This window comes from Bacillus infantis (genome assembly GCF_020171945.1).
GTDB lineage: Bacteria > Bacillota > Bacilli > Bacillales > Cytobacillaceae > Bacillus_AB > Bacillus_AB infantis_A.
On sequence record NZ_JAIVAP010000003.1, the window covers coordinates 1 to 230686 of the forward strand.

Sequence of the window (230686 nt, forward strand, 5' to 3'; positions counted from 1 at the left end):
GCTCATCGCATCCTGGGGCTGTAGTCGGTCCCAAGGGTTGGGCTGTTCGCCCATTAAAGCGGTACGCGAGCTGGGTTCAGAACGTCGTGAGACAGTTCGGTCCCTATCCGTCGTGGGCGCAGGAAATTTGAGAGGAGCTGTCCTTAGTACGAGAGGACCGGGATGGACGCACCGCTGGTGTACCAGTTGTCTTGCCAAAGGCATCGCTGGGTAGCTATGTGCGGAAGGGATAAGTGCTGAAAGCATCTAAGCATGAAGCCCCCCTCGAGATGAGATTTCCCATAGCGTCAAGCTAGTAAGATCCCTGAAAGATGATCAGGTTGATAGGTCTGAGGTGGAAGCGTGGTGACACGTGGAGCTGACAGATACTAATAGATCGAGGACTTAACCACATTTGATTGCTTTGTAATTCTTCTTCTGCATTATCTAGTTTTGAGGGAATAAAAATTTTAAAATTCCTCTTGCAAAATAATAAAAAGACGGTATAATAATACTTGTCTTGAAAAAATAGTCTGGTGGCGATAGCGAGAAGGTCACACCCGTTCCCATACCGAACACGGAAGTTAAGCTTCTCAGCGCCGATGGTAGTTGGAGGTTCTCCTCCTGTGAGAGTAGGACGCTGCCGGGCGAAAGTATTCTAATATACTATCATTCCGCAGTAGCTCAGTGGTAGAGCATTCGGCTGTTAACCGAACGGTCGTAGGTTCGAATCCTACCTGCGGAGCCAATTATGGAGAGCTGTCCGAGTGGCCGAAGGAGCACGATTGGAAATCGTGTAGGCGGTTTATAGCTGTCTCAAGGGTTCAAATCCCTTGCTCTCCGCCATTTAAATTATAATATGGCCCCTTGGTCAAGCGGTTAAGACACCGCCCTTTCACGGCGGTAACACGGGTTCGAATCCCGTAGGGGTCACCATTTCGGAGGATTAGCTCAGCTGGGAGAGCATCTGCCTTACAAGCAGAGGGTCGGCGGTTCGATCCCGTCATCCTCCACCATTATAACTTTTTATTGTCGCGGGGTGGAGCAGTCCGGTAGCTCGTCGGGCTCATAACCCGAAGGTCGCAGGTTCAAATCCTGCCCCCGCAATCTGGTCACGTGGTGTAGCGACGAGCGACACTTCATTGAATATGCTGCGAGTTGTCTCGACGGATTTGCTTCCTTGAACCATCTGGAAGAGGAAGAGTCAGTCCTGCAGGCTTCTCGGGCATAATCAAGACCGTAATTTATTAAGTGGTCCCGTGGTGTAGCGGTTAACATGCCTGCCTGTCACGCAGGAGATCGCGGGTTCGATTCCCGTCGGGACCGCCATTTTAGTTTTAGTTAGGCTCAGTAGCTCAGTCGGTAGAGCAGATTGCTACCTTCATTGAACAGCTTCTGCGGCAATCTGTGAGGAAGTTCGTAAGAACTGACGAACAAAGGACTTAAAACATACAAGGTTTAGAATGTAAATTTTATTATGGCTCAGTAGCTCAGTCGGTAGAGCAAAGGACTGAAAATCCTTGTGTCGGCGGTTCGATTCCGTCCTGAGCCACCATTGTTTGTAAGCCGGTTTAGCTCAATTGGTAGAGCAACTGACTTGTAATCAGTAGGTTGGGGGTTCAAGTCCTCTAGCCGGCACCACCTTAACGTGGAGGGGTAGCGAAGTGGCTAAACGCGGCGGACTGTAAATCCGCTCCCTCAGGGTTCGGCGGTTCGAATCCGTCCCCCTCCACCATTATACAGGGGTATAGTTTAAAGGTAGAACAGAGGTCTCCAAAACCTCCAGTGTGGGTTCGATTCCTACTACCCCTGCCAATTTTATTATGGCGATTGTGGCGAAGTGGTTAACGCATCGGATTGTGGTTCCGACATTCGTGGGTTCGATTCCCATCAGTCGCCCCATTTTTAAATCACAATAATGCATTTCATGCATATAATATTATTGGGCTATAGCCAAGCGGTAAGGCAACGGACTTTGACTCCGTCATGCGTTGGTTCGAATCCAGCTAGCCCAGCCATTTGCGGAAGTAGTTCAGTGGTAGAACATCACCTTGCCAAGGTGGGGGTCGCGGGTTCGAATCCCGTCTTCCGCTCCAAACGTTCTGGCGGCATAGCCAAGAGGTAAGGCAGAGGTCTGCAAAACCTTTATCACCGGTTCGATTCCGGTTGCCGCCTCCATTCCTATTCAAGGAAATGGAGAATGAACGCTAAATTAAATGATATGCCGGTGTGGCGGAATTGGCAGACGCGCACGACTCAAAATCGTGTTCCTTCTGGAGTGCCGGTTCGACCCCGGCCACCGGTATCATTTTCTTTTCTTTTCCTACAGGGTCTCCTGTTTTTATTTTTGTAAAGTCATCGACAAATTTCTACAATTTTCGATGCGGGTGTAGTTTAATGGTAAAACCTCAGCCTTCCAAGCTGATGTCGTGGGTTCGATTCCCATCACCCGCTCCATACATAATTTCATCAACGCAGTGTTTCGTTTCCAGAAAACGAAGCATTGCGTTTTTTCTTTGTCTTGATCACGATAAGGCATTCCCCAAACAGCCTGGTAATTGGCAGCCCAATCTTCACCCTTTATAAAGAAGTCAAAATTTTCCCCCTCTTTTGGTCAATTATGTTGCCCCTTTTTATTTGATAGCCTCCTATAATAAAAGAAAGCGATTACAAAGGGCGGTGAGATTAAAATTGGATGCAAAAACAGAGTTGGCCTCAATAAAGGGCGAAGCTGCAAGAAATACAGCAAGCAAACGTAAAGCACGTCTAAGGAGCATACTGATTTATGCGGCTTTTACCGGTCCGGCCATCATATTTTTTGTCCTTATACAGGTGATTCCGTTCCTAATGGGATTATATTATTCTTTTACCTCTTGGAATGGTGTAAGCTCAGCTGTCGAATGGGTCGGGCTCCAAAACTATATTAAAATTTTCAAGGATGATCCAAATTTTTTCCAATCATTCGTGTTTACAACCAAGTTCATGCTGGCCTCTGTGATTATCAGCAATTTAATTGGCTTTGGACTTGCCCTGCTTCTTAACGCCGCATTGAAGACCCGGAATATTCTCAGAACAGTCTTCTTCATACCGAATGTAATTGGCGGCCTGCTGCTTGGATTCATCTGGCAGTTCATCTTTGTCAAAGCATTTGCTTCCATCGGAAATATGACTGGACTGGCCTTTTTCAAGCTTGCCTGGCTGGGAGATGAGACTACAGCTTTTTGGGGAATTGTCATTGTATTTGCATGGCAGGTAAGCGGCTATATGATGGTGATTTATATCGCAGCCCTGCAGGGAGTGGATCATTCCCTTATTGAGGCAGCAAGGATTGACGGAGCCTCGAACTGGACACTTCTTACCCGCATCATCATGCCGCTTATCATTCCGGCATTCACTATTTGTTTCTTTCTGACCATATCAATGGCCTTTAAGATATTTGATTTGAATCTTTCTCTTACAAATGGGGGACCGTTCAATTCAACACAGTCTGTAGCCATCAACATTTATCAGGAGGCTTTCCAAAATAACCGCTATGGTCTCGGGACGGCCAAATCGATTCTTTTCTTCCTGATTGTCGCCGTTTTTACAACGGTTCAGGTAGTTATGACGAAAAGGAAGGAGGTTGAAGCCTGATGAATCGCAAGTATACCGGAAGGACATTTCTGCTGGAGATAGTCGGCATTATTCTAGGACTGATTTTTCTGATCCCTTTCTATTTTGTGGCTGTTAATTCCGTCAAGAGCTTTGCTGAAATCTTATTGGATGCAGCTGCTTTCCCAAAGGAAGTGTTGTTTGCAAACTATTCGAAGGTCTGGGAAATCATTAATTTTCCGAGGGCATTCTGGAATTCACTGATCATCACTGTACTCAGCAATATTGGCCTTGTGGTCATCAGTTCGATGGCTGCCTGGAAAATGGTGAGGACTCCCGGGCGCTTCAGCAGGGTCTTGTTCATCCTGTTTGTCTCTGCAATGGTCATTCCCTTTCAGACAGTAATGATCCCGCTTATGAAGCTCGGAGGTGCCCTGAATATTACAAACAGCATTCCCGGGCTGATTATGATGTATTTTGGGTTTGGCGTTCCGCTTTCCCTGTTCCTGTACCATGGATTTGTCAAAACTGTTCCAAGGGAGATAGAAGAATCGGCACTGATTGATGGGTGCAGCCAGTTCGGCGTTTTTTGGAGAATTGTTTTCCCGCTTTTAAAGCCGATTACTGTTACGGTTGTCATCCTTAATACCTTATGGATCTGGAATGATTTCCTGCTTCCTCTCCTGGTGCTGCAGGATGCTGAGCTGAGGACGATCCCGCTCGCCACCAGTTCCTTCTTTGCCCAATATACAAAGCAGTGGGATATGGGCCTGGCAGCGCTTGTGCTTGGCATAACACCGGTCATTATTTTCTTCCTGTTCCTGCAGAAGCATATTATTAAAGGAATAGCATCAGGCTCCATCAAATAGATATCAAATTTTCGCGGTGGCAAGCATGTACCGCAAAAATGATATATAAATAGAATTTAAGGAGGTCAATGACAATGAAACGCTTATTGCTTATTTGCCTGTCCCTGCTATTCACGTTCGGGATCATGGCTGGCTGTTCGTCAGAAAGCACTTCTGGAACTGATGATAAAGAGGGGACAAAGGATTCCGGGGAAGAAACTGTTACGCTCAATCTGTTCCAATTTAAAGTGGAAATTGCCGACCAGCTTCAGGAGATGATTAAGGAATTTGAAGCCGAGCATCCAAACATTAAAGTGAAGCTTGAAACTGTTGGCGGCGGTGCCGACTACGGTGCTGCGCTGAAAGCGAAATTTGCTTCTGGCGAACAGCCGGATATTTTCAACAATGGCGGCTTTAAAGAACTGGAACTGTGGAAGGAGCATCTGGCCGACCTGTCCGATGAGCCATGGGTTGAGCATCTTCTCCCGATCGGCAAAGTGCCGATGACAGATACCGACGGCAAGCTTTACGGCATGCCGGTCAACCTTGAAGGATACGGATTTGTCTATAATAAAGACTTGTTTGAGAAAGCGGGCATTAAAGAGCCTCCTGCCAATATTTCAGAGCTCAAGGATGCCGCAAAGAAACTGAAGGACAGCGGCATTACGCCTTTCTCAGCCGGATATGGGGAATGGTGGGTCATCGGGCAGCATTTGCTGAATATTCCTTTTGCCCAGCAGGAAGATCCTATTGCCTTTATTGAAGGCCTTTATGATGGTACAGAGAAATTTACGGATAATGAGCAATTCAAGCAGTTTAAAGAAGTGCTGGATACAGAAATCAATTTTGGAAATGACAATCCATTGACTACTGACTATAACACGCAGGTCACCCAATTTGCCGCTGGCCAGACTGCCATGCTGCAGCAGGGCAACTGGACTGAAAATATGATCTATGAGGTTAATCCTGACATGAATATGGGCTTCCTGCCAATTCCGATTTCAGACGATGAAAAGGCAGACCGGCTTCCTGTCGGTGTACCGAATAACTGGGTCCTGAATAAGAATTCCGAGCACTTGGATGAAGCGAAAATGTTCCTGGAATGGATGGTCTCTTCTGACACAGGAAAACGCTACTTAACAGAAGAGTTTGCTTTCATCCCTGCTTTTGACAATATTGAGGCTTCAGGCCTTGGCGACCTTGGCCAGTCAATCCTGGAGTACTCCAAGGAAGAGAAAACAATTCCGTGGACCTGGTTCAGATGGCCGGACGGGGCGAACAAGGAATTCGCTGCTGCCATCCAGGAATATGCAGCAGGAAAAATTGATTATGATACCCTGCTGGAGAGATTCCAAAAAACTTGGGATAACTTAAAGTAAAGCAGGAATCCCTGCCAGGTTAAAAAGCATGTCTGCAACAGGGCATGCTTTTTATTTTCCAAAACTGAAAAAATCTTCAGCCTGTCTCCGCCTGTCCCGTATATACTTACATTATCAGGGCTTGGGGGGGCTATTTATGATTAAGAACAGTATCCGCAACAAACTGATCGTCCTGCTGCTGCTGATCACGATCATTCCTTTCGGCACATCTATCGTCATCACCTACTTTCATACAAAGGAGTTTTTGAAGAACCAGGCTGTAGAGGAAAACAGCAAGCTTCTCTATCAGGGCAAGATCAACATGGAGAGCTATATGAATGAGCTTAATGGGCTGACATTGTCTCTGTACAATAATCCCGGCTTTTTAAATTTCCTGAGGACTTCTAAAGATGAAGACAATTACTTAACAATCGGGATCATGAAAAATGTGGTTCAGACCATCCTCTATGCCGGGGATACTATTAACAGGGTCCAGATAGCCTTTGCAGACGAAGACAGGGTTATATCCGCCTCCAGGAGGTCGACAGTGGTCTTCCTGAAAGGAAGGAGCGCCAAAAGCGCAGAGGCCTTCAATAGAGCCAGGGACAGCTCATCACATATGTATATTGAACCGCTGATGGAAGAGACAAATTCCCGAAATATCATGGCAGTGCATCGGGCGTTCACCAATATTCCCTCAGACAATGTGCTTGCGTATATCACTCTTGAGATCGCTCCGGATGACATCGTGGACCTCAGCAGGAATCTGTATACCCCGGGAAGCGAGGAATTTTATATCGTATCTCAGGATGGCCGGCTCATTTATAGTTCTGACGAGGATGCTGCAAGCAGGCAGGTGCACGAAAAATGGGTGGATGCCATTTTGAGTTCAGAAAAAAAGGCGGGGACGCTTGAGTGGGAGAAAGATGATTTCAGCGGCATGATGATATACGAGCAGATGGAAGAAAGTGCGGGCGGCTGGTTCCTTGTGAAGCGGGTTCCGGATTCAACTTTGTATGAAAGCGCTTTTAGCGTGGCTAAAATCAATATCCTTTTTGGCATCATCGGCCTCACGCTGGTCATCCTGGCCACCTTATTCGTTTCTTTTAGGATCACCTCGCCGATCCGGGTGCTGCTGAGGAGCATCAGCCAGGTAGAGCGGGGAGATATGAATGTTGAATATGATTCATTCGGGAAGGATGAAATCGGCATTCTGGGAATGAGGTTCAATGAGATGATCGAAAAAATCAACCATCTCATCAATAGGGAATATAAGCTGGAGATTGAGAATAAAACAAATCAGCTGAAGGTGCTCCAGTCGCAGATCAACCCGCATTTCCTTTACAATGCACTCCAGTCGATCGGAACGGTCGCCCTGAAGAACAAAGTCCCGCAGATTTATACCCTGATTACCCATCTTTCAAAAATCATGAGGTACGGGATGGACATGGAGGAGGACCGGGTGCCGCTGATAAAAGAGATTAATTATACAAAGGCTTTCCTTCTTCTGCAGAAAGAGCGGTTTGGCGAGAAGTTTATCTACAAAATAGATGCAGGGGAAGAGGTCTCATCTGTCAAAGTTCCTAAAATGCTTCTGCAGCCGGTGATTGAGAATTATTTTAAGCATGGATTTACTCCAGGTGAAGGGACAGGCGAGCTGAATATCGAATGTTATAAAGACAGCGGATTTCTATGCATAGATATTAGTGATAATGGCGGCGGCGCTGATGAAGCCAGGCTGCGGGATATATGGCGCTGTATTAAAGGCGGGCCGCTGGAGGCCAAAGGGGACAGCACGAGCATCGGGCTCAGGAATGTGTATGGGCGGCTGATGCTTTATTACGGAGAAGAAGCAATCCTGCAGCTTGGAAATCGTGGGGGCAAAGGCTTTATCGTTTCCATGAAGCTTCCGCTGCACCCAGGGGGCGAAGAGGATGAAGGCAATCATCATTGATGATGAAAAGCATGTCAGGGAAGGGCTTCTAATGCTTGCAGAATGGGAAAAGCATGGAATCAGCTCCATCTTTGAGGCAGAGGACGGGGAAGAGGCTATCAGGCTGATCGGCGAAGTGCAGCCTGATATTATTTTTACCGATATGAATATGCCCAGGTGTGACGGCATCAGCCTTCTCAAATGGATCCATGGTTCTAAATGCCGGGGAAAGACGATCGTTGTCAGCGGGTACGATGACTATGAATATATGAGAAACGCCATCTATTATAAAAGTTTCGATTATATATTGAAGCCTATTGATCCGGAATTGCTGAATGAAACGCTTGGCAGGGCAGTCAATGACCTTGCTTCTTCGAGCGTGGCATGGGATGGATTAAGAGAGCAGAAAGAAATGAAAGCTCCCCAGAAAGAGAATAACATTAAACAGATTGAAGAGTTTCTGGTCCAGAATTATCATCTTGATATCACACTCCAGGATATCGCGGACCGTTTTTATTTGAGCAGAGAGTATATATCGAGGAGATTCAAGCAGGACTTTCAGGCAACCATTACAGATTATTTGACCAATATCCGGATGGAAAAGGCGAAAGAGCTGCTTGGGAGCCCTTCTTTGAAAATCTACGAAATTGCCTATCAGGTTGGGTATCAGAATGAAAAGTATTTCAGCAAGGTTTTTAAAAAGCTGACCGGCTATACACCGAATGAATATCGGAATCTGCCGCCGGGCAGCAGATAGGAGGAAGAAAAATGGCAAAAGTGACGGTATGGAATGAAAATCAGCATGAGCAGAAAAACGCGGAAGTGAGGGCAGTATATCCGGATGGAATCCACGGAGCGATCGCCTCCTTTTTGGAAGGTGAGTCCTTTGAGGTAAGGACAGCAACGCTCGATGAGCCGGAATGCGGATTGACCCGGGAGGTTCTGAAAGATACAGATGTACTGATCTGGTGGGGGCATATCGCCCATGATGCGGTTCCGGATGAAATTGTTGACAGGGTGAAGCAGCGGGTGCTGGACGGCATGGGGCTGATCGTCCTTCATTCAGGCCATTTTTCAAAAATCTTCAAAGCATTAATGGGAACTTCCTGTGATCTGAAATGGCGGGAAGCTGACGAGAAGGAACGGATCTGGATCGTGGATCCGAGCCATCCGATTGCTGAAGGACTGGGGGAATATATCGAATTGGAGCAGGAGGAAATGTACGGTGAGCATTTTGATATCCCGGCGCCGGACCAGCTCGTGATGGTCAGCTGGTTCGAGGGCGGAGAAGTGTTCAGGAGCGGCTGCACCTATCAGCGCGGGAAAGGAAAAGTATTTTATTTCCGGCCTGGGCATGAAACCTATCCGACTTATTACCATCAAGATGTCCAAAGGGTCATTATCAACGCAGTCAGGTGGGCGAAGGGATCGCAGCAGCCTGAAGTGAAATATGGGAATGCACAGCCCTTGGAGCATATAAAAGGGAAGAATGGGGAGGCGTAAGGATGGAAATGATCAAGGTTGGGGTCATCGGGTGCGGCAGCATTGCCAGGCACAGGCATCTGCCGGAATATCACCTGAACGGCAGGGCTGAAATTATGGCTGTCTGTGATATTGTGGAGGAAAGGGCGATGGATATGGCTGCCCTGTATCATGCTGAAGCATATTCAAACTATGAGGATCTGCTGGAAAATCCGCAAATCGATGCAGTAAGCGTATGCACACCGAATTATCTGCACGCTCCCATCTCCATTGCTGCCCTTAAGGCAGGTAAGCATGTTCTTTGCGAAAAGCCGATGGCTGTGTCGGTGGAGGAAGCGGAGAGCATGATAGAAGCGGCAAGGAAATATGGGAAAAAGCTGATGATTGGCCATAATCAGCGGTTTGTGCCTTCCCATCAGAAAGCCCGTGCGTTTATAGCGAGCGGGGAAGCGGGCAAGGTATACAGCTTTAGAACCGCTTTTGGGCATGGCGGACCAGAGGGATGGAGTGCGGATGGGAAGGACAGCTGGTTTTTCCGGAAAAGCGAGGCGTTTATTGGGGCGATGGGAGACCTTGGAGTACATAAAACCGATCTGATCCGCTATTTGCTTGGAGAGGAGATTACACAGGCCGGCGCTTTTGTGGAAGCAAGCTCCAAGGAAAACAGCGATGTGGATGATACAGCCGTATGCATTTTAAAAACGGAAAGCGGTGTGATCGGAACCCTGGCAGCAAGCTGGTCCTATGTATCAAAAGAAGATAATTCAACCATCATCTATGCTGAGAATGCGATCATCAGGCTTGAGGACGACCCGGTCAATTCCCTTGTCATCCAATACAGAAACGGAGAAATACTGAAATATGAGCTTGGCGGCATTCAGACGAATGAAGAAGGAAAGCAGACGCAGTCCCATGTTATCAGTACATTCATTGACAGTATAGCGGAAGACAAGGAGCCTCCTGTGAGCGGGGAAGAGGGACTGAAATCCTTAAGGGTTGTCCTTGCTGCGCTGGAGTCGAGCCAGTCCGGGAAAATAGTGAGATTGCCTTAAGGGGGGATTGCATGGAAAAGCTGCGTGTTGGAATTATCGGAGCCGGCGGGATTGCGCAGAGCCGCCATATCCCCGCACTGCTGACATTATCAGAGCTGGCATCTGTTGAAGCGATCTGTGATATTCATGAGGAGACTGCCAGGCTTACTGCAGAGAAATTCGGGGTGCCTCACGCCTTTGGGGATTATCAGGATATGCTGGAGATTGTGGACGCTGTTGTGATTTGCACACCCAACCGATATCATGCCGAAATCTCTGTGGCAGCATTGAAAGCCGGAAAGCATGTTCTCTGTGAAAAGCCGATGGCGATGACTGCAGAGGAATGCGAAAAAATGATTAAAGCCTCTAAGGAATCAGGCAAACAGCTTGCGATCGCCTATCATTACCGTTTTATGAAAGAAGCAAGGGCTGCTAAAAAGGTCATAGAGGAAAACGAAATCGGCCAGCCAATCGTTGCCCGGGCAAAGGCACTGAGAAGAAGGAAGGTTCCGGGCTGGGGCGTTTTTACCAATAAAGAGCTGCAGGGAGGAGGCGCCATGATTGACTATGGCTGCCATTTCCTTGATCTTGCTTTATGGCTTCTCGGCAGCCCGGATCCTGTTGAGGTAACGGGAACAGCCTACAATCATCTCAGCAGGATGGAAAACCAGGTGAACCTTTGGGGAGATTATGATCATAAAACCATCGAAGTTGAGGACCATGTGACAGCCTATATCCGCTTTGGAAATGGCGCTTCCCTCCTGTTCGAAACCTCCTGGATGGCAAATATTAAAAATGATGAAGAAAGCCTTGGCATTTCCGGGCTCACCGGAGGAATTGATGTATTTCCATTCCAGCTGAATCAGCTGAAGAATGGGATGCTCCTTAATAGTGAGGCAGAGTGGCTGCCCGGAGAGGAGGATCCGGGAATACCTCAGGCAAGGAATTTCCTTAATAGCTGTCTGGGAAAAGAAGAGCTTATTGTTAAGCCGGAAGAGGCTCTTCAGGTTTCAAGGATCATTGATGCAATTTATAAGAGCAGTGAATTTGGGAAAAGCATTGTCCTGAAATGAGAAGATAAGAGGATGCTCTACCGGGGCACAGCAGGCAGCCCGTGAGAAATAAAAAACGCAGAGGCAACAGAGTGCCTCTGCGTCTTTATTATTCAATAATGGAAAATCTGCCTTCCCCGCCATGAACCTGCAAAAACATCCCCATAAGGGATTCCGCTAATCTTGCACAGTTGTCTGGGTCAAGAGACGGCCTGAAATAGATGACCTGTACTGCTTCAGTTGTTTCCCTTGTAACAGGCGCACGATTGGAGTCGACAAACGGGCTCCCGAATGGACCGTTCTGATCTTCGGTGATAATCAGGTTCTCAAGTGAATTCGGCCTGCCATTCAAGCCCAGATATTCTTCTCCTTCATGCCCCAGCCGAAAACGGATCGGCCCTTCCAAATGGCTTTTATCATAGATGCCGATAGGGGACTGGTACTCCAGTGAGAAAAAATTATTCAGATCTGCGGCACTATTCACGGTGGAGAGGTAATTCTGCTTTTTGATCCTCCGGAAAAGGGCTTCTGCTGAATGGCGGTAGCGGTTCGGATCTTTTCCCGCCTGCTTGAACACCTGCCTCCATTCCTTGATTCCATCGAATTCTGTCACATTCTTGTTCTCAAGCTCAAAGAAAATCGACTCCTGGAACAGCTGCAGCCGCCCTTTCAGCATCTGCGGGGAATCTCCTACCACAATTTTTTCATATTCAATGATGCCTGCCTTGAAGCCGGGCACCTTCTGCATTAAATCAGGCGTTATGCTGATTTCCAAACCTTTCACCTCCAAAAATCCTTTAAAATAGTTTATCATAGAAAGGATGCGAATAAATATCTTGGCGATTTTGCCTTTTTATATACAACACACAAGGATGAAAGGAGCGGGAGGATATGAACTATTCAGAGCTTAAGCAGGATATCATCGACTATAGCAGGACTATCGGCATTGATAAGATCGGATTCGCCTCTGCCAGCACTTTCGGGGAGATGAAGGGCAGGCTCATCAGGCAGCAGGAGCTTAATTACCAATCAGGCTTTGAGGAGCCTGATATTGAAAAAAGGACCGATCCGGCCCTGTTGATGGATGAGCCGATGTCCATCATCTCCATTGCCCTTGCCTATCCCTCAAAAATGAAGACACGCGTTGTCAGCAAAAGGGGCGAGCGGCGCGGAATTTTCTGCCGTGCCTCCTGGGGGACGGATTATCATACAGTACTGAGGGACCGCCTTGGCAAGCTTGAAGCATATATCCGGGAAAGGCTGCCTGAAGCAAAGCTCAAATCAATGGTCGACACAGGAGAGCTCGTGGACCGGGCGGTTGCTGAAAGAGCCGGGATTGGCTGGAGCGGAAAGAACTGCTCCATTATCACGCCTGAGTTCGGCTCTTATGTGTATTTGGGCGAAATAATTACAAATCTTCCGCTCGAGCCGGATGAACCGATTGAAGACGGGTGCGGTTCGTGCAATCTGTGCGTCGATGTCTGCCCGACAGGCGCGCTTGTCGGCGGGGGCCAGCTTGATTCCAAGCGCTGCATAGCGTTCCTGACACAGACAAAAGGCTTTCTTGAGGAAGAATTCAGGGTGAAAATCGGCAACAGGCTTTATGGCTGTGACACATGCCAGACAGTCTGTCCGAAAAACAAGGGCAAGGATTTTCATTTTCATGAAGAAATGGAGCCGGATCCTGAAATTGCCAAACCGCTGTTAAAGCCGCTGCTTCATATGAGCAACAGGGAGTTTAAAGAAAAATTCGGCCATGTATCCGGTTCATGGAGAGGCAAGAAGCCGATCCAGCGGAATGCCATTATTGCGCTTGCCCATTATAAGGACGAGACAGCTGTCGATGATCTGATCCATGTAATGAAGTCAGATCCAAGGCCGGTTATCAGAGGAACAGCAGCCTGGGCACTCGGGAAGATCGGCGGGCTGGAGGCAAGAGGAGCTGTCGAGTCTGCCCTTGAAAAGGAGACAGACGAAGATGTGCGCAGGGAAATGGAAAACAGCTTATATATGTTCAGTTAAAGAGAGGGAAGCCTCTCTTTTTTTATTGTTTAGGAAATGCTTACCAATTATTGATCCATGTCCAGCAGCTGCGCCTAGGTCATAAGCAAACCTCCCAAAAAGGCTAAGAACGCCTTTCAGGGAGGTTCGTCTTGAGGCCCCCAGGAAGCTGGTCATGCAGACGTTGCCACAGGACGTGGCGTTCTTAGTCTGCGTTCCTTAAGGTGGTCAAGGCACTTGCGCTTTTGTTCTGGACATTTATCAGAGTCCTTAGAGGCCATTTTAAGAAATGATTCGCCATTTGCTCTCATATGAATGAATGATGGGAGGAATGCATATATGAAAAAACAGCTTCAGGAGCTGCTGGAGCAGAGGGTACAGCAGTGTGTGTCCCATTCCCGCAATGACTTTCGCAAATGCCCGAAAATTGAAAGGAAGAAGGATATTCTCTCAAGAAGAGCCGGGGAAATTGTTAAAGCGAAAGCTTCAGGGAAGATTATTGAAAAAGCAGGACAGGACGCCGATGAGCTCAGCACAGTCCGTTATCATGTCCATTTTCAATATTTGATAAAAAATAAGGACGGATTGTATCTGGAGGAGGAAGTCGAGCAGCGTGAGGCTGAATTTTATAAAGGGGTGCTGGTCGGCGACAGTGAAATAAATCCATTCCTTCATATGGGAGAGCCGGCTGCGCTTCCGGCGGAGCCGGCTGATGATGGAGAAAGAGCGGGATTCAGATATGACCGCCTGAAGGCTGTCCAGTATGCGGAAAGATGGTGGAATGACTATAATCCTGCCTATAAGAAGTTCGAGGTCGACTGCACGAATTATATTTCACAGTGCCTCCATGCGGGTGAAGCGCCCATGAGAGGCTACCCGAACCGTTCAAAGGGCTGGTGGATGAGGAGCGATAATTGGAGCTACAGCTGGACGGTCGCCAACTCGCTGCGCTGGTATCTGCCAGGCTCCCGGACAGGGCTGAAGGGAAGGGAGGTAGGCAGTGCCGGGCTGCTGGAGCTGGGCGATGTAATCTGCTATGATTTCCAGGGCGATGGCCGCTTTGACCATACGACGATTGTGACAGCCAAGCAGAGCGACGGGACACCGCTTGTCAACGCCCATACCTTTAACAGCAGGATGCGCAACTGGGCATATGAAGATTCAACCGCCTATACACCGAATATTAAATACAAGTTCATCAGCATTGATGATGAATCCTGACCTGGTTGTATGAGGGGTAAAGAGTGGTATAATAGCTGGTAGAGTTTTTTTGAGTACAGCGGCCCCTTTAAGGGGTTAAGTACTCCGCAGACAAAGTTTCACTTGATGAGGTGATGGACGTGGCAATACATGTAGTACTATACCAGCCGGAAATCCCGGCCAATACGGGCAATATCGCCCGTACCTGTGCAGCAACAGATACAACCCTGCACCTGATCAGGCCCCTTGGATTTTCTACTGATGACAAAATGCTCAAACGGGCAGGCCTTGATTATTGGCAGCATGTAACAATTCTTTACTATGATTCACTGGATGATTTTTATGAAAAAAATGCCGGCGGCGAATTCTTCTACTTGACCAAGTTTGGCCAGAAGCCGTATACAAGCTTTGAATACAGCGACAAGGAAAAAGACTATTATTTCATTTTCGGCAAAGAAACGACAGGTCTTCCGGCGGAGGTCAAGGAAAATAATAAGGACCGCGCCCTCCGCATTCCGATGACCGGCAATGTGCGGTCATTGAACCTGTCCAACACGGCTGCCATTCTTATCTATGAAGCATTGAGGCAGCAGGATTACCGGCATTTAACATAAAGGATCGAGGCCATTTCCGTGGGGATATGGCCTTTATTTTTTTCACCTTTATTTGCCCGGCCGATTATGACTCAGGCCTCCCCTTTGTTCATCCAGCTTCCGTTCCGGGATGTGGATGACCAGTACTCCCGCCAAAGTGACAGCCCCGCCTGCCAGTGACAGGATTCCCGGGACTTCCCCCAGCCAGGCCCAGGCAATCAGGATGGCTGCTGCCGGGGTAAGATAGAGCGAGCTGACTGCTTCAGCCGCCCCGGATTTTGCGGTAATATAGGCAATAGCAAAGTACGGGATTATGGTAGGGAACACGCCAAGATAAAGAGCGGTTATAATGCCGCCTGCAGAAGCATCGGCTACAGCTGCTTCCAGTCCGCCTGAAAATAGCATCAGAACCAAAGTACCGCCCCAGATGGAATACGCTGTAAAAGAGATAAATCCATATTTTCTAAGCAGGTTCTTCTGAAACACAAAAAAGATGCTCTCAGACAATGCAGCGGCAAGAATAAGGAAAATTCCTGCCCCAATTGCAGATTTCCCAGGCTGGCCGGCAGATACGATGCAAACTCCGCCAAAGGCAATGATTGCTCCTATCCAACCTCGCCTCGAGATCCTTTCATTTCCAAAGATGGCAGCTAGAATTGCGGTGAATACGGGAGTAGTGGTAACAAGCAGGCTGGCTGCCCCGGCACTGACTGTCTTCTCTCCAATGCTCAGGCATGCATGATATACTGAAAAGCCCAGTGCCCCGAGACAAATCAGGGCAGGAAGATCTCTCAATGCCGGAAGCCTGATATTGAGAGGTCCTGCAAATAATAATAATACAGCAGAGCCGATCATCAGGCGAAGCAGTGAAAGGTGTTCGGGAGAAAAAGAATGGACGGCATATCTGATTGCCGGGAAAGCTGATGCCCATAATAGGATGGCAGCAGCATGGGCAGCCAATATTTTCAAGCGGAGATGTCCGGTTTTAATAAGACCACTTCCTTGCACGACAGAGTTCTTGGATGAATGTTTCATAATTTGTATGATAAAAGGAGTCTGCTAAAATGTCTTCAGCCACTGAAGTTGAAAAAAACCAGCCAATTTTATTGCAAGAGGTGAGACTGCAGTGAGGAAACAGCCTAAATATCTGCAGATTGCTGAATATATCAAAGAAAGAATTTCAACAGGGGAATGGCCAGTCGGCAGCATTATCCCGAGCCAAAGAGAGCTTGCGAAACAGTTTGGAGTAAACCGCAGTACGTCGACAGCTGCGATAGAGGAGCTGATGGCAGAGGGGCTCCTGGAGGGAGCTGTGGGCAGGGGGACGGCAGTCGTCAATAACACCTGGACACTGATGAACAGCAGGCCGCATCCGAACTGGAATGAGAATGTGGAATGGGGGATCCATCAGGCCAGCCTGGAAACAGTAAGGAAAATAAATGAGTCCGAATCAGATTCCGGCCTGATCCAGCTGAGCAAGGGGGAGCTATCCCCGGATATGTTCCCGCTTGGGAGAATGATGCAGATCATGAATCTCGTTTCCGCTGAAATGAAACCGTTCGGTTATGAGGAGCCAAGGGGAAATAAACGTTTGCGGCAAGCTGTCAGCTCCTATCTGGAGAAAAGGGGCCTTAAGGTTTCTCCTTCTTCCATCCTGATTGTTTCCGGATCATTGCAGGCTTTGCATCTCATATCAATCGGCCTGCTCCAGAAAGGGACTAAGGTATACCTGGAGGATCCGTCTTACTTAAATTCATTATCTGTTTTCCAATCTGCCGGGATGAAGCTGACAGGCCTTCCGATGGATGAGGAGGGCATCATCCCAGCTTCTATTCCTTCAGGTCCAGAGGGAAAGTCAGTATTATACTGCAATCCGACATTCCATAATCCAACAGGTGCACTCTCGGGTGTTAATCGGAGAAGAAATATCGTTAAGGAGTGTTCGTACAGGAGGATTCCCATTATTGAGGATGATGTCTACAGGGACCTTTGGCTGGAGGAGAGTCCGCCAGCTCCTATGAAGGCTGAGGATTCAGCAGGGAATATCCTTTATACGGGCAGCCTCTCCAAAACATTGACACCCGGGCTGCGCATCGGCTGGCTGGCTGGACCTGAGCCTGTCATCGAAAGGCTTGCTGATCTCAAGATGCAGTCAGACTATGGTTCCAGCTCGCTTTCGCAGCAGATTGCGGCCAGATGGCTGGAGGATGGCTCCTATGACCAGCATCTGCATTATGTGAGAGAAGAACTGAGGATTCGGAGGGAAGCAGCCGCAGCTGAACTTGAGAAGCAGATGAAGGAATATGCTGTATGGACATTGCCGAAAGGAGGTTTTTTCATTTGGATTCAGCTCCGTCCGGGGTATCAAATAAGGAATCTTTTTGAAAAAGCATTTTCAAAGGGTATTCTCTTAAACCCGGGCAGCATCTATTCACCAAAGCCAGACTGGCATATCCGCCTTTCCTATGCTTTTGCTTCGATTGAAGAAATCAAGGAGGGCATTGCCGTACTCGCCTCAATTTTAAAGGAAGGCAAGTGATCGCATATCCGCCGGGCTGTACTTTATGTGATTAATTAGGGATTAGGTTAAAATAAAGGTATTCATAGAGGAGGTACATAACATGAACGAAACGGTAGAAACGATACTGGCCCACAGATCAATCAGGAAATTTGAGGACCGTGAACTGACGAGGGAACAGGTTGAAACGATTGTCTCCTGTGCACAGGCCGCTTCAAGCTCAAGCTTCATCCAGGCATATACCATCATCGGCATAACAGATCAGGAAAAGAAACAGAAGCTGTCCGAGGTGGCGGGAAACCAGTCCTATGTAGCGCATAACGGTCACTTCTTCGTCTTCTGTGCAGATTTGAACCGCCATCATGTCCTCTCGGAAATGGAAGGGAAGGATCTAAGCGAGTCCCTTGAAAGTACGGAAAAATTCATGGTTGCGCTGATTGACGCTGCGCTTGCGGCCCAGAATGCAACAGTTGCCGCAGAGTCAATGGGCCTTGGCGTCTGCTATATCGGCGGCATCCGCAATCAGCTTGGGGAAGCTGCCAAGGTGCTGGGTACACCAGAAAGGGTAATACCGCTCTTTGGCCTCAGTGTTGGATACCCAGCCCAGGATCCCGACAAAAAGCCAAGACTTCCTTTAGAGCATGTCTATCACGAAAATGGCTACCAGCAGGATCAGGAAAAATATAAACAACAGCTCGAGGAGTACAATCAAACGGTGTCAGCTTATTATGCCGAACGCACGCAGAACATGAGAAATGACACCTGGACCGGCCAGATGGCAGCCATGCTTGAAAGACCGGTGAGGATGTATATGAAGGATTTTGTGAATAAAAATAAATTGGATTTGAAGTGATTGCAGGCTTCCTTTGCTTGAAGGGGCAGGGAGTGGCTGTGGGATTGGTTTCTGGGATACATGAGCGGTGCTAAGAAAGGGCAGTCATGTATTTGGGGAGCGGTTTGGGGTGCATGAGTTGTGTGCGGGAGGGGCAGTCGGGCATGGAAAGAGTCCTAATCGATGCATGACACCTCCCAGAAAACGCAAGTCATGTATAGAAAGAGTCCTAATCGATGCATGACACCTCCCAGAAAACGCAAGTCATGTATAGAAAGAGGCCTAATCGATGCATGACACCTCCCAGAAAATGCAAGTCATGTATAGAAAGAGGCCTTATCGATGCATGACACCTCCCAGAAAATGCAAGTCATGTATAGAAAGAGGCCTTATCGATGCATGACACCTCCCAGAAAATGCAAGTCATGTATAGAAAGAGGCCTAATCGATGCATGACATCTCACAGAAAACGCAAGTCCTGTATAAAAGAGTCTTAATCGAAGCATGACACGGCACAGAAAATGCAAGTCATGCAAAGAAAGAAGCCTAATCAATGCATGACACAGCCCCAAAAATGCAAGTCATGCATAGAAAGAGTTCCGATCGATGCATGACACACAACCAAAAAAGAAAACCCTCACCAAATTATGACCGCACTCCACCAGGCCCAACAAATTCTCCTGACAAACAAAAAAGGACCGGAATCCCAAGATTCCGGTCCTTTTTTGTATACCGTTCTTCTTACTTATTCATCCCTGGTTTGTCGTTGTAGCCGGCAGTGAAGATGGCTGACAGGAACGCGATAGTTACGCCGATGATTAAAATCAAGCCCATGATGTTGGCCTCCTTTTTATGTAGGAATTCCCTTTTGCATACCTATGTAATCTTATTATAGCCCAATTCCACCATGGTGTGAATGAAAAACTGTGGATATTTTATGGAGAATCGCCGGAGGAATGCGGCAGTGCTGGCAGGTTCAGGCACTCTGAAGGTGAAGGGAATTCTGCTTTTCTTCCGGGTTATAGAATGTTTAATTGCCCAAGCGCATAGATTATATTAATCGTCTCTGATAATGCGACAGGGGGAGGTCCTTATGGATATTATAAAAAAAATCGAGATGTACAGACACGAAGAGGAAAAGCTTAAATGGGAAGGGACATTCAGGGAGTATTTAGACATTGTCAAAGAGAAGCCATGGGTAGCCCAGTCAGCACATTCCAGGGTATACAGTATGATCAAGGATGCCGGTGTCGAAGACGATAAAGGAAAAAAACGGTATAAATTTTTCAGCAACCAGCTGTTTGGTCTGGAGGAATCGCTCGAAAGGCTTGTGGAGGAGTATTTTCATCCTTCTGCAAAAAGGCTTGATGTCAGGAAAAGGATCCTGCTCCTCATGGGTCCTGTCAGCGGAGGGAAATCTACGCTCGTCACAATGCTTAAGCGAGGGCTTGAAGCATATTCCCTTACCGATAAAGGTGCTGTATTTGCGATTAAAGGCTGTCCAATGCATGAAGACCCGCTCCATCTGATTCCGCATCATCTGCGGAAGGACTTCTTTGATGAGTATGGAATCAGGATTGAAGGGAATCTATCCCCGCTGAATATGATGCGGCTTGAGCAGGAGTACGGGGGACGGATAGAAGATGTAGTGGTCGAAAGGATCTTTTTCTCAGAGGATAAACGGACCGGGATTGGTACATTCAGCCCGTCTGATCCGAAATCCCAGGATATTGCCGATCTTACCGGCAGCATAGATTTCTCCACGATCGCCGAATACGGTTCAGAATCTGACCCGCGGGCCTACAGGTTTGACGGGGAGCTGAATAAGGCGAACAGGGGGATGATGGAGTTTCAGGAGATGCTGAAATGCGATGAAAAGTTCCTATGGCATCTGCTCTCCCTCACACAGGAAGGCAATTTCAAGGCAGGGCGGTTTGCGCTGATTTCTGCAGATGAGCTGATTGTGGCGCATACAAATGAAACAGAGTACCGTTCCTTCATTTCCAATAAGAAAAATGAGGCACTTCATTCCCGGATCATTGTCATGCCTGTCCCTTATAACCTAAAGGTTACAGAAGAAGAAAAAATTTATGAAAAAATGATCAGTGAGAGCGATGTTTCAGATGTCCATATTGCACCGCACACGCTTAAGGTGGCAGCGATGTTTACGACCCTTACGAGGCTGAAGGAACCTAAAAAAGGTGATATTGACCTCGTGAAGAAAATGAGGCTCTATGACGGAGAAAGCGTGGAAGGCTACAACCGCGCAGACGTTGAGGAGCTTCAGAAGGAATATCCTGATGAAGGAATGAGCGGAATTGATCCGCGTTATGTCATCAACCGGATATCATCCACAATCATCCGGAAAGAGATTACCAGCATCAATGCGCTGGATGTTCTGAGATCCCTGAAAGAAGGGCTTGATCAGCATCCGTCGATCACCGCTGAGCTGAAAGAGCGCTATTTGAACTTCATATCACTTGCACGCAAGGAATACGATGATATTGCCAAGAAGGAAGTCCAGAAGGCATTTGTTTATTCATATGAAGAATCGGCGAAGACTCTTATGGACAATTATCTGGATAACGTAGAGGCTTATTGCAATAAGGCGAAGCTCCGCGATCCTCTGACCGGTGAGGAAATCAATCCGGATGAAAAGCTGATGAGGTCGATTGAAGAGCAGATCGGCATTTCGGAAAATGCGAAAAAGGCATTCAGGGAAGAAATCCTTATCCGCATCTCTGCCTATGCAAGGAAAGGCAAGCGCTTTGACTACAATTCGCATGACCGGCTCCGCGAAGCGATTCAGAAGAAGCTGTTTGCAGACCTGAAGGATGTTGTTAAGATTACAACATCTTCTAAGACTCCTGATGAGCAGCAGCTGAAGAAGGTGAATGAAGTAGTAGCAAGACTCATTGATGAACACGGCTATAATTCTACCTCTGCGAATGAACTGCTGCGGTATGTGGGAAGTTTGCTGAACAGATAAATGTGAAAAGGCTGGCAGGGTTTGCCGGCCTTTTTGGCTGCCTTCTCCCAGGCAAGTGTTAGTTTCAATTCGGGCGTCCAGGGGAAAAGGGAATGTAGAGGTGATTAAGATGAAGAAAAAGGAACTGGACAAGGACTTTGTGCCAAGAAACAGCTCCATGGCCGAAAATGTAGAAGAGATGCATAATCTGGGAAAGCAGATGGAGCATCTCAGGACTGGGGAAGAGCTTGAAGAGGACGGAAAGCAGCCAGACCCCATCCAGTATAAAGACAACGAAAAGTGACTCCTGCGCTGAAGCTGCAGGAGTTTTTTTTAGCCGTATTACTCCGGGTTCTATTTGAACCGAAGACTTAATAGATATACCAATAAATAGCTCAGTCAGGGGAGAGACAGGATGAGGAAATTACGGGCTGCTATTTTAATAGTGATTATGCGTGCTCCAGGATGGACAGGCGTCTGCGGCACTATAAAAAAGGCTTGTCCGACAGCATAGGCTTTTGTCTTATTGTCAAAATTATTTGTAAATTATTTTGATATCTCGCATAGTATAGAGTAATTAATATTTCACGTTCCTTTTGACACTCGGGATATTGTATGTTGCTTAAGGAAAATGTGTGCAAAAATTCCATGAATTTTTTTCAAGGAGGGGTTATAATGACCGACATCAACAACCGCCAGTTTGTGATTTCCGAAGAAGATTGGTCCCTCCATCGCAAAGGCCACGATGACCAGCAGCGCCACCAGGAAAAGGTACAGGATGCGATCCGGAACAATCTCCCAGATCTGATAACAGAAGAAAGCATCATTATGTCCAATGGCCGTGAAGTCGTGAAAATCCCGATTCGCTCTCTTGACGAATATAAAATTCGTTATAACTATGATAAAAACAAACATGTAGGCCAGGGAGACGGAGACAGCCAGGTAGGCGATGTGGTCGCCAGAGACGGCTCCAGCGGCCAGAAAGGCCCAGGGAAAGGCCAGGGTGCAGGCGACCAGCCGGGTGAGGATTATTTTGAGGCTGAAGTGTCCATGATGGAGCTTGAGGAAGCGCTGTTCAAGCAGCTGGAGCTGCCGAACCTGAAAAGGAAGGAACAGGAAGAGCATCTGGTTGAGAACATTGAATTCAATGATATCCGCAAGACAGGATTAATGGGCAATATTGATAAAAAACGCACAATGATGACCGCATTTAAACGAAATGCCATGACAGGGAAGCCGGCCTTCTATCCGATCTATCAGGAGGATCTGAAGTTCAAGACATGGAATGAAATTGTAAAGCCTGATTCTAAGGCAGTAGTGCTCGCCATGATGGATACGAGCGGATCGATGGGATTATGGGAGAAATACATGGCGAGGAGCTTTTTCTTTTGGATGACCCGGTTTTTGCGGACAAAGTATGAAACGGTGGAAATAGAGTTCATTGCCCACCATACAGAAGCGAAGGTCGTATCAGAGGAAGATTTCTTTTCAAAAGGGGAAAGCGGGGGAACCATTTGTTCATCAGCCTACCGCAAAGCGCTCGAGCTGATCAATGAAAAATACAACCCAAGAAGATTCAATATCTATCCTTTCCATTTTTCCGATGGCGATAACCTTACCTCTGACAATGCGCGCTGCGTGAAGCTTGTTGAAGAGCTGATTGCGGTATCGAGCATGTTCGGGTATGGGGAAGTCAATCAGTACAACCGCCACTCGACCCTCATGTCCGCTTATAAGAATATCAAAAATGAACACTTCAGATATTATATCCTCAAGCAAAAAGCAGATGTTTTCCATGCGATGAAGAGCTTCTTCCAAAACGAAGAAAATAAAATCTATGCATAAACAAACCGGCGGGCAGAGTGCCTGCCGGTTTTCCTTTCCCAATGCACAAAAAAAGCCGTTTAATGAAAAGCGGCTTTCGTTGGCTTCATGTTTTTGGCATGAAGGTGTCCTTTTATTTCTCCAGCGGGATTGCGATAATTTTCCCGCCGATCTGGACGTGGACTGTGTCATTGAATACAGCTTTCACAATTCCTTTTAAGGAGATCGATGAATTTAATGCTAATTTGGATTGTGCTGAATTATCCGCCATGAAGATTCCCCTTTGCTTTGTATTTGAAGGAGTGCTGCCTAATTAAAGTAAATGAGTTAGTTACTTTCTTTTTGCCACTTTTTTGGAATTCCTAAACCTGATTTGGCGCATTATGCAGGAAATAAAGCTGGGTATGGGAGCAAAAGAAAAAGCAGCTGCTCATGAATAGCAGACTGCTTTTTCTTCCTTCAGCACGGAGCTTTTGCAGACAGGGCAATCGATATCATTGCTCTGCTTAAATTGGATTTTTTTGAAATCTTTTTTGATGAATGTGGTAAAGCCTTTGTACTTAAAGCCGCATTCACAAAAATTAGAGTCTTTGACAAGATGCCTCTGATTGGTTTCTTTACATAAAAACGTCGGGTAAAACATAATTCTCCCTCTCTTTTAGAAAATGGATTAGGCAAATTAGAAAGGGTGTATGATTTATAAAAGTTTACAAGAATAATATTCTTTGCGGCCCGGCTGCCATGACAAATAATTTGTTTTAGGCCCGTGGCTTTGCGTCTTTTACTTTCGTAAAATTTGCCCTTAGTAAGATTAGCACTAAATCGGGAAAAAATGAAAGAGTTTGTTTATTCATTTTATTCTGACTCTTAAATAGAGCGCTTTCTCCTGCGATAAATAGGTGAGTGAATTGATTTTGTGAATTAAAGGAAAAAAATGCAGCCTGACCGGTAAGATCAGGCTGCATTTATTAAGATAGGAATTCTGCAGGGTTAAGTCCGAGCTCACGGCAGATATCACTGACTGCCTGCTGCTCATTCGGGTCAAAATGTCCGTCTGCAAAGCCGATCGCAATGCAATAGCGGGCCACAAGCCTGGCGATTTCCGGTTTCGTCCGTATCCTGCCAAGCGCCCTGAATGCCTCTGCCCTGCCGATTGAAGGATCGCGTTCAATCTTCTGGACGTACAGGTTGAACTGCTGGATGACTTTCTGCGTATCAAATACCCGAAGCTCATCACTCTGATTGACGAATTCAAGCATTTTCTGGCGTTCTGCCGGATCCAGCCTTCCATCAGCCATAGCTACAAGTGCACATGCTGCTACGACTGCTTCAAGAACGTCCTGGCTCTTGAATCGGTTAAAGAGTTCCTGTGCTTTTCTTTTTTGCTGATTGGCCCATTCCGCGTAATCGGTCTGGGATGGAGACCATGCATTGCCGCAGCTGTTACAGGTAAACTTCAGCTGTTTTTTTCCAATGAAGCCGCCCAATAATCCGACAGGCCCGAGGATCAGGCCGCCAATTGCCGCTTTGCCGAGGCCGAAGCCCTTTTCGCCGGTGCGTACATTTGTGGAACGGCAGCGCGGGCAGGCAATTTCTTCTCCCCCATATGCCTGTGAGGAAGGGTAGGAAGGCTGACCGTAGGAAGGAGCCGAATACGAAGCTTGCGGCTGTGCCTGCTGATAGCTTCCTGAGCTATAGGTCTGCTGAGGGCTTACTGTGTTATAGCCCTGCTGATAATTTTGGCCTGCAGGTGCCTGCTGTGAATAATTCTGCTGGTAAGTCTGGGTTTGCCCGAAAGGCTGATTGCCATGTGAAGGCTGCGGAGCAGGCTCGTCATCCACCGTCACGCCGAAGTTGCGGCAGAGTGCAGCCAGGCCGCCCTGAAAGCCGCTGGCGATGGCATTAAATTTCCATTCTCCATTATGCCTGTAAAGCTCTGCTGCGACGATGGCCGTTTCAACGGTGAAATCCCTGCCAAGGTTAAAGCGGATAAGCTCTTCGTTATTTTGTTCATTGAAAATCCGTACATAAGCATTTTCAATATGGCCGAAGTTCTGCTGTTTTGACTGGGCGTCGTGAATGGTAATCGTAAATGCAACCCGGTGGATTGAATCCGGGACCCTCCGCAGGTCGATCCGGATTTGTTCATCATCGTGATTCCCCGCACCTGTACGGTTATCGCCGCTGTACAGGATAGAGCCATTCCCGCCGTTAGGGTTATTATAAAATACAAAATCGAGGTCACTATGTACTTTTCCTGATGCGCCTAATAAGAAAGCAGATGCGTCCAAATCATAGTTGGATCCCTGCCGGCTGATATCCCAGCCTAATCCAACAACAACATTTTGAAGCCCGGGATGGTTCTTGGTCAGATCGACCTTCTGCCCTTTGCTGAGCGTCACTCCCATAATTTCACTCCTTCTTTTCCAGGACCGGCGTAAAGCCGTCACTTGATAGAATTATATATTCCCAATATAACACAGTTCTTAAAGCGGTTTACAGCTTTGGCTGTGCGGACAGGGGTCTTTTTATAATACGGGTCAAGGAAGGAAAAGTTTCAGGGGGAGGGGGCTCCTTCCATGAAAAAAGCAGCTTCCCTCATTGGGAGCTGCCTCTTGATTTGGTCATTTATTATCTATCGACGTAAGCCGGGCCTGAATGGTCCTGGCGGGTATTTCCTTGGTCAGAATTCAAAAAAGGGAGCTTTGATTTGATTTTGCTGATATTGTCTTCACCGACTGTAGACTTCACCTTATTCATAACCTTATCCCTAGATTCCTTGTTCCTGAACACATACGCAAGTGCACCCAGTGCCACTACCCCGGTCAGGGAATTTCTTTTGCTCATGGATTTAGTCCTCCTTAGGTTTGATATTATTCAATTCCCTTTGCAGGAGGAGATAAACAGTTATATTTTGCTAACTGGGTGAGCAGGGGGGGAATGTTATTATGGGGGCTGCTGATTTCCGTTCCAGGCACTTCGCTTTCCGCGGGGCGGAGTTGAGCCTCCTCTTCGCTGTGCTCCTGTGGGGTCTCAACTCTTCCGCTATTTCCCGCAGGACTTTGAATACGCTTCTCAGACCTAACATCGCACGAAGAAAATGCGCATGCACTTTATGAGGAGTCTGCGTGCCTTGCACTCCAATCAACAGGGTTTTTAAAATTAGTTGGGCAATATTTCACCAGCAATAATGTGGGCTGTTGATTTCCGTTCCAGGCATTGCAATCAACAGGGGTATTGAAATCAATACTGCTGTGAATAACCGCAGCATCTGTAGGATGGTAAAATAAAAAGGGGTACAGAATAAAATCATTCCATACCCCTTTTGCATATTATTAGAAATTGAAGTTATCAGGATCGGCACCGACGCGCTCGTTTTTGTTGAGGGCATCGATTTTTTCCATGTCTTCTGAGGAAAGCTCAAAATCGAAGATATCTGCATTTTCAATGATGCGGTGTTCTTTGACTGATTTCGGGATGGTGATGACCTCATTTTGCAGGTCCCAGCGCAGGATGATCTGGGCAGGGGACTTTTTGTGCTTTTCGGCAATCTCTGTAATGACAGGCTCATCCAGGAGCTGTCCCTGCTTAAGAGGGGACCAGGCTTCAAGCTGGATTCCTTTTTGTTTGCAGAATTCGCGGAGCTCAAGCTGTGCCAGATGCGGGTGGTATTCAACCTGGTTGACCATCGGCACGATTTCCGCTGTTTCAAGCAGATCCTCCAGATGGTGTACATGGAAGTTGCTGACCCCGATTGCACGGACTCTGCCATCTTTATAAAGCTTTTCAAGGGCTCTCCAAGTGTCTTTATACTTGCCTTTGACAGGCCAGTGGATCAGGTACAGATCGACATACTCCAAGCCAAGCTTTGAAAGGCTTTCGTCGAATGCCGCCAAGGTAGAGTCATAGCCCTGCTCAGAGTTCCAGACCTTTGTCGTAATGAATAGCTCTTCGCGCTGGGCACCAGATTCTTTGATAGCCTGTCCCACACCTTCTTCGTTGCCATAGATGGCTGCGGTGTCAATGCTCTTGTAGCCGTTCTTGATGGCTGCTTTAACTGAATCGATTACTTCAGTTCCTTCCTGGACCTTGAAAACTCCAAGTCCGAACCAGGGCATTTCCACTCCATTATGTAGCTTTGTTGTGTCCTGCAAGCTTTTTGGCATATTGTTACCTCCCAGAAAATTAATTGCCTCTATATTTTCTCACAAATGTGGATATCTACTATATTGATATGCTCAGAAATTTAATGATTGATGCCAGCCACCCTATCGACATCAAGGATAAAGGAAATCCCGTTGCCAGGTACATTCAGCTCGACTGCATCGCAGATTGCCTGGAATACTTCCTGTGTCCGGCCCCGATGGATGATGGTCAGCACAATCTCTTTTTCAGGCTCGATCAGCATATTGAATAAAGTGGCTTTTTCATTGATGCCGATCCCTCTGCCGGAAATGATGGTTGCCCCGTCAGCGCCGGCATCTTTTGAGGAGTTTACAATTTTTTCCGCTTCCGAGCTTTTCACAATGGTCACAATCAAATCGTATTCTTTATCGGCTGGCTTCATATTGGCCGCTCCTTCCTCTGCTTCTGCATCAGCGGGACTTTCCGGGGATTGGACGCCGATGAATCCGCTAATATTGATAAGTAATCCAAGCCCTGTACCGGGCCTTTCAAAATGGAGATGGCTGCTGACTTCTGCAATGACGTCTTCAGCAGATTCTTCCTTGATCAGCATGAGGATGACTTCTTTCTCATGGTTGATCTCCATTCCGAGAAATGAGGTTTTCTCATTTTTTCCGATACCTCTTGCATATACAGTTGCCGCAGCAGCAAGCCCGCATCCCCTGGCAAGCCGGACGGCTTTTTTTGCAGTGCCTTTTTTTACAATGGCGATGAAAAGCTTGTAGATCATTTAAGAAGCACCTTCCTTCCTCTTGAACAGGAGGCCGAGGATCAGGACAGCCAGGATCGGTATGAGGGCGACCAGGGCGATCAGGCCAAAGCCATCTGTCAGGGGATCACGCCCCTCAGTTACTGCGGCAGCGCCCACTGCCAATGACAGGATGAAAGTGACGGTCATCGGCCCTGTAGCGACACCGCCCGAATCGAAGGCGATGCTTACAAAGCTGCTGTTGGAAAAATAAATCAGGATCAGCACGAGGGCATATCCCGGGGCAAGATAGTACCAGAGAGAGAAACCGTGATGGATGCGGAGCATGGCAAGGGCAATGGACAGACCGACACCCGCCGAAAGGGTGATAAGCATGATTTTTTCTGAGATGTAGCCTGATGTTACTTTTTCAACTTGTTTGTTTAATATTTTTACAGCTGGTTCTGCCAATGTAGTGACAAATCCGAGTACAAATCCGATTGGAATTATGATCCAGGAGTATGGAAGATTGCCCAGCTTCTTTCCCATTTCCTCCCCGATCGGCATAAAGCCTAGATGAACTCCGTGAAGGAAGAATGCCAGTCCTGCAAAGGCAGACAGAAAACCGGCAAGGATCTGAATGACCTTCTGTTTCTTTAATTTCAAAAAAAACACCTGAAATATGATGAAGCAAAGAAGAAGGGGAGCAAGGGCCAAGGCAACCTCTGACATGGTGCCGCCAAAACCGTGAAATAGCTTGTCCATCATTCAAAGATCCCTCCCAGCAGCAGCACGGCCAGGATCGGCCCGATGGAAGCAAGGCCGACAAGACCAAATGAATCGCCTGAAGATTGTTTGTTCCGGAAAACCTGTGCCACGCCTACTCCGAGCGCCAAAATGAAGGGAACGGCAAGCGGCCCTGTCGTTACACCTCCTGCATCAAATGAAATTGGCACAAAGGAGGGAGGGGAGAAGAAGCTGACAATAAACACGATGGCATAGCCGGCAATCAAAATGGCGGTGACAGGAATCTTATAAATTGTCCTGATCATGGCAAGGGCCACAAAAAGGCCGACTCCTGCAGCTACGGACAATATGAGGGAGACGGATGATATCTTCCCTCCTGATACCTGGTCAACCTGTGTGGACAGTACTCTGACGTCAGGCTCGGCAAGTGTGACGGCAATTCCAAGGATGAAGCCTGTTAGGATGATGACCCACGCTTTATTTGACTTTGGAAGGATCTTCCCAATCATTTCACCTATAGGAAGGAGGCCGATATTGACGCCGATGAGGAAGAACATCAAACCCAGGATGACAAAGAGCAGACCAAAGAGGAATGGAAGAAAGTCCTTGAAAGGCAGTTGGATCAGGACAAGCTGCAGCAGGATGACTGCAGCAGAGACGGGAAGGATGGCAAGCAATGTTTCTTTGATGGATTCTTTAATTTCTTTCACACGGAGCGCCGCCTTTTTTAAAATTTTTTTTGGGTTTTGATTTCTGCTTTTTTACCCAGTTTTTTAAATTAAGTAACAGCCGGCTTCAAAAAAATATTTTTCGATAGCTGAAGGGAAAAAAAGAAATGCAGGCACCCCATTGGGGCGCCTGCAGTGGTTATTGCAGGGTATTCTGCTGGTTCATCATCTGCTGTCCGCCTGCCTGGGTATAGCTTCCAAGCAGCTGTTCTGTATCCTGCGGCGCCAGCTGGGGAACCTGGTAATAATGCTTCTGGTTCTGGTAGAGGAACAGCTCGTAAGCCATTTCTGCATAATTTGGAACACTATCAGCAAGCACACGCCTTACGACTGGATTTGTACACTCCAATGCGGCCATTGACAGCTGGGAGGCTGCACCTTTCATTAAAGCAAGCAGGTAGCCTGAATAGCATTGGTCGCCAATCTCGGAAGCTGACTGCTTTGGTGCAGCAGGCTGTGTTGGCTGGAGACCGTAGATGACGTCATGCGTTTCGCCCATCATATAGGTTGTAGTCGGGACAGCCGGCTTTTGGCCGGTGGTGAAGCAGTCAACCATGGTGTTGTATTGGGTGATCATGTACTGCCTCTGGCGGTTTGCGATTTCCTTAAGCTGCGGATCCTGGATTTGGCCGCTGAACATAAGGTATTGATCGATAGCCGCTACTGTGCTGGAAAGGACCTCTTTCATATCCAGCATCTCGTGTCCGCCATGATTCATATGTGCCGGGATTTGTTCATTTGTGTTCATTCCTGACTGTCCTTGCTGGTTAAACTGCTGCATCTGACTACCCCCAGTTTGTAATTTTTCCCCTCATGAAAGGCTGTGATGGTGAAGACCGTACATAACTATTGTGGTTATCCCGGAGGACAATCATGCGGGGCAGATGCAGCTAAAAAAGGAATAAACATCCATCATGAGGATTCTATCTGATGGCGGGAAACATATGGGCTGCCTTTTACCCAAAAGCGCCACGGATAGTCCTTTGCTTCGCCGGAATTATCAATTCCAATCCTTTTTCCTTTAGCTATCTCAGCAGGGGCATAGCCTTCAGCAAGAATGAGGGGAGGCTCCGTAAAGAGGCGTCCATAATCCTCCATAGTGACGCCAAGGGCTTTCGTAAGCTTCCCGGGTCCGTTGGTCAGATTCTTTAAATTATCCATCTTTCTCCGCTCTTTCATCAGGGAAATTCCTTCAGCAGGTTCAATGGCCCTGATGAGAACAGCCTCCGGTTTATCCTTTTCAGCGCTGACGACATTTAACAGGCAGTGGGTGTGCATAAGGTATGTGTAGGCGAGTCCCGGGCCGGCGTACATGACTTCAGTCCGCTTGGTCCGGCGGTTATTAAAGCTATGTGCGGCCTTGTCTTCGGGGCCTTTATAGGCTTCTGTTTCTACAATATATCCAGCGGCTGTACCATCAGGTGTTTCCTTTATCAATAGACAGCCAAGAAGAGCCCGGGCAAGTTCAATGGTCGGCTGTGTGTAAAATTCGGCCGGCAGTGGTGTCCTATCCATAATGATTCAACGCTCCTTCAATTAATGCTGGAGATAGAATTTGCTGCACAGTTAAGCGCGGAGCATTCCCATTTTACCCTCTAACACCCTGATATAACCTGAAGTTGGAATTGAAGCAGGCAAGGAAGTATAATATAGGGAGCAAATTATGTAGGGAAGTGGAAAAGTGAATAAGAAGATTGGTTTTATAGGGTGCGGAAAAATGGCCCAGGCAATCATCGGGGGAATGCTGAAATCAGGGATTGCCCGGCCGGATGATATAGTGGCAAGTGCAAGGACGGAGAGTACTCTTGCCAATGTTAAAAATACATATGATATTCAAGTGACCCTTGATAATAAGAGAGCAGCTGAACAGGCTGATTTTTTATTTCTGGCAGTAAAGCCTGATGTTCATAAGGAAGTGATTGAGGAAATCAAGGGGAGCGTTTCTGATGATACTATCATCATCACAATAGCAGCAGGAATCAGCCTTGCCTTTCTTGAGTCTGCTTTCGGCAGGGAAATAAAAGCAATTCGTTCTATGCCCAATACCCCGTCGCTTGCCGGAGAGGGGATGAGCGCCCTGGCTGCCTGCAGGCAGGTGAGTGAAAGTGAACGGAGGAAAGCTGCTGAACTTTTTGAAAGCTTCGGGAAGGCAGAGTTTATTGAGGAAAATCTGATGGACAGTATCCCTGCCATCAGCGGCTCTTCGCCTGCTTATGTGTATATGTTCATTGAAGCCCTTGCTGACGGCGGTGTCCTTCAGGGGCTGCCAAGGGAAACTTCGTACCGGCTGGCAGCCCAGGCAGTGCTTGGTGCAGCCAAGATGGTGCTTGAGACAGGCAAGCATCCGGGAGAATTGAAAGATCAAGTGTGCACGCCAGGGGGAGCCACCATTGAAGCAGTAGCTGAGCTGGAAAAACGCAGCTTCAGATCGTCGGTCATTTCGGCCATGCAAAGCTGCACCAGCAAATCAAAACAGCTGGCAAAAAGCCAGGCGGAACAGTCATGATTATCAGGGCAGAGCAGGAAGCTGATTATAGCAGAGCAGAACAGGTCCACAGGCTTGCTTTCAACCGTGAAAATGAAGCCGCCCTTGTCAGAGCCATCCGAAGATCGAGGGAGTATATTCCTGAATTATCGCTAACAGCGGAAGATGGAGAAGATATCGTGGGCCATATCATGTTCAGCAAAGCGGTTATTGATACAGGGAAAGGGGAGGTGCCTGCCTTGGCGCTTGCCCCGGTTGCTGTCATCCCCCAGCGGCAAAATGAAGGGATAGGATCCCTTCTTATAAGAAAAGGTTTGAAACAGGCGGAACTTCAGGGCTATGCCCATGCCGTTGTTTTGGGGCATCCCGATTATTATCCGAGGTTTGGATTCCGGCCTTCTGCAGTTTTTGGGATTTTTCCGCCTTTTCCTGTACCGGAAGAGGTATTTATGGCTATAGAACTTAAGGAAAGCTCCTTAGCAGGAATCAGCGGGACGGTAAAGTACCCGCCATCATTTGATCATGTGTAAGAACAGCTGTTAATCAGGACATTTTTCAGCAGGGAGCAGGATGGTAAAGGAAGTGCCTTTATTCAGCATGCTTTCTGCTTTTATTTTTCCGCCCATGCCCTCAATGATCCGAAAGACCACCATCATTCCAAGCCCCGTTCCTTTCCCTTCTTTTGTTGAAAAGTACGGTTCCCCCAGCCTGCTGAGCTGCCCTGATGTCATCCCCTTGCCTGTATCAGAAATCCGGAGCGCGGCTTTGTCGTCCTGCAGCTTTGCCGATATAGAGAGGACTCCTCCGCCAGGCATTGCTTCAATGGCATTTTTGAACAGGTTGAGCAGGCATTGCTGAACCTTTGCATCTTCACCTTTAATATATAATTCTTCCTCTGTATCGCAATAGATCTCCACGGAATGAGCATTCCCGTAAGGTGTGATCAGTTCAACCGCTTTTCTGATTTCCCCTTCTAAAGAAAAACATGAATTTGCTTCAGAGTGCGGCTTGGCAAATGTAAGGTAGTCACTGATGATCACTTCCGCCCTGTTCAGCTCTTCAAGGGCTGTGTCTAAATAATAGGAACGTTTTCCCCCGCCTGGTTCTTCTTCCTCTTCTTCTTTTAATAACTGGAGAAATCCTTTCGTTACGGTCAAGGGATTTCTTACTTCATGGCTGATGCTGGCAGCCAGGTGGGAAACGACCTCCATTTTTTCTGTCTTCATTATCGCCCTGTTCAGCTGCTGGTTCTGTACGATCAGCTCGATGGTGTAGGCTGCCAAAAATGCCCCGACCGTCTGAGTGACCGTATAGATAACAACGAATTCCAGGCATTCCGCCATGCCAGCTCTAAATAGCAAGAGCAGGAAAGCTGCGATAGATAATAGAAAAGACAGGAATGAAACGGTAAGCAGCTTTCCCCGTGTGTCCATGGCGATGAAGGCAGGGTGAAGCTTATATACAATAAAGGCGGCAATCAGCCCTGTGAAAATATTATAGGCAGCTCCGATCCCTCCGAGGGGAATGCGGATAAAGATGACAAAAATGAGCAGGGCGAGGGTGACTCTGGGACCTCCGTATAATCCCCCCAGCAAGAATGGGATCCATCGCAGGTCAAAAATGAAGCTGCTGTTCATCTTGACTGAACTGACCAGGCACAGGGAAGCAGTAATGATGCTGATGCCGGCAATAATATACTCGCGGTGGCGCAGAAAAAGCGATTGAAGGCGGCTGGCAAAAAGGAGCTGGAAAGAAAGCATGACGATAAGTATGATCAGCAGGTTGAAAAGAAGGTCTTTAATATGCTCCATTGCTTCGTCCTCCATTTTTTTATCTTTGATTACTGTCTAGCAGCTGCTCCTACCCCTCGAGGTCACAAGCCAATCCTCCCAAAAAAGCAAAGAACGCCTTTCCGGGAGGATCGTCTTGTCTTGAGGCCCCCAGGGCGGGGGTCATGCAGATGTTGCCACAGGACGTGGCGTTCTTAGTCTGCGTTCCTTTAGGGAGCAAGGCGCTTGCGCTTTTCTTAGTTATATATTCCTAATTTTACAAATACCTGTCCAAATCGACAATATCATCTTTTTGACAAATAACCGCTTTTAGCGACAGATTCGGACATGGTAATAATGGTAATAATCTACCATTTTTCCAGGTCAGCATATTGACGTCTGCATCTTATTTGATTTTTCGGTATACTCAAAGCAAATGAATAAAATATATATTGACTTAATATGACAGGAATCATATATTTTAATTGGCTTGCTATTCTGTGTTTCGACAGAAAATGCAAGGGGGTATTTTAAGAATATAGAACACTGTGATCAGCGGTTGTTATTTGGGTACTGTAAACCGCTTGGAAAAAGTAGTGCAGCCGGCCAATTTATCAATGATGGCTGGTTTTTATTTTGGCCGGGGCCTCTGCTTCCTGGCTGATGCTTAGGATGAAAGAGGTGCTTATAATGAAGCTTGATAAATATAAAACTTTATTGTTTCAAAAGATTAAGAATCAAATGACTCTGTGGTTTGAACAGGAAGCGGAAACTCCTGTGAATAACGAAGATGTCTACCGGTTCCTTCACTCCATCAAAGGGACAGCAGGAACCCTTCAGCTTGTCGGACTCCACCAGGTGGCAGGCAAACTGATGGACCAGGTGGAAAAGAGCAGTGAAAAAATATGGGAGAACCGGGAACTGCGTGACTTTTTATATGAACTCATGGGCCTGAGCTATGAGTATGAACATTTCCAAAGGGAAGAGGAGAAACAAAGTCTTCCAAGGGATGAAAATATGCCATTGATCCAGGTGATCGATGATGATGTCTCCATGCTGATCCTCCTTAAAGATGCACTGGAAAGCAAGGGCTGGATGGTGATGGCCAATACCGAGCCTGAAAAAGCTGTCGACCAATTCTTTGATATGAATCCCGACTGCCTCATCATTGATGTTAATCTTCCTGGCAAAAGCGGGTTCCATGTGCTTGAGGACATCCAGAAGCATTCAAATAAAAAGTTTATTCCAAAGCTGATGATCAGCATAATGAATGACAGAGAAACGAGGATCAAGGCTTACAGGCTGGGGGCGGATGATTTTATTTCCAAACCCATTGACCTGGAGGAATTCCTTATAAGGGTAGAGCGGCACTTGGAGAGGAAACAGATATTTGATCAGTCTGTCCTTATTGATGAACTGACGCAGGTATACAACCGCAGGTTCCTGAAGGATTCTCTTAAGCGGTATTTGAAGGAGCTTGAACGGAACAATCAGTATTTTTCTATCGCCGTTCTTGATCTGGACCATTTCAAGCAAGTGAATGATAAGTACGGCCATCCGGCAGGAGACCGCATCCTGTCTGAGTTTGCCCAGTATTTGAAGGATCATGTCAGGATAGGCGATATTGTGTTCCGTTATGGAGGGGAGGAGTTCATCCTGCTGCTTCCCCGCACAAATGACCGTGACAGCAAGGAGGTCGTCTTAAGGCTTCTTTCCGGCTTCTCAAGCCGAACCTTCATAGAAGGAGGGGAGGAATTGAAAATGACCTTCTCGGCCGGTGTATATATGGTCCATGATCCTTCTTCTACTGTGGCAGAAGCAATCAAGACGGCTGACCAGGCTTTATATGAAGCAAAACGGAACGGCCGGGCCAGGGTGGAAAGTGCAAATAAATTGATCGGCGGCCGTACAAGGAAGGTTCTGAATGTATCTGTCATTGATGATGATGCAATCATCAGGACCATGCTGATGAAAATCCTGCAATCCATGGAATTCGAACACACCAGCCTGGATATCCAGGTATATGAGGATGGACAAAAGTTCCTTCAATCCGGCCGTATGGAGCAGAAAGGGGAGCACTTCCTTATTTTGGACGGAATCATGCCTGTTATGGACGGAACTGAAGTTCTCCAGAAGGTGAAGGAAAACCGGAATGCAAGCCGGGTCCATGTTTTGATGCTGACAGGCAGAAAAACGGAATACGATATTGCCAGGGCACTGAAGCTGGGGGCAGATGATTATGTGACAAAGCCGTTCAGCATCACTGAGCTGCAGGCAAGAATCCAGCGGCTGATCCAGAGGATGTCGTAATGAGACTCGATCAGGAACTGTTTTTTCTCGCTGCAGCGGCCCTTTCCATTACAGGAATATTGACAGTCATACTGGTGTATCTCGTGATTAGAAAAGGATTCGAAATTTCAGCAAGGCGGAAGGTTGAAAATTGGAAGCAAAAGCTGAACCTTCCGCTGTTTTCTTTTTTATATGAAGGGAAGCAGCTGGAGGAAGCTGCCCTGGCCGACCGGGCAAGCCTGCTGGCTGCTGAGGAGCTCCTTGGTCATTATGCGGATATCCTTGAAGGGGAGCAGGAAAGGAAAAATCTTTCCTTTTTTGCAGAGTCCTATCTCCGCGGCCATTATGCCAAAGGACTCCAAAGCCGAAGGTGGAGTACGCGGATAAATTCGCTTTATCATATAGAGGATTTCCATTTGAAAAGTCTGGAGGGGGACGTTCTTCGGATTGCCAAAAGCGAGGACAGCACCTCCTCCGAAAAGGTTCAGGCCTTCAAAATCCTGGCTGATTTCCAGAGTGAGAAGCTGTCCGTGCTGCTGGAGTCCCACAGCTTGCCGTTCTCTGAATTCGATCTCAGGAATATTTTAATGCGGCTCGATGGCAAAAGTTTTGACCGGTTTGTTGAAGGCTTCAGAACTTCTCCTGAAAGGCTGCAGCTTGCTGTATTGGATGTGATTGCTGTCAACAAGCAGCTTGGTTATCTTCATTTTGTGGAAGAGGTATTCATGTCGGAGACGGGGGAAATGAGGCTCCGGGCATTGAAGGCATTGGCTTCAATAGGATATACAGAGAATATAGCCCCTTATGAAGAACTCGCTGAATCTTCCAGCTGGCAGGAGCGGATGCTTGCCGCCAAGCTTTTCGGCAGCATAAAAGACGAAGGGCTGCTCCCAAGGCTGGCAGAAATGCTGCACGATCCTTCCTGGTATGTAAGGTCACAGGCGGGCCAGTCTATTTTGGCTTTCTCAAAGGGAAAAGAGATATTGAAGAAAGTGATTGTTGATTCGCATGATCCTTATGCCAGGGATATGGCTTGGGAATGGATGCAAAAAGGAGAGCTGCGCTGATGCTGGCAGATTTATGGGGAAATGCAGCTTTGTTTTTTGGCTGGTTCATTGCTGTTTATATGGTGATTGTCATCGTTTTTTACACAGTTGTTCTTGTTATTTCGATGGTTCAGCTGCGCAGGGAATACCGTCTTAAGCGCGACCGGATCTATGAGGAATATATGAGTGAGATTTATACAAAGCCTGTTTCCATCATAGTCCCTGCCTATAATGAAGAAGCAGGGATCATCCAGAGTGTCAGGTCACTTCTGAGCATCAGCTATCCTGAATATGAAATCCTCGTTGTGAATGACGGATCCAAGGACGGAACACTGGAGAAAATGATCGGCCACTATGAAATGAAGAAAGTGGACAAGGCTGTCAGAAAGCAGATTGAAACAAAGGAAATCAAAGGGATTTACCAGTCGCGCCTGCTGCCCAACCTATATATGATCGATAAGGAGAATGGAGGAAAAGCCGATGCGCTCAACGCCGGCTTGAATATTTCCCATTATCCTTATATCTGTTCCCTTGACGGGGATTCTGTCCTGGAGCATGATGCGTTCCTTAAAGTGATGAAGCCGATCATTGATTCCAATGAAGAGGTGATTGCATCCGGCGGAAGCATCCGGATTGCCAATGGCTGTGAAATCAAGGATGGAAACCTGCTGAAGGTAGGGCTTGCCAGGGAACCGTTCGTCATCATGCAGATCATTGAATATTTAAGGGCTTTTCTAATGGGCCGTATCGGACTGAGCCGTCATAACCTGCTGCTGATCATTTCGGGTGCATTCGGCGTTTTTTCAAAACGCTGGGTCCTTGAGGCAGGCGGATACAGAACGGATACTGTCGGCGAGGATATGGAGCTTGTCGTCAGGATGCATCGGCTTATAAAAGAAAAAGGGCTGAAGAAGCGGATCGTCTATGTCCCGGACCCGGTCTGCTGGACGGAAGTGCCGGAAAGCGCGACTTTCCTGAGGAAGCAGAGGGGGCGGTGGCACAGGGGACTGTTCGAAAGCCTATGGACTCACCGGAAGCTGACCTTTAATCCTAAATATGGGGCGATCGGGTTCATTTCCTTCCCGTATTTCTGGATAGTCGAATTTTTTGGTCCCATTGTGGAGCTGCTTGGCTATGCCTATGTAGTGCTGTCACTGTTCTTTGGGGGAATTTATCTGGAGTTTGCCATTCTGATCTTCCTGCTTTCCTGCCTCTACGGTTCAATCTTTTCGATGGCAGCGGTCTTGCTTGAGGAATGGAGCCTGCGCAAATACCCGAAGGTGTCTGATTTGCTGAAGCTGTTCTTCTACTCCCTGACAGAAACCTTATGGTATCGCCCTTTAACGGTATTCTGGAGATGCGAGGGCATCTGGAAGCTGATCAGGGGAGATAAGAGCTGGGGAGAAATGAAACGAAAAGGTGTGTCTGAATGAAAAAACTGTTTACGAAATCACAGGCTGCCGTGTTCGGTGTGGTCATCATCATCCTTTTGCTCCTTACAAGTCCTTTCTGGCTTTGGCAGCTCACACCGGAAAAAAAGCTCGAGGCACTGATCATTGATAAAACGGTGCCTGATGAAACCTACCGGGAGCATAAAGGCCTTGTCTGGATTTTGAATAATGGAAAATGGCAGAGAAGAAATGGCGAACCATATGAAGTGAAGAGCGACTACAGCGGATTCAAGCCGCTTGGTGAAGATGAATATAAGGTAAAGCCTATTCCGCAAAACCTGGAAAAATATGATCTCTTTTATCTTGCTGACCAATACGGTGTTTACGAAGAGGAGTTTTTCGGCAGCAACAGTCTTGGCGAAAGATCGGACAGCATCTATGGAGGACTTCAGTCTGAAGAGGCTGACAGGCTCCGGGAGGCCCTGATAAATTCAGAAGGGAAGACGCTTATAGCCGAATTCAATACCTTTGCCGATCCGACCGATGATGATGCCCGTGAGAAAATCACTGCGCTTTTAAATATCAGCTGGAGCGGCTGGATTGGCAGATATTTTCCTGATTTATCATCTAATGAAGTCCCTGTCTGGGTAAAGGAACAGGAAAAAAGCTGGGATTATGAAGGCCCTGGCCTTGTACTGGTCAACAAAGACAATCATATTGCTGTATTCGGCGAAGAGGACCTCGAGGGAGAAGGCGCACTTTTCAGCTACACGGATGCAGGGGAAAAGGAGCTGGATATAAAAGGGGAGGCCCGCTATTCATACTGGTTTGATATCGTGGAAGCCAATGATCAAGAGGAAGTGCTGGCAACCTATAAGCTTCCCCTTAAAAAGGAAGCAGAAAAAGAACTGGAGGGCTATGGGATCCCATCTGTCATTCCGGCAGTCATCCAGCATGTGAATGCAAAGTATTCTTCCTATTATTTTGCAGGAGATTTTGCGGATGAAGCGGAGGTTCCAGGTATTTACCAAACCAAGGGGCTGGATATCTGGAAGGGTAAATTCAGCTCCCGTCATTCTTTCTACTGGAATACGTATGTCCCTATGATGAAACGAATCCTGGAAAGGGGCACTGGCCTGCACAGAAAGCAGGAAAAGACGGAAATTGCCGAGCAGGATGGAATCAAAACGAACAGCAGGACCGGAAGCGAGTATATTCAAGTCCTTAAAGACGGCAAGTGGGAAGACCTCCTGATTAAAGGCGTTAACATGGGCATAGCGAAGCCAGGCTCATTCCCAGGGGAAACAGCGATTACGAAAGACGAATATCTTCGCTGGTTCAAGGCAATAGGTGCCATGAACAGCAATGCCGTCCGTGTTTATACCCTCCATCCGCCCGGTTTCTATGAAGCTTTTTACGAATATAATCAAACTGCTGAACACCCGCTGTATTTATTCCATGGGGCATGGGTGAACGAAGAGAACCTTGTCAGCGAACAAAATGCATATAGCAGACTTGTAACAGATGATTTTAAAACTGAATTGAAGCATATGGTGGATATTGTCCACGGAAACGCAAGCCTGCCGGAACGGCCTGGCCATGCGTCTGGGGAATATAAGTATGATATATCGGAGTATGTGCTGGGATTCATGATCGGGATCGAGTGGGATCCTGAAGCAGTATTACAGACAAATGCCAGCAATGTAGGGAAGGGGTCTTTTTCCGGGAAATATTTTGAAACCGAAAGTGCTTCCCCGTTCGAAGGCTGGATCGCCCGGATGATGGATTACACGGCAGAATATGAATCAGGGCAATATGGCTGGCAGCATACGATGAGCTTTACAAACTGGGTGACCACCGATCTCCTGGACCATCCGGCCGAGCCTTCTGAGGATGAAGATAAAGCGGTCGTGGATCCGAACCATATCCTGCCTGCTGATGGCTTTAAAGCCGGGATGTTTGCATCCTACCATATTTACCCTTACTATCCTGATTTCCTGAACTATGAAAAGAAGTATGTGGATTATATAGATTCGCAGGGCGAAAAAAATAACTATGCCGGATATCTGAATGATTTGAAGAAGGTCCACTCTATGCCTGTCCTTGTGGCTGAGTTCGGCGTTCCTGCCTCAAGGGGAATGACTCATGAAAATGTAGACGGGATGGACCAGGGACATCATTCTGAAGAAGAGCAGGGGAAGATAAACAAACGCCTCTTCGAATCGATTATTGATGAAGGCTATGCCGGCGGCCTGGTATTTACATGGCAGGATGAGTGGTTCAAGCGGACGTGGAATACGATGGATTATGACAATCCGGACAGGCGGCCGTTCTGGTCCAATATGCAGACAAATGAACAGCACTTTGGGCTGCTGGCATTTGAACCCGGGAAATATGAAGCTGGCATCTATCCGGATGGTCTGACAGGGGATTGGGATAAGCTTGGTGCAGAGCCCCTCTTTAAAAGCAGCCAAAAAGAAGATGCAATAAAGGCTTTATATGCGGCATCCAATGAAGAATATCTTTATCTCCGCCTCGACTACAGCAGGCCGCTGGACTGGGGAAGGGACAGCACATATCTGCTGCTTGATACTATCAAGGATCAGGGGCAAAGAACCGTCCCGCTTGGAAAGGAAGCTGAAGCTGCTGCCGATTTCGGGGTCGATTATTCTATTAATCTCACAGGGGAAGACACGTCGAATATGATGGTAGACAGCTATTATGACACTTTCTACTATCAGTATGGAGAGCTGCTGAATTTGATTCCGGAAAGGCCTTATGCAGCTCAAAAGGATAACGGGATCTTCCATCCGATCAGATTGGCTTTGAATAAAGAGCTGACGATTCCATCAACCGGGGAAATCCTTCCCTTTTCTTCTTATGAAACGGGAAAGCTTATGTTTGGCAATGCCAATCCGGAAAGTGAAGATTTCAACTCCCTGACCGATATTAGTATAAGTGATGATAAGAAAATGCTGGAGCTGAGGATTCCATGGCTGCTTCTGAATGTAAAGGACCCAAGCAGCCGGGAAATACAGGGGGACCTTTGGGAGTCCGGCCTATCAGGCAGCAGCATCATCGACTCTATTACTATAAGTGCAGCCGTCACAGAAAATGGAGAATTGGCGGGCACCGCCCCGGCAATGACTGATGGAGTCATAAAGGAAGAAGACTCTTTCACGTACTCCTGGAAAGGCTGGGAGGAGCCGCAATACCATGAAAGGCTGAAGCAGTCCTACTGGATCATGAAGGATGCATTCAGTGAAGCAGCTGCTGGAGGAGGAACAGAATGAACAGAATTTTACTGGCAGAAGATGAAGATATACTGAGAATGCTGATTGTGGATACGCTGGAAGACGGCGATTTCGAAGTGGATGAAGCAGCAGATGGGCAGGAGGCGCTGGATTTATTCCAGTCCGGGAAATACAGCCTCCTGATCATTGACTATATGATGCCGGTATACACGGGGCTTGAGGTCATTGAAAAGATAAGGGCCAATAGTGAAAAGAATCATGTCAAGATTCTCATGCTGTCCGCGAAAAGCCAGCAGTTTGAGCAGGACAGAGTGCTGGAGGCCGGGGCGGATTATTTTATGGCCAAGCCGTTCAGCCCGCTTGAGCTCCTTGAAAAGGTAGAGGAAATATTGAATGAAAATTAATGAATATTTTAAAAAGAGCCTGTCAAGGCAGTTTGCCGGATTGATGGGTGTTTTCATCCTTTTTTTCATAGCCGGCACGATTGCTCTTGTTGTCCTGCAGCAGAGTCTCAGCGACTCTTATAATGAAAAGCGGGCCGAACTTGTACAGAAGGAAGGGCTGGTTCAGGAAATTGACAGCACCTTCAACCGTGTATTCTTTGACGTAAGAGGCTATTTGGCTTTTGACAACGATGATATGAGGATCAGCGCGCAGTCCAAGCAGCCGGAGCTGAGGAAGATGGGCAAGCAGCTTGATGAGCTTGCCGTCTCCCTGGAAGATAAGGCATATGCGAGGGAAGTAAGAGAGTTCATAGACTACTATTTTATTGAAAAGCTTCCCGTAACTGTAAACTATTTTGAGACTGGAAGAATAGAAGAAGTCAAGAAAGTGGCAAGCACGGGAGCGACTGCAAGGGTGAACACATTTCAGGATGATTCGCGGAACTACCTTAATGGTATAAACGACCAGCTTAATGAAGAAGCAGCAGGCCTGATGAAAAAGCAATCGTATATCCAGATGGGCTTTGTCTTCTTCAGCTTTGTCATCCTTGTCCTTTTGGCCCGGATCACCCGGGTAATGTTCCGGAGAGTCGGGCAGCCGCTTGCTGACTTTGCAGCTGCTGCCAATGAGATTGCAGCGGGGCGGGAAGCAGAGATAACCGTCGAATCCAGCCGGGAAGATGAACTGGGTGCATTATCGGTCGCTTTCCAGAAGATGGTCTGGAGTGTGCAGGACAAAGAACAGGACCTGACTGCCCAGAATGAAGAGCTGCTGGCACAACAGGATGAGCTCCAGGCTCAGCAGACTGAGCTTGAGGAAATGCTTGAAGCTTTGCGCGAGAACGAGCTGAAGCTGAAGCGGAGGAATGACTTGACGAACGGAATTTCCGGTTCCCTGGATCTTCAGAGCATCCTCGACAGCATTGTGGTCAATATGTGCGGAGTCATCAGTGCGGATAGAGGGATGATCGGGCTTCTGAACACCAGGGCTTCAGCGTCTTACGCCATTTCAGCAGCCGGTGTGGAGCAGTTTATGAACCATATTGAAAACGGTCTTCATGAAAGGCTGATCTTGACTAAGAAGTCCTTTGCCATAAAGCGGGAGCTGCTGGCTGAAGAAAAAGGTTATCATGAGGCAGCGTCCTACAGCTATGATTTATATCTCCCTGTCATTTCCTCAAAGGATGAGGTCATTGCAGTGATGCTGTTCAGCCGCTTCGGATCACCTTTTTCGGAAAAACAGATGGACGAATATGAAGCATTGTCCAGACAGGTAGGAATCAGCCTGGATAACATCAGCTTATATAACCAATCGGAAGAAGAGAGGAAGCTGAACAGAGATATCCTGAATACAGTCCAGGAGGGCATCCAGATGGTGAGCCGTTCCGGATCCATCCTGCAGGCGAACCGCCAGCTGGAAGAGATGTTCGCCTGCCCGGGTGCAGCGGGAAGACTGGAAAATCTCCCATGGGAAATCTGGTCGGCAGAAATGGCAAATAAGGTCGAGGAGCCTGATGAATTCTTGGCTTTCCTTCAAAATGCGGTTCATAGTGACAGCTGTGAGATGGAGAGCATCATCTATAAAATGAAGCAAACGGGGCAGGTCATCAAGATGTACTGTGAAGGCCTCGGGCAGGATAATGAAAGGATCGGCACTGTGCTGGTGCATCGCGATATAACAAAAGAATTTGAAGTCGATCAAATGAAATCCGAGTTTGTGAGCACTGTCAGCCATGAGCTGCGCACACCGCTCGCGAGCATCCTCGGCTTCACCGAACTGATGCTGAACAGGGAACTTAAGCCGGATAAGCAGAAAAAGTATTTGACGACAATCTATAATGAAGCCAGGAGACTGACTTCCCTCATCAATGATTTCCTTGATGTCCAGCGGATGGAAGCCGGAAAACAGACATATGAGAAGAAATATCTCAGACTACTGCCGATCATTGAGCAGGTTATAGAAAAACAGCAGATCAATACAGATGTCCACAAGATAAAAATTGATGACCGCTCTGCAGGAAATGATGTTATCCTGGGAGATAAGAGCAAGGTGGAGCAGGTATTCACCAATCTGATCTCCAATGCTGTCAAATATTCTCCAGGCGGCGGGGATATTATCATCAGGCTCTATCAGGAAGATAAGTCTGTTTTGGCAGAAGTGGAAGATGAGGGGCTCGGTATACCGGAGGATGCGCTTGATAAACTGTTCACCAAATTCTACCGTGTGGATAATTCCGACAGGAGAAGGATCGGCGGAACAGGACTTGGGCTCTCGATTGTCCAGGAAATCATGAAGGCGCACAGCGGCAGCATTGCTGTTGCTTCAAGTTATGGAAAAGGAAGCATCTTCACACTCTCATTCCCTCTGATTGAAACTGCTGAGGAACCAGGGGCTATATCAGTCCCGAAAGCTTCTGCAGAAGGCTACCGCGTTATGGTAGTGGAAGATGACCAAAGCCTGGCGGAACTGATCATCCAGGAGCTGTCTGACAGCGGGTTCCAGGTGGTTCATTATAAAAAGGGACAGGAAGCTTTGGATTTCCTTGCCCGCCATACACCTGATGCGATCGTGCTTGATATCATGCTGGAGGAAGAACAGGTGGATGGCTGGAGGGTCATGGAGCAGATGAAGGAAAATGACAGGCTTAAAAACATACCCATCATTGTTTCCACGGCTCTTGATGAAAAAGAAAAAGGCTTCTCGCTTGGCGCGAACGATTACTTGGTCAAGCCTTATAAGCCGAGCCAGCTGTCCAGGGCAATCATGCAGACTCTCCTCAAAATCGGCAAGGTTGGGCAGATTCTCATCCCTGAAAAATAAGAACAGACGAACAAGCACCCCAGCTGCAGGATCTGCCTGCAGATTGAGGGTGCTTTTTTGCTGCCGCAGACTTCACTATCCTTTAGAAAATCCCTGAATATAGCAATCTTAACAAACATTCAGTACGAATATATCTGTTCAAAAGCTCATATATAAGAAGTGCTTTTAATATATTTTCAAGGAAGGAGGATCTCCACACAATTCCGATTTGACAGATGGGAATATATGAAATAAGGTGTACTTATAGAAAATATTAGGAGGGATAACATGTCTGCGGTATATATTATAGTGAATATTGCCATTATGCTTTTATTGATTTATGGACTGTATGTAATGCAGAAAAAACATATATCGTTCTCCAAGCGTGTTTTCACTGCACTTGGAGCGGGGATTGTATTCGGCTTTGCCCTGCAATTCATTTATGGATCCGGTTCGGAAGTAATTGCCGAGTCGGCTGACTGGTTCAACCTAGCCGGGGGAGGGTATGTCAGATTCCTCCAGATGATTGTCATGCCGCTCGTTTTTATTTCGATCCTGGCTGCTTTTACGAAGCTGAAGCTGACCAATAATATTGGGAAAATCAGCACGCTGATCCTTGGGATCCTGGTTGGGACCACGGCGATTGCAGCTGCGGTCGGCATCACTGCCGCCCTTGGCTTTGATCTGGAGGCAGTCCAGATTACACAGGGAGAAGCGGAATCTGCAAGGGCTGAACAGCTTGAGCAGCGATACGGGGAAATCCAGGACCGCACTTTCCCGCAGCAAATACTTGATCTTCTGCCTGCCAATCCATTTCTGGATTTCACAGGTGCGCGGCCTACATCCACCATATCTGTTGTCATATTTGCCGCCTTCCTGGGGATTGCCTATCTTGGCGTAAAACGGAAAACACCTGAGCACGCGGAGCTTTTTGCGAGAATAGTAGATTCTTTTTACAGTATTATCATGAGGGTCGTTACATTGATTCTCCGCCTTACGCCATACGGGGTTCTGGCCATCATGGCAAAAACCGCGGCTACCAGCGATCTTGATGCCATCCTGAATCTTGGCAAATTTGTCGTTGCTTCCTATGCAGCGCTCATCGTCATGTTCCTGATTCACCTGCTGCTGCTGGTGTTGGCAGGCCTGAATCCTGTCACTTATATGAAAAAAGCCTTCCCGGTCCTGGCCTTTGCCTTCACATCCAGGACGAGTGCAGGAGCACTGCCGCTGAATATTAAAACACAGCGGTCACTCGGGGTATCTGAAGGGATTGCCAACTTCTCAGGTTCATTCGGCCTTACTATCGGCCAAAACGGATGTGCCGGGATCTATCCGGCTATGCTGGCAGTCATGATTGCACCTACAGTAGGAATCGATCCGCTTTCACCGTCATTCCTGCTGTCTGTCATCGCCATCGTCGCTATCAGTTCTTTTGGCGTGGCAGGTGTAGGCGGCGGTGCTACCTTTGCAGCACTGCTTGTCCTTTCAGCACTCAACCTGCCGGTAGGGCTTGCCGGCCTGCTCATCTCCATTGAGCCTCTTATTGACATGGGGCGGACAGCGGTCAATGTATCCGGAAGCATGACATCCGGCATCCTCACAAGCCGTGTGACTGGAGACATTGATACTGCTGCTTACAATGATGCCACTAATAAAATTGAAGCAGAAGCTTAATTGGAAAGGCCGGGGACTCCCTCCGGCTTTTTCTTTGTATAGGAATTTTTAAATTGTAAATCTTGTGGATAAATATCAATTCTTGATCAACGTCCGGCAGCTGCGCCGTGGTCACAAGCCAAACGCTTTTGTTCGTATGGATGAAATGAGTAGCAGAAGGCCGCATGTTCAGCTACAATCAAGGAAAAAAGGGAGTTAGGACTGTGGAAATGGATAACTTTGAAGAATATGAAGATCCTGTTTTATATGATATTGAGAACAGCTGGACAGGGGAGCTGGATCTGCTGCTGGAACTTCTGGAAGGAAGAAGGGGGCCGGTCATCGACCTGGCATGCGGTACTGGGAGGCTCGCCATTCCGCTGGCTGAAAAGGGTTTTGAAGTGACAGGTGTCGATATACATAAAGGCATGCTGGGCAGGGCGGCTGAAAAAGCCAAAGGGCTTCCCATCAAATGGATTTGCGGGGATATCAGAACGATGGACCTGAAACTGAGGTCTGAGCTGATTTATATGTCCGGCAATTCCTTTCAGCATTTTTTGGCCAATCAAGACCAGAGTAGGCTGATGGAAGCCGTTGTAAAACATCTGGACGAGAGCGGGCTGTTTATCTTCGATACCCGGTTTCCTTCTGCAGAAGAATTGCTCCAGCCCGAACAAGAGGAATATTGGAAAACCTTCACTGGAAAAAGCGGGGAGGAAATAAAGGTCTCTACGATTAGCAAATACGATGGAATTTCACAGATCCAGCATTACCAGACTATCCGAAGGAGCAATCTGGAAGAGACAGTGAAGAATATTTTTTTAAGATACACATATCCGCAGGAAATGGAACGGCTGCTTGAACGCTGCCGCCTTGAGATAGTCCATGTCTATGGAGGCTGGGACAAAAGGGCGCTGACTGCCCGGTCTGAATCTTTGGTATATGTATGCAGAATTGATGGAGGAGCCTGATACAGGCTCCTTCAGCATGTTTGCAGTGGTTATGCCCCTGCTGCTGAATGCCGGCCCCGGTTCATCAGGATCGTCAGGGTTGCCACACTGATGATGGTCAGGAACGAATAGAAAAAGTGCGTCCACCCGACTGCTTTGATTCCGGATGAAATAATCAGTGCATCCATCATAAAGATGACCAGTCCCACATTGACAGAAAGTGCCCTGGAGAGAAGCTGTGCAAGCAGATCAGAGCCGCAAGTGCTCGTGTCATACCGGAGCATGAGGCCGATTCCGCAGCCGACCAGTATTCCTCCGATAACAGCGCTTGGCAGTATCCCCAGAGGCAAGGTTCCTTTCATAGGTTCAAAGAGGTCGATAAAAATGGAGGAAACGAGCAGGCCGGTCAAACTGTAAAAAAAATACTTGCGGTCATAAAACCAGGCTGCTGTATAAACAGGGATGCTGAGGCATACCAAAGACAGGCCCGGGGGCAAATCATAATAATAGTGGAGAATCAGGCCGAGCCCGATAAAACCGCCATCCAGCAGATGATGCGGAATGATGAAGCCATTGATGCCAATCCCCATAAGAAAGCTTCCCATTAAAATAGCCGTCATTTTCTGTATCATTTCTCACATCACCTTATCTTGTCCTATAAAGAAAAGTATGTGCGAAACGAACATTTAGAACGGCTGACTTAAGGGATAAAGTTTGAAAGCTGAAACTGGAAGGCTTCTGTTCAATTCTGCTCCTGCGGCTGCAGACAAGGCAGGGAATATCAGTTGAAGAGGGAGGAAAATAACGGGAAAATACAGCCGGTACTGCTATATCTGCCAGGCGCTGCCGCCTGTGTTCCAAAAGTTGGTAACTGGTGATTGGTATCTTTTCGCGGAAATATCAGCTATAATGCCCACTATATAAGAAAATTATAGAAATAGCCCTTCATCAGGAGGGCGAAAGGGGACGGATCATGAAGAAGATTGTATGGACGATGCTGGCAGTCTTGACCGCTGCCGTTTTAACTGCCTGCGGCGGGAACGAGGAAAATGCTAAACCAGAAGATAAAAATACAGGAAAACAGGAAGAAAAGAGCCAGGAGGCCAGCATGAAGGAAATGCAGGAAAAACTGGACAAGCAGAAAGTCGATGAAAAAGAGACAGTCGCTGTTGTCAACGATGATAAAATACTGGGAAAAGATTTTAACGGCATGCTCCAGAATGCTCAAATGAGCTACCAGATGAGCGGACAGGATCCAACTACCAAGGAAGCCTCAGAACAAATCAAGCAGCAGACAATAGACAGCCTGGTCGGACAAAGCTTAATCATGCAGGAAGCTGCTGAAAAAGGCTACAAGGCTTCAGAAGAAGAGGTGCAGGGCCAGCTGGATGAAATAAAGAAACAATACGAAGGCGATGACAAGAAATTTGCCGCTGCCTTAAAGGACGCGGGCCTGACTGAAGAAGAGCTGAAAGGGCAGATCAGTGATTCTATCGTATCAAATAAGTATATCGATAAAGAAATTAAAGCCGATGCCGCTACAGAAGAAGAAGTAAAAGCATATTATGAACAAGTGAAAGCATCAACACCTGAAGGACAGTCAATCCCGGAATACGAAGAAGTAAAAACAAAAATCCAGGAACAGCTCAACGACCAAAAGAAACAGGAAGTACTAGTCAAACAGGTTGAAAATCTGAAAAAAGATGCCAAGGTTGAAGTATTGATTTAAAGGAAAGAGCAGCTGCATATGGCAGCTGCTCTTTTTGTTTGTTACTTTCTTTAAATGGGTAAGCGCCCTCCGCATTTCGATTGTCCAGCTGCGGCTCCTAGGTGCTCGAGTCATAAGCCAATCAGGCCAGAAGGTTAAAGGACAACCTTCCGTCCTGCTCGTCTTATGCTTGTCGCACCTGAACAGTCGCCTCCGCATTTCTTTTAATGCGGTAAAAACGCCAGCTGATAAAAGAACAATACGGCAAACAGGTAAACAAGCGGATGGACGTCGCGCCATTTTCCTTTAACGATCTTCATCAGCGGGTAGGAGATGAAGCCAAGAGCGATGCCTGTTGCGATGCTTGATGTCAGCGGCATGCTCAGGATGATCAGGAATGCAGGGAATGCTTCGTCCAGCTCATTCCATTTAATAGCTGAAATGCTTCCCATCATCAGGCTGCCGACAATGATCAGTGCCGGTGCAGTGATGGCCGAAAGTCCGGATACTGCGCTTACGAGCGGGCCGAAAAAGGCTGCAAGGATAAACAGGCCTGCTACGGTCAGGGAGGTCAGCCCGGTCCGGCCGCCTGCGGCTACTCCTGAAGAAGATTCGATATATGCTGAGGTCGGGCTTGTCCCGAACATCGCACCGATTGTGGTAGCGATGCTGTCAGAAAGAAGCGCCTCCCTAGCCCGCGGCATAGTATTGCCTTTCATGAGCCCGGCCTGCTGGGCCACGCCGATCATTGTTCCTGTCGTGTCAAAAATCGTAACAAGCAGGAAAGAGAAGACGACTGCATACAGACTGTGCTGGAAAACCTCAGCAAATGCTGACAGCGGATTGGCAATGATCAGGCCATCAGGAAGTGACGGCAGTGAAACAAATCCTTGCTCAAAGCTGAGCTGGCCGGTGAAAAAGGCGATGAGTCCGGTGGCAATCATTCCGAAAAACATTGCGCCGTTAACATTCAATACCATAAGGACGAGTGTGACGGCCAGGCCGATAAGCGCAAGCACGGCAGATGGCTGATGAAGGTCTCCAAGTGCAACCAGATTGGTCGGATGGCTCGTAATGATGCCTGTCAGGCGCAGGCCGATGAAGGCAATGAACAGGCCGATCCCTGCCGTGATGCCATGCTTCAGGTTTTCAGGAATTGCTTCAATCAGCTTCTTGCGAAAAGGTGTCAGTGACAGGATGATAAAGATGATCCCGGCAACGAAAACGGCTGCAAAAGCCGTCATATAATCAATATTTCCATGAGTGCCCACTACTGAATAGGCGAAATACGCATTCAAGCCCATTCCAGGGGCAATGGCTATCGGATAATTGGCGAACAGGGCCATCCACAATGTCCCGGCAACAGCAGCTATGATGGTCGCTGTGAATACTTGATCAAAAGGGACGCCTGCATCTGAAAGGATGACAGGATTGACGACTACAATATAAACCATCGTCAAAAAAGTTGTGATGCCTGCTAAAACCTCTGTTTTTACATTGGTTTGATAATCTTTAAGTTTAAACATAAAAAACCTCCGGAAATACGAACATTTAAAAAGCACAAATAATATATTATTCGTTTTTATGATGAAATTCAAGTGCTAATCATTATTATTCTGTAAAAAGCCTGAATGCATTCGGTTTCACAAAAATCTTCGGCTGAAAGCTGTGCCGGAAAAAATTTTAAATAATATGAAAATGGGTTGATTATTGCATTCTCCAGACTTTACACTTATTTCAATTACTGAATGGGGGAATTTTGCATGTATGCAGAATTGCAGGGACTGACGGTCTTTGAACAGGCGGAAAAGCTGACAGCAGAGCTGATCAAGCGCGATAGCTATACCAATACAGACGGCGAAAGAAAGAAGGCGGAGTTTATAAAGGGGGTCATCGGCACTTTTCCGTATTTTAAAGCCCGTCCGGATTTTTGCTGGGAGCAGGAGATTGAAGGAGACCCATTTTCCAGAAAAAATGTATTTGCCTTTATTAAAGGAAAAGGGAAGCAGACAATTCTTTATCATGCCCATTTTGATACGGTAGGTATTGAAGACTATGGCACTTTAAAGCCATATGCACATGATCCGGACGGGCTGCAGGCTTTCTTTGCGCAATATGAGGCAGATGGGGAGCTTTGGAATGATGCGAGATCTGGTGATTGGCTATTTGGCCGCGGAGCGCTTGATATGCAAAGCGGGATTGCTGTCCACCTGGCAAATCTCCTTTATTTTTCAGAGCATCCCGGCGAGCTTGACGGAAACCTGCTTGTCCTTTTCAATGCGGATGAAGAAGGCCAGCACACCGGCATTCGGTCTGCATTAGCGGAATTGCTCCGGCTAAAAGCAGAGCACGGGCTTCAGTATCGGGCCAGCATCAATAATGACTTCATTTCCCCTTTGTTCGACGGGGACAGCAGAAAATACATCTATGCAGGAACCGCCGGCAAGCTGCTGCCGTGTTTTTATATTGCAGGCAGGGAAGCGCATGCAGGCGAAAGCCTTGCAGGACTAGATCCGACAATTGTAGCATCAGAGCTCAATCTAAGGATCAGCCAGAATTTCAATCTTGCGGAAAAAGTGGAAGATGAATTGATTCTGCCGCCGAGCTGCTTATATATGAAAGATGACAAAAAAAGCTATGATGTGCAGACAGCCGTAAGCTGCAAGCTGTATTTTAATTATTTTATCTATAATAAATCGCCTGTTGAGCTGATGAAGGAATTGAAGATGATTGCCATGGAAGCATGCGCAGAGGCTGAGAGGAGGCTGTCGGAAAGCTATGAGCTTTATCGGCGCACCAATAGCCTGCCAGGGGGCGGCCTTGACTGGGGAATGGAGGTCATCACCTTTTCGGAGATGATTCATTATCTTGATGGACTTGGACTCGATCCTGTGAAAGCTGTCAGGGACAGCATCAAAGAAGCGGGAGAGTATGAAGCTGATGAGCGGATGCTGGCATTCGCAGCTGTCGAGGCACTTCACCGGCTAGATCCCGAGAAAAAGCCGAGAACCATCCTGTTCTATGCACCTCCATTCCTTCCTGCCAATCACATTAAGGGAGGAAGCATCTTGAGCTGCCTTGAAGAAGTGCTGAAAGAAGAAGCAGCGCTGACGGGTGAGGAATTTAAGCTGAGAAAATATTTCCCGTACTTGTCTGATGCCAGCTTTTTGTCATACAGCGGGACAGATAATGAAATTGGCTTGCTAAAACAGAATTTCCCGGCGATGGACGAGCTTTTTCCCGTCCCGCTAAAGGAAATGAAAACATTGGATATTCCTTCCCTGAATATCGGAGTCTATGGGAAGGGCGGCCATAAATGGACAGAAAGGGTCTACAAGCCATATACCTTTGGAATTCTTCCAAACCTGATCAGAAAGCTGACTGTCAGGCTGCTTCAAAGCAGCTGATCATAAGTCCCGTTCTTTTAAAAGGCTGCCTCAGTCAGCAGCCTGATCCAAGAAAAATCTGCGTGTGAGCACAAGCCCTGCTATATAAAGCCCAAAAGCAAAATAGGCAGGGAAAAGATGATAAAAGGTGGTATAGCCGATATAAAAGTGGGTGAGAATGCCTGCCGCAAAGGCAGGAATCCCGCCGATGAGGAGCATCCTCCACACCCACTTCTCACCTTGCCGGAAGCCCCATAAGGCGGTCATCAGCACCAGCAGGCCAACACTGAACAAAGCACTGCCAAAGCCGGCCCGGTCATGGGCGATCAGCGGGATGAGCCTTTCATTGAGATTGTTCATCTGTTCAGGGGTCATGCAGATATAGCCGATATCCGTCTGGACAAAAACACCGGTTGCACCAATGGCTGAAATGGAAATCCCGCCAACAACAAAAGAAAAACCAAGAATGACAAAACACAGCTGCCCCCAGAGGCTTTTCCGCCAGGCGGCTGTGTTTTTTCTATTGATGGAACAAGGCCTTTGATTGGCTCCCTTCAAGTTCCGGAGCCCCAATAAAAAGAACGGTAGCAGAATGAGCCAAAAAAGTCCGTGAAGCCAATCGAAATAGCCATACCCGATAAACAGCAAGATTCCGAGGAAACCAGTCACAGCGCCTGTATTGATGGCCTTCCGTGCCCAGTGGAGCCCGTGCCTGGCACCATGGCGGGCAAGCTCCATATAGAGAATCCCGCCCGAAATCATGGTTCCAGCGAGTGTCATCCGGTCGTGCAGCATAAATTTTAAGAGCAGCGGGTTCATCAGCAGAAGCTCTTCCCGGCTGATGCCAAGGAAATGTTCATCATATGGAAGAATGACTGATGTCATGCTGAAAAAAAGGGCGATCAGCCCGCCGATCAGGATGAAAAGGCCAAACAGCCAATACAGCCTCCAGCCTTCAAATTCTCCCCTTCCTGCATCGGCTTCGAGGTCTGCGGCTGCTTCATTGATCCTCTTCGGAAGCCCGGGCCCTGAGGAAACATATCCTCCCGACAGCATAATCAAGTCTGCCCCTGCTGTAAATAATGAGATGGCATCCTCAGGCTCAAGGACTCCCCCGGAAACAATCGCAGGAAAGCCAGCCGGGCAGTCTTCCTTTATAGCCGATAAACAATCCTTGAAGGCTTCTGGAGCGCTTAAGGGAAACGTCTGCCGGCCTCTTGAAAAAGAAGCCTCTTCATCTAATACAATCCCCTGAATCAGCCCTTCTTCTGCCAAAGCGGCAATCAGGCTCTGCTGCTTCCGGAAGGCAGTGGGGGAAGTGCCCAGGAGGACGGGTTTGCCTTTAAGAATACCGGAAATCTTTCTGTAGTATTCCTGCTTAAACCTGGATCCATCTTCAATAATCACAGCTGAAGCATATGGTCTAAGGTATGCAGCCAGCTCTGTGATTTCCGCTGCTGCCAAATTTCCGCAGGCAGCATATGAATCTATTCTGATAAACAGCGGCAGATGGGAGTCCTGCATCTTTTCAAGCTTGGCGATCGTCCTGTCCACTCCGATTGACTCCAGCGGGACAGGGTAGGAAACCGATCCATCTTGATGCTTGAGAGCGGACCCGTTAGAAAGCTGCACTTCCATAGAAACAGGGCCGACCTCCAGGAATCCAAAGCCGAGTCTTGAAAAAGCCTTAGTTCCAGAGAGAAGGGGATCGATTTTCCCGCTTAACCCGACAGGCGACTGCAAGCGGAAACCAAGGAATGTCTTTTGGAGAGCTGCCGCCGGGGACATATGGCCAAGGAATTCAATGATGTGTCTGCCGCCGGGAAACGATGCAATTCCGTTCATCCCTTTATGGATAAATTCCCGGCCCGCTCTGCCCGGCAGCCTTCCCAGAATCGGTTTGAATATTGGATGATACGACCAGTCAGGCATCATCAGCACCTCCCCTGATTATTTTCTAACCCAAGTGTACTGGAAAACTGCCAATCTAACCATAAGGCGTCAAGAAGGAATCTGGCATTTTTTTCTGAAAAGCTAAATGAAAATATTTTCCAAAAGGGAAACCCGTTGTAAAATAAAATCATGAATCCAATTTGAATGTGCGAGGTCGCTAGAATGATAGAAGGAAAAATCTTGGTTGTCGAGGATGAATTGCCGATCCGGAAGCTTATTTCATTTAATCTTGAAAGATCCAACTTCGAGGTGCTTGAAGCAGGGGATGGGAAAACGGCTTTGCAGCTTGCGGAGGATAAAGGCCCTTCGCTCGTGGTGCTGGATGTGATGCTGCCTGATATGGATGGTTTTGAAATATGTGCTAGTCTCAGGGAGCGGCATCCGGATCTTCCCATCATTATCTTGTCTGCAAGAGGACAGGATATGGACAAAATCATGGGTCTTGAAATCGGGGCGGATGACTATATTGTCAAGCCCTTCAACCCGCTTGAACTTGCCGCGAGGATCCGCTCTGTTCTGAGGCGGACATCAAGGAGTTCTTCCCCGGGCCGGCCTGCAGCCTTAGAGCTCGGCCCTTACCTGCTTGAAGTCAAAACCCGGCGCCTGTATAAATCGGGGAGGCTTGTGAAATTGACGGCAAGGGAATTCCAGCTGATGAAGTTTTTCCTGCAAAAGCGGAACGAGCCGGTCACAAGGGATGAGCTGCTAGATGAAGTGTGGGGATTGAATTATTTCGGTGATCCGAAAACAGTGGATGTCCATATCAGGAGGCTGCGGGAAAAAATTGAAGATGAGCCATCGAGCCCTTTGTTCCTGAAAACAGTTTGGGGGTATGGATACTGCTTTCAGGAAAGCGGGCAAAAGTCATGAAGAATGGAATCAAAAAACGGCTTGCAGGAAGCTATCTTGTGATGATCATCATTACAGTGGCCCTTTTCGAGGCAGTCATCCTGTCCGCCCTGCGGCTTTATTATATGGGCGGAGTCAAGCAGGCGCTCAGGGATCAGGGAAGCATGTTCTCCGTCTATTATGAGCAATACTTCCAAACAAGGCCGCTTAAGGACAGTGCAGATCAGCTTCTGCAGCAATATAACTTCCTCCTTGATGCAAAGGTGCAGATCGTTGGCAGGGATGGAGCTCTGCTTTCAGGGAACAGCCTGTCGGAAGGCGTGAGTCTGAAGGGTTTTCAGGATATAGAATCGGCCCTTTCCGGTACGACAGGCTATTGGACGGGGACAGTAGCTGGTGAAAAGCTTCTCTCTGTCGCCAGGCCGATCCTCGTTTCTGGAGAGCCGGTCGGTGCCATCAGGCTGACAACCTCACTCGAACAGCTCAATGATGTCTTCCTGCAAAATGCATCTGCGCTGATCCTGATTGGAGCCGCCGTCATTCTGATTGCCGGGATTATAAGCTATTTCCTGGCGAATACAATCGTCAAGCCTGTAAGCCGTATCACAGAGGCTGCAGAAATAATGGCATCCGGAAAGTTTTCAGCCAGGATCAGGAAAGAGCGCGATGATGAAATTGGCCTGCTTGCCGATACATTGAATTATATGGCGGAGGAGGTCGAAAAGCATGAGAAGCTGAAGAATGAGTTTATCGCTTCTGTTTCCCATGAGCTGAGGACTCCGTTGACCTCTGTCAAAGGATGGGCCCTTACACTCCGAAGCATGACGGATGAAAAAGTGTTCACCGAAGGGCTTGACATCATTACAGACGAAAGTGAAAGGCTCAGCCATCTCCTCGGCGAACTGCTAGATCTTTCAAGCCTTTCATCAGGGAAGGCTGGCTTTGCCTTTGAGCGTATCCTGCTGCAGAAATTGGTCCATCAGACGGTCAATCAGCTTAGACCGCGGGCGAACCGGCAGAATATCCGTTTATCCAGTGAAATAACGGAAGAACCACTTTTTTTAAACGCAGACAGAGATCGGCTGAAGCAGATGCTGCTGAATGTCCTGGACAACAGCCTGAAGTTCACACCTGCCGAAGGCGCCATATCAGTCGCCCTGAAGCGGAAGGAAAAGGAAGCCGTCATCATCATCAGTGATACAGGGGCAGGGATTGATGCCGATGAGCTGGAAGCAGTGAAGAAAAAGTTTTATAAAGGAAAAATGCATGGAGCAGGAACCGGCCTCGGACTTGCAATCTGCCAGGAAATCATTGCAGCCCATCAAGGGCATTTTGAGCTGGCCAGTGAAAAAGGAAAGGGAACCGCCGCGTATATCAGGCTGCCTTTATAACGATGGAAGAATGTTGTTTCTTCCCGAGTGGAGGGGAAAATGAAAGAACTCAAACATATAGCAATACTGCTGGGCTGTTTGCTGCTTGGAGGCTGCACATTCCTTCCTGAGCCGGTCAGCCTTATACAGGCGCCAAGGCCCCCGGCAGGAAAGATTGAGGAAAAAGAGAACTTGGAGCCTGTCGCGAAGCGGTTCCTGCCTGCAGATGCGATCCTGGCGGTTCCTGACAGGCCGGTTGGAGGAGACAGCATACTGGAAGCGGATTTTGATGGAGATGGGTCACTGGAAGCGGCAGCTTTCTACAAGCTTAAAGGAGAGCCCGGAAAACCAGGGGCTCTTGTCCTTAAAAAATCCGGAAAGGAATGGACTTTGCTGGAGGATATAAAAGGGATTGGATTTGATGTTGGCTGGGGTGCGGCCGCAGACATGACAGGGGATGGAGCGGATGAACTTTTGCTGGGCTGGAGCATCGGCGCTTCAGCAGGAAGCACCCTCAATATTTTTTCGTTTGCTGAAGGCTCCCTGAAAAAGATTGGCCAGGAAAACTATCACGAACTGGTACTGGTCCGCCCTGAAGAAGGATCTTTCTATTCATTGGCCATCTGGGCACGCGATTTCGCTGACGTGTACCGGGTTGATATGCTGTCATGGGACGGCAGCCGCTTTGTATCCGATGAAAAGCTGTATCCAGCATATTTCCCTAAAGTCTCTCAGTATTATAAAGCAAGGACAGCAGAAGTCCCGGATGCAGCGATGTACTGGTATTTCCTGGCTGAAGCACAGGTAAAGGAAGGGAAGCCCGAGGAAGCGATCACCTCAATTGAAAAGGGCATGAGCCTTAATATGATCATGCCGGATTATGGGAAGTTTTCAGAGCTGAAAGATGAAATATCAGCCATGCTCGAAGACAGGAAAGGCCTGGATGCAGCTTTATATATTCCCGAACCTGACCTGACCTTGGCTATCCCGATTGAATTGTATCCTTATTTGGCTGTGGAGGGATCTCCCGGAACAAGCAATGAATACAGATTCTCTGCAAGCATCAAGCCGGAGGGGGAGGAAAGAGGGGAGCTGTTTGATATTGTGATTTATCCTAAAGATGCGGGAGAACCCCTTAATGATAAAGATTTGCTGAAGCTTTTTGAGGATGACCGTTTTAACTATATGGTCAAAAAAGGGTGGAAGAACCCCTATCCCCCAGACAGTCCTGCATTTGATCTTTACAGCTTGGCAGTAACTAAAAAGGATGAAATAATCTCCAGCCTGAAGAGGGGTTCTCCTGTACAGAAGCTCGAAAACCTGGAGGAAGAAATGCTGGGTGCCAAAATCAATGAAGCGGCACAAAAGCGCTGGTATGTTCAGAGCGGCGGGAATATAGAAGAAATGGAAACTCTTACGATCAATGAATCGGACTATCGCTTTATGGGAACGGATCTTGATACAGAATCAAAGCTGATTCAGTATTTTTCATCTTCTTTTACAAACGAAGCCATTTCAGCTTATGTCACTCATTCAGGCATCAGGGCCCATAATGGAAGGCTTGTGCAGCCTAATGCAGATGGAGGGTCCATCATGGGCTATAAGCATGTGCAAATTCTTCAGATGAAGGATGCCGGTGAAGTGAAGGAGTTTGATTTAAAGGCGCCGCTTGGTGATACACTTTTATACGAAACTTTTCATATTGAATTTGAAAAAACAAAGGCCGGCTGGAAAATTTCCTCCATGCCGGGAAGCTTTTAATACCTGAACCATCCCCTGCGGCCTGATTCTGCAGGGGATGGTCATTTTTGTTATGATGCTCATTATTTTTCATGATCCTTGCTGCTGCCTTTTCTCAGGCTTAAGCTATAGGCAGCAGCTGATACTATTGCAGTGCATAGAAACAGCAGGCATAAAATCCCTGTCATCGGTGCCCTCCTTCCTAAGTTTCTTAAACCCTATGAGGAGCATAAAGTATGAAATGCGTTCCAGGGCAAGTAAAAATGCCGCAGATGATATAATGCTTATAAGCAAGGAGGTCAGGGGATGGCGAATATCAGAGAAATTGCCAAACTGGCAAACGTGTCTGTTTCAACAGTTTCCAGGGTGCTGAATAAGCATCCTTATGTGGCAGAAGAAAAGCGGATGGCCGTCATGAAGGCCGTTGAAAAACTCGATTATATCCAGAATATCAATGCAGTCCATCTGTCAAAAGGGAAGACCAGGACGGTAGGGGTTATGCTGCCATATGTGAATCACCCTTATTTTTCTTCCCTGCTGGAAGGAATCGGAGAGGAAGCTTTGAAGCATGATTACGGGCTTCATCTTTTTCAGACTGCCTATGATCCGGATAAAGAGATAGAGGCACTGGCGAAGATGAAAATGAGGATGGTTGATGGGATGATCATCCTTTCCCGGAAAAGCAGCTGGAGCAAAATGGAGGAGTACTGTCTCAGTATGCCTGCAGTCATTTGTGAAAAGCTGGACCATCCTTCTGTCAGTGCTGTCTATATCGACCATTATAAAGCGTTTCGCCAGGGGCTCGATCATCTGCTGTCTAAAGGGTATAGGAGAATCGGCTATTGCATTGCCAGGAGGACCGGTACAAACAGCATGCTCCGTTATCAGGCATTCTGTGAAGGATTGGCAGAACAGAATATCGCCGTTACAGAAGATTGGATTTTTGACAGATGCCTGGGCATTGAGGACGGCGAAAGGGTGGCCAGGCAGCTTTATGGGATGGCAGAGAGGCCGGACGCGCTGCTTGTCAGCAGCGATCAGGTGGCAGCAGGCTTCGTTGCGGAATGGAGCAAGCTGGGGCTCAGCATACCAGGTGATCTGGCTGTTTTAAGCTTTGATAATCATCCGATTTCCAGGGCATTGCAGATCTCAACGATGGATCTGCCTGTATACGAAATGGGCAAAACGGCTTTCAGGCTGTTTCTTGAAAGGCTTTCAAGCGGACAGGTAAAACAGATGGAGGCAAAAGCAGCCCTGATTGAAAGGAAAACCGTCTGAAGGGTAATATACCGCCAGAGGATAAAAAAGAAAAAATGGCATCTCACCTGGAGCGGGCTGTACATAAAGTAGATCTGAAAAGGGCCGTAAAATAATTCAGCAGAAATAGGGCATGAATAAGGTAATTGGGCAGAGGTTGTAGTGATTGATTTTTGGAGATAAAATGTTATAGTTGAAAAGGATTTTAATCAAAGGCTTATGCTGTACATAGGAGGAAAAAACGTGAAGCTAGGTATAATCGGACTGGGCAAAATGGGATATAATCTTGCCCTTAATATGAGAGACAAAGGCCATGAAGTGGTGGCTAATGATGTAAATACAGACGCAATGGAAAAGATTTCGGCAGAAGGTGTCGAGACGGCAGCTACGATTGAAGAGCTTGCAGCAAAGCTCCCTTCTCCTAAGGTTATCTGGATGATGGTGCCTGCCGGAGACATCACTGAAAAGGTTTTGAGCAGTGCAGCAGCTGTGCTGACAGAAGGAGACATCATCATCGACGGCGGAAACTCCAACTACAAGGAAACACTGCGCCGCGGGGATGAGCTCGCAGAGAAGGGCATTCATTATATCGACTGCGGAACAAGCGGCGGCCAGGAAGGTGCACGCCATGGCGTCTGCACGATGATCGGCGGCGACAAAGAAGCTTTCAGCCAAGTTGAGCAGCTGTTTGCCGATATCTCTGTTCCGAACGGATATCTATACGCTGGAAAGCGCGGCAGCGGCCACTTCCTGAAAATGGTCCACAACGGCATTGAATACGGAATGATGCAAGCTTTTGCAGAAGGCTTTGAAATTCTTGAAAAAAGCAATTTCGACTATGATTACAAAGAAGTATCACGTGTATGGAATAATGGTTCTGTTATCCGTTCATGGCTGTCTGAGCTTCTGGAAAATGCGTTCAGCAAAGATCCTAAGCTTGAAGGCATCAGAGGTGTCATGAATTCTTCGGGTGAAGGCAAATGGACAGTTGAGGCCGCACTTGACTTCCAGGCGTCTGCTCCGGTTATTGCGATGTCCCAGTTCATGCGCTACCGTTCGCTTGAGGACGATACATTCCACGGCAAGGTAGTGGCAGCACTCAGGAACGAGTTTGGCGGCCATGCGGTCGTGAAAAGCGGCGAATAATAAAAAATGATCCTGCCTAAGCAGGATCTGAAGACTGCAGATAAATTCAATGAAAATTGAATGTCTGCAGTCTTTTTTTTTGCAGGAATAAAACGTTTTCAGTTTTCGGGTTAAATCCGTTTTGAAGAGATGGCATTTCTCATTTTCTGAAGAGCCTGCTTTCCTTCATCTTTGCGGGCGATCATGACGTTTACGTATAAGGCATCAATGATGCTCAGCTGGGCAATGCGGGATGACAGGGCCTCTGAGCGGTAGTCTGTTTCTTCTGCAACCGTGTAAAGGGCGATGTCGGCCTGCTGTGTCAGCGGTGTTTTGGCAAAGTTGGTGATGCTGATGGTCCTGGCGCCGTTTTCCCTGGCCACCTTCAGCACACCGATCATATCCTTCGTTGCCCCTGAATGGGAAATGAACACGGCTGTATCTTTATCGGACAGCTGGGAAGCTGACATGAGCTGCAAATGGGAATCACTGTTGGCATGGACGGTGATTCCGGTTCGGATGAACTTGTGGTAGGCATCCTGTGCAATGATCCCTGAGCCCCCGCTTCCGAAAAACTCAACCTTTTCCGCCTGCAGGATTGCTTCCACAGCCATTTCAAAAGCTCCTCCCCGTATAAGTTTCAGGGTATCCTCTAATGTATTGATATTCGACCGGAAGACTTTTTCCGAGACCGTAAGAATGTCATCCTCCTCCTGGATTGTTTCATGAATATCCTTTATGGGTGCGACAATTTCAGAGGCAAGAGCTATTTTCAGCGCCTGATAGCCTTTGAAGCCAATCCTTTTGCAGAAGCGGAAAACAGTCGAATCTGCAATCCCTAAATCATCTGCCAGCTGATTGATGGAGCTATGGACAATTTTTTCGGGGTTGTCCAAAATATAGTCAGCGATCCTTTTTTCTTTATCACTGAATTTTGAATAATGGGTTTTAATGCGGGCAAAGCAATAAAGAGTTTCCATTGATGCACTCCCTATCATTTTTTTCTATAGTCCTATTATAAAAGAAAAAAATTTCTTTGAAAACGGTTGCAATTAGAAAAATATTTTATATAATAAAAATATAAGCCGGAAGAAATTTTTTCTTTTATTGATAGTTAAAGAAGAAAATTATTTCTAATTCTGTCAAATTAGTAGAAATCAAAATGTAAGCGTTTAATAGGGGAGGAACAAAAATGTCTGGTTCAATGCTTATTTTAGTAGCAATGGCGGGAATTTTCCTGCTGCTGTTTCTTGTAATGAAAACCAAGCTCCATGCTTTCGTCGCATTGCTCCTGGTCAGCCTGCTTGTAGGGATTGCAGCAGGAATGCCGCTTGGAGGCGTCATCGAATCTGTACAGAATGGCATGGGGGGAACCCTCGGGTTCGTGGCTGTCGTAGTCGGGCTCGGAGCTATGTTTGGCCGTATGCTCGAGGTTTCCGGCGGTGCTGAGCGCCTGGCGCAGACGATGATCAAGAAATTCGGCGAAGATAAAGCACAGTGGGCACTCGGCATCACAGGCTTTATCGTAGCCATACCAGTATTCTTCGATGTCGGCTTCATTATCCTTGTGCCGATTGTCTACGGTCTTGCCAAGAAAACAGGTAAATCCCTTCTGTACTACGGGATACCGCTGCTGGCAGGATTGGCTGTCACACACAGCTTCATTCCGCCCACACCGGGGCCTATCGCGGTAGCTGACCTGATTGGCGCCGACCTGGGCTGGGTCATCCTGTTTGGTATTTTAGCAGGTATACCGTCCATGATCATCGCTGGTCCGCTGTTCGGTAAATTCATTGCCAAAAGGATTCATGTCACCATACCGGAATATATGAATATTGAAGAAAAAGAATATGATAGGGAACTTCCAAGCTTTGGAATGATTGCAAGCATCATCTTCATTCCGCTTGTACTGATCTTAATCAATACAGTGTCCGGAGTTGTGCTTGAAGAAGGAAACGGGCTGCGTGCTGTATTCACTTTCATGGGACATCCATTTGTTGCATTGACGCTGGCTACACTGCTGGCATTCTATTTCCTCGGCACGAAGCGCGGCTATTCCCGCCAGGAAGTGCAGGATATTGCGACAAAGTCTCTTGAGCCAGCCGGGATCATCATCCTTGTAACGGGTGCCGGCGGGGTCTTCAAACAGGTTCTGATTGATTCAGGCGTTGGACAGGTTCTTGGGGATATGATGGCTTCTTCATCACTTCCGCCGATCCTGCTCGCATTCCTGATTGCTACATTTGTGCGTGTGGCCCAGGGTTCGGCAACGGTAGCGATGGTAACAGCTGCTGGCCTTATTGCTCCGCTGATTGAGATCATGGGGCTGGAAGGGCCGGTCCTTGGATTGATTGTAATCTCTATCGCGGCGGGTGCGACCATTTTCTCGCATGTCAACGACTCAGGCTTCTGGCTTGTCAACCGCTATTTCGGCCTTGATGTAAAGGACACGCTGAAATCCTGGACCGTCATGGAAAGCCTGATTGCAATTGTAGGATTCCTGGTTGTCTTTATCATCGGATTCTTTATTTCTTAAACAAAGGCAGACAAATATACAGGAGAAAGGGAGCGGCAGCGCTTCCTTCTTCTGCATTCAGGAACTGCTGCCCCGGGAGAGAATCCATATCGGTGTATGTTATTTTTGATTCGTTGTAAACTTAAAAAGAGAGCTTTAAAAGATTGGAGAGGTTCATATGACAGCAGAAAAATATATGCTAGGAGTGGACATCGGGACGACGAGCACAAAGTCTGTCCTTTTTAATAAAGAAGGCAAGGTGGCTGCCAAGAATTCCATCGGCTATCCTTTACATACGCCAAGCCCGTCGGCTGCAGAGCAGGATCCGGATATCATCCTGGCAGCTGTGGCCGGCACCCTCAAAGCCTGCATGGAAGAAGGGGGAATCAGTTCAGCCGACCTGCTGTGCGTAAGCTTCAGTTCTGCCATGCACAGCGTCATTGCTGTCGATGGGGAAGGGATACCTCTGACCAAAAGCATTACATGGGCGGATAACAGGAGCGCCAAATGGGCTGATCAAATCAAACGTGAGCTGAATGGGCATGAGATCTATTTAAGGACAGGAACCCCGATTCATCCTATGTCACCATTGTCCAAGCTGCTTTGGATGAAAAATGAGCAGGAAGTTATCTTTAACCAGGCGGCAAAATTCATCTCTATAAAGGAATACGTATTCTTCAAATTCTTTGGCGAGTATGTTGTCGATTACTCCATTGCCTCTGCAACAGGCATGTTCAATCTGAAAGATCTGTCCTGGGATACTGAAGCGCTGGGGGTAGCCGGGATTCAGGGGGACAGGCTTTCGGAGCCGGTTCCGACAACCTATACTCTGAAAGGCCTGAAAGAGGAATATCAGAAGCTGACAGGACTTGATGCCTCGGTGCCTTTTGTAGTGGGAGCAAGCGACGGAGTGCTCTCAAATCTCGGAGTCAACGCGATCGATCCCGGCGTCGTTGCAGTTACAATCGGAACAAGCGGGGCCATCCGGGCTGTGACTGATAAGCCTGTGACAGATCCGAAGGGAAGGATTTTCTGTTATGCGCTCACTGAGAAGCATTGGGTAATAGGAGGCCCGGTCAATAATGGCGGCATGATTTTCCGCTGGGTCCGGGACGAACTTGCTGCCTCCGAGGTGGAGACTGCCAAGAGGCTGGGGATTGATGCCTATGATGTGCTGACAAAGATTGCGGCTGCCGTCCGCCCTGGAGCAGATGGGCTTATCTTCCACCCATATATGACAGGGGAAAGGGCCCCGTTATGGAACAGCAATGCAAGAGGTTCATTCTTCGGGCTCAGTCTTCACCATAAAAAAGAGCATATGATCCGCTCTGTACTTGAGGGTGTCATTTATAATCTGTTTACCGTCCTGCTTGCCCTGGAGGAACTGATCGGGGAGCCAAAGAAAATCCAGGCGACCGGCGGATTTGCAAGATCTGAGCTGTGGAGGCAGATGATGGCCGATATTTTCAATCAGGAGGTCGTTGTGCCTGAGAGCTATGAAAGCTCCTGTCTGGGCGCTGCCATCCTGGGCTTGTATGCCATCGGTGAAATTGAGGATCTGAGCATTGTGGGAGGCATGGTGGGGGATACATTCAGCCATAAGCCGAATCCGGAGAATGCAGCTGTTTACCAGGAGCTGCTGCCGGTCTTCATCCGCCTTTCCAGAGCGCTTGAAGGCGAATATGAGAACATAGCCCGCTTCCAGAAGAAGCATTTGGGCTGAAAAAAAGCTATTGGAGATTGGCTCCAATAGCTTTTTTGTTGTTTGTTTAGAAAATGGCATTCAGCAATAAGTACACAAGCCCTGCAATCGTAGCGGAAATCGGCAGGGTGATGACCCAGGTGATCAGCATCCGCTGTGCCGTGCCCCATTTAACGCCTTTTAGGCGGTGAGCTGATCCAACTCCAAGAATTGAAGAAGAAATGACATGGGTAGTGCTGACCGGCAGGTGTATTGCTGTTGCACCGAAGATGATGGCTGCGCCGGTCAAATCAGCTGCAACACCGTTGATAGGGCGGATTTTCATGATTTTGCCGCCGACAGTCTTGATGATCTTCCAGCCGCCGACAGATGTTCCAAGCCCCATTGCAGCAGCACAGGACAGCTGTACCCAGAACGGGATATCATCCGTTGTGACATAGTTATTGGCAATGAGCGCCATTGTAATGATCCCCATTGCTTTCTGGGCATCGTTCGTGCCATGTGTATATGACTGCAGGGCAGCCGTGAAGATCTGGAACAGGCGGAAATTCCTGTTTGTTTTTGTCAGGTTATTGTTTTTGAAAATGACCTTAAAAATACTATATACAATGAATCCGACAACAAAAGCGATAAGCGGAGAGAAAATCAGCGCCTGGATGATTTTCATGAAGCCTCCGTAATTAAGGGCCTGGAATCCTGCAGCTGCTATTGCCGCGCCTGCAATGGAGCCGATAATCGCATGGGATGAACTGCTCGGAATACCGTAATACCATGTGAGCAGGTTCCAAAAAATCGCAGCAATCAATGCTGCCAGGATGACGATTGAACCGTTCTGCAGAGTAAAGGGATCAACGATATCCTTTGTAATGGTTTTGGCTACTCCTGTAAAGGTCATAGCCCCGACAAAGTTCATCGTAGCGGCAAGAATAATGGCATGCCTTGGTTTCAGTGCTTTCGTTGAGACGGCTGTGGCAATGGCATTGGCTGTATCATGGAAGCCATTGATAAAGTCGAAGGCCAGTGCCCCTATGACAATCAGTATAGTTATGATGAAAATGGAATCCATTTATGAAAGCTCCTTACGCATTCTTCATGATGATGGTTTCTAAAGTATTGGCGACATTCTGACAGCTGTCAGCGATATCTTCCAGGTTTTCATAAATTTCTTTATATTGAATGATGCGGATCGGATCTTTTTCAACTGAAAATAAGTGCTTGATGGATTGGCGCAGAATCCCGTCGCATTTTGATTCGTAATCCTTGATTTTGATGGCATGCTCCCTGATATCAAGAAGCTTTTTGGTTGAAAGCAGCTCTACAGCTTTTTCAATTTCCAATGAACAGCTGCGGATAGCATCTACAAATTTAAGCATATAATCGTCTGCCTGTGTAATTGAGTACATCTCAAACAATGCAGCGCAATGTTCAATCCCGTCAAGGACATCATCCATGCTCATCGCAAGGTGGAGGATATCTTCACGCTCGATCGGAGTGATAAAAGCATTATTGAGTTCTTTGATGACTTCGTGGACAAATGTGTCGCCTTTTGTTTCATACTCTTTCATCGTTTCAGAAAAAATCTTCAGATCACTGACATTTTTCAGTTTGTAATCGGCAAAATAGTGAGCTCCCTCTTTTACATTGGAAGATATGCTGCTCAGCAAAATTGCAAACTTGTCCTTCTTCTTGAAAACCATATTTAAACCCCCATTTGTTAAATGCCTAGAACCAAAAGCCCATTCAGCGGATGGCAAAGTGCAGTTCCGATTAGTTACATAGTATACCCGCTATCCAGCCAAAGAAGCTCTTACATCCAAAATTTGTGCAGATTCAAAGCCGCTGCTCCGGCAAAAAAATCCCCCAAACGAAAACATTTTATATGAAATTTGTCGAATAAGGTAGCATTTCGCTCAAAATTTACAAAAACTTAATATAAAAGCTATATGGAATTAGAAATAGTATGATAATTTCCTGAAAATTTACATTTATTCCAGCCTGTGCAGAAAGGTATTGTAAGTGGTTGATTTTTCTGATAATATAACTTTCTGCTCCTCACAAGCCCATATGAACTTCTTTCTCAAGCGGCTGAATTGGAATGAAAGGAGAAACATATGACACCAGATCAGCACCCCGATTATCAGAAGGAAAGTGAACGGCTCGACTTTACCAGAAAATATATGGAGGCTGTCATTAAAACAGCACAATCCAGCAAAGACCAGTTCAAGGAAAACATGAAAGAAGCCTTTCAGGACACTGACTGGCTTGAATCAAGCTTAAGCTATTCCTCCATTTTGACGAACGCCCGTTTTTTTGAAATGTCCAAGGATGAGCTGTCCAGCCTCCGGAATGCCCTTCCAAAGCCTTATTTTGCCCGGCTTGATTACCAGCATAAAGGCCAGGAAGAGAAGGAGAGCCTGTATATTGGAAAAACCTCGCTCTATTCCAGGGAGAACCAGGAACAGATTATCGTGGACTGGAGGTCCCCGATTGCCAATCTCTATTATGAAGGCAGGCTTGGAAGGGTAGAATATGAGGCATACGGAGAAAATTATGACGGCCAGCTGACGTTAAAAAGACAGCTTATGATTGAGGACGGCATTCTGGAGGAAATCCGGGATATCGATCTTACCACTACCGACGAACTGCTTCAGGATTCCCTCGCCAAAAGCTCCAGCAGCCGGCTGACCGAGATCATTTCAACGATCCAGGAAGAGCAAAACCGCATCATCAGGGCGGATCTGAACAAGCCCATCATCGTCCAGGGAGCGGCGGGAAGCGGAAAGACGACCATCGCCCTCCACCGGATCAGTTACTTCATCTATCAATATAAAGAGAATTTCCTGCCGGAGCAGCTGATGATCCTGGCTCCGAGCCAGCTGTTCATAGACTACATATCAGAAGCATTGCCGGAGCTTGGTGTGGAAAGAGTCAGGCAGACGACTTTCCCCGAGTATGTCCTGCAGTGCCTTACCGGGAATTTTTCCATCGCTGAGGACAGGAAGCTCATCCAGCTTCTTGAAGAAAAAGGGGAAGGGCCCGGCCTCAGAGTGTCAGAAATTAAAGGATCCCGTCTGTTTAAGACCATACTGGATCATTATTTAAAAAGCATTTCCTTTACCTTTTATCCTACTGAAGATTTTATGGCAGATAAGTTCCGTCTGTTCAGCAGAAAAAAATTTATCAGGCTTTTCCATGAAGATTATCATTATCTTCCCTATTTCAGGAGGCTTGAGAAGCTTAAAAGCATCCTTCAAGGCGATCTGAAAAGGAAGAAAAAGAACATCCTGGCCAAAATTGAAGCCTACTATGATGACAGGATTGACAGGGCCATATACCGCGGCAAGGATGCAGACAAAAGGAGAGAATATGTCTCACATGCTCTTGATCAAAAAGCCGAGCGGCTGGAGGAGGTCCAAAAGAGCATCAGAAGGGCTGTCCCCGACTATATGAAGCAGTTTCCTAAAAAGAAGGCGCTGGATTACTACCGTGAGCTTTTCGAGGATCCGGCAAGAATCGTCCGTTTTTCAGGAAATGAACTGACGAAAGGCGAAGCAGAAGAATTATGCAGCTATTCTCTTTCTCTCCTTGACAAGAAGAAGGTTGAACGTGAAGATCTGGCTGCTCTCCTGTATTTGCAGACAGAGCTGTATGGGGTTGATAAAGACCTTAAGGCAAAGAATATCGTTATTGATGAAGCCCAGGATTACAGCTATATGGAAATATATGCTTTGAAAAAGGCCTGTGATACAGATATGTTTACGCTGGTGGGAGATCTCGCCCAGGGAATCCATTCTTATCGGGGGCTAAAGGCGTGGGAACCGGTCGTCAGCGGGATATTCCCGCGCGCTACCTATACAGAGCTGCAGAAAAGCTATCGGACAACAATAGAAATCATGGAAATGGCAAACCGCCTGCTGAAGCTCCTGCCTTATTCCTTTCCGCAGGTGGAACCTGTTGTGAGACATGGTGAGAGCCCGGCTTTTATAAAAAGAGAAGAAGGAGCCAGGCTCGCGCGGCAGATTGCAGAAAAGGTGAAGGAGCTGCGGAAAGAGCAGCTAAAGAACTTTGCTGTTATCGGCAAGACAATGAAGGACTGCCAAACTTTATATGATTATTTCAAGGTAGAGACTGAGGAAAAAGTCCGTCTGCTTGCAGAACAGGAGAGCATTCCAAAGGATGAAATTGTGATTGTGCCTTCCTACTTATCCAAGGGACTGGAATTTGATGCAGTATTTATCGTTTCAATACATGAAAAATACGATGCGTCTTCAGAAATCGATATAAAGCTTCTATACGTGGGGATGACCAGGCCGCTCCACCGGCTGTACTTTTACGGCGGGGAGAAGGCAGATTTCCTGCTTGAATAATAAAGCATGTAGGGGAATCCTGTTGAACAGGATTCCTTTTTTTTGCGACAGATTCTTTTAAATTAAAAAATGGGCTTGTTTTCAAAAAAATCATTGCTTTAATTCCGTTTTGGACGAGATTTCCAGGGGAAGAAGATTATTACAACCTCGGCGAAAGCCGTTTATATAAAATGGGCGGCTGCAGCGGGAGCAGCCGCTTTTGGTTTTTTTAAGAACATTCTTACACCTTGGCAAGTACAAATTTTTTATATTCCCGCTTTACAAAAAAACATCCTAGCAAATAAAGGAAAGAAGACGCATGTTTTAGATTTTGAAGCCGGGGTAATTTATTTGTACAAGCAGCAAACAACAAACCGAAAAGGAGGGTGATGGTTGAAGAAACTCTATTCGGTACCGATTATTGCCATCTTAATATTTCTTATAGGCTGCAGCAACGGGCAGGAAGCTGAGCAGGAGCTGAATCAGGCGGCTGATGAAATTGAGCAGTCAGCTGAGGAAGTTGCTCAATCTGCCAAGGAAAAGACTGAAGAGGCTGCTGATGAAGTAAAAGAAAATGCGCCTGATACGATTAATAAAATCAAAGGTGCATTAGAGGAAGGCAAAGAAACTGTTAAGCAAGAAATAGTCGAAAAAGGGGATACTGTTAAAGCGGAGGAGGATTTTTACCTCGCTGCCACCCCTGAGGCCTATGACAGCCTATACGATTTCATCCAAATCAATGATTACGATGGGATTAAACAGCTGGAAGAAGAAAAGGATGCGCTGCTTGTAGAAAAAGGGACCGAACTTGAAGTGCTGGACCGGGATACGGTCCGTGTCAAAGTGGCGGTAAAGGCCGGAGATGAAGAAGGCTTTGCGCCAGTCAATCTGTTAGAGCCAGCTGGCAACAGCTGATGCTTTTATAAACTACATTCTGCAAAAAAAAACTAATTAGGAGTGAGAAATTATGTTAAGTTTTCTTTGGGCATTAATTATTGGTGGAATCATCGGATGGATTGCCGGCATGATCGTAGGAAGAGACATCCCGGGCGGCGTCATCGGTAATATTATCGCAGGTTTCGTCGGAGCTTGGTTAGGTACACTGATTCTTGGCGACTGGGGTCCTGTTGTAGCTGACTTTGCCATTATCCCTGCTATTATCGGTGCAATCGTTCTAGTATTTGTGCTAAGCCTGATCATGAAAGGCATGCGCAAAGCAGACTAATACAAAAAAGCCCCTTTTTAGGGGCTTTTTTGGTGTTTAATTAACTTTTGTTTGGTTTAGCTGGAACCCTCTGTACGGCTTTTCATGTGTTCTGCGGAAGATTTAAAGCTCCTCCAGCTGAAACCCTTTGAACATTTCCGGGTTGCCGGTTATTGGTGCGTAACAGACTACCGCTTCCTCTGTAAATGGATGCGGCACCTCCAGCTTGGCAGCATGAAGGGCCTGGCGAGGATACACCGGGCTGCCGCCATACAATCTGTCCCCGGTCAATGGGTGGCCCATATCACTGAAATGGACCCTGATCTGATGGGTTCTTCCTGTTTCCAGCCGGCAGGATACAAGAGTCTGCTGCTCTCTTGGAAAGACTGCAGCAACCTCATAATGGGTGACAGCATCCTGACCGCCTGGGGAAACCCGCCTTCTGGTGGGGTGATGCCTGTCCCTTCCAATCGGCTTGCGGATCACCCCTTTTTTTTGTTTAATGATCCCGTCCGCCATGGCAATATAGGTCCGCTTGATTTTTCTTTCCTTAAGAAGCTGATCGAGCATGCCTCCTGCAAGTGCGTGCTTGGCAAACAATACAGCACCGGTTGTATCTTTATCAAGGCGGTGGATGTGTTTGAGGTGGCGATATTCCCCTTTGGCCAGGAGATGATATGCAGCCGCGTTGGCAAGCGTGTCTTCCTGCATCGGCTCATTGGGATGGGTATCCATGCCGGCAGGCTTGTTGAGAATCAGCATATGCTCATCTTCGTAGAGCACGTCAATGTCATGGTATGCAGGCTTAACGCCGAACTCCTCTTCTGCAAAAAGCTTTAACTCAAGCCTGCTTCCTTTGGCAAGCGGTGATGTCCAGCGGGGAGCCGTGCCATCCACTCTTATGCTTTTTTCCATCCGCATCAGATGGATTTGCTTTTTTGGGGCCTTCCAGCGGGTGCGGAGAAGCTCCTCAAGCGTCAAACCCTCCCAGTGGCTGGGAATTATTATTTCATACCATTCTCCTTTTTTCTTCGTAATGATACAAAGCCCTCCTTCATCCAGTATTTCCCTATAATAGTCAGCCGATGATTTACATATAAATCATACATGAAAAAAGTTTCCATGCAATGAATGCCACCAGTCGATTTATGCCTCTCCAGCTTGCTCCATTATTGTATAATTGAAAGCGGATAAGCCAAAAGACATATTTTTATGTAAAAAAAAGCGGTTTCTTCATTCATGATTTCCTAGGTCATGTAAAAAAATGCCGTCTCTATGGGTATAATTACCACCCTTAGAGTTTCGGCTGATATGTTATTCTAGGAATATATGTTACGAAATGATTACAAGGATTACAAAGGTGGGTTTTCAGTGAAAGTAGTTTTTGCATCGACTCCTAACCAGGAAGAGAGGATCAAGGAACTGGTAGATTATTTTTATACATCTATTTTTCCTGCTTATTTTTCAGATGAGGATATTAAAGAGTTTGAAAAGCTGAAGGTGCTGCATACTTCAACCAGGCATTTTGAATATTTCGGGACTTTAAAGGAAGCATTTCAGGTGATCGCCAGCCTGCAGACGCTTATTTCCATCCTGGAATCTTCTGATCCGGAAAACCGATATGAGGATATTTTTCAGAAGAACGTACATATCCTGAAAGATTTCGGACTTTTCTTTCCTTTCGGCTTCAGCTCTTTTATTGATGCAAAAGAGCTGAAGGGTGATATGTTTAGTGTGTATACGAAAGCGGCGAATGAGCTTTTGGTTTAAAATGAGGCAAAAATATTGAGTTTGAAGAACGGGAAGGAGCGGGGGTGCTTCTTGCCGTTTTTTCATGTTTTTGTTCCTATTTAGAATTAGATTGCGCTATGAATGAGGCTGTTGATCTGCACTCCAGGCACTTCGCTTTCCGCGGGGCGGCGCTGAGCCTCCTCAGAGCAAGCTCCTGCGGGGTCTCAGCTTTGCCGCTATCTCCCGCAGGAGTCTGCGTGCCTTCCGTTCCGATCAACAGGGCGTTGAGAGTTTTAGCTGCTGCTTAACTTTTTTAGGGTAGTCCAGGAAATGATTGCTGTTTCTAATCCTATTTAAAATCAAAAGATTTTATTAGATTTGGGCTATAACCGAGGCCTGTTGATCTGCACTCCAGGCACTTCGCTTTCCGCGGGGCGGCGCTGAGCCTCCTCAGAGCAAGCTCCTGCGGGGTCTCAGCTTTGCCGCTATCTCCCGCAGGAGTCTGCGTGCCTTCCGTTCCGATCAACAGGGCTTTTTAAACACATGAGCAATTTTGCAAAATAGAGAATAAATGATTCGTTTTATATTTGATTAGTTCAATAAAGTCAAAATAAAAAGAACTGAATGTCTTCTTTACACCACACTATTGTACACCCTGAAAAAACAAATCTTAATAGGTATAAATGAGCGTAGTATGGGGCATCCTGCAAAACAACCAGCTCCTTCCGTAATGTAGCTCTGATTTGGGGATGTTCTGTAACTGCAGACATTCTTGATGTATTAACCTACGATGTTACGAGTAGGAGCTTGTTTTTATTCGGGACAGCCTTATGATAGAAGCATTAAATCCTTTAAAAAAAGAATAGGGACATAAAAGTTTTTTAAGGTCTTGGTGATATACAACGAAAAAACGGGAAGGATTGCTCCTTCCCGTTTTTTCTTATTTAGAGTTCTCGTTAAACCATTTTTCGAATACTTCTTTGTCCTGTGAGCCTGTGATTCTGTTTGTTTCTTTGCCGTCTTTGTATTGAACGATTGTTGGTGTTTCGTTTATGTTGTAGTTATCCCAGCCGTTTTCGAATTCCCATAAGTTGAATTGGACAAGGTCGACTCCCATTTCATCTGCCAGCGGGGCGACAACAGGGGTTGTCCTTTGGCAGTGCGGACATGTAGGGCTGAAGAAGTAGACGGTTGCATCTTCTCCTGCTTCAAGCTTTTTCTCCAGTTCATCCGGGAGAATAATGTTCTGGTAGTTTGGATCATCGAGCTGGTCGATTGTTTCAGATTTCAGATTCTCTGTTCCGTAAGGGTTGTCCCCTGATACCTTTTCTTTATTCTGCATACTGGTGAGCACTGCCACACCTGCAAATAATGCTATGATAATAACTAAAAATATGATGACTTTCTTCAAATCACACTGCCTCCTTTGTTTTTTTCCAGATGATCAGGCTTGTTATAAAAATAATGATAAAAGCAGTAAGCGCAAGCAGGGGAATCGTAATGAATCCCAGCCAGTTGATATATTGCCCTGTGCATGGGACCCTGCCGCAGGAAAGGGCACTTTCTCCAAGGAAAGCGACTTTCTGGATGGAATAATGATAAATCGAAATGCATGCACCGGCAGCGGAGAGGATCATTGTATAAAAGCTGATTTTAAAGTCTTTTTTAATCACAGCGATCCCGAGTATGACGGCGAGCGGGTACATGGCGATACGCTGGTACCAGCAGAGTGCGCAGGGCTCATAATGGCGGACTTCAGAAAAATAGAGGCTTCCGAACATCGCCAGGATGGATGCAGCCCAGGCAAGGAATAAAAGGTTCTCCCTCGGGTCTTGTTTTGGCTTATCCATATGCTTCTCCTTTATTAGTTTATGGTGAAATTATAAAGAGATTCTCCGGGCTTGTAAATTACCTTGAATTAAAGACACCTAATCTTCACATTTGTGCAATGTTCAGGACAGCATGAGAGCGGGTGTGCAGGCATATGCTGATAGCGGCAGCCGGAGGTTCTTTCTAACATTCTACCATTGATGCAGGGGCAAGCATCAGTCCTAAAATTATCCTATCTTTAAAAGGAGCATAAAGATGAAAAAACATGCGTTAGTCATTGGCGGAACGGGTATGTTAAAAAGAGTGATTGAATCGCTCTGCAAGGAAGGATTCCATGTAAGTGCAATGGGCAGAAGCCATGATCATTTTGCGAAGATGATGGAAGAAATCTCTGCACCTGAAGGAAAAGTTTCTTTTATACAAGCAGACTATTACAGTCCCATCCAATTCCAGGAAGGCTTGATCCAAGCTGTTCGGGACCGGGGAACGTTCGATCTGGGCATGGATGAGAAGCGATGCTTCGGAAAGCTTCCAGTGGCTTTTGCAGTACATAGCGCAAGATGACAAGTATACAGAGCTGTATGAAATTAAAGGCAGCCATGCTTCAAGGGAGCCTTTTAATGGCCTGGACTCTGCTTCGTTAAAGTGGATGAGGATCATTCTTGGATTCCGTTTTGAGGAGGATACGGCAAGATGGCTGACCCACGACGAAATTTCTGAGGGTGTGCTGAAGGCAATCAGCCTGAAAGCCCCATTATATACAGTGGGAGTGACGGAGCCGTGGGAGAAAAGGCCCTCATAGTGTTAATGCCATTAACAGAGCAGCCCGAATAAGAGGAGATGCAGACAATATGTCAAAATTGGATTTAAGCAAGTTTGAGAAAAAAATGATTATCCGCAATACAAGGGCTGAAGATATTGACAAAATCATAGCCCTGCAGGAGCTTTGCTTCCCCGGCATGGATCCGTGGAAGCGGGAGCATTTGGAGAGCCATCTGGAAGTCTTCCCGGAGGGCCAGTTTGTCGCAGAATATGATGGCGATATCATCGGGTCCTGTTCCAGCCTGATCATCAATTTCGATGAATATGATGACAGGCATTCGTGGAGCGATGTGACGGATAATGGCTATATTACGAACCATAATCCGGATGGGTATAATTTATACGGCATCGAAGTGATGGTGCACCCTGAGTTCCGCCGCATGAAAATCGGCTACCGCCTGTATGAGGCACGAAAAGAGCTGGTGCGGCAGATGAACCTGAAAAGCATCATCATTGGCGGCAGGATCCCGAACTACCATAAATATGCCGGGGAAATGAGCCCGCGAGAGTATGTAAGCGAGGTATCCCGCCATAAAATTTATGATCCGGTCCTCTCTTTCCAGCTCCTTAATGAGTTCAGCCTCATGCGGATCAATCCCAATTATTTGCCGGATGATGTCCAGTCCAACAAATATGCAACCCTGATGGAATGGAATAATGTCGATTACCTGCCAACGACCAAAAGATTTTATAAAACAAGCTACCCTGTAAGGATCTGCGTAGTGCAGTATATGATGAGGCAAATCAGTTCCTTTGACGATTTTGCAAGCCAGGTGGAATATTTCACAGATGTCGCCTCAGATGCAGGGGCAGATTTTGCGGTTTTCCCAGAGATATTCACTACGCAGCTGATGTCATTCCTTGATGAGAAGTCACCAAGCCTCGCGGTGCGGAGGGTTACAGAGTATACAGAAGAATATATCGAGCTGTTTACCGATCTGGCTGTCAGATATAACGTCAATATTATCGGCGGCTCCCATTTCGTCAAAGAAGATGATGATGAAATCTATAATATTGCCTATCTTTTCCGGAGAGATGGCACAATTGAAAAGCAATATAAGCTCCATATCACTCCGAATGAGCGCAAATGGTGGGGAATCAGCCGCGGGGATGAAGTGAAGGTATTCGATACAGACTGCGGAAGGATTGCGATACAGATCTGCTATGATATTGAATTTCCTGAGCTTGCCAGGATTGCAGCCGATAAAGGTGCAAAAATCATTTTCACCCCATTCTGCACAGAAGACCGCCAAGGCTATCTGCGTGTCAGGTACTGTGCTCAGGCAAGAGCGGTCGAAAATCAGATCTATACGGTTATTTCTGGAACGGTCGGGAATCTGCCGCAAACAGAGAATATGGATATCCAATATGCGCAGTCAGGCATTTTTGCGCCGTCGGACTTTGAATTTGCAAGGGACGGCATCGTTGGAGAGACTAATCCTAATATCGAAATGGTGCTGATCGGGGATGTGGACCTGGAAATCCTCAGACGCCAGCGCCAGGACGGAACGGTCCGCCAGCTGAAGGACCGGCGCCATGATATCTATAAGATTCATTACAAAAAATAACATCAGCAGCCTGCCTTTCACTGGCAGGCCTTTTTCTATATAATGAAATTGCGGAAAATTGTCGTGAAAGCTCGAAAGGTTTCAGGAGGAGATTCGCGGGCCGCAGCAGAATCTATAGAATTACAGCCCTGTGAAGGGGTGAACAAGTACATAACAGACAAAAAGCAGCAAGAGCGCCAGATGCTTTACTGCAATCAGCCTGTTGAAAGGCAGCCGGGAGGTAAAGAGATGGACTGGAAACAAAAAGCGGAAAAATGGCTTGGATATACAAACATGGACAGCACCCTGAAAAAGGAGCTGGCAGAGCTTCGCTTGGATGACAGCAAGATGGAGGACGCCTTCTATAAAGACCTTGAATTCGGCACAGGCGGCATGAGGGGAGAAATTGGCCCCGGCACCAACAGAATGAACATTTATACGGTCAGGAAGGCTGCAGCCGGCCTTGCTGCGTATATTGAAACATACGGGACAGAAGCTAAGAAAAGAGGCGCGGCAATCGCGTACGATTCTCGCTATATGTCAAAGGAATTTGCAATGGAAACGGCTAAAACGCTGGCAACGCGCGGAATCCGCGCCTATGTATTCAAAGGTTTGAGGCCAACGCCTGAGCTATCCTTTGCGGTCCGTTATCTGCAGGCATTTGCCGGTGTTGTGATCACCGCAAGCCACAACCCGCCTGAGTATAATGGCTATAAGGTGTACGGTGAGGATGGCGCACAGCTGCCTCCTGAAAGCGCAGACATCGTTATTGAAAAAGTCAATGAAATTGAAAATGAATTGCTGATAGAGGCGGCGGAAGAAGAAACGCTGCTGGAGCAAGGGCTCATTACGATGATTGGTGAGGAAGTAGACCAGGCATATCAGGAAAAGCTCAAAACCATTTCGGAAAATCCGGCTCTTGGCAGTGAAACAGACATAAAAATCGTTTTCACCCCGCTGCATGGTACGGCAGGGAAGCCTGTGCAGGATATACTGGCAGCAATGGATTACAGGCATGTTTATACAGTTGAAGAGCAGGCTGTTCCAGACCCGGGCTTCTCAACTGTCAAAAGTCCGAATCCGGAAGAGCATGCCGCATTTGAATTCGCAATCAAGCTTGGCAATGAGGTTGGGGCAGATCTCCTGATCGCAACAGATCCTGACGCTGACAGGCTTGGAATTGCGGTCAAGGATGACAAAGGGGAATATACCGTCCTGACCGGGAACCAGACCGGCGCCATTCTGCTTCATTATATCCTGAACGAAAAGAAAGCAAAGGGAACGCTTCCTTCCAATGGAGCGATGCTGAAAACGATTGTTACATCAGAGCTGGGTGCAAAAATTGCCGAGTCCCATGATGTAGAGGTCATGGATGTGCTTACGGGCTTTAAATTCATCGCCGAGAAAATCAATGCTTTCTATAAAGATAACAGCTACAAATTCCTGTTCGGCTACGAAGAGAGCTATGGCTATCTGATCGGCGATTTTGCCCGTGATAAAGATGCCGTCCAGGCTGCCCTTCTGGCGACAGAAGCATGCGCTTTCTACAAGAAAAAGGGAATGTCGCTGTATGATGCGCTGATGGCTATCTACGAGGAATATGGCTATTATTTGGAAGGGCTCAGATCTCTTACCCTTAAAGGGAAGCAGGGGGCCGAGCTGATCCAGGAAACGCTGGCTTCCTTCCGCAGAGATCCGATTGAAGTTCTGGGTGAATGGAAGGTCCTGAGGATGGAGGATTATCTTACTGGCCTTGCAAAGCCGGCCTCTGGGGAAGAAGAGCCAATCGGCCTGCCAAAGTCAAATGTCATCAAGTATCTTTTTGAGGACGGTTCATGGATCTGCCTGCGCCCTTCCGGAACAGAGCCAAAGATCAAATTCTATTTCGGCGTGAACAGCACAGGGCTGGAAGAGAGCAGGGAGAAACTGGCCAGGCTTGAAAACCAGTTCATGATCCTGATTGATGAAAAAATGAAAAAGCTGGAAGAGGCCAAGAAGGCCTGATTGGAGAAAAGGCGGCCGTTCTGCAGAGCAGAATCCGCCTTTTCTTCTGCGCGTTTTTAACAAAGAAGCTGCAACTTTAGCCGCAGATTCTCCTCATCCAAAATGCGAAGGCCGAACTGTCCATAAAGCTTTATAATAAAGAGAGTAAAAATGGGAGGCACGAGGATGACCAAGGAAGACAGGCTTTCTGAAGTGAAAATATTAAAAGAAATCGCAGAGCTTCTCAATGAGGGGACGGATATGAAGTCAGTCCTGCCGGAAGTGCTGAAGAAGCTGCTTGAAGTGACAAATCTGGAAACAGGCTGGATCTTTCTCATTGATGGGGAAGGCAAGTATAATTTAGCCGCAAAAGAGCGGCTTCCGCAGGCCTTGTCTTTAAATCATTATGCGCCAATGTGCCAGGGAGGATGCTGGTGTGTTGATAGATTCAATAGTGGCAAGCTGAATAAGGCGACTAATATTATCGGCTGCAAGCGGATTGAAGACGCGATTGAAGAGGGGCGCAGCGGCACGAACGGGCTTACCCACCATGCCAGTGTTCCTTTAAGGGCTGGGGATGAGAGGTTCGGCATCCTGAACATCGGCTCCCCTCATAAAACCAGGTTCGCTGATGGGGAGCTGGCACTATTGGAATCAGTTGCTTTCCAGATCGGCACTGCCCTCAAGCGGATCGCCCTGACCCAAAGGGAGCAGGAGTTGGCTCTTACGGCTGAAAGGAACCGGCTTGCAAGAGACTTGCATGACTCTGTCAATCAGCTGTTATTTTCTGTGAACTTAACGGCAAGGGGCGGAATGGAAATGGCCGAAGGAGCTGAAGTGAAGGAAACATTTTCTTACATACAAGATCTTGCCCAGGAGGCGCTCAGCGAGATGAGGGCGCTGATCTGGCAGCTTCGCCCGCGCGGCCTTGAGAACGGGCTTGTCAGCGCCCTGAAGAATTATGGCCAAATGCTCGGGCTAAAGGTTGAGGCAGAAGTAAAAGGGGTCATCGCCCTTCCGGGAAAAATTGAAGAAGCATTATGGAGAATGGGGCAGGAAGCCTTCGGAAACTGCAAGAAGCATTCAGGCCAAGGTTCAGTGCGGCTTCTTGTGGAGGCAGACAGCAGCAGGATCATAATGATAATAAAGGATGAAGGCTGCGGCTTCTATTACGGCAAGGGAAAAGGCCTGCCGAGCATGGGTCTGAACAGCATGAAGGGAAGGGCGGAAATGCTAAAAGGCAGTTTCTCTATCAAAACAGCGCCCGGCCAAGGGACAGAAATACAGATAAGCATACCAATTTAAGGGGGATTATGATGAAAGTGCGCGTGCTGGTGGCTGATGACCACCATGTTGTCAGAAGGGGCCTGATTTTTTTCCTTAAGACACAGCAGGAGATTGAAATCGCCGGGGAGGCAAAGGATGGGCTGGAGGCTGTCGAGCAGACAGGTAGATTAAAGCCGGATATAGTCCTCATGGACCTGGATATGCCAAATATGAATGGGATAGAGGCAACAAGGCTGATCAAACAGAAATATCCGGAAACGAAGGTTCTGATGCTGACCAGCTTTTCCGATCAGGACCATGTCATTCCGGCGCTCGAGGCCGGGGCTTCGGGATACCAGCTGAAGGATATTGAACCGGATGAGCTTGTGAAGGCGATCGTCCAGGTTATGAAAGGGGAAAATCAGCTCCATCCCAAGGCAACATCCCACCTGCTGTCACATCTGTCCAACAAGGATAAAAAGAAAAGCCCCATAGATGATTTGACAAAACGGGAACTCGACGTATTGAAGGAGATAGCGAAAGGGAAAAGCAACAAAGAGATCGCTGCTTCCCTTTTTATCACAGAGAAAACGGTCAAGACACATGTATCCAATCTGCTGTCAAAGCTCGAGATTTCTGACCGGACGCAGGCAGCGCTGCTGGCCGTGAAGGAAAAGCTTGTTTAAATCGGCTCCATCCAAAGTTGTAGGTGCCTGAATTTTCAGTTAGACTAATTATGTATGTAACATTAAAACAAAGCGACGATTTCCGCGGTGCAGTCTCTCCCTATAATAAGAACATAGAGAAGCTACAGAAAAGGAGAGAGAACTAGCATGAAAATTGCAGTATTTAGCGGAAGTCCACGAAAAAAGGGCAGGACAGGAATTGCTGCCCGGTATATTGCCGAAAAGTACGGAGCAGACCTGATCGATTTAAGCCTGGGGGAAATCCCCCTTTACAGCGGGGAGCAGCACCAGTACGAGCTGACGGCTGTAAAGGAGCTGCGCCAGAGGGCGGCAGAGGCTGACGGAATTGTGCTTGCTTCACCTGAATACCACAGTGCCATGAGCGGGGTGCTGAAAAACGCCCTTGATTTCCTGAGCAGCGATCAGTTCGCCCATAAGCCGGTTGCACTGCTCGCTGTATCCGGCGGAGGAAAAGGGGGCATCAATGCCCTCAATAATATGAGGACTGTCGGCAGAGGGGTCTATGCAAATGTGATCCCAAAACAGCTTGTGCTTGATCCTCACTGCTTTGATTATGATAATGACGGGCTGAACGAGGAGCCGGCAGCTCTCGTCGATCAGCTGATGGATGAACTGAAGCTTTATGTAAATGGCTATGTCCAGATGAAAGGCAAGTAAGGAAAAAGCATGAATGGATTGTACCGCGATCGTCGCTTCTGCTTTATTGTTGCTGCCAATATTCTGTCTTCCATCGGGTCTGGGATTACCATGATTGCCATTCCCTGGCTGCTTGCATCCGGCGCAAACGGCGGGAAGGTTTTCGGCTATGCGGCCATAGCCATGACCATCATTAATTTTGCTGTTACACCGTTTTTGGGGCAGCTGATTGACCGCTTTTCCCGCAAAAGGATTCTGTTGTTCGGGGAAGGAGCAGGCTTTATCATCATCGCTGCTTTTTCTGCAGCCGGCTATTTTGGACTCGGTTATGAAACAGTTCATCTAATCATTCTGTACGGGGCTGGAAGCCTTTATTATACATTGTTTTATCCCGCCATCTTTGCATTCAACCAGGAAATTTTCGACCCTTCCCACTATAGAAGGCTTAATGGCGCCATGGAGATTCAGGGCCAGCTTTCAAGTGTAGCAGCGGGGGCGTTTGCAGCGGCCATCATATCCACTGTCCCTCTTGAGCGGATACTGCTGATTGATGCTTTGACCTATTTGGGAGCATTGGGGCTGTTTTGGCTGATTCCTTATACTTCAGGAGAAAAGTCTGTTAAGCAGCAGGGGACAGTGAAGGCTGGAGGCGGTCTTTTGTATCTGAAAGCAAGGCCGGCGCTGTTTGTCTTCCTCTTTGCTTCGATGATGCCTTTTATTGGCGTAATGGTGACCAATTACCTTTTCCCTGTTTATATTGCGGATATTCTGCAGGCAGATGCTTCGGTATATGGAACCCAAAGCATGATCTACGGGATAGGAGCCGCATTTGCCGGACTCGCTGTTCCAGCCATCGCTTCCCGGTGGGGCAATGAAAGGTCGATCATTCTGACGATCGGTGCCTATACAGCAGCCATTTCGGTTATTGTCTTTATAAAAGATGTTCCTGTCTTCTTATCCTTGGCCATCTTCCTGGCCTTTGGCAATGCGGGAACAAGGGTGGCAAGGAATGCGCTTATGATGGAAATGGTGCCCAATCATCTGATTGGCAGGACAGACAGCCTGTTCCGTTCCATGGGCCTTTTGATCCGGACTCTGCTCCTGGTTGTTTTTACCGGGCTGTCAGGAGCCCCAAGCATAGCATTCAGTTTTTATATTTTATCCTTCCTGCTCATTTTTTCATTCGCAGCGGCTGTTATAGCAGGAAAGCTGCTGTTCCAGGAAGGACAACCGGAGAAATCAATAGGGGAAGCAAAGGAAAACACGGCCTGAATGACCGTGTTTTTTTGGTGGAATCCTTATATAGACAGAGGCTCCTTAAACAGGCTCTCCTCTGAAATTTCATTGGCATGATCGATATATCTCAGCAAAGAATACAAATGCTTTTCAATCATAGAATAATCTTTTTCAAAGTTATACGCATGCAGGAAATGCTCGATTTTCTTTGAAAGGAACTGGTCCTGGGTTCGGACCATCAATATCAGGAGATTATCCCATTCCGAACGGTGTGTATAGTACAGCGCCCGGTCATAATCGACTTTATTCATCTGGCTCACCCTCCTATGTTGAGGAGATGATATTAGTTTGCGCCCTTCCGTACAGAATTCTCTCAGCAAATGTTGGTCTTCCTGATACAGCGCGGTTCTCATCTTTTACCTGCATATGAACTGTCAGTACCGGATACTTTCCTGCAGGAAATGACTATGTATAAAGGCTGCTTTCCTGAAGAAAGCTAATGAAAAAGATGGAGGTCCAAAACATGAAAAAACATTTCCTGTCTCTGCTGCTTTTTGGATTTTTATTATCAGCATTCGCTTCTCCTGCAGCCCTGGCTGTTCAAAAGCCTGATTATGAAAAGTTCGGCCGCATTGCCACTGCTGTTATCAAAGAGGACTATCCCGGGGAAGAAGTCGTTGACTACCAGTACCAGGGGCGCCAGGCTTTGTCAGAGAATACGGCAGCAGACCTGTTCGAGTTTCAGGTAAAAGAAGGCCAGAAAACGAAGACAGTCGTCATAAGGGTGTCGCATGATACTGTTAATGATAAACTGATCAGCTTATCTGTGGAAGAGAAAAAGTAGACCACCAAGGGGCTCCGGATGCAGGGTCCCTTTTTATTGATTCATCAATCCCGTCCTTCTCTCATAAATTGAGATAAGAACATAAAGGAGGAGAGATGATGAGAGACACCGACCGCAAAGGCCTCGAGCATGCCATACAAGAAATAACCGAGATTGCCACGGGTTTCGGCTTGGATTTTTATCCGATGCGGTATGAAATATGCCCTGCCGATATCATTTATACATTTGGCGCCTACGGGATGCCTACACGATTTTCCCACTGGAGCTTTGGCAAGCAGTTCTATAAGATGAAGCTCCATTATGACCTTGGCCTTTCAAAAATATATGAGCTTGTCATCAATTCAGATCCCTGCTACGCATTTCTGCTTGATTCGAATTCACTGATCCAGAATAAACTGATTGTTGCCCACGTCCTTGCCCACTGCGACTTTTTCAAAAATAATATCCGTTTTCAGAACACAAAAAGGGATATGGTGGAGAGCATGTCTGCAACAGCAGAAAGGATCCGCCAGTATGAAATCGAGCATGGAAAGCATGAGGTGGAAACCTTCCTGGATGCTGTGCTTGCCATCGAAGAACATATCGATCCAAGCCTGATGCGGCCGAAGCTTGCCTGGAGCGCCGAAGATCTTGAATATGAGGAAGATGAGGCGCCGGCTGCGACTCCTTACGATGATCTCTGGAATCTGGACAGCAGGAGCAAAAAGAAGCCGGAGAAGAAAAAGAAAACGAAGAAAATTCCGCCGCAGCCCGAGAAGGACCTTCTGCTGTTTATTGAATCATACAGCCGGGAGCTCTCAGACTGGCAGCGTGATATCCTGACGATGATGCGTGAGGAAATGCTGTATTTCTGGCCGCAGCTGGAAACGAAAATCATGAACGAAGGCTGGGCTTCCTACTGGCATCAAAGAATCCTTCGGGAATTGGATCTGACCAGCGATGAATCGATTGAATTTGCGAAGCTGAATGCAGGGGTGGTGCAGCCTTCGCGGACAAATATCAATCCATATTATCTTGGCCTGAAAATTTTTGAAGATATTGAAGACCGCTATGACAATCCTACAGAGGAAATGAAAAAGCGGGGCGTCCAAAGCGGATCAGGCAGGGAGAAGATGTTTGAAGTGCGCGAAGTTGAATCAGATATTTCCTTCCTGCGCAATTATTTGACAAAAGATCTGGTGATGCGGGAGGATATGTATCTGTTCCAGAAGCAGGGCAAGGATTACAAAATCGTCGACAAAGGCTGGGAAGAAGTCAGGGACCAGCTTGTCAGCATGAGGGTCAATGGGGGATTCCCGTACTTAACAGTCGTAGACGGAGATTATCTGAAAAATGGAGAGCTGTACCTAAAGCACGGATTTGAAGGAATTGAACTTGATCTGAAGTATCTTGAGAAAGTGCTACCTTACGTTCATCAGCTTTGGGGGCGCAATGTCAACTTGGAAACAATCGTCGAGGGGAAGCAGATGCTGTTTACTTATGATGGGAAGGGGATACACAGGAAATATTTGTAGGCATAAAAAAACAAAAAAGGGAGCCGTTTGGCTTCTTTTTTTTTGCAGTATCCTGTGGGAAAAAGGATTTATAGGGAAATTAACCGAAATGTGCTTCTAAAAAGAAAAAATGGAGGTGCAAATCCATGAAGAAGAGGAGCATATATTTATTTGGAGCTGCAGTGTTACTGGCAGTTTTATTATTCATGACCAATCCTTCAAAACAGGACTATCTGGAATTCAGTGAAAAGCAAACTGGAGAACCGCTTCCAGCAATCGTTCTAGCAGAGAGAACGAATTTTCTCTTATTTTCAGTTTATACGCCAAATGTCCATCATGAACAGGGTATCACACATTTGGGGATCTTCAGCAGTTTTTATCAGTTATCTGATGGTCAATTTGATGACTCCTGGCGAATGAAGTTGCTTGATTTTTTCAAGTGAAATCTATTTGCATGTCATTTCTTTTTTCTGGGCCTCCATAAGGCAGAGGAAAGCATCCATCAATATCAGCTCCATTGAAAAGCTCAGTTTTAAAAGGGTATGAAAGCTATGGGAAGTCAAGCACATCAACACCTTTTTGTTTTAATTGAATAATTGCAAACCTAAGGTTACACCAAAGAAAAGCGGAAACCCATTGCTTTTTTATATATAAGCATACTATTATATAAGCAATTGGTTATATTATAACTGGAGGTGTTCAACTTGGAGGAAGTCAAGGCAGACCTTGATAAAGCAGCAGGCATCCTAAAATTATTTGGCGATAAAACCCGCCTTACGATGGTGAAGATGCTCGACACCAATGATTATTGTGTCTGTGAATTTACCGGGATTTTTCAAATGAGCCAGCCTGCTGTCAGCCAGCATCTTAGAAAACTCAAGGATGCCGGGATTGTGAAAGAGGCCAGGAGAGGACAGTGGATCATCTACTCCCTCAATAAGGAAAGTGATTTTTATCCTTTCATTGCGAGCCTTCTCCAGCATCTCCCCAGCCAGGATTATAAACTAAAAGAACTTGAGGAACAGGGGCTCAGGATTTCCTGTGACTAATAGGGGGACAGCAGTTTGACATCGGTCATATTAGCAGCATTGATATTTTTATTTACGCTGATCATGGTCATTTGGCAGCCAAAAGGCCTGTCAATTGGCTGGTCGGCATGCGGCGGCGCGATTCTCGCCTTAATTGCCGGCGTTGTTGACTTCGGAGACGTACTGGATGTAACATCAATCGTCTGGAATGCAACTCTCGCTTTTATTGCGATCATTATCATCTCACTCATCCTGGATGAGATTGGTTTCTTCGAGTGGTCCGCCCTTCATATGGCAAGGGCCGCGAAGGGCAGCGGTGTCCGCATGTTTATCTATATCAGCATTCTCGGGGCCTTGGTGGCAGCCTTTTTTGCGAACGATGGAGCCGCACTCATCTTGACACCGATTGTCCTGGCAATGGTGCGGAATCTGAACTTGAATGAAAAGATGGTGTTTCCATTCATCATCGCCAGCGGTTTTATAGCGGACACGACCTCTTTGCCCTTAGTCGTGAGCAATTTGGTGAATATCGTTTCAGCCGACTTTTTCGGAATCGGGTTTGCGGAGTTTGCATCAAGGATGATCATTCCGAATTTCTTTTCATTAGGAGCCAGCATCCTGGTCCTATATCTTTTCTTTAGAAAAAGCATCCCGAAACAATATGATCTCTCCCAGCTAAAGAAACCGTCTGAAGCAATCAAAGACCAGGGGATGTTCCGCCTTTCATGGATTGTACTGGGCGTTTTATTGGCCGGCTATTTTGCCAGTGAATTTATAGGAGTCCCGGTATCCTTTATTGCCGGCATCATTGCCATCTTCTTTTTGCTTATGGCAAGGCGGAGTCCGGCGGTACAGACCAAAACGGTCATTAAGGGGGCTCCATGGGCCATTGTTTTCTTTTCAATCGGCATGTATGTTGTTGTCTACGGACTGCGGAATGCCGGGCTGACAGATGTACTGGCTGATGTGATTCAATTGGCAGCTGATCAAGGCTTATTTGCAGCAACGATCGGAATGGGCTTTATTGCCGCTATTCTCTCATCTGTAATGAACAACATGCCAACCGTCATGATAGACGCACTGGCAATTGCAGAAACGGATACCAGCGGAACCATCAGGGAGGCACTCATTTATGCGAATGTCATCGGTTCTGACCTTGGACCTAAAATCACGCCGATCGGTTCGCTTGCTACACTTCTTTGGCTTCATGTATTATCCCTGAAAGGAGTCAGGATTTCCTGGGGAACCTATTTCAAGACAGGGATTATCCTGACCATCCCGACATTATTTATTACATTGGCCGGCTTATATATCTGGCTGCTCATACTATAATATTAAACAACAAAGGAGACCTGACATATGTCTAAAAAAACAATTTACTTCCTATGCACCGGAAACTCATGCAGAAGCCAGATGGCTGAAGGATGGGCCAAAAAATATTTGGGCGAGGACTGGAACGTATATAGTGCGGGTATTGAAGCGCATGGGCTGAATCCCAACGCAGTAAAAGCTATGAAGGAAGCGGACATTGATATTTCCAGCCAGACATCAGATATCATCGACACGGAAATCCTGAACAATGCTGACCTCGTCGTTACACTTTGCGGCGATGCAGCAGATAAATGCCCAATGACTCCGCCTCATGTAAAACGCGAGCACTGGGGCTTTGATGACCCTGCCAAAGCGGAAGGAACAGACGAGGAAAAATGGGCATTTTTCCAGCGTGTGCGTGATGAGATAGGAGATCGCATCAAAATGTTCAGCGAAACTGGCGTTTGAGTCAAGCTCAGGTTTTTGCTTAAGTAACAAATGTAAAAATGAAGGCACATCCTTGTTAAAATGCAAAAATAGAAAGCACACATCTGCAGTTCAGATGTGTGCTTTTCTTTTGCCATCAAAGCTTTTACACTTCAGGCATCGGGGTAGGAGTCGATTCGATTCCTGTCCCTTTATATTTTTCATCGATCATAGTACGGATATCCTTAAGAGATGTCCCTTTATTAAATTCTGATTTAGCCTCACGGGCTATGTCTACACAGACCCCTCAGCCAAAGCCCATTGTATCAAGGGAAACGGTGTCGCCGTTTACGCTGTCAACAAAGCAATTAGTATTGCTTTCGTGGCCATCTTCCTCGTAGCAGCCGCAATAGCATGGCATATAATTAAGTACCTCGGGATGCTCGACTGCAAACTGATAAGCTTCCAGTATTTCAGGGCTGTCTGTGTAAGTGGTCACGGCCGCCCAATCATTGCTTCCTAAGGTATAAGTTAATTCCGGGGCACTCTGGTTCTTATGTTCACCTGAATGGCCTGCATGTGAAGAGTCTTCCTCTGCAGAAGAACATCCAGCAGCCAGCATGATGGCAGCAAGAATGGGGAAAATAGATTTCTTCATTGAACCTCCCTCTCTCTTAAATCTTCTATTACTATGCTAGCATACAAAAAAACCTCTCAATGAAACAATCCCTATTGAACTAATGTCAGAAAGGATTTTTGCTTTTTCAAAAAATAGACACATAATTCCCAGGAGTTTTAACAGAACATTCAAGCAAATGATTGACCGTTTGGCGAAATTTGCATAAACTAATAATCAAATATATGTTTGAATGTTGAGGTGATGCTTTGATGCAGAATGACATTTGTGAAGTAAAATGCGTTGATGAAGTAAAAGTTAAACGTATAAAGAATAGCATTGAAAAAGAAAATACACAGGCAGTTGCGCAATTATTTAAGGCGCTGTCCGATGATACCAGGGTTAAGATTGCTCTTTCCCTTTGCCATGAAGAGGAACTGTGCGTATGTGATGTTGCCAATATTGTCGGGAGTACGACTGCTACAGCCTCCCACCACTTGCGCCTGCTGCGCAATCTTGGGCTGGCAAAATACCGGAAAGAGGGCAAGCTTGTTTATTATTCCCTGGACGACGACCATGTGAAGCAGCTGATACGGATTGCCTTTGAACATCAGAAGGAGGTGGCAGGCCAATGAGTGAGTCTTTGGAGAAATCTATTGATAAAACGGTCTATAGAGTGCAGGGCTTTTCCTGAGCAGGCTGTGCCGCTAAGTTCGAAAAGAACGTAAAACACCTGGATGGTGTTTCTAATGCAAATGTTAACTTTGGCGCTTCAAAACTGACTGTATACGGAGACGCCACGATTATGGAACTGGAAAAGGCCGGTGCCTTTGAAAACCTGCGTATCATTCCTGAGAATCAGCGGTTTGAAGAAAAGAAAGAGCCTTTTTGGCAAAAGCATTCTTATGTTATTGCATCCTTTCTCCTGTTGATTATAGGCTGGGCAGCTGGACAGGTGAATGGCGAGGGAAGCCTGTCCTCTGTCCTTGCGTACGGTGCATCAATAGCAGTGGGAGGCTGGCGCCTTTTTATAACCGGCTTAAAAAATCTCTTCCGCCTCCAGTTTGATATGAGGACGCTTATGACCATAGCGGTCATTGGGGCAGCTTTTATAGGTGAGTGGGGGGAAGGGGCGACTGTGGTCATATTATTTGCCATCAGTGAAGCCCTTGAGACTTATTCCATGGATAAAGCCCGGCAATCGATCCGGACACTGATGGATATTGCCCCTAAGGAAGCGCTGATCCGCAGGGGAAATCAGGAACTGATGGTTGAAGTGGATGATATACAGCCGGGAGATATTATGATTATTAAGCCAGGACAGAAAATCGCGATGGATGGAACCGTGGCTAAAGGCTTTTCTTCCGTCAACCAGGCGGCGATCACAGGTGAATCTGTCCCGGTTTCAAAAAGCATTGGGGATGAAGTATTCGCAGGGACTTTGAACGAAGAAGGTGTCCTTGAAGTTCAGGTCACAAAACGGGCGGAAGATACGACAATTGCAAAAATCATTCATCTTGTAGAGGAGGCACAGGCTGAAAGGGCCCCTTCACAGGCATTTGTCGACAGATTTGCAAAGTACTACACACCCATTATTATAATGGTCGCATTTGGTGCGGCAGTTGTTCCGCCTCTATTTTTTGGTGCTGACTGGAGCGAATGGATCTACCAGGGACTTGCTGTGCTGGTGGTTGGCTGTCCGTGTGCCCTGGTCATTTCAACTCCGGTTGCCATCGTGACGGCGATTGGGAATGCTGCTAAAAATGGCGTACTGATCAAAGGCGGAATCCATCTGGAAGAGATGGGGGCCATTAAGGCTCTTGCCTTTGATAAAACAGGGACCCTTACAAAAGGAACTCCCGCTGTCACGGATTATATACCCTCTCCCGGGACTGAATCCAAACAGCTGCTTTCTGTTGTGGCTGCCCTGGAGAATGGCTCACAGCATCCATTGGCATCAGCCATCATGAAAAAAGCGGAGCAAGAAGGGCTGGACTACAAAAACATTGAAGTGGAGGACTTTGCCTCCATCACGGGAAAAGGAATTAAAGGCAGAGTATATGGTGAAACCTACTATGTCGGCAGTCCAAATCTTTTTGATGATGTACTGCTGAATGGAATTCCTGATGAATTAAGATTGATGATCCTGGACCTGCAAAATCAAGGCAAGACAGTGATGGCAGCAGGGACACCAGCTGGAATTCTGGGAGTGATTGCTGTAGCGGATGTTCTGAGGGAAAACAGCAGGGATGTCATTCAAAAGCTGCACGCATTAGGAATTGAGAAGACTGTAATGCTGACAGGTGATAATCTTGGAACGGCGAAAGCCATTGGAGGCCAAGCGGGAGTAACAGACATCAAAGCCGAACTGCTGCCTGCAGACAAACTCACCTATATCAAAGAATTGCGGGAGAAATATCACCGTGCCGGCATGGTTGGTGACGGTGTGAATGATGCACCTGCACTGGCTGCTTCGACAGTTGGGATTGCCATGGGAGGCGCTGGTACGGATACCGCTCTTGAAACGGCGGATATTGCGCTGATGGCTGATGATCTTGGGAAGCTGCCTTTTACAGTTAAGCTGAGCAGAAAAGCAATGACGATCATCAAGCAGAATATAACATTCTCGCTGGGCATTAAGCTTGTTGCCCTGCTGCTTGTCATTCCAGGCTGGCTTACTTTATGGATCGCCATCTTTGCTGATATGGGCGCAACATTGATCGTTACGCTAAACGGGCTGCGGCTCTTAAGGGTTAAAGACAAATAAAAAAGAAGTTTCCCAGCTGTCTGGGAAACTTTTTAATAAAGAGGGTGGATTATGGCGTGATATATGACGTTGCGGTGATCGGAGGGGGGCAAGCAGGCCTTGCCGCCGGCTGGCATTTGAAAAGGACAGATTTAACATTTCTTATTCTGGATGAAGGGGAGGAAATCGGAAAGAGCTGGAAAGAAAGATATGACTCCCTTACTTTATTTACTCCATACTCCTATAGTTCACTTCCGGGTCTGCAATTCACTGGGACTGGCAGATACCCTGGCAAGGATGAAGTCAGTGATTATCTGGTTAATTATGCAAACACATTTTCACTGCCGATGAAGCTCGGATCAAAGGTGACAAAATTGGATTATCTCCAGGATCTATTTTTATTGTCTACAAGCCAGGGGGATATTTATTGCCGGAATGTCGTTGTAGCGACCGGTCCTTTCCGCCACCCCATAATTCCATCTTTTTCAGAGAACTTATCAGAGGATATTCTCCAGCTCCATTCATCTGAATACAAAAATACTGAACAGCTGAAAAGAGGCAATGCGCTGGTTGTTGGCGGGGGGAATTCAGGAGCGCAAATAGCTGTCGAAATTTCAAAAAGCAGGCAGACTTATTTGTCGTCCGGGCATTCTATCAGTTATATGCCGCAGGATATAGCCGGGAAAAGCATATTCTGGTGGTTTGATAAGCTGGGAGTCTTAAAAGCAGATGCAAACAGCAGGATCGGGCAATTTATCAGAAATAAGCCTGATCCCATCTTTGGCTATGAACTGAAGGAGCGGGTCAAAAGCAAGGCTGTTTCCCTGAAGCCGCGAGCCGCAGCAGCTTACAAGGACCAAGTGTTCTTTGAGGACGGGTCCTGCCTGAAAGTAAGCAGCGTTATTTGGTCCACTGGCTATAAATCCGATTATCGGTGGATTAATATCCCTTCTGTTTTTAATGATATGGGAATGCCCATACATGACAGAGGTGAAACAGCGGTTGATGGATTATACTTTTTAGGGCTTCCCTGGCAGCATAGAAGGGGATCTGCTTTACTTCAGGGAGTTGGATTGGATGCAGAATATTTGGCGGAAAAAATCCTCCAGAAGCAGTTAACACCGATGCAATGAAAATCTGAAGCATTAGGAAAAGTATAGTTCAGTGCCGGAAGATTTTATGCTTCCCCCACTTTTTAATTCCTTTTCAGAAAAGGAAGCCGTGATGAAATCCGTTATAAAAAAGGCTGAAAAGGGTACGAATGAAATAGAAACTGTTATTGGAGGTTGATCATATGGAAAAGGTAGTAATCTTGGGAACCGGACCGGCCGGCCTGACTGCAGCAATCTATTTGGCCCGTGCCAATATGAATCCGGTAATCATTGAGGGCGATCAGCCTGGAGGGCAGCTGACACTGACGACAGAGGTTGAGAACTTCCCGGGTTTCACTGATGGAATCATGGGTCCTGAACTGATGGAAAATATGAAAAAGCAGGCTGAACGCTTTGGCGCTGTCTTTAAGAGAGGATGGGTGACAGAAGCTGATTTCTCAAAAAAGCCGTTCCGGATGAAGGCTGACGGGATTGGAGAAATTGAAGCGGAATCAGTCATTCTTTCAACGGGCGCCTCTGCCAAGCTTATGAACATCCCGGGCGAGAAAGATAATATCGGCAAGGGAGTCAGCACCTGTGCCACTTGTGACGGCTTCTTTTTCCGCGGAAAAAAAGTCCTGATCATCGGCGGCGGGGATTCTGCGATGGAAGAAGCCAACTTCCTCACTAAATTTGCTGACAATGTGACCGTTGTCCACCGCAGGGATGAGCTTCGGGCTTCAAAGATTATGCAGGACAGGGCAAGAGAAAATCAGAAAATCAGCTGGAAGTTGAACAGGACTCCTGTTGAGGTCCTTTCAGAATCTGAAAAGGTGACCGGCCTTAAAGTGCTGAATAATGAAACGGGCGAAGAAGAAATCCTTGAAACGGATGGCATCTTTGTTGCGATTGGCCACAGGCCCAATACAGGATTCCTCGGCAGCCAGATCGACCTGGATGAGTCTGGCTATATCACCGTGAAGCCGGGCACGACAGAGACGAATATCAAAGGGGTATTTGCCTGCGGAGATGTCCAGGATAAAAGGTACCGGCAGGCAATCACCGCGGCAGGAACCGGCTGTATGGCTGCCCTTGATGCCGAAAGATATCTGGAAGGCGACGCCATCCTTGACTGGAGCGAAACTCTGAACCAGGGACAGTAGAAGATTTTGCCTTTAATAATTCTGGGAAATCAGCTATAAATCAACAGGTAAAAGGCAGGATAAAAGATGGATGCATTATTTTTAGAACCTGCTATAATGAGTGAAAAAATCATTATTAGGGTGGTTTTGCATGGGGAATACCAGCTGCAGATATGTCATCAACGCATCAGGAAAAAGCGGTGAAATGTATCATACAACATGCGAAAATAAGATGGAAGTCAAAAAGTGGATTGAGGAAAACCAGGAAAAGATCCTGGCAGATGAAATAAAAGTGACGGACAAGAAAAAACGTCCTTTTTCCGGGCTTCTGTTTTTCATAAAATAATCATCCAGGGGGTGCCGCGTTTGCCGCGGCATTCTTCTTATGTATAAAGTTTTTTTTATTGGAAAACATAATAACAATGGTGCCTGTAGCTCAATGCAAAGAGCAGCCGGTTTTTTCCAGTGAAAAAAACTGTGCATCTTGCGGGTTGAAATCCCGCCGGGTCCATTGAAAGCCGCATCCTTTTGAGGGTGCGGCTTTTTTGTTTTGCTGGAAGCTGTTCAAGGGAAATCTGAAAAAATGTTGGTCCTCTGATTGACATTGATAATCAATATCAATTATAATAAACTCAGTGGTATTGAGAATCAATATCATTTAAAGCGGGGCTGACCTGCCAAACCCCCTCTGCAGTCCCGCTTTAGTACATAATTTTAAAATCATTGATAGGAGGGACTGGTATTGAATCATCAGTTTGCGGTATTGGAAGCTTTCAGGCATGAATATCCTGTCTGCAGGGCGTGCTGTGCGGCTAAAGCCTCCGGCCCGCTCGATCTGAAAAAGGGCGATGTCTTGGCCATAACGTGTGAGAGAAAGTATGTTGACCTTCTGGGATGGTTCTTTTTAATAGATATTAATGGAGAGCGGCAGGTATATATGTCTATTGCCGACTTGGAAGATTATTATCTGACCGGAAAGATGTGCTCATTCTTTGACCTGGCATTAAAGATCAACCATTTGAGCTACAAAGTCAATCAGTCGCTGGACTGCAGGAATAAAAAAGAATTTGGGCTGTATTCCGAACAGCTGAGACTATGGAAGGAATTCCAGGAGACCGTATACGATAAAGATAAAGCAAAAGTATAAAGGCAGGAAGATGCGTCAAATGATGCATTCTCCTGCCTTTTTTGGTTGAAGCTTTTTGGTGTTTGAGGGGATATCTGCACTGCTCTTACACAGCGCTCCCTGCCTGAACCGCTGCTCCATCACAGGTTTATATGAAAATGCGCTGCAATCACAGAGACATAGGAATCAAATTCCCTGATGCCTTTGAAATTCGACAGCATGCCCTGGATGACCGGGACCCTTGGGCTGCTGCTCAAAATTTCTGCTTCCAGCACTTCCATGGACACCGCCAGATCTTCTTTATGCCTGCCTGACAACGTTTCCTTTTTCATGTTTTTCACAGCAGCATTTAAAGTGCCCCTGTGCCCGGCGAGCATTTCTTTGGCTGCTTCAAGCAGTGCTGCATTTTTTTCCTCCGAAATGATCGGCTCTTCCTGCAGGATGCCGCCGACAATGCTGTCCATCCTTCGCATGATATACTCAGCAACACCATCTGCTTTGAAGTTTTCAGGATCATGCATGAGAATTTTAAAGAATGGGTGGAACATGCCTTCAATCATCATGGAGAGATCCCATAGATATGGAGTGATTTTCTCACCATAGATGGAAGACAGGCCATTTCTGTAAAATTGATGCACCTCTATGATCCGTGCGAATATCAGCTCCTTCAGTCCTTCATCCCTTGGCAGCGCCTGCTCCCGTGTGAGCATAATCATAAAGTCTTTATGCGTGGCAAATGTATTGAAAAGAGAACTCAGCTGGCTGATGAATTTCTCGCGGGGCTCCAGGTCCCTGTTTTCAAACACAAATATTTCTGCATGCAGTTCATCGAAGCTATTGTTGAAAATAGCATGGAGGAGTTCTTCCTTTGACTTGAAATAAAGATAGAAGGCTCCCTTTGATATCCCTGTATCATTGACAATTTCCTGGATGGAGGTTGAGCTGAAGCCCTTTTTGGCAAATAGTTTTTTAGCGGAATCAAGTATCAGTTTTTCTTTTTCCTTCAATGATAACAACCTCCCTGTCTGGGTTTCTTAAAGCCGTTTATAGAAACTGCAGCGTCCTGCTGCCAGTCACAATATCGCCACATTTTTAACCTATGGTAAAACTTGACGTATGACCGGTCAGTCAGTTATGCTAGGCACTGGAGTGACCAGTCAGTCACATCATAATATAAAAAGTTAATTAAATCAATTATAGCAAGGAGAGGACGTATGAAAAGCATTATCCAGTTTTCCCTGAAAAACAAATTTGCTGTCTGGCTTCTGACGATTATTATTACGGCAGCAGGCTTGTATTCCGGGCTGAACATGAAAATGGAAACCATCCCGAGCATTTCGACCCCGCTTGTTTCGGTGATGACGGTCTATCCGGGTGCCACTCCGGAACAGGTGGCAGATGAAATTTCAGAACCGATTGAAAAGAGGGTTCAAAATCTTGAAGGAGTGTCAGTAGTAAGCTCTTCTTCATTCCAGAATGCTTCATCGGTTCAGATTCAATACAATTTTGACAAAGATATGGATAAAGCACAGGAAGAAGTGAAGGAAGCGCTGGACAGCATTGAATTTCCAGACGGTGTCCAGGAGCCGGGTGTTTCCCGCCTCAGCCTTGATGCCTTCCCAATCATGTCCCTGAGCATCTCTGATGAGAAAAAATCTTTGCCTGAGCTGACAAAAATGGCCGAGGAGCAGATTGTGCCTGAGCTCGAAGGGTTAGATGGAGTTTCCACTGTCCAGATATCAGGTCAGCAGCTTCAGGAAGCCCAGCTCTCGTTTGACAAGGAAAAGATGGCAGAGTATGGACTGGATGAAGAAACAGTCAAGAATATCATCAAAGGTTCTGATGTTTCTTTCCCGCTGGGATTGTATACATTTGAAAATACAGAAAAATCGGTTGTTATTGATGGAAATATCTCTACAATAGATGACTTAAAACAGATGAAGATTCCGGCTGTTCCGCAGGGAGCCGGCCAGCAGGCTCAGGGAGCTCCGGCTGAAAGCGGACAGCAGGCTGCAGGACAGCAGCAGGGTGCTGCACCGGGTGCAGGTGCACAGCAGGGCGCAGGCCAGGCCCAGGCTGGTGCAGCAGCGGGAATTCCGACTGTGGAGCTTCAGGATATCGCCACTATTGAAGTGGTCGGCAAAGCAGAATCGATTTCAAGGACAAATGGCGAAACATCAATCGGCGTACAGATTGTTAAAGCGGCCGATGCAAATACGGTTGAAGTTGTCAATGATGTAAAGGCCCAGCTTTCAGAGCTTGAAAAAGAGATTGATGGCCTGAAGGTAACGCCGATCTTTGACCAGGGAGAGCCAATCGAAGAATCTGTTGAAACGATGCTGAGCAAAGCCGTATTTGGGGCAATTTTTGCTATGATCATCATTCTTCTGTTCCTGCGCAATTTCAGGACGACGATCATTTCGGTCATTTCAATTCCATTGTCGCTGCTTATTGCGATACTTCTGCTGAAACAGATGGATATCACGCTGAACATTATGACTTTGGGTGCAATGACTGTGGCCATCGGCCGTGTAATCGATGATTCAATCGTCGTCATTGAAAATATTTTCCGCCGGATGAGCCTTAAAGGTGAAGAGCTGTCAGGACGGGAATTGATTGTTTCGGCAACGAAGGAAATGTTTATGCCGATCCTGTCTTCAACCATTGTAACCATTGCGGTATTCCTCCCGCTTGGATTGGTTAAAGGCACGGTTGGGGAGCTGTTCCTTCCGTTCGCCCTTACCGTTGTATTTGCCTTGCTTGCATCGCTTCTTGTAGCGATTACGATTGTGCCGATGATGGCCCATACGTTCTTTAAGAACGGATTGCCGGCCAAGCATCAGCATCAGGATGAAGAAAAGCCCGGCAAGCTTGCTTCAGGCTACCGGAAGGTCCTTAACTGGGCATTGAACCACAAAATCATTACCTCAGGAATTGCCATACTGATGCTGGTCGGAAGCTTATTCCTTGTACCGGTAATCGGTGTCTCTTTCCTGCCTGCCGATGAGCAGAAAATGGTGATTGCAACATATAAACCGGAGCCGGGCCAGACACTTGAAGAGGTAGAGGAAATTGCCGGCCGCGCAGAAGAAATGCTTCTTGACAGGGACGGAGTAAAAAATCTGCAGTTCTCTGTGGGCGGAGAAAATCCGATGAACCCCGGCCAGTCCAATTCCGCTATGTTCTTTGTAGAATATGAAGACAGCAAAGAGAATTTTGATAAAGAAAAAGAGGATGTAATTGAAGAGCTGAAAGGTACGGCTGATAAAGGAGAATGGGCAAGCCAGGATTTCTCCGGCATGGGTGGAAGCAGCGCGCTTTCCATGCAGGTATACGGAGACAGCATGGATGATATTGAGCCGGTCATCTCCGAACTTGAAGGCATCTTTAAAGACAATGATTCTTTGACAAATGTCAAAACAAGCATCTCTGATACGTATGAAGAATACACGCTAGTAGCTGACCAGGAGAAATTGAGCAGCCTGGGACTGTCTGCAGCACAGATTGGCATGGGCCTTTCCAACACAGGCCAGCGCCAGGTGCTGACGACGATCGACTATGATAACGAAGAAGTAAACGTTTATGTTGAAATGGAGACAGAATCCTACCAGAATATTGATGATCTTACAGACCAGACGATTCAGTCTCCACTGGGAATTGAGGTGCCGATCAAAGATGTAGTCGAAATTCAGGAAGGAACGACTTCTGATACGATTACAAGACAGGACGGCCGGATTTACGCTGATGTCAGCGGAGAGATTACAGCGAAGGATGTTGCAAAAGTTTCTGCAGATGTGAATGCGGAAGCTGATAAGCTTGATTTGCCTTCTAATGTTGAGATTTCAATGGGCGGTGTAACCGAGGATATTAATGAATCCTTTACACAGCTAGGGCTTGCGATGCTTGCTGCCATTGCGATCGTATATCTCGTTCTGGTCATCACTTTTGGCGGCGGGCTTGCGCCATTTGCCATTCTGTTCTCATTGCCGTTCACGATCATCGGAGCTCTTGTAGGACTATTGATTGCCGGTGAGACCTTGAGCGTATCTGCAATGATCGGGGCATTGATGCTGATCGGAATTGTTGTGACCAATGCAATCGTTCTGATTGACCGCGTCATCCATAAAGAACAGGAAGGCCTGCCGACACGGGAAGCGCTTCTGGAAGCAGCCGGTACAAGGCTTCGTCCAATCCTGATGACAGCCATCGCAACAATCGGGGCATTGGCGCCGCTCGCAGTCGGCCTTGAAGGAAGCGGCCTGATTTCCAAAGGACTTGGTGTGACCGTAATAGGCGGACTCACTAGCTCTACGCTTCTTACATTGCTGATTGTACCGATTGTGTACGAAAGCTTAATGAAGCTGAAGAGAAGAGGAAAAAAGAAAACAGCAGCTGCTGAATAAGCAGATTGAAGAGGCAGCGGGAATCCCCCGCTGCCTCTTTTTTTCTATTCAACTGAAGAACTGCACCTAGAGAAGCCCTAATAAAGCACCGCCGGCTGCCCCGGTTAGTACGACAATCCATGGAGGCAGCTTCCAGTAGGCAAGCATGGCAAAAAGGATGCTTGCGAATGCGAAGTCTGCCGGCTCCAGGATGGAGCTCGTCCAGATCGGGTTATAGAAGGCGGCGATCAGGATGCCTACCACTGCCGCATTGACCCCCATCAATACACTGGCAGCCTTTGGGTTGCTGCGCAGCCTGGCCCAGAATGGCAGTGCACCGGCAATCAATAAAAAGGCAGGGAGGAATATAGCGGCAGTCGCCAGGAGACCGCCCTGCCAGCCGCTGATTACGGCCCCGATATAAGAAGCAAAGGTGAAGAGCGGGCCAGGCACCGCCTGAGCAGCGCCATATCCGGCAAGAAAGGCTTCTTCTGTCAGCCAGCCGCCAGGAACAAACTCCCGCTCAAGGAGGGGAAGCACAACGTGTCCGCCGCCAAATACGAGTGAGCCGGAGCGGTAAAAGCTGTCAAACATAGCAATCCAGTTTAAAGAAGTGGCTTCCCGCAGAATCGGAAGGATGATGAGCAGGCCGAAAAATAATGACAGTGCCGCTGCGCCTGTCTTTTTTGAAATCGGAAACGGCATTGGTGCCTTTTCTTCCTGCGAGTGGTTTCTATAAAGGACAAAACCGGCAATCCCCGCAGCTAAGATGATTGAAATCTGGGAAATGGCAGTTTGCCACAATAAGGCTGCTGTCAGGGCAAGAAGGACGATGGCCTTCCTCTTCAGATCAGGTGCAAGCTTTGACGCCATGCCCATGATGGCATGCGCCACCACAGCAACGGCTACAATTTTCAAACCATGGATCCAGCCGGAATCGGCTGCGTCCAGGCCATCCATCAGAAGTGCGAAGAAAATCAGTGCTATAACGGAAGGAAGGGTAAAGCCTATAAAGGCAAGAAAACCTCCGATCAGGCCACCTCTGGCAAAGCCGATCCCCATGCCTACCTGGCTGCTTGCAGGGCCAGGCAGGAACTGGCAAAGAGCTACAAGATCAGCATAGCTTTGCTCATCCATCCACTTCCGCCTTCTGACATACTCTTCATGAAAATAGCCCAAGTGGGCAATAGGACCGCCAAATGATGTCAGGCCAAGCTTGGCCGAAACTAGCAGTATCTCAATGAATGTACGGATGGTATATTTACTTTCTGTATTCATCTTTTCGTCTCTCCTTTCGCCAATCAATCCTTGATTTCTTTAAAAAGCTCATAAGCCTTTTTCCTGGCCTCTTCCAAAACCGTCTGCCCTTTTGGGGTAGCCGCATAGTACTTTCGGATTTTGCCATCCACATTCCGGTTTTCCTTCATAAGCAGGCCATCTGATTCCATCCCGTGAAGGATGGGATACAATGTGCCGGAGCTTATCGAGTAGCCATGCTCTTTCAGCTCTTCCAGCATCCATGCTCCATAAATCGGTTCTTCCAGGGAATGGTGGAGGATATGGATATGGATAAAGCCCAAGAATAATTTGCGCAGAATTTTATCTTCCACTTTCCCAGCTCCTATCTTAATATCGAAGTTCAATATCGGGATCCGATATTGAAAGTATAACAATTTCTAAATGGAATTTAAGTGCCTTTACATAAGCTTTACAAAAAGATAAGTGGTTGAAAGATTCACTCTAATTTTTTCCATTCATGGATTTGTTTATTAGAGGTAAAAATATATCCAAACAAAAAAAGGAGTGAAGATCATGTTAAAAAAGCTTAGCCTCGTGCTTCTATGCGCACTTTTTCTTGGGCAGGCTGCTGGAATGGTACAGGCAGAAGGTACTGGCAGCGAACAGCGGAAGCAGCTGACTGAGGCGCAGGTGAAGGAAATAGAAGCGCTCCAGACGGATGTCCTGGAGGCAAGGAAAAAAGTAATCATGAAGTATGCGGAGTTTGGTGCCATCACTGCTGACCAGGCACAGGAAATGGTCAAGCATCTGGAAAAAAGGCACGAAAAAATGAAAGAAGAAGGCTTCATGCCCCACTGGCTGAACCGTAAGCACTGCCCGCATTGCCATTAGTAGATGGGTTGAGGAGGCTGTTTGACTTAAACAGTCTTCTTTTGTAAAATAAGTCTATATAAATTGATTTCCTTTTTTTAAAGGGGAGTAGCAGATAAGCATGGCCGTCAATACGGGCAGGTGGCCCCGGCTATGCTGGCAATCATTGATTGTTTGCGAGACCTTTACCACGTTTGTTTGGTATGGGTCTCTTTTATTTATAGAGGCATTATGGCCCGGCAAACGGTCATGATGCCTTTTTTTGTCGTGGAAATTGCGCTGTCTGGCATCAGCTAGACTATTGAGAGAGGTTCGGGAATACATCTTTACTAGGAGGGGCTGGCTCTGCCATTTGGTAGAGCCCGTAAATCAGGAGGAGGAACTTCTATGCCGCAGAAAAAGTATGAAAGGCTCGCTGAAAGCGTCCTTATTGCCGAAAATCCAATCAGACATACAGAAAAAGATGAAGCCCTCCTTCATGCAGGAACGGGCAGGAGTGCAGCCGTTTTCAGGATTGCCGGGACAGAAATGGCATTGAAGGTATTTGCCCCGGCATTCAGCCATATTGCCCTGGAGGAGGCTGAGATTTACGGGCAGCTCGAGGGGAGCGTGTTTTATCCGCGATTGCATGAAAAAGGGGATAACTATATTGTCATTGACTATATTGAAGGGCAAACCTTTTTTGAATGCCTTACAAACGGAACCCAAATAACTCCGGACGATATTGCAAGAGTGGATGCGGCGCTTGGGCTTGCCCGTGCTAAAGGGCTGAATCCTTCTGACATCCATCTCAAGAATCTCTTTAAAACGGCAGCTGGGGAAATCATGCTGATCGATGTAGCAAGATTCAGGCAGGCCAGCACCTGCAGGCAATGGGAAGACCTTAAATATTTTTTCTGCAAGTTCTATTTCAAGCCTTTGTTTCCTAAAAGATTCCCTGAACCCGTATTAAATGGGGCAGCTTTTCTGTATAAAAGGTTATTGAAACGGCGCAGCTGCTGACGGAATGGGCATACTCTGGTTTAGCCATGGCTTTCTGTGTGGTAAAGGCATAAAAAAAGCCAGGAGTTGAGATGATGGAAGAGAAGAAAGATTATTATATTGATATCGAGAATGGCCAAATCCATCCAGGAAAAGCAGAAGGGGAGGACTGGCAATTCAGGGTCTTTGCAGATGACGAGGAAATCCACCAGCTGGCAAAATATTTAAATATCAACTATAATGCGGATTTAAAAACATTCGTACGCTCGCATATTCCTTTCCTTGAATATCATAAAGATCCTCAGAATGATGAATATGATGCCACGATTGAACAGGCATATGCACTGATCTACCAGCTTGGAGATGAAGAAGCAAGGGCGCATGTAAAGAGTATGGGCATCTTATCAGAGGAAGAACTGAACAGACGGAGATGACTTCCAGGGCAGCCAATTTGGCTGCCTGTTTGTTTTATTTCTATTTTTAGTGGTAACAGTTTAGTAGAAAAAAGAAAATGGAGGGATTCTATTGGCAAACTCAGTTTATGAAGAATGTATACAGGCTTGTCTTGAATGTATGGAAGCGTGCAATATGTGCTTTGATGCCTGTCTGAAGGAAGAGGATGTTAAGATGATGGCCCGCTGCATCAGGCTTGACCGCGAGTGTGCAGATTTTTGTGCATTTGCGGCGAAGGCAATGCAATCTGACAGCCCATTTGCAAAACAAATCTGCGCTGTCTGTGCCGATATTTGCGAGGCATGCGGAGAAGAGTGCAAAAAGCACGAACACGAGCATTGCCAGCGATGCGCGGATGCCTGCTTAAAATGTGCTGAAATCTGCCGCAGTATGGCAGCGTAAAAGGAAAAAAACTGTTTTCTGGGCTAAGGGCAAATGAATGACATTTGAAGGATGAAAACAGATTTTATGATCATCTGAAAAAGCCGGGCTGAACCGGCTTTTTTCATGAGAATAAAGTACAGGCACCCGCAGACATTTGAGTTGATTTTATACCTGAAGGCGTATATGATCGAAGTGCCGATAAACCAATCTAATGTGAATTACCGGAAAACATTACTAACTTCAATGAGGTACAAAAAAGATGATATATATGCTGATCATTTTTCTGTTTTTGGCAGCGATTCCTTTTTATAATCGTTATGTTCCAGTCTCTAAGGTGCCGTGCCGCAGGGTGGATGAAATTCCCGGGGAGCATGTAATCCTTGATATCAGGGATTATAATGAAGGCTATAAAGAACGTATCCCCGGTGCTGTGAATCTCCCTGTCCCTTATATTGCCCGAAATCTCGGCGACATTCCTGCAAGAAAGATTCATCTTATCTGCGCTTCACCGCTTGAGCGGAATATGGGAATCCGTCTGCTTCAAAAAAATGGCTTTCAAGTGGCTGGATTCACATTGTCCAATAAAAAATGTGCCGGAAAGGCGCTGGCCTGCTGCCATAAATATTAAAGAAATCCCCCCATTGTGAGAATAGGGGGATTTCTTGTTGTGCAGGAATTTATAAATTGTAAGTCTTGCGGAAAGTTATTAATTCTTGATCAGCGTCCAGCAGCTGCGCCGTGGTCACAAGCCAAACCTCCGAAAAACGCAAAGAATGCTATTCCGGGAGGTTCGTCCTGAGGCCCCCAGAGCTGGTCATGCAGACGCTGCCACAGGACGCAGCGTTCTTAGTCTGTGTTCCTTAAGGGTGATCAAAGCGCTTGCTTTTGTTCCAGGCTAGGAAATGTGCGGAATCTTTATTTTAACTTCAAACGAATGCCCTTTATGGGTATAGTCCAGAAAGCCACTATAGGAAAGGGCAATATCTTTAATGATCTTCGTGCCAAGCCCTTCATGCTCCCCCTCTTTATTAGACATGCCGAATCTTTCAAACAAGGAGTCTATGATAGACTGTGGGACAGGCAGTGTGCTATTGGAGCAGGTCAAAATCATAAGACCGCTTCTTTTGTAAAACTGGAGCCTTGCATATGCTTCTTCAAAGCCGGCAGCTTTATAGGCAGCAGCCGCCTCAATGCTGTTTGACAGAATATTGCCGGCTAATGAGGCTATATCCTCATCTTTCATGGGAAGAGAAGAAAGGGGAATCTCCAGATCGTAGTGGATGCTTATGCCGTCCTCAGCGGCCTTCTTTTGCATATGGTGGAGCACACCGGCAACAGGGCCGCTTTCCCCTTTGATGGCCAGATTTACTTCTTCGTATCCGGAAAGGAGCCCTCCGAAATATACTTTTGCTTCGCTGAATTGTCCTTTGTCCAGCATATACTGGACAGCAGAGACATGCTTCAGGAAATCATGCCGCTGCTTGCGGACAGCGAGGAAGGTATCATTTAGCTGCCGCACCTCCATCTCCTTTTCTGCGAGGCGCCCAACCGAGGAATCAATGATCTTTCCGCTGTACCATCTGGCTGTTTCTGCCAGCACTGCTGCTCCTGCTGCAGCTGCAAAAGCAGCCTTTGAGCCTGACAGGACTGCAGCCAGAAGGATAAGCATCTGAAGAATCAAAAATAAGGCTCCCAGGCCTGAATGGATGCTTGAGGAGTTCAGTTTTGCAGACAGGAAAAGGACGGCCGAAAAAACAAGGAATGCCAAGGCGCCTGTCATCACCGGCTTCCACTGCGGTGCCAGGAGTATAAAGTAGCCCCCTCCGGCAGCGGATAAAAGCACCGAATAAAGGACGGCAGGCGCTGAGCTGTTTATCTGTGAGCGCAAAATCCATCTTCCCCTTTTTAACCAAAATTTAGGCATAAGCCTGTTAAAAATAGTGATCCTGCAAATAATCTATCTTTTCTTTTGTAATCATTGCCTTCTCTGACGTACCATCAAAAAAAACAACATAGGAGTTTTTCGCATACAAAGAAAAGTTCTTTACATAATGGATATTAATGATGAACGAACGGTGCGAACGGATAAAATCTCTTTCCCTTAGCTCGCCTTCAAGCTCATTCAAAGTCTGGTAAGTTTTGATAGGTTCCATTTTTGTATGTATTGTCGTGGAGCGGCCGGAACGCTCAATAAAGATAATATCTTTTTTCTGGATAATATGGATATCGCTTTTTTGCCTGAGAAACAGCCGGCCGGAAATTTCCGTTGTCCGGTTTTTTTCAATATATCGGAGGACAGCTTTTTCAAGCCTGTCTTTTGTGAATGGCTTCATAATATAATCATGAACATTCAGTTCAAAGGCATGGACCGCGTAGCCGCTCGTGCCTGTCACAAAAATGACGGCAATATTCAGGGCGTATGTATGGATAATATCGGCCAGTTCGTATCCCGAAAGGCCAGGCATTTCAATATCCGCGATCAGGAGGTCAATTTCCTCTCTTTTGACCCGTTCGTAAGCTTCCTCTGCAGAGGTAGTTGAGAAAACAATCTCTGCCCCTTCCATGCTGGACAGGATTCCATACAGTTTGTCTAAATCTATCGGCCGGTCATCAACCAGTCCCACTCTTATCATAGTTTCGCCTCTCGTCAATGAAATTACGATTCTATTTTACCATCATTTGGACAGAAAACATCCTTTTCGCGACAGGAAATGGCATTTTTACGACAGAATGGAAGCGGTGAAGCGTTCAGACAGGTAAGATAAAGCTACAAAGAGAGCAGGAAAGGAGCCAAAAAAAATGATCGAGATCAAGGAAGTAACGAAAAGATTCAAGGATAAAAAGGTGCATGTCACTGCACTGAAGCATATATCACTTTCAGTAGGAGAAGGCCAGGTGGTCGGCCTCCTCGGTGAAAATGGAGCAGGGAAGACAACACTGCTGAGGACGATTGCCACACTGTACACGCCGACAGAGGGCGCCGTTTCAGTCGGCGGCTTTGATACCGTTAAACAGCCTAATGAGGTGAAGAAGCGGATGGGTGTTCTGTTTGGCGGGGAAACCGGCTTATATGACCGCCTGACGGCCAGGGAGAATCTGGAGTACTTTGCATCTCTCTATGGTCTTGGGCGCCATGAAACAAAGGTCAGAATCGATGAGCTGGCAGTGATGTTTGGCATGAAAGACTATCTGAACAGGAAGGTAGGCGGATTCTCCAAAGGGATGAGGCAAAAGGTTGCCATTGCGAGGACTCTAATCCATGATCCGGAAATCATTCTGTTTGATGAACCGACAACAGGCCTTGATATCACTTCTTCAAATGTATTCAGGCAGCTTGTCAGCTCGCTTAAAAGGCAGGGGAAAACAATCATCTTTTCCAGCCACATTATGGAGGAAGTGAAGATGCTCTGCGACTCAGTGGTCATGATTCATAAAGGTGAAATGGTCTATAAGGGCGGACTCGAGGATTTGTACCGTGAAGAGGGAAGCTCAGATTTGAATTATATTTTTGAATCAAAATTGGTGAGGGGGAACGAATATGCTTCGTAATATATATATAAAAGAAATGAAGGATATATTGAGGGACCGGAGGACTTTGCTCCTGAGCGTCCTGCTCCCGATCCTTCTGCTGACGGGCCTTACCTTGTTCTATGAGAAAATGATGTCTGATGACGGTTCTGAAACCTATACGCTTGCCATCAGCGACACTGCAGGCGAAGAGGCTAAGGAGCTTGTGTCAGGCATTCCCAACCTTGAGGTGAGCGAGTATGCCAACCCCGGGAAGGCTGTAAAAGACGGGAAGGCGCATGCAGCCATTGAATTCGGCGGCCGATTCTTTGAAAATCCGGAAGGCGGGGAGCCAGGCACCGCAGTCATCAAAGGTGACTCTCTCAGCCAGAACTCTGCTTATGTGATGTCACAGCTGGAAGGGGCTTTGAATGAGTACAGCGATACACTGGTTTCAGAGAGGCTGACAGCTGCAGGGGTCGATCCCCAAGTTACTCAACCGATCGTGGTTCAGGTAAGTGAAATCAATAATGAAGACGATAATGCTGCTTCTGTCGGGATACTTGCCGGCTTCCTGCCAATGGTCATTACGATTGCAATCGCATCCGGTGCATATCCTGCTGCTTCAGACTTATTTGCAGGCGAGAAAGACAGAAAGACAATGGAAGCATTGCTGATGACACCGGTCAGCAGAATCAAGCTTCTGTTTGCCAAATGGCTCGCAATCTCCACAATCGGGATGATCGCCGGCATTGTTTCAGTAGCCGCAATCGTACTGGAAACAATTTTCCTGACCGAAAAACTCAAGGCTGCACTTGAGTTCGGGGACAATACGTTCACGATCATCGCCGTGACAATTGTGATCACCCTGCTGTTCGCCTTATTCATGGGTGCGCTGCAAATGGTCGTCAGCATCATTGCAAAGACGGTAAAGGAAGCGCAGAATTATATTTCACCTATCATGATGCTTGCGATCGTGCCGACTCTTTTCCTGAGTGGTGTAGGCATCAATGAATTGACTATGAAACACTTTCTGATCCCGTTTGTGAACATCCATGCACTGATCAATGAGCTGCTCCACGGGAGTGTCAATATGGAGAATATCCTTCTGACGCTTGCAAGTACAGCTGTATCCATTGTCCTTGTATTCATTATCTCCCGCTCATTATTCCTCAAAGATAAATGGGTGCTGAATTGATATAGTTTTAGAAAGGGCGCTGCAGCTGCAGCGTCCTTTTGTTTGTTTTTCAGACATTGTGGAAAATAATATGAAAATCTGTTTCCAATATCAGATTATTTCGGTATGATAATATTTAGTATAACGAAATATTCAAAAGACGAAAGAAGTGGAGTGGATGAATCAGGAACAGGCAGCAAAGAGAAATTTAATGATTATGTGGTTTGCCAACTTTTTTGTGGCAGCCAGCATGACAATGGTTTTGCCATTTATCTCTTTATATATAGAAACTTTCGGGGACTTTTCAGAGGAATATGTCCAGCAATGGTCAGGGTGGACATTTGCAATCACTTTTGTCACTGCTTTTCTCTTTTCGCCGATTTGGGGAAGGATCGGGGATAAATACGGGCGAAAAAAAATCCTGCTTATCTCCGGCTTTGGCATGGCGGTCTCTATCTTTATGATGGGCTATGTCACAAGCGTATGGCAGCTTTTCATGCTCCGATTGTTTATGGGGATGTTTACAGGCTTTATTTCCCTTTCCCAGGCGTTCATTTCTACCCAGACGCCGCAGCGGATTGCTGGAAGGGTACTGGGAACCCTGCAGACGGGAAGCATAACCGGTTCACTGCTTGGCCCGATGCTCGGCGGGGTCCTTGCTGACTCGCTCGGGTACGCGACAACCTTTCAATGGACCTCGATTTCCATTTTTATCTCAGCAGTTCTTGTTATTTTTACGAAGGAATTCAAGGTTGAACTCAAAAAGGGTTCCAAAACGAGCTACTCCAGCAAAGAGGTCATCAAGCATATAGCAGCAAATCCGGTCCTTTTGACTGTGCTTTTCATCAGCATGCTCATTCAGATTGCGCACTTCAGCATTCAGCCGATTTTATCACTGTATGTCAACGAGCTTCACGGTCATGAGAACATCGCCTTCTTCTCGGGGATTGCCTTTTCAGCAGCCGGTCTCGGTAATCTGCTCATGGCTAGAAAATGGGGGAAAATCGGGGATCAGTCCGGTTATCTGAAGGTGCTGGTGTTTCTGCTGTTTATGGCAGCTATCGTTTACCTCCCAGGAGCTTTTGTGAATAACATCTGGCAGCTTGTTGTCATCCGCTTCCTTTTGGGGATAGCCATTGGGGGCATCATTCCTGTCAGGATTGCCTATATCCGCCAGGAAGCACCTGTCAGCATGCAGGGAGAGGTGCTGGGCTACAATACAAGCCTCCGCTTTCTTGGCAATATTATCGGACCGGTCCTAGGCGGCTTCCTTTCCGGCTATTTCGGGTTTTCCTCGGTTTTTTATGTAACAAGCTTTTTATTGCTGATAAGCGGTGTGCTTCTTATTGCTGCGATGAACCGGAACCCGGAATTAGCAAATAATCACTGAACTCTCCTTTTGGGGAGTTTTATTTTGGTTATAATATACAATTCTAGTATAGTTTACCTTTAACTGTTAAAAAGTAAATACATTGTAATAACTAAGTATAAATGTGAAATATAGGTATTTTAAATTATACGAATATATAAATAATGGTAATAAAGATCTATTGTTCGGGCCCCGAAATAAAAGTATACTCGTTATTAGACAATTTCGACTTTAAGACTTGTCAGAATACTTAGAGGGGGCTATCGCATGAAAAGAAGAAAGAAAGCTGCTTCCGCTGTACTGGCTGCAGCTATGGGGCTGAGCGTATTTTCAGCAGGGGCGTTTACACCTGTCCAAAAAGTTCAGGCATATAATACTGTATCCAGCCCATATGCAGGAGCGCAGGCAGATTTAGGCATCGCCAATGATGAAAGATTAATAGAGCTTTTGAAAAAACAGGGTAAAATTTCAAAAAATGCTACTCATACGGAAGCAGATAAGGCTCTAAAGAAATTCCTTAAGGCTAAAGCAGAGAATGCAGCTAAGGTTCCAGCTGGAAAAGTAGGAAAAGAGCTGGATGTCTCAGAACAGCAGGAGAAAGGGAAATCAGGAAACGGACTGAAGAACGGAAAAGGCAATAAGCTGGGACAAGCAAAAAAGGCCCATGTAGATCCTGTTGAAAAGGAAAATTATGATGGTGAAACAAGGGAAGATAAAGTCCTTGTCCTTGCCATTGAGTTCCCGGACTATAAGCACAGCTCCATTACGAAAGAAGAGTCTGATATGTTCTATGAAGATTATCCTTTAGAACATTTCCAGGATATGATCTTTGGTGAAGATGGCTATGAAGGGCCTTCAGGCCAGAACCTCGTATCTATGAAGCAGTACTATGAGCAGCAGTCCGGCGGAAGCTACGCGGTGGATGGGAAGGTTGCCGGCTGGTATACAGCCGATCACCCTGCTAAATATTACGGTGAGAATGTGCCGGCACCGGACGGTAATGATAAGGCTGCCAGAAACCTTGTGATGGAGGCATTGAATAAAGCGGCGCAGGATCCAAATGTGAACTTGACTGAGTATGATCAATGGGATCGTGACGATTATGATGGAGACGGCGTTTATAATGAGCCGGACGGCCTTATCGACCATCTTATGGTCATCCATGCAGGCGTCGGCGAAGAAGCAGGCGGAGGATCGCTTGGCGGGGATGCTATCTGGTCCCACCGTTCAAAGCTTGGAGCTGGTCCGGTTGCAGTAAAAGGGGCAAAATCAGACAGCGACCGATGGGGCGGCGTCCTGGGAGCCTGGGACTACACGATTGAACCTGAAGACGGGGCAGCGGGTGTCTTTGCTCATGAATACGGACATGACCTCGGCCTGCCTGATGAGTATGACACACAGTATACAGGGCAGGGAGAGCCGGTAGCCTATTGGTCGATCATGTCGAGCGGAAGCTGGGCAGGAGATGTACCGGGTACAGAGCCTACAGGATTCAGTGCCTATGCGAAACTGATGCTTCAGAACTGGCATGGAGGCAACTGGCTTACTGGTGAAACCATTTCATCTAAGGACGTCACCTCTAAAGGAGTGGAAGTTCTCCTTGATGAGGGCGTAACCAAAGGGAAAAACAATGACGCGGTCAGAATCGACCTTCCGCAAAAGGAAAATATCGTCAATACACCGGCGAGCGGTTCTTATGAGTATTTCAGCGGCAGCGGCGACGAGCTGAATAATTCAATGTCAGCTTCAATCGACCTGTCCGGTGCTTCCCAGGCAGAGCTATCCTTCAAGGCCTGGTATGATATCGAAACAGATTGGGATTATGCTTCAATCCAGGTTCGTGAACAGGGGACTGAGGAATGGGTTTCTATCGAGGGCAATCTTACAACCGATACAGACCCGAATAATCAAAATCCAGGCTTTGGCATTACAGGGAATTCTAATGGCTGGAAGGATGGAAGCTTTGATCTGTCTGCATTTGCAGGAAAGAAAATTGATGTGAAGTTCCATTACTATACTGATGTGGCTGCCACAATGCCAGGGTTCTATGTAGACGACATCAGTGTAACTGCCGATGGGAAGGAAATCCTGAAGGATGATGCAGAAGGAGATTCCGCATTTTCGCTTGAAGGATTCACTAAAGATCAAGGGAAATTTTATTCAGACCATTACTATCTTCTCGAATGGAGATCTCACAATGGAGTCGATGCAGGACTTGCCCATGTGCGCCGCGGCGACAGCCTGATCAGCTATGATAAAGGCCTTGTCGTATGGTATGTCGATGATTCCTTCACAGACAATTGGACTGGCATTCATCCGGGCGAGGGATATCTTGGAGTCGTGGATGCTGATCAGCATGCATTGAAATGGAATGACGGTTCAGTTGCGAACAATCGCATCCAGATGCATGATGCAGCATTCAGCCTGAATAAATCAAGCAAAATGCTGATTGAGTATTTGAACCAGGGGCTAAGCCTGAAGGACAACCAGACAAAGCAAACGCCGTTATTCGACGACAGCTCTGACTACAGCAATCCAGGGCTTGTAGATGTGGGGCGCAAGGTACCGCAGGAAGGGCTGAAATTCCGTGTTACAGGGGAAAGTGCTGACGGAACAGTCGGAAAGGTCCTGATCTTCAAATGATTTTTAAAAACCAGCCTGTAGCCAGGCTGGTTTTTTTCTATTGGTCCGGGTTTCAGGCAGCCTTTCTTTGCCTGCGGTCAGGATTAGAAAATGCTGTTTGCCCTGCGATGCTGCTGGTAATAAGATGGAAATTGGAATAAGGCGGTTAGCGGCCGGTGTTAGGGGGAAAAGGACAATAAATCATTATCCCCATTTAAATGGGCTGGCAGGAGTTGATGAATAGCAAATGAAAAAAATGATATCGTATCTAAAGAAACTGGGAAAGGAAATTAAGGAGGACAGGGCGACGGGACTGGCGGCTGAGCAGGCATATTATTATATGCTCTCTGTTTTTCCGATTCTCATTCTGCTGCTTTCCATCGTTCCGTATCTGAATATTGACCCGCAAAAGGCGATTTCCTTTATGCAGACTGTCATGCCTTCCGAAACGGCAGCAGTGTTTGAAGAAAATGTAGTGAACATAGTAACACAGCCCAGCGGCGGGTTGTTGACCTTCGGTATCATCGGTACATTATGGTCAGCCTCCAACGGCATGCAGGCTTTCATCAGGGCCATGAACCAGGCCTTTGACGTCGAGGAAACCAGGTCTTTCATCAAAGCAAGGCTCATCTCAATGGGCCTGACACTAGGGCTTATTTTATCGCTGATCGTTGCTCTGGTTCTTCCGGTATTCGGCAATGTGATATTAGATCTTGTACAATCTTTCATTGATATCCCGTCGGAAATGCAAATCCTGTTTTCTGTTCTAAGATGGGTAGTTGCCATTTTAGTCATAGCTGCTGTCTTGTCTGTCCTATACAAGCTGGCGCCTAATAAACATTATCCTTTCAAGCACGTAATACCGGGAGCCATTGCGGCAACAGTCCTCTGGCAGCTGATCTCCCTCGGGCTCTCCATCTATATCGGCAATTTTGCCAATTATTCAGGAACCTACGGCAGCCTTGGGGGAGTCATCGTGCTTATGCTCTGGTTCTATCTGACCGGCCTTGCCCTCGTAGTGGGCGGCGAAATTAATGCTATTTACCATCGGGAGCGTGTCAGTCCTACTGTGCGGGCAAAGAAAAAGGCTGCTGCTTCCTTCAACTGATCTATAAAAAAAGGAACCCCGGGGGTTCCTTTTTTTGAGTTAATTAAATTTGTTTACATAAGGAATGCGTTTGGTCCAAAGCTTTTTAAACAACTTGGGGGTCTGCTTTGCCTGCAAGACAACATGATTGACCTTTTCCTTTTTCGTCTGGATATCCTGCTGGATTTCCTTTTGGTGAACCGTAAGCTCATTTGTCTGGGTTTTGATGTTGTCAGTCTGCTGCTGCAGCCTTTTAGCAGTCTCTGTCAGATTTTGAATAGCCGGCTTGGAATCTTTGTAGATTTTAAAGGCGCTGATGCCGAGATAAATAAGTGCACCCGCAAAAATGGCTAAACTGATATAGACAATAATCAAATTCTGCACCTTCCTTTCTTTTCATTTTTAGTCCTTACCATGTAAATACCCATTCTGCTCCAGGTTTAACAATGAATATGCACTGTAAGCCTGTAAAAATCAGCCAGTAAGCAGAGGTGGCCCCGAAAACGATATCAGTAGTCTGAATTTATTTTTAAATTGACGCTTCCCGGCTCTGCTTGTTAGAATGGCAACATTATATTCATAAAACATTTATTACTGTATATGTCCGGAAATAAGGTCTGGACGTTTCTACCAAGCTGCCGTAAATGGCTTGTCTACAGGTTTGCTTTACCCCGTATTCTTTTTTGGGGGGCTTCCTGTATATTTGCGCCGCAGCTTCGCTTGTAAAAGCGGGGCTTTTTTTGTTCCATTTCTGGTCAACAATAAGCCTATAGAGAAAGAGCTTCAAAAATAATTCCTGCAGGAGGAGCCAAATGTCCAATTTCTTTCAATTCACTTCAAGAGGCACCACATATAGACAGGAGACGGTTGCCGGCATCACTACGTTCTTATCCATGGCTTATATCCTTATCGTCAATCCAATTATCCTGAGCCAGTCTGGAATGGACAAAGGCGCTGTTTTCACAGCTACAGCCCTTTCAGCCATCATTGGTTCGCTGCTGATCGGCCTGCTGGCCAATTATCCTATCGGAATAGCGCCAAGCATGGGACTTAATTCGTTCTTTACTTTTTCTGTTTGCATCGGAATGGGGATTCCATGGCAGACAGCCTTGACAGGTGTATTTGTATCTGGTGTTCTGTTTGTTATCTTATCTCTCCTGAAAATACGCGAAAAAATCATCAATGTTATTCCCGGAGACCTGAAGCATGCCATTGCTGCGGGAATCGGTTTTTTCATCGCTTTTATCGGCCTGAAGAATGCCGGCCTGATTGTGGGAAATGAAGCAACCTTCGTATCAATCGGCAATCTTAGGTCACCTGCAGTCTTATTGGCAGTTTTCTGCTTTATTCTAACAGTCATCCTGCTTGTAAAAGGCATTAGAGGCGCAATTTTTTATGGAATGGTCGTCTCTGCTATTGCGGGCATGATTTTTGGAGTGATAGAGTCTCCAACTCAAGTGGTCGGGCCTATCCCAAGCCTTGGCCCGACCTTCGGGGAAGTGTTCCTGCATTTGGATCAGGTGTTTACGCCGGAAATGCTTGCTGTCATCTTTACATTCCTGTTCGTGGCTTTCTTTGATACTGCCGGAGCCCTGATTGCCATTGCGAGCCAGGCGGGACTAATGAAAAATAACGAAATCCCAAACGCTGGCAGGGCGCTTCTGGCCGATTCTGCTTCCACGGTTGTTGGCTCTGTCCTTGGGACCTCAACAACCGCCTCAATGATTGAATCAAGCTCAGGAATTGCGGCCGGGGGAAGGACTGGATTTACTTCTGTCATTATTTCCGGGTGCTTTGCCATTGCCTTGTTCTTCTCGCCGCTTCTCGGTGTCATTACGGCTGAAGTAACTTCTCCGGCCCTTATCATCGTGGGTGCACTCATGGCATCCGAAGTGCGGCTGATCGATTGGACCAGGCTTGAAATCGCCATACCGGCGTTTGTAACGATCCTGATGATGCCGCTCACCTTCAGTGTTGCAACCGGTATTGCATTAGGCTTCATTTTATACCCGGCCGCTATGCTTGCCCTGAAAAAAGGAAAAGAAATTCACCCGATCATGTACGGGCTTTTCGCAGCCTTTTTGGCATATTTCGTCTATCTTGCCTGATGGGAATAGGGTGCATGCTGCCTGGATATAGTAAGGGGGCCGCTGTGAGCGGCCCTTTGCTATCCTATGCAGCTGCTGGAAGTGGAGTTGCTTGACGGTAAATATTTTTTCATTATAATATCGACATTGTATTACCCGGATTTTTATTTTAGGAGTGAACCTTTATGGCAAAGCAGACAGCAGACTTTTTTGAAATAGCAGCCGGGCGCAGGTCCGTTAAAAATTATGATCCAGAAAGCACGCTAACAAAGGGTGAAGTGGAAGAAATTATCGAATTGGCGGCAAAAGCTCCGTCGGCATGGAATCTGCAGCATTGGAAATTCCTCGTTTTTCATGGTGAGGAAGCGCAGCAGCGACTGCTGCCGATCGCTTACAGCCAGCAGCAGATCGTGGAGGCTTCAGCCGTTTTTGCGGTGCTGGGGGATCTGGAGGCCAATAAGAACGCTGAAGCGGTTTTCAGCCAGGATGTTTCTGACGGGCTTATGTCTGAAGAAATCAAGCAAATTCTGATCAACCAAGTTGAGGGAGCATATAAGGATAAAAGTAAAGCCAGAGATGCAGCATTCAGCAATGCTTCATTGGCGGCCATGCAGCTGATGCTGGCAGCAAAGGCAAAGGGCCTGGATACATGCCCGATCGGCGGATTTAATGTGCCGGCATTCATTGAAGAGTTCAATGTATCTGACCGTTATGTCCCGATCATGCTGATCACAGTCGGAAAAGCAGCAAAGCCAGGGCGGCCAACTAATCGTCTTGCCGTAGAACAAATATCAGAGTGGGTTTAAGGGCCCGTATACAGAAGGACGATGCTTCTTGAACATCGTCCTTTTTAGTTGATAAAAAAGTATTCGATTACTGTCCGGCAGATGCGCCTGCCCCTCGAGGTCACATAGTCTGCGTTCCTGAAAGCGTGACCAAGGTGCTTGCGCTTTTCTTATGTATCGGCGTCCACGGTGGAGGAAATTCCTGTGGAGGCAGTGGCTGCACCGATGATTTTGCCTTCACTGTCCAATAAAGGATGGGCAAAAACGACATAGGTCATATTTCCATCGGAGAGGGGAAATGTAATCTCCTCACGAAAATTCTGTCCGGTATCGATCACTTTCTGCTTGAGCAGCATAAGTGCCCGGGTCCCGCTGTTGTCGGCAAGTTCGTCGTCGCGCATCCCAATTGACTGTTCTGAAGTAAAGTCGGCATGCGGATTGAAGAGCCAGGTATATCTTAAATCAAGATCACAGTGGGCAATGACCATGGGCGCTTGCTCCATAGCAAAACGGAAGGGACTCTCATCTGCAAGAATGAAAGTGGAAGGGTGAAAGTCAAGGATGCTGGCTATTTTCTGTCTGATTTCTTCACTAGGATTTCTGTCGCCATTCTCAATCTGTGCATAATACGCCCTGTCAATGAAGGATTTAGAAGCAATCTCTTCCTGTGTCATTTTTTTTCTTTTTCTAAGTGTAGTCAGCCATGTCCGGGCATTTGACTTCTGTTTTTTCATAAGTTAACACACCATTTCCTAGGTTAGCAGTGATGTTGAGAGGAGGGCCTTACTAAGGCCCTCCTCTCTATTTTTTCTTATAATCCTTTTTTTATAGCTTTATGCAGACTATTTATATATTTGGCTTCAAGATCAGGGAAATTATTGTGGATGGTTTTTGCCTGCTCCGGGTTGATGCCTATCAGGACAGTTTCTGCACCCAGCAGGGTGAATTGGGAAAGGAGCTGCTGAAAAAGGATCAGCCCTTCACGAGAGATGCTTGCGACACCGTTAAAGTCAATCAGGATACGATTCACATTTGAATCATGCAGCAGGTCAAGCAGACGATCTTTATTCTGGTTAATCAGCTGTTCTGAAAGTTCTCCGAAGAGCGGGATGAGCACAAGTTCATCTGAGATATGGATGAAAGGGCTGGAAAGCTCAATCATCTTTCTGTATAATCTTTCAGCGCTTTCCTTGCTCTCAAGCAGGTCGAGATTTGTTTCAGCAAGCCGCTGCCTGTGCTTTTCCACTTGGCCGGCAAGGATATTTATCTTATCATCTTCCTCAATCAGCAGAAGCTGTGCAGTATCCCCGTTCCAGCTGATATGCACTTTAACTAAAGCAAAAGGGGAAGAGTGGGTTTTCATATTCAGCTCTGTCTGTTTTTTCTTTTTATTCAGGAGGACATTCTTCGCTTTTTCTGCACTTTCGTCATCAATCAGCTCCAGCAGGTTTCCGGCAGGCAGAAACAAGCTGGCTGCCTCAGCAGAGCTTTCGAGGATATCAAGCTTTTCATTTATTTTAAAATAGGGCAGGGGCAATAGCTTATTATCTTGCATTCAATTCCTCTCCAAAAGGTAAAGTTGGAATCCACTGCTCAATATCTATGAGCTCTTTCAGCAGCGTTGTTTTGATGGAGCAATGGCTGGTAAAATCGTAATATTTGAGCAGCCGGCCGCCGACAAATACCGCGGGCGAGTGCTTAATGCTTTCAAGTTCTTTTACATAAATGGAAAGCTTTTCGGCATGATTGATCATGGTGAAGGACAATCCTATTACATCAGGCTGCCACTCTTCCGCCGACTCTTTTCCTTTCTCTAAAGGAACATTCGGGCCAAGCAGCCTTGTTTCCCACCCTTTTTCTTCAAAGATGATAGCTGCCATTTTCAGGCCGAGAAAGTGCTGTTCATTTTCCAGGCAGAAAAACATCGCTTTCCTTCCTTTTTTCGGCTGGACTTCCCTGGAAACCTGATGTCTGTATCGTGAAAGCACAAAATCACATGTTGTAGTGGCTAAATGTTCGTCGGCAACAGAGATATCGTCATTCTGCCAAAGCTCGCCGACACGCTGCATGGACTTTGTAATCAGCTTTTCAAAAATTTCAAGTGTATTGGCTGAATGCCTGTGCTGGCCATATATAATCTCCCAAGCTTTATCCTGGTCACCAGAAAGCAGGGCATCAGTAAGCTGGTTTGTGTATTGTTCCATTATGACCACCTTCTTCGATAAATATTGGTCGCGTGGCAAGGAAGTTCTGTCGGCTGTTCCTTCGCTGGTGCTCCTGTGCCAAATCTCTGGAAGGTGGGAGTTCAGCGTTGAAAATGTGTTAATATAATTATATTTTAAGGGATTAATAAAGAAAACAAATAAAAGTATTGAAAGTCTGGGTTCTTAATGTTATTCAGTGTAACATACTTCTGTTCATAATGTGGGATGCAGGATTTTACAGCAATATATTCATTTTATCTAATTGGCGAAGCTGGAAACAACTCTGATACATTCTGCAGATGTGGCTTTCCTGCACCATTACGAAAGGATAAAAACCCCAGGAAGGCTGGGGGAGTGGATATGGAGAATTTTATGGTTTAAAATGAGTATAAAAGCCCGGAAGTACAGGGATGATGCTAGTTTTGACAGCATTCTGGTTTTTCTATTATTTTTTTAGAGATTCTGCGGGATGCTGTCTGAAGTGCTGCGGAGCTTCATTATATTAACGGGCATGTGTCCGGGGATGGTGTCTGAATATGAAAATATTGGTAGTTGAAGATAATGAAAGTGTCTGCTCGATGCTAGAAATGTTTTTTATGAAAGAAGGCTATACAGGCAAGTTTGTCCACAGCGGCCAGGATGGCTTTGATGCATTCAATAAAGAATCCTGGGATCTTGTCATCGTCGATTGGATGCTGCCTGTCATGGATGGTGTAACACTCTGCCGGAAAATCAGGGAATTGAGCACAGTTCCGATTATCATGCTGACAGCGAAAGACAGTGAATCTGACCAGGTGCTGGGCCTTGAGATGGGAGCGGATGATTATGTGACAAAGCCATTTAGCCCGCTTGCCCTCATGGCGAGGATCAAGGCTGTAACTAGAAGGTACCAGGCTGATTCCTCCAAGCAGGAGGAGGCAAACTATATCTCAAGCCAGTTTTTCAAGATCAGCAAGGATACGAGAGAAGTGCTCTACAAAGGCCAGCCCTTGAATAATCTGACGCCAAAGGAATTTGACCTGCTTTATTATTTTGTCAAAAACCCGCGGCAGGTCTTTTCAAGAGAGCAGCTCCTGGACCGGGTGTGGGGATATCAATTCTACGGGGATGAGAGGACGGTCGATGTCCATATCAAGCGCCTGCGCAAAAAAATCGGCACCGCTTCCCAGCCGTTCATCCATACGGTTTGGGGAATAGGCTATAAATTTGATGAATCGGAGGCCGCAGGTGAAAATTAAATATTTCTATCAGCTCCTTGTCAGCCATATCAGCATCCTGATCATGGCTTTCCTGCTATTGAGCCTGCTTTTTACCCAATTCGTCCAAAGTTATGTTTTTCAAAATAAGACGGAGGAGCTAGCTGCTTATGGTCAGCAGGTGCTGAAGGAGCTCTCAGTGAGGCCGGTGGGCAATGAGCAGTTTCTCGAAGAGTACAGCCAGCTGCTGAGGGCCCGCAATATCAACTATTATCTATTTGACGGCAGCTACGGCGTTATCTATCCACAGACCAGAGGGCTCAGCCTATTATTTACAGATGAAGAGAGGAAAAGGCTTGCCGGCGGGCATTCAATTTCCATCAAGCATGACATCAAGCGCTTTGAGCAGGAAGTGACACTGGTAGCCATCCCATATATGCATGACGGCAGAATGACAGGGGGAATCCTCCTCATGTCGCCGATCAGCGGTGCACTCCAGATGGCCAGCCAGCTGAATAAATTCCTGCTGTACACCATTATCATCAGTCTGACTGCAACAATTCTCCTCAGCTGGGTGCTGTCCAAAAATCTCCTCAAGCGAATCAAAGAATTGAGGAATGCGACCTCGATGATTTCCAAGGGAGACTATAATGTTAATATCAAAAACACACAGTTTGATGAAATAGGGGAGCTTGCAGAAGACTTCAACCATATGGCCGCAAAGCTCAGGTCCTCCAATGAAGAAATTGAAAGGCTTGAAAACCGGCGGAGAACATTCATTGCAGATGTTTCCCACGAAATGCGGACGCCGCTTACGACAATCAGCGGCGTGGCAGAAGGCATGAAGAATAATTTAATACCTGATCAGGAAAAGCAAAAGGGCATGGATCTGATTGACCGGGAAGCGAGAAGGCTTATCAGGCTGGTTAATGAAAATCTCGACTATGAGAAAATCCGCTCAAACCAGATCAAGCTGGACATTGGCAATATCCAGGTCCTGGATCTGTTTGAAGTAGTAAAGGAGCAGCTTGAGTTCCAGGCCGAAGAAAAAGGGATAGAAATCGTGCTTGAGGCCGATGAAGAGCTATTTGTAAAAGCAGATTATGACCGCATCATCCAAATCATCATCAACATTGTTAAGAACAGCATCCAATTTACCGATGGGGGAACTGTGTGGCTGAGAGGGCGGAAAGGTAATGAAGAAACAGTCATTGAGATCCAAGACACTGGGATCGGCATCGACCCGGGAGAAATTGAATCGATCTGGCACCGCTTCTATAAAGCAGATCTGTCAAGGACCAGCAGCACGTTCGGTGAATTCGGGATCGGCCTTTCCATCGTCAAACAGCTCGTACAGCTTCATAATGGGGAAATTGAGGTAGAAAGTGAAAGAAACCAAGGGACGCTCTTTAGGATCAGATTTCCGGGATGAAGGGTGTAACGCCGTTTCCGCGAAGGATGATAGGGGGCAAGACTTCTGATTCTGCTGCTGGGTCATGCAACCGGGAGTGCCGCTGGGGTACAGGAACAGCCGAAGGGAGGCTAAGTCATGCATGCGAGAGTCAGTCTGGGATACATGGGCAGGCGAGATTAGGCACAGTCATGTATGGGAGAGCCTGTCCGGGATACATGGCCAGTTGAATAAAAGCCAAGTCATGTATACGGGAGCCCTTCTGGGATACATGACCAGTTGAAAAAAAAGGCCAGTCATGTATGTGAGAGCCCGGTTGGGATACATGACCAGAAGAAAAAAGCCCAAGTCATGTATGTGAGAGCCCTTCTGGGATACATGACCAGTTGAAAAAAAGGCCAGTCATGTATGTGAGAGCCCGGTTGGGATACATGACCAGACGAAAAAAAGCCCAGTCATGTATGCGAAAGCCCGTCTGGGATACATGACCAGATGAAAAAAAGTCCAGTCATGTATGCGAGAGCCCGTCTGGGATACATCGCCAGATGAAAAAAAGCCAAGTCATGCATCCAAGAAACCAGATGTGCTCACGTGACCAGCCTTTTCGCAGTAGTGACATAATACCCCAATAATCTCCAAACAAAAAACCTTTCCCGCACTGGGAAAGGTTTTTCTCTCTAAGAAAGGACCTCCGACTTAGCCAGCATAATCTGCTGCTCATTCTGCTGTTCGACCGGGACTGCCTTTTCCTGGAGTTTCTTTACTTCAATATACTTGATATGATGATCCTCCATTTCTAGGATGGTAAAGTCATAGGAATCAAAATGAATCGTATCGCCCTGCTTCGCTTCATAGTTCTCTGTCAGGATCCATCCGCCCATTGTATCCACATCTTCATCATTGATCTCAAGGCCGAGGAGGTCATTCACTTCACTCACAAGAACTTTGGAATCAAATATGAAATGCCCTTCATCCATTTTCCGGACCATTGGGACCTCATCATTGTCAAATTCGTCGCGGATATCACCGACGATTTCTTCTATTATGTCTTCGACTGTCACAAGGCCTGAAGTCCCCCCGTATTCATCCATCAGTATGGCCATATGGATCCGGTCTTTTTGCATTTTCACCAGCAGGTCATGGATCGGAATCGTATCAATGACCCGGATGATCGGCCGGGTATACGCTTCAAGCGTCTTGGAGGTTATCTCCCGGTCCTTGATGAAGTCAGTAATGATTTCCTTTATGTTGACCATTCCGATAATATGGTCTTTATCTCCATCGATAATCGGATACCTTGTGAACTTTTCGTCATGGACGAGCTGCAGGAAGGTTTCGAGCGTATCATCCTTGGCAAGCGAAACGATTTCTGTACGCGGGACCATGATTTCCTTGGCAATCCTGTTATCAAACTCGAATATCTTGTTTACATACTTAAACTCAGACTGGTTGATTTCACCACTTTTATAGCTTTCGGATAAAATGATGCGAAGCTCCTCTTCGGAATGTGCCAGGTCATGCTCGGAAGCCGGCTTTAACCCAAAGAAGCCAGTGATTAAGCGTGCAGAGCCATTCAGCGCCCAGATGAAAGGGTACATGATTTTATAGAAACCGATCAGCGGACGGGAAAATGCAAGCGTAATCCATTCAGCTTTTTGAATAGCGAGAGTCTTTGGCGCAAGTTCTCCGATCACAACGTGGAGGAACGTGATAAGGCCAAAAGCGATAGAAAAAGAAAGTATATGTGATACAGATTCCGGGATGCTGAGGTTTGTCAGCACCGGCCTTAAAATATGCTCGACTGTTGGTTCTCCGAGCCACCCTATTCCCAGCGCGGTCACGGTAATGCCAAGCTGGCAGGCGGACAGGTAGCCATCCAGGTTCGTAATCACTTTCTTTGCAGCAAGTGCAGAGCTGCTGCCTTCTTCTATAAGCTGGTCAATCCTTGAGCTTCTCACCCTGATGATTGCAAATTCCGAAGCGACAAAAAATGCCGTAAAAGCAATTAAAATGGCTATAATAACCAAGTTTAATATGTCCAATAAGTTTCCTTATCCCGCGTGAGCGAGTAAGGAGTCACCTCCTGATAATACAAAAATATTTTAGCTTGTTAAGGTTTTAAGAGACTGGATCAAAGCCAACCCTTCTGTACTCAGCTTTTTGGAGATGTTGTTTTTTTCTTCCCCGTCCAGCTTTTGAATAAGCGGAAGGAGGGATGAAATCTCTGTATGAAGGTGCCTTATCTGCTGTGTAACATCAAGAATTTGCTTTTCGACGATCCCTGATGCCGCATTCCCATCTTTCTTCAATTCCAGCTTTCTCTTAATCTCTTCAAGCGGTATGTGCAGCTTTTTGCATTCTTCGATGAATGTAAGGTCGAGCAGCACATCTTCAGCATAAAGCCTGTAATTCGATTTTGATCTTTCAGCCTGTATAAGGCCCAATGCAGTATAATAGTCAATCGTTCTCTTTGATACATTTGCAATCGCTGCTAGTTCACCAATGCGATAGAATGCCCCATCTTATCACCTCGGTATCAGATTTTAATTCGTAATTATTGTTTGGTTGGCTCAAAAAAGCAAGATGCATATTTTCATAAAATTAACCATAATTATACGGTAAATCAAACCGTACAGTCAAACGTTGCGGTTGGAATGGAGTGAGTACTCTTATTTTATGAGAATATATGCAGCTTATGAACAATTATGAATCAATTTATCGGAAAATACAAAAAATTACACCGGGAATTCCGGGGATTTTTTTGTGTTCAGGGGATCATTAGTGTTCCGTGCTGATTTTGGGCTCATCCAGCGCGGTTCCTAAAAAGGATGAAAGACCGCCCGGGTAGCCGCCTCTTTTCATGGAAATACCAATTACAGCGATAAAACCAGCTGGGGAAGCTTGTATTTATCATTGAAAAAACAGGCTGCGGAAACTTCCGGCAGCCTGTTTTCCACTATTTATTTTTGCTGTCGCTGAATGACTGGCTGCAGCTGGATCCTCAAATCTGCCAGCAGGTCGTTCAATGTCAGTTCAGCCTCGCTTTGGCCTTTATCAAAGGCGTGCTTAAGCACATCGGCAAAGCCGGGTAATTCTTCCTGTACGATCCCGGGATTTTTATCATTCATTATATTCATGCACCTTTTCTATGGATTTCTCTTTTATTTCCCGCCTGCAGCAAAGGTTAAACTGCTGGTTCCTGCAGGAAATTAGACATCGTCCCATAGAAAGTATAAATTTATAGTATAGGAAGTGGCAGAAACCAGGATAGTAAGGAGCAGACTCTGACTATACTGGACAAGTTGTAAAATATAAAGGGGTAGACCAATGAAATTAAATGAACTGCCGGACAGCAAACCTTCTATTAATGTGCATGGCCTTGATTTCCAGTGGGATTTCAATAATGGCCAGTTCATCTATGAAGGGGAAGATGCCGTATTATTTTGGATTAATTCAGCGATGAAGACATTCTTTGACACCATTGAAGAAATTTCCGGTGAAGAAGCAGCCAGCGTAGTGCTCGAGACTACGGGATACCGGATGGGGCAGGTGGTCGGAGAGTATTTCGAAAAACTGAAAACTGTTTCTGCTGAAGATGCAACAAAGCTTATCCCTAACACATACGCATCTGCTGGTTGGGGAAAAACCGTTGTAACAGAGCTTAATGAAGAGGCAAAAACAGTTACGGTGCAAATGCAGGATACATGGGAGCATAAAATCAATCTTGCACAAAATAAAAAAACAGGCGGAACCTTCCTGCCTGCACATTATGCCGGAATTTTTACAGGGCTGTTTGGAGAAAATATCTGGTATGAAGTGGCAGCCAGCCAGATAGAAGGTCATGAGTATACAGAAGTCAGATATTTTCCTTCCAGTGTGACGATTTCACATAATATCCATGAGCTATCAAGAAGGAAAGAGTCCGAGCAAATCCGGAGCCTTGAGGCTCTGGTGGAAGAACAGACCATGGAGCTGCACGACCTGGTCAGGCAGCTTTCTTCTCCAATCATTCCTGTTTTGGAAGGCATCGTCGTTGTGCCGCTGATAGGAAAATATGATGAGAGCCGTTCAGAAGATCTGCTGACCAAGACCTTGAACAATCTTCCTAAGCATCAGGCTAAATATCTTGTCCTCGATCTAACCGGACTTGATAAAGATATCGGCAATTTCACGGGTGACTTCATCCATAAGCTTGGTTCTGCTGCATCACTCATCGGCATAGACACCATCCTTGTCGGCATATCCGCTGAACTGGGAGTGGCCATCACTCAGTCCGGCATCAAGCTTTCAAAATATGATTGCTTCCAGACCCTTCAGCACGGCATCTATTTTGCGCTGTCCCAGATTGGGCGGAGGATTATTTAAAAACAAAAAGCCAGCGCTGCTGGCTTTTTGTTTTTGGGCCGATTCAATATTTCCATTCCTCCGCAAGCAGCCCGTAGACCACCAGATCATGGTAATGGTCATTAAGAAACTCACCCTGCCTGATGATTCCCTCCTGTGTGAACCCCAGCCGCTCAGGGACAGCCCTGCTCTTATGGTTCATGATCCCGCACCTGATTTCAATCCGGTTCAAACGCAGGTCGTTAAAGCCGTAATTGACCATTGCCTGAACTGTCCTCGTCATGATTCCTTTTCCCTGAAAGCCTTCGGCCAGATAATAGCCTATGCTCATTTGCCTGCTTGCCCAGTCGATATGGTGTATGCCGGCGGCCCCTGCCAGTGTCCCCTTATACCTTATGCCGGTGTTGAATCCATTGTTTTCGGCAAATTGCTTCAGCCACATAGGGATGATGCTGTGATATTGCAAGGGGGAGGTCATGCTGTCAACCCAGGGAAGCCATTCCCTTAGATGCTTCCTGTTTCCGTCCACCAATGCATAAAGCTCGTCGGCATGATGCAGCTGAAACAGCTGAAGCCGGATTTCATTATCTACTTTTAGTGTAAACAAATCTTCGCCCCCTATTTCTATAGATTTGAATTATCTGGAGGTATCTAACAATCCAATCATACACAGGGAAGCGGAGCAGCGTAAATATTAACGATCAGCAGCCATTCTTTATTTATTCGCAGCTGGATCCTGCTTTTTCGCCGGTATGCAGGGGCAGAGTTATGCTGAAAATGGTTTTATCATAATCTGATTCACAGGAAAGGAAGCCTTTATGCTTTTCGATGATTTCACGGCAGACAAACAGTCCCAGTCCGGTTCCCAGTTTTTTGGTGGTAACAAAAGGTTCAAAGATGGAACTTAGCAGATGCTCAGGTATTTGCGGCCCATTATTTCTGATTTCGAGCCGTACAAAAGAGTCTGAAGTCATGAATGAGATTATTTCAATGATCGGATCCTCCCTATAGGGGTTCAAAACATCGATGGCATTAAAAATGATATTGATAAGCACCTGGCGGATTTCATCTTCATAGCCGCAAAGATGGGTGCTTTCATCGACTTCCTTCATAATGCGGACTTTGGCATCCAATATGCTTGGATACAGGAAAATCAGCACCTCTTCAACCAGACTGTTCAGGTTAAAAGTAGTTTTTTCCTTTCCGATAAGCTCCTTCTTGGATAATAACAGGAATTGCGAAATGCGGAAATTGAGCTGTTCGAGCTCATTGGAAATGATATCTAAATAATTCATGGGAGGGTTTTCAGCTTTAAGCAATTGAACAAAACCCTGGATGGAAGTCAGCGGATTTCTGAATTCATGTATAAAGCTGGATGTCATTTGTCCCAGAAGGGTAAGGCGGTCTTTATGGGTTGAATTAATGAATTCCGTTTTTTCATCAATAATCTTATTCTTGGCATCTGTATAATGGCTGACAGCATAATAAAGAAATTTGTCAAAACACACATTGATCCTGTCGATCCAGTTCTGCAGATCATCCCAGTGGACATCAACCCGGTTGAGATTTTTATAGATGATGGACCGGCCCATATTTACATTGTAGACAAATTCTCCGATGTTGATATTGGCTTTCACCCGCTGAGAGGCAATTTTGATGGCGAGCTGCTGAAGATAGACATCCAGATCCTGTTCTGACTTGGACAAACTGGTCAAGATCAGGCTGAACATAGCCTCTCCGTTTTCTCTTATATAATCTTTGAAAGGATCTGTCTCTGTTAAGACAATCTCTTTATTCCATTGCTCCAGAAGTATATGCTTCTCTCTTTCAAGAAAATCAAGCAGCTTTTGATTTGATAGTGATAACATTTTACCCTCCGCCTATCTTTTTGACTATTAACCTTGCTGTATAACATTCGCCTACAATAAGATAAATCCTCCGGAATTTTCTTGGGAATTTACAGAAATTTATCGAAAGATCGGGGATCGGGTCCTAAAGTGTAAAATTATGATCATTTATGTAAAATACTGGGTGTCAGGTGTCCTATAAAAAAGCTTCAGTTTAATTTGAATGGTAAAGGGCATAAAAAAGTACAGGCAATTATCAAATACATAAACATAAAAGTTATACCGGCTTTTATAATGTGTTAGAATTGGTGTAATATTACACTGGAAAAGGGTGGCGCGAATATTGACACGAGAAGAAATTATAATGAAGGTTTCAGAAAAGCTCCGCCTCATTCGTACAGAGGCAGGCTACACCCAGGATAAGATGGCGGATATCATCGGAATCTCAAAAAAAACACTGGTTCAGATTGAAAAGGGCAGAGCTTATGCAGGCTGGTCTACAGTAGTGGCTGTCTGTGCCCTGTTCCGTGAAACTGAAACCGTGCAATTCCTGTTTGGGAACGAACCGCTTGAAGTGCTCGAAACCATCGCAAGGGAAGGTATTGATTATCGTAAAGAAAAGACCCTTGGAGGGAAAATATGGTGGAGAGAGGTCGAGAGAAAAGGAAGATATGTTCTACAGCAGAATATCATCAGCCAGCATTTCCGGATAATAGATGAAGACCTGTACAGGATTTACAGCAGCTTTGATGAAGAGATATCAAAAGAACGTTTTTTCGAAATTGCGAGAGGGGCAGATGCGGACAAGTAAGCTCGTGACCCGGGAGAGGATCTGTGCATGGAGAGAGAAAGAAAAACGCTAAGATACTGGGTATCTTAGCGTTTTTGTATGAGCGTGGATTTATTACTTTGCGATCAGCACAGGGCATGGCGCCTGTTTGGCGATATTGCTGCTGACGCTTCCCAGGAACATCTGCTTCAGCCCGCCTTTACCGGAGTTTCCGACAATGATCAGATCGGCTCCTTCTGCCGAGGCGTAATCACAGATGCTTTCTGCCGGGCTGCCGTCAAGTGAATCATATTTTACCTGGATATTATGGGGTTCAAGCTCCTGTTTGGCTTTATAGAATGCGTCATCCACACTGTTTGAGATAATGGCGTGTGTTGGAGGATTGGGGTCATCATGCCTGATTGACATAGGCGGAATCTGGATCCCTTCCAGCATATATCCGTTTGTTCTTACCGGCTCCACCATTTTTTCATTATCAGTCATGACGTTTTCTACCTTTTCATCATAGACATTTGCTACCAGTACATGTGCTTCCGGATTCCCTTTTGCCATCTGAACGGCGAGCTGGAGTGCCCTATTGCTGCCTTCTGTATCATCATATCCGACTACAATCCGATTGAACTGATTCATTGTCATCATCCTTTCTTAATAGGAGATTTGTGATTATTTTCTATTTACCCATATTTCCGATAAAAGAATCCTGCCTGTTTTAGCTGCATCAAAATTTTGTACCCCTATAAAAGGGAGAAAACTTTCGGATTATATAAAAGTACCCAAACTGCAATTAAGGATAATTATGGTTTATATCCCATCATTTTAGAGTAAAAGTCTTTAAGAAAATTGTTTACAGTATGATAAGAAGTCACCAAGACAGTTTCAATAAAGGTTGTGATTAAATGAGCAATACAAGAGAAGGCAGAAGTAAACAAAATCGTATTTATAGACTAAAACGTATTTTACAGATCGTCCTTTTATTTTTTTCTACATCGATCCTCGGCTTCCTTAGTTTCTTTTATTTTCAGGGCAAGGACGCGGATATCAGCAATCTGGAGGATGGGATGTCGCTGCCAACAGTCATCTACGATTACAGCGGGGAAGAGGCAAGCAAAATATCAGCAAGCAAAAATGAAGGCCTCCGTGCCGACCAGATGCCTGACAGCCTGAAAAATGCCGTAGTCGCAATCGAAGATAAAAGATTTTATGAGCACAGCGGCATCGACTACAAAGGGATTATGAGAGCGCTGTTCACTAATATCAAGGCTGGCGGTGTAGTCGAAGGCGGGAGCACCATTACACAGCAGCTGACGAAGAATGCACTGCTCACCCATGAAAAAACATACAAGCGGAAAATGGAAGAGTTTTTCCTGGCAAGGGAAATTGATAAGAAATATTCAAAGGAAGAAATCCTTCAGATGTATTTGAATCAGATTTATTTTGGAGAAGGGGCATGGGGCGTCAAAAATGCAGCCCTTAAATACTTTGGCAAAGATGCCGAAGATCTGACCATAAGCGAGTCGGCCATTCTGGCGGGAATCATCAAGGCCCCTTCGGCCCTGAATCCAATCGGCCATCCCGAAGAGGCGGTAGAACGGAGGGATACTGTCCTGCTGCAAATGAAGGAGCAGAATTATATTACTGCCAGTGAATATGAACAAGCCAAGGCAGAGCCGCTTGCTCTCAACGACAAGGGAGGCGATCCATTGAAAGGGAAGTTTCCTTATTATGTCGATCATGTCCTGGATGAAGCAATCGAATTATATGGGCTGACACAGGACGAATTATTGACAGAGGGATACAGGATCTATACTGAGCTTGATCCTGATATGCAGGCAGCAGCAGAAGAAATCTACCAAAGGGACGATCTTTTCCCGCAAGGAAAAGAGGACCAGATCGTTCAGAGCGGTGCTGTACTGGTGGATCCTGAATCAGGCGGTGTCCGGGCTTTGGTCGGCGGACGCGGCGAGCATGTCTTCAGGGGCTTTAACCGGGCCACCCAGCTGAAGCGCCAGCCAGGCTCAGCAATGAAGCCTTTGGCTGCCTATGCACCTGCCCTGGAAGAGGGCTGGAAGGCAACAGATGAGGTAAAAGATGAGAAAATGAGCTTTGGCGGCTATGAACCAGGCAACTACAATGGCCAGTACCGCGGGCAGGTGCCAATGTATGAGGCCGTCAAAGATTCGCTTAATCTTCCAGCGGTTTGGCTACTTAATGAAATCGGGATTGAAGCGGGTATTGAAGCATCCAAGCGGTTTGGAATTCCTCTGGAGGAGAGCGACAGAGACCTGGGGATTGCTCTTGGAGGATTGTCATCAGGTGTGTCACCGCTGGAAATGGCCGGCGCTTATGCGGCATTTGCCAATGATGGTGTAAGGGAAGAGGCCCATGCAATCATAAAGATTGAAGACGCTCAAGGAAATGTAGTGGCTGAACGGAAAGATAAGGCGGTGCAGGCAGTCTCTAAAGAATCTGCAGAACAGATGACAACCATGCTATTAGGGGTTGTCGAGCAGGGAACCGGGAAGGCCGCAGGCATACCTGGAAGAGAAACTGCAGGGAAGACTGGTTCGACTCAGGTGCCGATTGAAGGAATAGACGGCGTAAAGGATCAATGGTTCACCGGCTATACGCCTCAGCTTGCCGGTGCTGTATGGGTCGGTTATGACCATACAGATGAAAACCACTATTTAACAACAACAAGCAGTGAAGGCGCCGCCCCAATCTTCCGTGAGCTGATGGAGGCTGCCCTTGAAGGGAAAGATGCTGAATCATTCAATGTTCCGCATATATCTTATTATATTGAACAAAAAGAGAAAGAAGAAAGATGGAAGAGGGCCAGAGAATGGGAGGAGAACTTAAGGAAGGAAGCCGAGAAGTGGCAGGAAAAGCTGCGCGAAGAAAAAGGGAAATGGGAAGACCGCTTAAAGGGCAGGGATAAGGAAAAAGAGAAAGAGAAAGAGAAAGAAAAAAAGAAAGACAAAAAGCATGAAGAATAAAAAAAGAGCCGGAGGGCTCTTTTTTTTGCTGTCTTAGAACAGCCAGCTTACAAGTGCGCCAATTACAACGATGGCGCCGATTATCATAAGAATCGTCCGGATCATTTGGGTTCACTGCCTTTCTGGGAATTAAACGGTTTCTGTTAGTAACGGCTGTTCAGCTTTTTTGAGGGCTGATACACGATTTGCGCATGTTTCCTTGATTTTGGCGAGATGTTTCTTTGCCTGTACCCCTTCCACAATCACTTTAATGGATGTATTCGCTTTTTGGGTAAGCAGGAAGGAAACCAGCTTCGGCATATTGGATGCATCCACAGACTTTTGATTGCAATAGATGATTGTGTTGCCTTTATATTGCTTAGCTGCCTGATAGATTTCAAGCATATCTTTCATTGTAAAATGGCTATCGAGGTTAATGTTTGTTGAGATGATTTCTTTCATGATGGTTCAGTTCTCCTTTATAGTATTATTTATAGTTTTTGTTTGTTTTCTTATCGTTTATTGTTACTTGAGATTTACCCCGGACCCCGAAGTCTAAACATGTCAAAATGATGACAGAGCTTCTCTATTTTTCCAATAGAAGCTGCTGTATAAGGCATAAGGTTTGCCGGCTGGTAAAGATAGGATTAAGATAAATGCATAATCATTCTGAATAATGAGGCATTTATGGCGGAGGGGGATAAGAGGTTGCTGACTCTGATTAGAAACGGGAATGTATATGCACCTGATTATATAGGAAAGAAAGATATACTTCTTACAGGAAATAAAATTGGCTATATAAAGGATCATATCGATCTGCCTGAAGGCTTTGCAGAAATCAGGATAATAGAGGCAGAGGGGAAGCTGGTAGTACCCGGCTTCATTGATGCCCACGTCCATATCATTGGGGGAGGCGGCGAGGGCGGCTACCGGACAAGGACTCCTGAGCTGCAGCTGACCGATGCCACTCTGGCAGGCATTACCACCATTGTGGGCGTAATCGGAACAGATGCTACCACAAGGACGATGCCCAGCCTGATTGCCAAGGCAAGGGCGCTGGAGGAAGAAGGAATCACCTGCTATGTGCAGACAGGCTCGTATCAGGTGCCGGTAAAGACACTCACAGGTAAAATTGAAGATGATATTATTCTGATTGATAAAATAATCGGGGCAGGGGAAATTGCCATCAGCGATCACCGTTCTTCCCAGCCTACCGTGGAGGAGCTCGCCAAAATAGCATCTGCAGCCCGGATAGGAGGAATGCTTTCTGGCAAAGCCGGGATCGTTAACATCCATGTCGGGGACAGCTATGACCACTTGAAGCTGATCGAAGAAGTGGTGGAAAAGACTGATATTCCGCTCCGCCAGTTTTACCCGACTCATATCAACCGCAATCCCCATCTCTTTGAGGAGGGCCTCCGATATGCCAAAAGGGGAGGCTATGTTGATTTTACAACCAGCTCCATTCCAAAGTTCCAGGAGGAAGGGGAGGTTAAATGCAGCACAGGATTGAAAAGGATGCTTGACGCAGGGGTCGGAATATCACAGATCACATTTACTTCTGACGCCCAGGGCAGCCTGCCGGATTTCAATGAGGCAGGAGAGCTGATTGGAATGAAGGTTGGTAAGGTATCCTCTTTATATAGTGAAGTCCGTGACAGCATCCTTCTCGAAGATATTCCGCTAGACCAGGCAATCAGGGTCATAACCAAAAACCCTGCTGATATTTTAAAGCTGCCTCATAAAGGGGCGATTGAAGCAGGAAGGGATGCAGACCTGGTTATACTGGATCCGGACAATTATCAGATTGATATCGTCATAGCGATGGGCCGGACCATGGTGGAAGGCGGAAAAGCCATTGTGAAAGGGACTTTCGAATAAAAATATGAGAGCAGACTGAGGATTTTCATTCAGTCTGCTCTTTCTGCTGCAGGGTGTAAGAATAACTGGCCTTTTTTGAGAAACAATAGGTTTGTCACAATAGTTTGCGACAAAGTTAGTTTTCTTCTTTATTGAACCCTGCCCCCCTGTCATTTACCATAGATAAGTAAATACTACAGATAGAAGGGAAGAGTGCAAATGGCTCAGCCTAATATAAAAATAGCTGTACAAAAATTCGGTAACTTCCTGAGCTCCATGGTTATGCCGAATATCGGTGCGTTTATCGCCTGGGGACTGATAACTGCACTATTCATACCATCAGGGTTCTGGCCAAATGAAAGCCTTGCCAAAATGGTCGACCCAATGATTACTTATCTTCTTCCGCTGCTGATTGGTTATACGGGCGGAAAACTGATCCATGACCAGCGCGGAGCTGTAGTCGGTGCCATTGCCACTATGGGTGTCATCGTCGGCTCTGATATTCCAATGTTCCTCGGTGCCATGATCGTCGGCCCGATCGCCGGTTATGCAATCAAGCTTTTTGACAGAGCCATCGAAGGCAAAATCAAGGCCGGCTTTGAAATGCTTGTCAATAACTTCTCTGCCGGAATCATTGGCGGAGTGCTCGCGATTCTGGCATTTGCGGGTGTCGGGCCTGCAGTCGATGTATTCACAGGCTGGCTGGTCAGCGGGGTGGAGTGGCTTGTAGAAACAAATCTGCTGCCTTTAACAAGCATCCTGATTGAACCTGCCAAAATTCTATTCCTTAACAATGCAATCAACCACGGAGTTCTCACTCCGATTGGAACGGAACAGATCAAGCAGACAGGCCAGTCTATCCTGCTTCTGCTGGAAGCCAATCCTGGACCTGGTATCGGTGTGCTTCTTGCCTACATCTTCTTTGGAAGAGGAAACGCAAAGCAATCTGCACCTGGAGCTGCACTTATCCATTTCTTTGGGGGAATACATGAAATTTACTTCCCTTACATCCTGATGCGTCCGCTTTTATTCATCGCGGTCATCCTTGGCGGAATGAGCGGCGTGTTCACACTTGTCCTGCTTGGCGGCGGATTGTTCGCGCCAGCTTCACCGGGAAGCATCCTGGCAATCACGGCAGTGACGCCTCACCATGCGAGTGCCTATATTGCCAACTTTGCAGCTGTCCTTGTAGCCGGCGCTGTATCATTCATCGCTTCTGCCTTTATTTTAAAAACAGGCAAGCAGTCAGATGAAAATATAGAAGCTGCTGCACAAAAGATGCAGGAAATGAAAGGCAAGAAAAGCTCAGTTGCTTCTTCATTCACAGCAACAGAAGGCAAGCTTCCGGAACATGTGAGCAAAATTGTTTTCGCCTGTGATGCCGGAATGGGCTCAAGCGCCATGGGGGCTTCGCTTCTCCGTAAAAAGGTGAAGGCCGCTGGTCTTAATGATGTGAGTGTAACCAATACGGCAATCAGCAATATTCCTGCTGATGCACAGGTAGTCATTACACAGGAAGAATTGACGCCAAGGGCAAAAAATAAAATCCCTGGCGCCTATCATGTGTCAGTGGACAATTTCCTTTCAAGCCCTGAATACGATAATCTGATCAGCAAGCTGAAAGGTTCTGCAGAAGAAGAATTAATTGAGGTCGCTGAAGATGCGGAAGCGGAAGCAATGGGTGAATCACCTGCAGAAGAACGAAAGGATGCGCCTGCAGCTGAATCAGTGGAAAACAATGATCTGCTGCTTGAAAAATACGTATTCCTTAACCAGAAATTTAATAATAAAGATGAAGCCATCCGCTTTGCCGGAAGAGCGCTTGTCGACGGCGGCTATGTTCGTGAAAATTATATTGAAGCCATGATCGAGCGCGATGAAATGACTTCAACTTATATGGGCAATGATGTTGCCATCCCTCACGGCACAGAGGCTGCTAAACAGGAAGTCATCAAATCCGGATTTACGGTCATCCAGGTTCCGGAAGGAGTCGACTTTAACGGCGAAAAGGTCCGTTTGATCTTCGGTATTGCCGGTAAAGATGGCACCCATCTTGAGATATTGTCTTCCATTGCCGTCACTTGCTCGGAGATGGAAAACATCGAAAAAATGGTCCAGGCAAAAACAGCTAAAGAGTTAATGGATATCCTCAACGGGTAAGGACCGGTAAAGTCATGCAGAAAGGCACAGCTTGTGCCTTTTTGCGCTTTTGTTTTTTGGCAGAAAAGAATCTGGTTCCAGATAGGGCTGATATAGATGTTTATTACCTCAAGGGAGAAAAGCATCATAGAACTGATCATAAAGACGGCCGGCAAGCATACGGCCCTGACACTTGCTTCCTACTTAAACGTTAGCGCCAGGACTGTCCACCGGGACCTTGCATCTGTTGCAAAGGTTCTTCGGCAGTTCGGGCTCGAGCTTGGGCGGACGCCTGATGAAGGGCTCGTGATTTCCGGGCGGAATGAGGACGTTTTCCGGATTGTGCAGACAATGGCGGAAACCATTCCGACAGACCAGACTCCCCAGGAAAGGAAACTGCTGATTCTTTTGGAGCTCCTTAAAGGGGAACCTTTTAAACTACAGCCGGCGGCAAAGGAAGTCGGCATCAGTGTAACAACCTATACCGCATACCTCGATGAACTGGCTGGCTGGCTCGAAAGCTACCGGCTCTCTGTCAGAAGGAAAAGAGGGGTAGGGGTTGAGCTGTCCGGCAAAGAATCGGATATAAGAAAGGCGCTGGCCGATTATTATTTGATCTATTTTAATGAAGAGCTGATAGAAAGCCTGTTTCTCCTTGATGCAGGAAGCTGGAACAAGCCCAGGGTGCTCTTTTATTTCCGGTCAAAGTTCCTTTATGCAGCCGACCGCCTTGCCGGCAGAAGAATCAATAAGGGGCAGTCAAGATTGGCTGACAGCGACTATATCGGCATCCTGGTTCATTTATGCATCTCTCTTCAAAGAACCGAAGGCGGCTTCTTTATTGAGGACGACCTCATCGAACCTCCGGAGATCCAGGAGGAAGCAAATCTGATTGCCAGCCTGGGCAATGAGCTCGCGGATGAATTTTCCGTCAGCCTTGCTGAACAGGATATCCGTTTTCTTGCTATCGTACTGAAAGGATCCAAATTGCGGGCACCTGATTCCGTCCACTATGACAGTGTGATGATCGGACAGTCTGTCAAAAATATCATCCAGCATGTATCTGCCCAGCTGAATGCAGATTTAACAGGAGACTTCTCACTATTCCAGGGCCTGCTCGCCCATATGGAAACATCAATATTCAGGATCAGGCAGAATATGGGGATGCATAATCCATTGACAGAAGACATCAAGAAGAAGTATCCAGCCCTTTTTCTCGCCGTTAAAAACAGCCTTCAACAGGAGTTCCGTGACATATCTTTTCCCGATGATGAGGCTGCATTTATTGCCCTTCACTTCGGATCTGTCCTGCTGCTCAGGGAAGAACAGCTTTCAGTCCACGCACTCATCATCTGCCCGACAGGAATCGGAACCTCCAAAATGCTGGCCAGCAGGATCAAAAAAGAATTGCCGGAAATCCAGTCTGTCGAAATTTCCTCTATCAAGGAAATACAGCAAACCGATCTGAACAGCTACGATATAATTTTTTCAACAGTAAGATTGCCTTACACAGATTTGGAGTACATCCTCGTCAATCCGCTCCTGGAAGAGGAGGATATACTGGCAGCAAAGGGCTTTCTGCAAAAACACATAGGGGAGCTGGCAGCCAGCCGCACCTTTTCGCCCGAAAGCAGTTATCCAAAGCAAAAAAAACGGGGCATCGGTCTAGGGCAAATGCTGTCTGACCTTGGTGATGTTCAAAACAGTATCAAAGAAATCCTCCGCAATTTCAGGTTTTACTTTTTTCCTGAAGCGGCTGACCATGAGGAAGTGGTTTCCCGAATGGTACATAGTGCAAAAGAACAGGGAAGCCTTTCCGAAAGCGGTAAGGTCATCACCCGTTTAAGGGAACGGGAGAAATTGGGCGGGCTGGGCATACCGAAAACTGGGCTGGCTCTTTTCCATTGCCGCCAAGAATCAGTAAAAGAGCTGATTTTCCAAGTGTCACGGCTCGGCCGCCCAGTCCAGCTGAAAGGGATGGATGGCAGGATGATGGAGGCGGATAATCTGCTCCTTATGCTTGCGCCTGAAAGCTTAAGCCCAAGGCAGCAGGAAATCGTCAGCCTGATCAGCACCAGCCTGATTGAAAATGATGAAGCGATGCTGATATTTTCTTCAGGCAGTGAGGAAGCTATAAAGAAGAGACTGGAAGAAATTTTTCTCGACTATATCCAAAACCAATTGATAAAGGGATGATAACTATGAAAAAAGCAGTACATTTTGGTGCAGGGAATATCGGCCGCGGCTTTATAGGCGCCCTGTTCTCTAAATCAGGATATCAAGTAACTTTTGTTGATATTGCAGAAGAAATCATCAATCTATTGAATGAACAAGGCGAATATAAAGTCAACCTGGCAGCAGAAAATGGTTCATCAGAGAAGGTCAGCTCTGTGTCCGGACTCAATAATATGACACAGGAAAGCCAGGTCATTGAAGCCATCGGTGAGGCTGAGTATCTTACAACAGCGATTGGCCCGAATATCCTGCCCCGCATTGCCCCTCTCATTGCCAAGGGCATTACTGAAAGAGTTAAAAAGACTGATGAAAAGCTGTATATCATTGCCTGCGAAAACCAGATTTCAGCTACCGACCTGCTGAAAGGCTATATCCTTGAAAATCTGGATGAGGAAACGGCAGGAAAGCTGGAAGGCCGTGTATTCTTCTTTAATTCAGCTGTAGACCGGATTGTTCCGATCCAGAATAACCAAGGGTCCCTTGATGTGCTGGTTGAGCCTTACTATGAGTGGGTTGTCGAAGCACCAACAGATATCCCCGCTGTAGAAGGAATGAAAATCGTTCCGGACCTTGCTCCTTTTATTGAAAGAAAACTATTTACCGTCAATACGGGCCATGCCGTCATCGCCTACCTTGGCTACCTTGCAGGCAAGGAAACTATTGATGAAGCCCTGAAGGATGAAGCTGTGTACAAACAGGCTGAAGCGACGCTGAAGGAAACTGGCGCATATCTTGTAAAGGAATATGGGCTTGATGCAGAAGAGCATGCGCAGTATATCAAGAAAATCATCGGCCGTTTCCAGAACGGTTTCCTGAACGACGGTGTAACAAGGGTAGGGCGTTCACCGATAAGGAAGCTCGGGCCAAATGACAGGCTTGTCCGTCCTGCAGAACAGGCAATGAAGGCAGGTTTGCCGTTCGAAAATCTTGCCAAGGCCATTGCTGCGGCCCTGCATTTCGACTTCCGGGGAGATGAGGAAGCCGTTAAAATCCAGGAGATGCTGAAAGAGCACGGGCCATTATATGTGCTCAAGGAAGTCAGCGGGCTGGAGGAAGACAATCTTATTGCAAAAGAAGCTGCCCGCCAGTATGAGCAGATGAAAAAATAATAGTGCTAGAACACTCATGCGCCGTTCCTGTGAACGGCGTTTTTATTTGGCTTAGGGTTCCTCCGTCTTGAGGAGGAGCAAGAAACCATCAGAAGGCGCTTATCTCTTTCCGGAAAACGCATTATGATTAAAGCAATTAATCGGAATCGAGGGAGCTTAAATGAAAAAATTCAAAGAAATCTTCCAGAATAAGAATTATGCCAGATTATTTTTTGCCAACTTCACCTCACAGATGGGAAGCACCATAGGCTTGACTGCCTTCATGTTCTACTTGCTGGACCGTTTTTCAGATCAGCCTGTATATGCCTCAATTACAGAGCTTATGTACAGCCTTCCTACGCTCGCGGTATTTTTCCTTGTCGGGGTTTTTGCAGACAGGATGGACCGGCAGAAGATTGCCTATTATTGTGACTGGATCACTGCCGCACTGTCAGTGGCATTGATCGGGACAATCCTGATAGGCTGGATGCCTTTAATTTTCTTTGTATTGTTCCTGAGGAGCGCTGTGCAGAAGTTCTTTTTCCCGGCCGAGCATGCGATGGTCCAGGGGATATTGAAAGAAGATGACTATACGGCTGCAGCCGGCTTGAACCAGCTGATCATGAGTCTTTTCATGCTGTTTGGGAATGGCCTTGGCATTTTGGCCTACTGGACAGTGGGCGTTTACGGGGCCATCCTGGTAGATGCTGTCACATTCGGGCTCAGTGCCCTTTTGATCAGATCATGCCGCATTGCAGAAGAGGTCCGCCTTCCTAATGGAAAGCACACATTGAAGGACCTCAATCTTAATCTTGTATTTAAGGATTTCAAAGTGGGGATGAAGTGTATATTGAACAATAAGCTGCTGTCAGCACTGCTTGTTGGTTTCTTCGTTTTCGGTGTTGTGAACGGCGGCTTCAGCGTTATGCCGGTTTTTATGCTGAAATACAGGCTTGCGCCTGAAACATATGAAGAATTATCGGTTGTCATTGGAATGGTTTTCGGAGGGGGCATCCTGCTCGGCAGCTTCATCGCCACCTTGCTTTCCCAGAAAATGAAGCTTTATCAGATGATCATTGCCGGAATCACCATTACAGGGGCCTTTGTGATTGCCGCTTCTTTTGCAGAATCGATCATCCTGTTTATGGTATTGATTTTCCTGACATCCCTCGGCCTGCCTCTTGTTAATATCGCTATCGGCGGCTGGATGCCAAGCATTATTGATCCAAAAATGATGGGAAGGGTCCAAGGGTGGATCAGCCCGCTGATGATGCTGTCACAATCAATTACTCTCGGTTTCATCGCCTGCAGTTTCCCGGCGATCCTGAAGGTAGAAATGCTTTATTGGCTTGTAGGGGGATGCCTGATACTGGTCGGCCTGTTTTACACAGCTGTGCTGCCTAAATACAGCCGGACAGAAGAAGGATTGGAAAAGGCGGCTGCTGAGACGGCGATTTAATGGGGAGCTTTTCGTAAAGATTGCTGCTTATAATTATAACAACCTTTAATGATATTTGATAAAGAGAGGCTTAATTCTTATTTGAGTGACTAGCTAGCATTAAAATAAGGGGAGATTCTCCGTTTAGGCTCATGAAAATGGCACGGTTGGGTACAAATAAGCGGAGAATTTCCGGTTAAGCGGAGCGAAGTTGCCCATTTTCCTTTTTTTTTAGCCGATAGAAGGAATTTCTCCGTCTATTTGAGCTAATTATAGTGTTTTTTTGAAATTAGGGGGAATTCCTGCGCTTATTTTTCAGCCTGTCACTGCTTTCGTCATTCAGGTCCGGTTAGTTCCGCTTTTTATGGCTGGGCAGGAATTGCTCACAAATAAGGATAGCAAAATAGCAACAGTCAACGGGTAAAGAGCCTTTAATTAAGAAGCGGACACTGCCCAGAGTCCGCTTCTTTTATGATTTTGCCGCCAATTAGCAAGGAGTTTGGAAGGATTATCAGCTCTTCATCTAGAAGCATAGGAAATGGGATTCTTTTGCATATGATCGATGCTGCAAAACGCAATTAAAAATAAGGGAGAGTACAATGAAATATTCACCAATCAATTTTCAAGAGAAGTTTTCAAAGTTCGCTGACCATTGGTCACCTAAAGTCATTGCTGAAATGAATGATTATCAATTTAAGCTTGTTAAAGTAAAAGGGGACTTTGTATGGCATAAGCATGATGACACGGACGAAGTTTTTATCGTTCTGGTAGGCAGGCTGACCATTGAGTTCCGCGACGGAAAAGTGGAGCTGGGAGAAGGGGAGCTGTTTGTTATCCCAAAAAATGTTGAACATAAGCCTTATGCCGAGAATGAATGCAAAATCATGCTTGTGGAGCCGAGAGGGGTTGTAAATACCGGGCAGGAAAGAACTGATCAGACAGCAGAGAATGATGTTTGGATTTGAGTTGACAAAATCAGGCTGTATCCCGCCGTCTGCTGATATAGAAATTTCCTGGCTATGAAGGTAGATAATGAAACCGGATCAATGGGGGCTTGGATGGATAATGTATAAAACTGGTGTTATTGCCGGTATCATGACATTCCTTTTCTATATAGTATTTTTGCTTCTATACCTTTTTGAAATCATCAATGAATATGCCTTTGTCTTTATGCTGTTCCTCCTGCTGGTGATTCTGCTGAATTTATGGTTTGTTTTCCGCCAAAAAAGTAAAAACAGAATACAAATCACTGTTTCAGCCTTTCTCGTCTTCCTCTTGTTCTGCTATGAACTGCCGCTGCTGCTGGTGCCGCTGAGCTCTCCCCCTTCTCATGTCGCTTATGCCTATCAGGAACCGAATGAGGCTTTAAGGGGATCAGGCATTTTTTCGGTAGGGGTCGCTGAATTTAGGCTGAAAAACCAGAACAGCATACAGGATGCCAAACAGATTTTGGCAGCGCAGGGAGTTGACGTACTGTCCGTTGCAGCAGTGAATCATAAAATTAGGTATGACAGCAAAAACGAGCAGCTGTTAAAATGGCTTCATCTGAAGAAAGAACCTTTGCTGCAAATGGAAGAAAACGCAGCAGAATACCTGGGAAAAGAAGACGATTGGCTCAGGAGGTTTATACAGCAGCCAGACATTGCCGGTAATAGTGCCGGACTCAGCCTGGCACTTTCAGGGCTCATTAAAGAAGGCCGACTGGAAAACAGGCTGCCTGTCGCAGTAACAGGCGCGATTAATGAGCATGGAGAAGTATCTTACGTAGGATTGATAAAGGAAAAAGTCCAGATTGCCGAAGCTGCCGGCTTCTCAGCCTTGATCATTCCGAGTGAAAATGCGGAAGAAGCTGCAGCTATTCAAAAAGAAAACAGCAGGAAAATAAAAATTATTGATGTTTCACACATTGATGAAGCTGTTAAGGCTATTAGAAAATTGAATGTCGGAGAATTAGACTGAAATAGAGATTAGAGTATACAGCATCAGGACTTTTCATAATGAAAGAGAGGACGAGATAAATGGACAGCATTATTTTTGATTTAGATGGGACTATCTGGGACTCAATTGATACAGTTCTGGTTGCCTGGAACAGTGTAATCAAACAAGATGACCGCAAGGAAGGCAAGTTGACACGGAAAGATTTTGAAGGAACAATGGGTTTACAGATGGATGAAATAAGCCGCAGGCTGTTTCCGGATCTAACAGAAGAACAGAGGCAGCAGCTGGTGGAGGAATGCAGGAAGGCAGAAGCGCATTACTTAGGGATACATGGAGGGGAACTTTATGAGAATGCAGAAAAAGTTCTGGAGAAACTTTCGCAAAAATATAAGCTTTTCATTGTCAGCAACTGCCAGGAAGGCTACATAGAGGTATTTTATAAATATCATAAGCTTGAAAAATATTTCCTTGATTTCGAAAACCCCGGCCGCACCAGTCTTTCGAAAGGAGAGAATATCAAATTGATCATTGAAAGAAATCAGCTTTCCAGTCCCGTGTATGTAGGTGACACAGAAGGCGACAGAAAAGCCGCCAGATTCGCAGGCATTCCCTTCATCTATGCTCAATACGGTTTCGGGGAAGTGAGTGAATATGATCAGAAGATTAACAAATTTGAAGACCTTTTGAAGGTTTTTGGGTGAAACGAAGCAAGAAGGAATTGTCAGGCATATGATACGGAATGCCAAAGGGCTTTATAAGGATTGCGTTCTTTACGGTATCTTGAAGGAAGATTTTCTAAAAATGAATTTTTATAAGGATTGATTGCTTTTTAAGACCTTCCCCTCCGATTATTGCTGAGACAAAACTTATTTCTGCTTGAAATACTAATACTTTAACCAAGAGGCTTGAACGATCAGAAGGAGGCATCGTCCATTGTAAATTTCCCTTTTTATCATTAAATTCTAAGATAAAGAGGGGCAGGTTATATGAAAAGCAGATCTTTCCGGTCTCTTTGGATTGGGCAGTCACTTGCCAATTTAGGAGATGTGTTTTATATAGTAGGTTTGATATCCATTTTGTATTCTGTTACCGGGTCTCCGGTATACCTGGCACTGCTGCCGTTTTTGAATATGGCAGGACGGGCGGTAAGCGGGGCTGTTTCGCCTTTATTGCTCAAAAGATACAGGCTGAAAACCATGCTTGTCGGCTCCCAGATGAGCAAGACGGCGGCATTGTTCATTCTTGCCGGCTGGCTTTTGGTGCAAAGCTCTCCGGGGATCATGTTTATATTAGTTTTGATTTTTATCAATGCCTTCTTTGATGGCTGGGCACTGCCTGCTTCAGATGCCATCCTTCCGAGGCTGGTTCAAAAAGAAGATTTGATGAAAGCCAACAGTTTCTTAGCCTTATTGAATGAGTCCATCCAATTGGGCGGCTGGGCGTTAGGGGGCATTTTGACGGCAGCGGCAGGCGGGCAGAAAGTTATCTGGCTAACACTTGCTTTCTATGCCTTTTCTACCTTTATGATGCAGTTGATTAGTGATAAGACACCTTTCGGGGCCAATCCTGAAAAGAAAAGTGGAGGGAAGGTCCTGATGGAAGGCTGGATCTCTATATGGACGCAGCCTGTTCTGCGCAGCCTTCATGTGGTGATTCTAATAGAAGCCATCGCTAACGTAGTCTGGATAGCTGCCATTCTTTATGTGTTTGTCGCTGAAGTTTTAAAGGCAGGGGAAGCATGGTGGGGTTATATTAATACGGTATTTTTCATGGGCTTGATATTGGGAGGAATTATATGCACAAAATTTTCTCATCTTTTTGAAAAAAACATGAAACTCACCTTAATATCGGCCTCTTTCGGAGTGGCGATTGTGACATTCCTTTTTGGCGCCAATTCACTGGCCTGGGCTGCATTACTATTAGTTTTTCTCAGCGGGCTTGTCCATCAGATTAAAGGCATCATCATGCACACCTATATACAAATAGAGGTTTCGGCAGAAGACCTGCCAAAGGTGTTCAGCGCCCAGCATACACTGGTTTCCCTGGCATTCGGTTTATCAACATTATGGTTTGGTGCGATTGCAGAGAACATCAGTGTGAAGATAACTTTCGTGATTGCGGGAATATTGCTGGCGTTTGGCGGAATCTATCTGCTGGCGGTCAGAAAGAGATTCTCTCCGGATCTCATTTTAGAAAAATAAACTGACGAAGGCTGCATTTGGCTGACAAATGCAGCCTTTATTTATGTATATTGGACATATTAAAGATTTTTTATAAAAAAATGAACGATTATGCTGGCCCCGCCGTCTTATGAATGAAAAGTAAATGAACAGCAGCGGAACAGAGCAGGATAAGAGGAAAACTCATTAAAAGGCCATTGGAAGGACAGATGTCAAAGATGGAAGAAAGAGAGCTCGTCAAGGCAGCCAATAAAGGCGACAAAAGGGCACTGGCCATGCTTTTTAAACAAAATTATCCCTTTCTGGTCAAGTATTTGATCAAGGCGGCTATGGATAAGGATCTGGCAGAGGAGCTTGCCCAGGAAACAATGGCGAAATCCCTGGAAAAAATCCATTTGTATAATGGCCAATCGAAGTTCTCCTCCTGGCTCATTTCCATTGCGACCAATTTATATATAGACCATCTGCGCAAGAAGAAAAGGGAAAGAGACTGGCAAGGGCAGGAGCAGTCATGGAGGAAGCTGAAATGGCAGATGGAGAGCCGGAATGAAGAGTGGAATGATGCTCTTGCTGCTCTTGGCAAATTGAAAGACGACATACGCGTAGCCATCGTTTTAAAGCATTATTACGGCTATTCTTACGACGAAATAGGAAACATGATGAAAATATCCCCCGGAACAGCCAAATCAAGGATCCACAATGGACTTGCAGCTGTCAGAAAGGAGCTGGGCCTGCATGAAAAAGGAGCAGAAAATCATACCGCTGGAAAATAAATACGAAAACAAACAGGACATATTGACCGCAAGCGAAATTGAAAAAGGGCTTGAGGTCCTTGACCAGTCATTTTCTGTTCATACTCCGGAGCTTGAATGGTTCGAGGAGATGATTGCAGAAAAGCAGGAGCAGATGAGGAAAAGCTGGATAAGGGATATTGGCTTGTTCTTTATGATGGCAGCGGTGATATTAGCGGTTCTGCTTACTACGCTGCACCAGCTTCCTGCTGTTTTCATAGCCATCCAGGCTGCAGCCGGGATATTCATTGCAGGGGCAGGCACTTACTATTTCCTCAGGCAGAGGGTGAATGAAGCATGAATGAAGAAATATCCCTGCCGCTTCTTCTGCTTGTAGCCGCCATCCTGATCACCCAGAGTGTTTTCCTCTTTCTCCACGCACGGAAAAACGGCCATAACTATTGGCTGTGGGGCCTGATCGGCCTTATCCAGGCGCCGATGCCACTCTTGGTTTATTTTATATTTGTCGAAAAGAGCTGGAGGAAAGGCAAGGGGGGCAGGTAATGAACAAATTAAAGCAGCTTCTCTTATTTACGGCCCTCGGGGGACAGCTCCTTGGACTGGCGATGATCTTCATCAATTTGAAGGCGGCTGTCATATTTTATGCCTCGTATGCCATATTAATCATTGCTTTGCTTGCCATACTCGGCTGGGAAAGGAATAAAGAAAAAAGGGAGGAAAATGCGCATGATTATCGTGACTACTGAATTTGTTCCTGGCATGGAAGTGAAAGAATTGAAGGGGTTCGTCAGGGGAAGCACAGTGCAGTCCAAACATATCGGAAAGGATATTCTGGCAGGGTTCAAGACCATTGTCGGAGGAGAAATCAAAGAGTATACAGAGATGATGGATGAAGCAAGGCAGCTGGCGATAGTGAGGATGGTGGAAGATGCCAGGAATAAAGGAGCGAACGCTGTCATCTGCATGCGCCTGGAATCTTCTGCTGTCATGCAGAATGCTTCAGAAATCATTGCATATGGAACAGCTGTTACTGCAGAATAAAAAATTCAGAAAAATAACAAAAATGCCAATTGACTTTTAATAAGACAGATGATAATCTTACAAAGTGGAAAAATTTGAAAAGGGGGCGCATGATCATGATTGTACGAAATGATGCTATTTTACTAACTGAATACATGCCGGCCTGTCCTTTCCCTGACTTTTCCCAGTAATCATTCATTTTATAACTGATCAGCACAGGCAGCTTTTTGCGCAGCCTGTGCTTTTGTCTTTTCCGGACATATCGCCATGACGCGGTATGTCTTTTTTTGGTTTTTGTTTTTAGATGGTGGGAAGACCAGGCATCAGCCTGTTTTCTATATAACTTTTAAAAAGGAGGAAGCTGGTTATGCTGTTTTATCAACAAGAAAGGATTGCTATTTCGCCTGGAGATCTCGAGGGAGGCTAGCAGAGCGGCTGTTTATAGAAAGGGGAGGAATGAATGTTTTCGATTTTGAAGAAACTGAGCTGGTTTTTTAAAGAACAATGGAAAAGATATACCGTTGCCATTATCCTGCTTGCAATTGTCGGGGTTCTGGATGTGATGCCTCCAAGGCTTGTCGGGCAGGCAATCGATGACATCCATCTGGGATCGCTCGACAGCGGCAAGATCCTTCAGTATCTGCTGCTGCTCGGGGTGATCACAGTGGTGTCCTACGGGATTACGTATGTGTGGATGTATCAGCTTTTCGGAGGGGCATTCCTTGTGGAGAGGAAGCTGAGGAGCAGATTTATGAACCATCTGCTGAAGATGACCCCGTCATTTTTTGAGAAGAACAGGACCGGGGACCTGATGGCGCGGGCGACAAATGATTTGAAGGCCATTTCTGTGACGGCCGGATTTGGGATTCTCACGCTTGTTGACAGCAGCATCTTCATGCTGACGATCCTCTTGACTATGGGCTTCCTGGTCAGCTGGAAGCTGACAATCGCAGCAGTCCTGCCGCTGCCGCTCATGGCTTTATTGATGAAAATATACGGAAAAAGAATCCATGTCCGTTTCATGGAGGCCCAGGATGCTTTCGGGAACCTGAATGATAAAGTCCTTGAATCAGTTTCCGGTGTCCGGGTCATCCGCGCATATGTGCAGGAGCGTGCCGATGAAGGCCGGTTCCACGATATGACAGAGGATGTCTATGAAAAAAATATCAAGGTCGCCAGGATTGATTCTCTTTTCGATCCGACGATAAAAATCATTGTCGGACTCAGCTACCTGATCGGGCTTGGCTATGGAGCCAATCTGGTTTTCAATCAGGTCATCACACTGGGAGATCTGGTCGCTTTTAATGTGTATCTTGGGATGCTGATCTGGCCCATGTTTGCGATAGGAGAGCTGATCAATATTATGCAAAGGGGCAATGCCTCCCTTGACCGTGTACAGGAGACGCTCTCCTATGAGGAGGATGTAAAGGATCCCGGCAAGCCTGCTGATGCTGAGAGGCCAGAGAGTATTGTTTTTGATGATGTCACTTTCAGGTATCCGTCCAGCAGCACTGATAATCTGAAGAGCATCAAGGTTAGGCTGGACCGGGGCCAGACCTTGGGGGTGGTCGGAAAAACGGGCAGCGGAAAGACCACATTTATTAAACAGCTGCTCAGGGAATATCCCGCAGGGGCAGGAACCCTGGCTGTTGCCGGCATCCCGATCAAGGACCAGTCGCTGCAGAATACAAGGAATTGGATCGGCTATGTGCCCCAGGACCATGTTCTTTTTTCCCGTTCGGTCAGGGAAAACATCTTGTTTGGAAACGAACAGGCAGAAGAAAGTGATCTGCAGAGGGCGATCGACCTGTCAGCCTTCCGGAAGGATCTTGAAATGCTTCCTGAAGGCCTGGAGACCCTTGTCGGGGAAAAAGGGGTTGCCTTATCCGGAGGGCAGAAGCAGAGGATCTCGATTGCGAGGGCCCTGATCAAGGATCCAGAAATCCTGATACTCGATGACTCGCTTTCGGCTGTTGACGCGAAGACCGAAAAGAAAATCATCGGCAATATCCGGACAGAAAGGGAAGGGAAAACCACCATCATCACCACGCACCGCATGACGGCAGTCCAGCATGCGGATCATATTATTGTCCTGGACAATGGGAGTATTGCCGAGGAAGGGACCCATGCAGAGCTGATGGCAGGGTCAGGCTGGTATAAAGAGCAGTATATCAGACAGCAGGCCCAGGCAGCTGCAGAAGAGGAGGTGCTGTCATGAAAACAGGAAAACGCCTTTTTTCATATGCGCTTATTTATAAAAAGATCATCCTTGCCGCGCTTGCCATGCTGACTGTCGCCGTTGCGGCAGACCTTGCAGGTCCGTTCATTGCCAAGAGGCTGATCGACCAGCATATACTCGGGATAGAATCCGTCTGGTATCAGACAGGAGAAAACGATGATTCTGTTTCATATAAAGGCCATTATTATACGAGAGAGCAATATATGGATGAAGGCTCACCTATGATTGATCAGGCCCGCATCCTCCAGGCCGGAAAAGACTTTATTTTTGTGGATGGCGACATTCAGTTTGATGGAGAACGAAGCTATAAGGATGGTGTGCTGACCATCTCAAAAGGAAAAGAAAAAGAGGAGTATGAGGGTTCAAGGCTCCAGGGGGAAGAGCTGATGAGTTTCTATAAACCGGAAATCCCCCGTATCATCAGGCTTCTCTCCTTTTACTTCGGATTGATTGTCATTGCGGCCATTTTCCAGTACGGACAAAGATTTTATCTGCAGAAGTCTGCCAACCGGATCATCCAGAAAATGCGGACGGATGTTTTCGGCCAGATACAAAAGCTGCCTGTCCAATATTTTGACACCCTGCCTGCAGGGAAGGTTGTTGCACGAATTACGAATGACACAGAAGCTATTCGCGAACTTTATGTAACAGTGCTTTCAACCTTCTTTACAAGCATTATTTATATTGCAGGGATTTATACAGCACTTTTCATCCTGAATGCTAAGCTGGCAGCGATCTGCCTGATTCTTCTGCCGATCCTGTATATATGGATGATTGTCTATAGAAAGTATGCATCCAAATACAATAAGGTCATCAGGACAAGAGTGAGCGATATCAACGGGATGGTAAACGAGTCGATCCAGGGGATGAACATCATCCAGGCATTTGGGCGCGAGGGAGACACGAGGAAGGATTTCGATAAGCTGAATACAGAGCATTTTACCTACCAGAACAAACTGCTTAACTTGAACTCTTTAACTTCCCATAACCTTGTCGGCGTGCTCCGGAATATTGTCTTTGTTGCGTTCATCTGGTATTTCGGAGGCGAATCCCTCAGTGCGTCCGCCGTCATCTCACTCGGTATGCTTTATGCCTTTGTCGACTATATCAACCGCCTGTTCCAGCCTGTACAGGGAATTGTCAATCAGCTTGCCAATCTGGAGCAGGCACTGGTGGCAGGGGAGCGGGTATTTGAACTCCTCGATGAGGAAGGAATCGAGGTAGATGACAGCAAGGTTCCGCGCTATAAAGGCAATGTAGAATTCAATGGTGTCCATTTTGGCTACAAGGAAAACGAATATGTCCTCAAGGACATTACCTTCACAGCTTCCCATGGCGAAACTGTCGCTCTTGTCGGGCATACCGGCTCAGGCAAAAGCTCTATTATGAATCTGCTGTTCCGCTTCTATGATTGCCAGAAAGGGAGCATCACTATTGATGGAAAGGACATCACCGGCATGTCACGGCAGAATCTCAGGAAGCATATGGGGATTGTCCTCCAGGATCCTTTCCTGTTCACCGGGACGATAGCAGAGAATGTCAGCCTCAATGACGCGGCTGTTACAAGGGAGAAAGTCGAAAAAGCCCTAAAGGATGTCGGCGCTGACAAAGTGCTGGAGAATCTGGAAAAGGGGTATGATGAACCGGTCATTGAAAAAGGAAGCACCCTCTCGAGCGGGCAGAGGCAGCTCATTTCATTCGCCAGGGCGCTGGCTTTTGATCCGGCCATACTGATTCTTGACGAAGCCACATCAAGCATTGATACGGAGACAGAGACAGTGATCCAGAATGCGATGGAGGTGCTGAAAGAGGGCAGAACTACTTTTATCATCGCTCATCGCCTATCCACCATCCGCAATGCTGACCAGATCCTTGTCCTCGACCGGGGGAGGATCGCTGAAAAAGGCACACATGATGAACTCATGAAGCTGAAGGGCTGGTATTACCAGATGTATCAGCTCCAGCAGGGATCCATGGCCGGCTAGCAGAAAAGCACCCTTTATCGGGTGCTTTTCTGTTTTGCCCGGCGCAGTTGTATCCTGAAGCCATACCAGCCCGTGTTCACCAATATTTCACCTCTATGCCACAAAATCGTGAAGGGTCCTGATAAGCAGCATGGCATGAATATGATAATTTTAAGTGGGAACTACCTGGCAGCTCCGGCAGGAATGGAGGGGGAATCATGGAGGTTTTTGCGGTTACACTTAGCATAGCGAGCATCATGGTCATCGGCTATTTTATCGGCTGCTCGATTGTCCAGGATTGAGAAACGGGAAAGCCGGTCCACAGCGGGCCGGCTTTACACTTTCCGGAATTCAAAATACTGGAATCGCCAAACTTTTGACATTAAAATGAAGAAATAAGGGAAAAGGCTATAAGGATGAATACAGGAGGGATAAGTATGTCAGATTTCAGGATTGAAAGAGATACCCTTGGCGAAGTAAGAGTGCCGGGTGATAAGTATTGGGGAGCACAGACACAGAGAAGCAAGGATAATTTCAAAATCGGCACTGAAAAAATGCCTCTTGAGATGATTTACGCCTTTGCCCATTTGAAGCAGGCGGCAGCCAAAGCGAATCATAAGCTTGGAAAACTTTCAGACGATAAGAAGGAAGCCATTGCCGCCGCGTGCACGGAAATATTGGATGGGAAGCTTGATGGGCATTTTCCTCTGGCTGTCTGGCAGACAGGCAGCGGCACCCAGTCCAATATGAATGTGAATGAAGTGGTTGCAAGAAGAGCGAATGAGATGCTTTCGGAAAAAGGTTCAGAGGAAAAGGTGCATCCGAATGATGATGTGAATATGTCCCAAAGCTCAAACGATACATTCCCGACGGCCATGCATATCGCAGCGATCATCGAGCTGACCGAAAGGCTGCTTCCTTCGCTGAACGAGCTGAAGAAAACCATTAAAATCAAGGAAGAATCCTTTAAAGGGATCGTCAAGATTGGCAGAACACATCTCCAGGACGCCACTCCATTGACGCTGGGCCAGGAAATCAGCGGCTGGAGAGCCATGCTGGAAAAAAATGAAAGAATGCTGATTGACAGCATCAAATATCTTGAGGACCTGGCAATTGGAGGAACAGCCGTTGGTACAGGCATCAATGCCCATCCTGATTTCGGCCCGATGACGGCGGAATGGATTTCCGAACAGACCGGCCATCCTTTCCGTTCAGCGGATAATAAGTTTCATGCCTTGACAAGCCATGACGAAATCGTTCATGTGCATGGCAGTCTCAAAGCACTCGCTGCCGATCTGATGAAGATCGCCAATGATGTACGCTGGCTTTCCAGCGGTCCACGCAGCGGAATCGGCGAGCTTTCCATTCCCGCAAATGAACCAGGCAGCAGCATCATGCCAGGCAAAGTGAATCCAACGCAAAGCGAAGCCTTGACCATGGTCGTGACGCAGGTATTCGGCAACGATGCAGCGATAGGATTTGCTGCAAGCCAGGGGAATTTTGAGTTGAATGTCTTTAAGCCGGTCATTATTTATAACTTCCTGCAAAGCATCAGGCTTCTTGCGGACAGCATGCAGTCCTTCAACGAAAAATGTCTTGTTGGCCTTGAAGCAAATGAGGAAGTCATCAAAGGGCATGTAGAAAGATCTCTTATGCTTGTCACTGCTTTGAATCCTCATATCGGCTATGAAAAGGCGGCAGAAATTGCGAAGCTTGCTTTTAATGAAAATTCTACGCTGAAAGAGGCGGCCCTGAAAACCGGCCATGTAACAGAAGAGGAATATGATCAATGGGTTGACCCGGATAAAATGATTTAATAGCAGCACAAAAGAAAGGACACCATAAGCTTGGTGTCCTTTCAGCCATTATCTATTTAATTGTTTTAGCTTAGATTAAAATTGAGATCCGCCAAGCTGCTGTTCAGCCATTTGAACAAGACGCTTAGTGATTTCTCCACCAACAGATCCGTTAGCGCGGGCAGTTGTTTCTGCGCCAAGGTTTACTCCGAATTCGTTAGCGATTTCGTATTTCATTTGGTCAAGAGCTTGAGATACGCCTGGTACTAAAAGCTGGTTTGAAGAATTGTTGTTTGCCATGATGAGCACTCTCCTTCGAATAATTTTTTGGTTGGACTATTTTGGACTTGAACCAAACGGAGCACCATGCATAGTCCGCAGTGGGAAGGGAAGCTGTGCCTGCCGGCTGTTTGCTGTTTGTACTCTCTATTATGGTTGATTCCTGCCTGTTTATACGGCAGGGAAGGATGTAATTATTTCCTGTTGTGATGGGTTTCTTATGATCCTGAAAAGGCTATTCTACATACATAGCGGAAAAGGATGCAGACTAAAGATACTGGAGGAATAGGAAGGAGGAGCAGACATGTCAGTATGCCCGGCATGCAACGGGCTTGAAAACATCAGCAAAAGCTGCCCGAAATGCGGAAACGGAATGGATGACAGCGGAAAGATCATGGATTTCTATGATGACTACAGCGCCTATATGCCAGCGGACCAGTTGAAGCTCGAGGATGGGTATCCTGATGATTATAAAAATAAAGAATGTCCCCATCTGCTTTCATGCCCGAACTGCGGAGACGACGAGGTGGCATTTGTGAAAGAACAAGAAAACTCCGTCTGAGAAAGACGGAGTTTTGTGTGTTATTCATTCTTTGAGCGGATGCGGTCTTCTGTTTCAGCATCAAAGAAGTGTGCTTTGTTCATGTCGAACGCAAGGTCCACCTGCTGTCCAGGCATGATGTCTGTACGTGAATCAACACGGGCGACAAAGTCCTGGCCGTTGATGCTTGAATAAATCATCGTTTCTGCACCAGTAAGCTCGGATACATCGATTTTTGCAGAGATTTTGGATCCCTGGGAAGCATCGATGAATACAGGCTCATCGTGGATGTCTTCAGGGCGGATTCCAAAGATGATGTCTTTGCCGACATATCCCTGGTCACGCAGGACTTTCATTTTCCCTTCCGGCACGGCGACAGAAGTATCACCGAGGACCAGCTTTCCATCCTGCAGCTTGCCGTTGAAGAAGTTCATGGCAGGAGATCCGATGAATCCGCCGACAAATACGTTTTCCGGTTTTTCGTATACTTCTTTTGGAGCTCCGACCTGCTGGATGACTCCGTCTTTCATGACCACCAGGCGTGTAGCCATTGTCATGGCTTCTGTCTGGTCATGTGTTACATAAATAGTTGTAGTCTGAAGGCGCTGGTGGAGCTTGGCGATTTCCGCACGCATCTGTACACGCAGCTTGGCATCAAGATTGGAAAGCGGCTCATCCATCAGGAAGACCTTGGCATCACGGACGATAGCGCGGCCCAGTGCAACACGCTGGCGCTGACCGCCGGACAATGCCTTTGGCTTGCGGTCAAGATAAGGTTCAAGGCCAAGGATTTTGGCAGCCTCGTTTACGCGGCGGGCAATTTCATCTTTTGGGAATTTGCGCAGCTTCAGTCCAAAAGCCATATTATCATAAACCGTCATATGCGGGTAAAGAGCATAGTTCTGGAATACCATCGCAATATCGCGGTCTTTTGGAGGCACATCATTGACGCGTTTGCCGTCAATTGAGAAATCCCCCTGTGAAATTTCTTCAAGTCCTGCAATCATTCGCAGTGTCGTCGATTTACCGCAGCCTGATGGGCCGACAAAAACGATGAATTCCTTGTCCTGGATATGGAGATTGAAGTTATCCACAGCTGTCACTTTGTTATCATAAATTTTATAAATATTATCGAGTTTTAATTCTGCCATCCTAATTCCTCCCCGGTTGTTTTCCTTCTGTTTCTAATAATAAAGGAAATTGCAGAAATCATCATTGGGAGGTGTGCACAAAAGATGGGCAGGCTTTTTAGTCACATTGTACAGTCTGTTCTTAATACTGCTGATCCTTGAGCAGACAGGCAAGGTAAACGGTTACAGCATTATTGAAATCCTTCAGGTTTACTCCGGTTTTTTCCGAGAATTTATCCAGTCTGTATTGCAGGGTGTTTCTGTGGATGTAGAGTTTTTTTGCCGAAAGGGTTGCGTTGGATCCGTTCTCAAGAAAAGCTTTGATTGTGTCCAGCAGTTCCGAATCCTCTGCAGCAGGTCCAAGCAGCTGGGTGTCAAGGCTCTCGCGGAGGCTTGGCTTCATTTCAGCAACCAGACAGGACGGAAACGCCTTTTCAAAGGATAGCACTCTTTCATGGGGCATCAGCCTGAGGGCCCTGCCGAAAAAATCCCTCTCCTTTTCAAAGCCGTCTCGCAGCTGATCGCCGGCCGGGAAAAACTTGCCCAGATATACATACATTTTTACGTAAAAATCGGTCTCGAACGCCTGGATGATGGAACGGAATTCATCTTCGCCCACCTCGTTTCCTTCCGGGATGATAAGGCAGCAGCGGGTTTTCTTTTCCCACAGGAGGACAATATCCTCTGACAAAAATGCACGAAGCGCCGTTTCTGCATCATCCTGCTCGAACTCGCTGCCGCTCAGGTCGATTTGGGCTATTCTGCAGTGCGCTGTTCCGGCATCGGGCAGGGGGCCGCTGCGGAACAGCCAGTCATGCCATCCTTTTGAGCGCTGATCGAGCTTGCCGGGAAGGCTTGCAGGATGAAAAAGAGTGCGGAGAAGCCTTAATTCTTCTTCAGAGATATCTTTTGCAGGCACTCCGAACCATTCGGTTTCATCCTTGTCTGTGAACCAATAAAAATCATGAAAAAAGAAAAAGTCAGGCTCTTCCTGCTGCAGCCTGGAATTCCGGTATAAAGCATGCAATTTAGTAAACATATATCATTCTCCATACTTTCTTTTATTCGCCAAAAGAGATAAAATTTTATTCAAACCTTTATTTAAGCGGCTGTGTTAAACATTGCTGCTGATATCTGGCTGAATGAGCCCAAAATCACCACAGATCACTAACGAGCTATATTAATTATAGCAGGAATGACGCATCAGCAGCCATCTGTCTGCCAGTGCATATGGTAATATAGCATTAATCAGTTTGTCCGCAATTAAGGAGTGAAGAAATAGATGGAATATTCACAGGAAATGAAGAACCGCCTGAAGCGCCTGGAGGGCCAGGTCCGCGGTGTCATCCGGATGATGGAGGAAGAGAAGCACTGCAAGGATGTGGTGACCCAGCTTTCTGCCGTTAGATCTGCCGTTGACCGGGCGATGGGTTATATTGTCGCAAAAAATCTTGAAAGCTGCATCAGGGAAGCCAATGAAGAGGGCAGAAATGCAGAGGAAGCCATCCAGGAAGCCGTCAATATGATTGTAAAAAGCAGATAATCAAAAAACCGCAGATAAAAGATCTGCGGTTTTTTGCCTTATTAGGATGTGGTCCCTGCCGGCGGCTCCTCGCGTACCAGGGGACGTGCCTCTTCAATATTGGCGGAGCTGCTGCCTTCATGTACAGATCCCCCTGAGAGCCCTTCGCCTATCATGCGCTCAACATCCTGGTATGTATCCTCCCTGCCTTCAAAAAGAGCATCAGGCGCAGGTTTCTTTGATTCTGAATCATTTTTTTTCATGGTACAGACCTCCATGGCTAAGTACTATTACTTTTCCATCAGGAGAGCTGATTATGCACAGGATTCTTCCTCAGCGGCTGTCATACACATGAAAGAGCATCAATTCATGGATGCCCGATTTAAGGCGGTCCTCCTCGTCCGCAGGGGGAGCGGCGCCCGTCCATTCAATGCTGCCGTCGGGATTATAAATGCCATTGTACTTTTTATTTTTAAAATAAAAGGAAATACGCCAGCCGGGCATCTGGTTGTTTTCATAAAGCGGCTGATATTGAAAATGTGTTAGCATATCATTCCTCCTCTTCCTCCATTGTAATCGTTTTCTGTCCATACCCCAATAAAAAAGTAAAGGGCACCTGCCAGGATGCCCGTTTCAATAGACCGCCTTATCAAATAGTATGTCAGCAAGCCTCCTGATCCTTTCTGCTTCAATATTTTCTTCATCAAACTTCATCGGCTTGGAATTGATCTCATAAATAACATAGCGTCCATTGCCGGCATAGCCTGCGTCCATGGAGAATTCCCCAAACCATCCCATTTCGCGGGACAGGGATTTACCAGCCAATTGGACTGCCTTCTTAATAAATTCATCATGTCCTGGTGTGCGGAAATCATTATAAGGGATCAGCCTGCCTCCATTGGGGATATGAGTAGTGATGTCGTCCACTGCAGCCTGCCGGATGCCTATGCCTGTCACCTCATACTTGTCTGCCTGGCCATGGGCAAGTATCCGGAAATCATTCCGCTGCCCGTCCGCTGTGGCAGCGTAAACGGCCTCTTGTGCAATATATGCCTGTTCCTCAAATACAGATCTCAAATGTTCCCAAAGATGTCCGAAGTCAGGATGCCGGGTCCTTCCGTTCAAGTCCTTCGCCAGGATCATTCCGTCGTGATCCATTCCGGCCCTTATAATACCCTTTCCCTTAGAGCTGCTGTTTGGCTTGATATAAATATCATTATGCTTCATAAGGAATGACTCCAGCTCCCGGCTGCTGCCAATAAGGATGGTATCCGGCAAAAAGCCTGTTAATCCAGGTTCTTGTTTTAATTTTGTATAGCATTCGAATTTTTCTAGAAAACATGGATTAAAGAAAGGGATCTTCTCAGCCTGGAAAAAGGCAGCAGCTTTGCGGAAACCCCCGGTCTGCTCACTTTTCCTGAAAGGGACCCGGTTGTAGATGATATCCGGCAGGGGGGCTGCCACAAGGGACCATGCATCCTGGCCAGGCAGATAGACGATTCCATCGACTCCAGCTCCTGATACATCTTCAGGTGCAAATACAACTGAGATGCCGCCGCGTGACAGCATCTCCCTTTGTATATCCTTGAATAGCCGGCTATTGCCTGCCAGTGTGCTTTCCGATTTTCTGCTGGCAAGGATTCCGGCAATGGGCCCGCCCGATTCCGGCCTCTTCAGCTGGAGGGCGGTTCTTTCTCCTCCTTCAGGGAGGGGACTTAGCCACCGTTTAAGTTCCTGGCTTAACGGGGCTGTCATTTAAAGATTTCCTCAGGGCGGGATATTGCCTGTTCTGTTAAAAACACGGCAAAATCGAGCGACATTTTCCTCGTCAAATAATCGAATTCCTTCAGCTCCGGATGCTTAAAGATACTCCTGCCCGGCTTGGAGTTGGCTTCAAACAGCCACACATTCCCTTTTCGGTCAATCCCGAGATCAAAGCCGATTTCAGCAATGATCCCTTCGAGCTGCGCTTCAAGCACGCTGCTGAGTCCCAGGGCAGCCTTTGACAGCTTTTCTGTAAACTCCTGCTCCATCATGCGGCTTGTGCAGACCTCTGAAAGGGTTTTGATTTCCCCGCCGTTTTTAACATGGGTCGTTACACTGCCAAGTCCCGCCACTTTTGCGGCAATGGCTGTTACCTTCCATTCTCCGCTGTCATCTTTATTCGTATGGACACGGAAATCGATTGAGCGCTGCTCATGCCGCAGCAGATGGATGCCCTGCTGGACAACCATGCTGTTCAGGTTGCTGCGCCGAAAAACATGGTGCATAAGCGATTCCAGGGTATGGAATTTTCTCAGCCTGTTTACATCTGCATTATCGCGGTAGCGGCAATAATAAAAGCCCTCCTCCCGGTCATAGATCACCTGTCGGATCCCGAGGCCAAGGCTGCCGTTTGCCGGCTTGATATAGACATGGCCATAGTCGCCCAGCATCCGTTCAATCACAGAAAAGGAAGAAAAGGCATGGGTTTCCGGCAGATAGGGAACTGCCGCTTCCTCCTGCTGAAGCCGCTCGAATACATCAAGCTTGTTGAAAAAGCCGGGATTATACCAGGGGATCAGATAGTCCTTTTGCAGGCGGTCTTTGATGCGCTTCAGCTCTGCCAGCCTTTCGGATTTCCTGTTGGGCAGCCGGTCATAGACCACGTTGGGAAATGGAAGTTCAACAGTCGCCCAGCCTTCTTTATGATAGATATGCCCCTTGATTGTGCCTGCATCCCAGTCGATATGCTGCTCGCCAAATAAGAACGGCAATGCGCCGACGGCTTTGTTGACGGAAAGGAGCTTGGAAAAGAATATCGTCCTTTCACCAATGGGCCTGAGCGGAAACGGGGTGAACCCTGATGTGAATATACCGACCAGCGGCCCTATGAAAAGCGTCTCTCCTTCTGAAAATAGATGCAGAGGGATGCCAAGATCCGGCAGCTTTAATTTGGCTGCGAGGTCGCTGCTGATGCTGACAATATATTTATCGCCAGGAGTCGGGAGGAATTCTGCATCCTCTGTGCAGGCGCCGAAGGCAATTTTTTCAATGGTCCGTTGTTCAATCACCTCCCGCGGGCACCAGACTGTATTCTCTCTTCCTTCTTTGATTTCAATGGGATACTGTTTTCTCACTGTTTTTCCTCCTCTCAGCCTGCCCGGCAGATGTTAAAAGCTTTCCATATAAAAGCGGGGCTTTGTACAGGGCTTCTTTTTTATCTGGATCTGTTTCCAGGATCACCTTCCGGCCCGGCTTGGAATTGACATCGAGGATCCAGATGGCCCCATCCCTGGCGATTCCAATATCCAGCCCAATCTCAAAAAGGGGAGGGAGAGCATCTTCAAGGATTTCAGGCAAGGCTTTGGATATCTCGGCCAGTTCTGCACGCAGGAAGCGGCTTGAGCTGACTGCACTGTTTTCAAGCCAGTTCTCGAAAGTGGAGACAGCAGATCCTGCACTCATATTGGAAATGATTCCATTTTCCCTGCCGACCCTTACACCCCTGCCCATTTCCTGCCAGCTTCCTGCTTCATTTTTCTGCAGAAGGACCCTGATATCAAACGGCTGATTGTCCCTGTTGGAGAGCGGCAGATAAGGCTGAAGCAGATAGCTGTTTCCGGACAATAGCTGCCCAAGCCACCCGGCAGCCTTCTTCTGGTCAGTGAATAGGCGGGAAATCTGCTCTTCTGGTGTATCTGTTTTGACGAGCAGTCCATCCTTCTGCTTCTTAAGGTAATAGATTCCGGCTCCCTGCGACCCATTTGCCGGCTTGAGAATCAGCGGACTGCCTGATGCAGATTGCTGAAGAACCTGGTCTGCAGACTGGGCGTGTATGCTTTTGGGGATATATGGGGCCAGCGGCGACTGGGAAAGGATTTTATAAAGCTCCAGCTTATTGGGGAGGCCGTGGCCGAGAAACAGGGTATCCCTGCGATTTTTTAAGTAATGAACGATTGAACGGCACTGCCTGGAGTGTGTGTCATTTCCGTAAAAGCAGCGGTCATACAGCACGTCCGGCAGGGGAAAGGAGGCCTCTGCCCATTCTTCTTTACTGTGGTCATATTTTTCTCCTGCAATAAGTTCGGTTCTCGGGTCGATCGCTGAGGGGATAAAACGGAAGCATTCGACCCCGCAGCTCCTGGCCCTTTTGGCAATTTCGGTTGCATAAGCTTTCTCGCTTGTTGAGCGAAGGGACATGAATCCCAATGAGCGCATCTTGTTTCCTCCTCAGCTTTTGGCTGCCTGAAAGGACAGCCAAATAAAATATTCTATAAGTGCTCTGGCTGAAGGCCTGATTCTTTGATCGGCTTCCTCGAAATTCTTGGAGGGCTTGGAATTGGCTTCAATAATCCAAAGCTTTCCTTGACGGTCAACGCCAATATCCATGCCGAGTTCCCCGACAAGACCTTCTGATGCATTACTGATAATCCCTGCAGCTTCGACAGCTAATTCCTTCATTAATGCTGTCTGCTGAACGGCAGTGGCCCTGTCTGCAATATGTGTAAGGGCTTTGGCCGGTTTCATTGTTTCTCCGCCCCGGGCAATATTGCTGACGAATTGCTGCTCAGCGGAAATCCTTGCAACCGCAGATGTGGCACGCCAGCTGTTCTGCGGGCCTTTATGGCATAAAACACGAAAATCCAGCTGCCTTCCATTCAGGCACGCCAGCTGGATCGGCTCCTGTACCAGATAAATCCTCTTCCTGAGCTGGGGTTCGAACCACTTGAAGAAAGCAGCACAGTCAGGAAAGGATTTCCGGCCATCTGTCGAGCCGGCAGATGAGAACGAAGCAGAAAGATTGTTCTCAGCCAGGGAGAGCCTGACAATATTCCTGCCCTGGCTTCCGTTCACCGGCTTGATAAAAACTTCATGGTAGCGGCTGAGCATATCTTCCAGTGTCCGGGCGCCAAGCAGGCGGGTTTCGGGGAGGTACGGTTTCATATGCTCCTCCCCGGCGAGGATATCATAGACCTGATCTTTTGAAAGGAAGCAGTCATTGAACATCGGGATGCCCAGCTCCTGCAATTTATATTTAAAATTCCCGAAATACCTGCCGGACTCAAGCTTCCGGGAATGGATTCTATTATAAATCACTGTGGGGAAGGGGACAGGCTCTTTCACCCAGCGGCCATCCCGCCAGCAATAGCCGGAAAGGCCTTCTTCACGGAAGTCTTTTATATGAAAAACATAAAAAAGGCCGCCAAATTCCTCTATCCCGGCCTGCAGCTCTGCGCAAAAGGAATGGACAGACCGGAAGCTGACTTCTTCATTATCTTCATTGGCCTCTGTCATCAGGCCGATGATGGGGCCGGCGGCAAGCCGTCTGTCCCCGCCGGCATACTGGACAATCAGCCGGGTGTCTTCTGCCGCAAGCTGAAAATAACTGAACAGGCCGGAATCCATATGAATCTCATCTTTTGGTATTGAAGCAGGCTCTACTGCAACCAGGCATTCTTTTTTTCCTATTCTTAATGAAAGATCCCGGCCCGCATCAAGGCTCCAGTATTGATAAAGGGAATGGCTGACTTTTATCGCATCTTTATCCTGAAACATTTTCCCAGGAACAAACGTAATAGTTAGAAAAGACAAAGACATGGAAATTCCCCATTTTATAAAATTTATAAAAGCACCGGCATGCAACATTCCCGCGGGCGTTCCGCTCTGCTTCGGATTTGTAAAAAGCCGGGGTATTAGCCTATTATAAGGAGTAGGCCTCTTTTTGAATTTCTGTTTCAGGAATGGCGGCTTGCTTATGGTATGATGAATGTTGTTTTAGGCGGCTGCTGATAGGCTATCATATGTAAAATGGGCAGAGATGTGCTTACTGCAGCCATATTCAATACACCTTAAAACGTGAAGGAAGGCAGTTGAATACAAACTTATGCAAACTGGATTAACGATATTATTGATGGTCGCCGTGGGGGCTGTGATAGGAGGACTTACCAATTCACTTGCCATCATGATGCTTTTCAGACCCTACAAGCCTATGTTTCTTGGAAAACGCCAGATTCCTTTTACCCCTGGACTGATTCCCAAACGGAGGAGCGAACTCGCAGAGCAGATGGGCAAAATAGTTGTAAACCACTTGCTGACGCCAGAGAGCATTAAGAGGAAATTCGTTAATGGCGATTTCCAGAAAGAAGCTGAAAATCTGGCGAAGAAGGAATTTGCCCGTCTTTTGAATACAGAGAAAACTCCTGCTGAGCTCCTTGGCAAGCTTGGATTTGAAGATGGCAAAGCAAAGGCAGGCGAGCAGCTTGATGCCTTCATTGAAAAGAAATATGAAACGCTGATGGATAAATACCGCCATAAGCCAATAAAAGAGGTATTGGCTCCTGAGCTCCTCGCCAAGGCGGAATCCCGCATCCCTGTTATCAGTGAATATATAGCACAGAAGGGTGAAGACTATTTTTCAAGCATTGAAGGAAAAATGAGGATCCAGCGTCTTGTGGACGATTTTGTCAAGGGACGGAGCGGGGTGCTTGGAAATATGCTTCAGATGGTTATGGGAAATGTCAACCTTGCTGACAAAATCCAGCCTGAGATCATTAAGTTTCTAAGAAGTGAAGGCACAAAGGATATGATTGCTGCCCTTCTTCAAAAAGAATGGATGAAGGTGCTTGACTGGGAAGCGGCAAGAATTGAAGAACAATTCGAACGGAAAAATATCATAAAATCAATAAAGCTGTATGTCCGCAAAATCATCAAAGCGGATGATCTGATGGATACTCCGCTAAACAAACTGGCAGAGCCATTCACAGAGACACTTATTGAAAAAGCTGTGCCTGGACTGGTAGGCATGGCAGGAGAGTGGCTTTCAGGCAGGATGGACATCATTATGGAAAGGCTGCACCTTGCAGACATCATCAAGCAGCAGGTCGAAAGCTTCTCGGTGGAAAGGCTGGAGGAAATGGTGCTGTCCATCAGCAGAAGGGAGCTGAAGATGATTACTTACCTTGGAGCTCTCCTGGGCGGAATAATCGGTCTACTGCAGGGCTTTCTGGTTTTATTCATCTGAGGGTTATAAAGTGGCTTCCTCGCATTCTGATTTATAGTTTGTTATAGTGGAGTGGATTGTCCAAACCGAAAAGGAGTTGTTAGGCAAAATGGCAGTAAACTTACACGATTCAGCGTATGAACTTGAGAAAGCAATTCGTCAGAGCGATGAATATACGAATTTGAAAAAAATCTATGATGAAGTCAATTCTGATGAATCTGCAAGAACCATGTTCGAAAACTTCCGCAACATCCAGATGGAGCTTCAGCAGAAACAGATGTCCGGCCAGGAAATCTCTCAGGAAGAAGTGGAGCATGCCCAAAAAACGGTAGCACTCGTGCAGCAGCATGAAACCATCTCTAAACTGATGGAAGCAGAACAGCGCATGAGCATGGCCATCACTGAACTGAACCAAATCATCATGAAGCCTTTAGAAGAGCTTTACGGCTCAATGGAAAACAACTAGGCTGATAATCAAAGGGGCGCCCATGGCGCTCCTTTTTAAATAGATAAGAAAGTATATCTGTTAACTCTGGTTACTGTCTAGCAGCTGTGCCTAGCCTTTCGTTGTCACAAGCCAATCTTGCTAAAAAGGCAAAGAACGCCTTTTCGGGAGGATGGTCTTGAGGCCCTCAAGTTGGGGGTCATGCAGACGGTGCTGCAGGACGTGGCGTTTTTAGTCTGCGTTCCTTAGGGTGAGCAGGGCTTATGTTGATATTTGTCTCGCCAGTGTGCTGCGGTCGATCGGGGCGGGGAGGGGCGTTTGGGCTGAGTCGCAAATATATTGAGAAAGTCGCAAATAAGATGGGAAAGTCGCAAATAAAGAGCCGCGGGCCGGTTTTTGCAGAGTTGCTAATAAAAGCTGAAAGTTGCTAATATACTGGAAAATCTGCTAATAAAATGAAAAACTCTTGCTAATAAAAGTGGAAAGTTGCTAATAAAATGAAAAAGTTGCTAATAAACCCAAAATCAGGCTGCGAATGAACACGTAAGGCTGCCCATCCGCCAAAAAAACCGCAAATAGACGCCCGAATTCCATCCGCAAATACAAAAACAGGAACTCCAGACGGGGGTCCTGTTCAATATCGCATAAAAATATTCACTTCTGATTGCATTTCTTCATTCTCTGCTGATTTTTTTCCATGAAGGATATAATAAAGCCTAAGTCCGATCAGCGCAAAAGGATCCATTTTGTTCATGCCCATCATATCAATATCAGCACTTTGGAATCTGTTATTCAACAATTTAATTTTACCGGGGAGCTGCGTTTATATCTCCCTCAGCATCGGATACATTATAAATAGAGGGAAACGAAAGAAGGGATGACAAAATGAAAAAGGCTATTTTCCTGGACAGGGATGGTGTCTTGAATGAGGTTCTTTCCCACCGGGTGAAGTTTGTCAACAAACCGGAGCAGCTGTATTTGCTCGAGGGAGCTGCCGAGGCGGTGTCTTTGTTCAATGAAGCAGGCTATGAAGTATTCGGTGTGACCAACCAGGGCGGCGTCGGGCTGGGATTCATGAAGGAAAAAGATCTCCATAGAGTACATGAAAGGCTGCAGAGGCTTATCAGGGAAAAGGGCGGCCATATTACAGAAGTCGCTTATTGCCCGCATAAACCAAAGGCAGGCTGCGAGTGCCGGAAGCCGAATGCGGGGATGATACTGGATCTGGCGGAAAGATATGATATCGACCTGTCAAAAAGCTTTATGGTGGGAGACCATGAGCGTGATATCGAAGCAGGGATCAAGGCCGGGTGCAAAACGGCTTTCATCGGTCCTGGCCCTACCAAAGCGGATATCCAGGCAGATACTTTATGGGAGGCAGCAAAGCCGATTCTTGAAATGCAGTAGAAAAGCCGCTTGGGTAAGCGGCTTTTTACAATCTACTTTTTATCTCCCAGCGCGTGTGCCGCCAAGCTGCTGCTCAGCCATCTGTACAAGGCGCTTTGTGATTTCTCCGCCGACAGAGCCGTTTGCCCTTGAAGTTGTTTCTGCTCCAAGGTTTACTCCGAACTCAGACGCGATTTCCTGTTTCATTTGCTGAACAGCTGCTTCAAAACCTGGTACAAGTAATTGATTGGAATTATTGCTTCTTGCCATGTTGAGTCATCTCCTTGGTGTAATTTTGTTGTTTGAAACATTTATAGTTTAAGTTCTTGCAAAGCAATTATTCATAGAGGATCCTGGTAATTAATGGCTTTAAGAAGCAGTCTCTTTCCTGCTATACTTTTCTTAACTGATATTTGTGGATTTAGGGAGGAGCTGCAATTATGTCCAAAAGAGTAATCCTGGCCGGGGGAAGCGGTTTTCTTGGAGAAAGCCTGACAAGTTTTTTGCTTGGGCAAGGCTATGAAATCACGGTTCTTTCCAGGGGAAAAGAAGGCTTTAAGGACGGGGCGGAATTTATCCGCTGGGATGGGAAAAATATTGATGCACACTGGATGGACCGGATTGACGGAAGCTATGCCATCGTCAATTTTACCGGAAAAAGCGTCAACTGCATTTATACGGAAAAAAATAAAAGGGAGATCATAGAGTCACGGCTTGATTCTGTGAGAGTGCTGAAGGAAGCTGTATTAAAAGCAAAACAGCCTCCGCAGGTGTTCGTGCAGGCGGGTTCCCTGGCGATTTTCGGTGATACAGAGGAAATTTGTGATGAAGAATCGCCTCTGGCTGATGGATTTTCGCCGGAAGTGTGCAAGCTTTGGGAAGGTGAGTTTTTCTCGGGGGACAGGCTTCCCCATACAAGGCAGGTTCTTTTAAGGATCGGGTTTGCGCTCGGCAGGGATGGAGGCGCACTGGAACCATTATTAAAGCTTGCCCGGATGGGACTTGGAGGCACGATCGGCTCCGGGAGGCAGTATATCAGCTGGCTTCATATAGACGATTTGAACTCTATGTTTTTAAATTCGATTGAAGACCCGGAGTACAGCGGGGTGTATAATGCCACAGGGCCGCATCCTGTGAGAAATAAAGAGTTCATGCAAACTCTCCGCAAGGTTCTGAACAAAGGATGGGCGCCCCCTGCTCCGTCTCCTTTCGTAAAGGCCGGCGCCTATCTCTTTATGAGGGCAGAGCCTGAACTCGCCCTGACGGGAAGGAATTGTGTGCCGAAACGCCTGCTGGACAATGGGTTTGCCTTTCAATATACCGATCTGGAAAAGGCGCTCCGCGACCTGGTTTAACCAAGGAATTTCAATTTTGAGGGGCTGGACATTTCTTTCCCTGGCCCTGTTCTATTCCTGCTCTCCTTTTCATAAAAGTGAATAAGGACAGATTACATCGAGAATAGGGGGCAATGGGATGATATATAAGCTTCTTGCTTTAAACATAGAGGGCACGCTGCTTCAGTCCAATGGAAAATTGCATAGATCGACAAGGGAAGCGATTGATTATGTACAGCAGAAAGGAATTTATGTCACTCTCGTTACATCAAGGAGTTTTCCTTCAGCAAAAAAAGTGGCTAAAGCACTGAAAATCAATTCATATCTGGTAACGCACAGGGGTGCATTCATCGGCAATACTGTCAAAATGCCGATCTTTTCAAAAAAACTGCCGGAAACGATTACGTACGAAATCGTCAGGCTGCTTGAAGGATTCTCCTGCCAGATCAGGCTCCTTCATGAGCAATTCTCACTCGCTAATAAAACAAAGCTCAACCATAATATACTTGCGAAAACCGTATTCACGGCCGGTGATCCGATCTTTTATTCACAGCAGTTTGTAGAATCAGTCAGTGATATCCTCCTTGATGATCCGGCTTCGGTCCCGAAAATCGAGGTGTTCTTTGAATCGAAGAAGCACCTTGAAGATGCCCAAAAGGCAATTGCAAATATGTATTCAGAGGCTGACACCGTCAGGCTGAGCGACCAAAGGCTCGATATCGTGCCGGCGGGGATTTCCAAACTGAGCGGCCTGCTCCACATCGGCAACCAGCTTGGGGTCGACTTGAGCGAAATGGTCGTCATCGGCGACGGAATCGACGATGTGGACATGGTAAAGGCAGCCGGCCTCGGCGTTGCCATGGGCAATGCCCCGGCAGAATTGAAGCTTGCGGCCGACTGGCTGACCAGATCCAATAATGAAAACGGGGTCGCCTATATGGTGAAAGAACACTTCCGCAAACAGCAGCCTATCGAATTCCTCAAAAAAATGAATCTGCTGAAATGAAAAGAGGTGACAGGCACCTATACCAGTGAGGGCTTCTGGTATAGGTGCCTGTCACTGTTTCGCTACTGTTGACCTCCCCTCCCGCTTTTTGTACACTTATGGGAGGTTTTTGTTTTTATTTTGAGATTTTTTTAGACCACAATAAAAAGGTGATGAATGTGCGTATTTATATAGAAGGGCTGGATCATGAGAGATTTGACCGCCCGATGGGCAATATCGCAAACCTCTTTTTCGAGGAATGCGAAGTGAGCAGGATGCCTGCAGGGGAAGAAGATCTGCATATTGCATTCGAGCTGCATGTTGACGAGATGGTAAAGGTCCGAGCTGTTCTTAACGATCGGAATGGAAAGAAGGAAGAGGCTGCCTATGAGAAAGAGCTTGAAGAATGGAACACGGAAAAAGAGTATTACAGGCAGCTGATAAAGGCTGTTTCCCGCGTGTATTTAATGGTGCTCCAGGATTATACCGGCATTACACAGAAGTGGGGAATTCTTACAGGTGTACGGCCTACCAAGCTTCTGCACCGCCATGTCCAGAAGGGGACACCGCAGGCGGAAGCCCATAGCCAGCTGAAAGAGGAATATCTGATTACTGATGAAAAGATCGACCTGATGCAGAAGATTGTTGACCGCCAGCTGGCTGTCATTCCAGACTTGTATGAGCTGAAGAAGGAAGTAAGCATCTATATCGGCATTCCTTTCTGCCCAACGAAATGTGCATATTGCACGTTTCCGGCATACGCGATCAATGGCCGCCAAGGCTCTGTCGATTCTTTCCTGGGCGGGCTCCATTATGAGATGCGCGAGATCGGCAAATGGCTGAAGGACAACGGGATCAGGATTACGACCGTATACTACGGCGGAGGAACGCCAACAAGCATCACTGCCGAGGAAATGGATATGCTTTATGAGGAAATGTACGAATCTTTCCCGGATGTAAAAGATATCAGGGAAATCACGGTGGAAGCAGGCCGTCCTGATACGATCACTCCTGAAAAGCTGGAGGTCCTGAAAAAATGGAACATCGACCGCATCAGCATCAATCCTCAGTCCTACATCCAGGAAACACTCAAAGCGATCGGCCGCCACCATACGGTAGAGGAAACGGTTGAAAAGTTCCATCTCGCGCGCGGCATGGGCATGAACAATATCAATATGGACCTGATCATCGGCCTTCCAGGCGAAGAAGTCCCTGAGTTCCAGCACACACTGGATGAAACAGAAAAGCTGATGCCGGAGTCCTTGACTGTTCATACGCTTTCATTTAAAAGGGCGTCTGAAATGACTCGGAATAAACAGCGGTATAAAGTGGCAGACAGAGAAGAAATCGTGCGGATGATGGACCTTGCGGAAGAATGGACAGAAAAGCATGACTATGCGCCTTATTATCTGTACCGCCAGAAAAACATCCTTGGCAATCTTGAGAATGTCGGCTATGCCCTGAAAAATCAGGAAAGCCTGTACAATATCATGATCATGGAAGAACAGCAGACGATCATCGGACTTGGCTGCGGGGCGTCAAGCAAATTTGTGCATCCTGTGACAGGAGCCATTTCCCAGCTCGCCAATCCAAAGGATCCAAAATCCTATAACGACAGCTTTAAGCATTATACGGAAGAGAAGATTAAGATACTGGAAGATCTGTTCAGCAGGGAGCAAGCCTGATTTTGGCATTAAAGGGCAGGGCTACGGCTCCTGCCCTTTATTTTTTTCCGGAACAACCGGTATTCCGGACTTGGCATATTTGTGAAAAAAAGCGGGAAAGCATATAATGAGAAAAGGCGATTCTCTTCTGAGAGTCGTTTTTTATTGGCTGCACCGAAGCGCCATTCCCAATTGACACAATCTATACACAAAGCAAGCTTGGGCAAGGCGTATTCCTGATTTGAATTATAGTAAAATAAGCATATGGCGCCAGATCATCGATCGGTTTGAGGAGTGAATGAAATGAAGACAGCTGTGGTAATCGGCGGGGGCATCACCGGGCTTTCTGCCATGTATTATCTGCAAAAGCTGAAGCGGGAAAAGAACCTGCCGCTTAACCTGATACTCGCAGAAAAAGGCGGGGACCTTGGAGGCAAGATTGCGACTGTTAAGAAAGGCGAATATATCATGGAAACAGGGGCGGATTCGGTCGTTGCGCGCAATGAAAGCATCATCCAATTGCTGGATGAGCTGAAGCTGCATGAAGAAGTGGTCTACAATGCAACCGGCACTTCCTATCTATATTCGAAAAACCGGCTGGTGAAAATCCCCGAAGACACTGTTTTCGGCATTCCGACAAGTGTGCAGTCTTTGTTCAGCAGCCCGCTTATTTCCTTTAAAGGAAAAGTACGTGCACTGAAGGACCTTGTCAGCAAAAATAAGGAATTCACCAAGGACAGCTCTATCGGCCTATTCCTTGAAAGCTTTCTGGGCAGGGAGCTGGTCGAATACCAGGTTTCTCCTGTTCTGTCAGGTGTATATTCAGGGAAGCTGAACGAGCTGACGATGGCCACGACGCTTCCATACCTGCTTGAATATAAAAATAAATACGGCAGCATTATCCGCGGGCTGTCCGAAAACAAAAAGAAGTTTCAATCCTCGAGCAGCAAGAAGTTCATTTCCTTCAAAGGCGGATTATCCGTACTTATCGACAGGCTGGAAGAAGCATTGACAGATGCAGAAATCCTTAAGGGAGCGGCGGTCGAGAAAATAGAGAAACACGGCGGGCAATACACCATTTCTTTTTCCAACAGGGAAAGCATCACTGCTGATTATGTGATCCTGAGCATTCCGCATGATGCAGCCGAAAAGCTGCTTCAGGATGATCGCTTGGATTCTGCATTTGCCGAGCTGAAAAACTCTTCGCTCACAAGCATCTATCTTGGCTTTGATATCCCTGACAGCGAGCTTCCTGCAGATGGCACAGGCTTCATTGTTTCTGAAGGAAGCGATCTTAAGTGCAATGCCTGCACATGGACGAGCAGAAAGTGGAGTCATACTTCAGAGAGGCACCAGCTTCTGCTGCGGCTTTTTTACAAAAGCTCCAATCCTAATTATGCATATCTGAACGGGCTGGACAGGGACGGGTTTGTGGCAGAGGCACTGAAAGATGTGAAAAAGAGCCTCGGTATTTCTGCAAAGCCGGCCATGGTGGAAGTGACTCGCTGGAATAATTTAATGCCGAACTATTCGCTCAAGCATGGAGAAGCGGTGGAATCGCTCACTGACAGCCTGACGGCACATTATCCTAATGTCCTTATCGCCGGCTGTTCATATTATGGTGTAGGCATTGCTGCCTGCATTGCCAACGGCCAGAAAACCGCTGAAATAATTGCGGAAAAAATATAATAAAAGATAGGCGGCTTTCGATAAGGAGGCCGCCTGAGTTTTTGCGGCAAAAGACAGAAATTTCTGTGAAAATAAAGGGATTTCAGGAAGTTTAGAGAATGTTATAGGCAGAAGGAATCATTAGCTTTAAATAATTATGTAAGCGTTTACTACGGGGAGGTAGATTATATTGATGATGCAGACGCCTTTGACGATGACGCAAATGATTAAAAGAGCAGAAAAATATTTTCCGAAGAAAGAAGTAGTATCCAGAACAGGCTCAGGCATTCACCGTTTCACTTACAGGAAGATCGCCGAAAGGACAAAGAAGCTGGCGGCAGCCCTTGAATCAATCGGGGTGGAAAGGGGCGATAAGGTCGGTACCCTGGCCTGGAACCACCACCGGCATCTGGAGGCATATTTTGCTATTCCCTGCAGCGGCGCTGTGCTGCATACCATCAATATCAGACTCTCCCCACAGCATATTTCCTATATCATCAATCATGCAGAAGACAAAGTATTGCTGATAGATCCTGATATTGTACCGCTCATCGAGAAATGCCAGCAGGAGCTGTCCACGGTGAAGGCATATATCATCATGGGGGATGAAGGGGAGCTTCCGGAAACTACACTTTCCCCTGTCTACCATTACGAAGAATTCCTGGAATCAGGCAGAAGCGACTATGAGTATCCCGATGACCTTGATGAAAACAGCCCGGCCGGAATGTGCTATACCTCCGCGACGACCGGTAACCCGAAAGGGGTCATCTATTCCCACAGGGGCATTGTTCTGCACAGCATGGCATTGGGGATGGCAGACAGTGCAGCAGTAAGCGAGAAGGATATAGCAATGCCTGTTGTGCCGATGTTCCATGTCAATGCATGGGGACTTCCGTTCGCGGCCGTCTGGTTCGGAACCTCACTTGTCATGCCTGGGCCTTATTTCACGCCAAAGCTGCTGGCAGAACTGGTACAAAGTGAAAAAGTAACCATCACAGCCGGCGTGCCGACCATCTGGCTTGGACTGCTGAAGGAGCTGGATGAGAATGAATATGACATGTCGAGCCTCCGGTCCATCCTGTGCGGGGGATCTGCAGCACCGAAAGGCATGATCAAAGCCTTTGAGCAAAAGCATAATATTCCGTTCATGCATGCATATGGCATGACAGAAACAAGCCCGCTTGTGGTCATTTCAACCTTAAAGAGCTATCAGGAGGAATTGTCTGCTGAAGAAAAGCTTGATATCAAAGCGAAGCAGGGAATCCTTGTCCCGGGCCTGGAAATGAAGGCAGTCGGAAAGGACGGCGAGGTCAAATGGGACGGCAAAGAAATGGGAGAGCTTGCAATCCGCGGACCGTGGATTGCCTCGGAATATTACAAAGATGACCGGACTGACGAAGCCTTCAAGGATGGCTGGCTTTATACAGGGGATGTGGTCACCCTTGACGAGGAAGGCTTTATGAAGATCGTCGACAGGACAAAGGACCTGATCAAAAGCGGCGGCGAATGGATCAGCTCGGTTGATCTTGAAAATGCCCTGATGGCCCACGAAGCCGTTTTTGAAGCAGCTGTTGTAGCAGTCCCGCATGAACAATGGCAGGAGCGGCCTGTTGCCTGTGTGGTGCTGAAAGACAATCATAAAGATTTGGATAAACAGGAACTCTATGATTTTCTTCAGCCTCAGTTTGCAAAATGGTGGCTGCCTGATGAAATCTTATTCATGGAGGAAATCCCGAAAACGTCTGTAGGCAAATTCCTCAAAATGGCCCTGCGGGATCAAGTCCAGCAGCAGCTGGCAGCAAAATAAAGGAAGCAAGGCAGAGTGAAGAAACTCTGCCTTTTCTTGCAGCTAAATATGACAATATTTCAAATTATTCGATAAAAACTTTATAATGATTCCTCCACTCTTTATAATAGAGATAACTATGACCAAGGAGGCTGCGGATATGGCAATAGAATGCAATACAGAAACTGTGAAGGTATCCATTAAAAACAGGGTGGCAGTGGTTGAGATGAACAGGCCGGAATCCCTGAATGCGCTGGATGAGGAAATGATTAGAGGACTGGCTGCAAACCTGAAGCAGATCAGTACAGATGAAAATGTCGACATCGTTGTGCTTAAAGGAAGCGGAAGAGCCTTTTCCTCAGGCGGCGATATTAAAACAATGCTTTCGTCCACAAATGAAAGCGATTTCTACACAGTGATGGACTGCATCAGCGATCTTGTCATCACACTCTATACCATGCCGAAGCTGACAATCAGCTCTGTGACTGGAGCAGCCGCCGGACTTGGATTCAGCCTGGCGCTGGCTACAGACTATATATTGGCCGACAAATCAAGCAAGCTTGCAATGAACTTTATCGGCATCGGGCTGATTCCTGATGGCGGTTCGCATTTCTTCCTTGAGCGCAAGCTTGGTGAGGATAAAGCAAAGCATCTGATCTGGGAAGGAAAAGCAATGCCGGCCGAAGAAGCCTTTCAGAAAGGCCTCGTCCATGAAATTGCTGATGGCAATATTGAAGAAGCCCTTAACGCAAAAATTGAAAATTGGCTTTCAAAGCCTGTATCTGCCATGATCAAGACAAAAAAAATCCTGGCGGAAAAAAACCGCTCTGATCTCCTTAAAATGCTTGAGCTCGAAAAGCATGGACAATACAAAATGCGCAGCACAGAAGATCATCAGGAAGGCATAAAAGCCTTCATTGAAAAAAGAAAGCCGGTATTTAAAGGGAAATAAGCAGGAGAAATTTATTAAACATAAAGAGCCGGCCGAAAGGATATATTCCTTCCGGCCGGTTATTTTTGCTTAGCACTCCTCAATCTGGTCAAGCGCCTTCCTCTTTTTATCAGTCCAGCTGCAGGCGTTAGCCCCTCGAGTCATAAGCCACTCCAGAATTAAAGGCAAAGAACGCCTTTTATTCTGGAGCGTCTGCAGAACGCGGGTCATGCAGGCGTTGCCACAGGATGTGGCGTTTTTAGCCAGCGTTCCTTAACCTGGTCAAGCGCCTTCCGCTTCCTATCAGTCCAGCTCCAAAGCCTAGGCCCTCGAGGTCATAAGTCAAGCAGATCAAAAGGTTAAAGAGCGAACCTTTCGCTCTGCTTGCCTTATGCTTGAGGCCCACAGGATGTGGGTCATGCAGGCGTTGCCACAGGACGTGGCGTTTTTAGCCTGCGTTCCTTATAAGAGCAAGGCTTTTCCGCTTCCTATGCATGAAATAAAATCAATTTCCCGAGCGGGGAGGTGCAGCGGTGGGTTTTGCCGCTTAGTCCTTTCTCGTTCAGGAGGTTTCCGCCGATTTCTTTTGCTTCGTCATCGCTGCCTGCCTGGAAGCTTTCATCCAGGATTTTTTCTCCGTCTTTTTCGAATGCGGTGAGTTTATAAGTTTTCATTATTTTTTCTCCTTTTATAAAAAATTCTGATAGTTACTATTATTCTTGCATAATTTCTATTTTTCTGTAAAGAGATTTTACCTGTATTTTGAACCTTTTTGGAGGTTAAATCGTATAAGTTATAGAGAAGGAGGAGTTACGATGGTACTCGAGCTTGAACATGTGACAAAAAGATTTGGAAAGTTCACTGCGGTGGATGATCTTTCCCTGACTATCCCGGAAAAGGAAATGTTCGGATTTCTGGGCGCAAACGGGGCAGGCAAGACAACAACATTCCGGATGGTGCTTGGCCTGCTGGAGCCGACAAGCGGTCGCATCTCGTGGGAAGGGAATACAATTGATTATTCGACCAGCCCGATCATTGGGTATCTCCCGGAAGAGCGCGGCCTTTATCCAAAGTTGAAGGTCAGGGACCAGGTAGTATATCTGGCAAGACTTAGAGGGATGAAAAAGCCGGAAATCCTGAAAGAGCTGGACTATTGGCTTAACAGATTCAAAGTGCCGGAATATGCAAATAAGAAGGTGGAGGAGCTTTCCAAGGGAAATCAGCAGAAGATCCAGTTTATTGCCAGCGTTATACATAAACCAAAGCTATTGATCCTTGACGAGCCTTTCAGCGGATTGGATCCGGTAAATGTCGAGCTATTGAAAAGCGCGGTGCTGGAACTGAAGGAGAAAGGCACGACCATTGTGTTTTCCAGCCACCGGATGGAGCATGTAGAGGAAATGTGCGAGCATTTATGCATCATGCATAAGGGACGCCCTGTTGTCCACGGAGCCCTTAAGGAGATCAAAAGGGCGTTCGGGCGGAAAAACCTTGTGATTCATGCTGATTTCAAACTGGATTTCCTAAGTGGATTCCCTGGAGTGGAAAAGGTAAAGCAGACTGCCGAGGGCGTGCATCTGCAGATTGAAGGGGAAAAGGCTGCGGAGGCAATTTTAAAAGAAATTGCCGGCAGGGGATTTGTCAGGAAATTTGTTCTTGAGGAGCCTGCGCTTAACGATATTTTCATAGAAAAGGTGGGTGCTTCTTATGAATAATTTCTGGATTATCCTGTTCCACACATACTGGAGCAAACTGAAGACGAAATCATTCATTATTACAACGATTGTCACACTGCTGCTGATTATCGGCCTTACAAATATGCAGCAGATCATTGAAACGTTCGACAGTGGAGAAGATGAGGTAAAGGTAGCTGTAATCGATGAAACAGGAAATCTCCTGGATCCTCTCCAGCAGCAGCTGAATACAGCAGGCAGCAGCCTGAAGCTTGAAGAATTCAGCGGTTCGGCAGAAGATGGCGAGTCAAAAGTTAAGGATGGCGATTATGCCGGGCTGCTTACCTTATCAGCCGATTCCGGAGAGCTTCCTGCTGCCGAATACAAATCCCTCAGCCTGGCGGATACATCGGTATCAGGTGAGCTGGAGGGAGCCCTTCAGCAGGTAAAGACCGGGATCGCCGCCTCAAAAATCAACCTCTCTGAGGCAGAGCTTGCCAGTCTCTATGAGCCCGTCCAGTTCCAAAGGGATGCACTGGAAGAGAATGCGAAAACAGAAGAAGAGCTTACACAGGCAAGGGGACTTGTTTATGTGCTGCTGTTCATCATCTATTTTGCCGTCATCATGTATTCAAGCATGATTGCGATGGAAGTAGCTACAGAAAAATCTTCGCGTGTGATGGAAATCCTGATTTCAAGCGTCTCTCCCATCAAGCAGATGTTTGCCAAGATCCTCGGAATCGCCTTGCTTAGCCTTACGCAGCTGTCGGTGCTGCTGCTGGTAGGCTACTATTTCGTGAAACGGAATCTCGAGTCGATGCAGGGAGGCTTCTTTGAATTCTTCGGGTTCGGCGATATCCCGGCCGCTACCATCATTTATGCCGTGGTATTCTTTATTCTCGGCTATCTCCTGTATGCGACACTTGCAGCCTTCCTGGGCTCGCTTGTCAGCAGGATCGAGGATGTCCAGCAGATGATCATGCCTATGACGATGCTCGTTGTAGCCGGGTTCATGATTGCAATCATCGGGCTTTCGCAGCCTGAAAAAGCATTTGTGACCATCAGTTCCTATATTCCGTTCTTTACCCCGATGCTGATGTTCATGAGGGTAGGAATGCTCACCTTGCCGGTCTGGGAGCCGATAGCCGGGATTGGAATCCTGGTTGTATCCATCCTGCTGCTTTCAATATTCGGAGCAAGGGTATACAAGGGCGGAGTGCTCATGTACGGAAAGTCAAATTCCTTTAAGGATATTAAAAAAGCTTTGCAGCTGTCTAAAAATAAATAGGCGGTCAATCAGCTCAGGCAAGCTTAATGAATAATTTCCGCCTATAAATGGGGCTGTTGATTTGCGTTCCAGGCACTCCGCTTTCCGCGGGGCGACGCTGAGCCTCCTCAGAGCAAGCTCTTGCGGGGTCTCAGCCTTGCCGCTATCTCCCGCAGGAGTCTGCGTGCCTGTAACGAAGATCAACAGGCTTAAATACTTAATGCCGCTGTTCCAATGTTCTTAAAAATAATGACTGCAGACAAACCCGATTTATATCAGGTTTGTCTGTTTTTTTATCCAAACAAAGAAGCAATCCCCTGATACCCAAAATAGACTCCAAAGAGAATAAGCGACAGTCCGGAAAGCATGCTGATGATGATGATTGCTTTTGAAGTCAGGAACCGCCTGAAGCCGCTCGTCAGGCCTGCCACAAAAATGTCCCAAAGGCCCAGTCCGATAAAAATCATAAGGCTGTAGGCGAGAAGCTGGCCTGTCCCAAAGGAGGACGCCGTTTTTGCCAGGACCGATCCGTAAATCCCCAGCCAAAATAAAATCGACAGCGGGCTCGAAACCGACATGATGAATCCGGTGAAAAAGCATTTGAGCAGAGATTCTTTGCTCCGTATGTAGGTGACCGATATTTTATTGGCATTCATCATGCCTTCGATTCCGGAATAAAGAAGAATAAAACCGCCGAACAGCCACAGGAAGGTTTGAATCACAGGGGAGTCAAGGAATTGCACGAGTCCGAGATAGACGATCAGCATATAAACCCCGTCAGCGATCATTGATCCCGCACCGACAATCCATGCGTGCCAAAATCCGTTTTTCAGCCCCTTTTCCAGCCTTACAGCATTGACAGGGCCGATCGGCGCCGCCAGTGAAAGTCCTAAAACGATATAGCTGATGTATATTCCAATGCTCAAAGATATCACTCGCCTATTCAAGGATTAGCCCGGAAGGACTTGTACAATTTTATGCAGCAAACAAAGAGGGTAGGACCGCAAATCTTAAAATCTCCAGCTTTGTGTTTTTGGGAATAATATGAAAATAGTCTGTTCTCTTCCTGGTCGGCGTATGGTATAGTAGCTTATGAAAATAGCATATTTTGGCACTGGGGGTGCCGGTAGAGGCCGGCTGAGAGTAAGACCCGTTTTAGTCTTTGACCCTTTTATACCTGATCTGGTTCGTACCAGCGGAGGGAAGTGTAGATGGCTTTTATTTGTCATACATACGCGGTCTCCTATTGCAGGAGTCCGCTTTTTAGCTTCTGCAGAGGAATGATGCAGCAGCTGTATGCCATTTTGGCCTGGCATGCCCCCGGTGCAATATGCAAGGGGGTTTTTGCTGTGGAAAAATAAATGAATAAGAAAATGCTGTAAGGCTGCATGATGTTTGCATGCGGGAAAAATGCACGGAAATCGTTTACTGCTGGGGGAGCTTTACAGGCTGAGAAAGGAATATCCTTAACCCTTGGAACCTGATCTGATTAATGTCAGCGTAGGGAAGCAGCCGGTATGGCCTGCTTCCTCCGTAAAAAATTGCCCTGAGGCATAAAGCTGGAGGAGGAAGAAGTTTGAAAAATTTATATGAAATGAATAGACTGTATTTTTCAGGAAGCCGGAAAGTATATGTAAACGGCATGAGGGACGATATAAAGGTCCCGGTCAGGGAAATAACCCAGGAAAGCACGAGGACTGCTATAGGAACAGAGGACAACCCGCCTGTTTGTGTATATGACACGAGCGGCCCATATTCTGATCCTGATTTTGAGATTGATATAACGAAAGGTTTGCCCCGGGTTAGGGAAGGCTGGATTGAGGAGCGGAAGGATGCGGAAGCTTATCAAGGCAGAGTGCAGAAGCCGGAGGATAACGGGCTTCGGGCCGGGTCCGAAGTTTCTTATGCAGATATTTTCCCGAATAAAGCCCCCTGGCCTCTCAAGGCAAAAGCGGGCCGGAATGTGACGCAGCTGCATTATGCGCGGAAAGGTGTCATTACTCCTGAAATGGAGTTCATCGCTATCAGGGAGAATCTGGATCCGGAATTGGTCAGGAGCGAGGTGGCAAGCGGAAGGGCCATCATCCCTGCCAATATCAATCACCCGGAAGCAGAGCCGATGATCATCGGGCGCCATTTTCATGTGAAGGTCAATGCAAATATCGGCAATTCGGCTGTTTCTTCCTCCATCGCGGAAGAAGTGGAGAAAATGACCTGGGCCGTGCACTGGGGGGCAGATACAATTATGGATCTCTCTACCGGGAAGAACATCCATGAAACCCGGGAATGGGTCATACGCAATTCTCCTGTTCCTGTTGGGACTGTCCCGATTTATCAGGCACTTGAAAAAGTGAAGGGTATTGCCGGGGATTTGAGCTGGGACATATACAGGGATACTTTGATAGAGCAGGCTGAACAGGGAGTGGATTATTTCACAATCCATGCGGGGGTGCTGCTCCGCTATATTCAGCTGACTGCCGAAAGGACGACCGGTATTGTATCCAGGGGAGGATCGATCATGGCCCAATGGTGCCTCCAGCATCATAAAGAGAATTTCCTGTATACGCATTTTGAGGAAATCTGTGAAATTTTAAAAGCGTACGATATTTCCATTTCTCTAGGGGATGGGCTGCGTCCGGGTTCTATAGCAGATGCGAATGATGAGGCTCAATTTGCGGAGCTTGAAACGCTCGGCGAGCTGACTGAAATAGCCTGGAAGCATGATGTCCAGGTGATGATTGAAGGGCCGGGGCATGTTCCCATGCATAAGATCAAAGAAAATGTTGAGAAGCAGATGGAAATTTGCCATGAGGCGCCATTTTATACGCTAGGACCTCTCACAACAGATATAGCCCCGGGGTATGATCATATTACATCTGCAATAGGAGCAGCGATGATCGGATGGTTTGGCACTAGCATGCTTTGCTATGTAACGCCAAAGGAGCATCTGGGGCTTCCGGATAAAAATGATGTCAGGAAAGGGGTCATTGCTTATAAAATTGCAGCCCATGCCGCAGATCTAGCCAAAGGCCATCCTGGTGCCCAGGTTAGGGACGATGCATTGTCAAAGGCCAGGTTCGATTTCAGGTGGAACGACCAGTTCAATTTATCCCTTGATCCTGAACGGGCGAGGGCATACCATGATGAAACGCTGCCGGCTGAGGGGGCAAAAACTGCACATTTCTGTTCCATGTGCGGCCCTAAATTTTGTTCTATGCGGATTTCCCAGGACATTCGCCAGATGGCCAAAGACCAGGGAACACCCGCTTCAGAGGTAATTGAGGATGAGATGAAGAGAAAAGCCGGGGAGTTTGCCAGCCGTGGCTCATCGATCTATTGAGTCTAATGGACATAGAAGAAGCTCTGAAATAGTGAGAATGGAGAAGCAGATATTCCTAATGCAGCAGAAAATCCGGAGGCTGGAAGAAAAAGTTTCAGAGATACAGAGGAGCTGCTCCCATATATTTTATGAAGCAGGTGGATACAGGACCTGCACAAAATGCCGCAAAAGCGAATCGGTCCACTATTGAATAAGACAAAGGCTTGCCAGGATTTCCGGCAAGCCTTTGTCTATTCGCGGGACTGTTTTTCCATTTGCCTTTGTATGCTGCCGTAAGCAGACAAATAAACAATGCCTATGCTCCATGCAGCAGCAGCCGTGAACTTCCAGCTGCCTGTCAGAACCGAAATGATGATGAACAAAAGAAACAGGGCAGCAGAAATATACTTGAGTCTATTAAGTGCCAATTGAGGATTTTTATACAACGATAATCACTCCTAAGGTTATTTGCTTCTTATACTCACCAAAGATGCAAAAGGTTCAAAGCATGATAAGTTTTTCAGAGGAACGTGCATTCGCTTTTTCCAGATGATAAAATAGGGGAAAAGCGCTGAAAGGGAACATTATGAAGGAAATCACATTTATTCATGCAGCAGACCTGCATCTGGACAGTCCTATGCTCGGGCTTGCCAGCCTGCAGGATGATTTATTCGAAAAGATAAAAGAAAGCACATTTACCGCTTTAAAAAATACGGTGGATGCTGCTCTTGCCAGGAAGGTGGACTTTGTCATTCTGGCCGGAGATCTGTTTGACGGTGAAGACAGGAGCATAAAGGCACAGGCAAGGCTGCGGAAGGAAATGAACCGCCTTGCGGAAAAAAATATACCTGTTTACGCAGTCCATGGGAATCATGACCATTTTGAGGGCAGCTGGTCCCATATCAGCCTGCCGGACAATGTACATATTTTCCCTCACCAGCCTAGTGAGGAACGCTATACAGCCCCCAATGGGACAACTGTCAGCCTGCATGGCTTCAGCTATCCGAGGAGGCATGTTACAGAAAGGATGATCGGCCAATATCCTGTTCGGGGAATGGCGGACTTCCATATCGGCATCCTGCACGGCAGCCTTGAAGGGGAGACCGGCCATGGCCGTTATGCCCCCTTTATTTTAAAAGAGCTGCTGGATAAGGAATATGACTACTGGGCTCTGGGCCATATCCATAAAAGGATGGTCCTGAACGCTGAGCCGCCGGTCATCTATCCGGGAAATACACAGGGGCGCAGCCGGAAGGAAAGCGGAGCTAAAGGCTGTTATCATGTCCGCCTGAATGAAGCAGGGGCAGATTTTGAATTTCTTGAATGCCACAGCTTCCGCTGGGAGCAAAGAACAGTCGATATCAGCGGGCTCTCCGCGTTTAATGAGGTCTACAGCCGCTGTCTTCAGGCTGTTGAGGAAGAGCGGAAGAAAGGCGGTGCCATTCTTGAGCTTCTTTTGAAGGGAGCATCACTCGGTCCGCAGGATATGAAAGCTGTGGCCGGGGGGGAACTGCTCTCACTCCTTCAAGAAGAAAAGGAAGGGAACATGCCGTTTGTATGGGTGAGTGCAGTTAAAGCAGAAGAGCAGCAGAGCTGGGACAGAAATAAGCTGAGGGAAAAGGCGGATTTTTTCAGCGGTCTGTTTGCTGCTGCCGACGGATTTGACGATTTTGAAGAAAGCTTGGGAAGCCTTTATAGCCATCCGCTGGCGAGAAGGTATGCAGAAAGTATGGAGGAAGGGGAAAAGGCAGTGCTTTTAAAAGAAGCAGAAGAGATGCTGCTGGGGCTCCTTTACAAAAATGACTGAAAGGCAGCACCAGAAAGGGGAACAGCTCTATGAAAATACTTGAAATCCATATATATGGCTATGGCAAACTTGAAGATGCTGTCTACTCCAGCCTTGGAGATTTCCAGGTCTTCTTCGGCGAAAATGAAGCAGGCAAATCGACAATCATGTCTTTTATCCATAGCATCCTATTCGGTTTTCCCTCCAGGCAGCAGGCTGAGCTCAGGTATGAGCCGAAATTCGGGGCGAAATACGGTGGCAGAATCACAGCTTCCTTCCCTGGAAGGGGAAAAGCAATCATTGAGCGGGTAAAAGGAAAATCAGCAGGAGATGTAAGTGTGGTGATGGAGAATGGGGAACGCGGAGGGGAAGAGCTTCTGGGCGAGCTTCTTTCACATGTTGAAAAAACACTTTTCCAGGCCATTTTTTCATTCAATCTGCATGGGCTGCAGAATGTCCATTCCATGAAGAATGAAGAGCTCAGCAAATTTCTTTTTTCTGCCGGTGCTATAGGCTCTGATCGTCTGGCAGCAGCAGAAAACAAAATCCAGAAAGAGATGGATGGGCTCTTTAAGCCAGGCGGGAAAATCCCTGTTCTGAATGACCAGCTGAAAAAGCTGAAGCATCTGCATGCTGATCTTAAAAAAGCAGAACAGAATAATGGACAATATTGGGCCATGACGGCTGAGAGGGATGCTGCTGCCGCGAAGATTGAAAGCATGCGCAATGAAGCAGATCTATTAGGGGCCAGGCTTCACCAGCTGGAAGAGTGGTTGCGCATGGGCCCGGTCCATAAAAAGAAGCAGCTTTTAAATGAGGAAGCAGAAGCCAATAAGTTATTGCGTTTTCCTCCAGGAGGGCTGGGTAAACTTGAGCAGCTGAACCAAAATGAGATCCCGCTGAAGGGCAGGAGTGCGAGCCTTTCAGCCAGGCTCACTGCACTTCAGGAAGAGGCAGGGAAGATCAGCCCGGATCAGCTGGTTCTTGATCATGAGAAAGAGATTCTGTCTCTTCAGGAAAAGATGCCTGCATACGGGCAGCTTGTCCAGCACGCCAAGCAGGCTTCCTATAAAATCAGGAAGCTGGAGGAAGAGTCGGATCAATTGAAGGATAAGCTCCATCTGCGCTTGTCAGATGAAGAACTGGAACAGGCAGATACCAGCATCTTCATGCAGGAAAAAACAGCCCAGGCACAGCGCAAAAAGCAGAGGCTGGCAGAAAAGCGTGCAGAGCTTGATGAGCGCTTCTCAGAAGAAAAGGATATGCTGGTCAGCCTGGAAGAGGAATTAGATCAGGTGAATGCCGGTCTCCTGGCCGATGAAGAGCTGGCAGACATCCGGCACCGGCTCGCAGGTGAGTCTGATCCTGAGAGTCTTTTAAGAAAAAGGGAAGACATTGATGGAAGGGCAGCCTTCCTTAGGAATGCAATTCAGCGTGAGAAAGCAACACAGCAGAAACAGCGCACAGCAGTGAAGGTTCAGGTGCTGATCGCTGCGCTCATCTGTGCCGGGCTGATTGCCTGGGGCCTGGCGGACAGTCAAAGGGCAATTATTATGGCAGCTATACCCGGATTTGTTTTCATTGCCTGGCTTTTATTAAAAAAACAAGACATCAGTCATTCAAGATTTTTGGAAGAAGAGCTTTTGTCCATTGAGAAAAGTATGGAAGAACTTGATGAACGCATAAAAAGTCCGCAGACGGAGGGGGCATTTTACCTGAAAGAGCGGATTGAGCAGGACAGGCAGCTGCGGGAACGCCAGCTGCAGCTGACCGTCAGGCTGCAGCAGCAGAATGAGCAATATGATAAAGTTATCGCTGCTTTTGAAGCATGGGAGGAAGAATCCGCCCAGACAGACAGCCTTCTTGCAGAGCTCGGCAGGCAGCTGTTCCTCCCTGCTTCCCTGGCACATTCCCATATCCACGATGCATTTCTGCTGCTGGAAAAATTAAAATCGGTCAGGCGCGAACTCCGCCATGAAAAAGCTGAGGCAGCTGCCGCTGAGAAAGCTGCTGATGAAATAATAGGACAGGCTAATAGGCTTGCAGAGCTCATCCTGGAAGAAGCAGGAGGCGGCGTGCAGGAAACAGCTTTTATTTTGAAAAAACGGCTGCTCGAGGCCCAGGGGAAATGGAGTGATCTTAAAGGAAAGGAAGCTGCCATACAGGAGCTGAAGGAAGAGAAAGAACAATGTGTGCGAGAGCTTGCTTATATCACTAAAGAAAAAGAAAAGCTTTTCTTGTCTGCTGATGCCGGCTCAGAAGAGGCTTTTATTGATAAAGGCAAAATAGCAGTAAAGCAGGAAGAGCTTCAGGAAGAAATCAGGCATCTGGACAGGCAGCTGAAGCTTTCTTCCCTAACGGAAGAGGAAATGGATGAGTTTTCTTCAATCCCTGCTCCTGAGGCAGAATTGGCCCAATGCAGAGAATCCCTGGATGGTATCAAAAAAAGCCTTCCGCAGCTCCAGGAAAAAGTGGCATCGCTGAACCATGAAATTGCCCTTATCGAAGAAGGCGGGTTATACAGCGACCTGCTGCATAAATTCTCCCTTGCAAAAAGCGAGTTCAATGAAGGGGCGAGAAAGTGGGCCAAATACGCATTGGCCAGAAAGCTCCTTGAAAACACGGCTGAAAGGTACAAGCATGAACATATGCCGGAGATGCTCGGGAAGGCGGAAGAATTTCTATCCGTCCTGACTGGCGGGCGCTATGTCCGCATCACCCCAAAAGAAGAGGGGGCAGGACTTCTCGTGGAGAACCGCGATGGCACTCTCTTTGAAGCCAATGAACTCAGCCAGGCAACGGCCGAGCAGGTGTATGTGTCCATCAGGCTGGCCTTGGCGGCAGCCATTTATAAAAAATACTCGTTCCCTATCATCATCGATGACAGCTTTGTCAATTTCGATCATGTAAGAACCAGGAGGATGATTGAGCTCCTGAAGGGTCTGGATGGCCATCAGATATTATTTTTTACCTGCCAAAGGCATCTGCTTGAACATTTCGACCCGGATGAAGTGGCAGACCTTCAGGGAAGAAAGGTACAGCATGCTGAAAATTGAAATCAGGCCTGCTCTTTTCCATGAAAATCCGGCATCAGCCCCTTGCACGCAAGGGGCTTTTTGCTGCGTTCCAATCCGGACAGCAGGTGGTTCCATAAAATCCGGAGAGGATCGGCCCTGATCATAAATTGGCAGTGCCGTCCGGGACGTTCAGCCTGCTATACTGAATGCCTGGTATGTTATAATATTTTCATAGAAGGGAGCGTCGGTAGACCTATGAATAAGGGGATTATGAATTACGAGGTTGGAGAGCAGGCAGAGCTGTTCATGCTGATTAAAAGCTCGACGAAAGGAATTGCCAGCAATGGCAAACCATTCTTATCGCTCGTCTTCCAGGATCAAAGCGGCGATATAGAAGCAAAGCTCTGGGATGCTTCTGAAGAAGATGTTAAAAGCTATTCTCCTGAAACGATTGTTAAAGTCGCAGGCGATATCCAGAATTACCGGGGCCGGAGCCAATTGCGGATCCGCCAGATCCGGACGGCCTCACCATCTGATTCTGTCAAACTGGCAGACTTCCTGGAGACAGCCCCGATCGGCACAGATGAAATGACCAGCAAAATCACACAGTATATATTTGAGATGAAGAATCCGAATATCCAGCGTATCACAAGGCATCTGATCAAAAAGCATAATGAGGCTTTCCTCCATTATCCTGCAGCAACAAAGAACCATCATGAATTTGTTTCCGGACTGGCTTACCATGTCGTGAGCATGCTGGACCTTGCCAAGGCGATTTCCGGGCTTTATCCAAGCCTTGATAAGGATCTTTTGTATGCCGGGGTTATTCTACATGACCTTGGAAAGGTAATAGAGCTTTCCGGGCCGATTTCGACTTCTTATACGGTGGAAGGAAATCTGCTTGGACATATTACGATCATGGTGACTGAAATCGGCAAGGCTGCAGATGAACTGGGCATCTCTGGCGAAGAGGTGCTTGTGCTCCAGCATCTGGTGCTTTCCCATCATGGCAAAGCAGAATGGGGCAGCCCGAAGCCGCCGATGATCAAAGAGGCGGAAATACTCCATTATATAGATAATCTGGATGCAAAGATGAATATGATGGACAGGGCATTGGAAAGAGTGAAGCCTGGCGAATATACAGAGCGAGTATTTGCACTTGATAACCGTGCCTTTTATAAGCCGGTATTCCATAAATAATAATTGCCAAAAACACCCCGTGCCCAAATGGCCGGGGTGTTTTGATTGTGGCGTAATTTACCAAAAAAAGAGGGGTGGTTCAGAAATCCTGTCATACCGGCAATTGGAAAGTCCGGAAAAAATAAATAACTTTATTAGAAATTATTACCATGTCATTATTGGGCCAAATAATCCATAATATAACCATTATAGATAAAGGGGGAAATGTGAATGTTTAAAGCTGAAAGAGGATCAATGGAAGAGGCTTTGTATATTTTGCAGAATATTGGACTGCAGCTTAATGAATATGAAAAAACGAATTCGGACATTCCAGTGAAAAATTATAAGGAACTATTGGAATTCAGCATTTCCATTGCGAGGAAAACAACTGAGGTATCTGAAACGATTGATGAAATGATCGGGGACATTGAATCCCAACTATAAAACTGCAGGCGGATTGAATTATGGACAATTTATTAGTATATAGCTAAGCAGCTGAACCTCATATATGACGGTCAGCTGTTTTTTTGTATAAAAAAGCACCTTCATAGCTTTATACCCTGATGAGGGAAGGATAAACCCGCAAAATGAATTTTATTCTAAAAAACATATTTTAATCCTCTCAGCCATATATATAAGCTACAAAGAAAAGATGGGACAGCCCTTCATGGAAAGGAGACAATAAAACAATGATTCCAATCTGGGTATACTTGGTTGCAGCAGGGATTATCATAAGCGCCATAATGGCTGTAAAGACTGGGAAAGAAGAGCGGAGGGAGGAGAGGGAAGGAATAGAAAGTGAAGGAGAAATATACATGAAAAGGCTTGAAAGGGAGAAGGAAGAGCGGAAATCAGCTTCACGTTCTCTTTCGTAAGAAAAGCGCAAGCGCCTTGGTCAACTTAAGGAACGCAGACTAAGAATGCCGCGTCCTGGGGCAACGTCTGCATGACCAGCTTACTGGGGGTGACCTCGAAGGGGCAGGCGCAGCTGCTAGACAGTAATCGAAGATATTATTGCAAAAAAAAGGCGGATCCTGGGGATCTGCCTTTTTCATTTGAATTATTATTGTGCAGCTGCCTCATTATCAAGGCTGCCTTCAAGGTCTTCATCCTTGAATTTCACGTTTGCGTCCTTCAGTTCACGGTCCATTGCCGCTTGGATTTTTTCGCCATCAAGCTTGGACACTTTCACTTCATATTCCATTTTTTCCTTCATTTCTTCAAAGGATTTCTTTTCTTTTTTCTCGGTAGTCTGGATGATATGGTAGCCATGCTCGGTTTTGACCGGCTCGCTGATTTCATTTACATCCAGCGCGTAAGCTGCTTCTTCGAATTCAGGGACCATCTTGCCGGCACCGAACCAGCCAAGATCTCCGCCGTTTGCTGCAGAGCCTGGATCTTTTGAATATTCAGTAGCCAGATCCTCAAATTTTGCACCTTCATCAAGCTTTTTCTTTACTTCCTTGGCCGTTTTTTCATCTTCCACAAGAATGTGGCGGGCCTTGATTTCCGGCTTATAGTTATCATAGTATTCTTTCACTTCTTTTTCAGTTGCCTCTACATCCTTGATGGCTGCCTTTTCCTGAAGAAGGCCAGTCCTGAATGTTTCCTTCAGATCTTCTTCGTCTTTATAGCCATACTGGGCCAATGCCATCTCAAAGTTTGCGCCAAGCTGCTGTTTCAGCTCATCGATTTTTTCATTAAGCTCTTCATCTGTAACTTTATACTTTTCAGACAAGACCTTTTTGTAAACAAGCTCCTGGACGGCCTGTTCGCCAACCTTGTCCTTCATTGCATTATATAGCTCGTCCTTTGTAATATCGCCTGCTTTTGTTTCGACTACAACTTCTGAGCTGTCGTCTGCATTGGAGCTGCATGCGCTCAGACCTATAACCCCGGCAGCTATGGAAAGGGATAGCATCCATTTTTTCATGTTGAACACTCCTAAAGTTTTTTGAATTTGCTGTAATACACAACCATTACTATAACACATATTCCATTTAGAGCAAAAACAATATCTGAAACCTTTTAGAAATCTTTTCAAAAAATGGGTGTTTTGCCTATGCCGGATATTTCTTTCCGGACATAAGATATGGAGTAGAAAGGGAAAGTAAAAACCAAAATGCATCAGCCCTTTCTTTCTATTAACAAGATCTTGGGGACTCCCGGCTTAAGCCTGATAGGCCCCAATGTTCGTTGAATAGCATGAAGTAACAGCCTTAAAGGAGGTGTTACCGTGGGATACGCATATGGCGGTGGTTTCGCGTTGATTGTTGTTCTGTTCATCTTGTTAATTATTGTAGGTGCTGCCTGGCTGTAAAAATGCCTGTGTTCTTCAGGCATTCAAGCTGAGCAAAGCACTGTCCAATTATTGAAAGGGGGATTAATTATGTCCGGTGGAGCAGGTTACGGCGGAGGTTTTGCGTTGATTGTAGTCCTATTTATTCTCCTGATTATTATCGGGGCTTCCTGGCTGTAATAGCAGGCCTTCGTTTAAGCAAGAATATAAAATTAAAAGCGGTGGGGGGAATCCTCACCGCTTTTAACCATTGTTTATTTGCTGAAATCCTTGATCTGCAGGGCCGGCCCCCGCTTGGCAATCTTCGCAGCATAAAAAAGCTATATGTAGATTTATGCAAACAGCAGTTCCACGAAAGAGGATACCAAAAGGATCGTGATCAGGATATTGATGGTCCTGAACACCTTTGGCTGTTTCTCTTCCGGGATTTCCTTCTGCAGACAAAGGGAATTCGTCATCTTGTTGATATAGAACAATATGAAAATAGCAAACAGGATAAATACGGAGATCATCTGACTATTCCCTCCTTGATGACAGACTTTTATATGATACATACAATAACAAAAAAAAGGCAAAAAAGATAGTATTAAGGACGGCCTGATCTGCTCATTATATTCAGCCGGGCCCTCTTATATGAAGGCTGTGTTAGTGTACCTTGTTGATTTTGGGCTCATGCGTGTGAAACTTTGTTTCACACGCATTTCAGCACAGCTAAATGCAGCCAGATATTCATCCTGCCGCAAAGAAAGCGAGCTTTATTGGCGGCAGGATGAATATCTGGCTATAATGAGCCCAAAATCAACAACAATGGGGGGATGCTTCCATGAAAATAAAGAGGCAGCCTCTGCAGCTGCCTGTCTAGTGAGCCCTGTAGACCAGGATCTCGATTCCCTCTTCATTTTCTTCTATATATGCCTGCTGCGGAGCAGTGCATATATTTTTCATGCAGAGCATATCTGAGAAGCAAAGTCCTGCATGATATGCGAGCAGCATGGTAATATAATGTACATAATGAGGAAAATGCCAGCAGGCTGCGAGCAGAATTCCGTTGATGACAACAAAAGGCGCCAATAAAGCGATGATGAATGCCGCCTTTGAAATTGGTTCAGTCACTCTGACATGGATCAGCGGAATGCCGAGCCTGAATGATACCTTCTTTTGCACCTTTTTCCCAAGATGGGCAACAGGGAGAAAGTGCAGCAGCTTATGGACAGGGTATATCAGCCAAAAGCAGGCAATAAAAACAAAGAAATAATTATCATAAAAAGAAGATTGCACAAAATAATAAGATGCAGGCACGTACAGGAATATAAAGGTTATGATCATTGTAATGGAAGACAGGATAAATATTCTCTGGGATCCATAGTCTTTTGTGTAATTGATCGTCTTCCAGCAGTTCATCGTATCAGCCTCCGAAGAGTATTCATGCGGTTTTTCTAAAAAACTCACAAGGGATACTTTACGATGATTGGAATAAAAAATCAATGATAAAAAAACGACATTTTTCACCAATTTGATTGTATAATTAGCTAAGCAAAGAAAATCCATAAAAATAGAATGGGCTATTCAAAAGCGGGGACTCTTTCATGAATATCGGGGAACTATTAGAACGAATTGAAAAACTGGAATATCATCAGAAGCTTTTATTGATGATGGCTTCCGGGCAGACATTGCCATTCTACAGAATGGTTGTCGAAAAATCGCTGGCTCAAAAAGAGGTAACAGAATTCTTCCACCTTTGTGATGAACTGAGCAAAGAACTGGAAGAACAAAAAGCGGAAGGGTTTGTTTACTTTCATCCGCTTTATACAGAATTTAAGCATAAGCTCCATCCATCTCTGAAACCTGAGATGGTGATCCCGGCCTGCCTCAGGCAGAACCTGTTCATGGATCTTATGTCAGAACTCAAAAAGTATCTGTAGTCTAAACGATTTCTTTCTCTGCAGTCTCTTTTTTCTTCAGCTTGCCTTCTTCATCTACGAATTCGCCTTCTATATTGGCGAAAGACTTTTCAAAAATCTCCATAAAGTCATCTCCATATATATTGCGGACGATCGCCATGACTTCAACAAAATCCGGAAACTTTCCATACAGATCCCTTAAGGGCATTGCACCGGAAAAGACGGCATTAGTTTCAGGCTCATAACTCTCCATCAGTTCGAGTAAAACGCTTTCACCCTTTTCAGTCAGCTGAATATACGTATTTCTTTTATCAGTTTCTTTTTTTGAGAATTTCAGAAGGCCCCTTTCTTCCAATTTTTTAGAAAAATTAAAGGCTGTCGACACATGCATGACACCGAATTTTGCCACATCAGAAATGGAGGCGCCATTTAAATGGTACGCAATCCAGATAATATGGTGTTCGTTGATATTCAGGTCAAATGGCTTGATCCATTGCTGCCAGTCCTTCTCAATCGATTTCCATAAAGCCTTGCTGATTTGAGCTATCCGTTGGCTAAAAAGCATCGCTTCCTTCATTGAATAGTGTTTTTCCGTCATCTATAAATCCACCTACTTTTTTATTCTCTATTATCATTATGCCAATAAAACAAAAATTAATAAAGGTATAAATATACAAAATTTTTAGAAAATCCGCTTAATAAATATTATGATAGGTGTTCAGGGGCATTACAGCAAGGGTTTATTAAAAGAACTGCTAAAATAACAATTTTTATAATATATTACTTTTCTGCCTAAAATGAAAAAATCCTTCTTTAATTGAAGGATTTTTCTTCAAAAAAGAAGGATTTTTTATCATTTTCATTTAGAGCCGGATTCTGAACTGCCGATTGAATTTTCCAGCTCTGTCAATGACTGCTCAATTGATTGAAGATCTCTCTGCAGTTCCAGCTTTTGCGGGCGGATTGCATTCTGCCAATCAGATACTGAGTGCTTTATATCAGATACGAAATCACCCAGGTGTGCTTTTCCCTGGATTGAAGCATAGGAAGCAGATCTTTTCAGCTCCATGAAATCTGTCTTAAGCTCTGCCAGCTGGCTGCCGACTGCTTCTTTATTGTCTTTGAACATCTTCCGGGTGTCCCTGCCTGAGGCTGGAGCAGACAGCAATGTGCTGATGCCGGCCGCCGTTCCTCCGATCAGGAATCCCAGCAGTAAGGATTTGGCTTTCATCAATTATCACCTCTGGGTCTCTTTTTATATCAATTCTGCTTTTTACAACATATTCCTCTAATGTTCAGGCTGTTATGTTACTTTTCCTTTATCACAACTTCGCATTGCTTAAACATTGCCGGGGCATTTGTTCATAGGTATCTATCATTTTGAATAAAGATGGAATAGCGGGTATTTAACCGGTGGAAGGGGTGGTTATTTGAACGGAGCAGCATCGCTGTTGTTTGCCTTGTGCGGGGTTTTGTTCCTTGGGGCTGTTTATTATGTGCTGGCTTCCAAAAAGCCGGGAGTGTATCCTCCTAAATCAATTTTAAAGAAAAGGGCAGTGGCGCTTGCGGGGGCGGGAGCCGTTTTCTTTCTGCTGGCTTTTATTTTGACTGGATTTTCCTAATGCCCGCGAAGGGTTCTCGAACGTTTAAATGAATTTAGAATCAATTTAAAAGAATATGTTGTGAGTAATACATTGGTGTTGATTTCCGTTCCAGGCACTTCGCTTTCCGCGGGGCGGAGTTGAGCCTCCTCACCGCAAGCGGCTGCGGGGTCTCAACTCTTCCGCTATTTCCCGCAGGAGTCTGCGTGCCTTCCACTGCAATCAACAGGCTTTTAAAGGTAAATGGTGATTTAACTAGAAAATATTTTCTTCTTGGCAACTAATGTGCTCCACTGTATGGAAATGCAGTCTGTTGATTTCCATTCCATGCCCTTAGCTTTCGGCGGGGAGGCGCTGGGCCTTCTCTTTGCTGTGCTCCTGGTGGGGCTCAGATTTCTATTTTCTCGCAGACCGTGAATCATCTTCCTAGAGTTTTCTCACATGAAAATACGCTGCATTTTATAAGGAGTCCGTGCCTTGCGCGCTCCAATCAACAGGGGTTTTTAATAATAAAATCAATTACATTTTTAAAACAAAAGAAAAAGGGGTGCGGAAGATAAGATATCTTCCGCACCCCTTTTCTTTTCTCTTTTTCAAGAGAGGTTTTATGTGTGGCTTGCTGTCAGTTTTGTCCTTTTGATGATGCTCATGGCAACCGGGTAAAGGATGATCATCGCAACTGTATTGACAGCTGCTGCAGGAAGGACCACAGCTACGAACAATGCGGCAAAGGTTCCCGGCAATCCTGCAATCAAAAGTGCTGAAGTCAGGAATACTGCTCCTGAAATAATGGTGCCGGCGGCAGTCAGGACCGCTGCTGAAACAACTGAACCATTAAACTTCTTAACTGCTAAAAACAAACCGAAAAATACAAAAGCAGTGATAGGCTTATCGATGATGTTTGGGATCTGTCCTGCTGGAAAAGTAGTTGTCAGGGCGGAAATCAGTCCTGTTGCAAGACCCAGTAAAAGCACACTTTTCTTTTCAGGAAAAAGGATAATCCCGAGGAACATCATGGTGAGCATCATGTCAGGTTTCATTCCCAGGAAAAATCCCGGAACAACGGCATGAAGGACAGCACCCATTCCAATAAGCAATGATAAAGCAACTAAATTCTTTGTATTCAATTCTAACCTCTCCTCTTCTCAGCTATTCTCGCTCTTTCTCTTCCTGCAGTGCACTCTTGCCTGCAGCGAAAAGTTAATCGTATTATAACACACTATGAATTAAGATGAAACGGAATTTGTTTCTGTTCAGTTTTTATTTTTGAATTTTCTCATAAATTCAGCTAATTTCTCAGCATGTTCAAGCGGGACAGCGTTATAGATGGATGCCCGGCAGCCGCCAATTGACCTGTGGCCATTCAGTCCAACGAATCCCGCTTCCCTGGCTGACTGGAGGAATTGGCTTGAAGCTTCTTTGGAATGGAGGTTAAACGTGATATTCATTTGAGAGCGGCTGTCCTTTCTGCTATGCCCCAGATAATAGCCTTCACTGTCATCGATGCTGCTGTATATAAGCTCCGCTTTCTGTCTGTTCCTTTCAGCGATGGCAGTAAGCCCTCCTTCTTTTTCCACCCATTCGAGCACAAGCTTCAGCATATAGATGGCAAGCGTCGGAGGCGTATTATAAAGAGACTGGCTCTTGCTGTGTGTAAAATAGTCAAGCATAACCGGGAGATCTTCCCGGGGCCCTGACAGCAGGCTTTTTTTCATGATTACTGCAGTTACCCCCGAAGGACCCATATTCTTCTGGGCTCCGGCATAAATGATATCAAATTTGCTTACATCAATTTCTCTGCTCATGATGTCGCTCGACATATCAGCAGCAAGAGGGATATCTGTTTCGGGAAATTCCTGCCACTGAGTTCCGTAAATTGTGTTGTTGCTCGTAAGGTGGAGATAGGCAGCATCTTTCAGTTCTGCCAGGTCTGAGAGCTGTGGTATATAGCGGTATGTATCTTCTTTGCTGGATGCAGCTGCTGCCGTTTTGCCGATTTTGGCAGCTTCCTTCATGGCTTTTTCAGCCCATGACCCTGTAAGGGCATAATAGCCTGTTTTGCCTTCTGCCAAAAGGTTCATCGGCAGCATGGTAAATTGAAGGCTCGCCCCGCCCTGGAGAAAGAGGACCTCATAATCATCCGGCACACTTAGAATCCGCCGGAGCAGCGTTTTCGCCCCTTCATGCACCTCCTCATATTCCCGGCTCCTGTGGCTGAGCTCCATGACACCCATTCCAGTTCCGTTAAAATCAAGCCAGTTCCGCTGCGCCTCCTCCAGTACAGAAAGAGGGAGGGCCGCCGGGCCGGCATTGAAATTAAATGCACGTTTCATCATCATACCTCCCTATAGTGCTTTAAAGAATAAAAACTTTATTTCATCCTATCAGAAACAGTAAGAAAGTAAACAAAAAAGTTGGAATGTTTTAAAAATAGATTTGTCAGAAAGCTGTCTTAATGATAGAGGGCTCTGAATCGAAGGGAGTGAAACAAGCGGTCAGCCCCACCGGAATAAGCAGCTGGGCCCCGTAAAAAAACCGCACCCCAGCCAGTGACGGCTTCAGTGCGGATTTTAATGATGAAATATTAAAGATGGCTGCTGATTCCTTCGGCAATCTGCTTCAGATCCTCAGGAGAATATTCGTCCTGGTGGGTTTTCCAGACAGCGCCGAAACCGTCGCCTTTTCCATAGCGGGGGATGAGGTGCAGATGGAAATGGAATACCGACTGTCCTGCTGCTTCGCCATTGTTATTCAAAGAATTGAGGCCGATTGGGTCAAATTCCTCTTTGATGGCGCTGGCGATGGCAGGAACGGACTCATAAAGGCGTGCCGCGATATCGGGAGTCAGCTCGTAAAGATTTTCTTTATGTACTTTCGGGACGACAAGGGTATGGCCCTTTGTTACCTGGCTGATGTCCAGGAAAGCATATACATGTTCATTTTCATAAACTTTTGCTGAGGGGATTTCCCCATTGATGATTTTGCAAAAAATACAATCCTGCATATTGGCACCTGACCTTTCCTTTTCTCAATATTTTACCATACCAGGGGATATGAGGAGAAATCATTCGCCAATTTTGCCGGCTAAGGAAAGATTAAAGGATAATGAGGGAGGATGGCGAACTAACAAAGGACTGTATTTATTTAGGAGGAGTATCAGGGTGGGTTCAAGAATCATGCATCTGCTGGCAGCCGATATGGCTGCAGAAAAATTGAAGATCAGGGATAAGGCTTCCTTTTTGCTCGGCGGGATTGCACCTGATGCTGTTTCGCCAAAGGTGCTGTCTCATTTTTACACGGGGAACGCTGAAGATTTCTCAAGGTCGATTGATTATGAAGCGTTTCTTGAAAAGTACCGGCATACAAGCAATCATGCTTATATCTTAGGATATTATGCACATCTGATTGCAGATGACCTGTGGCTTAAGGGATTTTATCTGCCATGGCTGAGAAACAGGCTGGAGAAGGATGAAGGAATATTGAAGCTTTACCATGGGGATTTCGGACTCCTAAATGGCAAGCTGCTTGCTGTTTATGGAAGCAGCAGCCTTGCTTCGATACTGAAAAATGAGAATAGGGAAATGCCTGATTTGGAGGAAGTGCCGTCCAGTGCCGTTCCTGTTTTTATCCCGCATTGCCTTGCTGATATGGAGTACGGTGAGGATGCACTGGCTGTGCCGCTAAAGGTGTTTACTTTTGATCAGATTGCGGGTTATGTGGAAACAGCTGCAGAGCTTGCCTGCCTGAAAATCGAACAGGCTGCCGCCCGGCTCGGAGAAGCCGCTGATTTATTTGCAGTCTAGCTGCAGGTTTGCAGGTTAAACATCATAAAGAAAGCAGGACCCGGTGAGGATCCTGCTCCTTCTGAAGGGGAAATCACTTCGCTGAAACGTTCTATTACAGGTTATTCTCTGCGACAAACACCTCATTTTTTAAAATGGTCAGTGCTTAGTGAGAGATCTGATCCTTGTTCAAGCGTACCATCCCCTTGTTTCTTTATAGGTTTCACAACTTATAAAGCCGGCAATGGGTCTTTGATAAACACCTCATTCCAGAAGAATGTCATGTGTTCCAAGTATCTGGTTAATTGGCACTCCTGTGCAATGCAACCATCCCCTTATAGTAACGCTGGAAGCTTATATTGAATGAAATTGGTCTTTGACAGACACCTCATTTCAATTGATGAAAATCATCTTTCCCCTTCATAGATTATAATGCCCAGCAAAAGGGGGATTATGCAGCAGAGATTAATTTTCTGTCTGGGCCCTGCTTCAATCTTTTGCTGGCGCAGCCATTTTGTTAAACTAGAAGCATCACAATAGATGGAAGGGCGTTTTGGAATGTCTTTGTTGAATATAAAAAATATAACAGGAGGCTATACGAGGAATCCTGTTCTGAAGGATGTTTCCTTCACTGTGAATGCAAATGAAATTGTCGGCCTGATTGGATTGAATGGAGCAGGCAAAAGTACGACGATCAAGCATGTCATCGGGCTGATGGAGCCGCATTCCGGGGAAATCACAATCGATGGATCTCCATTTCCCAAGGATAAGGAGACATACAGAAGGAAATTCGCGTTTGTGCCGGAAACCCCGATCCTTTATGATGAACTGACGCTTGAGGAACATCTGAGGATGACAGCGATGGCTTATGGCCTTGAAGAAAAAGAATATCAGGAAAGAATGAAGAGCCTTCTGAAGGAATTCCGGATGGAAAAGCGGCTGAAATGGTTCCCTGCCCATTTTTCAAAGGGAATGAAGCAAAAGGTCATGATCATGTGCGCCTTCCTGGTGCAGCCCTCACTATACATAGTTGACGAACCATTTGTCGGCCTGGACCCGCTAGGCATCCAATCGCTTCTTGACCTTATGAAGAAGATGAAGGAGGAAGGTGCGGGCATATTGATGTCCACCCATATCCTTGCGACAGCTGAGCGGTATTGCGACCGTTTTGTCATTCTCCACGAGGGCAAAGTGAGGGCGGCAGGTACACTTTCTGAGCTGCAGCAGCAATTCTCCATGCCGGGTGCGACACTTGATGATCTATATATCCAGCTGACAAAGGAAGAAGACTATGTTTGATGAAGGAAAGCTGTGGAGAAACAGATTCGGAGGTGCGCTCAAGGAACTGAGCCGCTACCTCCGCTATATATTGAACGGGCATATTGTCATTGTGCTCGTATTTCTATTCGGGATGGCAGCCTTTTATTATCAGGAATGGCTTAAAGGCGTCCCGGAAGATTTTCCTGCACCCGTAATCATGGCTGTCCTGCTGGGGGTATTGCTGACATACAGCCCAGTTTATACTTTCCTGACGGAGGCAGATAAAATCTTTCTTCTGCCTGTAGAAAACAGGCTGTCAGGCTATTTCCGCAGGTCGCTGGGTGTCAGCTGGGCCGTGCAGGCCTATCTTCTGCTGATGGGCCTCGGAATATTCATGCCAATGTACGCAGTCGTAAACGGGGGCAGCTTTAAGCCGTTCCTCTTCTTTCTGACAGGCTCACTCGCTGTTAAGCTGCTGAATCTTCTGATCCGCTGGCATGTCCAATATTACGTGGAAAAAAATACAAAGATGATTGATTCTGTTATCAGGTATTGCCTCAATGCAGCGTTTCTTTATCTTTTATTTTCAAATGCCGGCATCCTGTTCCTGCTTCCTGTACCTGCAGTCCTGCTGGTCTTATGGCTGTATTTCAGGAAACAGACTGAACCAAAGGGCCTGAAATGGGAATATCTCATTGAACAGGAAGAAAGAAGGATGACATCCTTTTACCGCCTTGCCAATCTGTTTACAGATGTGCCGAAGCTCAAAGATAGAGTGAAGCGGCGCAAATGGCTGGACTGGCTGGCAAACAGGATCCCATATGGGCAGGATAAGCTGCATGCTCATTTATATATGCGGACCTTCATCCGGTCAGGCGATTATTTCGGCCTGTTCATCAGGCTGACAGTGATCGGGGGAGCGGCGCTTTATTTAATCTCATTCGGGATGGGGCAGATCCTCCTTGTGCTGTTATTCCTCTATCTGACGGGATTCCAGCTGCTGCCGCTCCGGAACCACCATGAAAACAAGCTTTGGATCCAGCTGTATCCGCTAAAAAGTGAGTGGCGGGAAAAAGCCTTTACCTCACTTCTCTCAGCTGTCCTTTATTTGCAGACCATCATTCTTTCCCTGGTTGTACTGCTGAAGGGGGACGGGCTGGCCGCGCTTGCCAGTGCTGCAGCAGGTGCCGTGTTTTCATGGGTGTTTGCGAATATTTACAGCAGAAGGAAATTGAAGAACTGATTAGAAGCCTCCGTTTTTAAATGGAGGCTTTTTGCAGCCTCTGAAACCTTTCCGGAGGAAAAACGTAGTATTAAGCACAAACTAAAAGCTGAACGAGAGGAAAGGATGCAGCCGAATGAATGAGTATGAACAGATGGTTTCACGGGAGCTGGATGAGTGGAAGAGGAAGCTGCTGAAGCGTTCCGGGATGCTGAACCGTCTTTCAAAGAAGGCACAGACAAAAATCAACAGCTATATCCCAGAGAAAGCACATGCCGTCATTACTGAAGGAATTAAAAATATGGTAAAAGCAACCCTGGCAGGCTCCAATCTGACCACCAGGAAAAGGCTTGATGCCAGTCTGAGCCTTGAGGAAATGGACGAAAAATTAGCCGGGAAGCTGGCTGCATACCGAAAGACTGCAACCATTGAAGGAGCAGGAACAGGCGCAGGCGGCATCCTGTTAGGGCTTGCCGACTTCCCGCTGCTGCTTTCGATCAAAATGAAATTCCTTTTTGAAGCTTCAGCCATTTATGGCTATGATCCTGGAGAATATGAGGAGCGCCTCTTTATCCTGAATATATTTCAGCTCGCCTTTTCAAGTGATGAGAAAAGGCGGGAAACATTGGCTGTCATTGAGGATTGGGATGAGAAAGTGAAAGAGCTGAAGGATATGGAATGGCGCGAGTTCCAGCAGGAGTACCGGGATTATATAGATTTTGCCAAAATGCTGCAGCTGCTTCCAGGGATAGGGGCGGTTGCGGGGGCTTACGCGAATTATAATCTGCTTGACCAGCTTGGGGAGACGGCAAGGAATGCCTACAGGCTCCGCTTTTTAAAACAATAACGGAAAAAAAGCATCCGCCGATATCATCGGCGGATGCTTTTTGCTTATACTGTAACGTTTTCCTGTGACTGGACCTTGTGGTATTGCAGTGCCGCAGAACCTAGTGTCTTTGCAGCAATCAGCAGTGCTTTTTCATCAATATCGAATCTTGGGTGATGGTGCGGGTATGCCGCATCATCGCTGAGGGGCTTCGCTCCTGTGAAGAAGAATGTGCCTTTTACATGCTGAAGATAATAGGCAAAATCCTCGCCGCCCATTTCCGGTGCTGTTTCAACGACTTCATTGACTTCAGAAATCGATTTGGCGCACTCGGCAAGGAAGCTGGTTTCCGCTTCATGGTTGATGACAGCCGGGTAGCCTCGGTGGTAGGCGTAGCTGTACGAACTGTCAGCGGTATAGCAGGTTCCTTTCACGACTCTTTCCAATTCTTCTTCAATATCGTTCCGCACCTGTTCGCTGAAGGTACGCACTGTGCCTTCCAATTTAGCTTTATCGGCAATGACATTGAAGGCATTTTGGGCCGTGAATGATCCGACAGTGACTACAGCTGAGTCAATCGGATCGACCTTCCGGCTGACGATCTGCTGGAGGTTGACGACAAGCTGGGAGGCTGTCACAATGGCGTCCTTCGTTTTATGAGGCTGTGCGCCGTGTCCGCCCTTTCCTTGTACAGTGATTTCGAAGCGGTCTGCTGCAGCCATGAAAGGACCGGTCCTGTATTGGATCTTTCCTGTCGGTTCAGAAGCCCATAAGTGGGTGCCGAAAATGGCATCAACACCTTCAAGGCAGCCATCCTTGATCATGGAAACCGCCCCGCCCGGCGCATATTCTTCGGCATGCTGGTGGATCAGGACATAGGTTCCTTCCAATTCGGAGCGCAGCTCGTGAAGGACCTTGCCGAGCACAAGCAATGTTGCGGTATGGCCATCGTGGCCGCAGGCATGCATGACACCCGGGACAAGCGATTTATAAGGGACATCTTTTTCATCCTGGATTGGAAGCGCATCGAAATCGGCTCGGAGGGCAATCGTCTTTCCTGGCTTCTCTCCGTAAACCTTGGCGACGACTCCATTCCCGCCGACATTTCCTTTTACTTCGATCCCCAGCTTTTCATAATATTCTTTTATGTATTTTGCTGTATTTTCTTCCTGAAAGGAAAGTTCAGGATGCTGATGGAGATAGCGGCGGATCGCTACCATTTCTTCGTAATAGTTTTCAAGTCTGCTGAATAATGAACTGATCATATTAACTCTCCTTTGTGTTTTAATTTTTACTGTTTCGAAAATTATAACATTATTTTCGCGGATTGCAGGATAATAAGCCTTCAAATTTGAAAAACTTTAGAATAATATTCTAAGTGTGTAGGAAGATGAAGCTGGGGAGATGGTATCGGTTTGCAGTCAAAACAATCAAAAACGGCGCTGGCAGCTGTTATAATAGCGGTAATGGCAGCTGTTTTGATCAGCTTTTCATTATCAGGAGGAGAATCTTTATGGTTCGACAGAGCTGTCTCATCTGCTGTCACAGGCATTTTTTCGGCCTCTTCCTATCCGCTGTTTAAATTTTTCACCTGGTTTGGCAGCAGGCAGGGCATTGGATTGGCTGGGCTTATAGTGGTTGCGTGGCTGTGGTTCATAAAGAAAGACTATCAGGGGATGGCTGTCCTTGTGTTTGCCGTTGCACTCGGTAATGAAGCCAGTAAATGGCTGAAGGAGCTATTCGGCAGGGAGAGGCCGGACTTAGAGCACATTGTTACTGTGAAGAGCCTCAGCTTTCCGAGCGGACATGCGATGGCAGGGGGCATTTTGTATATGCTGACAGCCTATTTTGTCATAAAGGAATTAAAGTCTGCGGGAGCCAGGATAGTGGCAGCAGCTGCTTTTTCTTTCTGGATCCTCTTAATCGGGATCAGCCGCATTGTCCTTCAGGTCCACTATCCGACCGATGTGGCGGGAGGATATGCATTTGCTTTTATTTGGGTTTACATATGGGTTATATTCTATGTATTTATGGACAGCAGATTTGGCAGGAAAGTGAATTTAAGACAGGAGGAATAAGCATGATAGATTTAAGAAGCGATACAGTGACAAAGCCGACAGAAGAGATGAGGAAAGCTGCTTATGAAGCAGAGGTCGGGGATGATGTCTACGCGGAAGACCCTTCCATCCTCAAGCTTGAGGAGGCTGCTGCAGACATACTCGGGAAGGAAGCAGCCCTGCTGGTGACAAGCGGGACACAGGGAAACCAGGCAGCCATTCTTACACACACAAGGCCAGGGAACGAAATTCTCCTTGAGGCAGAGTCACATATTTTCTATTACGAATCAGGTGCTGCTTCTGCTTTTGCCGGCGTCCAGACAAGAACGATTGCAGGGAATAGAGGGGAAATGGATCCCGCTGCAATAGAAGCTGCCATACGCGGCAAAGATCAGCATTTTCCCGAAACCGGCCTGATTTGCCTTGAAAATACACATAACCGTGCAGGGGGGGCCGTTGTTTCTGTGGAAAATATGGAAGCGATCCATGCAATCGCCCGCCGGCATAATATCCCTGTCCATGTGGATGGAGCAAGGCTGTTCAATGCCGCGGCCGCCCTGGAGAGGCCAGTTGCTGATTTCACCAGGCATGCGGATACAGTCCAAGTATGCTTGTCCAAGGGGCTTGGGGCACCAGTCGGGTCAATCCTTGCCGGAAGCAGGGAATTTGTCCAGGCTGCACGCATTTGGAGGAAAAGGCTTGGGGGAGGCATGAGGCAAGCTGGCATCATCGCGGCACCAGGCCTGATTGCACTGACGCAGATGAGGCACAGGCTTCACGAAGACCATGAGAACGCCCGGAAGCTGGCTGAGGGCCTTCAAAATATAAAAGGCATGTCTGTCGTCAACCAGGTAGATACGAATATCATTGTTGCAGACGTGAAGGAGCTGGGCCTGAGCTCAGAGCAGTTTGTAGAAAAGCTGAAGAAGGAAGGAGTCCGCGCCGTTACTTTCGGGCCGTCTTCTGTAAGGTTCACCACTCATTTTGATGTGTCTGCCAGTGATATAGAAAAGGCGCTGGATGCTGTCAGCAGGACGGCTGCGGCCAATGTTTCTGCTTTGTAACAGCCATGGATGCAGATTTATGAATTGAGGTTAGGGCCGGTGCTCTCTTTTTGGGGGGCACTGGTTTTTTTTGTGTTTGTTTTGGTGATATTCGGAAGAAGGAAAAATTTTAGCAGTTTTTAGGTAGACTCTTTCTTATTTTTTGCAGAATAAAGCAAAATTCAGGCAGAATGACTATATTCGACCCCTGATAAAACAGAAATTAATACGCCCCTTTTTCACCAAAAACCATGCTGAATTCCTCCCCATATACCCCATCAAAAACAAAACAGCGGGGATTTCAGCAAAATACAGGTTTGACATCATACATGGCACTGTATATAATACTGAAAAATAACTGAAACGATGAAGGGGATCAGTAAACAGTCTATGTCTATCCAAGAGAGGGAGCCGGCGGTGGGAGGCTTCTATAGACAGCTGCCGAACCTGCCCCAGAGTTCGCTGCCGGATACTTGAAGGCAGCAGCGGCACATGCCGTTATCATGAAGAGAGTATAAAGCCTTGCTTTATAAATTAGGGTGGTACCGCCATGATCTGGTCCCTATTTTATAAATCGGGGCTTTTTTATTTTTTCAGCAGAATGCCGGCACTTCTGCACTCTTCATGAAGCTTCAGCCGCTCTTCCCCTGGCCAGGATGAGCGCCGTTGCGTTCTTCGTTTCATCACTTCATCACTTAATCACTTAATCAGAATATGGGGTGCAATCATGGCAAAGGAATTTGTAAAAGAAATTACGGCAATGGAAGAGGATTTTGCCCAATGGTATACAGATGTGGTGACCAAGGCGGATCTGATCGATTATGCAAGTGTCAGGGGATCGATGATCATCCGCCCTTACGGATATTCTTTGTGGGACAATATAAAAAACGAGCTGGACAGAAGGATCAAGGAAACAGGGCATGAAAATGTTTATATGCCATTGTTCATTCCTGAAAGCCTCCTCCAGAAGGAAAAGGACCATATCGAGGGATTTGCGCCAGAGGTGGCATGGGTGACCCATGGCGGGTCAGAGGAGCTGGCGGAGCGGCTTGTCGTAAGGCCGACATCTGAGGTCCTATTCTGCGAACATTATAAGAATATCATCCATTCTTACAGGGACCTGCCTAAGCTTTACAATCAATGGGCCAATGTGGTCAGATGGGAAAAGACGACGCGGCCATTCCTGAGGACGCTGGAATTTCTGTGGCAGGAAGGCCATACATGCCATGCGACAGATGAGGAAGCGCACGAGGAAACAACGAGGATGCTTGAGGTCTACGCCGATCTTTGCGAGAACGTCCTGGCCATACCGGTCCTTAAGGGAAGAAAAACAGAAAAAGAAAAATTTGCAGGAGCCAGATTCACCTACACAATCGAGAGCCTGATGCATGACGGGAAAGCACTCCAGACGGGAACCTCGCATCATTTGGGTGACGGTTTTGCCAAGGCATTTGGCATCCAGTATTCCGACAGGGAAGGGATTCTTCAGTATGTGCACCAGACATCATGGGGGCTAACCACAAGGGTAATCGGTGCCATGATCATGGTCCACGGCGATAACAGGGGTCTGATCATCCCGCCGCGGATAGCACCAATCCAAATTATGATCGTCCCTGTGGCGCAGCATAAAGAAGGGGTTCTTGATTTCTGCTATGAGCTGAAAGAGAAACTGGGCAAAAGCTTCAGGGCAGTAATTGACAGCAGCGACAAAAAGCCTGGCTGGAAGTTCAATGAATACGAAATGAAAGGAATTCCCCTCAGGCTGGAGGCCGGACCTAAGGATATCGAGAAAAATCAGGTTGTAATTGTCCGCAGAGATACAGGTGAAAAACTGTTTGTCCCGGCCGAAGGAGTGGAACAGGCGATTACCGGGCTGCTGGAAGATATCCAGTCAGGTTTGCTTGAAAAAGCAAGGGAGCTTCGGGAACAAAAAACAGGGAGTGCCTCAAGCATTGGGGAGTTTAAGCAAGCGCTTAAAGACAATCAGGGGTTTATCAAAGCTATGTGGTGCGGCAGCAGGGAATGTGAAGACAGAATCAAGGAAGAAACAGGGGCAACCTCGCGCTGCATCCCTTTTGAACAGGAGCATATATCCGATGTTTGTGTTTGCTGCGGCAATAAGGCAGAAGAGCTCGTTTATTGGGCAAAAGCCTATTAATGGGGCTATGCAGGAAAGTTATTTGAAATTTAATATTTTTTTGATGGGAAGGAATTTTGGCCCGGAAAAAGAATGTATTGACTAAGGCAGTGAAAGCTTCGCCGACACCATTAAATCCACCGAAGAGGATTGTTATAAATGAAGAGAACAGGCCAATTCGCTTTAGTCAGCATTTCTATATTATTCACATTAACGCAAGCCTTCATTTTTGATGACCCATGGCACAAGGAAATTGTTGATTTCACCATAGCCACTATCATTGCCTGGTTTGTGGGCTGGCAGTATGACAAATTGAAGTATCTTACAGGTAAAGCAGAAGAGAACGAAGCATTTTACAGGCAGCTGATCGAAACGATGCCTGAGCCTGTCATTATCCAGGATTATGACAAAATTGTCTATGCAAACAAAGCTGCCCAGAAGCTGGTGGCTGCTGAAAGCAAAGAGGAAATTGTCGGCAGGTCAGTGTTTGATTTTATGGAAGCGCCTGATGCTGCACAATATAGGAAGATTCTTGATGCAACCTATAAAGAAAAGCTTCCGGCGGGCCGGAGAGAACAGAAAATCACCAGGCTTGACGGCAAGAAAATTTATTTTGAAGTGTCCACCCTTTTTACGAGCTTTCAGGGCAGGAAGGCTGTGTTTTCAATCGGCCAGGATGTCACAGTGAAAAAAGAGCAGGCAGACCTGCTTCTGCAAAAGTCAGAGAAGCTGGCGCTTGTCGGCCAGATGGCCGCAGGCATTGCCCATGAGATCCGCAATCCCCTGACAAGCATAAAAGGCTTCATCCAGCTGCTGAAGGCGGAGGGTAATCGGGAGTATGCCGATATTGCCATCTCGGAGCTCGACCGGATCAACCTGATTGTGGGTGAGTTCCTTGTCCTCGCCAAACCTGCTGCTGCGGTTTACAAGGTATGTGATCTAAAGAAGCTGATTCAGGAATTGGTTATACTGATTCAGCCGCAATGCCTGATCCACAATGTACAGATTATCACAGGGCTTGAGCTGGAAGAATCGGAGATATGGTGTGAGGAGAATCAGCTGAAGCAGGTATTTATCAATATGATAAAAAATTCCGCTGAAGCCATGCCGGATGGCGGGACCATCACAATCAAGGCAGCGGACAGGAAGGATGGGCATGTCGCTGTCATGATCAAAGACGAAGGGACAGGCATCCCTCCAGACCGGATCAACACACTGGGCGAGCCTTTTTATACAACAAAAGAAAAGGGGACGGGCCTTGGCCTGATGACCAGCTTCAAAATCATCGAAAATCACAGCGGACTTGTCAAGGTCAGCAGCGAGGTCAATAAAGGGACGGTTTTCGAGATCATTCTCCCGAAAACCCAAGTGGAAGCAAAGGGTCATTCATTTAACTGATGCTGGTAAAATGGGCGTTTCCTGATTCTTATTTCGGGAATAAGGATAAAAATACTGTTAGGAGGGACAGCCCATGACTGAAAATAACAAGGATGGCCAAAACCAGGAAAGCCTGCTTGAATATGAACGGAAGCAGCATTCCGGCGGGGAAGCGCCTGACAAGCTTAAAGAGGGAAGGAAGCCTGATCAGCAGAACAGGCTGAAAGACCAGGAGAATATGAGGAAATAGTTCCCTTGGAATAAAGAAAGCGGGCATGCCACTAGGCATCGCCCGTTTTTTTGTTTAGGTAATTTTTAATTATAAGTCTTGTAGATAATTATCAATTCTTGATCAACGTCCAGCAGCTGCGCCAAGATTACCAAGGCGCCTGTGCTTTTGTTCTTGTTCAGACCAGGCCAGGTTTCCCCCTCAAGGCACAAAGGGTATACAAAAGGAAACTTTCTATAGACATGGAGAATGATCCTATGAAAAAACAGAGAATAGAGTTTGTCTTTTTGCTTATCTTGGCTGCTTCCCTGTATATCCTGTTTTTTACCGGTGCAGGCTACGTCTGGAAGCTCGCCTGCGCAGGGCTGTATGCTTTTATTATATTGGTGAGCATTTACTCGCTGATGCTTGAAAACCGAACTTCCCACCATACGCTCCTTTGGATTTATGTCCTGATCTTCATACCGGTGGCAGGCTATATGTTCTACTTATATTCAGGGCAGCTTTATCTGAAAGGATATCTTTTCCGCACAAAAAGGAGCAATGACAGAGAGCAGTGGAAAAGGATGATGAAGCGGAAGGAGTCGCCGGACCTTACATTTCTGCAGGAAAATCAGCAGAACTTTGCCAGGTTTGCTGCCAATGCCAGCATGACCCCCATCAGCACTTCATCCAGGGCTGAGATGCTGAAAAATGGCGAAGAAACGTTTGAAGAGCTTAAGGCAAGGCTGAAGGAAGCAAAAAAATTCATCCATATTCAATACTATATCTTCCGCTCGGACAGGCTCGGCAAAGAGATCATTGATATCCTCATTGAGAAGGCTGAAGCAGGAGTTGAGGTCCTTTTCATGTACGATGCCGCCGGCAGCATGAAGATGGCTGTGAATGAAATTAAAAGGATGGAGGAAGCAGGCATCAAGGTTCATTGCTTCCTGCCTTTGAAATTCGGCTTCTTCAACCAGAAAATCAATTTCAGGAATCACCGCAAAATAGTTGTGATCGACGGAGAGACCGGCTTTGTCGGCGGGCTCAATGTCGGCATTGAATATCTTGGGGAAGATGAAGAGATGGGATTCTGGCGCGACACCCATATGGTACTGGAAGGCGAGGCCGTATACACACTGCATACAGTCTTCCTTCTGGACTGGGAGTATGTCAGCCGGGAACAGGTCCTTGATAAATATTCAGTCAGTGAAAAGCCTGCCGGCGAGGATGAAATCAATGGCGCAATCCAGGTGGTTGCCAGCGGACCAGATACACAGCAGGGAATTATGGGTGATTTCTTTTATTCGATGATCACCAGTGCAGAAAGATCGATTTGGATTGCCACCCCGTATTTTGTTCCAAACGAAGCAATCAGGACTGCTCTGCGGGTGGCTGCAGCAAAAGGGGTTGAAGTAAGAATCATGGTTCCGGAAAAGAACGACAGCTTCCTCACCCAGTATGCAAGCAAGTCCTATTTTTCCGAGCTGCTAAGATATGGGGTTGAAATTTACTCTTACCAAAAAGGATTTCTCCATCAGAAAATCATCATTGCAGATGGGAATATGGCTTCTGTCGGAACAGCGAATATGGATATGCGAAGCTTTCACCTGAATTTCGAGGTTAATGTCTTCCTGCTTGGCTGCAGCTCAATCAGGGATCTGTCAGCGCATTTCGAAGAAGATATGCGGGATAGTGTACGGATCACACCGGTACAGTATTATAAACGCGGACTCTGGGAGAGGACGAAAGAGTCCTTCTCCAGGCTGTTTTCCGGAGTGCTCTAATCCATTTGCGCTGCTGGCTGGCATTTGTTCAGTCAGCAGCTTTCTCATCTTCTTCGCTGAATTTTGCTGCGCCTGGGACGTTCCTCGGTTCATATTTGATGGCATCCGAAGAAAAGACCCTGATTGCAAGCGTTCCTCCATATACCTGCGCGCGGATCAGGATCGGCTGGTTATAAGTGTTTTTAAAGGTGAAATCCGGTCCGTACCAGCTTACGGTTGCATCTCTGCCTGAAGGGACATACGGGACACGCTTGCTGTGGGAATATCTTTGGATTATGCTTGTACCGGCATTATCGACAGCATTATAGAGGGTTGAGGATACCTGGCATATGCCGCCACCGATCCCCTCGGACAGCTCTCCCCTGACAATTACCGGTGCTGGGAGATATCCCTTGGATGCCGTCCTCTTGCCGACTGTTTCATTAAAGGAAAACACCTCTCCGGGAAATACAACAATACTGTCTATGGATCCTGCCGCCAGCCTGATATTCTGTGTCCTGGCTTTGTTATGGGAGTTGAAATAGGTCACATATTGGCCGATCTGGCGTGCTTTAACAGACAGGAGAAGCTCGCTGTCCACCCTGGGATAGACTGGGAGAAGCGGCAGATCAATACGCCCTGATCCCGGTCGGTAATAATAGGTATAAAAACGCGCTGCAAATAAGTCCTGATTCAATTTGCTGCCGGTTTTTTCAGGTATGATCCTTTCTCCCGGGCCTATTTTGGCATCCTGCGGTTCTTTATAAGCCAGGTGGTTCATTTTAGCCTGGAATGCTTCAAATTTATCTTCATCAGCCAGCGGCAGGCCGGGTATATTGGCAGAAAATTCATCTTTCTGGACTTCTATTACAGCCTTGCCTTCCTGCAGCACAGATAACTGTTCCGATCCCATTCCCCCAGCTGCTGCCATAAGGCCGAAAAATAATAACAGCTTCATCATGCACACCTCCCTGAAATAGTATGGGCCATTCTGCAGATTTTCATGTAACTCCGGGAGACTGGATACACACCTCAAAGAGTGAAGAAAATTCCTTTATATGCTAATATAAATCTGATTATAAAAAAGAATCTTATAATTCTGGGAGGCAGGAATATGTTCAAAAGGGTGGCTTCAGATGTGCTGGGGATCAGCGATATTGGCAGCGTCATCTCGCCGGCTGACTATGATAAAGTCGATGCTGATGATTATGTGATGCATGAAGATAATGAAAAAATTTATTTCTTGATTAAATCTAAATCAGATGAATACTGCTTTACGAACAAAGCAGTCATCCATCTGGATGGAACGAGCGCGATGAGCAAAAAAAGGGTCCTGAAAAGGTACAGCTTCAGGGAACATCAAATATCAAATGTGCTCCTGGAAACAGCAGGGACAGTCGACCTGGACATAGAAATAAAATTTGTAATAGGCTCTGCCTCATTCTCCATAGATGTACATAAGCGCTTCATTGAAGAATTAAAGGACCTTTATAAAGCATTGATCAAAATCTCGGAAATCTGTGCGGAAAATGAGCATTCAATGGAATATGCCAAGAAGAGCCTTGAGGTTGCTTCCGAAACATTGGGCAGGACTGCAGGGGCAAGGGAAGGAAACCTTACGGATGATTTCAGGGTGCTGAACGAGACAGCTTTTAATTGGCTGATGAACAGCAGGAAAAAATTTCATGTAAAAGATTTTGGGTATGTTTTTGAAAAGTTCATTAATAATTGAGAACCGGTTTGCTGCAGTATAAGAAATTATTTATAGCGGGGAGATGCAGAGCATGAGTATATCTTTGATGAAAAAAACAGCCGGAATCGTGCTGGAGAAGAAGAAGCTGTCACATGTAAAGGCAAGGGTCGGCCTGGTTTTGGACATTTCAGGCTCGATGCGCACTTTATACCGGAACGGCACGGTACAAAAGGTAGTGGAACGGATCCTTGCCGTTGCAAGCCAATTTGATGATGACGGCATGCTCGATATTTGGGTATATGACAGTGAATTTTCGAGGCTGAAGCCGGTGACGGAAAGGGACATTGAAGGTTATGTTAATCAGTATATCCTGAATAATGATCTTATCCATAAATTCGGGCGCAATGATGAACCGCCTGTCATGGAGGACGTTATCAATAAATACACAATTGAAGATCCAAGCAGCGATCCAGCGTTCATTGTTTTTATCAATGACGGCGGCTGCAAGAAGACGATCAAGAAACCGATTGTCAAATCGGCCGGCAAGCCTATTTTCTGGCAGTTTGTCGGGATTGGCGATGCAAACTTCGATGTTCTGGAAAAATTGGATACAATGGAAGGCCGCTATATTGATAACGCGAATTTCTATCATTTCAAAGATATCGAGCAGGTAAGCGATGAAGAATTATATGACCATCTTCTTGATGAGTTCCCATCATGGATTAAAGAAGCGCGGGAAAAGGGCGTACTTAAATAAAGCAGCCTGGCAGAAGCCAGGCTTTTTTGCTTTTTTTCTGAATATTGAAACTTTTGTTGGTTCAAATCGTATATACAATTAGTAACTAAAAGCCGGCATGAGCCATGAATGAACGCCTGTCACGCTGGGGAATGTAAGAGGAACAACGATCAGCAGGAGGAAATATGAAAAAGATTGCAGTATTGCTTATCTTATGTTCTTTTTTTGCCTCATTTGCCGGTGCCGAAACCCAGCAGGAAGAAAGGAAGGCTGCTATCATCATTGATGATTTTGGAGGAGGCATCGGAGGCGTAAAGGATTTCCTTGAAGGCGATATCCCGATTACGGCAGCAGTGATGCCATTTACAGACCAGACGGCACAGCATGCAGAATGGGCCCATGAAAATGGATTTGAAGTCATGGTACACCTGCCAATGGAGCCTAAAAGGGGAAAGAAATCATGGCTTGGGCCAAAACCGATCACAACCAATCTGTCTTCTGAAGAAGTCAGGAAAAGGGTCAATGAAGCCATTGACAGCGTTCCCTATGCAAAGGGCCTAAATAATCATATGGGATCAAGGGCGGTGGAAGATGAAGGGATTGTGCGGGAAATCGTAAAAATAGCGAAAGAACGGAAGCTTTATATTGTGGACAGCGGCACAAGCCCGGATTCAAAGTTTCCCATGATTGCGAAGGAGCTTGGGGTGCCGCTTATAAAAAGAGATGTATTTCTTGATGATATTTCTTCTGTTTCCCATGTCAGGCGGCAGATGAAAAAGCTGGCGCTGATCACGGAGCAGCAGGGGAGAGGGATCGCAATCGGGCATGTCGGTGTGACTGGCAAGGTCTGTTCGGCAGGCATCCTCCAGGAAAAGGGGTATTTTGAAGAGAAAGGCATCAGAATCGCTCCTGTTTCAGAGATAATTTCAAGTGAAATCCGAAAAGAGTATTATCCATTCTATTAATAAGCCGCTGGACAAAATAAGGCAATAGGGAAGGGTGAGAATCATGATATGGCTCATTATTATAGGCGGGCTCTTTGGATTCGGCGTGCTGGTGGATTTCTTCTATCGGAAGAAGGGGATCCAGCACACAGACCCTGAACATAATGAACAGCATGTTTCGTCTTCAGAAAGAGTATACATTGAATCCCATCTCCATAACAGCCGTCCGGAAAATCAGAATGGCAATTTTTAATTGCCTGTTTAAAAAGCAAAGAGGCAGCCAATGAGGCTGCCTCTTAGGTTTAGCTCCGTTTAAAGCCTTCCTCTTCGAGATATTCTTTTGCTTCCCGATAAGATAGAAAAGCGGCGTCCAGGTTCAGGCCGGCATATACATTCCACATTTCATCTTCCTCTATAAGGACAAGGGTCTCACCACTCGGGCTGCTCCACGTTTCTTCCAGCCTTGCAGAAGGCTGGGCTTCTTCAGCATCATGGCCGGAGAGGGACTGGATCGATTTTGAGATGATATCCCTTAAATCGGATTCAGAGAAATCCCTGATGTTCACCATGCCTTTGCTGTCAGGCGAATAACCTTGTACATATTCTGCAAAAACAAAGCCATTGCCGTTCGGATGCAGATGATATACCACATTTTTCTTGTCTATTGCGCTTTCTTCATAATGGAAGTTAACTCTTCCAAGAGAGACATTTTTTCTCTCAAGCTCGGGAAATGACTCGATAACCGCTAATTTTTCTTCAAAAGTAAGCATGTTTCCTCCAATGGATAAGGTGTTAATTTTGTGTTCTGCCTATTATACCATTAGAATAGAAGAACAAAAAGCGCGCCTGATGGCGCAAAAGGAAAAGGAGCTGAATGCATGTCTGACAGCGGCAAATATCGTGAGCATGTTAAGCCTGGAATGGAAGCTGATATCATCCTAAAGAAAGACCAGCGGACAGGGGCAAGGACAAGGGGGACCATTAAGGATCTCCTGACCAATTCTTCTTTCCACCCGCATGGAATCAAGGTAAGGCTGACAGACGGCCAAGTGGGCAGGGTGGCAGAAATCATTAAAAAATAGAGGGGCAGCTGTTTACAGCTGCCTCTTTATTTGTGCTATTCCGTCCAAAACCTATATGAGGAACATGGCTACAATTGTAGTGGCTGCAAGCCCGATGATGACAGGCAGGAGATTCCTCCTTGCAAGCTCAAAAGGATCCACATTGCAGATGGCAGCCGCAGGGATGAGGGCCCAGGGCACGAGTGTCCCGCCGCCAACCCAGATGGCGGCAACCTGCCCAAGGGCTGTCAAAGTTGCTGCACCGGCACCGATAGCTGTTGCAAAAAGGCTGGCGACAGAGCCTGCAAGAGAGATCCCGGAAAAGCCAGAACCATCCAGACCGGTGATTGCACCGGTAACAGTGAGTGTAACAGCTGCAACTTCTTTGCTTAATGGGACTGCTCCTGCCAGTGCAGCACCGAGGTCATTGACGATGCCCTGTGATTCCGACGGCAAATAGTCGCCGATTATGCTTGTGAAGCCTGAATCTCCCAGGTAAAAGAAAGCTGCGATCGGGATGACAGGCCCGAAGACTTTGAAGCCAAATTGAAAGCCCTCTATCAAGTAGGAGGTCGTTTTTTCAAGTCCTTTATTTTTGTGGCTTGCCAAAGTAATCACCAGCAGGATAAAAATCGATGTTCCGCCTACAAGTGCCGTCGCGTCTCCGCCCTGCAGGTCAAGCAAGAACATAGCTGCTACATCTAAAGCGAATAAAACAGGTATAAGGAGAGCAAAAAATCCCCTTTGGCTTCTTGTTAGAAGCCCGGATTCCCCTGGTTCAGACTCATTTCTCTGGCCGGGGGGAGCCGCCGGCATCAGGAGGCCCTTTTTCATATCCCTTTTCAGAAAGATAAAGGCAGTCACAACTGTGACGATCCCCATCACGGCCACAAGAGGAATGCTGGCTGCTATTACTTCCCCTGCCGGGAGCCCGGCCGCGTCTGCCGTCAATTTAGGGGCGGCCTGGATGATGAAGTCGCCTGACAGGGCAATTCCATGGCCGAAGAGGTTCATCGCCATAGCTGCTCCCAGGGCAGGAAGCCCTGCCTTCAAAGCTGCCGGCAGAAGGACTGCTCCAAGAAGGGCAACGGCTGGGGATGGCCAAAAGAACCAGGAAATCACCATCATGACAATGCCGATCGTCCAATAAGCGCCTGCCGGACTTTTGATCAGCCTGGAGAAGGGCGCAATCATCGCATCGCTTACTCCTGCAGCAGCAAGGACCCTGCTCATGGCGACGATGATGGAGATGACGAGAATGGTAGAAAGAAGCTCGGTTATCGCGTATATAAAGCTATTGAACACACTGCTGACTGAGGTGCTCAAGGAGCCTGTGCTTGTGATGGCAATCAGGAAGATCCCGGCTATGCACACAAGGGCCGTATCCCGTTTCGCTATCATAAAGCCGATGATGAGAACAATGAAGAAAACATAGATAGCATGAAGGACAGTCAGATCAATCGCCATTTTATATCCCTCCTATAATATGCTTGGGCCATAGCTTCCAAGCGTACTATAGATTATGTTCAGTGCTGGGCGATGTGCATGGCCGCCTCCTCCGCCTCAAGGCGGAGGGAAAAGCATTCCAGAGGCAGTTAAAGATTGATGGGAGACTGTTTAAAATGGAATTGCAGGGATAACATTTTCTGCAGCGAATATTTATAGAGATAGAAAGAAGGGGAGCCAAGTGCGTTATCGATCAGTCAATCAAATGATGTTTGCCTTATGCCTTCTGGCTGCAGGTGTCCTGCTGCTTCTTGTTAATATAGGTGTCATTTCCTTGGAAATAAAGGAGTTTTCTGTCGCAATATATCCTTTTGTGATGTTCGGCTATAGCCTTATTCTGCTAATCTCTGCATTGGCGAGAAACAAAGGAGGCAAAGTCTTTGCCGGATTTCTGCTCATTTTTGCCGGGCTGCTGGCCTCTGACAGGCTCGGGCTGCTCCAGTTTTCTTTTTGGGATGTGTGGAAGCTTTGGCCGCTCGCTATCGTATACCTTGGATTCTCGCTTCTCATAAGGAAAGAGCATATCAAAGTGCATGTTGAAACAGAGTTTCCCGCTAAGAAATATGAAGGGGCAGAGGAAGGCGAAAAGGGGCCGGACAGGGAAAAGATCATCAGGATCAAGAAGGGATCCCGGCATGCCCCATTAGCAAACATCAGAGGATTCTCGATAGGCGACGTCAGCTTTAAAGACGCAAATTGGTCTGTAGAACCGATGGATCTGTATAATACTGTCGGTGATTATTTTATAGACTTCAGCAAGGCGTATATCCCGCAGAGGGAAACGCCGATTTCAGTCAAGGGATGGGTCGGCGATGTCAAAATGATTATACCTGAGGATGTCCCGATTATGGTTCACTCCCATATCAATATCGGGGATATCCGCATTTTCGATATGAAGTCAGAGGATCTTAACCGTAAGCTTTACTTTAAATCCCCTGGATACGATGATGCGGCAAGGAAATTGAATATAACGATCCAGCTCAAAGTCGGCTCCATTCGAATTGATCATGTATAGGAGATACTGCTGATGAAAAAAATGTTCGGAATCAGGTATTGGTTTATCCAGAGCTTTATCATGATGGCGCTGATCAGCGCGCTCATCTTCTTTGTCGGCATCCAGATTTATTTATACTTTGCCGATGAACCGGTCCTTACCATTACAATCTCTTTCTGGCTCTTTATCTATTGCCTGCTGATCCTGCTGGCTGCCGGAGGCTATTTTGGCATTAAAGGAAGTTACTTAATCAAGGGAAGGCTTGGAGATATCCTGGTTGCAGTGTCCAATCTGCGGTCCGGCAAGCTGGCAGGAAGGATATCTTCTTATGAAAAAGATGAAATAGGGCTTATTGCAGATGAGCTTGATGGCTTGGCTGACTATATCCAGGAGCAGGTCCACTCGGTGCAAAGGCTTGCTGAAGAACGATCATCCCTGGCCCAGTCGGCCCACGCAGCCGCAGTAATGGAGGAAAGGCAGCGCCTTGCAAGGGATCTCCATGATGTTGTGAGCCAGCAGCTGTTTGCTCTCAGCATGATGTCATCTGCTGCGCTGAAGGTCTTTGACAGGGATTCTGCAAAAGCAAAGAAGCAGCTCGAGGAAATATCCGGTATCGCCGCCAAAGCGCAGGGGGAAATGAGGGCGCTCCTTCTCCATTTAAGGCCGATCCAGCTGAGCGATGATACCCTGTGTGACGGGATTATCAAGCTCATACACGAATTGCGCGGGAAGACTACCATCGATTTTCAGGCCAGCATAGATGAAATCGAGCTCTCCAAAGCAGCAGAAGAGCATTTGTTCAGAGTTGTCCAGGAGGCACTTTCTAATATCCTAAGGCATGCTGATGCATCAAAGATAAAGCTGACCCTTACAGAAAAGGAAGATTATACATATTTATTTATCGGAGATGACGGAAAGGGATTTGACCCTCATATTGAAAGGGTTGCCTCTTATGGGCTGAAAACCATGCGGGAAAGATGCGAGGAAATCGGCGGGATTTTCAATATCCGGTCCAAACAGGGAGAAGGGACTTATATTGAAATACGGGTACCGCTGAAAGGGAGGGAATAGAGTGATCAGGATCGCAGTTGTGGATGACCATGAAATGGTAAGGAAGGGAATCATCTCGTATCTTTTGACTGAACCGGAAATAGAAATAGTGGGGGAAGCTTCCAGCGGGCATGAGGGAGCTGCCCTCGTGCTGAAGGAAAGACCCGATGTCGTCCTTATGGATCTTTTAATGGAAAACGGAAGCGGCATTGAAGCAACAAAAGAAATTTTGAAAAGCTATCCCCAGTGCAAGATTATCATTATTACAAGTTTTTATGATGATGAGCAGGTCTTTCCTGCAATAGAGGCCGGCGCATTCAGCTATATGCTGAAAACAGCAACGGCGGATGAAGTGCTTGACTGCATCCTGAAGGCTGCAAGGGGGGAGCCGGTGATCGAGCCGAAGGTCGCCACCAAAATGATGGGCCGCCTCCGCGGCAAAGAGAAAAAGCCCCATGAGGAACTGACGGAAAGAGAGCTGGAGGTCCTCCTGTGCATCGGCGAAGGGATGACCAACCAGGAAATCAGCAATCAGCTCTTTATAGGGATAAAAACGGTGAAAACACATGTCAGCAACATACTCAGCAAGCTGTCCGTTTCCGACCGCACTCAGGCAGCTGTGTATGCCAACCGGAACGGCCTCATTAAAGAAGGCCCGAGGGCCTGAAGGGATTTTCATGCTGAATGAAAGAATCTGGCGGTAAATGCGTCAGGTTTTTTTTCTTCCTCCAACAGCCTTGCATAAACAGCTGCAACTCGAAGAAAAGGCCGGAAAATGCAGGCTTCCGCATCTTTCGGCCTCTTCTGATAACTAATGATTAATCTGCTTGAGGAATATAATAGGTTGTTACAAAGGATGGGCGCGCAAAAATATTTGGACGCTGGACATCGATGCCTTTATCTGTTCCCCGTTTTTCGTGGGCTTTATCATAGGCTTTGGAATCCTGCCAATTTTTGAAATCCTTTTCGCTTTCCCATTGGGTGAGAATGACATACGTATCGCTGGAAAGCGGGCGAAGCACCCGGATGCTGATGAAGCCCGGTTCGTTTTCAACCGCCCCTGCCCTGTTTTTAAATCGGTATTCGAATAAGGGCCTTCCTTCTTCTGTTACCGGGATATTATTCATGACAATAAAGCCGCGGCTTTCGAGTGAACCTGTTGAGTCCAGCACTTCATAGCTCCGTGGTTCGTTAAATAAAGTTTTTCCCTCGGTTTCGTGGAGGAGCAGGCTATTGTCTGCATCCTGCATCAGCACCATTTTCTCTGCGCTGTTCTTATCTTGAACTGTTTTTAAAAAATCAAAAGTGCCGTTCGTCATATAAATCTTCATCCATATCACCTCATGATTCTCTTTGTATGATAGCGCTCTCCCTCATTATAGCTTTTCCGCATGCCGATTCCCAATCAGAGCTCTTAGCTGCCGGATAGAAGTTTATTTCAAAATTTTGGTTTATACAGGAAGTGATGGGGGTATTTTCCTATTCGGAGGCTTCTGTATCTATGTGCATCCTCCTGCCTCTGCCTGCTTTTTATGGTAGCATTTCCTTATTTTTTCCTTTTCATCTATTAAACAGGGAAAACTATCATTTTGTGATTTATAATGGCGAAGGGAAAATAATCCAATAAAAGGTTGTGTAAAAACGTGAAGAAAAATGTTTTATGGACAGCACTTATGTCGCTAATGCTTTTGCTATCGGCATGCGGGAATGACGAAAAAGCTTCAAACGAAAAAGAGCCGGAAAAGAAGGTTGAAGCTGAAGAAACAGATAATGCTGCCGCAGAGGAAGAAACTGATGAGTCGGAAGAAGTGGAAGAAGCTGAAGAAACGGCTGAAGGGGCAAGTGCCGAAGGAGAACTGCTTAACCCGAATATTGCCGAGGAATCAGAGGGCGATGCTGTTGTCATCTATACGAACAGTGCTCCTGGCTTTGTCCACGATATGAAAGGCTTCAAAGTCTCTGTGGATGAATATCAGATCGTTAAAGTGACAGATATGCACGAAGATGTCACCATCCCGTTCAATGATGAGATTGACGGGTATGTGATCACGGCTAAGGTTACAGTGGATAATGGCACTGACAAAGCAATGTATTACAATAATATGCACCGGATCCAGACATCACATGAGCTGGACTGGTACCCATCAGACCCTACCTTTATCCTTGATGAGGACAAGGTTAAGTCGAAAAAAGAATCAGAAACAGGGAAATTCGCAGCCGGGGAAAAGGTAACAGGGCTGATTTCATTCACCCTGACAAATGCCGAATTCGATAAGCTTTCGACTGTAAAGCCGAAGTACATCATTGAAGGAGGAGCTGCAGACAACGACCAGTTCAAGGGTTCCATCCAGGGAAATGCCGTCTTTGACTTTGTCTACAGCAATGACCAGAAGAGTGCACTGGCAAGCGGGCCTTCATTCTATCAGGATCGGCTGACGACCGATAATATGGCAGATAAACAGATGATTTTTGAAAAAGAGGGAATTGGCGAAACCCAGAAGATCGGCGATGTGAATGTAACACTTGAAGGGGTGCAATATACAGAAATTACCCCGACAGAGGCCAATAAGCCCCGCTTTGAGAATTTTGGCGACAATGGCATCGCAGCCCTGACAGTTAAATTCAAGATTGACAATCAATCTTCCGAGCCCCTCAGCATCTGGAATATCGGCTCCATCCTTTCTGTGGACGATGACCGTGCAAGGGTTCTGGCACAGGGCATGGTCGAACCGCGCGATCCGCAGACAATTGAAGCAGGAGCACAGGGCGAGAAGCTTCATGTCTTCTTATTCAGGAAAGATGAATTCGAACTCTTTAAAAAATTCAATCTGGAATTCGGCCCTTTCTATAACGAAGACGGCACAAAAGCATTCAAAGGAAGAACAGCTGAATTTACACTGCCGAGATAAAAGATGGCTTGCGCCGGGTTCAATCTGCAGTTTGCAGACCAAAAGGGGTACGGAATGAGAGGGTTCCGTGCCTTTTTTGTTTCTTTTTTTGCACTTATTAGATTGTTTGGGGTTCATTGCTATTCGAGTTCAAGAACCTGTTGATTGGAGTGCAAGGCACGAAGACTCCTGCGGATTGCAGCGGAAGAGTTGAGACCCCACAGCCGCTTGCGGCGAAGGAGGCTCAACTCCGCCCCGCGGAAAGCGAAGTGCCTGGAACGGAGATCAACACCCCATTTGTAAATAGAAATGATTTTTGTAATGCAATATGTTTTTGCTTTTTCTCTTTTAAGGCAAATTTTCGACATTTCCCCAGCCAATCTATACAACCTATCATGAAACCGCTATAGTGAAAGGGGCAATATGCCTTTATACATACCGAGATTTCTAATTTCCAGAAAGATATATTACAATAAACAAACAGAAGAGTACTGAAAGGTGGATACAGTTTTATGGCAAAACAGATAGATGAAACATTTTTAAAAGCCGCGCGCGGAGAAAAAACAGACCGGGTGCCTGTATGGTATATGCGGCAGGCTGGCAGATCCCAGCCCGAGTACCGCGCCATCAAAGAGAAATACTCCTTATTCGAAATAACACATCAGCCTGAACTATGTGCTTATGTAACAAGCCTGCCGGTTGAAAACTACGGAGTGGATGCAGCGATCCTTTACAAAGACATCATGACGCCGCTGCCGGCCATCGGAGTGGACGTGGATATTAAAACAGGCATCGGTCCGGTCATTTCCAATCCGGTCCGCTCGCTCTCAGATGTTGAGAAACTGGGGGAACTTCATCCTGAACAGGATATTCCTTATGTCCTTGACACAATCAAGCTCTTAACAGAAGAACAGCTGACAGTTCCTTTGATCGGCTTCTCCGGCGCACCATTCACAATCGCCAGCTATATGATCGAAGGCGGTCCTTCAAAGAATTACAATAAAACAAAGGCTTTCATGTATTCTGAGCCGCAAGCATGGTTCGCGCTGATGGACAAGCTTGCCGACACGATCATCGTTTATGTAAAAGCACAAATCAAGGCTGGCGCAAAAGCTATCCAGCTTTTCGATTCCTGGGTAGGGGCACTCAATGTGGCTGATTACCGCTGCTTCATCAAACCGGTTATGGAACGGATCTTCACAGCTCTTAAAGAAGAAAATGTGCCTTTGATCATGTTTGGTGTCGGCGCAAGCCACCTGGCCATGGAGTGGCATGACCTTCCCCTGGACGTAGTCGGACTGGATTGGAGGCTTCCAATCAGCGAGGCAAGGGAGATGGGCATCAAGAAAACAGTCATGGGCAATCTTGATCCTGCCATTTTGCTTGCTCCATGGGAAGTAATTGAAGAGAGAGCCAGGGAAATCCTCGACCAGGGCATGCAGCAGCCAGGCTATATTTTCAATCTTGGCCACGGCGTCTTCCCGTCTGTCAACCCTGATACATTGAAAAAGCTGACTGGCTTTATCCACGATTACTCGGCTTTCAAGCTTGCTGAGTAATTCCTGAGCATTTGATTTTGTATTGAGCCGGGTTTTTGGCACAATAAGTGACTAGAGACATGATTATAAAGAGGTGTAAATATAATGCCGAAAAAGAAAATGGGCCTGCTTGTCATGGCCTACGGAACCCCATATAAAGAAGAGGATATTGAGCGCTATTATACCCATATCCGCCATGGAAGAAAGCCTTCTGATGAAATGCTCGAAGATCTGCGGAGCCGATATGAAGCAATCGGCGGGATTTCCCCGCTTGCCAGGATTACACAGGAGCAGGGTGAAAAGCTTGAGCAGCACCTCAACAGTATCCAGGATGAGATCGAATTCAAGATGTATCTCGGCTTGAAGCATATCGAACCTTTTGTCGAGGACGCTGTGAAGAGCATGCATGAGGACGGAATCACAGAAGCTGTAAGCATCGTGCTTGCTCCGCATTTTTCAACCTTTAGCGTAAAATCGTATAATGGCCGTGCAAAGGAAGAAGCTGAAAAGCTTGGCGGCCTGACGATTACTTCTGTAGAAAGCTGGTACCAAGAACCGAAATTTATCGGCTATTGGGCAGAAAAAGTGAAGGAAGCCTTCGCATCCATGCCTTCCGATGAGAAAGACAATGCTGTGCTGATCGTATCAGCGCACAGCCTGCCAGAGAAAATTCTCCAGTCTGGCGACCCTTACCCTAACCAGCTGAAGGAAACTGCAGATCTGATCGCTGAACAGGCGGGAATAGAAAATTATGAGGTCGGCTGGCAGAGTGCCGGGAATACTCCTGAGCCATGGCTTGGACCGGATGTCCAGGACCTGACGCGCGACTTATATAATGAAAAAGGCTATAAAGCATTCGTCTATACACCAGTCGGTTTTGTGGCAGACCACCTTGAAGTTTTATATGACAATGACTATGAGTGCAAAGTCGTGACAGAGGAAATCGGCGCAAGCTATTATCGCCCGGAGATGCCAAATTCACAGCCTGAGTTCATTGATGCAATGGCATCAGCTGTACTCAGGAAGCTTTCAGAATAGCAGAGTGAGAAGGAGTCCTGCCTTTTAGTGCAGGGCTCTTCTTTAGTGTCTGATTATTTTCTTCTTGCGGCCAAAGTGATAAATAAATTATTAGCCAGGAAGCCTTGCAAGAGCTGCTGACATATGCTATCATTATTTTTGTTCAAATTGACCAAAATGTTCACTTAGTCATTTTTTTACGAATCGAGGTGTATAGATGGCTGTAGACCGGAAGCAATTAATCATTGAAGCTGCCAATAAATCATTCTCTCTGTTTGGCTATAAAGCGACCACTATGGATCAGGTGGCCAAGATTGCGAATGTCGGCAAAGGTACGATCTACACATTTTTTAAGAATAAAGAGGAATTATTCGATGAAATCATTTCAACGCTCATCAAGGAAATGAAAATTGCAGCGGACGAATCTATGAATCCTTCTTTATCTTTCCATGAAAATGTCCATCGAGCCTTATATGGGATCCTTGAGTTCAGATTGTCTCACCAGCTGACCATCAAGCTTTTTCAGGAAGAAAAGGAAATGGGTACTCCTGCAGTAATGGAGGTAATGGAGAGGCTTGAAAAATCAATTCTTTCTTATATTAAAGAAAAAGTTGCCGAAGCTGTGAAAAAAGGCGAGATAGTCGACTGCGATCCTGAGCTGACTGCCTTTATCATGTTCAAGCTCTATATCGCCTTGATCTTTGATTGGGAAAAGCAGCATAAGCCTCTGGAAAAAGAGGAAATTGCCAAGCTCTTTGAGCAATACCTGTTTAAAGGATTATCTAACTGACTTAAACGGATAATCCTTGTTTTATGAATAAAATTGACCATTTGAACAAAACAGTCAATCGTACAGGAGGATATATAAATGAAGAATAGACTATTCAGGAATGAGTTTTCAGCTATTTTTAAAAACAAAAAACTGCTGATCCCGATTATTGCTGTCCTGTTCATTCCTGTGCTTTACAGCGGAATGTTCCTGTGGGCTTTCTGGGATCCTTATGATCATCTTTCCGACCTGCCTGTCGCAGTAGTCAATGAAGACAAAGGGGCAGAATTCGAAGGGAAAGAGCTTCAGCTCGGGGACGAACTGATATCTAATTTAAAAGATAGCGCTGATTTTAATTTTCAGTTTGTTACTAAAGAGGAAGGCTATAAAGATCTGGAAAAGGAGAAGTATTATATCCTCGTAGAGGTTCCTGAGGACTTTTCAGAGAATGCGACAACTCTTTTGGATGAAGATCCGAAAAAACTGAATTTGATTTATGTTCCAAACGAAAGCTACAACTTCCTATCTTCACAGATCGGAGGTACAGCGATTGAAAAGATTAAAGCTTCTCTTTCTGAAAAAATTACCGAAACATATGCCGAAACAATGTTTGATAAAATTGGCGACATGACAGACGGCCTGGTGCAGGCGAGCGATGGGGCAGGGAAACTTGACGAAGGTGCCCGGGAGCTTAAATCAGGATCACAGGAGCTGAAAAATAAGCTCGGTGAATTGGCTGGGAAGTCTGTTGAATTTGACAGTGGCGTCAGCCAGGTAAACAAGGGATCCCGAGACCTGGCAGCTGGTGCAAAGGATTTGGACTCCGGCCTTGGACAGCTCCAGGCAGGCCACCAGAAATTAGAATCTGCGGCTAAGGAACTGCAGGCTGGGAATCAGGAAGCAGCTGCAGGAGCCGCAAAGCTGAATGATGGAATTCAGCAGGTACAGGGTAAAGTCCCTGCTCTTGTCCAGGGAGGAGAACAGCTCCAGGGCGGTGCAGCCACACTTTCAGGTTCGCTGGCTCAATGGCAGACAGAAGCTGCTAAAGTCAGCGGGGGGATGTCCCAGCTTCAGCAAAAGCTTGGGGCAGTCCTGCAGCAGATGCCGGAGGATTCTCCTGAAAGACAAGAGCTGCAAGCGGCATTGGGCCAGCTGGCAGCAGGTACATCTCAGCTTGCAGAATCTGCAGGTCAGCTATCCGGCGGAGCCCAGCAGCTGTCAGAAAAGATCGGCAGCCTTTCTGAAGGGCAGAAGCAATTGCAGCAGGGAATTGATTCTCTAGCAGCAGGAAGCTCTTCACTTGCACAAGGAACAGCCAAGATTCAAAACGGCGAGGAGCAGTTTATCGCCGGCATGAATGAATACAGCCAGAAATTTGCTTCAGCAAAAGCAGGCTCAGCACAGCTGGCAGCAGGTAGCACAGAGCTTTCCGGCGGTCTCGGCAAGCTGGCTGATGGCTCAGGCGCCCTGAAAGAAGGCGCTGGAAAGCTGTCTGAAGGGGCCGGCAAAGTGGCAGAAGGAAATTCAGCATTGTCCGAAGGTTCAGCTGAGCTTGCAGGCAAACTGAAGGATGGAGCTGAGGAAGCTTCATCTGTAAGTGCAGATGACAAAACCTACAATATGATTGCCGAACCTGTTCAGGTGAAAAATGAAAAAATCAATGAAGTGCCTAACTACGGAACCGGCTTTACGCCATACTTCCTTTCATTGGGCTTGTTCGTCGGAGCTCTGCTTCTATCCATCGTATTCCCGCTCAGGGAGCCGGCATCGGTCCCTGGAAACGGCCTGAGCTGGTTTGCAGCCAAATTCGGCGTCCTTGCAGCAGCAGGCATCATCCAGGCGCTTATCGCTTCATGGATCCTGCTTTCGGGACTGGGGCTTGAAGTTCAGAGCATCCCATTATTCATTCTGTTCAATATCATTACAAGCCTGACTTTCATGGCGCTGATTCAATTCTTTGTCACAGCGCTTGGAGATCCGGGAAGATTTATTGCCATTCTTATACTCATCCTGCAGCTGACTACAAGTGCAGGCACCTTCCCGCTTGAACTGATCCCAGGCTTCCTGCAGCATTTTAATGCATTGCTGCCGATGACCTATTCAGTTGCAGGCCTGAAGGCTGTGGCATCAAGCGGCGACTTTGCCTTCATGTGGCATAATGCAGCCATCCTGCTTGGCTTTATGCTCGTATTCATTGCAGGCACGATTACTTATTTCAGTAGCATGCATAAAAGAAAGTACGCAGCAATCGCAGAATAATAGAGCAGAGAAAAGACCCGGCCAGCGGCCGGGTCTTTTTCATAAAATAAGAAAGTATATTTTTTTAACTTCGATTACTGTCCAGCAGCTGCGCCTGCCCCTCGAGGTCACAAGCCGAACCTCCCAAAAAGGCAAAGAACGCCTTTCCGGGATGATCGTCTTGAGGCCCACAGGAAGCTGGTCATGCAGACGTTGCCACAGGACGTGGCGTTCTTAGTCTGCGTTCCTTAAGGGTGAGCAAGGCGCTTGCGCTTTTCTTATAATTTTATAGAATACAAGTCAGTTCAAGTCAAGACACTTATCACATTTGTTCCCATAGCATTCGTGCTGCTCATCAATGGAGCTGCCGCACTCCGAACATTGTTTTGCTGGCAAATTCCTGAAAAATTCCACGATATTTTCTAGCATTCTGTCAGCCTCCCGGGTTATGTGTTTGTGTTTCTGTATTTACATTGTATTATAACAGTATTTTTTAGTCAACAACTGTATCAATACAATTTTAAAAAAATGAAAAAATAGGCATAATCGATTATAGTGTTATTAGGGATTCGGAAAAAGGAGGACTGTTCTATGAAATTAACTGTTATAGGGCCCTGGGGAGGTTATCCTAAGGCAAATGAGGCCAGTGCCGGCTATCTTCTCGAGCATAATGGCTTCCGCCTGCTTGTGGACTGCGGCAGCGGAGTACTGTCGAAAATGCAGCAGCTCATCCAGCCGGAGGAGCTTGATGCGGTCATCATCTCCCATTATCATCCTGACCACATCGCAGATATAGGGGTATTGCAGCATGCCCGGCTGATACAGGGCTTTCTTGGGAAAAAGATGGATACCCTGCCGATCTATGCCCACAGGGAAAACCCTCAGGAGTTCTCTAAGCTTAACTATAAGGATATTACAGCAGGGAAAGAGTATAAGGCGGACGATGGATTGGCCCTCGGCCCCTTTACGATCACATTTTTAAAAACAGACCATCCAGCGCCCTGCTATGCAATGCGGTTTGAAGCAGAAGGCAAAGCAATGGTGTATACAGCCGATACTTCCTATAAAGAAGAGCTGGCTGCTTTTGCATCCGGTGCCTCCCTGCTTGTCAGCGAGTGTAATTTTTACGGTAATCAGAATGGAAAGAATGCAGGGCACATGAACAGCTATGATGCCGGCAGGCTTGCTGAAAAAGCGGGCGCGGAACAGCTTGTCCTGACCCATCTTCCGCATTATGGCGAGCTATCACAGCTGGCTGATGAGTCAGCCAGGGAATACAGCGGCCCAGTCCGCCTGGCTGCATTCAATGATACGTATACTATCTAAAACAAAGGAGAATCATCATGCTATTTATCGACAACAAAGGGATTACAGACCCCCGCATAAACCTTGCCATTGAAGAGTATGCTTTGAAGAACCTGGACATTGACCAGGAAAGCTATCTGCTTTTTTACATAAATGAGCCTTCCATTATCATCGGCAAAAACCAGAACACCATTGAGGAGATCAATACAGAATATGTTGAGAAAAACGGCATTCATGTTGTCCGCCGCTTATCCGGAGGGGGAGCCGTCTACCACGATCTGGGCAATCTTAATTTTTCATTCATTACAAAGGACGATGGCGACAGCTTTCATAACTTCAGGAAGTTCACAGAGCCTGTTGTCGAGGCTTTAAAGAAAATGGGAGTGGCAGCTGAGCTGAGCGGACGCAACGACCTCACAGCAGAAGGAAGGAAAATTTCCGGTAATGCCCAGTTCGCAACAAGGGGCAGGATGTTCAGCCACGGGACCCTGCTGTTTGATTCTGAGATTGACAGCGTAGTATCAGCCCTTAAGGTCAGAAAGGATAAAATTGAATCCAAGGGCATCAAATCCATCCGCAGCCGTGTAGCGAATATCTCTGAGTTTCTGACAGAAAAAGTATCGACAGAGCAGTTCAGAAGCACTCTCCTGAAAAATATCTTTGGGGATCTCGACGAAATTCCGGAGTATGTACTGACAGAAGAGGATTGGGAAAAGATACACCAGCTATCAAAAGAGCGTTACCAGAATTGGGACTGGAATTACGGGAAATCGCCGAAATTCAATCTCCAGCATTCACACCGGTTCCCGGTTGGCCAAATCGATGTGCGGCTGGATGTTAATAAAGGGATCATTGAGAATTGCAAAATATTCGGCGACTTTTTCGGGGTCGGAGATGTAGCAGTCATTGAAGAAAAGCTGGCAGGTCTGCGCTATGACAAGGCGGCAATCGAAGAGGCTCTTGCAGATGTAGACATCAAACATTATTTCGGAAATGTCACGAAAGAGGATTTTATTAATCTAGTCTATTGAGTTCTGCCCCGCCCAGGCGGGGTTTTTTCATGGGAACGGAATAAGAGGCGGCTAAATATATACAAAATTTTGGCACTGTGTACTTGAATACATAAATTTCTTTCAATATAATATATTTAGAAAATTTTTTATTATTTAATGAATGACTATTCATTCATTTAGGAGGAGGGAAAGTTATGAACTTATCTTCACAGCTGCATGAAACCGCACAGAAGCTGGGTGAAAAGCCGGCCTATTATTTTATGGACAAGGAAAGCACTTATGCTGAGCTTGATGCGGCAGTTACAAAATTTGCTTCAGGCCTTGAAAAGCTGGGAATTCAAAAGGGAGACCATGTTGCACTGCTTCTCGGCAATTCTCCTTTCTTCATTATCGGCTTGTATGGGGCGATGCGCCTGGGAGCAACTGTGATTCCAATCAATCCGATCTATACGCCGGATGAAATCGGCTATATTGTCAAAAACGGTGATGTCAAAGCTATCATCAGCCTGGACTTGCTGGTTCCAATGGCAGAGAAAATGCATGCGGCGCTTCCGTCAGTTGAAAACTATATCATTTGTGAAACCCCGCAAGGCAAGCAGGCGGGTGCTGATGTCTCAACTCTAAGTGTCTACCCTAAACTGAAATCGTTTACATCTGTACTGGCTTCAGGCGATGCAGGCTACCGGGGACCGGAGCTTGAGGAAGAGGATACAGCTATCATCCTTTATACATCAGGCACCACAGGAAAGCCAAAAGGCGCCATGCTCACGCATAAAAACCTTTACAGCAACGCAAAAGATGTAAGCGATTACTTAAAAATGAATGGATCAGACAGGGTCATTACGTCGCTTCCGATGTTCCATGTCTTCTGCCTGACTGTTGTGCTTAACGCTCCGCTGATGAATGGAGCCACCATTCTTATTGACCCTAAGTTCAGCCCGAAAGAAGTATTCAGGCTGGTAAAAGAGTATGAGGCAACTGTTTTTGCCGGTGTGCCGACCATGTACAATTTCCTGCTCCAATACAGCGATGGCAAGGCAGAAGATTTAAAGTCCCTCCGCCTCTGCATTTCCGGCGGTGCATCCTTGCCGGTAGCATTGCTTGAAAACTTTGAAAGAAAATTCAATGTCCTTATTTCTGAAGGCTATGGCTTGTCCGAGGCATCGCCGGTAACATGCTTCAATCCGCTTGACAAGCCGCGCAAGCCTGGTTCAATCGGGACATCCATCCTGAACGTTGAAAACAGAGTTGTCAATGAACTGGGTGATGAGGTGCCGCCTGGTGAAGTCGGCGAACTTGCTGTAAGAGGCCCGAATGTTATGAAAGGCTATTATAAGATGCCTGAAGAAACTGCTGCTGTAATCAGGGATGGCTGGCTTTTCACAGGAGATATAGCTAGGATGGACGAAGAAGGCTATTTCTATATTGTAGACAGGAAAAAGGAAATCATCATCGTCGGCGGCTACAATGTCTATCCAAGGGAAGTTGAGGAGGTGCTGTACAGCCATCCTGGCGTGGTTGAGGCAGCTGTCATCGGCGTGCCGGATCCGAATCAGGGAGAAGCGGTCAGAAGCTATGTTGTGCTGTCCGACCCTTCTCTCACTGAGGAAGAGCTTATTGCCTACTGCAAACAGCATCTTGCTAAATACAAGCTGCCTTCCTCGATCGAATTCCTGGACGAGCTGCCTAAAAATACGACAGGAAAGATATTGAGAAGAGCATTGAAGAAACAGGTGCTTCAGACAAAATAAGCTATTTTTGCAGAGTGAATCTGTTTAGGGGCATTTCGCTTGTGTAATTCTGCAATACTCAGAAGTACTGCGTTAATTTCTTTTTTCAAAAACCAGAGCGGAAATCACACTCCTGCCTGGTTTTTGCTTTGAAAAGAGAATTGCATGCTTGAGCGGCGCCTTTCTTCATTATGATGGGATGGCTGGAGAATGAAAACTTGCAGGTTTAAAAGAAAGGGTTTTCATTAACGGAGAGCGAATATTGCAGATAGCTAACAAAGGAGTTGATATGGAAATATGAGCAGCATTGGATTGAAAGTGGAGAACCATGCGGCCGTCATTACCCTGAACAGGCCCGAAGCCTTGAATGCTTTTAATTATGAGACTCTTGAAGAGCTGCAGCGGACTGTGGAGGATATCAGGATCAATCCGGATGTCCGGGTTGTCATTTTTACGGGAGCAGGCGATAAAGCATTCAGTGTCGGGGCAGATCTGAAGGAAAGAAAGACACTTTCTCAGACGGACGTTAAAAGGAATGTTTATAAAATCGGCGAGGTGTTCTCGTTGATTGATCTTCTTCCGCAGCCTACGATTGCAGCCATCAATGGATTCGCTTTTGGCGGAGGGATGGAGCTGGCCCTGTCCTGTGATTTCAGGCTGGCTGCCCAGGGAACGAAGATGGGGTTGACTGAAACCAGCCTTGCCATCATTCCCGGAGCAGGAGGGACGCAGCGGCTTCCGAGGCTGATCGGGCAGGCAAAGGCACTTGAGCTGATCCTTACTGCCAGGAGGCTGACATCTGAAGAAGCTTTGCATTACGGATTATTGACAAAAGCAGTCCCTCAGGATCAGCTTCTTGAGGAATGCCTGAAGCTCGCTGAAGAAATGCTTGCAAACGGGCATGTCGCTCTTCAGCAGGCAAAGTTTGCCGTGAAGCAGGGAATGAATGCTGATCTGCAGACAGGTTTGCAGATTGAAAGAAAAGCCTATGAGGTGACTATTCCGACAGAAGACAGGCTGGAAGCCCTCCAGGCGTTCTCAGAAAAAAGGAAGCCTGAATTCAAAGGAAGATAATAAAACACCCTGTGAATGGAAAGCGGTTCACAGGGTGTTTTTTGATTTTTATATTATAAACTTTCTAAAATATCAAAAAACAGCTTGAATATAGTATAATTCCCCTATATAATTTAGTGAATAAAAGCATAAAAGCATAAAAGTGCAAAAGTGAGATAGCAATTGATAGGACAAGAATGGGGGATTTTTCATGAAAAAGGAAAAGCTTGGATTGGCTGCGGCAGGGCTGCTGGCAGCAGGATTGCTGTCAGGATGCGGTTCAGATGAAGCTGGAGGAAAAACGGCTGCAGATGGGAAAAAAACTTATCAAATCGGCGTAACGCAAATAGTGGAGCATCCTTCGCTTGATGCAGCCCTGGATGGGTTCAAAAAGGCTCTTGAAGATAAAGGGCTCGAGGTTGACTATGATGTACAGATCGCCCAGGGAGACCAGAACAACAACCAGGCAATTGCCAACAACTTTGCCGGCGACGGTGTAGACCTTATCTTCGCCAATTCGACACCGAGCGCGTACGGGGCTCTGAATGCCACCAAGGACATCCCGATTGTATTCACCTCTGTGACAGATCCTGTTGGTGCTGAGCTTGTGGCCTCAATGGAAGAGCCGGGAGAAAATATTACGGGGACAACGGATACGCATCCGGATGCCATCCCGAATACGGTGAAATTCATGGCTGAGCAAATGGAAGGAAAAACGGTAGGAGTCATCTACAACTCGGGGGAACAGAATTCCAATGCCCAGATTGATCTCGTGAAAAAGGCGATGGAAGGAACAGACTTAAAGCTGGAAGAAGCCACAGTATCAGCTTCCTCAGAGGTGAAGCAGGCAGCTGAATCTCTTGTAGGCAAGGCAGACATGATTTATATCATTACGGATAATACAGTTGTTTCCGCACTGGAGTCGGTCATCCAGACAGCCAATGACAATGATATCCCGCTGTTTGTCGGTGAACTGGACTCAGTTGAACGCGGAGGGTTTGCTGCTTACGGTTTTGACTATGAAGATATCGGTTATGAGGCAGGGGAAATGGCGGCCAAAATCCTTGAAGGGGAGAATAAGCCATCAGAGCTTCCTGTACAGTATCCGCAAAATTTAAAGCTTCTAATCAACAAGAAGGCTGCTGAAGAAATGGGTATCGAGCTTAAAGATGAATGGAACAGCTTGGCTGAATTTACTGAGTAGAATGATAGAATTCCCTCCCGGAGAAAGGAAGATCATATGTTCACAGCGATATTTGGATCAGTGGAGGCGGGTGCAATATATGCTTTGATGGCCCTTGGCGTGTATCTGTCATTCCGGGTGCTGGATTTCCCGGATCTGACAGTAGATGGCAGCTTCGTGACAGGCGCGGCTGTTGCTGCCTCGATGATTGTGGCAGGGTCAGATCCATTCCTGGCTACCATAGTGGCCATGATATGCGGATTTGCTGCCGGGTGCCTGACAGGCCTGCTGCATACCAAAGGGAAGATCAATCCCCTTTTATCCGGCATATTAATGATGATTGCTCTCTATTCCATAAATCTGCGGATTATGGGGAAATCAAACGTGCCCCTCCTTTCGCAGGAGACTGTCATCACAAAGCTTTCGGGCTTCTGGGAGTCACTGCCGTTCGACAGCGGGGTGGCATCGCTTTTGACGGGCATGGGGCTTGGCGGGATGGTTCCCAAAACATGGGGAATCCTGATGGTCATGCTTGCTGTATCAATTGTCATTAAGCTGCTGCTCGATGCTTTCCTGAAAACGGATCTCGGGCTTGCCATCAGGGCAGTGGGCGATAATGAGACGATGGTGCGGAGCTTTTCAGCGGATACGGACACTTTAAAAATCCTTGGTCTGGGACTATCCAACGGACTTGTTGCTTTTTCAGGCGCACTCATTGCCCAGTACAATGGCTTCAGCGATGTCGGCATGGGGATCGGCATGATCATCATCGGCCTTGCCTCCGTCATCATCGGCGAGGCGGTCTTTGGGGCAAAAACAATCTTCAGGGCGACTTTGGCGGTAATCGGCGGCGCTATTCTCTATAGAATTATCGTAACCCTTGCGCTCAGGGCTGATTTTCTTGAAACGGGCGATATGAAGCTCATTACGGCGGCGATCGTTGTCTGTGCGCTCATTATACCAAGGATGGTTGAACGGCAGCGGGACAGAAGGCGGAGGAAAAAAAGGCGCTTTGGGGAGAAAGAGATAAAAAAAATGGCAGAAGAAGGAGGTGGGCAGGTTGCTGCAGCTAAAACAGATTTATAAAGTATTCAATGAAGCTACCCCTGATGAGAAAAAGGCTCTTCAGCATCTTAACCTATCCATGCAGCCAGGTGATTTTGTCACAGTCATTGGCAGCAATGGGGCAGGAAAGTCCACCTTGATGAACATCATATCAGGGCGCCTCTATCCTGATGAAGGGGAAGTGCTGATTGACGGCAAAAGTGTTACGCAAATGAAAGAGCACAAAAGGTCGCGCCTGATCGGCAGGGTCTTTCAGGATCCGATGGCAGGTACGTCCCCTAATTTAACCATTGAGGAGAATCTGGCGATTGCCTCTTCGCGGACAGGGGGACGCGGTCTGCGGCTGGGAATGACAAAGAAACGGAAGGCCTTTTTCAAGGAGCAGCTCGAAATGCTTCACCTCGGTCTTGAGGATCGCCTTGAAGCAAAGGCAGGCCTTTTGTCGGGAGGGGAAAGGCAGGCACTGTCATTATTGATGGCCACCTTCACAGAGCCGAAAATCCTGCTGCTTGATGAGCACACAGCAGCGCTTGACCCGGCCCGGGCTGCCCTTATCACTGAACTGACCAGAAAGATCGTTGAATCTTTCGGCCTGACAGCCCTGATGGTCACCCATAATATGCAGCAGGCAATAGATCTCGGAAACAAACTCATCATGATGGACAATGGGCAGATCATTTTTGAAGCAGGAGAAAAGGATAAGCAGGAACTTACCGTTGAAAAATTGCTTGGGGAATTCCAGCGCATCCGCGGTGAAAAATTGAACAGCGACCGCGCTGTTCTTGCCTGAATAAAAGGTGCCGGTGATTTTTCATGCGGCACCCTTTATTTTGCTATTCATAATACATGACTACCTGGCATCTTGCTGGTGCTTCCCCCGTATTCCTGTAGCTGTGGCTTTGGTCAGCGGCAAATCGGAGTGCAGAGCCTTCCTGAATCGTGTATGGATTATCACCGATCATTACCTCAATTTCACCGCTTATGACCGTAATATATTCTTCTACCCCTTCGTTATGCTGATCAGAGGTCTGCTTCCAGCCAGGGGCAATTTCCACAATGAATATCTCGAATTTTTTTCGCGGATCAAAGGGGAACAGCGGAAACACTTTATATTTCCCTCCATTCTCAATGATCGGGTTAATCTGATTGGTATCGGCAAAAGAAACCTCGGATAATTTCTCTGCCATCAGAGATGAAAAAGAAATCTGCAGGCCGCTGGCAATTTTCCATAACGTCGTGACAGTGGGGTTGGATTCTCCCCGTTCTATCTGTCCAAGCATTGCCTTGCTTACACCGGTTGCTTCTGAGGCCATGTCCAGGCTAAGCCCCCTGCTCCTTCGTATATTCCGTAAATTTTCCCCGATATTTTTATGAATATTCTCCATTTTTCCTCCAAAGGAATTGTGTAATATAACGCACATATGTATAATATAACTCAAAAGTATAGCTTTGTTAAACAGAGTTTCACACGAATGAGCCCAAAATCAACAAGGTACACTACCACAGCCAAAAGTATAAAAGAAACACAGTACTTTCATAAAATTTCCTAAGATACATAACGGCAGGTGAGGATATGGCAGAATTAGCAGCAGAAAGGCCAGCAGGCGAGTTCCGCAAAGGAATACAGGCAGGAATAAGCATTGCGATCGGATATTTTCCGATTGCCATAACATTCGGGCTTCTGGCAAAGACCACAGGGCTTACGGTAGGAGAAACAGTGCTGATGAGCCTGCTCGTCTTTGCTGGTGCGGCCCAGTATATCTCCCTGAGCCTCTTGACGCTGGGGACAGGGAT

At 46.6% G+C, this 230686-nt stretch carries 217 protein-coding genes, 16 tRNA genes, 2 rRNA genes, 4 riboswitches and 1 other annotated feature (1 of these 240 cut by a window edge); of the genes, 166 read left to right on the forward strand and 69 right to left on the reverse strand.

The features are described 5' to 3' along the window. The 26 genes from LCM00_RS06775 to LCM00_RS06900 form a co-directional block, all read left to right on the forward strand. Positions 1-392: ribosomal RNA gene (locus LCM00_RS06775) — 23S ribosomal RNA — on the forward strand; the annotation flags it as partial. 119 nt (positions 393-511) lie between these two features. After that, positions 512-628: ribosomal RNA gene (gene rrf, locus LCM00_RS06780) — 5S ribosomal RNA — on the forward strand. A 24-nt stretch (positions 629-652) separates the two neighbouring features. After that, a tRNA-Asn gene (locus LCM00_RS06785) sits at positions 653-727 on the forward strand. A 5-nt stretch (positions 728-732) separates the two neighbouring features. Then, positions 733-825, forward strand: a tRNA-Ser gene (locus LCM00_RS06790). Between the two features lie 15 nt (positions 826-840). Further along, positions 841-915: transfer RNA gene (locus LCM00_RS06795), tRNA-Glu, on the forward strand. A 4-nt stretch (positions 916-919) separates the two neighbouring features. Beyond that, positions 920-995 (forward strand) — tRNA-Val (locus LCM00_RS06800). Between the two features lie 17 nt (positions 996-1012). Then, positions 1013-1086 (forward strand) — tRNA-Met (locus tag LCM00_RS06805). Between the two features lie 146 nt (positions 1087-1232). After that, positions 1233-1308 (forward strand) — tRNA-Asp (locus tag LCM00_RS06810). Positions 1309-1458: 150 nt separating this feature from the next. Then, positions 1459-1534, forward strand: a tRNA-Phe gene (locus LCM00_RS06815). Between the two features lie 10 nt (positions 1535-1544). Continuing rightward, positions 1545-1620 (forward strand) — tRNA-Thr (locus tag LCM00_RS06820). 9 nt (positions 1621-1629) lie between these two features. Continuing rightward, positions 1630-1714, forward strand: a tRNA-Tyr gene (locus LCM00_RS06825). Positions 1715-1720: 6 nt separating this feature from the next. After that, positions 1721-1794, forward strand: a tRNA-Trp gene (locus LCM00_RS06830). 11 nt (positions 1795-1805) lie between these two features. Further along, positions 1806-1881: transfer RNA gene (locus tag LCM00_RS06835), tRNA-His, on the forward strand. 41 nt (positions 1882-1922) lie between these two features. Further along, positions 1923-1997: transfer RNA gene (locus tag LCM00_RS06840), tRNA-Gln, on the forward strand. Between the two features lie 3 nt (positions 1998-2000). After that, positions 2001-2075, forward strand: a tRNA-Gly gene (locus LCM00_RS06845). An 8-nt stretch (positions 2076-2083) separates the two neighbouring features. Continuing rightward, positions 2084-2157: transfer RNA gene (locus LCM00_RS06850), tRNA-Cys, on the forward strand. 45 nt (positions 2158-2202) lie between these two features. Further along, positions 2203-2284 (forward strand) — tRNA-Leu (locus LCM00_RS06855). Between the two features lie 78 nt (positions 2285-2362). Then, positions 2363-2436 (forward strand) — tRNA-Gly (locus tag LCM00_RS06860). Between the two features lie 234 nt (positions 2437-2670). After that, positions 2671-3612 carry a carbohydrate ABC transporter permease gene (locus tag LCM00_RS06865; protein ID WP_224899347.1) on the forward strand — a complete coding sequence of 314 codons (942 nt, stop codon included), beginning with the start codon at positions 2671-2673 and terminating at the stop codon, positions 3610-3612. Beyond that, a complete protein-coding gene (locus tag LCM00_RS06870; protein ID WP_224899350.1) occupies positions 3612-4439 on the forward strand; it encodes a carbohydrate ABC transporter permease in 828 nt (275 codons plus the stop codon). Before LCM00_RS06865 ends, LCM00_RS06870 begins: the two co-directional genes overlap by 1 nt. Positions 4440-4513: 74 nt before the next feature. Next, positions 4514-5797, forward strand: a complete 1284-nt coding sequence (locus LCM00_RS06875) for an ABC transporter substrate-binding protein (RefSeq protein WP_224899353.1) — start codon at positions 4514-4516, stop codon at positions 5795-5797. A gap of 136 nt (positions 5798-5933) precedes the next feature. After that, on the forward strand, positions 5934-7730 hold the full coding sequence (locus tag LCM00_RS06880) for a cache domain-containing sensor histidine kinase (RefSeq protein WP_224899357.1): 1797 nt from the start codon (positions 5934-5936) through the stop codon (positions 7728-7730). Beyond that, positions 7711-8466, forward strand: a complete 756-nt coding sequence (locus LCM00_RS06885; protein WP_224899360.1) for a response regulator transcription factor — start codon at positions 7711-7713, stop codon at positions 8464-8466. Before LCM00_RS06880 ends, LCM00_RS06885 begins: the two co-directional genes overlap by 20 nt. 11 nt (positions 8467-8477) lie before the next feature. Further along, entirely contained in the window at positions 8478-9212 is a 735-nt protein-coding gene (locus LCM00_RS06890; protein ID WP_224899363.1) for a ThuA domain-containing protein, read from the forward strand. A gap of 2 nt (positions 9213-9214) precedes the next feature. Beyond that, on the forward strand, positions 9215-10243 hold the full coding sequence (locus LCM00_RS06895; protein ID WP_224899366.1) for a Gfo/Idh/MocA family protein: 1029 nt from the start codon (positions 9215-9217) through the stop codon (positions 10241-10243). A gap of 11 nt (positions 10244-10254) precedes the next feature. Continuing rightward, positions 10255-11295 carry a Gfo/Idh/MocA family protein gene (locus LCM00_RS06900; protein ID WP_224899369.1) on the forward strand — a complete coding sequence of 347 codons (1041 nt, stop codon included), beginning with the start codon at positions 10255-10257 and terminating at the stop codon, positions 11293-11295. An 88-nt stretch (positions 11296-11383) separates the two neighbouring features. Here LCM00_RS06900 and LCM00_RS06905 read toward each other — a convergent pair whose 3' ends face one another. Continuing rightward, positions 11384-12049, reverse strand: a complete 666-nt coding sequence (locus LCM00_RS06905) for a B3/B4 domain-containing protein (RefSeq protein ID WP_224899372.1) — start codon at positions 12047-12049, stop codon at positions 11384-11386. Positions 12050-12165: 116 nt separating this feature from the next. Here LCM00_RS06905 and queG point away from each other — a divergent pair, with 116 nt between their 5' ends. The 3 genes from queG (at position 12166) to trmL (ending at position 15089) form a co-directional block, all read left to right on the forward strand. Beyond that, positions 12166-13296 (forward strand): tRNA epoxyqueuosine(34) reductase QueG, encoded by a 1131-nt coding sequence (gene queG / locus LCM00_RS06910; RefSeq protein WP_224899375.1) that lies wholly within the window; start codon positions 12166-12168, stop codon positions 13294-13296. A gap of 318 nt (positions 13297-13614) precedes the next feature. Further along, positions 13615-14496, forward strand: coding sequence for an amidase domain-containing protein (locus tag LCM00_RS06915; protein ID WP_224899378.1), 882 nt, complete (start codon positions 13615-13617; stop codon positions 14494-14496). A gap of 113 nt (positions 14497-14609) precedes the next feature. Continuing rightward, complete coding sequence (gene trmL / locus LCM00_RS06920; RefSeq protein WP_224899381.1) at positions 14610-15089, forward strand: tRNA (uridine(34)/cytosine(34)/5-carboxymethylaminomethyluridine(34)-2'-O)-methyltransferase TrmL; 480 nt, start codon at positions 14610-14612, stop codon at positions 15087-15089. Positions 15090-15137: 48 nt separating this feature from the next. On the opposite strand, the gene LCM00_RS06925 is transcribed toward trmL, so the two are convergent. Further along, positions 15138-16103 carry a DMT family transporter gene (locus LCM00_RS06925; RefSeq protein ID WP_224899384.1) on the reverse strand — a complete coding sequence of 322 codons (966 nt, stop codon included), beginning with the start codon at positions 16101-16103 and terminating at the stop codon, positions 15138-15140. Between the two features lie 91 nt (positions 16104-16194). Between LCM00_RS06925 and LCM00_RS06930 the strand changes: the two genes are divergently transcribed. From LCM00_RS06930 to yhbH, 5 genes are all read left to right on the forward strand, one after another. Beyond that, positions 16195-17607 carry an aminotransferase-like domain-containing protein gene (locus LCM00_RS06930; protein ID WP_224899387.1) on the forward strand — a complete coding sequence of 471 codons (1413 nt, stop codon included), beginning with the start codon at positions 16195-16197 and terminating at the stop codon, positions 17605-17607. 82 nt (positions 17608-17689) lie between these two features. After that, positions 17690-18439 carry an oxygen-insensitive NADPH nitroreductase gene (gene nfsA, locus LCM00_RS06935; RefSeq protein ID WP_224899390.1) on the forward strand — a complete coding sequence of 250 codons (750 nt, stop codon included), beginning with the start codon at positions 17690-17692 and terminating at the stop codon, positions 18437-18439. A gap of 1072 nt (positions 18440-19511) precedes the next feature. Beyond that, positions 19512-21407: a PrkA family serine protein kinase gene (locus LCM00_RS06940; RefSeq protein WP_224899393.1), complete on the forward strand. Its 1896-nt coding sequence runs from the start codon at positions 19512-19514 to the stop codon at positions 21405-21407. A gap of 109 nt (positions 21408-21516) precedes the next feature. Then, positions 21517-21690 (forward strand): hypothetical protein, encoded by a 174-nt coding sequence (locus tag LCM00_RS06945; protein WP_009795008.1) that lies wholly within the window; start codon positions 21517-21519, stop codon positions 21688-21690. Between the two features lie 371 nt (positions 21691-22061). Continuing rightward, a complete protein-coding gene (yhbH, locus tag LCM00_RS06950) occupies positions 22062-23231 on the forward strand; it encodes a sporulation protein YhbH (RefSeq protein WP_009795010.1) in 1170 nt (389 codons plus the stop codon). Between the two features lie 112 nt (positions 23232-23343). On the opposite strand, the gene LCM00_RS06955 is transcribed toward yhbH, so the two are convergent. The 10 genes from LCM00_RS06955 to LCM00_RS07005 all read right to left on the reverse strand — a co-directional run bounded on the left by LCM00_RS06955 (position 23344) and on the right by LCM00_RS07005 (position 31073). After that, positions 23344-23481, reverse strand: coding sequence for a hypothetical protein (locus tag LCM00_RS06955; RefSeq protein ID WP_224899396.1), 138 nt, complete (start codon positions 23479-23481; stop codon positions 23344-23346). 159 nt (positions 23482-23640) lie between these two features. Continuing rightward, positions 23641-23853 carry a hypothetical protein gene (locus LCM00_RS06960; protein WP_224899399.1) on the reverse strand — a complete coding sequence of 71 codons (213 nt, stop codon included), beginning with the start codon at positions 23851-23853 and terminating at the stop codon, positions 23641-23643. A gap of 80 nt (positions 23854-23933) precedes the next feature. Next, positions 23934-24021, reverse strand: a riboswitch (cyclic di-GMP riboswitch). A 157-nt stretch (positions 24022-24178) separates the two neighbouring features. Continuing rightward, complete coding sequence (locus LCM00_RS24750) at positions 24179-25618, reverse strand: TerD family protein (RefSeq protein WP_318247596.1); 1440 nt, start codon at positions 25616-25618, stop codon at positions 24179-24181. Between the two features lie 223 nt (positions 25619-25841). Then, a complete protein-coding gene (locus LCM00_RS06975; RefSeq protein WP_224899402.1) occupies positions 25842-26057 on the reverse strand; it encodes a hypothetical protein in 216 nt (71 codons plus the stop codon). 488 nt (positions 26058-26545) lie between these two features. Continuing rightward, entirely contained in the window at positions 26546-27376 is an 831-nt protein-coding gene (locus LCM00_RS06980; protein WP_224899405.1) for an aldo/keto reductase, read from the reverse strand. A gap of 80 nt (positions 27377-27456) precedes the next feature. Next, positions 27457-28125, reverse strand: coding sequence for a P-II family nitrogen regulator (locus tag LCM00_RS06985; RefSeq protein ID WP_224899408.1), 669 nt, complete (start codon positions 28123-28125; stop codon positions 27457-27459). Next, positions 28126-28851 (reverse strand): DUF1538 domain-containing protein, encoded by a 726-nt coding sequence (locus LCM00_RS06990; RefSeq protein WP_224899412.1) that lies wholly within the window; start codon positions 28849-28851, stop codon positions 28126-28128. It abuts the gene before it with no gap. Then, on the reverse strand, positions 28848-29540 hold the full coding sequence (locus tag LCM00_RS06995; protein WP_224899415.1) for a DUF1538 domain-containing protein: 693 nt from the start codon (positions 29538-29540) through the stop codon (positions 28848-28850). Before LCM00_RS06995 ends, LCM00_RS06990 begins: the two co-directional genes overlap by 4 nt. A 157-nt stretch (positions 29541-29697) precedes the next feature. Then, the gene (locus LCM00_RS07000; RefSeq protein WP_224899418.1) at positions 29698-30339 is read right to left on the reverse strand and encodes a spore coat protein; all 642 of its coding nucleotides are present in this window, start codon (positions 30337-30339) and stop codon (positions 29698-29700) included. A 131-nt stretch (positions 30340-30470) separates the two neighbouring features. Further along, complete coding sequence (locus LCM00_RS07005) at positions 30471-31073, reverse strand: DNA-3-methyladenine glycosylase (protein WP_224899421.1); 603 nt, start codon at positions 31071-31073, stop codon at positions 30471-30473. Between the two features lie 166 nt (positions 31074-31239). Between LCM00_RS07005 and proC the strand changes: the two genes are divergently transcribed. Together proC and LCM00_RS07015 are read left to right on the forward strand one after the other, a co-directional pair. Continuing rightward, a complete protein-coding gene (proC, locus tag LCM00_RS07010; RefSeq protein WP_224899422.1) occupies positions 31240-32064 on the forward strand; it encodes a pyrroline-5-carboxylate reductase in 825 nt (274 codons plus the stop codon). After that, complete coding sequence (locus LCM00_RS07015) at positions 32061-32573, forward strand: GNAT family N-acetyltransferase (RefSeq protein WP_224899423.1); 513 nt, start codon at positions 32061-32063, stop codon at positions 32571-32573. Before proC ends, LCM00_RS07015 begins: the two co-directional genes overlap by 4 nt. Positions 32574-32582: 9 nt before the next feature. Here LCM00_RS07015 and LCM00_RS07020 read toward each other — a convergent pair whose 3' ends face one another. Continuing rightward, positions 32583-33869 (reverse strand): ATP-binding protein, encoded by a 1287-nt coding sequence (locus tag LCM00_RS07020; protein ID WP_224899424.1) that lies wholly within the window; start codon positions 33867-33869, stop codon positions 32583-32585. Positions 33870-34502: 633 nt separating this feature from the next. Between LCM00_RS07020 and LCM00_RS07025 the strand changes: the two genes are divergently transcribed. The 8 genes from LCM00_RS07025 to LCM00_RS07060 all read left to right on the forward strand — a co-directional run bounded on the left by LCM00_RS07025 (position 34503) and on the right by LCM00_RS07060 (position 47662). Next, positions 34503-36122 (forward strand): diguanylate cyclase, encoded by a 1620-nt coding sequence (locus LCM00_RS07025; RefSeq protein WP_224899425.1) that lies wholly within the window; start codon positions 34503-34505, stop codon positions 36120-36122. Further along, the gene (locus LCM00_RS07030; protein ID WP_224899426.1) at positions 36122-37168 is read left to right on the forward strand and encodes a HEAT repeat domain-containing protein; all 1047 of its coding nucleotides are present in this window, start codon (positions 36122-36124) and stop codon (positions 37166-37168) included. The genes LCM00_RS07025 and LCM00_RS07030 overlap by 1 nt, the downstream gene beginning before the upstream one ends. Next, positions 37168-38580: a glycosyltransferase family 2 protein gene (locus LCM00_RS07035; RefSeq protein ID WP_224899427.1), complete on the forward strand. Its 1413-nt coding sequence runs from the start codon at positions 37168-37170 to the stop codon at positions 38578-38580. The genes LCM00_RS07030 and LCM00_RS07035 overlap by 1 nt, the downstream gene beginning before the upstream one ends. Beyond that, the gene (locus LCM00_RS07040) at positions 38577-41831 is read left to right on the forward strand and encodes a hypothetical protein (RefSeq protein WP_224899428.1); all 3255 of its coding nucleotides are present in this window, start codon (positions 38577-38579) and stop codon (positions 41829-41831) included. Before LCM00_RS07035 ends, LCM00_RS07040 begins: the two co-directional genes overlap by 4 nt. Beyond that, a complete protein-coding gene (locus LCM00_RS07045; RefSeq protein ID WP_224899429.1) occupies positions 41828-42196 on the forward strand; it encodes a response regulator transcription factor in 369 nt (122 codons plus the stop codon). Before LCM00_RS07040 ends, LCM00_RS07045 begins: the two co-directional genes overlap by 4 nt. Next, entirely contained in the window at positions 42186-45056 is a 2871-nt protein-coding gene (locus LCM00_RS07050) for an ATP-binding protein (protein WP_224899431.1), read from the forward strand. The genes LCM00_RS07045 and LCM00_RS07050 overlap by 11 nt, the downstream gene beginning before the upstream one ends. A 267-nt stretch (positions 45057-45323) precedes the next feature. Further along, positions 45324-46712, forward strand: coding sequence for an L-cystine transporter (locus LCM00_RS07055; RefSeq protein ID WP_224899433.1), 1389 nt, complete (start codon positions 45324-45326; stop codon positions 46710-46712). A 209-nt stretch (positions 46713-46921) separates the two neighbouring features. Beyond that, positions 46922-47662 (forward strand): class I SAM-dependent methyltransferase, encoded by a 741-nt coding sequence (locus LCM00_RS07060; protein ID WP_224900576.1) that lies wholly within the window; start codon positions 46922-46924, stop codon positions 47660-47662. A gap of 29 nt (positions 47663-47691) precedes the next feature. Here LCM00_RS07060 and LCM00_RS07065 read toward each other — a convergent pair whose 3' ends face one another. After that, positions 47692-48273: a YitT family protein gene (locus LCM00_RS07065; protein WP_224899435.1), complete on the reverse strand. Its 582-nt coding sequence runs from the start codon at positions 48271-48273 to the stop codon at positions 47692-47694. Between the two features lie 341 nt (positions 48274-48614). Between LCM00_RS07065 and LCM00_RS07070 the strand changes: the two genes are divergently transcribed. Then, on the forward strand, positions 48615-49370 hold the full coding sequence (locus LCM00_RS07070; protein WP_224899437.1) for a SurA N-terminal domain-containing protein: 756 nt from the start codon (positions 48615-48617) through the stop codon (positions 49368-49370). 203 nt (positions 49371-49573) lie between these two features. Here LCM00_RS07070 and LCM00_RS07075 read toward each other — a convergent pair whose 3' ends face one another. Next, the gene (locus tag LCM00_RS07075; RefSeq protein ID WP_224899438.1) at positions 49574-50875 is read right to left on the reverse strand and encodes an NCS2 family permease; all 1302 of its coding nucleotides are present in this window, start codon (positions 50873-50875) and stop codon (positions 49574-49576) included. A gap of 237 nt (positions 50876-51112) precedes the next feature. On the opposite strand from LCM00_RS07075, the gene LCM00_RS07080 reads away from it, so the two are divergent. Then, positions 51113-52756, forward strand: a complete 1644-nt coding sequence (locus LCM00_RS07080; RefSeq protein ID WP_224899439.1) for a M20/M25/M40 family metallo-hydrolase — start codon at positions 51113-51115, stop codon at positions 52754-52756. A 30-nt stretch (positions 52757-52786) separates the two neighbouring features. Here LCM00_RS07080 and LCM00_RS07085 read toward each other — a convergent pair whose 3' ends face one another. Continuing rightward, complete coding sequence (locus LCM00_RS07085) at positions 52787-54667, reverse strand: beta/alpha barrel domain-containing protein (protein ID WP_224899440.1); 1881 nt, start codon at positions 54665-54667, stop codon at positions 52787-52789. A 183-nt stretch (positions 54668-54850) separates the two neighbouring features. On the opposite strand from LCM00_RS07085, the gene LCM00_RS07090 reads away from it, so the two are divergent. The 5 genes from LCM00_RS07090 (at position 54851) to gnd (ending at position 61050) form a co-directional block, all read left to right on the forward strand. After that, positions 54851-55558 (forward strand): response regulator transcription factor, encoded by a 708-nt coding sequence (locus LCM00_RS07090; protein WP_224899441.1) that lies wholly within the window; start codon positions 54851-54853, stop codon positions 55556-55558. Beyond that, positions 55555-56928: a sensor histidine kinase gene (locus LCM00_RS07095; protein WP_224899442.1), complete on the forward strand. Its 1374-nt coding sequence runs from the start codon at positions 55555-55557 to the stop codon at positions 56926-56928. The genes LCM00_RS07090 and LCM00_RS07095 overlap by 4 nt, the downstream gene beginning before the upstream one ends. 39 nt (positions 56929-56967) lie before the next feature. Beyond that, on the forward strand, positions 56968-58668 hold the full coding sequence (locus LCM00_RS07100; RefSeq protein ID WP_224899443.1) for an IseA DL-endopeptidase inhibitor family protein: 1701 nt from the start codon (positions 56968-56970) through the stop codon (positions 58666-58668). A 285-nt stretch (positions 58669-58953) separates the two neighbouring features. Continuing rightward, positions 58954-59925 carry a LacI family DNA-binding transcriptional regulator gene (locus tag LCM00_RS07105; RefSeq protein WP_224899444.1) on the forward strand — a complete coding sequence of 324 codons (972 nt, stop codon included), beginning with the start codon at positions 58954-58956 and terminating at the stop codon, positions 59923-59925. 198 nt (positions 59926-60123) lie between these two features. Beyond that, on the forward strand, positions 60124-61050 hold the full coding sequence (gene gnd / locus LCM00_RS07110) for a phosphogluconate dehydrogenase (NAD(+)-dependent, decarboxylating) (protein WP_263623301.1): 927 nt from the start codon (positions 60124-60126) through the stop codon (positions 61048-61050). Positions 61051-61160: 110 nt separating this feature from the next. Here the strand turns inward: gnd and LCM00_RS07115 are convergent, their stop codons facing one another. Beyond that, positions 61161-62009, reverse strand: a complete 849-nt coding sequence (locus LCM00_RS07115) for a MurR/RpiR family transcriptional regulator (protein ID WP_224899450.1) — start codon at positions 62007-62009, stop codon at positions 61161-61163. Between the two features lie 212 nt (positions 62010-62221). Between LCM00_RS07115 and LCM00_RS07120 the strand changes: the two genes are divergently transcribed. Continuing rightward, a complete protein-coding gene (locus LCM00_RS07120) occupies positions 62222-63565 on the forward strand; it encodes a GntT/GntP/DsdX family permease (protein WP_148976723.1) in 1344 nt (447 codons plus the stop codon). 157 nt (positions 63566-63722) lie between these two features. Continuing rightward, a complete protein-coding gene (gntK, locus tag LCM00_RS07125) occupies positions 63723-65267 on the forward strand; it encodes a gluconokinase (RefSeq protein ID WP_224899452.1) in 1545 nt (514 codons plus the stop codon). A gap of 46 nt (positions 65268-65313) precedes the next feature. On the opposite strand, the gene LCM00_RS07130 is transcribed toward gntK, so the two are convergent. Continuing rightward, positions 65314-66312, reverse strand: coding sequence for an inorganic phosphate transporter (locus LCM00_RS07130; protein ID WP_224899455.1), 999 nt, complete (start codon positions 66310-66312; stop codon positions 65314-65316). A 13-nt stretch (positions 66313-66325) separates the two neighbouring features. Beyond that, complete coding sequence (locus tag LCM00_RS07135) at positions 66326-66943, reverse strand: DUF47 domain-containing protein (RefSeq protein WP_224899458.1); 618 nt, start codon at positions 66941-66943, stop codon at positions 66326-66328. A 414-nt stretch (positions 66944-67357) separates the two neighbouring features. On the opposite strand from LCM00_RS07135, the gene helD reads away from it, so the two are divergent. The 3 genes from helD to LCM00_RS07150 all read left to right on the forward strand — a co-directional run bounded on the left by helD (position 67358) and on the right by LCM00_RS07150 (position 70817). Next, complete coding sequence (helD, locus tag LCM00_RS07140; RefSeq protein ID WP_224899461.1) at positions 67358-69613, forward strand: RNA polymerase recycling motor HelD; 2256 nt, start codon at positions 67358-67360, stop codon at positions 69611-69613. Positions 69614-69985: 372 nt separating this feature from the next. Continuing rightward, entirely contained in the window at positions 69986-70507 is a 522-nt protein-coding gene (locus LCM00_RS07145; protein ID WP_224899464.1) for a YtxH domain-containing protein, read from the forward strand. A gap of 52 nt (positions 70508-70559) precedes the next feature. After that, a complete protein-coding gene (locus tag LCM00_RS07150) occupies positions 70560-70817 on the forward strand; it encodes a GlsB/YeaQ/YmgE family stress response membrane protein (protein ID WP_148976717.1) in 258 nt (85 codons plus the stop codon). Between the two features lie 102 nt (positions 70818-70919). On the opposite strand, the gene LCM00_RS07155 is transcribed toward LCM00_RS07150, so the two are convergent. Then, a complete protein-coding gene (locus LCM00_RS07155) occupies positions 70920-71777 on the reverse strand; it encodes an RluA family pseudouridine synthase (protein WP_263623302.1) in 858 nt (285 codons plus the stop codon). A 390-nt stretch (positions 71778-72167) separates the two neighbouring features. On the opposite strand from LCM00_RS07155, the gene LCM00_RS07160 reads away from it, so the two are divergent. Further along, positions 72168-72566 (forward strand): YhcU family protein, encoded by a 399-nt coding sequence (locus tag LCM00_RS07160; RefSeq protein ID WP_224899467.1) that lies wholly within the window; start codon positions 72168-72170, stop codon positions 72564-72566. A gap of 901 nt (positions 72567-73467) precedes the next feature. Here LCM00_RS07160 and LCM00_RS07165 read toward each other — a convergent pair. Then, positions 73468-73938 (reverse strand): thioredoxin family protein, encoded by a 471-nt coding sequence (locus LCM00_RS07165; RefSeq protein WP_224899470.1) that lies wholly within the window; start codon positions 73936-73938, stop codon positions 73468-73470. A gap of 1 nt (position 73939) precedes the next feature. After that, complete coding sequence (locus tag LCM00_RS07170) at positions 73940-74377, reverse strand: disulfide oxidoreductase (protein WP_224899473.1); 438 nt, start codon at positions 74375-74377, stop codon at positions 73940-73942. Positions 74378-74612: 235 nt separating this feature from the next. Between LCM00_RS07170 and LCM00_RS07175 the strand changes: the two genes are divergently transcribed. The 8 genes from LCM00_RS07175 to LCM00_RS07210 all read left to right on the forward strand — a co-directional run bounded on the left by LCM00_RS07175 (position 74613) and on the right by LCM00_RS07210 (position 82590). After that, the gene (locus tag LCM00_RS07175; RefSeq protein WP_224899477.1) at positions 74613-74921 is read left to right on the forward strand and encodes an SDR family NAD(P)-dependent oxidoreductase; all 309 of its coding nucleotides are present in this window, start codon (positions 74613-74615) and stop codon (positions 74919-74921) included. Beyond that, positions 74899-75159, forward strand: a complete 261-nt coding sequence (locus tag LCM00_RS07180) for a Rossmann-fold NAD(P)-binding domain-containing protein (RefSeq protein WP_224899480.1) — start codon at positions 74899-74901, stop codon at positions 75157-75159. Before LCM00_RS07175 ends, LCM00_RS07180 begins: the two co-directional genes overlap by 23 nt. 49 nt (positions 75160-75208) lie before the next feature. Beyond that, complete coding sequence (locus tag LCM00_RS07185) at positions 75209-76747, forward strand: carbon-nitrogen hydrolase family protein (protein ID WP_224899483.1); 1539 nt, start codon at positions 75209-75211, stop codon at positions 76745-76747. A gap of 228 nt (positions 76748-76975) precedes the next feature. After that, entirely contained in the window at positions 76976-78730 is a 1755-nt protein-coding gene (locus tag LCM00_RS07190) for a phospho-sugar mutase (protein ID WP_224899488.1), read from the forward strand. A gap of 165 nt (positions 78731-78895) precedes the next feature. Beyond that, complete coding sequence (locus LCM00_RS07195) at positions 78896-80014, forward strand: GAF domain-containing sensor histidine kinase (protein ID WP_224899492.1); 1119 nt, start codon at positions 78896-78898, stop codon at positions 80012-80014. Between the two features lie 11 nt (positions 80015-80025). Next, on the forward strand, positions 80026-80661 hold the full coding sequence (locus tag LCM00_RS07200) for a response regulator (RefSeq protein ID WP_224899494.1): 636 nt from the start codon (positions 80026-80028) through the stop codon (positions 80659-80661). Between the two features lie 147 nt (positions 80662-80808). Then, positions 80809-81339: an NADPH-dependent FMN reductase gene (locus LCM00_RS07205; RefSeq protein ID WP_224899496.1), complete on the forward strand. Its 531-nt coding sequence runs from the start codon at positions 80809-80811 to the stop codon at positions 81337-81339. A gap of 9 nt (positions 81340-81348) precedes the next feature. Then, positions 81349-82590, forward strand: a complete 1242-nt coding sequence (locus LCM00_RS07210) for an MFS transporter (RefSeq protein ID WP_224899498.1) — start codon at positions 81349-81351, stop codon at positions 82588-82590. Positions 82591-82616: 26 nt separating this feature from the next. Here LCM00_RS07210 and LCM00_RS07215 read toward each other — a convergent pair whose 3' ends face one another. Next, positions 82617-82865 (reverse strand): YhdB family protein, encoded by a 249-nt coding sequence (locus LCM00_RS07215; RefSeq protein WP_148976707.1) that lies wholly within the window; start codon positions 82863-82865, stop codon positions 82617-82619. Positions 82866-83077: 212 nt separating this feature from the next. On the opposite strand from LCM00_RS07215, the gene LCM00_RS07220 reads away from it, so the two are divergent. The 6 genes from LCM00_RS07220 (at position 83078) to arsC (ending at position 87698) form a co-directional block, all read left to right on the forward strand. Beyond that, the gene (locus LCM00_RS07220; protein ID WP_224899500.1) at positions 83078-83398 is read left to right on the forward strand and encodes a DUF3889 domain-containing protein; all 321 of its coding nucleotides are present in this window, start codon (positions 83078-83080) and stop codon (positions 83396-83398) included. 98 nt (positions 83399-83496) lie between these two features. After that, the gene (locus LCM00_RS07225) at positions 83497-84912 is read left to right on the forward strand and encodes a SpoVR family protein (protein WP_224899503.1); all 1416 of its coding nucleotides are present in this window, start codon (positions 83497-83499) and stop codon (positions 84910-84912) included. A 125-nt stretch (positions 84913-85037) separates the two neighbouring features. After that, positions 85038-85334, forward strand: a complete 297-nt coding sequence (locus LCM00_RS07230) for a DUF4359 domain-containing protein (protein ID WP_224899505.1) — start codon at positions 85038-85040, stop codon at positions 85332-85334. Positions 85335-85595: 261 nt separating this feature from the next. Next, positions 85596-85940 carry an ArsR/SmtB family transcription factor gene (locus LCM00_RS07235; RefSeq protein ID WP_224899508.1) on the forward strand — a complete coding sequence of 115 codons (345 nt, stop codon included), beginning with the start codon at positions 85596-85598 and terminating at the stop codon, positions 85938-85940. 15 nt (positions 85941-85955) lie between these two features. Further along, a complete protein-coding gene (locus tag LCM00_RS07240) occupies positions 85956-87251 on the forward strand; it encodes an arsenic transporter (protein ID WP_224899511.1) in 1296 nt (431 codons plus the stop codon). Positions 87252-87278: 27 nt separating this feature from the next. Next, the gene (arsC, locus tag LCM00_RS07245) at positions 87279-87698 is read left to right on the forward strand and encodes an arsenate reductase (thioredoxin) (RefSeq protein ID WP_224899514.1); all 420 of its coding nucleotides are present in this window, start codon (positions 87279-87281) and stop codon (positions 87696-87698) included. 124 nt (positions 87699-87822) lie between these two features. Here the strand turns inward: arsC and LCM00_RS07250 are convergent, their stop codons facing one another. After that, positions 87823-88314, reverse strand: coding sequence for a PCYCGC motif-containing (lipo)protein (locus tag LCM00_RS07250; protein WP_318247597.1), 492 nt, complete (start codon positions 88312-88314; stop codon positions 87823-87825). Positions 88315-88544: 230 nt separating this feature from the next. Between LCM00_RS07250 and LCM00_RS07255 the strand changes: the two genes are divergently transcribed. The 6 genes from LCM00_RS07255 (at position 88545) to LCM00_RS07280 (ending at position 94398) form a co-directional block, all read left to right on the forward strand. Further along, positions 88545-88907: an ArsR/SmtB family transcription factor gene (locus LCM00_RS07255; RefSeq protein WP_224899517.1), complete on the forward strand. Its 363-nt coding sequence runs from the start codon at positions 88545-88547 to the stop codon at positions 88905-88907. After that, the gene (locus LCM00_RS07260) at positions 88904-91039 is read left to right on the forward strand and encodes a heavy metal translocating P-type ATPase (protein WP_224899520.1); all 2136 of its coding nucleotides are present in this window, start codon (positions 88904-88906) and stop codon (positions 91037-91039) included. Before LCM00_RS07255 ends, LCM00_RS07260 begins: the two co-directional genes overlap by 4 nt. Before the next feature lie 59 nt (positions 91040-91098). After that, the gene (locus tag LCM00_RS07265) at positions 91099-92151 is read left to right on the forward strand and encodes a flavin-containing monooxygenase (protein ID WP_224900580.1); all 1053 of its coding nucleotides are present in this window, start codon (positions 91099-91101) and stop codon (positions 92149-92151) included. A 161-nt stretch (positions 92152-92312) separates the two neighbouring features. Further along, positions 92313-93272 (forward strand): thioredoxin-disulfide reductase, encoded by a 960-nt coding sequence (gene trxB, locus LCM00_RS07270; RefSeq protein ID WP_224899523.1) that lies wholly within the window; start codon positions 92313-92315, stop codon positions 93270-93272. A gap of 130 nt (positions 93273-93402) precedes the next feature. After that, positions 93403-93597 (forward strand): hypothetical protein, encoded by a 195-nt coding sequence (locus LCM00_RS07275; protein WP_224899526.1) that lies wholly within the window; start codon positions 93403-93405, stop codon positions 93595-93597. A 396-nt stretch (positions 93598-93993) separates the two neighbouring features. Then, positions 93994-94398 carry a hypothetical protein gene (locus LCM00_RS07280; RefSeq protein WP_224899529.1) on the forward strand — a complete coding sequence of 135 codons (405 nt, stop codon included), beginning with the start codon at positions 93994-93996 and terminating at the stop codon, positions 94396-94398. Positions 94399-94517: 119 nt separating this feature from the next. Here the strand turns inward: LCM00_RS07280 and LCM00_RS07285 are convergent, their stop codons facing one another. Beyond that, positions 94518-95384 (reverse strand): TetR/AcrR family transcriptional regulator, encoded by an 867-nt coding sequence (locus tag LCM00_RS07285; protein WP_224899532.1) that lies wholly within the window; start codon positions 95382-95384, stop codon positions 94518-94520. A gap of 207 nt (positions 95385-95591) precedes the next feature. Here LCM00_RS07285 and LCM00_RS07290 point away from each other — a divergent pair, with 207 nt between their 5' ends. Beyond that, the gene (locus tag LCM00_RS07290; RefSeq protein ID WP_224899535.1) at positions 95592-98780 is read left to right on the forward strand and encodes an efflux RND transporter permease subunit; all 3189 of its coding nucleotides are present in this window, start codon (positions 95592-95594) and stop codon (positions 98778-98780) included. Positions 98781-98846: 66 nt separating this feature from the next. Here the strand turns inward: LCM00_RS07290 and LCM00_RS07295 are convergent, their stop codons facing one another. Next, positions 98847-100037 (reverse strand): chromate transporter, encoded by a 1191-nt coding sequence (locus LCM00_RS07295; protein ID WP_224899538.1) that lies wholly within the window; start codon positions 100035-100037, stop codon positions 98847-98849. Between the two features lie 23 nt (positions 100038-100060). Next, the gene (locus LCM00_RS07300) at positions 100061-100369 is read right to left on the reverse strand and encodes a PadR family transcriptional regulator (RefSeq protein ID WP_224899540.1); all 309 of its coding nucleotides are present in this window, start codon (positions 100367-100369) and stop codon (positions 100061-100063) included. 202 nt (positions 100370-100571) lie between these two features. Here LCM00_RS07300 and LCM00_RS07305 point away from each other — a divergent pair, with 202 nt between their 5' ends. The 5 genes from LCM00_RS07305 (at position 100572) to LCM00_RS07325 (ending at position 103314) form a co-directional block, all read left to right on the forward strand. After that, the gene (locus tag LCM00_RS07305) at positions 100572-100889 is read left to right on the forward strand and encodes a YckD family protein (protein WP_224899543.1); all 318 of its coding nucleotides are present in this window, start codon (positions 100572-100574) and stop codon (positions 100887-100889) included. Between the two features lie 366 nt (positions 100890-101255). Continuing rightward, complete coding sequence (locus LCM00_RS07310; RefSeq protein ID WP_224899546.1) at positions 101256-101870, forward strand: protein kinase family protein; 615 nt, start codon at positions 101256-101258, stop codon at positions 101868-101870. Between the two features lie 74 nt (positions 101871-101944). Next, positions 101945-102283, forward strand: coding sequence for a hydrolase (locus LCM00_RS07315; protein WP_224899549.1), 339 nt, complete (start codon positions 101945-101947; stop codon positions 102281-102283). Positions 102284-102374: 91 nt separating this feature from the next. Further along, positions 102375-102704 (forward strand): four-helix bundle copper-binding protein, encoded by a 330-nt coding sequence (locus LCM00_RS07320; RefSeq protein WP_224899552.1) that lies wholly within the window; start codon positions 102375-102377, stop codon positions 102702-102704. Between the two features lie 250 nt (positions 102705-102954). Further along, positions 102955-103314 carry a rhodanese-like domain-containing protein gene (locus LCM00_RS07325; protein ID WP_224899555.1) on the forward strand — a complete coding sequence of 120 codons (360 nt, stop codon included), beginning with the start codon at positions 102955-102957 and terminating at the stop codon, positions 103312-103314. Positions 103315-103581: 267 nt separating this feature from the next. On the opposite strand, the gene LCM00_RS07330 is transcribed toward LCM00_RS07325, so the two are convergent. Then, complete coding sequence (locus LCM00_RS07330; protein ID WP_224899559.1) at positions 103582-104574, reverse strand: sensor histidine kinase; 993 nt, start codon at positions 104572-104574, stop codon at positions 103582-103584. A 43-nt stretch (positions 104575-104617) separates the two neighbouring features. Continuing rightward, the gene (locus LCM00_RS07335; protein ID WP_224899562.1) at positions 104618-105319 is read right to left on the reverse strand and encodes a LytR/AlgR family response regulator transcription factor; all 702 of its coding nucleotides are present in this window, start codon (positions 105317-105319) and stop codon (positions 104618-104620) included. Positions 105320-105485: 166 nt separating this feature from the next. Between LCM00_RS07335 and LCM00_RS07340 the strand changes: the two genes are divergently transcribed. From LCM00_RS07340 to LCM00_RS07360, 5 genes are all read left to right on the forward strand, one after another. Continuing rightward, positions 105486-106235, forward strand: coding sequence for an ATP-binding cassette domain-containing protein (locus LCM00_RS07340; RefSeq protein ID WP_224899565.1), 750 nt, complete (start codon positions 105486-105488; stop codon positions 106233-106235). Then, complete coding sequence (locus LCM00_RS07345; RefSeq protein WP_224899568.1) at positions 106225-107391, forward strand: ABC transporter permease; 1167 nt, start codon at positions 106225-106227, stop codon at positions 107389-107391. Before LCM00_RS07340 ends, LCM00_RS07345 begins: the two co-directional genes overlap by 11 nt. 157 nt (positions 107392-107548) lie before the next feature. Beyond that, positions 107549-108760: an MFS transporter gene (locus LCM00_RS07350; protein ID WP_224899570.1), complete on the forward strand. Its 1212-nt coding sequence runs from the start codon at positions 107549-107551 to the stop codon at positions 108758-108760. 246 nt (positions 108761-109006) lie between these two features. Then, on the forward strand, positions 109007-111382 hold the full coding sequence (locus LCM00_RS07355; RefSeq protein ID WP_224899572.1) for an immune inhibitor A domain-containing protein: 2376 nt from the start codon (positions 109007-109009) through the stop codon (positions 111380-111382). Between the two features lie 226 nt (positions 111383-111608). Further along, entirely contained in the window at positions 111609-112469 is an 861-nt protein-coding gene (locus tag LCM00_RS07360) for a YihY/virulence factor BrkB family protein (protein WP_224899574.1), read from the forward strand. Between the two features lie 39 nt (positions 112470-112508). On the opposite strand, the gene LCM00_RS07365 is transcribed toward LCM00_RS07360, so the two are convergent. Beyond that, positions 112509-112823, reverse strand: a complete 315-nt coding sequence (locus LCM00_RS07365; protein ID WP_224899576.1) for a DUF948 domain-containing protein — start codon at positions 112821-112823, stop codon at positions 112509-112511. Positions 112824-113022: 199 nt separating this feature from the next. Then, a riboswitch (purine riboswitch) is annotated at positions 113023-113124 on the forward strand. Between the two features lie 136 nt (positions 113125-113260). Between LCM00_RS07365 and LCM00_RS07370 the strand changes: the two genes are divergently transcribed. Further along, positions 113261-114556: an NCS2 family permease gene (locus tag LCM00_RS07370; RefSeq protein WP_224899578.1), complete on the forward strand. Its 1296-nt coding sequence runs from the start codon at positions 113261-113263 to the stop codon at positions 114554-114556. Positions 114557-114720: 164 nt separating this feature from the next. Continuing rightward, the gene (locus LCM00_RS07375) at positions 114721-115341 is read left to right on the forward strand and encodes a nitroreductase family protein (RefSeq protein ID WP_224899579.1); all 621 of its coding nucleotides are present in this window, start codon (positions 114721-114723) and stop codon (positions 115339-115341) included. Between the two features lie 149 nt (positions 115342-115490). Here the strand turns inward: LCM00_RS07375 and LCM00_RS07380 are convergent, their stop codons facing one another. The 3 genes from LCM00_RS07380 to LCM00_RS07390 form a co-directional block, all read right to left on the reverse strand. Next, entirely contained in the window at positions 115491-116054 is a 564-nt protein-coding gene (locus LCM00_RS07380; RefSeq protein ID WP_224899581.1) for a helix-turn-helix domain-containing protein, read from the reverse strand. Between the two features lie 77 nt (positions 116055-116131). Then, positions 116132-116875 carry an STAS domain-containing protein gene (locus tag LCM00_RS07385; RefSeq protein ID WP_224899585.1) on the reverse strand — a complete coding sequence of 248 codons (744 nt, stop codon included), beginning with the start codon at positions 116873-116875 and terminating at the stop codon, positions 116132-116134. Then, a complete protein-coding gene (locus LCM00_RS07390) occupies positions 116865-117563 on the reverse strand; it encodes a cobalamin B12-binding domain-containing protein (RefSeq protein ID WP_224899588.1) in 699 nt (232 codons plus the stop codon). The genes LCM00_RS07385 and LCM00_RS07390 overlap by 11 nt, the downstream gene beginning before the upstream one ends. Before the next feature lie 497 nt (positions 117564-118060). Between LCM00_RS07390 and LCM00_RS07395 the strand changes: the two genes are divergently transcribed. Together LCM00_RS07395 and LCM00_RS07400 are read left to right on the forward strand one after the other, a co-directional pair. After that, complete coding sequence (locus LCM00_RS07395) at positions 118061-118762, forward strand: response regulator transcription factor (RefSeq protein WP_224899591.1); 702 nt, start codon at positions 118061-118063, stop codon at positions 118760-118762. Further along, on the forward strand, positions 118752-120152 hold the full coding sequence (locus tag LCM00_RS07400) for a HAMP domain-containing sensor histidine kinase (protein WP_318247599.1): 1401 nt from the start codon (positions 118752-118754) through the stop codon (positions 120150-120152). Before LCM00_RS07395 ends, LCM00_RS07400 begins: the two co-directional genes overlap by 11 nt. Positions 120153-120808: 656 nt before the next feature. Here LCM00_RS07400 and LCM00_RS07405 read toward each other — a convergent pair. The 3 genes from LCM00_RS07405 to LCM00_RS07415 form a co-directional block, all read right to left on the reverse strand. After that, positions 120809-122173, reverse strand: a complete 1365-nt coding sequence (locus LCM00_RS07405; RefSeq protein WP_224899597.1) for a hemolysin family protein — start codon at positions 122171-122173, stop codon at positions 120809-120811. Between the two features lie 60 nt (positions 122174-122233). Then, the gene (locus LCM00_RS07410) at positions 122234-122635 is read right to left on the reverse strand and encodes a MerR family transcriptional regulator (protein ID WP_224900583.1); all 402 of its coding nucleotides are present in this window, start codon (positions 122633-122635) and stop codon (positions 122234-122236) included. 456 nt (positions 122636-123091) lie between these two features. After that, positions 123092-123259, reverse strand: coding sequence for a hypothetical protein (locus LCM00_RS07415; protein ID WP_224899600.1), 168 nt, complete (start codon positions 123257-123259; stop codon positions 123092-123094). Between the two features lie 199 nt (positions 123260-123458). On the opposite strand from LCM00_RS07415, the gene LCM00_RS07420 reads away from it, so the two are divergent. Beyond that, entirely contained in the window at positions 123459-124496 is a 1038-nt protein-coding gene (locus LCM00_RS07420; RefSeq protein ID WP_224899603.1) for an STAS domain-containing protein, read from the forward strand. A gap of 43 nt (positions 124497-124539) precedes the next feature. Here LCM00_RS07420 and LCM00_RS07425 read toward each other — a convergent pair whose 3' ends face one another. Next, a complete protein-coding gene (locus tag LCM00_RS07425; protein ID WP_224899606.1) occupies positions 124540-125082 on the reverse strand; it encodes a GNAT family N-acetyltransferase in 543 nt (180 codons plus the stop codon). A gap of 112 nt (positions 125083-125194) precedes the next feature. Next, entirely contained in the window at positions 125195-126343 is a 1149-nt protein-coding gene (locus tag LCM00_RS07430; protein WP_224899609.1) for a histidine kinase N-terminal domain-containing protein, read from the reverse strand. Positions 126344-126665: 322 nt separating this feature from the next. Between LCM00_RS07430 and LCM00_RS07435 the strand changes: the two genes are divergently transcribed. After that, a complete protein-coding gene (locus tag LCM00_RS07435; protein ID WP_224899612.1) occupies positions 126666-127133 on the forward strand; it encodes a helix-turn-helix transcriptional regulator in 468 nt (155 codons plus the stop codon). 93 nt (positions 127134-127226) lie between these two features. On the opposite strand, the gene LCM00_RS07440 is transcribed toward LCM00_RS07435, so the two are convergent. Further along, complete coding sequence (locus LCM00_RS07440) at positions 127227-127742, reverse strand: universal stress protein (protein WP_224899615.1); 516 nt, start codon at positions 127740-127742, stop codon at positions 127227-127229. 266 nt (positions 127743-128008) lie between these two features. On the opposite strand from LCM00_RS07440, the gene LCM00_RS07445 reads away from it, so the two are divergent. Further along, positions 128009-130105, forward strand: a complete 2097-nt coding sequence (locus tag LCM00_RS07445) for a transglycosylase domain-containing protein (RefSeq protein ID WP_224899618.1) — start codon at positions 128009-128011, stop codon at positions 130103-130105. A gap of 129 nt (positions 130106-130234) precedes the next feature. On the opposite strand, the gene LCM00_RS07450 is transcribed toward LCM00_RS07445, so the two are convergent. Continuing rightward, entirely contained in the window at positions 130235-130546 is a 312-nt protein-coding gene (locus LCM00_RS07450; RefSeq protein WP_224899621.1) for an HPr family phosphocarrier protein, read from the reverse strand. Positions 130547-130792: 246 nt separating this feature from the next. Between LCM00_RS07450 and iadA the strand changes: the two genes are divergently transcribed. From iadA to fumC, 17 genes are all read left to right on the forward strand, one after another. Then, the gene (gene iadA / locus LCM00_RS07455) at positions 130793-131965 is read left to right on the forward strand and encodes a beta-aspartyl-peptidase (protein WP_224899624.1); all 1173 of its coding nucleotides are present in this window, start codon (positions 130793-130795) and stop codon (positions 131963-131965) included. 198 nt (positions 131966-132163) lie between these two features. Continuing rightward, positions 132164-134104 (forward strand): PTS mannitol transporter subunit IICBA, encoded by a 1941-nt coding sequence (locus tag LCM00_RS07460; protein WP_224899627.1) that lies wholly within the window; start codon positions 132164-132166, stop codon positions 134102-134104. Between the two features lie 96 nt (positions 134105-134200). Next, a complete protein-coding gene (locus LCM00_RS07465; RefSeq protein ID WP_224899630.1) occupies positions 134201-136279 on the forward strand; it encodes a BglG family transcription antiterminator in 2079 nt (692 codons plus the stop codon). 5 nt (positions 136280-136284) lie between these two features. Next, positions 136285-137427 (forward strand): mannitol-1-phosphate 5-dehydrogenase, encoded by a 1143-nt coding sequence (locus LCM00_RS07470; RefSeq protein WP_224899633.1) that lies wholly within the window; start codon positions 136285-136287, stop codon positions 137425-137427. A 160-nt stretch (positions 137428-137587) separates the two neighbouring features. Continuing rightward, positions 137588-138865, forward strand: a complete 1278-nt coding sequence (locus tag LCM00_RS07475; RefSeq protein ID WP_224899635.1) for an MFS transporter — start codon at positions 137588-137590, stop codon at positions 138863-138865. A 578-nt stretch (positions 138866-139443) separates the two neighbouring features. After that, on the forward strand, positions 139444-139809 hold the full coding sequence (locus LCM00_RS07480) for a cupin domain-containing protein (protein WP_224899638.1): 366 nt from the start codon (positions 139444-139446) through the stop codon (positions 139807-139809). A 67-nt stretch (positions 139810-139876) separates the two neighbouring features. After that, on the forward strand, positions 139877-140803 hold the full coding sequence (locus tag LCM00_RS07485; RefSeq protein WP_224899641.1) for a S16 family serine protease: 927 nt from the start codon (positions 139877-139879) through the stop codon (positions 140801-140803). Between the two features lie 59 nt (positions 140804-140862). Next, positions 140863-141483 carry an HAD family hydrolase gene (locus LCM00_RS07490; protein WP_224899643.1) on the forward strand — a complete coding sequence of 207 codons (621 nt, stop codon included), beginning with the start codon at positions 140863-140865 and terminating at the stop codon, positions 141481-141483. A gap of 285 nt (positions 141484-141768) precedes the next feature. Then, positions 141769-142983, forward strand: coding sequence for an MFS transporter (locus LCM00_RS07495; protein ID WP_224899647.1), 1215 nt, complete (start codon positions 141769-141771; stop codon positions 142981-142983). 197 nt (positions 142984-143180) lie between these two features. Further along, on the forward strand, positions 143181-143735 hold the full coding sequence (gene sigY / locus LCM00_RS07500; protein WP_224899650.1) for an RNA polymerase sigma factor SigY: 555 nt from the start codon (positions 143181-143183) through the stop codon (positions 143733-143735). Further along, on the forward strand, positions 143698-144054 hold the full coding sequence (locus LCM00_RS07505; protein ID WP_224899653.1) for a YxlC family protein: 357 nt from the start codon (positions 143698-143700) through the stop codon (positions 144052-144054). Before sigY ends, LCM00_RS07505 begins: the two co-directional genes overlap by 38 nt. Further along, on the forward strand, positions 144051-144257 hold the full coding sequence (locus tag LCM00_RS07510) for a sigma-Y antisigma factor component (RefSeq protein WP_148976656.1): 207 nt from the start codon (positions 144051-144053) through the stop codon (positions 144255-144257). The genes LCM00_RS07505 and LCM00_RS07510 overlap by 4 nt, the downstream gene beginning before the upstream one ends. Then, on the forward strand, positions 144257-144460 hold the full coding sequence (locus LCM00_RS07515) for a hypothetical protein (protein WP_224899656.1): 204 nt from the start codon (positions 144257-144259) through the stop codon (positions 144458-144460). The genes LCM00_RS07510 and LCM00_RS07515 overlap by 1 nt, the downstream gene beginning before the upstream one ends. Then, positions 144441-144755 carry a YbjQ family protein gene (locus tag LCM00_RS07520; RefSeq protein WP_224899660.1) on the forward strand — a complete coding sequence of 105 codons (315 nt, stop codon included), beginning with the start codon at positions 144441-144443 and terminating at the stop codon, positions 144753-144755. The genes LCM00_RS07515 and LCM00_RS07520 overlap by 20 nt, the downstream gene beginning before the upstream one ends. Before the next feature lie 439 nt (positions 144756-145194). After that, a complete protein-coding gene (locus LCM00_RS07525) occupies positions 145195-146952 on the forward strand; it encodes an ABC transporter ATP-binding protein (RefSeq protein ID WP_224899662.1) in 1758 nt (585 codons plus the stop codon). After that, positions 146949-148958: an ABC transporter ATP-binding protein gene (locus LCM00_RS07530; protein ID WP_224899665.1), complete on the forward strand. Its 2010-nt coding sequence runs from the start codon at positions 146949-146951 to the stop codon at positions 148956-148958. Before LCM00_RS07525 ends, LCM00_RS07530 begins: the two co-directional genes overlap by 4 nt. A 416-nt stretch (positions 148959-149374) precedes the next feature. Further along, entirely contained in the window at positions 149375-150754 is a 1380-nt protein-coding gene (gene fumC / locus LCM00_RS07535; RefSeq protein WP_224899668.1) for a class II fumarate hydratase, read from the forward strand. A 75-nt stretch (positions 150755-150829) separates the two neighbouring features. Here the strand turns inward: fumC and LCM00_RS07540 are convergent, their stop codons facing one another. Next, positions 150830-151033 (reverse strand): alpha/beta-type small acid-soluble spore protein, encoded by a 204-nt coding sequence (locus tag LCM00_RS07540; protein WP_009795148.1) that lies wholly within the window; start codon positions 151031-151033, stop codon positions 150830-150832. Positions 151034-151316: 283 nt separating this feature from the next. On the opposite strand from LCM00_RS07540, the gene LCM00_RS07545 reads away from it, so the two are divergent. After that, on the forward strand, positions 151317-151574 hold the full coding sequence (locus LCM00_RS07545) for a hypothetical protein (protein WP_224899671.1): 258 nt from the start codon (positions 151317-151319) through the stop codon (positions 151572-151574). Positions 151575-151594: 20 nt separating this feature from the next. On the opposite strand, the gene LCM00_RS07550 is transcribed toward LCM00_RS07545, so the two are convergent. Together LCM00_RS07550 and LCM00_RS07555 are read right to left on the reverse strand one after the other, a co-directional pair. After that, the gene (locus LCM00_RS07550) at positions 151595-152704 is read right to left on the reverse strand and encodes an ABC transporter ATP-binding protein (RefSeq protein WP_009795150.1); all 1110 of its coding nucleotides are present in this window, start codon (positions 152702-152704) and stop codon (positions 151595-151597) included. Between the two features lie 121 nt (positions 152705-152825). Beyond that, positions 152826-153722, reverse strand: a complete 897-nt coding sequence (locus tag LCM00_RS07555) for a PucR family transcriptional regulator (RefSeq protein WP_224899674.1) — start codon at positions 153720-153722, stop codon at positions 152826-152828. A 243-nt stretch (positions 153723-153965) separates the two neighbouring features. Here LCM00_RS07555 and LCM00_RS07560 point away from each other — a divergent pair, with 243 nt between their 5' ends. After that, entirely contained in the window at positions 153966-154226 is a 261-nt protein-coding gene (locus LCM00_RS07560) for a metal-sensitive transcriptional regulator (RefSeq protein ID WP_009795152.1), read from the forward strand. Positions 154227-154267: 41 nt separating this feature from the next. On the opposite strand, the gene LCM00_RS07565 is transcribed toward LCM00_RS07560, so the two are convergent. From LCM00_RS07565 to LCM00_RS07590, 6 genes are all read right to left on the reverse strand, one after another. Continuing rightward, entirely contained in the window at positions 154268-154468 is a 201-nt protein-coding gene (locus LCM00_RS07565; protein WP_224899677.1) for a hypothetical protein, read from the reverse strand. Positions 154469-154538: 70 nt separating this feature from the next. Continuing rightward, entirely contained in the window at positions 154539-154754 is a 216-nt protein-coding gene (locus tag LCM00_RS07570; RefSeq protein ID WP_224899680.1) for a YheE family protein, read from the reverse strand. 84 nt (positions 154755-154838) lie between these two features. Further along, positions 154839-155960: a YheC/YheD family protein gene (locus LCM00_RS07575; RefSeq protein WP_224899683.1), complete on the reverse strand. Its 1122-nt coding sequence runs from the start codon at positions 155958-155960 to the stop codon at positions 154839-154841. Beyond that, entirely contained in the window at positions 155957-157324 is a 1368-nt protein-coding gene (locus tag LCM00_RS07580; RefSeq protein ID WP_224899686.1) for a YheC/YheD family endospore coat-associated protein, read from the reverse strand. The genes LCM00_RS07575 and LCM00_RS07580 overlap by 4 nt, the downstream gene beginning before the upstream one ends. Further along, positions 157302-158405 carry a YheC/YheD family endospore coat-associated protein gene (locus tag LCM00_RS07585; RefSeq protein ID WP_224899689.1) on the reverse strand — a complete coding sequence of 368 codons (1104 nt, stop codon included), beginning with the start codon at positions 158403-158405 and terminating at the stop codon, positions 157302-157304. The genes LCM00_RS07580 and LCM00_RS07585 overlap by 23 nt, the downstream gene beginning before the upstream one ends. A gap of 12 nt (positions 158406-158417) precedes the next feature. Then, positions 158418-159785: a YheC/YheD family endospore coat-associated protein gene (locus tag LCM00_RS07590; RefSeq protein WP_224899692.1), complete on the reverse strand. Its 1368-nt coding sequence runs from the start codon at positions 159783-159785 to the stop codon at positions 158418-158420. Positions 159786-160071: 286 nt separating this feature from the next. On the opposite strand from LCM00_RS07590, the gene LCM00_RS07595 reads away from it, so the two are divergent. Together LCM00_RS07595 and LCM00_RS07600 are read left to right on the forward strand one after the other, a co-directional pair. After that, positions 160072-161208 (forward strand): DUF445 domain-containing protein, encoded by a 1137-nt coding sequence (locus LCM00_RS07595; protein ID WP_224899694.1) that lies wholly within the window; start codon positions 160072-160074, stop codon positions 161206-161208. An 88-nt stretch (positions 161209-161296) separates the two neighbouring features. After that, positions 161297-161653 (forward strand): YlbF family regulator, encoded by a 357-nt coding sequence (locus LCM00_RS07600; RefSeq protein ID WP_224899697.1) that lies wholly within the window; start codon positions 161297-161299, stop codon positions 161651-161653. A 613-nt stretch (positions 161654-162266) separates the two neighbouring features. On the opposite strand, the gene LCM00_RS07605 is transcribed toward LCM00_RS07600, so the two are convergent. Next, positions 162267-162428: a hypothetical protein gene (locus LCM00_RS07605; protein ID WP_224899700.1), complete on the reverse strand. Its 162-nt coding sequence runs from the start codon at positions 162426-162428 to the stop codon at positions 162267-162269. Between the two features lie 89 nt (positions 162429-162517). Here LCM00_RS07605 and LCM00_RS07610 point away from each other — a divergent pair, with 89 nt between their 5' ends. Next, the gene (locus tag LCM00_RS07610) at positions 162518-163039 is read left to right on the forward strand and encodes a D-glycero-alpha-D-manno-heptose-1,7-bisphosphate 7-phosphatase (RefSeq protein ID WP_224899703.1); all 522 of its coding nucleotides are present in this window, start codon (positions 162518-162520) and stop codon (positions 163037-163039) included. 39 nt (positions 163040-163078) lie between these two features. On the opposite strand, the gene LCM00_RS07615 is transcribed toward LCM00_RS07610, so the two are convergent. Then, positions 163079-163288, reverse strand: a complete 210-nt coding sequence (locus LCM00_RS07615; protein WP_224899706.1) for an alpha/beta-type small acid-soluble spore protein — start codon at positions 163286-163288, stop codon at positions 163079-163081. Positions 163289-163458: 170 nt separating this feature from the next. Between LCM00_RS07615 and LCM00_RS07620 the strand changes: the two genes are divergently transcribed. From LCM00_RS07620 to LCM00_RS07645, 6 genes are all read left to right on the forward strand, one after another. Next, a complete protein-coding gene (locus tag LCM00_RS07620; protein ID WP_224899709.1) occupies positions 163459-164373 on the forward strand; it encodes a TIGR01777 family oxidoreductase in 915 nt (304 codons plus the stop codon). Positions 164374-164491: 118 nt separating this feature from the next. Beyond that, a complete protein-coding gene (locus LCM00_RS07625; protein ID WP_224899712.1) occupies positions 164492-165358 on the forward strand; it encodes a Cof-type HAD-IIB family hydrolase in 867 nt (288 codons plus the stop codon). A 158-nt stretch (positions 165359-165516) separates the two neighbouring features. After that, the gene (locus LCM00_RS07630) at positions 165517-167022 is read left to right on the forward strand and encodes a coproporphyrinogen III oxidase (protein ID WP_224899715.1); all 1506 of its coding nucleotides are present in this window, start codon (positions 165517-165519) and stop codon (positions 167020-167022) included. Between the two features lie 282 nt (positions 167023-167304). Continuing rightward, positions 167305-168690, forward strand: a complete 1386-nt coding sequence (locus LCM00_RS07635) for a protoporphyrinogen oxidase (RefSeq protein WP_224899718.1) — start codon at positions 167305-167307, stop codon at positions 168688-168690. A gap of 172 nt (positions 168691-168862) precedes the next feature. Beyond that, entirely contained in the window at positions 168863-170476 is a 1614-nt protein-coding gene (locus LCM00_RS07640; RefSeq protein ID WP_224900585.1) for a long-chain fatty acid--CoA ligase, read from the forward strand. Between the two features lie 139 nt (positions 170477-170615). Beyond that, positions 170616-171407 (forward strand): enoyl-CoA hydratase, encoded by a 792-nt coding sequence (locus LCM00_RS07645; RefSeq protein ID WP_224899721.1) that lies wholly within the window; start codon positions 170616-170618, stop codon positions 171405-171407. 467 nt (positions 171408-171874) lie between these two features. Here the strand turns inward: LCM00_RS07645 and LCM00_RS07650 are convergent, their stop codons facing one another. Next, positions 171875-172060 carry a YhzD family protein gene (locus LCM00_RS07650; protein WP_224899723.1) on the reverse strand — a complete coding sequence of 62 codons (186 nt, stop codon included), beginning with the start codon at positions 172058-172060 and terminating at the stop codon, positions 171875-171877. A 141-nt stretch (positions 172061-172201) separates the two neighbouring features. Here LCM00_RS07650 and LCM00_RS07655 point away from each other — a divergent pair, with 141 nt between their 5' ends. Both LCM00_RS07655 and LCM00_RS07660 read left to right on the forward strand, forming a co-directional pair. After that, complete coding sequence (locus LCM00_RS07655; RefSeq protein WP_224899725.1) at positions 172202-173101, forward strand: ABC transporter ATP-binding protein; 900 nt, start codon at positions 172202-172204, stop codon at positions 173099-173101. Then, positions 173094-174347, forward strand: a complete 1254-nt coding sequence (locus LCM00_RS07660; protein ID WP_224899727.1) for an ABC transporter permease — start codon at positions 173094-173096, stop codon at positions 174345-174347. Before LCM00_RS07655 ends, LCM00_RS07660 begins: the two co-directional genes overlap by 8 nt. A gap of 272 nt (positions 174348-174619) precedes the next feature. On the opposite strand, the gene LCM00_RS07665 is transcribed toward LCM00_RS07660, so the two are convergent. After that, positions 174620-175252, reverse strand: a complete 633-nt coding sequence (locus tag LCM00_RS07665; protein WP_224899729.1) for a LysE family transporter — start codon at positions 175250-175252, stop codon at positions 174620-174622. Positions 175253-175432: 180 nt separating this feature from the next. Continuing rightward, a riboswitch (TPP riboswitch) is annotated at positions 175433-175547 on the forward strand. 202 nt (positions 175548-175749) lie between these two features. Continuing rightward, a riboswitch (TPP riboswitch) is annotated at positions 175750-175850 on the forward strand. 70 nt (positions 175851-175920) lie between these two features. On the opposite strand from LCM00_RS07665, the gene thiC reads away from it, so the two are divergent. Beyond that, positions 175921-177666 carry a phosphomethylpyrimidine synthase ThiC gene (gene thiC, locus LCM00_RS07670; RefSeq protein ID WP_224900587.1) on the forward strand — a complete coding sequence of 582 codons (1746 nt, stop codon included), beginning with the start codon at positions 175921-175923 and terminating at the stop codon, positions 177664-177666. 230 nt (positions 177667-177896) lie between these two features. Here the strand turns inward: thiC and LCM00_RS07675 are convergent, their stop codons facing one another. Next, on the reverse strand, positions 177897-178091 hold the full coding sequence (locus LCM00_RS07675) for a hypothetical protein (protein WP_224899731.1): 195 nt from the start codon (positions 178089-178091) through the stop codon (positions 177897-177899). Between the two features lie 140 nt (positions 178092-178231). On the opposite strand from LCM00_RS07675, the gene LCM00_RS07680 reads away from it, so the two are divergent. The 5 genes from LCM00_RS07680 to LCM00_RS07700 all read left to right on the forward strand — a co-directional run bounded on the left by LCM00_RS07680 (position 178232) and on the right by LCM00_RS07700 (position 184502). Then, positions 178232-179452 carry a metallophosphoesterase family protein gene (locus LCM00_RS07680; protein WP_224899733.1) on the forward strand — a complete coding sequence of 407 codons (1221 nt, stop codon included), beginning with the start codon at positions 178232-178234 and terminating at the stop codon, positions 179450-179452. A gap of 29 nt (positions 179453-179481) precedes the next feature. Continuing rightward, positions 179482-182487: an ATP-binding protein gene (locus tag LCM00_RS07685; RefSeq protein ID WP_224899736.1), complete on the forward strand. Its 3006-nt coding sequence runs from the start codon at positions 179482-179484 to the stop codon at positions 182485-182487. 216 nt (positions 182488-182703) lie between these two features. Beyond that, the gene (gene yhaM / locus LCM00_RS07690) at positions 182704-183648 is read left to right on the forward strand and encodes a 3'-5' exoribonuclease YhaM (protein ID WP_224899738.1); all 945 of its coding nucleotides are present in this window, start codon (positions 182704-182706) and stop codon (positions 183646-183648) included. Between the two features lie 210 nt (positions 183649-183858). Beyond that, a complete protein-coding gene (locus LCM00_RS07695) occupies positions 183859-184071 on the forward strand; it encodes a hypothetical protein (RefSeq protein WP_224899741.1) in 213 nt (70 codons plus the stop codon). Between the two features lie 245 nt (positions 184072-184316). Continuing rightward, positions 184317-184502, forward strand: a complete 186-nt coding sequence (locus LCM00_RS07700) for a sporulation YhaL family protein (RefSeq protein WP_009793916.1) — start codon at positions 184317-184319, stop codon at positions 184500-184502. Between the two features lie 188 nt (positions 184503-184690). Here LCM00_RS07700 and LCM00_RS07705 read toward each other — a convergent pair whose 3' ends face one another. Further along, positions 184691-185560: a peptidylprolyl isomerase gene (locus LCM00_RS07705; RefSeq protein ID WP_224899744.1), complete on the reverse strand. Its 870-nt coding sequence runs from the start codon at positions 185558-185560 to the stop codon at positions 184691-184693. Positions 185561-185863: 303 nt separating this feature from the next. Here LCM00_RS07705 and LCM00_RS07710 point away from each other — a divergent pair, with 303 nt between their 5' ends. Both LCM00_RS07710 and LCM00_RS07715 read left to right on the forward strand, forming a co-directional pair. Beyond that, the gene (locus LCM00_RS07710; protein WP_022543564.1) at positions 185864-185947 is read left to right on the forward strand and encodes a YjcZ family sporulation protein; all 84 of its coding nucleotides are present in this window, start codon (positions 185864-185866) and stop codon (positions 185945-185947) included. Between the two features lie 69 nt (positions 185948-186016). Next, positions 186017-186106 (forward strand): YjcZ family sporulation protein, encoded by a 90-nt coding sequence (locus tag LCM00_RS07715; RefSeq protein WP_022543565.1) that lies wholly within the window; start codon positions 186017-186019, stop codon positions 186104-186106. Between the two features lie 152 nt (positions 186107-186258). Here the strand turns inward: LCM00_RS07715 and LCM00_RS07720 are convergent, their stop codons facing one another. After that, positions 186259-186438 carry a hypothetical protein gene (locus tag LCM00_RS07720; protein ID WP_009793914.1) on the reverse strand — a complete coding sequence of 60 codons (180 nt, stop codon included), beginning with the start codon at positions 186436-186438 and terminating at the stop codon, positions 186259-186261. A 346-nt stretch (positions 186439-186784) separates the two neighbouring features. Then, positions 186785-187327, reverse strand: a complete 543-nt coding sequence (locus tag LCM00_RS07725; protein ID WP_224899748.1) for a DUF3267 domain-containing protein — start codon at positions 187325-187327, stop codon at positions 186785-186787. Between the two features lie 185 nt (positions 187328-187512). Here LCM00_RS07725 and LCM00_RS07730 point away from each other — a divergent pair, with 185 nt between their 5' ends. Next, complete coding sequence (locus tag LCM00_RS07730) at positions 187513-187848, forward strand: YhaI family protein (RefSeq protein ID WP_224899750.1); 336 nt, start codon at positions 187513-187515, stop codon at positions 187846-187848. A 1-nt stretch (position 187849) separates the two neighbouring features. Here the strand turns inward: LCM00_RS07730 and LCM00_RS07735 are convergent, their stop codons facing one another. Both LCM00_RS07735 and LCM00_RS07740 read right to left on the reverse strand, forming a co-directional pair. Next, positions 187850-188425: an HTH-type transcriptional regulator Hpr gene (locus LCM00_RS07735; protein ID WP_009793979.1), complete on the reverse strand. Its 576-nt coding sequence runs from the start codon at positions 188423-188425 to the stop codon at positions 187850-187852. A gap of 261 nt (positions 188426-188686) precedes the next feature. After that, a complete protein-coding gene (locus tag LCM00_RS07740) occupies positions 188687-189058 on the reverse strand; it encodes a YtxH domain-containing protein (protein WP_224900589.1) in 372 nt (123 codons plus the stop codon). A gap of 199 nt (positions 189059-189257) precedes the next feature. On the opposite strand from LCM00_RS07740, the gene LCM00_RS07745 reads away from it, so the two are divergent. Continuing rightward, positions 189258-189449 carry a hypothetical protein gene (locus LCM00_RS07745; RefSeq protein WP_224899753.1) on the forward strand — a complete coding sequence of 64 codons (192 nt, stop codon included), beginning with the start codon at positions 189258-189260 and terminating at the stop codon, positions 189447-189449. Between the two features lie 584 nt (positions 189450-190033). On the opposite strand, the gene LCM00_RS07750 is transcribed toward LCM00_RS07745, so the two are convergent. The 3 genes from LCM00_RS07750 to LCM00_RS07760 all read right to left on the reverse strand — a co-directional run bounded on the left by LCM00_RS07750 (position 190034) and on the right by LCM00_RS07760 (position 192432). Next, complete coding sequence (locus tag LCM00_RS07750) at positions 190034-190555, reverse strand: tryptophan transporter (protein ID WP_009793976.1); 522 nt, start codon at positions 190553-190555, stop codon at positions 190034-190036. Positions 190556-190681: 126 nt separating this feature from the next. Next, the gene (gene serC, locus LCM00_RS07755; RefSeq protein ID WP_224899756.1) at positions 190682-191761 is read right to left on the reverse strand and encodes a 3-phosphoserine/phosphohydroxythreonine transaminase; all 1080 of its coding nucleotides are present in this window, start codon (positions 191759-191761) and stop codon (positions 190682-190684) included. Between the two features lie 251 nt (positions 191762-192012). Beyond that, positions 192013-192432: an HIT family protein gene (locus tag LCM00_RS07760; RefSeq protein ID WP_224899759.1), complete on the reverse strand. Its 420-nt coding sequence runs from the start codon at positions 192430-192432 to the stop codon at positions 192013-192015. A gap of 157 nt (positions 192433-192589) precedes the next feature. Here LCM00_RS07760 and LCM00_RS07765 point away from each other — a divergent pair, with 157 nt between their 5' ends. The 4 genes from LCM00_RS07765 to LCM00_RS07780 all read left to right on the forward strand — a co-directional run bounded on the left by LCM00_RS07765 (position 192590) and on the right by LCM00_RS07780 (position 196539). Beyond that, complete coding sequence (locus LCM00_RS07765) at positions 192590-193231, forward strand: zinc dependent phospholipase C family protein (RefSeq protein WP_224899762.1); 642 nt, start codon at positions 192590-192592, stop codon at positions 193229-193231. 537 nt (positions 193232-193768) lie between these two features. After that, positions 193769-194509 (forward strand): ABC transporter ATP-binding protein, encoded by a 741-nt coding sequence (locus tag LCM00_RS07770; protein ID WP_224899765.1) that lies wholly within the window; start codon positions 193769-193771, stop codon positions 194507-194509. Next, the gene (locus LCM00_RS07775) at positions 194502-195713 is read left to right on the forward strand and encodes an ABC transporter permease (RefSeq protein ID WP_224899768.1); all 1212 of its coding nucleotides are present in this window, start codon (positions 194502-194504) and stop codon (positions 195711-195713) included. The genes LCM00_RS07770 and LCM00_RS07775 overlap by 8 nt, the downstream gene beginning before the upstream one ends. A gap of 115 nt (positions 195714-195828) precedes the next feature. Then, positions 195829-196539 (forward strand): EcsC family protein, encoded by a 711-nt coding sequence (locus tag LCM00_RS07780; RefSeq protein ID WP_224899771.1) that lies wholly within the window; start codon positions 195829-195831, stop codon positions 196537-196539. A gap of 44 nt (positions 196540-196583) precedes the next feature. Here the strand turns inward: LCM00_RS07780 and LCM00_RS07785 are convergent, their stop codons facing one another. After that, complete coding sequence (locus LCM00_RS07785) at positions 196584-197783, reverse strand: M20 family metallopeptidase (RefSeq protein WP_224899774.1); 1200 nt, start codon at positions 197781-197783, stop codon at positions 196584-196586. Between the two features lie 150 nt (positions 197784-197933). Between LCM00_RS07785 and LCM00_RS07790 the strand changes: the two genes are divergently transcribed. The 6 genes from LCM00_RS07790 (at position 197934) to cls (ending at position 205130) form a co-directional block, all read left to right on the forward strand. Next, positions 197934-198596 carry a phosphatase PAP2 family protein gene (locus LCM00_RS07790; protein WP_224899777.1) on the forward strand — a complete coding sequence of 221 codons (663 nt, stop codon included), beginning with the start codon at positions 197934-197936 and terminating at the stop codon, positions 198594-198596. Positions 198597-198598: 2 nt separating this feature from the next. Next, on the forward strand, positions 198599-199639 hold the full coding sequence (locus tag LCM00_RS07795) for a threonine aldolase family protein (RefSeq protein ID WP_224899780.1): 1041 nt from the start codon (positions 198599-198601) through the stop codon (positions 199637-199639). Positions 199640-199975: 336 nt separating this feature from the next. After that, positions 199976-200185, forward strand: a binding site (T-box leader). A gap of 160 nt (positions 200186-200345) precedes the next feature. Beyond that, on the forward strand, positions 200346-201776 hold the full coding sequence (proS, locus tag LCM00_RS07800; protein WP_224899784.1) for a proline--tRNA ligase: 1431 nt from the start codon (positions 200346-200348) through the stop codon (positions 201774-201776). A gap of 138 nt (positions 201777-201914) precedes the next feature. Further along, positions 201915-203153, forward strand: a complete 1239-nt coding sequence (locus tag LCM00_RS07805; RefSeq protein ID WP_224899788.1) for an ATP-binding protein — start codon at positions 201915-201917, stop codon at positions 203151-203153. 73 nt (positions 203154-203226) lie between these two features. Next, positions 203227-203382: a hypothetical protein gene (locus LCM00_RS07810; protein ID WP_187445854.1), complete on the forward strand. Its 156-nt coding sequence runs from the start codon at positions 203227-203229 to the stop codon at positions 203380-203382. Between the two features lie 236 nt (positions 203383-203618). Beyond that, positions 203619-205130, forward strand: coding sequence for a cardiolipin synthase (gene cls, locus LCM00_RS07815; RefSeq protein WP_224899808.1), 1512 nt, complete (start codon positions 203619-203621; stop codon positions 205128-205130). Between the two features lie 28 nt (positions 205131-205158). Here the strand turns inward: cls and LCM00_RS07820 are convergent, their stop codons facing one another. Continuing rightward, positions 205159-206070 carry a VanW family protein gene (locus tag LCM00_RS07820; RefSeq protein ID WP_224899809.1) on the reverse strand — a complete coding sequence of 304 codons (912 nt, stop codon included), beginning with the start codon at positions 206068-206070 and terminating at the stop codon, positions 205159-205161. A 153-nt stretch (positions 206071-206223) separates the two neighbouring features. Between LCM00_RS07820 and LCM00_RS07825 the strand changes: the two genes are divergently transcribed. The 4 genes from LCM00_RS07825 to LCM00_RS07840 all read left to right on the forward strand — a co-directional run bounded on the left by LCM00_RS07825 (position 206224) and on the right by LCM00_RS07840 (position 208735). Next, positions 206224-206841 carry a PH domain-containing protein gene (locus tag LCM00_RS07825; protein WP_224899811.1) on the forward strand — a complete coding sequence of 206 codons (618 nt, stop codon included), beginning with the start codon at positions 206224-206226 and terminating at the stop codon, positions 206839-206841. Positions 206842-206893: 52 nt separating this feature from the next. Continuing rightward, positions 206894-207559 carry a vWA domain-containing protein gene (locus LCM00_RS07830; RefSeq protein ID WP_224899813.1) on the forward strand — a complete coding sequence of 222 codons (666 nt, stop codon included), beginning with the start codon at positions 206894-206896 and terminating at the stop codon, positions 207557-207559. Positions 207560-207723: 164 nt separating this feature from the next. Beyond that, a complete protein-coding gene (locus tag LCM00_RS07835) occupies positions 207724-208503 on the forward strand; it encodes a divergent polysaccharide deacetylase family protein (RefSeq protein ID WP_224899816.1) in 780 nt (259 codons plus the stop codon). Positions 208504-208546: 43 nt separating this feature from the next. Then, positions 208547-208735, forward strand: coding sequence for a hypothetical protein (locus LCM00_RS07840; protein ID WP_224899819.1), 189 nt, complete (start codon positions 208547-208549; stop codon positions 208733-208735). A 49-nt stretch (positions 208736-208784) separates the two neighbouring features. On the opposite strand, the gene LCM00_RS07845 is transcribed toward LCM00_RS07840, so the two are convergent. After that, positions 208785-209252, reverse strand: coding sequence for a hypothetical protein (locus tag LCM00_RS07845; protein ID WP_224899823.1), 468 nt, complete (start codon positions 209250-209252; stop codon positions 208785-208787). A gap of 108 nt (positions 209253-209360) precedes the next feature. Between LCM00_RS07845 and LCM00_RS07850 the strand changes: the two genes are divergently transcribed. Beyond that, positions 209361-209564 (forward strand): YwbE family protein, encoded by a 204-nt coding sequence (locus LCM00_RS07850; RefSeq protein ID WP_224899826.1) that lies wholly within the window; start codon positions 209361-209363, stop codon positions 209562-209564. Positions 209565-209615: 51 nt separating this feature from the next. Here LCM00_RS07850 and LCM00_RS07855 read toward each other — a convergent pair whose 3' ends face one another. Next, entirely contained in the window at positions 209616-211010 is a 1395-nt protein-coding gene (locus tag LCM00_RS07855) for a hypothetical protein (RefSeq protein WP_224899829.1), read from the reverse strand. 220 nt (positions 211011-211230) lie between these two features. Here LCM00_RS07855 and liaF point away from each other — a divergent pair, with 220 nt between their 5' ends. From liaF to LCM00_RS07870, 3 genes are read left to right on the forward strand one after another with little or no spacing between them, the layout of a single operon-like run. Next, positions 211231-212064: a cell wall-active antibiotics response protein LiaF gene (gene liaF, locus LCM00_RS07860; RefSeq protein WP_224899832.1), complete on the forward strand. Its 834-nt coding sequence runs from the start codon at positions 211231-211233 to the stop codon at positions 212062-212064. A gap of 12 nt (positions 212065-212076) precedes the next feature. Beyond that, the gene (locus LCM00_RS07865; RefSeq protein WP_224899835.1) at positions 212077-213114 is read left to right on the forward strand and encodes a sensor histidine kinase; all 1038 of its coding nucleotides are present in this window, start codon (positions 212077-212079) and stop codon (positions 213112-213114) included. A gap of 1 nt (position 213115) precedes the next feature. Then, positions 213116-213760 carry a response regulator gene (locus LCM00_RS07870; protein ID WP_224899838.1) on the forward strand — a complete coding sequence of 215 codons (645 nt, stop codon included), beginning with the start codon at positions 213116-213118 and terminating at the stop codon, positions 213758-213760. A 151-nt stretch (positions 213761-213911) separates the two neighbouring features. On the opposite strand, the gene LCM00_RS07875 is transcribed toward LCM00_RS07870, so the two are convergent. Next, positions 213912-214424 carry an antibiotic biosynthesis monooxygenase family protein gene (locus LCM00_RS07875; RefSeq protein ID WP_224899842.1) on the reverse strand — a complete coding sequence of 171 codons (513 nt, stop codon included), beginning with the start codon at positions 214422-214424 and terminating at the stop codon, positions 213912-213914. Positions 214425-214766: 342 nt separating this feature from the next. Between LCM00_RS07875 and LCM00_RS07880 the strand changes: the two genes are divergently transcribed. From LCM00_RS07880 to LCM00_RS07900, 5 genes are all read left to right on the forward strand, one after another. Continuing rightward, positions 214767-216002 carry a DUF5068 domain-containing protein gene (locus LCM00_RS07880; protein ID WP_224899844.1) on the forward strand — a complete coding sequence of 412 codons (1236 nt, stop codon included), beginning with the start codon at positions 214767-214769 and terminating at the stop codon, positions 216000-216002. A gap of 491 nt (positions 216003-216493) precedes the next feature. Further along, entirely contained in the window at positions 216494-217540 is a 1047-nt protein-coding gene (gene hemE, locus LCM00_RS07885; protein WP_224899848.1) for a uroporphyrinogen decarboxylase, read from the forward strand. 84 nt (positions 217541-217624) lie between these two features. Next, positions 217625-218557 (forward strand): ferrochelatase, encoded by a 933-nt coding sequence (gene hemH, locus LCM00_RS07890; protein WP_224899851.1) that lies wholly within the window; start codon positions 217625-217627, stop codon positions 218555-218557. Between the two features lie 196 nt (positions 218558-218753). Further along, positions 218754-219326 carry a TetR/AcrR family transcriptional regulator gene (locus tag LCM00_RS07895; protein WP_224899854.1) on the forward strand — a complete coding sequence of 191 codons (573 nt, stop codon included), beginning with the start codon at positions 218754-218756 and terminating at the stop codon, positions 219324-219326. A 78-nt stretch (positions 219327-219404) separates the two neighbouring features. Then, positions 219405-221564 (forward strand): YhgE/Pip domain-containing protein, encoded by a 2160-nt coding sequence (locus LCM00_RS07900; protein ID WP_224899857.1) that lies wholly within the window; start codon positions 219405-219407, stop codon positions 221562-221564. Between the two features lie 279 nt (positions 221565-221843). Here the strand turns inward: LCM00_RS07900 and yhfH are convergent, their stop codons facing one another. Beyond that, positions 221844-221972 (reverse strand): protein YhfH, encoded by a 129-nt coding sequence (yhfH, locus tag LCM00_RS07905; RefSeq protein WP_224899860.1) that lies wholly within the window; start codon positions 221970-221972, stop codon positions 221844-221846. Positions 221973-222134: 162 nt separating this feature from the next. Here yhfH and LCM00_RS07910 point away from each other — a divergent pair, with 162 nt between their 5' ends. The 7 genes from LCM00_RS07910 (at position 222135) to LCM00_RS07940 (ending at position 229682) form a co-directional block, all read left to right on the forward strand. Continuing rightward, on the forward strand, positions 222135-222869 hold the full coding sequence (locus LCM00_RS07910; RefSeq protein WP_224899862.1) for an MBL fold metallo-hydrolase: 735 nt from the start codon (positions 222135-222137) through the stop codon (positions 222867-222869). A 17-nt stretch (positions 222870-222886) separates the two neighbouring features. After that, positions 222887-223879 carry a lipoate--protein ligase gene (locus LCM00_RS07915; protein WP_224899865.1) on the forward strand — a complete coding sequence of 331 codons (993 nt, stop codon included), beginning with the start codon at positions 222887-222889 and terminating at the stop codon, positions 223877-223879. A gap of 176 nt (positions 223880-224055) precedes the next feature. After that, positions 224056-225612 (forward strand): fatty acid--CoA ligase family protein, encoded by a 1557-nt coding sequence (locus tag LCM00_RS07920; RefSeq protein ID WP_224899868.1) that lies wholly within the window; start codon positions 224056-224058, stop codon positions 225610-225612. A 276-nt stretch (positions 225613-225888) separates the two neighbouring features. Beyond that, on the forward strand, positions 225889-226665 hold the full coding sequence (locus tag LCM00_RS07925) for an enoyl-CoA hydratase-related protein (RefSeq protein WP_224899871.1): 777 nt from the start codon (positions 225889-225891) through the stop codon (positions 226663-226665). Positions 226666-226855: 190 nt separating this feature from the next. Further along, the gene (locus tag LCM00_RS07930; protein WP_224899874.1) at positions 226856-227848 is read left to right on the forward strand and encodes an ABC transporter substrate-binding protein; all 993 of its coding nucleotides are present in this window, start codon (positions 226856-226858) and stop codon (positions 227846-227848) included. A 36-nt stretch (positions 227849-227884) separates the two neighbouring features. Then, a complete protein-coding gene (locus LCM00_RS07935) occupies positions 227885-228913 on the forward strand; it encodes an ABC transporter permease (protein WP_224899877.1) in 1029 nt (342 codons plus the stop codon). After that, positions 228888-229682, forward strand: coding sequence for an ABC transporter ATP-binding protein (locus tag LCM00_RS07940; protein WP_224899879.1), 795 nt, complete (start codon positions 228888-228890; stop codon positions 229680-229682). Before LCM00_RS07935 ends, LCM00_RS07940 begins: the two co-directional genes overlap by 26 nt. Before the next feature lie 43 nt (positions 229683-229725). On the opposite strand, the gene LCM00_RS07945 is transcribed toward LCM00_RS07940, so the two are convergent. Then, the gene (locus tag LCM00_RS07945; RefSeq protein ID WP_224899881.1) at positions 229726-230277 is read right to left on the reverse strand and encodes a helix-turn-helix domain-containing protein; all 552 of its coding nucleotides are present in this window, start codon (positions 230275-230277) and stop codon (positions 229726-229728) included. A 188-nt stretch (positions 230278-230465) separates the two neighbouring features. Between LCM00_RS07945 and LCM00_RS07950 the strand changes: the two genes are divergently transcribed. Then, positions 230466-230686, forward strand: the beginning of a protein-coding gene (locus tag LCM00_RS07950; protein WP_224899884.1) for an AzlC family ABC transporter permease. 508 nt of this gene lie beyond the right edge of the window; 221 of the gene's 729 nt are visible here — the first part of the coding sequence; it begins with the start codon at positions 230466-230468; its stop codon lies beyond the right edge, outside the window.

Excerpts from the sequence above, each read along its gene's own strand:
- helD (WP_224899461.1), top strand. The coding sequence starts at position 67,358 with ATGACACCAGATCAGCACCCCGATTATCAGAAGGAAAGTGAACGGCTC.
- LCM00_RS07195 (WP_224899492.1), top strand. The coding sequence starts at position 78,896 with ATGACCAAGGAAGACAGGCTTTCTGAAGTGAAAATATTAAAAGAAATC.
- LCM00_RS07345 (WP_224899568.1), top strand. The coding sequence starts at position 106,225 with ATGCTTCGTAATATATATATAAAAGAAATGAAGGATATATTGAGGGAC.
- LCM00_RS07835 (WP_224899816.1), top strand. The coding sequence starts at position 207,724 with ATGAAAAAGATTGCAGTATTGCTTATCTTATGTTCTTTTTTTGCCTCA.
- serC (WP_224899756.1), bottom strand. The coding sequence starts at position 191,761 with ATGAAACGTGCATTTAATTTCAATGCCGGCCCGGCGGCCCTCCCTCTT.
- LCM00_RS07210 (WP_224899498.1), top strand. The coding sequence starts at position 81,349 with ATGAATGGATTGTACCGCGATCGTCGCTTCTGCTTTATTGTTGCTGCC.
- LCM00_RS07685 (WP_224899736.1), top strand. The coding sequence starts at position 179,482 with ATGAAAATACTTGAAATCCATATATATGGCTATGGCAAACTTGAAGAT.
- yhfH (WP_224899860.1), bottom strand. The coding sequence starts at position 221,972 with ATGCTAGAAAATATCGTGGAATTTTTCAGGAATTTGCCAGCAAAACAA.
- LCM00_RS06960 (WP_224899399.1), bottom strand. The coding sequence starts at position 23,853 with ATGTTTTACCCGACGTTTTTATGTAAAGAAACCAATCAGAGGCATCTT.
- LCM00_RS07420 (WP_224899603.1), top strand. The coding sequence starts at position 123,459 with ATGAAATTAAATGAACTGCCGGACAGCAAACCTTCTATTAATGTGCAT.
- LCM00_RS06875 (WP_224899353.1), top strand. The coding sequence starts at position 4,514 with ATGAAACGCTTATTGCTTATTTGCCTGTCCCTGCTATTCACGTTCGGG.
- LCM00_RS07920 (WP_224899868.1), top strand. The coding sequence starts at position 224,056 with ATGAACTTATCTTCACAGCTGCATGAAACCGCACAGAAGCTGGGTGAA.
- LCM00_RS07200 (WP_224899494.1), top strand. The coding sequence starts at position 80,026 with ATGAAAGTGCGCGTGCTGGTGGCTGATGACCACCATGTTGTCAGAAGG.
- gnd (WP_263623301.1), top strand. The coding sequence starts at position 60,124 with ATGCTGTACATAGGAGGAAAAAACGTGAAGCTAGGTATAATCGGACTG.
- LCM00_RS07360 (WP_224899574.1), top strand. The coding sequence starts at position 111,609 with ATGAAAAAAATGATATCGTATCTAAAGAAACTGGGAAAGGAAATTAAG.
- LCM00_RS07045 (WP_224899429.1), top strand. The coding sequence starts at position 41,828 with ATGAACAGAATTTTACTGGCAGAAGATGAAGATATACTGAGAATGCTG.
- LCM00_RS07135 (WP_224899458.1), bottom strand. The coding sequence starts at position 66,943 with ATGGTTTTCAAGAAGAAGGACAAGTTTGCAATTTTGCTGAGCAGCATA.
- LCM00_RS07120 (WP_148976723.1), top strand. The coding sequence starts at position 62,222 with ATGTCTGGTTCAATGCTTATTTTAGTAGCAATGGCGGGAATTTTCCTG.
- LCM00_RS07350 (WP_224899570.1), top strand. The coding sequence starts at position 107,549 with ATGAATCAGGAACAGGCAGCAAAGAGAAATTTAATGATTATGTGGTTT.
- LCM00_RS07220 (WP_224899500.1), top strand. The coding sequence starts at position 83,078 with ATGAAAAAACATTTCCTGTCTCTGCTGCTTTTTGGATTTTTATTATCA.
- LCM00_RS07525 (WP_224899662.1), top strand. The coding sequence starts at position 145,195 with ATGTTTTCGATTTTGAAGAAACTGAGCTGGTTTTTTAAAGAACAATGG.
- LCM00_RS06870 (WP_224899350.1), top strand. The coding sequence starts at position 3,612 with ATGAATCGCAAGTATACCGGAAGGACATTTCTGCTGGAGATAGTCGGC.
- hemE (WP_224899848.1), top strand. The coding sequence starts at position 216,494 with ATGGCAAAACAGATAGATGAAACATTTTTAAAAGCCGCGCGCGGAGAA.
- LCM00_RS07845 (WP_224899823.1), bottom strand. The coding sequence starts at position 209,252 with ATGCTTACTTTTGAAGAAAAATTAGCGGTTATCGAGTCATTTCCCGAG.
- LCM00_RS07485 (WP_224899641.1), top strand. The coding sequence starts at position 139,877 with ATGAAACCGGATCAATGGGGGCTTGGATGGATAATGTATAAAACTGGT.
- LCM00_RS06880 (WP_224899357.1), top strand. The coding sequence starts at position 5,934 with ATGATTAAGAACAGTATCCGCAACAAACTGATCGTCCTGCTGCTGCTG.
- LCM00_RS06975 (WP_224899402.1), bottom strand. The coding sequence starts at position 26,057 with ATGAGCAAAAGAAATTCCCTGACCGGGGTAGTGGCACTGGGTGCACTT.
- LCM00_RS07875 (WP_224899842.1), bottom strand. The coding sequence starts at position 214,424 with ATGAAGATTTATATGACGAACGGCACTTTTGATTTTTTAAAAACAGTT.
- LCM00_RS07945 (WP_224899881.1), bottom strand. The coding sequence starts at position 230,277 with ATGGAGAATATTCATAAAAATATCGGGGAAAATTTACGGAATATACGA.
- LCM00_RS06990 (WP_224899412.1), bottom strand. The coding sequence starts at position 28,851 with ATGATGGACAAGCTATTTCACGGTTTTGGCGGCACCATGTCAGAGGTT.
- LCM00_RS07625 (WP_224899712.1), top strand. The coding sequence starts at position 164,492 with ATGATATATAAGCTTCTTGCTTTAAACATAGAGGGCACGCTGCTTCAG.
- LCM00_RS07080 (WP_224899439.1), top strand. The coding sequence starts at position 51,113 with ATGTATGCAGAATTGCAGGGACTGACGGTCTTTGAACAGGCGGAAAAG.
- LCM00_RS07645 (WP_224899721.1), top strand. The coding sequence starts at position 170,616 with ATGGCAATAGAATGCAATACAGAAACTGTGAAGGTATCCATTAAAAAC.
- LCM00_RS07560 (WP_009795152.1), top strand. The coding sequence starts at position 153,966 with ATGGAATATTCACAGGAAATGAAGAACCGCCTGAAGCGCCTGGAGGGC.
- LCM00_RS07510 (WP_148976656.1), top strand. The coding sequence starts at position 144,051 with ATGAATGAAGAAATATCCCTGCCGCTTCTTCTGCTTGTAGCCGCCATC.
- LCM00_RS07105 (WP_224899444.1), top strand. The coding sequence starts at position 58,954 with ATGGCGAATATCAGAGAAATTGCCAAACTGGCAAACGTGTCTGTTTCA.
- trmL (WP_224899381.1), top strand. The coding sequence starts at position 14,610 with ATGGACGTGGCAATACATGTAGTACTATACCAGCCGGAAATCCCGGCC.
- fumC (WP_224899668.1), top strand. The coding sequence starts at position 149,375 with ATGTCAGATTTCAGGATTGAAAGAGATACCCTTGGCGAAGTAAGAGTG.
- LCM00_RS07475 (WP_224899635.1), top strand. The coding sequence starts at position 137,588 with ATGAAAAAATTCAAAGAAATCTTCCAGAATAAGAATTATGCCAGATTA.
- sigY (WP_224899650.1), top strand. The coding sequence starts at position 143,181 with ATGGAAGAAAGAGAGCTCGTCAAGGCAGCCAATAAAGGCGACAAAAGG.
- LCM00_RS07460 (WP_224899627.1), top strand. The coding sequence starts at position 132,164 with ATGGCTCAGCCTAATATAAAAATAGCTGTACAAAAATTCGGTAACTTC.
- LCM00_RS07730 (WP_224899750.1), top strand. The coding sequence starts at position 187,513 with ATGAATATCGGGGAACTATTAGAACGAATTGAAAAACTGGAATATCAT.
- LCM00_RS07065 (WP_224899435.1), bottom strand. The coding sequence starts at position 48,273 with ATGATACAGAAAATGACGGCTATTTTAATGGGAAGCTTTCTTATGGGG.
- LCM00_RS07820 (WP_224899809.1), bottom strand. The coding sequence starts at position 206,070 with ATGATGAAGCTGTTATTATTTTTCGGCCTTATGGCAGCAGCTGGGGGA.
- LCM00_RS07700 (WP_009793916.1), top strand. The coding sequence starts at position 184,317 with ATGATTCCAATCTGGGTATACTTGGTTGCAGCAGGGATTATCATAAGC.
- LCM00_RS07375 (WP_224899579.1), top strand. The coding sequence starts at position 114,721 with ATGGCAAAGCAGACAGCAGACTTTTTTGAAATAGCAGCCGGGCGCAGG.
- LCM00_RS06900 (WP_224899369.1), top strand. The coding sequence starts at position 10,255 with ATGGAAAAGCTGCGTGTTGGAATTATCGGAGCCGGCGGGATTGCGCAG.
- LCM00_RS07415 (WP_224899600.1), bottom strand. The coding sequence starts at position 123,259 with ATGAATGATAAAAATCCCGGGATCGTACAGGAAGAATTACCCGGCTTT.
- LCM00_RS07600 (WP_224899697.1), top strand. The coding sequence starts at position 161,297 with ATGGCAGTAAACTTACACGATTCAGCGTATGAACTTGAGAAAGCAATT.
- LCM00_RS07090 (WP_224899441.1), top strand. The coding sequence starts at position 54,851 with ATGATAGAAGGAAAAATCTTGGTTGTCGAGGATGAATTGCCGATCCGG.
- LCM00_RS07925 (WP_224899871.1), top strand. The coding sequence starts at position 225,889 with ATGAGCAGCATTGGATTGAAAGTGGAGAACCATGCGGCCGTCATTACC.
- LCM00_RS07505 (WP_224899653.1), top strand. The coding sequence starts at position 143,698 with ATGAAAAAGGAGCAGAAAATCATACCGCTGGAAAATAAATACGAAAAC.
- LCM00_RS07550 (WP_009795150.1), bottom strand. The coding sequence starts at position 152,704 with ATGGCAGAATTAAAACTCGATAATATTTATAAAATTTATGATAACAAA.
- LCM00_RS07540 (WP_009795148.1), bottom strand. The coding sequence starts at position 151,033 with ATGGCAAACAACAATTCTTCAAACCAGCTTTTAGTACCAGGCGTATCT.
- arsC (WP_224899514.1), top strand. The coding sequence starts at position 87,279 with ATGTCTAAAAAAACAATTTACTTCCTATGCACCGGAAACTCATGCAGA.
- LCM00_RS07825 (WP_224899811.1), top strand. The coding sequence starts at position 206,224 with ATGTTCAAAAGGGTGGCTTCAGATGTGCTGGGGATCAGCGATATTGGC.
- LCM00_RS07015 (WP_224899423.1), top strand. The coding sequence starts at position 32,061 with ATGATTATCAGGGCAGAGCAGGAAGCTGATTATAGCAGAGCAGAACAG.
- LCM00_RS07480 (WP_224899638.1), top strand. The coding sequence starts at position 139,444 with ATGAAATATTCACCAATCAATTTTCAAGAGAAGTTTTCAAAGTTCGCT.
- LCM00_RS07635 (WP_224899718.1), top strand. The coding sequence starts at position 167,305 with ATGAAGACAGCTGTGGTAATCGGCGGGGGCATCACCGGGCTTTCTGCC.
- LCM00_RS07055 (WP_224899433.1), top strand. The coding sequence starts at position 45,324 with ATGTCTGCGGTATATATTATAGTGAATATTGCCATTATGCTTTTATTG.
- LCM00_RS07395 (WP_224899591.1), top strand. The coding sequence starts at position 118,061 with ATGAAAATATTGGTAGTTGAAGATAATGAAAGTGTCTGCTCGATGCTA.
- LCM00_RS07615 (WP_224899706.1), bottom strand. The coding sequence starts at position 163,288 with ATGGCAAGAAGCAATAATTCCAATCAATTACTTGTACCAGGTTTTGAA.
- LCM00_RS07720 (WP_009793914.1), bottom strand. The coding sequence starts at position 186,438 with ATGATCTCCGTATTTATCCTGTTTGCTATTTTCATATTGTTCTATATC.
- LCM00_RS07305 (WP_224899543.1), top strand. The coding sequence starts at position 100,572 with ATGTTAAAAAAGCTTAGCCTCGTGCTTCTATGCGCACTTTTTCTTGGG.
- LCM00_RS07325 (WP_224899555.1), top strand. The coding sequence starts at position 102,955 with ATGCTGATCATTTTTCTGTTTTTGGCAGCGATTCCTTTTTATAATCGT.
- proS (WP_224899784.1), top strand. The coding sequence starts at position 200,346 with ATGGCAAAGGAATTTGTAAAAGAAATTACGGCAATGGAAGAGGATTTT.
- LCM00_RS07570 (WP_224899680.1), bottom strand. The coding sequence starts at position 154,754 with ATGCTAACACATTTTCAATATCAGCCGCTTTATGAAAACAACCAGATG.
- LCM00_RS07795 (WP_224899780.1), top strand. The coding sequence starts at position 198,599 with ATGATAGATTTAAGAAGCGATACAGTGACAAAGCCGACAGAAGAGATG.
- LCM00_RS07335 (WP_224899562.1), bottom strand. The coding sequence starts at position 105,319 with ATGATAAGAGTGGGACTGGTTGATGACCGGCCGATAGATTTAGACAAA.
- LCM00_RS07770 (WP_224899765.1), top strand. The coding sequence starts at position 193,769 with ATGTCTTTGTTGAATATAAAAAATATAACAGGAGGCTATACGAGGAAT.
- LCM00_RS07610 (WP_224899703.1), top strand. The coding sequence starts at position 162,518 with ATGAAAAAGGCTATTTTCCTGGACAGGGATGGTGTCTTGAATGAGGTT.
- LCM00_RS07545 (WP_224899671.1), top strand. The coding sequence starts at position 151,317 with ATGTCAGTATGCCCGGCATGCAACGGGCTTGAAAACATCAGCAAAAGC.
- LCM00_RS07595 (WP_224899694.1), top strand. The coding sequence starts at position 160,072 with ATGCAAACTGGATTAACGATATTATTGATGGTCGCCGTGGGGGCTGTG.
- LCM00_RS07810 (WP_187445854.1), top strand. The coding sequence starts at position 203,227 with ATGACTGAAAATAACAAGGATGGCCAAAACCAGGAAAGCCTGCTTGAA.
- LCM00_RS07050 (WP_224899431.1), top strand. The coding sequence starts at position 42,186 with ATGAAAATTAATGAATATTTTAAAAAGAGCCTGTCAAGGCAGTTTGCC.
- LCM00_RS07310 (WP_224899546.1), top strand. The coding sequence starts at position 101,256 with ATGCCGCAGAAAAAGTATGAAAGGCTCGCTGAAAGCGTCCTTATTGCC.
- LCM00_RS07175 (WP_224899477.1), top strand. The coding sequence starts at position 74,613 with ATGAAAAAACATGCGTTAGTCATTGGCGGAACGGGTATGTTAAAAAGA.
- LCM00_RS07655 (WP_224899725.1), top strand. The coding sequence starts at position 172,202 with ATGGTACTCGAGCTTGAACATGTGACAAAAAGATTTGGAAAGTTCACT.
- LCM00_RS07355 (WP_224899572.1), top strand. The coding sequence starts at position 109,007 with ATGAAAAGAAGAAAGAAAGCTGCTTCCGCTGTACTGGCTGCAGCTATG.
- LCM00_RS07230 (WP_224899505.1), top strand. The coding sequence starts at position 85,038 with ATGAAGAAGAGGAGCATATATTTATTTGGAGCTGCAGTGTTACTGGCA.
- LCM00_RS07590 (WP_224899692.1), bottom strand. The coding sequence starts at position 159,785 with ATGTCTTTGTCTTTTCTAACTATTACGTTTGTTCCTGGGAAAATGTTT.
- LCM00_RS07005 (WP_224899421.1), bottom strand. The coding sequence starts at position 31,073 with ATGGATAGGACACCACTGCCGGCCGAATTTTACACACAGCCGACCATT.
- LCM00_RS07715 (WP_022543565.1), top strand. The coding sequence starts at position 186,017 with ATGTCCGGTGGAGCAGGTTACGGCGGAGGTTTTGCGTTGATTGTAGTC.
- LCM00_RS07465 (WP_224899630.1), top strand. The coding sequence starts at position 134,201 with ATGTTTATTACCTCAAGGGAGAAAAGCATCATAGAACTGATCATAAAG.
- LCM00_RS07170 (WP_224899473.1), bottom strand. The coding sequence starts at position 74,377 with ATGGATAAGCCAAAACAAGACCCGAGGGAGAACCTTTTATTCCTTGCC.
- yhbH (WP_009795010.1), top strand. The coding sequence starts at position 22,062 with ATGACCGACATCAACAACCGCCAGTTTGTGATTTCCGAAGAAGATTGG.
- LCM00_RS07565 (WP_224899677.1), bottom strand. The coding sequence starts at position 154,468 with ATGAAAAAAAATGATTCAGAATCAAAGAAACCTGCGCCTGATGCTCTT.
- LCM00_RS07115 (WP_224899450.1), bottom strand. The coding sequence starts at position 62,009 with ATGGAAACTCTTTATTGCTTTGCCCGCATTAAAACCCATTATTCAAAA.
- LCM00_RS07910 (WP_224899862.1), top strand. The coding sequence starts at position 222,135 with ATGAAATTAACTGTTATAGGGCCCTGGGGAGGTTATCCTAAGGCAAAT.
- queG (WP_224899375.1), top strand. The coding sequence starts at position 12,166 with ATGAACTATTCAGAGCTTAAGCAGGATATCATCGACTATAGCAGGACT.
- LCM00_RS07915 (WP_224899865.1), top strand. The coding sequence starts at position 222,887 with ATGCTATTTATCGACAACAAAGGGATTACAGACCCCCGCATAAACCTT.
- LCM00_RS07620 (WP_224899709.1), top strand. The coding sequence starts at position 163,459 with ATGTCCAAAAGAGTAATCCTGGCCGGGGGAAGCGGTTTTCTTGGAGAA.
- LCM00_RS07450 (WP_224899621.1), bottom strand. The coding sequence starts at position 130,546 with ATGAAAGAAATCATCTCAACAAACATTAACCTCGATAGCCATTTTACA.
- LCM00_RS07830 (WP_224899813.1), top strand. The coding sequence starts at position 206,894 with ATGAGTATATCTTTGATGAAAAAAACAGCCGGAATCGTGCTGGAGAAG.
- thiC (WP_224900587.1), top strand. The coding sequence starts at position 175,921 with ATGAATAGACTGTATTTTTCAGGAAGCCGGAAAGTATATGTAAACGGC.
- LCM00_RS07880 (WP_224899844.1), top strand. The coding sequence starts at position 214,767 with ATGTCGCTAATGCTTTTGCTATCGGCATGCGGGAATGACGAAAAAGCT.
- LCM00_RS06895 (WP_224899366.1), top strand. The coding sequence starts at position 9,215 with ATGGAAATGATCAAGGTTGGGGTCATCGGGTGCGGCAGCATTGCCAGG.
- yhaM (WP_224899738.1), top strand. The coding sequence starts at position 182,704 with ATGAATAAGGGGATTATGAATTACGAGGTTGGAGAGCAGGCAGAGCTG.
- LCM00_RS07520 (WP_224899660.1), top strand. The coding sequence starts at position 144,441 with ATGATTATCGTGACTACTGAATTTGTTCCTGGCATGGAAGTGAAAGAA.
- LCM00_RS07865 (WP_224899835.1), top strand. The coding sequence starts at position 212,077 with ATGAAAAAAATGTTCGGAATCAGGTATTGGTTTATCCAGAGCTTTATC.
- LCM00_RS07380 (WP_224899581.1), bottom strand. The coding sequence starts at position 116,054 with ATGAAAAAACAGAAGTCAAATGCCCGGACATGGCTGACTACACTTAGA.
- LCM00_RS06885 (WP_224899360.1), top strand. The coding sequence starts at position 7,711 with ATGAAGGCAATCATCATTGATGATGAAAAGCATGTCAGGGAAGGGCTT.
- LCM00_RS07775 (WP_224899768.1), top strand. The coding sequence starts at position 194,502 with ATGTTTGATGAAGGAAAGCTGTGGAGAAACAGATTCGGAGGTGCGCTC.
- LCM00_RS06945 (WP_009795008.1), top strand. The coding sequence starts at position 21,517 with ATGAAGAAAAAGGAACTGGACAAGGACTTTGTGCCAAGAAACAGCTCC.
- LCM00_RS07695 (WP_224899741.1), top strand. The coding sequence starts at position 183,859 with ATGTTTAAAGCTGAAAGAGGATCAATGGAAGAGGCTTTGTATATTTTG.
- LCM00_RS07740 (WP_224900589.1), bottom strand. The coding sequence starts at position 189,058 with ATGAAAGCCAAATCCTTACTGCTGGGATTCCTGATCGGAGGAACGGCG.
- LCM00_RS07150 (WP_148976717.1), top strand. The coding sequence starts at position 70,560 with ATGTTAAGTTTTCTTTGGGCATTAATTATTGGTGGAATCATCGGATGG.
- gntK (WP_224899452.1), top strand. The coding sequence starts at position 63,723 with ATGACAGCAGAAAAATATATGCTAGGAGTGGACATCGGGACGACGAGC.
- LCM00_RS07030 (WP_224899426.1), top strand. The coding sequence starts at position 36,122 with ATGAGACTCGATCAGGAACTGTTTTTTCTCGCTGCAGCGGCCCTTTCC.
- LCM00_RS07340 (WP_224899565.1), top strand. The coding sequence starts at position 105,486 with ATGATCGAGATCAAGGAAGTAACGAAAAGATTCAAGGATAAAAAGGTG.
- LCM00_RS07855 (WP_224899829.1), bottom strand. The coding sequence starts at position 211,010 with ATGGCGATTGATCTGACTGTCCTTCATGCTATCTATGTTTTCTTCATT.
- LCM00_RS07130 (WP_224899455.1), bottom strand. The coding sequence starts at position 66,312 with ATGGATTCCATTTTCATCATAACTATACTGATTGTCATAGGGGCACTG.
- LCM00_RS07930 (WP_224899874.1), top strand. The coding sequence starts at position 226,856 with ATGAAAAAGGAAAAGCTTGGATTGGCTGCGGCAGGGCTGCTGGCAGCA.
- LCM00_RS06940 (WP_224899393.1), top strand. The coding sequence starts at position 19,512 with ATGGATATTATAAAAAAAATCGAGATGTACAGACACGAAGAGGAAAAG.
- LCM00_RS07440 (WP_224899615.1), bottom strand. The coding sequence starts at position 127,742 with ATGAATCAGTTCAATCGGATTGTAGTCGGATATGATGATACAGAAGGC.
- LCM00_RS07555 (WP_224899674.1), bottom strand. The coding sequence starts at position 153,722 with ATGTTTACTAAATTGCATGCTTTATACCGGAATTCCAGGCTGCAGCAG.
- LCM00_RS07515 (WP_224899656.1), top strand. The coding sequence starts at position 144,257 with ATGAACAAATTAAAGCAGCTTCTCTTATTTACGGCCCTCGGGGGACAG.
- hemH (WP_224899851.1), top strand. The coding sequence starts at position 217,625 with ATGCCGAAAAAGAAAATGGGCCTGCTTGTCATGGCCTACGGAACCCCA.
- LCM00_RS07895 (WP_224899854.1), top strand. The coding sequence starts at position 218,754 with ATGGCTGTAGACCGGAAGCAATTAATCATTGAAGCTGCCAATAAATCA.
- LCM00_RS07035 (WP_224899427.1), top strand. The coding sequence starts at position 37,168 with ATGCTGGCAGATTTATGGGGAAATGCAGCTTTGTTTTTTGGCTGGTTC.
- LCM00_RS06925 (WP_224899384.1), bottom strand. The coding sequence starts at position 16,103 with ATGAAACATTCATCCAAGAACTCTGTCGTGCAAGGAAGTGGTCTTATT.
- LCM00_RS06955 (WP_224899396.1), bottom strand. The coding sequence starts at position 23,481 with ATGGCGGATAATTCAGCACAATCCAAATTAGCATTAAATTCATCGATC.
- LCM00_RS07025 (WP_224899425.1), top strand. The coding sequence starts at position 34,503 with ATGAAGCTTGATAAATATAAAACTTTATTGTTTCAAAAGATTAAGAAT.
- LCM00_RS07085 (WP_224899440.1), bottom strand. The coding sequence starts at position 54,667 with ATGCCTGACTGGTCGTATCATCCAATATTCAAACCGATTCTGGGAAGG.
- LCM00_RS07020 (WP_224899424.1), bottom strand. The coding sequence starts at position 33,869 with ATGGAGGACGAAGCAATGGAGCATATTAAAGACCTTCTTTTCAACCTG.
- LCM00_RS07205 (WP_224899496.1), top strand. The coding sequence starts at position 80,809 with ATGAAAATTGCAGTATTTAGCGGAAGTCCACGAAAAAAGGGCAGGACA.
- LCM00_RS07470 (WP_224899633.1), top strand. The coding sequence starts at position 136,285 with ATGAAAAAAGCAGTACATTTTGGTGCAGGGAATATCGGCCGCGGCTTT.
- LCM00_RS07650 (WP_224899723.1), bottom strand. The coding sequence starts at position 172,060 with ATGAAAACTTATAAACTCACCGCATTCGAAAAAGACGGAGAAAAAATC.
- LCM00_RS07100 (WP_224899443.1), top strand. The coding sequence starts at position 56,968 with ATGAAAGAACTCAAACATATAGCAATACTGCTGGGCTGTTTGCTGCTT.
- LCM00_RS07705 (WP_224899744.1), bottom strand. The coding sequence starts at position 185,560 with ATGAAAAAATGGATGCTATCCCTTTCCATAGCTGCCGGGGTTATAGGT.
- LCM00_RS07185 (WP_224899483.1), top strand. The coding sequence starts at position 75,209 with ATGTCAAAATTGGATTTAAGCAAGTTTGAGAAAAAAATGATTATCCGC.
- LCM00_RS07760 (WP_224899759.1), bottom strand. The coding sequence starts at position 192,432 with ATGCAGGATTGTATTTTTTGCAAAATCATCAATGGGGAAATCCCCTCA.
- LCM00_RS07290 (WP_224899535.1), top strand. The coding sequence starts at position 95,592 with ATGAAAAGCATTATCCAGTTTTCCCTGAAAAACAAATTTGCTGTCTGG.
- cls (WP_224899808.1), top strand. The coding sequence starts at position 203,619 with ATGAAAAAACAGAGAATAGAGTTTGTCTTTTTGCTTATCTTGGCTGCT.
- LCM00_RS07735 (WP_009793979.1), bottom strand. The coding sequence starts at position 188,425 with ATGACGGAAAAACACTATTCAATGAAGGAAGCGATGCTTTTTAGCCAA.
- LCM00_RS07725 (WP_224899748.1), bottom strand. The coding sequence starts at position 187,327 with ATGAACTGCTGGAAGACGATCAATTACACAAAAGACTATGGATCCCAG.
- LCM00_RS07680 (WP_224899733.1), top strand. The coding sequence starts at position 178,232 with ATGAAGGAAATCACATTTATTCATGCAGCAGACCTGCATCTGGACAGT.
- LCM00_RS07095 (WP_224899442.1), top strand. The coding sequence starts at position 55,555 with ATGAAGAATGGAATCAAAAAACGGCTTGCAGGAAGCTATCTTGTGATG.
- LCM00_RS07445 (WP_224899618.1), top strand. The coding sequence starts at position 128,009 with ATGAGCAATACAAGAGAAGGCAGAAGTAAACAAAATCGTATTTATAGA.
- LCM00_RS07935 (WP_224899877.1), top strand. The coding sequence starts at position 227,885 with ATGTTCACAGCGATATTTGGATCAGTGGAGGCGGGTGCAATATATGCT.
- LCM00_RS07075 (WP_224899438.1), bottom strand. The coding sequence starts at position 50,875 with ATGTTTAAACTTAAAGATTATCAAACCAATGTAAAAACAGAGGTTTTA.
- LCM00_RS07190 (WP_224899488.1), top strand. The coding sequence starts at position 76,976 with ATGGACTGGAAACAAAAAGCGGAAAAATGGCTTGGATATACAAACATG.
- LCM00_RS07000 (WP_224899418.1), bottom strand. The coding sequence starts at position 30,339 with ATGCAGCAGTTTAACCAGCAAGGACAGTCAGGAATGAACACAAATGAA.
- LCM00_RS06915 (WP_224899378.1), top strand. The coding sequence starts at position 13,615 with ATGAAAAAACAGCTTCAGGAGCTGCTGGAGCAGAGGGTACAGCAGTGT.
- LCM00_RS07575 (WP_224899683.1), bottom strand. The coding sequence starts at position 155,960 with ATGACAGCCCCGTTAAGCCAGGAACTTAAACGGTGGCTAAGTCCCCTC.
- LCM00_RS07840 (WP_224899819.1), top strand. The coding sequence starts at position 208,547 with ATGATATGGCTCATTATTATAGGCGGGCTCTTTGGATTCGGCGTGCTG.
- LCM00_RS06890 (WP_224899363.1), top strand. The coding sequence starts at position 8,478 with ATGGCAAAAGTGACGGTATGGAATGAAAATCAGCATGAGCAGAAAAAC.
- LCM00_RS06985 (WP_224899408.1), bottom strand. The coding sequence starts at position 28,125 with ATGATCTACAAGCTTTTCATCGCCATTGTAAAAAAAGGCACTGCAAAA.
- LCM00_RS07315 (WP_224899549.1), top strand. The coding sequence starts at position 101,945 with ATGGAAGAGAAGAAAGATTATTATATTGATATCGAGAATGGCCAAATC.
- LCM00_RS07530 (WP_224899665.1), top strand. The coding sequence starts at position 146,949 with ATGAAAACAGGAAAACGCCTTTTTTCATATGCGCTTATTTATAAAAAG.
- LCM00_RS07430 (WP_224899609.1), bottom strand. The coding sequence starts at position 126,343 with ATGTTATCACTATCAAATCAAAAGCTGCTTGATTTTCTTGAAAGAGAG.
- LCM00_RS07660 (WP_224899727.1), top strand. The coding sequence starts at position 173,094 with ATGAATAATTTCTGGATTATCCTGTTCCACACATACTGGAGCAAACTG.
- nfsA (WP_224899390.1), top strand. The coding sequence starts at position 17,690 with ATGAACGAAACGGTAGAAACGATACTGGCCCACAGATCAATCAGGAAA.
- LCM00_RS07385 (WP_224899585.1), bottom strand. The coding sequence starts at position 116,875 with ATGCAAGATAATAAGCTATTGCCCCTGCCCTATTTTAAAATAAATGAA.
- LCM00_RS07785 (WP_224899774.1), bottom strand. The coding sequence starts at position 197,783 with ATGATCAGTTCATTATTCAGCAGACTTGAAAACTATTACGAAGAAATG.
- LCM00_RS07805 (WP_224899788.1), top strand. The coding sequence starts at position 201,915 with ATGAAGAGAACAGGCCAATTCGCTTTAGTCAGCATTTCTATATTATTC.
- LCM00_RS07255 (WP_224899517.1), top strand. The coding sequence starts at position 88,545 with ATGCAGAATGACATTTGTGAAGTAAAATGCGTTGATGAAGTAAAAGTT.
- LCM00_RS07040 (WP_224899428.1), top strand. The coding sequence starts at position 38,577 with ATGAAAAAACTGTTTACGAAATCACAGGCTGCCGTGTTCGGTGTGGTC.
- LCM00_RS07275 (WP_224899526.1), top strand. The coding sequence starts at position 93,403 with ATGGGGAATACCAGCTGCAGATATGTCATCAACGCATCAGGAAAAAGC.
- LCM00_RS07490 (WP_224899643.1), top strand. The coding sequence starts at position 140,863 with ATGGACAGCATTATTTTTGATTTAGATGGGACTATCTGGGACTCAATT.
- LCM00_RS07495 (WP_224899647.1), top strand. The coding sequence starts at position 141,769 with ATGAAAAGCAGATCTTTCCGGTCTCTTTGGATTGGGCAGTCACTTGCC.
- LCM00_RS07640 (WP_224900585.1), top strand. The coding sequence starts at position 168,863 with ATGATGCAGACGCCTTTGACGATGACGCAAATGATTAAAAGAGCAGAA.
- LCM00_RS07585 (WP_224899689.1), bottom strand. The coding sequence starts at position 158,405 with ATGCGCTCATTGGGATTCATGTCCCTTCGCTCAACAAGCGAGAAAGCT.
- trxB (WP_224899523.1), top strand. The coding sequence starts at position 92,313 with ATGGAAAAGGTAGTAATCTTGGGAACCGGACCGGCCGGCCTGACTGCA.
- LCM00_RS07070 (WP_224899437.1), top strand. The coding sequence starts at position 48,615 with ATGAAGAAGATTGTATGGACGATGCTGGCAGTCTTGACCGCTGCCGTT.
- LCM00_RS07370 (WP_224899578.1), top strand. The coding sequence starts at position 113,261 with ATGTCCAATTTCTTTCAATTCACTTCAAGAGGCACCACATATAGACAG.
- LCM00_RS07215 (WP_148976707.1), bottom strand. The coding sequence starts at position 82,865 with ATGAATAAAGTCGATTATGACCGGGCGCTGTACTATACACACCGTTCG.
- LCM00_RS07850 (WP_224899826.1), top strand. The coding sequence starts at position 209,361 with ATGTCTGACAGCGGCAAATATCGTGAGCATGTTAAGCCTGGAATGGAA.
- LCM00_RS24750 (WP_318247596.1), bottom strand. The coding sequence starts at position 25,618 with ATGGGAGTGACGCTCAGCAAAGGGCAGAAGGTCGATCTGACCAAGAAC.
- LCM00_RS07780 (WP_224899771.1), top strand. The coding sequence starts at position 195,829 with ATGAATGAGTATGAACAGATGGTTTCACGGGAGCTGGATGAGTGGAAG.
- LCM00_RS07225 (WP_224899503.1), top strand. The coding sequence starts at position 83,497 with ATGAGAGACACCGACCGCAAAGGCCTCGAGCATGCCATACAAGAAATA.
- LCM00_RS07900 (WP_224899857.1), top strand. The coding sequence starts at position 219,405 with ATGAAGAATAGACTATTCAGGAATGAGTTTTCAGCTATTTTTAAAAAC.
- LCM00_RS06980 (WP_224899405.1), bottom strand. The coding sequence starts at position 27,376 with ATGCCAAAAAGCTTGCAGGACACAACAAAGCTACATAATGGAGTGGAA.
- LCM00_RS07060 (WP_224900576.1), top strand. The coding sequence starts at position 46,922 with ATGGATAACTTTGAAGAATATGAAGATCCTGTTTTATATGATATTGAG.
- LCM00_RS07295 (WP_224899538.1), bottom strand. The coding sequence starts at position 100,037 with ATGAATACAGAAAGTAAATATACCATCCGTACATTCATTGAGATACTG.